Below are 227468 nucleotides of genomic sequence, written 5' to 3'. Positions count from 1 at the left end.
GGGACGTTGTCCATGACGACCAGGCGATCGACGAGATCCGGATGGTCCTTGACGAGACGGGTCGCGACCCTTGCCCCGCGGTCGTGCCCGACGAGCGCGAAGCGTCCGACCCCGAGTGCCCTCAGCAGCTCGACGATGTCGTTCGCCATTGTCCGCTTGTCGTAGCCGCTCGTCGGCTTGTCGGTCTCGCCGTATCCACGAAGATCCGGAGCGATCACTCGATAGTGAGGGGCGAGCGTCGGAATCTGGAAGCGCCAGGCGAAGCTGGTCTCCGGGAAGCCGTGTAGCAGGACGACCGGTGGACCGGCCCCGGCCTCGAGGTAGAATTGTCTGATGCCGTTGGCCCGGCACGTCGTCCGACGAATGGTGGTCACCGATTTGATGCCTGGGTGCAAGGTTTCAGGCCGCCATCCTTCGTCAAGTCGGTCGAGACTGATTGCAGGTTTTCACGGCGCTTTGTACGATTGCGTCGCTGTAGCTGCGTTGAACGCCCGGTTTGGCACCGATTTTAACCTGGCGACGGTTCCGATATCGGGAGAAAGTCCAAGACGCGTGGCGATGTTAGGCGTTGTCTGTTCGAAACGACGAGTGACCGGAGGGAGAACGAGGACCCGTGGGGTGGATATGGTAGCCCAGACGGGAGGCCTCGGGACCGAGGATTAGGCAGCAACTGCGTGAACGCACGGGGACTTCATCACGTCACAGCAATCATCGGCGACGTACAGCGCGCCGCGGACTTCTACGCGGGTGTGCTGGGGCTCAAGCGGATCAAAAAGACCGTCTGCTATGACGACCCCGGCAGTTACCATGTGTACTATGGCGACGACGTCGGCAATCCGGGCTCCGTGATAAGCACGCTCGCCTGGAATTGCGTGACGCCGGGGATGACCGGCGTCGGCGAGGTCGTGCAGACCGCCTTCCGGGTTGCCCCGGATTCACTCGATATGTGGGTGAATCGGCTCAATTCCTCGGGAATCCCCAATCGATTGGAATTGTCGCCCTTCGGAGAGCGCATGCTCTGCTTTGCCGATCCAGATGGCACCGTGCTTTCGCTGGTTGAGACGTGGGAGAAGCAACCCGCCAGCACCGGCCAGAACTCCACGGCTGATCGTGCGCTACGCGGTCTACATGGTGTTACGCTGAACGTCCGCGAGGAGGATGAGACCATCGACATCCTTCAGAAGGTTTTCGATTTCCAACTGGTCTCTCAGAGAAACGGGGCCATGCGCTTCGTGGCTCATGACGGCCCGGGCGGAACGATCACCTTGCGCATGATCGGAAAGTCTTCGCGGGGGCGCCTCGGCGGTGGCACCATCCGGCACGTCGCCTTTCGGTCCAGGAATTTCGACGATCGTTCGGCGATGGTCGAGAAACTTCAATCGGCGTACGGCATCGTGGTGAGCGATCCCATCGAGCGAACTTACCTGAATGCGGTAGGCTTTCGCGCGCCTTGTGGGGTGCTTTTCGAGATCGCGACCGACGGCCCGGGATTCGCAGTCGACGAGGCGCCGGAGCGGCTGGGCCAACAACTTCAGCTTCCGACCTTTCTCGAAGAACGTCGTGCCGAACTGGCGGCGATCCTGCCACCGCTCGCTTGAACTGACTGCCGATCATCGTGGATCCGGCATTCCATGAAATCGGTTAGTCGTGGGCACATGAATTCGAGAAATGCTCTCACGCGGAACGGCAGCCGGGGTCCACCATGATAGAGCGCGTGTATTTGTTCTTCATCACCCGCCGTGCCCTCGAGCACTTCGACCAGGCGGCCAGCCGAAATATCGTCACGAACGTGATAGTCGGCGAGCCTCGCCAGGCCGATGCCCGCGATTGCCATTCGTCGCAGGCTCTGAGCGTTATTCGCAAGTAGCGAGCCGCTGATCGCCCGATCGACGATTCGTCCGCTCTCCTTCAAAGGCCAAACTGGAGCAGAGCGCCGGAAATTGAATCCCAGGCAGTTGTGACGTGAGAGATCTTCGACTCTCTCGGGCCTGCCCAGGCGATCTATGTAGTCTGGAGACGCGACGATTCTTCTCTTGACGACCCCGATGCGTCGGGCAACCATCGCGGAGGCCTGCAAGGGGCCGACCCGGAAGGCGACATCGGTCCGGTCGAGATACATATCGACGATTTCGTCGGAAAGTGAGATGTCGACCACGATCGCGGGGTGAGCTTTCCAAAAGGCGGGGAGCAGGGGCTCTAGGCCAAGAACGCCGAAGGCAACCGTGGTATTGACCCGGACCGTTCCGCCCGCCGCCGCTGCGCCGCGCGAAATGTCGCGTTCAATGCTATCGAGCTCGGCCAGCAGTGCAACGCTCTTATCCTGATAGATCCGTCCCTCGGACGTGAGCGACAGCCGCCGCGTCGAACGCTCGAACAGTCTGACGCCCAGCCTGGCTTCAATCCTTCCGATGAGCTTGCTGACGGTGGACGGCGTCATCAACAGTCGACGCGCTGCCTCCGAATAACTCCCGGCTTCCGCCACCCGAAGGAAAACCTGCATTTCGCCTACGCGATTGTCCATCGTGTGCCCGTCTATGAAACCGTTTCACAGATAAATTGGACTCTGAGCGGATTATCAAGTCCTCCTAATGTCACCTATCGTGTGTCATCGTTTCCTTTTGCAATCCGGCTTTTCGAAGCTGCCAGTGGCTGTCCGATCGATGACTTGAACGAAAACGACTATCGCACTATGAGAAAAACTGGTGCGGTGGACGTGATCGGCGCCTGGTCCTTCGGATTGACTGTGGTGGCATATCCAACGGTGGATAGCTTTGAATACCCCGATGACGGAACTGTCTGATAGTGCGGCAGGCGGCTTCTATGGTCGTCGCCTGAGCCAGCACCTGGGAATGGAAGGCGACTGCCTTCTACGGATCAACCGCGAAGGACGGTTGGCACTCGCGATGACCCGGCTGACCTGCTCCCGGTTCGTTCGGGAGCGGACCGCGGCCATTCCTTCCGAGCCGGCCTTCAGTATCCTGCATCAGCTCGGCGACCTCGAACGGCATTCCTGTTGGCTCGCGGGACGGCCGAAGTATTCGGGAGCTTTCGGTGCGGGGACCGTCAGCGTGACCAATCTGATGGACAACCCCCAGTGCGAGTTCAAGGGGCCGTTCGATGCTGTCCAATACTACGTGCCGCGGACTGCTCTGGACGAGTTCGCGCGCGAGCACGGGGCCAAGCCAATCTCGACGCTCAAATGGAGCAGGGATCAGCGTGATCCCTTCCTGTCGACCCTGTCCAGCGTTCTGCTCAGCGCGGTGGAGCAGGATCCGACGACCAATCAACTCTTCATCGACCAGATCGGCTTGAGCCTGCTCGCCCATTTCGCGCAGACCTATGGCGGCATGCGCCCGAGCGATGGAGTTTCAGGCGGAGGCCTTGCCCCGTGGCAGGAGCGCCGCGCCAAGGAGATCATGCGGACGCGGCTTGCCAGCAATCTGACGATCGCTGATGTTGCCGCGGAGTGCAAATTGACGCCCAGCCACTTCGCAAGATCGTTCCGCCGCAGCACCGGGGTCGCTCCACACGAATTCCTCTCGCAGCTTCGGATCGATGAGGCCAAGCGTCTCATGCTGACCACGAAGCTACCGCTGGCTGACATCGCGCTCATCTGCGGCTTTGGCGACCAGAGCTACTTCACCAGGGTGTTCTCCCGCAATGTCGGAGCGAGCCCCGGAGCCTGGCGAAGGGCCCGCTCCGAAGGCTGACACGCGAGCGTGGTTGTGTCTCAAGCCGGTCGGATCATGTCGCGGGCGTAAGCCAGGCCGATCCCGTATCCCCCTGCATGAGACTCTATTATGGCGCGTGCGCCGTCGTAGGTTTCATGCCTTGTCCAATCGCGCTGCATCTCGAGCAGGACTTGGATCCAGGACGTCGGGTGGGTGCCGGCGGCCTGCATCCGGCCGAGGGCCAACTCGTGGCTAGCGGTCGTGAGCCCTCCGCAGGCATCGCCGACCACGTACACTTCCAGACCGGCTGAGAGTGCCGAAAGCACTGCGAACGTTACGCATGCCTCGGTAAGCAGGCCTGAGACGATCAAACGGCTCCGACCGGTAGCGAGGACGGCCTCACGCGCCTTGTCGTCCTCCCACACATTCATGCTGCGCCGGTCGATCGGCTCGATGCCGGGCAGCGCGGACTTAACGGCCGGCATCAGCGGCCCGCTGTACACCTTTGTCGCCGAGGTCGAGGCGACGACTGGCAGCCCGAACACCGTCGCGGTCTTGGCGAGCGCGACGACGTTGTTGATGAGAACCTGCCGGTCGATCGAACCCACGCCGAACGCCAGGCCGGCCTGTTGGTCGACCAAAAGCAGGGCGCAGTCCTTGGGCTCGAGCAGATGAAGAGGATTCGCGGCCATCGACTTTCCCCTGCTAGGCTTTCAGGAACGCGAGGAGGTCCGCATTGACCTGATCGGCATGTGTCGTCGCCGTCGCGTGCGGAGCGCCCGGATAGGTCTTCAGTTTGGCCCCCTTGATCATCTCGGCTGCCAGCTTGCCTGTATAAGGGAGCGGCACGACCTGGTCGTCCTCGCCATGGATCACCAGAGTGGGCACGTTGATCTTGGCCATGTCAGGCCGGAAGTCGGTTTCCGAGAACGCGGTCACGCAATCGATTGTCGCCTTGACCGACGCCTGAAGGGCGATCTGAAGCGTCTGCTTGAATATGCCTTGCGACACCTTCATTCCGTGGTTCGTGCCGTAGAAGAGCGGGCTAAAGTCATCCAGGAACTGCGGCCGGTCCTTGATCAGGCCGGCCTTGATGCCGTCGAACACCGACTTGTCGACGCCGTCGTGGTCCGAAGTCTTGACGAACAGCGGGGTCACGGCGCTGAGCAGGACAAATTTCGACACCCGCGACGTTCCGTGGCGCGCCACGTAGCGGGCGATGTCTCCGCCTCCCATGGAGAATCCAACGAGCGTCACATCCTTCAGGTCGAGATGATTGACGAGGTCGGCGATGTCGTCGGCGAAGGTGTCGTAGTCATAGCCGGTCCAGGGCTGGCTCGACCGGCCGAAGCCCCTGCGGTCGAACGCAACGGTTCGGTAACCGTGCTCGGCGAAGAAAAGCATCTGCGCGTCCCACATGTCCGCGCTGAGCGGCCAGCCATGGCTGAACAGGATCGGCTGTCCGCTTCCCCAATCCTTGTAATAAAGCTCGGTACCGTCCCGCAATCTGATAAGGGGCATCGTTCGCTCCTGTGACGAGGTTATGAGGACCGGGACGTCATCTGGCACGATCGCCCGGCCCTCCTGCGCGCAAGGTCGCGGATGGAGCGCGGATTGGCTTGGATGATCTGCGCGCCCTTTGGACATGCTGGCGGTCTCAGGCCAAGGCCGCCGACGGGCGGTCGGCAATCTGTCGCAGCTGGACGAGTCATCGGGCCGGAGTCCAAGCCGCGACGAAATCGTCCAAGCGTTGGCCGGCGTTCAGGGGTCACGATGCAGCCGCTTGCACCGTCCCTTTCGCTCGATCGCCGATGCCGATCGCAGGAGAACTTCTCGATGTCGAAACTCGATATGCTCACCCCCGACAACAGCGCGATCGCTCTGATCGACTATCAGCCGGCGATGTTCCAGGGCGTTCAATCGCACGACCGCTTGGTCACGGTTAATAACGTTCAGATCCTCGCAAAGGCCGCCAAACTTTTCAAAATCCCGACCGTACTGACGACGGTGGCGAGGGATTCGTTCTCGGGCCCCTTCATGCCGGAGGTCACCTCGCTGTTTCCGAAACACGACGTCATCGACCGCACGTCGATGAACTCCTGGCTCGACGCAAACTTCCGAAAGGCGGTGGCTGCCACTGGTCGCAAGAAATTCGTACTGGCCGGTCTCTGGACCGAGGCCTGCGTGATCTTTCCGACGTTGGACATGCTCAAGGAAGGCTACGAGGTTTACATTGCTGCCGATGCTTGCGGCGACCTCTCGCTCGAAGCTCATAACCGCGCAATGGAGCGCGCCATCCAGGCGGGCGCTGTTCCCATAACCTCTTCGCAGTACGCCTACGAGCTTCAGCAGGATTGGGCGCGCAGCGAAACCTACGAAGGAATGATGGACATCCAGCGCGCACATTCGCCCTACGGAATTCAGATCCGGTTCTCCAAGTGGGCGCTAGGGGAGCACGCCTCCGAAGGCGGCACGAAAGCCGGCTAGACCTCCTCAAATAGCGGATAGCCGAGATGAAAATCTATGCGTTGTCGCTCGGCGCCGGCCTTTTGGTCGGCGTCATCTACAGCCTGCTCAATGTGCGTTCGCCGGCGCCCCCGCTGGTTGCCCTGGTCGGGCTTCTCGGCATTCTCGCCGGCGAACAGATCGTTCCCGTTGCTCGCCAGTTGCTGGCCGGGCACGGGCTCGCATCCGCGTGGCAGCAGGCAAAGTGCGCTCCGCACATGTTCGGGATGCTGCCCGGCCGTCAAACCGACCAATCGCGAGACGCTGCCTCGGTGGGCGGCCTGGAGAAGCACTCATGAGTTCAACACCTGATATCATCCTGCACCGCGGTTTGTTCACGACGCTCGATCGGTCAAACCCCACGGCTTCGGCAGTCGCGATCGCCGACGGCCGCTTCGTCGCGGTCGGCCACGATCATGACGTGATGAAGCTGGCGGGGCCGTCCACGAAAATCGTTGATCTCAAGGGGCGACGCGTGTTGCCCGGCTTGATCGACAATCATCTGCACATCATTCGCGGCGGTCTGAACTTCAACATGGAGCTCCGGTGGGACGGGGTGCGCTCGCTGGCCGACGCGATGGACATGTTGAAGCGACAGGTCGCCGTCACGCCGCCGCCGCAGTGGGTGAGGGTGGTCGGCGGTTTCACCGAACACCAGTTCGCAGAGAAGCGGCTTCCGACGATCGACGAGCTTAACGCCGTCGCGCCCGACACGCCGGTCTTCCTGCTGCATCTCTACGACCGCGCCATCTTGAACGGCGCGGCGCTGCGTGCCGTTGGCTATGAGAAGGATACGCCTGAACCGCCAGGCGGCGAGATCGTGCGCGATGTGAAGGGCAACCCGACGGGGTTGCTGCTGGCCAAGCCCAATGCCAACATCCTGTACGCGACGCTCGCCAAAGGACCCAAGCTGCCATTCGACTATCAGGTCAACTCGACTCGTCACTTCATGCGGGAATTGAACCGGTTGGGCGTGACCGGGGCGATCGATGCTGGCGGCGGATTCCAGAATTACCCAGAGGACTACGCTGTCATCCAGAAGCTGAGCGACGAGGGTCTTTTGACGATCCGGCTCGCGTACAATCTCTTCACCCAAAAGCCGAAAGGCGAGAAGGAGGACTTCCTCAACTGGACGAAGACCTCGAAGTACAAGCAGGGCGACGACTATTTCCGGCACAACGGTGCCGGCGAGATGCTGGTGTTCTCGGCGGCGGATTTCGAGGATTTCCGCGTCGCGCGTCCGGACATGCCTTCGGAAATGGAGAGTGAGCTCGAGGAAGTCGTTCGGGTTCTGGTCCAGAATAAGTGGCCGTGGCGGCTCCACGCGACCTACGACGAAACGATCTCGCGGGCGCTCGACGTCTTCGAGCGGGTGGACCAGGACATGCCTTTGGAAGGACTGCACTGGTTCTTCGATCATGCCGAGACGATCTCGGATCAGTCGATCGACCGCATCGCGGCGCTCGGTGGCGGCATCGCCGTACAGCATCGCATGGCTTACCAGGGCGAATACTTCGTCGAACGATACGGGGCGGGCGCAGCCGAGGCGACGCCGCCGGTCAAGAAGATCATCGACAAGGGCGTGAAAGTATCTGCCGGCACCGATGCCACCCGCGTGGCGTCCTATAACCCTTGGGTCTCGCTGTCGTGGCTGGTTACCGGTCGCACCGTCGGTGGGCTGCGGATCACGCCGCAACGCAACTGCCTGGATCGGGAGACGGCGCTGCGAATGTGGACCGAGAACGTGACGTGGTTCTCCAACGAAGAGGGCAATAAGGGTCGCATCCAAGTGGGGCAGCTCGCAGACCTCATTGTTCCAGACCGCGACTACTTCTCCTGCAGTGAAGCAGAGATCGCCGACACAACTTCCATCCTGACTATAGTCGGCGGCAGGATTGTATTCGGTGCGGGCGATTTCTCTAAGTTAGAGGCGGTTACGCCGCCGCCGGCTATGCCGGATTGGTCGCCCGTCCGCCGGTTCGGCGGCTATGCGGCTTGGGCGGACGACAACGGGAAGAAGGAAAGTGCCCTCGCCATGAAGGCGATGCAGATGTGTGGTTGCGCAAACTCCTGCGGCGTGCATGGACATGATCACGCCTCGGCCTGGTCGAGCCGCCTTCCGGTCTCCGACCTAAGGAGCTTTTGGGGCGCGCTCGGGTGCGCGTGTTGGGCGGTCTGATATGACGCCGAATTGGGTATCCACGATTCTGCGATGGCCACCGCTGTGGCATGCGGCGAGGCTGGCGCTGGTCTCAGCCTACGTGCTCGGCGGCTTTACCAAGCTGCTTGACTTCGCGGGTGCGGCGGCCGAGCAGGAACATTTCGGCCTGTATCCAGGCCCGTTGTGGGCTGCAGCGGCCATTGTGGTCGAACTTGGTGGCTCACTGCTTGTCATCGTCAATCGCTTCGTGTGGTTCGGAGCAGGCGGGCTCGGTGTGCTGACGTTCGTCGCGATGCTCACCGCCAACGCCTTCTGGACAATGGGTGGCCATGAGAGATTCGTGGCCACGAATGCCTTCTTTGAACATCTCGGCTTGATTGCAGGCCTCATCATCGTGTCAATCGCTGCCGGCCAGGCTTCTTCCGGCTCGAGCCGAGCTGCGCGATCTCACGCCTTCCAAGGAGTTTCTCAATGAAATCGACAAGGATATTCGCTCTGCTGGCGCTTGCCGCGGCTGTCGCGGCGATTACGCCGGTCACCGCAAAGGACGCAACGAAGTCCAAGGAGGCGGGGGTTGCTGTAGCGCCCCAGTACGATACGACGCACGTCTACGTGGCGCCTGAGGACGTGGACAAGTTCGTGTCGAGTTTCCTGGCGACTTTCGGCGGCAAGAGCACCAAGCAGGTGGTGGCGACAGTTACACCGACGCCGAGCAGCACCACGTCGCAATTGCTGCAAACGCCCGTGGGCACGGTCTCATTGTTCGGCTTCAAGACGCCGATTCCGTATCCGTTCGGCGCGGAACGGAACGGCTATCTCGTCAGCGACATGGACGAGGCAATCAAGGCGGCGCGCGCAGCGGGCGCCGACGTAATCGTTTCCACTTTCCCCGATCCGATCGGGCGCGATGCCGTGATTCAATGGCCTGGCGGTGTCAACCTGCAAATCTACTGGCACACGACGAAGCCCAATTACGCCGCGTTCGAGCGGATTCCGGAGAACCGCGTGTACGTCTCACCCGATCGGGTGGCTGCGTTCACCAAGAGCTTCGTTGCATTTTCCCGTGGCAGGATCGTCTCCGACGATGCAAAAGCGCCGGGCGCCGAGATCGGCAGGTCGGACGCCACCTACAGGCGCATCAGGATCGAGTCGGCCTTCGGGAAGATGGTCGTGCTGGTCACGGATGGTCATCTGCCCTATCCCTACGGTCGGGAGACGACGGGCTATGAAGTGACCGACCTCGCTGCCACGCTCGCAAAGGCGAAGGAGGCCGGTGCAACCGTACTCGTCGAACCCCACACGTCGGACGGCCGCTCGGCGGCGTTCGTCGTCTTCCCGGGCGGCTACGTCGCCGAGATCCACTCGCTCACGCAGAAGAGCGCCGCGCGGGCCGACGGCAAATAAGGGTGATGGCCGTCGATGTCGGATTGGACCGGTCAGCGCAGCTTCTGGATCGTCGTCATGCTTGCGACCGTCGTCGCCGGTGTCGACCACGCGCGAGCGGACGACGGTGATGCCACGCTTCCGAAGCGGCCCGCGATTCAGGCGAATCGCTGGGCGGAAGACTGGTCGGTTCTCGCCGATCCGAGACTGCGCACAGAACCGTTCGACGACCTCAAATACATTCCGCTTTGGGCCACCGACCCGAAGAGCTACATCTCATTGGGCGCCACGTTGCGCGAGCGTTTCGAAAGCAACAACGCGGCGGGCTTCGGCACCGGCAACACGCCGTCGGATAGCTACTTCCTGCAACGGCTGCAGGTTCATGCCGATATCCACTTCAATGAAAACTGGCGAGCGTTTGTTCAGTTGGAGGATGACCGAGCGTTCCATAAGTTCAACGTCACATCAGTCGATCAGGACAGGCTCGACCTTCGCCTTGCATTCATCGAGTACGTCGACAAGTTTGGCGACGGGACTCTCAAGGCTCGGGTGGGCCGGCAGGACTTCGCGTTCGATCTGCAGCGTTTCGTGTCATCGCGAGATGGACCGAACGTTCGGCAGTCTTTCGACGCGCTTTGGGCCGATTGGGAGACTGGCCTTTGGCGTTTCATCGGTTTCGTCAGCCATCCGGTGCAGTATTTCGATGGGCGTCCGTTCGACGATACGTCGAACGACAATTTCCGATTCAGCACGCTCAGGGTCGAGCGCAAAGTGCTCGGCGACGACGAGCTATCCGGTTACTATTCGCTCTACGAACGAAGCAACGCCAAGTACCTCGACGCTTTCGGCGAGGAGCACCGGCACGTCTTCGATGCACGGTTCGCGGGCAAGGCTCAACAGTTCGATTGGGACCTGGAGGCCATGGGCCAGGTGGGCCAGGTGGGCACCAAGGACATTCGTGCCTGGGCCGTCGGCGCGCGAACGGGCTACACGCTGGCAAGCGTGCCATGGCAGCCTCGCCTGGGACTCCAGTTCGACGCCGCCTCCGGAGACCATCATCCCGCGGACGGAACGCTGGGCACGTTCAACCCGCTCTTCCCGAACGGCTACTACTTCACGCTCGCCGGTTACACGGGTTACGTGAACCTGGTGCATCTCAAACCTTCCATCACCATCAGCCCGGCGGACCGGCTGAAGGTGATGGGAGCGATCGGGTTGCAGTGGCGCGAAACGACGGCCGACGCGATCTACGTCCAGCCCAACGTGCCGATAGCGGGCACCGCCGGCAAGGGCAGCAATTGGACGGGAGCTTACGGGCAGCTTCGCGTCGACTACGCCTTCAACGATCATCTTACGGGCGCCATCGAGGCCGTGCATTTCGACGTCGGCGACACGATCATCCGCGCCGGCGGACACACTAGCAACTATCTGGGTGTCCAGATTCAGTATGGTTGGTAACATGCCGCGCAATATACTCCTGCTTCCGCTCCTCATGAGCCTGAATGCGGGTTTCGTCGATACCGCCGGCTTCCTTGCGCTCCAGGGACTGTTCACCGCGCACGTCACCGGAAATTTCGTCACGTTCGGCGCGGCCATGGTGCTCGGCACGTCCGGCGCCCTCGCGAAACTGCTGGCGCTGCCGGTCTTCTGCCTGGTCGTGATCGGCACTCGGGTCTTCAGCTTCTTTCTGCCTGCGATCGGATTGCCGATCTTCCGCTCGATGCTCGCCCTCAAGGTGATGCTGCTGGCAATTGGCGCGGTCTGCGCCGTCCGCTTCGGACCGTTCGTGCAAGGTGATAGCTGGCAGGCGATCACCACCGGCATGATCCTGGTGGCCGCGATGGCCATTCAGAACGCCGCGCATCGCATCCACATGGGGACGGAACCCCCGAGCACTCTCATGACAGGTACCACCACCCAAATCATGATCGACGTCGCCGACTTCATACGGGGCGCGCCGGTCTCGGTATTGTCGGTGGCCATACCGCGTATCGGTAAGATGGCCGCGAGCGTGACGGCATTTGCGCTGGGTTGCGCGGCCGGAGCAGTTCTCTATGCGAAGCTCGGGACGTGGTGTTTTGTGATCCCTCCGTTGATCGCGGCGCCAGCCGTGTTCCTGGCCGCCGCTGAGCCAAAGTGATGGCACGGGGCGACAAAGGGGCATGACAAGCTCGGCGGCACGACCTTGCGATCGATCGGGCATATCCACCGAATTCAACGGATTCTCGACAACGACGCGCCCTACGTGACTCCCGAGGACATGCTTGCCGAGTTGCTCGACGACAACAAGCGGATGACGACGCTGCTGCGCGAGGCCCACGCGGTCTGCGAGGAGCACAACGACGTGGCGTCGACGAGCCTTATTGAGAATTGGATCGACGAGGCCGAGCGAAGAACCTGGTTTCTCTATGAATGCACGCGAGGGAAGGATTAGCCGAACTAACTAAACCAAGCCCGGTCGGCGGGCCGCCGGACGAGCTGTCCGAACGGCACGTCGACCGGGTCTGAGATCGATCGTCAGGAGACCGTTGCTTGGTGCTTCGCTTCGGCTACCCACGCGCGGGCGAAGGTGATGTCGGCCTGCGAGAGCTGATGGCCCGCCGGGAGGAGTCGATGGTCAACCTTTGCTCCCGCCGTCGACAGCATGGCGGCCAGCGCATCCGCATTGTCAGCAGGAACGATTGGGTCTTGCCGTCCGGACAGGATCAAGACCGGCTTCCCGTCGAGATCCGCGGCAGGAGGGTCCGTCAGCGGGACCATGGCGCGCAGCAGGATCGCTCCGGACAGCACCCGGGGCCTCATCAGGAGAAGCGCGGCGGCGATGTTGGCGCCGTTCGAGTAGCCCACGGCGAGCGGCGATCCGATGCCATACCGGTAGCGAGCGTCTTGGACGAACTCCCCAAGTTCAAGCGCGCGATGGCGGACGTCTTCCTCGTCGAAGACGCCTTCCGCGAGGCGGCGAAAGAAACGTGGCATCCCGTTCTCGAGAACGCGGCCGCGAGGCGACAGGAGCGGGGAGCCCGGCGAGATCATGGCACCGAGCTGCAGCAGATCGTTCTCGTCGCCGCCCGTGCCGTGAAGGAGCAGCAAGGGCGGCACGCCCGTCCGGCCGCCAGGTTCGAAGCGATACGTGAATGGAGGCCTTGCGGTCATGACGCGGCTCCCTGAAGCACGGGCAGAACGCCCTCGATTTCCTTGCGGTGCGGCTCGAGGAAGCTCGGCAGTTTCAGGTCGCGGCCGAGCGTTTCGACCGGTTCGTCCACTGCAAATCCCGGAATGTCCGTCGCGATCTCGAACAGCACGCCGCCCGGCTCCCGGAAGTAGATCGATCGGAAGTAGTTGCGATCCTTCTGTTCGGTGGGATGCAGTCCATGATTGCTGACGAGCTTCTCGGCCATGTCTCCCTGTTCGGCGTCGTCCTTGGCACGGAATGCGATGTGGTGCACCGAGCCGCGGCCCTGCCTGCCGCGCAGAAAACCCTTCGCCTCATAGACGTCGACCACGTTTCCCTGCGCGTCGCCGGGCGCCTTGAACCGGATTACGGAGCCCTCCCGCGCGGTCTCACGGAAGCCGAACACGTCGGTAAGGACCTTGGCGGTCCTGGTCGCGTCGTCAAGCAGGAGAGTGACGCCTTGGAAGCCGCGGATTGCATGCTCCGCCGGTACGTCGCCGTTGCTCCATGCCGGTTCGTTCTCTGCGCCCGGGATACCGACAAGGGCAAGCGCCATGCCGTCCGGATCAGAGAAGGCGAGCACGGACTCGCCAAAGCGCTTTTCGAGCGCCTCGAACTTGATGCCCTTTTCCAGGAAGCGCTGTGTCCAGTAACCGAGCGAGCCCTGCGGGACACGGAAAGTGGTTTGATGGGTTTCGCCGACACCGCGGCGTCCCTCCGGAGCCCCTTCCCAGGGGAAGAAGGTGAGGATCGTGCCTGGCCGGCCGGCCTCGTCTCCGTAATAGAAATGGTAGGTCGCGGGATCGTCGAAATTGACCGTCTTCTTGACGAAACGCAGGCCGAGGTCCCGCGTGTAGAAGCCGAAATTCCTCTGCGGGTCGCCTGCAATGGCGGTGACGTGATGAATGCCTGACATCTTGCCCTCTGGGTTTCGAAAGAGCCGCCTGGCTCTGCGTCGACATATCGGATGGCTTTGAATAGAGAACAATCCGTGCTCTTGTGGCGTCTCTGTCTACAATTTGGCGACAATTGGGGTCTGACATGGACAAGTTGACCTGCCTGAAGGCCTTCGCGAAGGTGGTGGAAACCGGGAGTTTTTCCGAGGCGGGCCGCCAGTTGCGCCTGTCCAGGTCCGCCGTCAGCAAATACGTCGCGGAACTGGAAGAGAGTCTTGGCGTGCAGCTTCTGAACCGCACGACCCGACACGCGAGTCCGAACGAGAACGGTCAGCTCTATTTCGAGCGGGCGCTGGTGATCCTCTCTGAGCTCGATGCCGCCGACCAGGCGGTTGCGCATTTGCAGTCGACGCCGCGCGGCCTCCTGCGCATCAATGCACCGATGTCATTCGGCACGATCAGACTGGGGCCGGCGATCGCCGACTTCATGACCAAATATCCAGAGATGCAGCTTCAGCTTGTGCTGAGCGACGACCTCGTCGATCCGGTTCAGGATGGATTCGATGTGACGCTCAGGATTGCCGAGCTCGAATCGTCGAGTTTGATCGCGCGGAAGATCACGCCGATGCCGAGAGTGATCTGCGCTTCGCCGGACTATCTCAAGCGGCACGGTACGCCTCATCACCCGCAGGACCTTCGCAATCACGTCTCGCTGACCTACGGCTTCTTGCTTACTGGCAATCAGTGGAAGCTGTCTGGCGCGGATGGGAAGCACTGGATCCAACCCGCCTGGTCCCTATGCGTCAACAACGCGGAGGTGCTGCGCGACGTCGCCGTCAAGGGAAGGGGCGTAGCGTTGATACCCGAGTTCATCGCCCGAGAGGCGCTGCAGAAGGGACGATTGAAGGCGATCTTGAAAGACTTTTGGGCGCCGCCGCTCACATTGTATGCGGTCTATCCGCCGACCAGACACCTGTCAGTGAAGGTGCGGCTCTTCATCGATTTTCTCGTCGAACGTTTCGGGCGTGAAGTAGATACGCGAGTGAACTGAAATGGCCGAGACTTCCGATCCATCGCCTCGATCTTATCCCCCGTCGGTCTCGTTCGTGCGAAGAGCCGGCCCGATCGCGGTCGCCGCCGGCAGCGCGGACCTCGCCGAGATCGAAAACTGGCTGCTGGAAGAGGCCTCCGCCGAGCGGCAGATGATCGATCTCCTGGTCAAGCTGATCCGTCGGATGACGGCCGCCGGCTCTTCGGTCGATCGACTGACCCTGCACATCGGCACGCTCCATCCCCAGCTTGTGGGCTTTGCGTGGGTCTGGAACGCCGACGATGGCTTCTGCGACGAGGTGCGGGTCGCTGACGCGGCGGTCGATTCCGATGCCTACAAGCTCAATCCGCTGCAGCGCATCGTGGAGACCGGCGAGACGATCCGGCGAACGCCGAATGAGCCGTCGGCGCAGTCAGAATTTCCCATCATGATCGAACTCGCGGCCGCCGGCATGACCGATTACGTGGCGATTCCCTTATCCGGTCTGGATACACGTAACGTGATCACCATCGCGACGAAAGCGGCCGGCGGCTTCGCCGAAGCGGAGATTGATGACCTGACCCGCCTCTTCAAACTATTCGCCTTGCACGTGCAGCGGCACAGCGAGTTGAAGATCTCCGAAAACGCGCTCGGCGCCTACCTTGGTTACGGCGCCGCCGCTAAGGTGCTCGAAGGCGCGATCAAACGCGGCGCAGGAGACTCGATCCGCGCTGTGATTTGGGTCTCGGATCTCCGAAACTTCACGAAAATGTCGGACGTACTGGCCGCGGCCGACATGCTGGTGCTGCTCAACGCCTACTTCGAGGCGATGGTGAGCGCCGTGGCCGCTCACGGCGGCGAAATTCTCAAATTCATCGGCGACGGAATGCTCGCTGTCTTTCCGGTGACGGTCGGAGCCGCCGAAGCGTCGCGCGCGGCCGTCTCGGCGGCGAGGGAGGCGATTGCCAGACTCGAAGCCGCCAATCGGAACATCCGGGTCGCATCCGACGCCGAAGGCCGCGCCTTGCTGCGGGCAGGCATCGTTCTTCACGAAGGCGAGGTCTTTTTCGGCAATATCGGCGCTCCGGACCGCCTCGACTTCACGGTCATCGGCGCAGCCGTCAATGAGGCCTGCCGCGTGGAAGCGCTCACCAAGATCATAGGCCGGGACTTGCTCATGACGGAAGCCGTCGCCCGACACCTCTCTCACGATGTCGAGCATCTGGGTGAGCACCAGTTGCGCGGCGTCTCCGCCCGGATGTCCGTGTACGGAATGGCGGGCTGACGGATGCGCTGGCCTACCAGTTCCGCGGTTCGGCCAGCACTAAGCTCGCTCAGCGGCCTCTCTGCTGCCAGTGTCGAGCGTCGGATAGTCGAGATATCCGGAATCCGAACCGCCATATATCCCGAACGGCTGCGCTGAGCTGTAGGGGCCGCCAACTCGAATTCGCGCCGGAAGGTCCGGATTGGCGAGAAAGAGACGGCCGAAAGCGACCGCGTCCGCCTCGCCGGAATCGACGATCCGCGCGGCTTGCTCGGGGGTGATGCCCGCATTGACGATAAGGGGCCCGCGATAGAGTCCACGGAATATCGGCAGCATCCTTTCGTAGTCGGGCGCTCCGGTCCAGGCGTTGGTGTCGGCAAGATGCAGATATGCAAGTCCGGCAGTCCCCAACCAATGTGCGAGTTGCCCATAGGTATCCTCCGGTTTCGGGTCCCGAACGCTGTTGTAGTCGGCGAAAGGCGATAGCCGCAGTCCTATCCGTGAACGCGGCACGACATCGGAAATCGCCGCGACGATTTCCAGAAGCAACCTGGATCGTCGTTCGGCGCTCCCGCCATAGTCGTCGGTTCGCAGGTTAATCGTCGGGGACAGAAACTGGTGGATCAGATAACCATTGGCGCCGTGGATCTCGACTCCGTCGAAGCCTGCGCGCACGGCGTTGGCGGCCGCAAGTCGGAATTCGCTCACGACGCCCTGGATCTCCGCAGAGGTCATTGCGCGCGACGACGTAGCGGCGATCCGCACGTATGCGTCGTTGGCGAGGAGCGCCCACACCTGCAGCCGATCCAGATCGTCGTTCACGCCCGACGGAGATAGCGGCTGTCTGTCGGACAGCAGGCCACGCGCGCTCGCCCGCCCGGCGTGCCAGAGCTGCGCGACGACGCGCCCTCCTTCTTCGTGGATTCGATCGACGATCGCTTTCCATCCTTCGGTCTGTTCCTCCGTCCAGAGACCGGGCGTCCGGTCGAAGGCGCGGGACAGCGGTCCCACGTTCACGCCTTCGGTCACGATAAGGCCGGCGCTCGCCCGCGCTGCGTAATACTCCGACGCGGTGGGATTGATGACGCCGCGCTCGTCGGCGCGCGAGCGCGTCATCGGGGCCATTACTATTCTGTTCGCAAGATCGAGATCGCCCAAAGCCGTCGGATGAAAGAGACTCGCCATGTTCAACACTCCTTAGAAGTTCGCGTCGTTCGCCGAGACAAATCGAGCTACTCGGTACTTCTCTCGCCCGAGCAGCGATTTCCCAGCGCGAGACCGCATTGGTAGAGAGCGTTCCCGTATTCGAGCTGCAGCCGCTCGGTGGACGAGAGCGCGACGTTGACGTTCGCGCGCGCCGATGCGCATGTCTCGAGACCTCCCAATGTAGCCGTGCCGTCAGTGACGCGACGCCTTGCCGATCCGTGAGGAAAGCGTCGGTGCCTGCAGGAGCAGACCCGCCATCGCCAGCGCGGCCCCATAACCGCAGACGCCAAGCCAGGACAGATGCGCGTAGGCCCAACTCGCCCCGAGGGATCCGAGCGAACCGCCGACGAACATCGCCGTCATGAACACGGTATTCAGCCTGCTTCGCGCCTCTGGGCGAAGCGCGAAGATCAGGTGTTGATTCGAAACGAGCGCAGCGTTCACGCCCACATCGAGCAACACCACCCCGACGACCAGTCCGGCGACGGCGTTCCAGCCCGCGAAGGCGATCCAAGAGGAAAGGGATATGGCGGCAGCGACCGCAATAACCAGATGAGGCCCCCGCTTGTCGGCTAGTCGACCAGCGAGAGGCGCGGCCAAGATGCCCGACGCGCCGATGACACCGAACAGGCCGGCGATCTCCGGTCCGAGTCCGAATGCGGGTTCCTGAAGGTGGAAAGACAGGACGGTCCAGAACGCAATGAAGGAGGCGAACAGCATCGCTTGCGTCGCGGCGGCCAGTCGAAGCGCCGGCTCCTCGACGAGCAGGTGGACGAGCGAGCGCAGCGCGCTCAGGTATCCGATTTTCTGCGTCGCATGATGCCTTGGCAGGATCGAACGAACCAGCGCGGCGGCGCCGAGCGCTAACGGCACGCCCAGCCAGAACATCTCGCGCCATCCGAAGTGCGACCCGACGAAACCGGCTATCGTGCGGCTGAGGAGAATGCCACCCAGGATTCCGCTGACCACCGTTCCAACGGCGGCGCCTCTGGTCCGGTCGTCGGCCAGCATCGCGGCAAACGGGACGATCTGTTGGGCCACGGTGGCTGTTACGCCCAGCATGAGCGACGCCGCGATCAATGCGAGCGTGGACGGGGCGACCGCGGCGAATGCGAGAGCCGCTGCCAGAACGACGAACTGCGCGGCGATGAGGCGCCGCCTTTCGACAAGGTCCCCCAAGGGCACCAGGAACAGGAGTCCGACGGCGTAGCCGAATTGCGTGGCCGTTGGGATGAGACCGATTGCCGAGGAGTTCGGGTAGCTCGCCTCGATCAGGCCAAGCAGTGGCTGGTTGTAGTAGATGTTTGCGACCGCGATCCCAGCGCAAGCCGCCATGGCAAACGTGCGGGCGCGGGTGAGTTCGGGGACCTGGTGGTCCGTCGCAATTGTTGACGTCGACATGGCGGCAAATCCTCGTTTCGTCGGCACGCGGTTCCGGTTCGACGCGCCGGGCTCTTGACCTCAAGCAGGATCGACAGTTAATTATCAATCGATAAATAGCAAGGTGTCGTCAAAAAAGGGATGGCTCCTATGTGCGTGTGCTTCGTCGGCGCGCGACCGCAACGATGTTGGCGATCGCCGCGATGACATCTTGTCCGCACGTTCGCTTTTTCGGACGTGAGAGTCTTGATCGATCCTTACGTTGCGGATGAACGGACGTCTTGGATTTCATACGCACGCTTTGGATTGGTTCGTCGAACTGTGATCGGGGGGTTGTGCAAGTCGCGCATGAAACTGAAAAGAAGACGCCCGGACCCGCCTGATATGGCGTTCACATCCAAGAGGGGAGGGCGATGAAACTCAGGTTCGTTCTGCTCGCACTGCTAGCCATCGGGACGTTCGGTGGGATGGCTGCACTTTTGTATGCTTGGGAATCACCGATTCCTGCGATCGATCCGAGGTCGCTCGGCGCACCGGATCGTGCCGTGCTGCGCCGTGGAGCGAGCCTTGCCTTCCTTGGCGACTGCGCCACATGCCATACCGCGCCCGACGGACTCCCATATGCTGGAGGGCTTGCGATGCCAACGCCCTTCGGAACGATCTACTCCACGAACATCACGCCAGATCCGGAGACGGGCATCGGGCGATGGCCGGAGCAGGCGTTCATTCGCGCTCTGCGGTCCGGCGTCGATCGCGACGGACGCCACCTCTATCCAGCTTTTCCGTACGACCATTTCACGCGTGTGTCGGACGACGACGCGAAGGCGTTGTACGCCTTCTTCATGTCGATCGATCCGGTCAGGTCATCGGCGCCACCTAACGAACTTCCGTTTCCGCTCAACGTCCGTCTGACTCTGGCCGGCTGGAAGATTCTCTTCCTCCGCCAGGTGCGTTTCGCTGCCGACCCGTCGAAGGACGAGAAATGGAACAGGGGAAAGTATCTGGTTGACGGACTGGGGCATTGCGGTGCCTGCCATTCCCCTCGAAATCTTCTCGGCGCGGAAAGGACGTCGGCTGGTTTTGCAGGAGGCGAGGCCGAAGGTTGGCGCGCCTATGCGCTCGGGCGAGGCTCACTATCGCCAGTCGCATGGGACGAAGCCGCCCTCGCGGACTATCTTGCGCGCGGCTCGCATCCCCTGCATGGGACCGCTCAGGGGCCCATGGCGAACGTGGTCGACAATTTGTCCCAGGTCGATCCCGCGGACATCGGTGCAATAGCCCACTATCTCGCCTCTCTCGGCAAAGGAGAGGGGCGGAATGATGCGGAGCGGGCAGCTTCGGGTCCGGGGCGCCTGCCGCAAGCCGCCGGCGCTCAGGCAGCGACGCCCGCCATCCCGTCCGAGCCGGGCGGTGCGATCTACGCCACCATCTGTGCGTCGTGCCACGATGGCGGCAGACCCTTGCCGCTCGGCGGCTCGAGACTCGATCTCTCCACCGCGGTCGCGGACGAGACGCCCGCTAACCTGATCCATCTGGTGGTGCGGGGGATACCGGCGGCTGCCGGCGCTCCCGCGCATCCCATCATGCCCGGTTTCGGCGATGTCCTTGACGACCGGCAGATATCCGATCTCGTCAACTACTTGCGCACCCGGCTTGCCGGAAGGCCGCAATGGAATGGGTTGGCCAAAGCGGTTGCGGAAGCAAGAGGCGGCCGGTGAGTTGGACCGAACAAGGATACAGGAGGCTCGGCGAAGCAGCATGACAACCCTGATCGTCAACGGCGAGAGCCGATCCATCGCGGCGAGCCCTGACACGCCGCTGCTCTACGTCCTCAGGGACGAACTTGGTCTGTACGCGGCGAAATTCGGGTGCGGGCTCGGCCAATGCGGAGCTTGCACTGTCATTGTGGATGGCAAGGCTGTGTTCTCCTGCGTGACGCCGGTGATGGTATTGGAGGGACGGACGGTCACCACGCTGGAAGGAATCGGGAGCCGGGACGCTCCTGGCCCGATGCAGCGCGCCTTCATCGCCGAACAGGCCGCGCAATGCGGATACTGCATTCCCGGCATGATGATGCGCGCCCACGCATTGCTCAATCGCGATCCCCACGCGACCGACGAGTCGATCAGAGCGGAATTGCAGCCTCATCTCTGCCGATGCGGAACGCATATGCGTATCCTGCGTGCGATCCGGCGCGCCGCAGAAGAGATGCGGCCGAAGACAGTCGAGGCGAGGACAGGTCGATGATGCAAGCTATCTCTCGGCGCAGCGTTCTGGCCGGCGCCGGCGCGCTCATCGTCGCCTTCCGGCTCTCCGGGACGCACGCACAGACCGAAACCGGCACGGGCGGAAGTCCCTCGAAGCACGGCCTGCCAGGAAGCCTCGACGACACTCCGAGGATCGACGCGTGGATCCGCATCGACGCGTCCGGTGCCGCGACGATCCTCACCGGAAAGGCCGAGCTTGGGCAGGGCCTCAAAACGGCGCTTCTTCAGGTCGCGGCGGAGGAGCTGAAGTTGCCGCTCGGGCGGCTATCGCTGGTCACGGCCGACACGGCGTGGACGCCCAATGAAGGCTACACGGCCGCCAGCCATTCGATGCAGGACTCCGGCACCGCGATTCGGCATGCGGCGGCGCAAGCGCGCGAACTGCTCCGCGACGAGGCGGCTCGCAGATTCGGCGTGTCCGCCGCCTCGCTGAAGGTACGCGGCGGCGAGGTGTTCGGAGCCGATGGCAAGCGCCTCGGCTATGGTGAATTGGTTCGCGATCAATTGCTGTCGGTCGACGCCGGTCGGACTTCGCGCCTGACCTCGCCGGCAGACTTCAGCGTGATGAGCCGGCCCGTTGCAAGGGTCGATATTCCGGCCAAGGTGACAGGTGGAGCGGCGTACGTCCACGATCTGCGCCCCGAAGGGATGCTGCATGGTCGCGTCGTTCGCCCGCCGAGTTACGGTGCCACGTTGCAGGACTGCGATGTCGCGCGGGTGGAGCGGATGGCAGGGATCGTCAAGGTCGTGCGGGACGGCAATTTCCTCGGCGTCGTCGCGGAACACGAGTGGGTCGCGGTCCAGGCGATGCGAACCTTGGCGGCCGCGACGACGTGGATAGAACGGCAGGAGCTGCCGGACGAGGCGGATCTGCCGGCCGCATTGATGAATCTGCCATCGCGCGACACGACGATTCACGGCACCGGAAATCCCGGCGCGCCGGGAATCCTGGTCGAAGGCACCTTCAGCAGGCCTTATCTCACGCATGGATCGATCGGACCGGCGTGCGCGCTTGCGCAACTTGAGGAAGAAAAGCTCACGATTTGGACCCATACCCAAGGTGTGTTCTTCCTTCGGGATGCAATCGCCGGCATGCTGCGGATGCCCGCCGAGAACGTGCGCTGCGTCCATGCGGAAGGCGCCGGGTGCTACGGCCACAACGGTGCCGACGACGTTGCGGCCGACGCGGCGATACTCGCCGTCGCGGTGCCCGGGCGGCCGGTCAGGGTCCAACTGATGCGCGAGCAGGAGCACGCGTGGGATCCGTTCGGGCCCGGCATGGTGGTCAAGCTGAAGGCGACGGTCGGAGCCGACGGCGCGATCGCCGATTGGCACCACGAAGTTTGGAGCCAGTCGCACATGATGCGGCCCGGCCCGCCGGGGACGCTGATCGCCGCCCGACTGAAGCCGGACGCCTTTCCGCCTGCGCCACCCGTCGCCCTTGCGCAGCCGGAGGGAGGCGGCGACCGGAACGCGATTCCGCTCTACGCGATCGCGAACTGCAAGGTAATCAGCCACTTCCTGCCCGACATGCCCCTGCGCGGCTCGTCCATGCGCTCCCTGGGCGGTTATCTCAACGTCCTCTCGATCGAGAGCGTCCTCGACGAATTGGCAGCCCGCTCGGGACAAGACTCCGTGACGTTTCGACTTCGGCACACCGAAGATCCTCGAGCTCGTGAAGTCATTGAAACGGCCGCATCGCGTTTCGGTTGGACTACGCGGGTCAAGCGTTCGGAGAGCACCGGATTCGGGTTTGGCTTTGCACGTTACAAAAACCTCGAGGCTTGGTGTGCGGTAGCACTCGAGATCGACCTTCCGCGCCAAAGCGGCATCGTTCGCGTCCGTCGCGTCGTGGCGGCGGTGGACACCGGCCAGGTCGTGAACCCGGATGGTGTCCGCAACCAGATCGAAGGCGGCATTTTGCAGTCGATAAGCTGGACGCTTTTCGAACGGGTGACGTTCGATCGCACCCGCGTCACTTCGGTAGATTGGTCAGCCTATCCGATCATGCGGTTTGACAGCGTCCCGGAGTCGGTCGAAATCCACCTGATAGATCGGCCCGGCGATGCCTTCTACGGTGTGGCTGAGGCGGCGCAAGGGCCGGCGGGAGCCGCGATTGCCAATGCGATCAGGGATGCGACCGGCGTTCGGATGCATGAACTTCCGTTAACTGCAGCCCGCATCAAGAGAGCGATCGCGGTCTGATCGGAGGGAATGACTGGAGGTTTGAACGCGTCGTAGAGGTACGGCGCGCCAATACGCCCACAGCCTCCAGTTTGCTTTTCGAAGAAGGCAACGCACGTGCCTTCTAGGCCTAGACCGCTGCTTTCGCCGGTAAAACGGAGCGAACACCATTAAGGAACGTCGCCACTTTTGCATCGATAATCGAATTGACGTCCGTTTCTAGGGGCATCGAATAGATGAATTGACGCACTCCGAGATAGAAGATCGCCGCGTGGAGCGCCCACACCATCTCGATTTCGAGAACGGTAATCGGGAGTTCGCCAGTCGAGGGTCGTCCATACTCGAACCTGATCTCCTCGATGACTCTCTCGAATGCGCGCTCGCGCAGCATTTTGAGATACCGGACGTTCAATCCAAGGTCCTTCAGGCCCGCGAACATGAACAGGCGGATCCATTCGTATGTGAGAATGACCTCGGCGTATTCGCGATAAAAACGGGTCAGCCTCGCCTTCAGAGGTACCGAGCGATCGGTGATGATGTTCTCCCAGGCCGGCTTCCAGCGCCCGACGAAGACTTCCTGATAGACCCGCTCGATGAGAGCTTCCTTGCTCGGGAAGTAGCGATAGAGCAGGGGCTGGGTAATGCGCAGCCGCTTTGCGAGTTCGCGGGTCTGCCCCTCGAAGCCGTACTCGGCGAAAAACGAGACGGCTTCCCGCGCGATGATGGCTTCCCGCTCGGACGGGTCCAGCCTCTGCTGCTCTCGGATCGGCGTTCGGAGACGCGCTCTGCTGGGCTGCTTCACACCTGATTCGCCAGTTTGAGTGCTTTTGGCACTTCTACACCGATTTGCCACCGCAGCCGATCGGCCGCGACACCATCACATTTTGTTTATCAGATGATAAATAATCATTGACTTGCATCAACGACCCCCAATAATTGATCAAACGATAAATAAACCTGTTCGCAGCAGAAGGGAGGCCGCTCATGAGTGACGATCGCTGGAAGCGCCGGGTGCAGCCGAAAGCACTCGTGATCGGTGGGTCCATGGCCGGACTGTTCACTGCATTGCTGCTGCGGCGGGAAGGCTGGAACGTCGACGTATACGAGCGTATCGGCTCCGAACTGGCAGGTCGTGGCGCGGGCATCGTCACCCATCACGAGTTGTTCGAGGTACTGGCCAAGGCCGGCATCGATACTGAAGCCGCCGCCGTCGGAGTCGTCGTTCCGGGACGGCGTGTGGTGGACCGGAGTGGCCGTATCGTAGGCGAACTCGGGCTGCGGCAGGTCCTTACTTCATGGGGACACCTCTACGGACTTTTAAAAGCAGCACTCCCCACAGAAGACTATCATCACGGCAAGAACCTGATCGAAGTCGCGGAGCTTGGCGATCGCGTGGTGGCGCGTTTCTCCGATGGCTCTGAGGTTTCGGCAGATCTGCTGATCGGCGCCGACGGCATATTCTCATGCGTCAGGGCACAGCTTATGGCCGATGTCCGTCCTGCGTACGCCGGCTATGTCGCCTGGCGGGGCCTCGTCAATGAGCGGGACCTGTCACCTCGGACCCGCGCAGAATTGTGCGACTGGTTCGCCTTCAGCCTTCCTCCCGGGGAGCAGATGCTCGGCTATCCCGTCGCCGGGACCAAAGAAGAGATGGATGTCGGCGAGCGCCGCTTCAATTTTGTCTGGTACCGCCCAGCCAATGCCGATCATGGATTGGCAGATCTGCTGACCGATATCGATGGCCTCCGCCACGAATTGTCAATTCCGCCGACGAAGATTCGATCCGACGTGATCGCCTCAATGCGGCGGGACGCGGAGAGATTGCTTGCACCGCAATTTGCTGAGGTCGTTCGCCTCACGCCGCAGCCGTTCATACAGGCTATTCTGGATCTCGAGACACCACGTATGGCGCTCGGATCCCGGACGGTGATCCTGGGCGACGCTGCGTTCGTCGCCAGACCTCATGTCGGAATGGGAGTGACGAAGGCCGCGGCCGACGCGGCTGCTCTGGTCGACGCATTGCGAGCGCATCCGGCCGATCTGCCCGCAGCGCTCGCAAAATTCGAGTCGATCCGGCTTCCCTTCGGGGCTGCGGTCGTCCGGCGTGCCCGCCATCTCGGCGCATACATGCAAGCGCAAATCGCCACTGCCGAAGAGCGGGCGATGGCGGAGCGGCATCGCAGCCCCGAGGCGGTGATGGCGGAGACCGCGGTGGCGATGGGTATCGCCGCCTAACCGAATTCAAAAGGGAGGAGGAAGACCAATGGACCTGAAAACCATCCAGGACCATCCCGCGTTCAGACAGCTTGCGCGCGAACGCGCATGCCTTGGCGTGGGTATGTCGATGGTCATGGCTGCGGCCTACTTCGCTTACATCCTGACCATCGCATTCCGGCCCCGGTTGCTCGGGCATCCCCTGTGGCATGGCACCGTGATCAGCTGGGGCGTGTTGGTCGGCGTTGGTCTGATCGCGCTCGGCTTCGTTCTGACGGCCGCCTACGTCCGGCGAGCCAATTCCCGTTTCGATCAGCTCGGTCAGCTCCTTCTGGAGGACCTCCAATGATGTCGCGCTCGGCTTGCGGGGCCTTGTTCGGAACCGCCTTCGCTCTTCTTTCCAGTCCTGCAGCAGCTGACGCGCTGACTTCCGCGACCGGCACGCGGCAATCGCTGAACGCGACGGCGATCGCCATGTTCCTTGGCTTTGTCGCAGTTAGTCTTGCGATCACATGGTGGGCGGCAAGACGGGGCACGAGCACGGCAAAGGACTTCTATGCCGCCGGTGCCGGCCTCACAGGCGTCGAGAACGGGCTCGCTATCGCCGGTGATTACACCTCGGCAGCGACCTTTCTGGGCGTCACGGCGCTCGTCTATACCTCGGGCTACGACGGCATGATCTACGCCATCGGCTTTCTCGTCGGCTTTCCGATGATCCTGTTCCTGATTGCCGAGCCGTTGCGCAATCTCGGCCGTTACACCTTCGCCGACGTCGCGGCATATCGGCTGTCAGAAGTGCCGGTGAGGGCCGCCGCGAGTGTGAACACTCTCGTGATTGTGGTCTTCTATCTCATCGCCCAACTTGTCGGGGCCGGTAAGCTGATCCAGCTGTTGTTCGGGCTACCCTATATCTACGCGGTCGGCATCGTCGGCGGGCTGATGATGGTCTATGTGACGTTCGGAGGCATGCTGGCGACGACCTGGGTGCAGATCATCAAGGCCGTGCTGTTGATGTCAGGCTCGGTGCTGATGTCGATCCTGATTCTCGGGCACTTCGGCTTCAGTCTCGAGGCGCTCTTCCGGGAGGCGATCACGTTGCACCCGAAGGCCGACGCCATCATGGCCCCCGGCGGCTTGGTCAAGGATCCGGTTTCGGCGATCTCACTCGGACTGGCCTTGATATTCGGCACGGCCGGGCTGCCGCACATCCTCATGCGCTTCTTCACCGTGAGCGATGCCCGTCAGGCTCGCACGTCGGTGCTGGTCGCGACGGGGTTCATCTCCATTTTCTACAGCCTGCTGTTCGTACTCGGCTTCGGCGCCATCGCGATCGTTTCGGCGAACCCCCAGTTTCGGGATGCGTCGGGCGGCCTGATTGGAGGCGTCAACATGGTGGCCCTGCATCTGGCGGACGCCGTTGGCGGGTCGCTATTGCTCGGGTTCATCTCCGCGGTCGCGTTCGCGACCATCCTCGCCGTCGTGTCGGGGCTGACGCTCGCGGGCGCCTCGGCGGCGAGCCACGACCTCTATGCCCGCGTGGTCCGCAAGGGGCGCGCGAGCGAGCAAGAGGAAGTGCTGGTGTCCAAGGCCGCGGCGGTCGCAATCAGCCTTCTTTCTATGGGCTTGGGCGTCGTGTTCGAGAACCAGAATATCGCATTCATGGTCGGGCTGGTCTTCGCGATCGCCGCGAGCGCGAACTTCCCGGTCATACTTCTATCGATCGTCTGGCCTGATCTCACGACGCGAGGTGCAGTGAGCGGATCGCTTGCGGGCTTGCTGGCTTCGGTGGGATTGGTCGCGCTCAGCCCGGGAGTATGGACTGCCACGCTCAAGCTCGGGCCTGCACCATTCCCTTACGACAATCCAGCCTTGGTCTCGGTCCCGCTGGCCTTCGCGGTGTCGTGGGTGATTTCAGTGCTGGACCGTAGCGCGGCGGCTGCGTCGGTCCGCGCCTCGTTCGGCGCGCAGCACGTTCGCGCCCAGACTGGGCTGGGCGTCCAGTAACGCGTTTTGGATAACCCATCGCGAGGAGGCATTACATGAGCAATGGTGTGGCGGAAAAGAGTAAGATTGCCTGGCCCGACTTCATTCGCAAGGAGTTCGAGGCCAATCAGTTCAATGGACGGGTCGGCACGCGGCTCTTATCCGAAACGAAACGGGTGCGCGTCTGGGAAATCCGGCTTGCTCCGGGTGAGCGCATCGGATTCCATCGTCACGTGTTGGACTACTTTTGGACCGCAGTAACGCCAGGTCGGGCGCGATCACACGCAGAGGATGGGACGATCGTCGAAGCCGTCTATTCGGCTGGCGAGACCCGTCACTTCGTCTATGGGAAGGGCGAATACAAGATCCACGATCTCGAAAACGTTGGCGATGCGGACCTGTGGTTCACCACCGTTGAATTCCTAGACAGCGCCAATGCGCCTTTGGAGCTTGGCTATGGACCCCATGGCGAAGCCTCTTCCGGCCGGGAACGACTCCTGTCCGAGGCCTGAACTGCAGGCCCTGGCAAGATCTCAAGAACGATCGAAGCCTTAGCATCGTTGCCCGCCGGGCCTCAGGACAGAACGCCCATCTTGCCTCCGGGCGCCCCTCGGGTGCGTATGAGCAGGCGCGAAGATAATTGGCTCCCGCACTGGTGAATGTGATCGGAAACGGCAGGGCGACGATCGCGCTTGTGGTGCGCCTGCCTTCGGAGGGCAAGACTTGACGTCTAAACTATCGCTCGAAACAGCAATTTGAGATGGTTGCGGGCCGTCGGGGCGCCAAGGACCTTCGGCTCTGGGAAGCAATCTCGGTTGTTAATCGTCGCTAGTACCGACGTCGGTTGGTACGAGGATACGAGGTTCACCACTGAACCCAGCTCTACATCCTCGACCATGATCAGCCTGCCTCTTCCGAACGTGATTTCGGGCCGTGAGGTGAAATCCCCATTTCGGGGCCGTAGCTCAAATGGTGGGTTTTGGTCCTGGAAGGTCGAAAATGCTGTATCTTTCAATGGGGATTGACTGACGCTCCGCCATGATGCTGGCGCTCACGCCACCATGCTAAGGACAAACAGCGGTTCGTCGTGTCGGTGGTTGCGTATGATTCCCTCCCTGGGCACCAAAACTGCGCTTTTCCACGCTAGAGCACGATCTTGTACGATTGCGTTCGCTGGATGATCGCGCGAAGGGCGTTCGCCGAATTCGCGTTAACGGACGGGAGCCCTTCAGCATTGTTCGCTTTGGCGCCGAACCGCAGTTCGCAAACAAATGAAGGTCGGGGGGCGGGTGCTCCCCGGCTACCAAATCTACGATTTTGTGCGACAAGCTACTATCTTGTACGATTTCACTGGCTTGATGGTACCGCCGAGCGAAGCTCCGCCGTGGAGGGCTCCTCCATGTCGCCCGCTCCCGCAATCATGCCGTTTGCCTCAGCACAAAATCGTACGCCTGGGTGAAGAACGACACGTCCAGTGTGCGTCCGGCGCTATGCCATGCTTCATGGCGAACGAAATTGGCCATCAGCAAATCCGTGATCCCGAAGGCGGATGCGGACGCAATATACCGGTCGTCATTGACAAAGACGTCGTGAGCTTCTCGTGACGGGGTGCTTCCATCATGAAACGCAATGTGTCGGCCGCCGGGGTAGCGCGCCTGAGCCGTGAGCATCTCGCCGACCGTCATAGGGGATCGACTGGGCCGCCGGCTTGAAACTTATGGACTAATGCCGACGACCGGCTGGGCTTCGAATTTCTATTTGAAGATCGCTACGTCGTCGTGGCCGGCGCGAAGAGCCCGCGGAATGCTTCGCCCAACAGCCAGGCGGCGTTATCCCTGATCCGGATGAATCGCTTTCTTGTCTGCGCAGTATTTTGCAATAAGAAAGCGGATTCCCTCTTGCGCGGTCTGGTCGGTTACAAAGCTTGAGAGCTTTTGGTAATGCTTGATTCTCCTGTCGAGTTCGATGCACTTCTCGCACATGGAGAGTCCCCAGCTAGGAGGCGGGAGCGCCCATCGTCCTCAGTACCGCCGTCGATAGGCATCGAGGAGAAGCTCAGTGCCGTCAGCGATTGCTTCAACGCTTGACGGCCTTGTACCGCTTGTGATGACGAAAATGACGTTCCAAGACTGATAGAGGGCTACTTCCAGCGCCATCTCGCTCGGGATCTTGGAAGCCATCGAAACAAAGCTTCAACCTCTGCCTACTTCTTCTTTGCAGGACCGAAGTCCGGCTGCCAGGCGGCCTCTTTGCGGCTCGGCGCCGCTGCGATCACCTTTGCCTTGTCCTTCTTCGGCTTCTTGGCTTCGCGATTGCCGCGTTGCTGTCCCTTGGCCATGATGTCTATCTCCAATTGGGGTCTGAGTTCTTCCAGCCTATTTAGTTGCAGTATGCGTCGAGGGCGACGTAAGGATGCTGGCGTCCAAGTTGCCCTCGCGCCGAGTTCGCGTAAGGCGCATCATGACGGTCTTTCCGCGCCGCGCCGAAAGTGACGTGATAAGCTCTCTCTGTGACCGACCAGACCAAGAGAGCCGTGCTAGCCATTGAGGATGGCCGCCGCACATACGAGAAGCAGAAGAAACAGTGGCACGATCACCGGTGGGACGATCCACTCCGAGGCACGAAAACGCGACATCGAACGCTCCTGCTAGTTCGTTGGCGGGAGCGCATGTCACCCTCAGTCACCGGTCGATGCCGTTGATAATACGGTGATGCCAGCGACCCTACGCCCGTGGCTGTCCAATAGCGAGCACTAAAATGTCGTGTGCCGGTCGCGATCCGAAAGTCACTGCGCAGAGAAGATTTGGAACGAGCGCTGCGTCATATAGTCCTGATCGCGCAGTACGCATTCATCCCGTTTGTCTTACCCGCCGTAAAAGCCTTGTATTCGGATGGCTCGGTCGCCACCTCTAGCGAGAGTACAGCCGAGAAAGCATTTTGAATGAAGATCAATGTCGGATTCGAGATGCTCTATGATTTTCCGCAACCGACGCCCGTGATCATGGTGGTGGGCACTCACATCTCTCGTGCCTCAGACATCATCGTTCCGGATTTTTTGATAACCGAGCCTGCGGTACCGATCATGAGGTATCGCGACTCATTCGGCAATTGGTGCAGCCGCATTGTCGCGCCTGCCGGTCGCATGCGGCTCGCAGCCGATGGCTGTGTACGCGACTGCGGCTTGCCAGATCCAGTGTTTCCATCAGCTGTCCAGCACGCTGTGGAGGACCTGCCTGCTGACATCTTGCTGTATCTACTCGGCAGCCGTTATTGCGAGACGGACCGTCTCTCCGAGATCGCCTGGACCTTGTTTCAGAATACGCCGCCGGGCTGGGCCAGGGTGCAGGCGATCTGTGAGTTCGTGCACCACCATATTTCGTTCGGATACGAGCATGCCAGTTCCAGCAAGACGGCGTTTGAGGCGTACCACGAGGGTAAGGGTGTCTGCCGCGACTATGCCCACCTGGCCATTGCGTTCTGCCGCTGCATGAACATCCCGGCTCGATATTGTACTGGGTATCTGAGCGATATGGGTACGCCGAAACCTTGGGCTGCGGGCGATTTCGCTGGCTGGTTTGAGGCCTATCTCGGAGGCCGATGGCACACCTTTGATCCTCGCAACTTCGTGCCGCGGATCGGTCGCATCCTGATCGCATACGGGCGCGACGCCGCTGATGTTCCCATTACCCAGACATTCGGGCAGAATTCTCTGGTTAGTTTTAGGGTCTGGACTGACGAGATCGCGTAGTGAATGAAACATCGCCCATGCGTGGAGTGGCCCGCTCGCAGAGCGATTTCCGGTTTTCCCACGCAGGTTACGAAAATCCCCGCCGCTCGGATAGGGACGCCACATCGACAAGCTGACCAGGCGGGATCAACCTGACCGCAGCAAGATCAACATGAACGAGGATTATGAGGTCAATATTGGGCTCGCGAACTCGGCATAACGCGCGCTCGCCTACAGCAGGTAATAGACAAGGTAGGCAATTCTATCGCTGCAGTCCGCAAGGAATAGACAAGGTGAGATCGAACCGGAGCATTCTTGCAGGGCTGCTCCTCCTTGTTGATGTTGCGCTCACGATAAGCCTGTCGGGGCCGCTTGTCGGTCTTCTCATGCTGATTTGGTGACAAATTCGGACGCTTCGTTGCGTCTGTTCTTTATGAGTCAAGTTCTCGCTCAGCCGAACGGTCAGAGCGCATCCCTGCAATTCGCGTCCACGTCAGTAATGGCCGATGAAGCGTCCGCCGGAGTTGGATATGCCAACAGCTGTTGCGCCGGACCACCTTGTATCACCGTGTTTCTACGGAATCTGCTTTGGAACTAGAGGAGTATAGGGTTCGATACCGGGCTATTTCATCAAGATCATTTTTGATTATCCGGCGGGGCCGCTAAGACGCGGTCCCTATTTCATTTTGCATGGCTGGCCGGGCGCAATGAGGGCGCATTGGATGAGGATCGAATAGTCGCTTTTCGGCCGTGATTGGGAGGAGATGCCAAGCGTCTGCTGAGCCGCCTAAAGCTTATGCGGTTGTCCTTGAAGAGGAGGGAAGCGACGGGAGGCTCGCCAACTGAGTTACTTCGTCTCCGGATGCAGCGCAGCCTTCTTCGCTTCTATCTCGGCAAGGCTAATCTTGAGACGGTCCGTGGTGAGCGGGTCAAAACGCTGACCGAGTGCGCGTCGAAACATGTCGATCTGCATCTGAAGCTCGTCGCACTGCTTGCACATGAGCGCTCCGTACAGCCACCGACGCCTAGGGGCAAAGTCTCAGCCGTTCATGGAGAACAACGTACCATGATGAAATTCGTTCAACTAACGGGCTGGTCGGCCTCACAGCGAATGAAAGGAGCAGGGCAGACCTGCGGCGGGGTGTCGGTCAAGCCACGGTTTCTGTTCGCTCAATCCGGATCAAGGCATTCCAAAATCGAATAACAACGAGGGGTCAAAGTACGGACCGCTCCGAAAAATCACCGGTCTGCCGGCAAAACGCTTTGCACGGGAGGTCGCTTGAGAACGCATCAGATAGCGTGGCATCGCGGTGCCGGCCAAAAACTAGAGCATCGAGAGCTCGACGATCCCGTCTTCAAGCTGCCCCGACGCAAGCCGCGCCCGCGCCATCTGCTCAAGTTCCGTCCGATACTTATGAAGATAACTAAGGGCTTGCTTGTCCGTCTGAAATGTCGTTGTAAGCCGGCACATCTGCCGAGCTGCGCCGAGCGCAAGAGAGAACGTTATTGTTCCGTCGCCGAGTGACTTGGCTCTACGCACGATCTGCATGCTCCGGCTTGGTGAGGCTTGGTCCTCGGCACAATCATCGACCGCTGCCGAACTTGACTATCGCGGCAACTTCCTGGTGCGCTTCTTTGGCGAAGGCGCCGGCAACGGTACCAGACGCATTGCAGCGGCGGCTTCCCTGGTCTCGCGGAGCTCTCGAAGTCGCGCCATGTTCTTGCGAACCTCGATGGCCTGCCTTCCGATATCCAGCATCGCGCGCGCTCCTTCTTCAGCGGCCAATCGCTTTCGGTTGGCACGTGCGATGCTTTCGGGTGATGATTCTGCCGGCTTCCTGACGCTCATCCTCACCCACTTTCCAACAGGCAAAACCCGCTCAATCCTGAGATCGAGCGGGCAGCATGGTCGTTTCAGTACATCCGTGAAACGACACGACGAAACTCACGCCAGCGAAAGGCTCTCGGCGCTGACCTTGCCCCGCATCCTGTCGGTCTTGACCTCGTAGTGGACCTTTTGGCCCTCCGCGAGACTCGAAAGACCGGCCCGTTCGACCGCGCTGATGTGAACGAACACATCGCTGCTGCCGTCTTCCGGCTGGATAAAACCGAAGCCCTTTTGGCTATTGAACCACTTAACAGTACCTGTCGTCATCTTGATCTCCAAAGCGCACGAGCGCGTGCCGCGTGACAATCACGCGGTGACTTCAACTTCGTCGATGTCTTTGGAAAAGGAGCCCGCGGGCGCGTTCAACAAGGCACAGCGGCTAATCGAATACAAACGACATATACGCTATGTACGGCCCCTGTACAAGGGATGGGGCTGATTTGTTTCGCTCGGCGTCTCCGCAGCCGATCGAGAGCTTCGAACCGGCCCGCCGGGGGAAGCCTAATCGATTGACACGGCCGTGCGGTAGTGATCCGGTCATCCGACCAACCATATCGGCATGTCGAGCCGACCAGCTTGTTCGAAGCTGGCGAAGAATAACGCCGTTACTCTCATCCTCATATCCGTGAACCTCCCCTGCGCGAGGGCTGCGTGCAGGACTTACTTTTCCAGTCCGCACCGAGGAGTTTTGATGCAGGTCCTTGTTCGCGACAACAATATCGACCAGGCACTTCGAGTCCTGAAGAAAAAGATGCAGCGCGAAGGCGTCTTCCGGGAGATGAAGCAACGCCGCGCCTATGAAAAGCCTTCGGAAAGAAAGACGCGTGAAAGATCGGAGGCCATTCGTCGGGCCCGCAAGCTCGCTCGGAAGCAGGCGATCCGCGAAGGATCGCTGCCGGCGCCTCCTAAGAAAAAGCTGCCAGAGCGCAAGCCGCCTTTGCCGCAGATCTCCGTCACCTAGCATGAATATCGGCCGGTTTGACTCGGCTGAGGCAAAGCGACGGGTCTGAATGTCGCGTGAAACTTTATCGAAGCCGGATGGTTTCAGCGGGAGGCAGAGCTTTCAATTTGCTTCGTTAGATTGTGGCAGCTGGATATGCCTAGGAATCGGATGGGTTAGGGCCCATATTGAGGAAATGAAAACCTATTTCACACCTCGCTTGCTAGAGGTCACCGTGACGCCTCAAGCGCCCACGCGCTGGAGATGGCACGTTTCCGAAGCAAACGTTGAGCTGGCCTGCGGGTACGCGACCAGCCGAGAAACGGCGCAGATTGAGGGTGATGACGCTCTATTCGCTATGCTCTCTGTGGGGCCCACCAAATGACTGCTAAGCGTCCAGGACCCCAACCAGCGCGCAAGATCTATTGAAAAGGCATCGCGAGGGACAGACGTCTGACCGTGTCAATAACGAGGAACGAAATCCGCATTCCATCTGTTGCCGGCGAGAGGAAACGCGGATGATCCGCTACTACTTCGACATCAGAGACGACAACGGAATCTATCCCGATGAGGAAGGGATGGAGTTTGCAACGCAGCGTGAAGCTGAAGTCGAGGCAGCCGAATCGCTGGCGGGCCTAGCGCGTGACTTCGCCACTCTGGACGATCGACCGGACCTCTCGGTTGAGGTGAGAACCGTTGTTGGACGTGTATTCCAAGCCGCCCTCATTTTCGACAGAAGCGAGACGAAGCAGTAACGGCGCTGCAGCTGGCGGCGTTGTTCGCTTTCGGTTCTCGGCCTGCTCACAATTGCCTAGCTTGAGATACGCTGCTCCGCCATGAGCCATTGATGGACGATCTCCCATTTGTCCTCGGCGCCTGACCGAAAATCCAGCAGTGTTGGCTCGCGTCTGGCTTTGATTTCAAGGAAAAATCGCCGCGCGTCGCGTGCGCAGGCTTCTCCATCAAGCGGCTGCGTCTTGATCCAGTGGTCCCATTCGCGAACGATCGCCTGCCTCGCTTCGCGATCATGCGACGTCATCTAGCGGGCTCTGTTGTCGGTTTGACGGGATTCTTGGATTCTCGCGCCAATCGCTCGGCCTTGAGACGCTCGCGGTTGGCCTGGAACGCTTTGTCGGCTTTGGCATGCTCGCTCGGCGCGGCCTCCGCTTTTCGGAACATCTTGTTGGCTTCTCGCGCCGCGGCTGTTGTCCCCTGGCGGCCGAGGACTCGGTCTCTGATCATCCCTGGCACTCGATCCTTCCTAAGTTATGAGACGGGTCTCGGGAGATACGACTTCGGCTTAGGCCTCGGTGTGTTCGTCCGTCGCTGGCGGTGGCCTTGCGAGTCATGACCTCGCGCCGCCTTCGTCAAACGTCTCGGTGTCATTCCGGTTCCTGGCGATAGTCCTTCCGTGCTGAAGTTGCTGGAACAAACTGTCCGTCGCCTTGTCGAGCCGTCTCAAGGAGCCGCCGCTTTCGTTGAGGTGACCGACCAGTTCACCGGAGAGCCGATAGATCCTGCTGCCCTTCAGATCGCAAAGCTTCCGGCCCTTAAGGTCGAAAATAGCGGAATCGATCACCACGGCGACGAGCACGCCATCACTGTTGACTATGTCGCCCTTCAAGCGTGACCTCCCTTGTTTTGCACTACCTTAGTGGTGTGCGACTATCACGGCGTCCTGAAGTCGATGCTTCTCAGGATGATCCCGGCGGGCACACCTTCGAACTCGCCCGCCGTGTATTTGACGGTGGCGCGGGCTTCAATGCGCGCCCGGAGTCGCATGAACTGTGCTTCGCGCTCGCTCGATGCTGCGCGTCCCGCACCTTCCAGCTCATCCATTGCGGAGGTCGAGATCGCGCACGGGATGACCTTCGCGCCGTCGCGCATCGAGAATTGGACGATCATGCGGTCGTACTCGAAACTGGTGAAACAGGCTTGTTCAAGTGCCATGCGACTAATCCGTTTCCGTTGGCCGAAGCCGGCACAGCTTCAGCCCTGCCCATCGAGCCGGGCAAAATCCGCCAGAATAGCCGCGACGAGATCGCGATGCCTTGTGTCGTCAGGCGACAGGCTCGCAGCGTAGATATTCAGCACGTACCGCGCCTTGGCGGCGGCTTCCGGCCAAGAGGTCGCGGCGACCGACATTAGTCCGCTTTCCAGCACGCTTTGCCGTTCGCGCAACTCCCGCGCACGGCTCTCGACATCCGTCATTGCGCGGCGGATTTCGGTCGCCTTCTGCGCTGCAATTCCGCGATGTTTGTCCAGATCGAGCGGTTCGTCACTCATCCGGCATGCTCGCGTCGATCCGTTGGGCGTCCGCCAGATCGACCGGGCCAATGGAAAACATCTCCATCCTGGCGCCGTGCGAGGCTGCCGGCACGATCATCATGGTCGCAACGCGGCGATAAGACGCGAAGGAAAGTCCTTCGATCATCTCCTCGTCAGTGATGACCTCGTAGCGTCCGGCAGGGAGTGGGTGATCGATCCCTCTGATCTGGAACGAATGCTTGAAGGTGACGACTTCCCGTCGCGAGCGAGTTTTCATATACGCCCGCCTTTTTGCCAATGCTCGGGCGCCGATGTCGGCTCGCCCATAAGCCACCATGCGCTCTTTCGACTGCATTAGCTACCGCTTTTCTCGCGGTCCGTTGTCGCGGCCGGGGCGCCTCAAGCGATCGCTGTTCCGCCCGGCGAACGCATCATGATGCCCGATAACCGCCCATTCGTCGGCATCTATCGGTCACTGAGAGTTAAGTGCGCTTCCGCCAAACGCGAGGAGCTTCCATTTCATAGCTTGGCCTGGTCGACTGTATTGTGCCGCCGGTGGGGCGCCCCACTGTTTCTCCTGCTTTTGATTACTGTGATGGCTCTATTGCAGGCGCATCGGGCGTTGGCGACCTCTCGCGCCGGGCGAGGCGAATATGGCCTCACTGGAAACGTCTGATCTCGAAGGTGAACGTCGCCCGTAAAACCGGTCCACCTTCGTCGCGAACGTTAATTGCAAGACGCCGCGCAGGAGCATCGATCGTGCAGCGTCGAATTTCATCCTTGGCCAAGTGTGCCAGCGCCAAGGTTGCTTCGTGCTGCATAACCTCCAGTGAAACGAGATCTATCCCCTGTTCGTCGGGAATCATCTCGTCACCTTCGCGCTGATCGAAAAAGTACCTACGCATGCAATTGCTCCCGAATAAGGCGGGAGCGCTGTAGCGTCTCTCTGTCACCGGAAAATGCCCAGGTCGGATCGGTGATGGTTGCCAAGCTAGCCGACTTCCAAGCATTCCTCAATCTTGGACGATGGGTCAGTTCGGATGGTGGTGAGGTTGGGGCTGGTATGTTGACCGGCCAGGGCGCATACTCGACGAATGAAAAACCGCATCGGCTGGACGACTTGCCCCTCCATTGGAGGCAAATACGCAGTGGCCGAACTCCTTGAGGGTGGTGTAGTCGGCAATGGACTCATCACCTTCGCCACCAAGGCGCAGGCGCAGGACTTCATTGATTCTGGCCAGGCCGATGAGCTGGGGTCGCGCGGTTCTGTCCCGAAAAGCCGCGAATGACCACGCGCGAGACCCTGCGCGACAAATGGACTGTAGATCTTGAGTGTCCTCGCTGTGGGAGGCTCGACGTGGCACGGCTCTCACAGGCGGATGGCTACGCCTATGTGAGGGGAGACACCGCTACACGCGCCGATCATGTGCCGGCCGGGTTTGCCTGCATTGATCCGGAGACCAGCAGCTTTCAATGCTCGAAATGTCAGGTGCTAATACCATGACGTTGCTGCCGCGAACGAGCGACAAGCGGGCCATCGTTATTCTTCGCGAATTGCGCACTACGGAGGAGTGTTTCGTGGGGGTAGCTGTCGCGCTGACCGGCGGTGACGGGGCCTGCCACATCGTGCTTCGCGAAGCGGCCCATTGTCGAGGACTTTATCCGATAAGCAGTGGAAGTAGCCAACCGTTGCTATCCCTCCCCGGAAGTTCGTCCCAGAGTTTTGCGAAGTTCGACTGACGCTTGCGCAGTTTCAAGTCACACCGGTCTGCAAACAGAGGCGCTGCGTGAAGGCCACTCCAAGGAAACCATGGCGCGCCGCTCGTACGCAGAACGCTACCAGTAGCTTTCATGACACGAGTGACAATCTGCGTGCGCAGCCCGCCGCAGAACAGAACACCCTTTACACCATCATGCGAGCCATATAGCGTCGGTGTACAGGTTAGCAAAATGCTCACCTCGAAGCTGCCCAAGAAGCAGCGACTTCCGAAGTCGCCGCCAGTCGTCGTAGCAGCAGCTCACGTGCCATCGGAAGGCGCAATCATAACATTGTGTTTATCACGGCGCGTCAGCGTCGCAGGTGCGTCTCTGCGCGCGCTCAAGAAAGGCGACCTTCATGAAACTTCCAGCAATCTTGCAAGGCGAGGCACGGACCCGCTTCCTTCAAGGAATCGCGTTCGGCGCGGTGGCGACCATGGCGATTGGATTTATATGGGGCGGTTGGGTTACGGGGGAAAGCGCCAGAATCATGCGTACCACGGCGGAGACCAGCGGCCGGATGTCTGTTCTGGTACCGCTTTGCGTCGCTCAGTTCACAGCCACGGACGGCGCTCTCGCCAAATTCAAGGCGGCAAGCGCTTACTCCAAAGAGAACGTCGTCAGCGAGTTCGTGAAGAATGTGGCATCCACGAGCATGGATTACTCGTTCGCCAAGGCTTGTGCCACCGGGATCGAAACCGAGCTCGCAAACGCAGCGACAAAGAGTTGACGAGCGTAACGGCAAGCCGGACCGAGACTGTGCGTTAGGAAATACATCGCTGTTCGGCAGAAAATGGACGACGGTCCTGAAGAGCGGTCACGATGTCGCGCCAGACGAACTTTCTCGTTCAATCCTTTGACCCAGCGAAAGGTGATCAGTTAAAGGCTGCTGCGCCAATCGTGTGCCGGAGCGAGGAAAGTGCGCGTCGAACTGCCGAAAGGCTTGCCTTGAGCAAGGCAGGCGTCGTTGCCTTCTCAACAAGCTCGGATACCGAGACGGGCGACTACGACGACCAGCCGACCGTATTCTTTCGAGCGGGTAGGGTGCCTGCTGAATTCGATGCGATGCCTTGATATCTATTTTGCGTCACTGCTTCTTCAGCAATGAAGACTGGCGGGCGCTCCGCGTGAGCCGAGAAAGATCCGGACAACTACGGAGGCGCCGAGCCGAAAGATCGGAGCATGGCAGCTAACTCTCGATTTCTGCGAGATGGTGGCGCAACGATCAATGCAGGAGCCTACGACTGGACAAGTGACATATTATGCCCGTTGGCTCTTCTCGGAAGGCGTCGGATGGGAGTGGCCCTCCTGGTAGTAGATTTTGGTTTCGTAACCATGCGGCAAGCGACCATATGTGCAAAGGAAATCCGATGCGAAGTATTATTGCAGTATTGGTTCTATCTTCATGTGTGCAAAGCGCCATCGCTAAGGGGCCGGACTGTCGCACCATCGGAGGCACGACCGCACGCCTGGCCTGCTACGACGCGGCCTATCCTCCGAAATTGGAAAAGCCCGCTCTCGTTGAGAGCGACGCCGGGCGGCCTCCATACAGAGACCCGTTTGCAGCAGAAGAAGCTCGGACAGCTGCCAAGCTGAAGACTATCTGCCGCGGTTGCTGAAATACTTCTACTCGTTCACCGTATCACGGAGCGTGCGACGGCTGGATCGCGATGACGCGGCTCTTGTGGCTAGCTGCTAGCCCGTCTCCTGCATCCGGCACCGCCTGGGAGATGTTGGACTGTTGTCTGGTTTCCGTCGGGGCCGAAGCACTGGCAGTTTCGGTTCGCCAAAGCCTTTCCCACCGAGGCGACATGGAGTAGTTTTCTGCTCGTCACCGGCCAAGGCTCGTCCCGTGGGCGTCGGTGGCTGAGAGACCGTTGTGCTCCCGCCTACATAGCAAGGGGAGTGCGCCATGGCCGAGCCACTCAGTGAACAGTCCTTGGAGCTATTCGACCGCGCTCAGCGCGCTATCGACCGCAGCGTGGAGCTTCTGGCACAAACCGAACTGGCCATGGCGGAAGCCCGAAATCGAGTACTCCAACTTGAGCTCGCCACTTCCCGTCTGGCGGCACGGAATCGCACCGCAAGCCTGGAGGTATGGCAGATCGCCGTTCGGCTTTCGGGAGGACTTAGATGGATCGACAGCGCTGTAACGCGGCGCCTACGACCACGCATGCTCCGATTTGACCCGACTCAGGAACCTGACGAGTATCCACTTACGCCATCGACGTACGGTCCTATGGCGTCTATCGGTGGCTGAGAGATCGATCGCGCTGTCGGCCCCCGTTCGAAGCCGCATCGGTTTCTCTCGAAGGATCAACCTTTCCCAAAAGATCAACTTTCCCAATCTTCTTGGCGGGCCTATTCACTCATCGGGTCTCTCGATGCTAGCGAAATGAAATTCGCGAATCCGCGAACGCCATCTGGAATGATTTTGCAAACGGTGTGGAAACGTGCCGAAGCGCAGTGAGGTGTGGTGCCGACCGATGGCGGTTCTTTGAACTAAGGTGTGTGTCCATAAGGGCGGATGTCAGCGTCTGACGGTCAAGCGGAAATCACACGATCAGCCAGAGCATTGCCGCTCGATCCATAGGGGACGGTCCCCCTTTTTGAGCGTCAATTTCCTGGCGGAGATCACTCTTTTCATTTTGACGGGACAATCTGAAAGGGAACCGGCTTCAGCGGCCCTTTCACCACGCTCGTCAACGGGAACGATTTGGTGAGCCTTCCTCCAATTCCCGAAGCCGTTCGATTTGCGCTCTGAGACTCTCCGGTTGTTCCGGCTCAAGCTTCAGCGACGCGCGCAGTTGCTGCCCAATGACTCTAAGAATCGCTCGGCAGTGCTTATGGTCGATGTCAATGCGGTCGGGCATAGCGAAGTCCCCTTTGGCAGAGAAAAGCGCTTGCTCTCCCCCGTCTGCGAGCACGGCTGCTCGTTCAATGGAACTGGAGACCGGAACTTTTGGCTATCTGCGCGAGCGCTTGTATTTGAGAACACGCGGGTCCAGCTGTAGGACTTCTGGCTATCCGCGACATGCGCCGTGTAGTTGACGGCGAGCGACGATCTCATGAATCTAAGTCGTGCCTAGGCATTCCGTTCCTGATCTGTCTACGGAGATAGTTCCGGCTTGCTGCCGCCCAATCCCGGACGTTATCGGCTTCTCCGATTTGGCCGTTGCGGCACTGTCGATAAAGGCCGCCCTGGAGGCTTGCCGATCGGTCAAGACAAGACCATTCCCTCATCTCCGGGAACCTCCGCCATCATGCGAAGCGCTCACGCCACCATACGAAGGACAAACAGCGGTTCGTCATGTCGGTGGTTCCGTATGATTCCCTCCCTGGGCACCATAACTGCGCTTTTGTGCGCTGGAGTACGATCGCGTTCGCTGGATTCTCAGCGCTCGCCGAGTTCACGTACGTTCAAATCCAGTCCGGAATTTGCGCCTGCAATCCAGCTGGGCAGGTTCCGACCAGCGACACGGCCCGCCCAGCCCTATGATAGCGGCCTCGAATATTGGCTCGCTTTCGATTTTCCGCGACAGAAGTTACTTTCGCCCGCTGCGTATGACCCACTACTATGGTGGGCCTCCAGAAAGAGCCCTCGCCGACCAATGCGGCCGGATTTTCCTCGACCTCGAAGCCTTCCCAAACGGCCTTTAGGCTGGACAATGCCGCTGTGGACAAGCGACCTGAGGTCGGACGGCGTTGGTGCTGGTCGGTCGCTAAAGGCTGGCCGTGCCGTGATCAAATATCCGAGAAGTCTCGAGATTCATGCCGCCATCAATCTGCGCCTGGGACGAAGCGTCAAATCGCTGTTTGGCGGGCCTGTCGAGTCGCCTTGAAGCTGAGCTGCACGACTTGACCTGAACTGGCCGGTTCGTGTCGATAGGGAGGACCGTCTTGTGGGAAATCCGCTTCAAGGCCAAGTTCGAGCGAATACTCGAAACGCCGGTTATTCGCGAGAGCTTGTTTACGATGAGGTCTTCAAGAGCATCGATGTCGGACACCATAACGCGGAGAAGATAGTCGCTATCCCCGGTCATCAGGTAGCATTCCATCACTTCGCTAAGGCGATCAATTGAGCGCGTAAAGCTTTCGAGTGATGGCTGGGCCTGCCTTTCAAGCTTTACTTGTATGAATGCTGTAACGCCGATGCCGAGAACTGCGGGATCCAGCACCGCAATTCGCCGGTCAATGACCCCGAGTTTTTCGAGTGTTCGAACTCGGGCGAGACACGGGGACGGTGAGAGATTGACGCGGGAAGCCAGTTCAACGTTGGTCAAACTTGCGTTCTGCTGCAGTTCATTCAAGATCTTTATGTCGATCCTGTCCAAAGCCGTCGTCGTCATTTCATTCTCCCATGGGCAAGCGTTCGTCGTCCCATCGAGGCCCGGCCCCGCGCGTTATTTCGCGTGGTGACATCTCGACGAAACAAATGCTATCTCTCGCCCGGGCATGTAGAATTTCGATAAAATGACGACTTGTATCGAAAAACGGTCAATCTGATCTTGCCGCCCGAACATGTGGCCTGCGCGCAGTTGACTGCTGCCGTCGTGATGAGCAACGCGATTGCAATCTGTGCGCTGATCTGGTCGCGGGAACTGAACCAGGTCCCAGCCCAAGCCCGCGATCGTTGCAGATCCCGGCTTTGTCGTCGACGAATCTAGCCGGGTAATTGGTAGGGCAGTATGTCCCTGCGATCGCGGTCTATTCTCAATCTGCTCTTGAGCGGCGGGATCGCGCGTTGAGGACAGTTGGTCCGCTCGCAGATTCGACAAGAAATTCCGATCGGATCGAAAGTGCCTTTGCTTGTGAGGTCGAGCCCGTCTGCATATACGAAATCTTTTGCATAGGAGACTTCGCATCCCAGCGCGATGGCATAGCGCGGACGAGGAGAGCCGAAGCCGCCCCGGCCTTTCGAAAGTTCGGTTGCGATGCAAAGAAATCGAATGCCGTCCGGTGTCTCGGCGAGTTGCCGAATGATTTGGCTTGGGGCCTCGAATGCCTGGTGTGCATTCCAGAGCGGGCAGGCGGCTCCGTAGCGTGCGAATTGCAGTTTTGCCGCGCTGTGGCGTTTGGTGATGTTCCCGGCGCGGTCCAGTCGGGCGAAGAAAACGGGAACGCCCTTCGAGCCTTGCCGTTGAAGCGTCGACAGGCGATGAGCAACCTGCTCCAGGCTTGCGCCGAACCTGGTGGCGAGCAATTCGAGATCGTGCCGCAGCTCTCGAGCGGATTGCAGGAATCGTTGGTACGGTAGAACGAGGGCGCCCGCAAAATAGTTTCGCAATCCGGCGGCGCACACGTTTCGGGCATCGACTGATCGAAATGTCGCTTTATCTGCAATCTGACCAATCCGTTCTTCTTGTTCAAGAGCCGCGATTTGCAGGGCAATCTGGAAGGTCCGGGTTGGTGTCGGCAGATATTGGCTCAGAAAAAGCGTGCGCGATGCGCGATCGAATTGCCGCAATGAAGTCTCGTTCGGACCGCTCTGGCGAATCCGTACGCCATGTTTCGCTTCCAGGTAGCTGATCAGCGCGGTCGTCGCGTTGCTGTCGGGAATATTCAGCCGGTCGGCAAGAGCCTCGGCCGCGGTATCCAACTCATCGACGTAATTGTCGACCAGGTGAAAGAAATCGCGAACTTCCTCATAAGCCGTCGGTTCTCCCGCCAGGTTGGCGATCTGGCCATCCAGACTGGCGAGCTGCTCGCTGTTGCGCCGATATGCCTGATGCGCGTTCAGGAGCGCTTGAGCAAAACCGGGAGCGTTCTGAACCACCAGCTTCAACTCTTGTGTGCTGGGCGTGTAGGAAGCGAAGATCGGATCAGCCAACGACTCGGCCAGCATCGAAATGACTTTGTCGTTGTCGTTGAGCGACAAAGAGCTCAGGTCGACCTGAAATTTTTCGGCGAGCAGCACCAGTACGGAGGCCGAGACCGGCCGCTGATTGTTCTCGATCTGGTTCAGGTAACTGAGCGAGATTCCCAGCCGCTCCGCGAATGCCGCCTGGGTGAGCCTTGTGCTCTCCCTCACCTCGCGGAACCTGCGACCGATATAAAGCTTTCCTGCCATTTGCAACTTCGCAATTTACTGTTTGCAGATTTGTAACATGTGCAAATGTGCGTCTTCAAGCCTTCTCAGGCCTCGGATCGCTTGTGTATGGCGGGGTAAGACCTGCTCGCGGACCCACCGGGGGTGTTGTGTGATTTCCACAATTGAAGCTCTTGAAGAACGTCGCGTCGGTGCAAGGCTTGGCGGCGGCGAAAAGCGCATCGAGGCGCAGCACGCGCGCGGCAAGCTGACCGCCCGCGAGCGGATCGAACTGTTGCTGGACAAGGGCTCGTTCGAGGAATTCGACATGTTCGTCGAGCACCGCTCGACCGAGTTCGGCATGGAGAAGAGCAAGATCCCGGGCGACGGCGTCGTCACCGGCTGGGGCACCGTCAACGGCCGCAAGACCTTCGTGTTCGCCAAGGACTTCACCGTGTTCGGCGGCTCGCTCTCCGAAACCCACGCGCTGAAGATCACAAAACTTCAGGACATGGCGATGAAGGCGCGGGCGCCGATCATCGGCCTCTATGATGCCGGCGGCGCGCGCATCCAGGAGGGCGTCGCCGCCCTCGCGGGCTATTCCTATGTGTTCCGCCGCAACGTGCAGGCTTCGGGCGTAATCCCGCAGATCTCCGTCATCATGGGCCCCTGCGCCGGCGGCGACGTCTATTCGCCCGCGATGACCGATTTCATCTTCATGGTGAAGAACACCAGCTACATGTTCGTCACCGGCCCCGACGTGGTGAAGACCGTCACCAATGAGGTGGTGACCGCCGAGGAGCTCGGCGGCGCTTCGGTGCACGCCACGCGCTCCTCGATCGCCGACGGCGCGTTCGAGAACGACGTCGACGCGCTGCTGCAGATGCGCCGTCTGATCGACTTCCTGCCCTCGAACAATTCGGATGGCGTGCCGGAATGGCCGAGCTTCGACGATGTCCGCCGCCTCGACATGTCCCTCGACACGCTGATCCCCGACAATCCGAACAAGCCCTACGACATGAAGGAGCTGATCCTGAAGGTCGTCGACGAGGGCGACTTCTTCGAGATCTCGGAGACTTTCGCCGGGAACATCGTCACCGGCTTCGGCCGCATCGCCGGCCGCACCGCGGGCTTCGTCGCCAACCAGCCGATGGTGCTGGCGGGCGTGCTCGACTCCGACGCCTCACGCAAGGCCGCGCGCTTTGTCCGCTTCTGCGATGCCTTCAACATCCCGATCGTCACCTTCGTCGACGTGCCGGGCTTCCTGCCGGGCAGGAGCCAAGAATATGGCGGCCTGATCAAGCATGGCGCCAAGCTCTTGTTCGCCTATTCGCAATGCACGGTGCCGCTCGTCACCATCATCACCCGCAAGGCCTATGGCGGCGCCTTCGACGTCATGGCGTCGAAAGAGATCGGCGCCGACATGAACTACGCCTGGCCAACCGCGCAGATCGCCGTGATGGGTGCCAAGGGCGCGGTGGAGATCATCTTCCGCTCCGACATTGGCGACCCCGACAAGATCGCGGCGCGAACCAGGGAATACGAAGACCGCTTTCTGTCGCCCTTCATCGCCGCCGAGCGCGGCTATATCGACGATGTCATCATGCCACATTCGACGAGGCGCCGGATCGCGCGGGCGCTGGCGATGCTCAGGGACAAGAAGGTCGAGATCCCCGTGAAGAAACACGACAATCTGCCTCTGTGACCATGTTCAAGAAAATCCTGATCGCCAACCGCGGCGAGATCGCCTGCCGGGTCATCAAGACTGCGCGCCGTATGGGGATTGAGACGGTCGCCGTCTACTCCGAGGCCGACCGCGACGCGCTGCATGTCGAGATGGCCGACGAAGCCGTGCTGATCGGACCGCCCGCTGCGGCCGAGAGCTATCTTCTGATCGACAAGATCGTCGAGGCCTGCCGCAAGACAGGCGCGCGGGCGGTGCATCCCGGCTACGGCTTCCTGTCCGAGCGCGAGGCGTTTCCGCGTGCGCTGGAAGCCGCCGGCATTGTCTTCATCGGCCCGAACCCCGGCGCCATCGCCGCGATGGGCGACAAGATCGAATCCAAGAAGGCGGCTGCGAAGGCCAAGGTCTCGACCGTGCCCGGCCATCTCGGCGTCATCGAGGACGACAAGCACGCGGTCCAGATCGCGGAAGAAATCGGTTATCCCGTGATGATCAAGGCCTCCGCCGGCGGCGGCGGCAAGGGCATGCGCATCGCGCATTCGAAGGCCGAGGTCGCCGAAGGCTTCAACCTCGCCAAGGCCGAGGCGAAGTCGTCGTTCGGCGACGACCGCGTCTTCATCGAAAAATTCATCGTCGACCCGCGCCATATCGAGATCCAGGTGCTCGGCGACAAGCACGACAACGTGATCTATCTCGGCGAGCGCGAATGCTCGATCCAGCGGCGCAACCAGAAGGTCATCGAGGAGGCGCCGTCGCCGCTGCTCGACGAGACCACCCGCCGCAAGATGGGCGAGCAGGCGGTCGCGCTGGCCAAGGCGGTGAATTACGATTCGGCGGGCACCGTGGAATTCGTCGCCGGCCAGGACAAGAGCTTCTACTTCCTGGAGATGAACACCCGCCTGCAGGTCGAGCATCCCGTCACCGAGCTGATCACCGGTATAGATCTCGTCGAGCAGATGATCCGCGTCGCGGCGGGCGAGAAGCTCGCGATCGCGCAGAAGGACGTGACGCTGACCGGCTGGGCGGTGGAATCCCGCGTCTATGCCGAGGATCCGTTCCGCAACTTCCTGCCCTCGATCGGACGGCTGGTGAAATACCGTCCGCCGGCGGAAGCCAGCCGTGACGGCATCACGATCCGCAACGACACCGGCGTGCAGGAGGGCGGCGAGATCTCGATCCATTACGATCCGATGATCGCCAAGCTCGTCACCCACGCCCCGTCGCGGGCCGCCGCGATCGAGGCGCAGGCGACCGCGCTCGACGGCTTCTATGTCGACGGCATCAGGCACAACATTCCGTTCCTGTCGGCGTTGATGAACCATCCGCGCTGGCGCGAAGGGCGGCTCTCGACCGGCTTCATCGCGGAGGAATTTCCCAAGGGATTTTCGGCGCGCGCGGCCGAGGGCGAGATCGCGCGGCGGCTCGCGGCAGTGGGCGCCGCCATCGATCACGTGCTCGGCGAGCGCAAGCGGCAGATTTCCGGCCAGATGGGCGGCCGCGTGGTGCTGCGCGAGCGCCGCCGCGCAGTGTGGCTCGATCGCGCCGAGATCGCGCTCGACGTCGCGCGTGAGGATGACGCCATCGCGGTGCGATTCATCGGCGCTGACGGGCTGCCCGGCAATCCGCACAATCTGGTGTCGAGCTGGGTGCCGGGCGAGCCGGTCTGGCAGGGCACGATCGACGGCAACTTCGTCGCCGTGCAGGTGCGGGCGATCAACAACGGCTTCCGCCTCGCGCATCAGGGCTTTGAGGTCCCGGCCTACGTCTTCACCGAGACCGAGGCGACCTCGGCGCAGCTGATGCCGGTGGTCTCGGCGGCCGACACCGGCAAGAAGTTGCTGTGTCCGATGCCTGGGCTCGTGGTGTCGATCGCGGTGACCGAGGGGCAGGAGATCAAGGCCGGCGAGACCCTGGCGGTGGTCGAAGCCATGAAGATGCAGAACGTGCTGCGCGCGGAGCGTGACGGCACGGTCAAGAAGATCCACGCCGCCGCCGGCGCCACGCTCGCGGTCGACGCGCTGATCCTGGAGTTCGCCTGACAATAGGGATCGCGATCTTCGCATTCTACCGTAAGGATATGTCGGCTAACCCAAGGCGGGAAAAGGGCGATCGCCCCATATGCAACGGGCTGCGGGCGATCAAGGTTGACCGATTTTGCGCCCGCATCTGGCTTTCAGTTCCCACCACATCAAGGCGTGCGTAGTTCCACGGCACGATGAAGTGAGCATTCTGAAAGCCTTGTTCATGCGACATGCGACGGCTCAAGAATCGAGCTTGTTCGCAGATGCGCGAATGCGCCGGCAGGGTCCAATAAAGGAAAATTCGGTCATCGGATAACTCGCGAGCTGCGCAAGCGCTCACCAGCGGCGGGTTGACATGGATGATCAAAGGAGAGCGCCAGGAAAATCGCAGCCGGCGCAAGCGATGATACGCGCCCGAAGGCTCTGTCGGGAAGATGACGCAATGAATCGTCTCTCGTCGTCGCATGCGCTGAAAATTTAACAAGCCGGCCCCGATAGCCTGCAGCATAATATGCTGATGGGCGATGCGCGCGGTGAAAACTTCGAACATTAATGCCGACCGCGCGGCGCAAAGATCATCGGACAAGCGTGGCCGGAGGTCACGGATTGATGGTGCGCTCGGAATCGAAAGCAAGAGATGAAGCTCAAGCACATCTATCTTACCGCCCAGGAACCTGAAGCGTTAGCCGGCTTCTATGAAGCGCTTGGACTGACGATCCGCTTCGCCGACGGCGCCAAATGGATTCAATTCGCCGGAGAGAAGGCCGCCTTCTGCATCGCAGGCCCCGGAGAGTCGGCCTCCGAAGGGGCTCGGAACGCGGTCGTCGTATTTGAAGTGGATGATCTGGAGCTGACGCTCGATCGGGCCCGCGCCCTGGGAGCCGAGATTTTCGGCGAAATGCGGGACATGGGGGCGCATGGCCGTGTGGCTTGCTTGAAGGATCCGCAAAACAACACGATCCAGCTCTTTCAAGCGTCGAACAAGCAGGGCGGCTAGCCGACTCCGGACAACTCGGTTCGAGTATTTGCGGGAACCCATCACCATGAACTTCCGAGTGTCACCGATGCCAAACCAACCATCCCCGGTGTTCAGCAGCGCGGAATTCCGGAGCGCAATGCGCAACGTGCCCGGCGCGGTGTCTATCGTGACGACGGGCGTGCGACCGGGCAGGCACGGTTTGACGTTGACGGCCGGGTGCTCATTGTCAACCGAACCATCGAGCGTGCTCGTTTGCGTCAACAAGTCCGCCGGTGGCCACGACACAATAAAGCAGAGCGGATCATTCTGCTGGAACATTCTCACGGCGGATCACGCCGAGCTGGCAAAGAAGTTTGCCGGGCAGGACGGAAGCAAGGGCGACATACGCTTTGCTGACGGTTTGTGGCGTCAACTCACGACAGGTGCGCCGAGTCTCATCGAGGCAATTTGCAGCTTCGACTGTCGCGTGTCCGGTTCGTACGATGCCGGCAGCCATACGATCTTCGTCGGCGAAGTTGTTGCCCAAACAACCAACCTCGATCGCGAGCCGCTTGTCTACGTAAACGGCGAATTCACCGTACCGAAGCGTTAGAAGGTCCCGCGCATGGGCTGCCGAATGAGTGTCGCACTCAGTGAGAATAGCGCCCGGACGCCGACCGAGAATGCGAAGCAAAGGCTCAGGTCATAGCGTCCGGCGGCCAAGAGGATATCTGTCACAAACGCAGGAGAAATGCCAATGCGGGGGATCATGTTCGCTGACCAGATCAGGTGGGAATTCAACGCTGGGGTGGTCTCGATCCTATCCGAGCGCGGCCAGCTGCGGGTGGCAGCCTTACTGAGTGTTGCGGTGTCCAATACCCGGCATTCGCTCGCGCTGGCCAGTGCTTGCTGATGCTCTCGCTCTGGCTAAATGTTCTTGCGAGCGGCATTCTGCTCGGTCTCGTTTACGGCCTCGTTGCATTAGGCCTGACCATCATATTCGGCGTCATGCGCGTCGTAAATTTTGCGCACGGCGAGATGGTCGTGTTCGGTGTCTACATCGGCTATTGGACGGTTCGGCTGTGGAACGTCCCAATCATCGTGGCGGCAGCAATCGCCGCGGTCGTGATGTTCGTCTTCGGATATCTGTTAGAAGCGCTGATCGTGAAGCGGTTCGTGAACCGGCCGCATCACTATCAGTTCATTGTTTTCATCGGCCTGTCGTTGCTCTTTAGCGGAGCCCTGTTGGTCGTGTTCGGGCCGGATCCGCGTCCCACTGCTTCGCAGCTGTCGTTTCAGACCGTATCTCTCGGCCTTGTGACGCTCGACTTGGCGAGATTGCAGGCGGCAGCGACCGCCGGGCTGCTTATAGCTCTGCTTGGAGCGTATCTGAAGTTCTCCTCGTTCGGCCGCTCGCTGCGGGCGGCGGCGGACAATCGTTTGGGCGGCCTCATCGTTGGACTGAACATTCCACGAGTCTATGCCGTTACCTTTGGCATCGGGGCAGCTTGCGCAGGGGTCGCCGGCGCCCTGATATCTCCCCTGTTCGACGCTCAACCATATCTCGCCGTCGATTTCACTCTCCTTGCTTTCGTGACGGTCATCGTGGGCGGGCTCGGCAGCTTTGGCGGAGCACTCCTCGGAGGTCTGGTGATCGGCGTCGCCGAGGCAATCGCGGCGTTGATGTTCACGCCTTCGATGAAGACGGCGCTTCCTTACGCGCTCCTGATCATCATCCTGGTTTTCCGTCCGAGGGGGTTTTTTGGTGCAAAAGAAATTTGACCGTGGGCTGGAAAGGACACGGTGGCTTGCCGGAATAACGGTCTTCGCTGTCCTGGGATTGGTCGGGATGCTGGCAAACCCGTACGTCATCTCGCTGATGACGATCGTATTGTTGTTCACCTTCCTCGGACAGTCCTGGAACCTGATGCTTGGGATCGGCGGGCAGCTATCGATCGGTCACGCCCTCTTTGTCGGGCTGGGAGCCTATTCCGTCGGTGTCCTCTACGTAAAGTACGGCATTTCGCCTTGGGTCGGGCTCTTGACCGGAATGATCCTCGCCGGATCCGTTGGCGCGTCGATCGCCTGGTTGAGCTTTCGGTTCGAGGTTCGCGGTATCTATTTCGCGCTGCTCACGATTGCCGCCGCCGAGTTCGCCAGGATCATGTTCAGTGGCTGGGAGTTCGTGGGCGCAATGCAGGGATTGTTCTTTCCTGCGCCAACAGGCGGGATTGAGATCTCCATGCTTCGCGGCGATGCCCGCTTCTACTACTTCGTCGCGCTTGCACTGGCGGCGTTGGGAATAATCGGAACCGAATTTATTTCACGATCCTACCTCGGATACGTATGGCGGGCGATGCGCGACGACGAATCGGCCGCACGCGCACTCGGCGTCCGGACCTTCCAGCACAAGATTCTCGTGATCTCGATATCGGCCGCAACGGCTGCCGCGGGCGGTGGAGTTCTGGCGCTCGTTCAAGGGTCGATATTCCCGGACTCGATCATGGGGATGGGGCTATCGGTAGACGTCCTGATAGGGCCCGTGGTCGGGGGGCTGGGGACCACGTTCGGTCCGCTGGTCGGGTCGCTCGCCGCGATTCCGCTCAATCACTTGATGAGCGCGCTCGGCGACAGTCTTCGGATCCCGGGACTGAACAATATTACCTACGGTGTTGTCCTGATCTCGGTCGTCTGGTTCCTGCCAGACGGCATCTGGCCGGCGATTGTGCGCCTTTGCAAAGCTATCCAGGCGCCACCCACGGCATGGCTGTGGCAGTCCCGAAAGGTCGAAGAATGACAACTCTGCTCGAGGTCGAGAACCTGTCCCGATCGTTCGGAGGCTTGGTCGCGGTGAAGGATGTAAGCTTCTCACTTCGAGCCGGGCGGATCACAGCGCTGATTGGACCGAATGGAGCGGGAAAGACGACATGCTTCAACCTGGTCGCTGGTGCCCTGAAGCCGACCAGCGGCCGGGTGCTGTTCGAAGGCCGCCAAATCGACAATTCGCCACCCGAGACTGTTTGCAGGATGGGCATCGCGCGAACATTTCAGATCGTGCGGCCGATGCGTGAGATGTCGGTGCTTGAGAATGCCATGATCGGAGCCTTCAGCTGGACCAGAAACGTAAGCGAGGCCAGATCGAAGGCGTACGAGTCTCTTGAAAGCGTTGGTCTGGCCGCCAAGGCCCACGCGAGGACGGATCAATTAACGCTACCGGACCGGAAAATGCTGGAAACGGCCAAGGCGCTGTCGACCCGGCCCAAATTGCTGTTGCTGGACGAGGTTATGGCGGGTCTGAGACCGACTGAAGCTGCGGGTATTGTAGGCGTACTGCAGAAGCTTGCCGAAGGTGGATTGACGATCCTCCTTGTCGAGCACGTGATGCGCATCGTGATGGAAGTGGCCTCGCGTGTGGTGGTGCTGCATCACGGCGCCAAGATCGCAGAGGGACCTCCCGGAGAGGTGGTTGCAGATCCGAAAGTCCTCGAGAGCTACCTGGGGGCAGGCTTCCATGCTTAGTGGTGCGCTTCTGACGATCGATGGACTTTGTGTCGCGTACGATGGATCCTGCGCATTGAACGGCGTCTCCCTGCAGATTCATAAAGGCGAATTGATCTGCGTCGTTGGCGCGAACGGCGCAGGGAAGACCTCACTCATCAGATCTATCTCGGGCATCGTTCGGTCGTCGAGCGGTGTCATCAAGATGAACGGTGTTGATATCACCGGGATGCCGCCGTGGGAGATCTGCGAGCGCGGCATTGCCCAGGTCGCGGAAGGTCGACAGATCTTCGGAAGTCTTTCTGTGGAAGAAAACCTGTTGCTCGGAGGGGCGCTGAAGCGCGCGAAGGCCGGGCAGTCCGAAACGCTCGATTTCGTTTATCAATTGTTTGAGAAGCTTCGTGAGCGCCGGGGGCAATTGGCCGGCACGCTATCGGGCGGCGAGCAGCAGATGCTGGCTATCGGCCGTGCAATCATGTCGAAGCCCGAGGTCGTCATGTTTGACGAGCCTTCCATCGGGTTGTCGCCCGCGCTGACGGACGTCATGTTTCGTGTGGTGAAGTCCCTGCACGAGCAGGGAGCCACGGTCTTGCTGGTAGAGCAGAATGTGGCGAAATCGCTTGCGTTGGCCAATCGCGGCTACGTTCTGGAGAACGGCTCAATCGTGCTCCACGGATCCAGCGACGAGTTGCTGGACAATCCCGAGATTCAGCGCGCTTATCTTGGATTGTAACGGTCCTCAATGGCGGGACTAGCCCGTCATCCGAAAAGGCGGCCGAGCGATCGCGGCAGAAGATGCCGCGAAATAGCCCGGGCACGACCATTTGTGTCGAGCAGCGGCGTCGGGGAAAGGGTGTACCGCAATCAATTCCATAAGGCCTCGCTTAGGCTGTTTTTATGGAAGCCGATGACGCCCTTCTGATCGAACGCGACTGCGATGTGGTCACCATGACCCTGAACAGGCCGCCGGCAAACGCATTGAATAACGCCCTTGTTGGCCAGCTGCTGGACACGTTTCGCGCATTGTCTCGCGAGGCGTCGCCGCCGGGCATTGTCCTGACCGGCCAGGGCGAGCGCTTCTTCAGCGCGGGCGGAGACATAAAGGAGGTCGGCGGCATTGAAATATCACGGCCTCGGATGAGGAGCTTCCATGCGCTTCTTTGCGAGATGGAGAGATACCCCGGGCCCTTCGTGTGTGCCGTGCGTGGATACGCCGTCGGCGGGGCCTTGGAGTTTCTTCTTCACGCCGACTACGTCGTAGCGAACCATGAATGCAAGGTCGGGTTCCCGGAAATCAACCACGGCCTGTTGCCTGCAGCCAAGGGAATCCGGAAGGCAGTTCAGAAGCTTGGGCTTCGTGAGGCGCAGGCATTGCTCTACTGGGGCGACTTGACCGACGCCCAAAGGGCACGCCAAATTGGGGCGATCAACGAGATCGCAAGCACCGCGGAAGTGATGGTGAGGGCCGGGGAGGTATGCAGGTATCTTCGTGGAAAGGAGCGCAAGCTGTTTGCGGCGATCAAGCGTTCGCTGAACCTGACGGGCCAAATGGACGATGCTGCGCTCGAGGCGGTGACGATCGAGGATCTTGCGGCCTATCTGGTAGACGATAGTTCGGCACAGGCGCGTTCGCGCTTCCTGTCGAAACAGCCAAGGAAAGCGTGAATGACCGCACCGGCATTGCCTGACGAGCTCCGTCTTGAACTGATGAGCTTCGAACAGGTATCGGTCGCCCTTGCTGCGGGGGTATCGACCGTCCTGATACCGTGCGGAGCTGTGGAGCAACATGGACCGCACCTTCCGCTCTGCATGGATGCGGATCATGCAGACGCCATCGCGGCGAGGCTGGCGCGGCATCTGGGACGCACCCTGATCGCGCCCACCATCAAGGTCGGCTGTTCAGCCCACCATCTGGTCTTCCCGGGGACGATCTCCATCCGCCCGGAGACGTTCGAATCGATCTGCCTGGATTATTGCACAAGCCTTGCGAGGCACGGCTTCAGGCGCATTCTGCTGTTCTCAGGCCACATCGGGAATTTTCCCGCGCTCCAGGACATGCTTCCCCGGCTGAGGAGCGCCGTTCCGGCAGACGTCGAGATCGACGCGTACTGCGATGCAGTCGCCTGGATCGAGGCATGGCGAAGCGCCGTCGAGCAAGCGGGTGGTGACCCGAATGCGGTTGGAGGACATGCCGATATCGCGGAGACCTCGCTCATGATGTTGCTCCGCCCCGACAACGTTCGGCTCGATCGGTTCGAGGTCGGGCATCTCGGCGCGCTATCCGAGGAGCAGCTTCAGGCAATGTGGAGAAACGGCATCAAGTCCGTCACCGCCAACGGCATCATCGGCAACCCGTTCGGCTCGACAGCCCGGATCGGCGAGCGATGTCTCGCGGCGATAGCAGATCTTCTGGCTGTCTCGTTTGGAAGCCAAAGCAACGTTGTCTGAATCTCTCGTGCTCCTCCGCAGATGAACGCCGAGAATGGTTGTCGAGCCACGCTCAGCGGCGTTGGCTGCGAAAGGGACAAGCATCGACTGCTCACAGCACAAAATTTGGAAAGTCATGTAACTGCGGGGCGCATTCGAACAAAAATGTTGCCGCGCCCATGAAATGCTTCGCCATCTGACACTCCATGAGGATCCAGAAGATGGCACTTACGTTCGGGTTTTGGTCGGAGCAAGAAACCCAGGTCGGGCAGAGCTATGCCCGCCGACTCCATGAACTCGTGGACGAGGTGCGTCTGGCGGAAAAGGTCGGATTCGACTGCGTCGCGCTTTCCGAGCAACACGTTGCACTCGGCGGTATCTCGAGCTCCGCGCCGGAGGTCGTCTACGGGTACCTTGCAGCCGTTACGTCGCGCGTGAAGCTGAGGTCAGCGGTGACGCTGATGCCCCAGAAGATCAATCATGCCTTGCGATCGGCGGAGCGATTGGCAGTCACCGACATCCTGTCGCATGGCCGCATGGAATTCTACGCCGGCCGGGCCAACACGACCATCGCCATGCGCGCCTTCAACGTTGATCCGGGCGAAACGCTCGCTCAGATGGAGGAAGGTATCGCGCTCCTGAAGAAATCGATGCGCGAAGATATCTTCACCTTCGAGGGCAAGTACTATCAGATCCCGCCGCGGATGCTGGTGCCGAAGCCGATACAGAAGCCGCATCCGGTGATCGGCATCGCTGCGACCAGCGAGCGGAGCCACAGCTGGGCCGGATCCGAAGGCCTCGCCGTCATGAGCAACTGCATCTACCAGGGATGGGAGGTCCAGGAAAAACTTCTAAACACTTACCGTCGCGGCTGGAAGCGTGACGAACAAGGTCCGCTCGATCGGCCGCGCATCGGCATTCCACTTTTCTTCGGCATCGGGTCAACCGATCAGAAAGCGAAGGACGATTACGCCGAGCCCCTCATGCACTATGCGAGGATTTCAACGGACGCCTATCCCCGTCTCGCGAAGCTTGCCGACGACTATGCGTATATGAGCGAGAGCGTGCCAGCCATGGAGCGAGCGGGAAAGGATTGGGACTACTTGCTCAACCACTCCGCGACAACGGTCTGCGGAAGCCCGGACACTGTCATTCGTCAGATCGAGAAGTTCCAGGCGATGGGCGTAGACGAGGTGCTTCTCCATCTCGACTCCGTCAATCACGAGAAAATCATGGAAGCGATCGACATGTGTGGCCGGTATGTGATCCCCCACTTCAACGACAGAAAAAATGTCGTCCGGCCTACGGAAGATATTCTCGGACAGATCCGCGCCATGCGACCGCAAAAGTAAGCCAACCGGAACAAACGGAAGATAGCCATGTCGAAGCAGAACTATAAATATCTGATCGTCGAGAAGCGGCCGAGCGGTGTCGCCATTGTCACGATGAACCGGCCGGAGATCCTCAATGCGATCAATTGGGATATGCACAGCGAGCTCGAGCGCGTCTTCGTCGAGCTGGACGAGGACAAGGCGGTCCGCGCGATCGTTCTGACGGGGGCGGGACGGGGGTTCTGTTCGGGCGGCGATCAGAAAACGCTCGACAAGAGTCCAATCCCGTCGCCGACCCGGGGCGGACGCCATCTGATCCGGAACATGCTGGAAGTCGAGGCGCCCATCATCGCCGCGGTCAACGGCGTCGCGGTCGGTCTCGGGGCAACTCTCGCCTTGTTCTGCGATGTCATATTCGCGAGCCCGGCCGCGAGATTTGCCGACACGCATGTTACCGCAGGTGTGGTCGCGGGCGATGGCGGCGCGGTGATGTGGCCCCTGTTGATGGGACCCGTCCGTGCGAAGCACTACCTGATGACCGGTGACTTCATCTCCGCAGAAAAGGCCGCGTCCATCGGCATGATCAACGAGGTGATTTCGAACAGGGACGTCAAGGATGCTGCAATCGAGTACGCGGAGATGCTCGCGAGCGGCCCAAGAGAATCAATCATCTGGACCAAGTATTGCGTGAACAAGATTATCAAGCAGTACGCGCATCTGCTCCTTGACACCTCGACCGCCCTCGAGACGATCACCTTTGCCGCGCCCGAACGGCGCGATGCCGTTGCCGCCTTCGCTGAAAAGCGCAAGCGCTTCGCGGAGCGTTGAGGTGAGCGCCGAGGGTTTTGCGTCGGGCGCCCAACTCGCCGACGTGACCATTCCGCAGCTCCTGAGCCGGCGGAGGGTGGAGCTTTCTGACGAGATCGCTTTCAAGCAAAAACGTCGCGGTGAGTGGATCGCCACGACCTGGAAGCAGTATTCGGACGAGGTGGCCAAGTTGGCGGCCACTTTGCAAAAGGCTGGTTTCGAACGCGGCGATCGCGCGGCGATCATGGGGGATGTGTCCCAGGAATGGCTTCTTGCGGACATGGCGATCATTTGTGCCGGCGGCATCATGGTCGGCGTCTACTTCACCTCATCGGCGGAGGAGGTCGGCTATTATCTCGGCGACTCCGGAGCGTCGTTCATGTTCGTCGGGAGTGAACTTCAGCTCGGTACCGTCCTTGCATCGGGCCATGCTGACCAGCTGAAAAAAATCATTGTGCTCGATCCCGCTTGGAAAAAGGCAGGCGGGCCGGCGAACGTCGTCTCTCTTCATGATTTCTGGAGCGAAACATCGGTTGACGCCGACATCTTGCTGCAGGAGCAGGTCGCGAAAGCAAAGGCGAGCGACCTGACCAGCATCGGGTACACGTCCGGAACGACGGGATTTCCGAAGGGAGCGATGCTGACCCATCTGTCGCTGCTCGCCGGCGCGCACAGCGTAACCCTGTTCACGTCGAAGTTGCGCTCCGATGTCCACCGTGTCGTCGTGCACCTGCCGATGTCACACACGGTGGCACGCGCACAGGCAACGACACTGCCTCTGCTCATCCGCCTGGTGCCGTATTTCGGCGAGAACAGCGCAGAGTTCGCTCAAACGGTCAAGGAAGTGAAGCCGACCTACTTCATGGCTCCGCCGCGGTTCTTCCAGCGGTATGCTACCCAGATCCTCAGCAAGGTTCACTCCGGGTCCGAGAAGCAGAAGCAGGACTATCAGCTCGCGATGACCATCGCCCGCAAGGCCCTTGATGATCGTCAGGCCGGAGGCGTGCCGGAACCGTTCATTTCCGGCCTCTTTGCCGTGTGCCAGCAACAGGTTTTCCGTCCGCTGCTTTGTGAGGTCGGGTTCGAGGAACTCACGGTTACATACACCTCGTCCGCGGCGATGCCTCCCGAGCTGATGTCGCTGTGGCAGCTATGGGGATTGCAGCTGAAGGAATGTTACGGACAGACAGAGCTGGTTGGCGCCAACTTAGTGCAGATGGCGGAATGGCCGGAAGCCGGCACCGTGGGCGTACCTCTGCGGGATCCGGCTTGGGAGACCGCTGTTCTCGAAGACGGGGAAATGATTGTCAGGGGACCCGGACTCTTTGTCGGTTACTGGAATAAGCCGGAAGAGACCAAATCCGCTCTGCGCGATGGCTGGCTCTACACCGGGGACATCGTGGATGTCGATTCGACCGGCCTCTTCAGGCTGGTCGATCGAAAAAAGGAGATCATCAACACTTCCAATGGAAAATCCATCAGCCCGACGCAGATCGAAAACGAGCTCAGGCGCAGCCCGTTTATCTCTGAGGCGGCTGTGCTTGGTGAAGGAAAGAAGTACCTCACCGCGCTGATCGAGGTGAACGCGACCGCGACGATGGATTGGGCCAGATCGCACGGTCTTCGGATCGATCGGTACTCGGAACTGGCGAACTCCGAAATCGTGGTGCGGATGATCGAAGCAGAGATCGGCAAGGCGAATGGCAGGCTCGCCAGGGCCGAGCAGATCAAGGCGTTCCGGATATTGCCGGAAGAGCTTTCTCCCGAGAACGGCACGATGACGCCGACTCGGAAGAAGCGTCGGAAGCAGATCATGGAGAGGTATCGATCACTAATCGATACGCTTTATGACGAGAGCGAAGAAAACCTCGTCAAGGCAGAAATCAGACCCTGAGCCAAATCACGCGGGCGGCGGATCTCGTGAAGCGCCGGGGCGCGAGTACACGTCCCTGGCGCGATAGCGCCTGACCGTTCAGTGAGCGCTATCAGACCGCATCATTATTCTTGCAGCCAACCAAAGGGGGAACTACATGAGAAAGCACAGCGAAAGCGGTTTGACCCGCCGGTCCTTGATCGGTAGCGGAATTGGCGCCGCCGTCGGGTTCGCATCGTGGCGGTCAAGAGCGGCCACCCCGGCCAAGGTCCGCGTCGGCGCAATCAATCCGAGCAGTGGCGTCCTGGCGTTTCCGGGGCAGGCTTGCGTACGCGGCATCGATGTGGGTGCGAAGTTCGCAAAGGAGAAGTTCGGTATAGAGCTGCAAATCATCCATGCGGACACGCAAAGCCGGCCGGAAAACGGACGGATTGCCGCCGAGAACCTGATCAGGCAGGGGTGCACGGTACTTATCGGCGCGTGGGATTCCGGAGCAACCATCTCCGCGCTTCAGGCCGCAGAAGCCGCAAAAGTGCCTATGGTCGTTCACATCGCGAGCGCGACCCAGGTGACCTCTCAAGGATTCACCGAGGTGTTCAGGTATTACCCGACGTCCCTGACAATCGTCAGGAAGTCCCTCATGGAGCTGAAGTCCATCCTGTCCTCGATCAAGGACGCTCCAACAAGCGCCGTCGTCATGCACCTCAACAATACGATGGGACAGTCGACCGCGGCGAGCATCGATCAGGCCTGGAAGGAGGTCGAAGTGCCTCTCAGGATTGCCGAGTATATTCCATACGATGAAAGAGCCAAGGATCTCTCGGTCGAGGTTGCAAAAGCCAAAGCGTCAGGCGCGGACGCGTTGGTCTCCGTCACGCGTGTCAACGATGCCATCATGATCATTCGGGAATGCACCAAGCAGGGGTGGAATCCCAAAATGATCTTCTCACCCAACTCGAATGGCGCGCAGGACAAGGCGTACTATGACGCGTTGGGCAAGTACGGTGACGGCGCGATACTCTCGACCCTGTGGTACAATCCGAAGGCGCCCGACGCCGCGGCGATCTTGAAGCGATTTGCGTCCGATTATCCAAATGACTGGGTCGACGGGAATTCAGGGTGTGCCTTCGAAGCTGTTCAGATTGTTGCGGACGCCGTAAGCCGCGCCGGTTCTTCCGAGTCCGCTGCGATCCACGCCGCGCTTAAAGGAACGGACATGACGCCTATCCTGATGTCCAGCGGCAAGATCAAGTTCGACGCCAATGGCCAGAATATGGGCAGCGACGTGACCATCCTTCAAGGGCAGAAGGGGAAGCCTCGCGTGGTGGCGCCGCAGTCGGTCGCCGAAGCTGCGCTCCAATACCCTCTCGTCCCATTCAACTCGCGATAGGAGACGCCGCGAACTGCGGCCCCAGCGGGCGATGTTGGGGCCAGGGCTCCCGGGCGAAGGTCTTCAAGCCAAGGGCTCACGGCCTACGAAACTGGATCGCTCGGCAAGAAAGCGGCGCGGGCTCTTGCCCATTGCCTTCTTGAACATGGTTATGAAGGCGCTGGGGGTCTCATAGCCCAGATCGAGCGAGACGGCCTGAACGGAAGATCCCGCAGACAGCCTCTGCAGCGCGACGAGGATGTGAAGGCGCTGTCGCCAGCGTCCGAACGTCATCCCGGTTTCCTTCAGCACCAGGCGGGCGAAGGTCCGGACACTCATCGCATATCTGGTCGCTAGTTCGTCGATCGTGCTGCGATCGCCGGGGTCATTGAGCAGCGATGCCGCGAGATGCTGAAGTCGGCTGTCGGTGGAGATGGGCAAGTACATCTGTTCGGTGGACATCTGCACCAATTCGTCAAGCAGCACGCGTCCGAGCCGGCTGGTCGGCCCGTCGACCGGATACAGGGGAGGAAAAACGGAGAGCCGATGGATCAGTTCACGGACGAGCGATGATATCGTGAATGTGCAGCATGTGCTCGGAAGCGTACTCGCCTGCGGATCGATGAAGACGACGTAGACCTTGCCATTGTTCGAGACGCAATTGCTGTGCATGACGCCGGCCGGTATCCACACGGCACCCTGTGGCGGAACGATCCATAGTCCGCCGGGGGCACGACACATCACCGATCCATGTGAAGCGACAACGAGTTGCCCTTTCTTGTGTGAGTGGAGCGGAAGCTCGTCGTTGTCTTCACCGGTTTCGATGCAGAATGAGGTGATCGGCCGATCGAACTGATCCGGATCAATCGGATCGTAGTTGATCCGAAGCTCGGGCAAATTCATTCTAGCAAAGCCAGGATCCATTTCGGACGTGGATAACATGCTCATCGAATTCGCTCGTTATTGGCTACGGCTCCCGCAATTCAGGAGGCGGAGATAAGGGCGCGGCTGGAGTCCGGGTGACGATAGCGCTCCGGGAAATGCTCGTCACCGAAAAGTAATGCGAGAACGCGAGAATCCGGTCCTGCGGGTTAGCCTCGTCCCTTCCCGGAACGAGAATCTTGGTGACTGTCACGGCTGCTCATCGCCGGGCTCCGCGATGGGGAAAGCAGCCGGAAGGCTCAACGAGGAAGCTGCTGCGACAAGACGCGTCTTGGGGTGTGACCGGGCACCGCCCGGACGGTAGAAAATGCCGCGTTCCCGCGTCAATCGGCTCCACCGATCGCGCTTTCACGGCTGTCCGCAAGGGTTTTCGCCAGAAAATGCCGCGACCCCCAATGCTACCAAGGAGCATTGCGCAGAAAGTCGGCACGTACGTGTTGCCGATTGGAAGGCGAAAGCCAGGCCGCGCAGGCTGTGAGGTCGAGAGACGGAAGGCCGCGCCGTGCGATCGTTCGGGGCAATTGAATATGGCGGAGGATAATCGAACTGTCTTCTGCATATCCTTGAGCGCTCAGGAACTGGAGTTCGCGGCAGCGTGCCGAGACTTTGTTCTGCAGAAGAAACCAGAGCTCAGATCGTCCATCGTTGTAGCGAACAATATGCTTTCGATCGCCAACCAGCCACATGTCCGGCAGGCATTCATGGAATTGGGCCTGGCTAGATTGGTCCGCGTTCTGCGGCTCGCGATCGTGGGTAAAGCGATTGCGATCAGGAGAGCACCCAGATTGCTGTTTGATCTCGCGCGCTTCAGGACAAAAATCGTCCGCGCCCTGCGCAGGCGCGCGGGATAGCCGCTCAGGGAACGGCGTCGATCGATCGTGCGATGAAGCCGGCATTCGGTAGATGCCCGGTGATGGGCTCAATCGATTGTTGTGATCGGGTCGTCGTCGGCTATCGACCGACTGGCCTCCGGTTCATGCAGCATGGCGCGGACCGATGTGGCTCATCCCGGCCTTGTCACGCGAAAATGCTGGAAACTAGTGCAATTCCGTCTTCTTCAGCACAAAATGCCGGGCGGCATACCGGATAGTTCTGTCGCTGAGATCGTTCGTTGGGCTGTCTTCGATCGAGATCCGCGTTCGGCGTTTGCGAAGGATCCACATCCTTCGCTTCCTCCCTGGACTTGGCCCGGCTCGTGCCGGGCCATTTTTTTTGCTCGGCGGCGGCTGAAGCGTTTGCGGGATCAGCTTGTCGGCCGGCTCAGCGCTGTGGGGCTCAGCGGCGTATGATTTTCTTGAGAATCTCGGTCAGGGTCCGAAATTCTTCCCTCGTCAAGGGGGCGAATGTCTCGCCGGAAATCTCGCCAATGGTCTCGATCGCAGCGTCCGCCGTCCGCCTCCCTTTGTCCGTTAGTTCGATCTGCCGTCGTCGTGGATCCAAAGGATCCTTGGAGCTCTTGATCAGCCCGCGCGATTTGAGGCGATTGATGACGCCGGTGATCGTTGCTGAATCATAGTGGATCAGTCGTCCCAGGTGATTTTGAGAACATGATCCGACTTCCCTCAGTTTCGCCAGCGTCGAGAATTGGGGTGGGGTCAGTTCTTCGATCATTTTCGCGACAAAGATCGATGTGTGGGTCCGGAGCGCGACGCGCAACAGAAATCCTGGAGCATCGTCCAACCTGTAAGGCTGTACGGCCTGTTTCGGCTTCTCCGTCGGAGCCGTCCTGGTTTTCGGTTGCACGATTTTCGTCCTCTCGCGGCACTTGGCCGTGGCTCGGCTTGAACAAAGCTGGATGGCTCGGCCTCGGAAGTTCCGAGTTGGTCATTTGTCTACATTCGTTGCCGCCAAGAATCCATGCCGTCTGACCGCGAGCGTGATCCGTCCGGTGCGACAGAAGAGATCACTCGCATACGAGTGTATCGCTTGCATACAAGTGATAAATGAGATAGGCGTTGAGAATTGCCGCCTGGGAGGAGCCGCGCAGGCTTTCTGACCATCGCGGCGACCTCGCACCCCGGATCCGAGCATGTCGGTGAATGACAGCATGAGTGCCGTACGACCCGACCTCATCGAGAAGGTAACGGGGCGGGCTGAATACGTTACCGACCTCGTGATCCCGGGGATGTTGCACGGCTTTGTGGTTCGTTCGCCGGCTACTCACGCGCGCATCTCGTCGATTGACGCGAGCGTCGCCCGGTCAGTGGACGGCGTCGTTGACGTACTTGTCGGCGAGGACGTCGCCTCGTTCGGTTGCTGGGGAGTCGTGCTCAGAGACCGGCCCATCATAGCGATCGACCGGGTCCGGTATGTGGGCGAGCCGGTCGCCGTGGTGATCGCTGAGACCATCGAGATCGCCGAAGCTGCCGCGGAGCTCGTCGAGATCGCGTACGACGAACTCCCTCATGCGACGACCATCCGTGAAGCGATGATGGCGGATGCGCCGCTCATCCATGAGCGTCACGAAAACCTCGAAGACTTCTACTTCAAGGGCGGCGCCAGGCCGACACCGGGCAGCAACATCTTCCACACTTACAGGAACAAAGTTGGAGATGTTGACGCTGCGGAGGCGGTCGCGGCGTACATTCACGAAGACCACTTCACGTTTCCGGCGATCTCGCATTTCGCGATGGAGCCGCACACGGTCATCGCCGACTTCCAGGGAGACTCCCTGACGGTCTGGGCAGGTGCGCAGACGCCGACCGCGGTTCAGAAGGTCCTGTCCAGGCTGTTTGGCCTGGCGTTGGCCAAAGTCCGCGTGATCGTCCCATTCGTTGGCGGGGGATTCGGCGGCAAGGCATCCGTCAAGATCGAACCATTGGTCGCCGCCGCATCCTGGAAGGTGCGGCGCCCAGTTCGTGTCGCTCAATCCATGGCGGAATCGATGCTCACCTGCCGAAGGCTCGGCGCTGACATCACGATTCGAACCGCGGTCGATGCCGACGGACGGATCCTCGCGAAGAGTGCCAGGCTTCTGCTCGACGGCGGAGCGTATTCAGATACGGGCTCAGCAGTCGCCACGAAATCGGCAAATCGCATCATGGGACCATACGTGGTGCCGAACATGCGGCTCGAAGCATGTGCGGTTCACACGAACACGGTCCCTGGCGCGGCATTCCGCTCAATCGGTGGCCCGCAGGCGGTTTGGGCCAAGGAATCGCACATGGACAATGTGGCTGCGGCAATCGGCATGGACCCGACCGAGTTCCGCATGCTGAATCTGGCCTCCCGTGGTGAGCGCATCCGCCCCGACCTGCGCGCGCTCGACATGGACATGAGCGAGTTGATCGGCCGGGTGACGCGGTCGTTCGCGCCAGAAGCGAAACCCTCCAACCGAAAGGCGCATGGATTGGCGCTTGCCGCAACCGATCCGGCGAATACGCCGATCAGCAACGCGATCGTGCGTCTCAAGATCGATGGGTCGATTCTCGTTTCGGTCTCCAGCATCGAGGTTGGTCAGGGTGCGCACGCGACGATGGCCCAAATCGCGGCGCAGACATTGAAGCAGAGGGTGTCTGCGGTCACCGTCCTGCGCCCGGATACAGCGGTCGCCCCTTACGACTGGGGTACCGGTGCGAGCCGCTCGACCGTCGTCGTCGGCCTCTCTGTCGAGAGCGCCGCTCTCGACGCAGCCGATCAGATCCTCGACATGGTTGCCGAGGTCTGGGAGCTTCCCCGCGCCGGCCTGTCACTCGTCGAGGGAGGCGTCTCGACCGGTCCAGACGTTCTCACTTTCCATCAGATATTTCACCGCAGCCTGGGTGTCGATTCGGGAGAAGTCGTCGGCCGCGGCGCCATCACGCCCCGTTCGAAGAAAGGCTCCCTGGCGGAGTCACCTCTGTTCTGGGAGACATCCGCGGGTCTCGCAGAGATCGTGGTCGATGAGGAAACCGGCGAGATCCGTGTGCCTCGGTACGCCAGCGCCGCCGACGTCGGTCGTGTGATCAATCGCGTCGCTGCGGAAGGTCAGGATGAGGGGGCTGCTGTCATGGGGCTCGGTCACGCGCTTCACGAGGCGCTCGAGTTCGAGGACGGGCAACCCGTCAACGCGACGCCGATCGATTATTCGATACCGCGGATCTCCGACGTGCCGCCCTCGTTCGACACGATACTTGTCGAAAACGGCGACGGCCCCGGGCCTGGCGGCGCCAAAGGAATGGGCGAGGGAGCAATCCTGCCGGTCGCACCGGCGATCGCCAACGCGCTGTTCGCCGCCTACGGCATCCGAATAACCGATCTGCCAATGACACCCGAAAAAGTGTGGCGCGCACTCCAGAAGAGGAACTGAACATGGAATTCAACATGTCAATGGCGGTGCCGGCGACCCCGGCGCAGCTTTGGAGCACGCTGCTCGACGTTCCACGCATATCGAGCTGCATTCCCGGGTGCGAAAGCGTCGAGGAAATCCAGCGGCTTGCAGCCTACAAAGCAACCGTCAAGCAGAAGATCGGTCCTTTCAAGCTCGAAGTGCCGGCTGACATCATCGTTGAATCGATCACCGAGCCGTCTCACGTGCGCACCCGCGCTACGGGCCGCGACAAGATCACAGGAACGCGGCTGGCGGTTGTCCTCGACGTGACCGTCACGCAGGCCGGTTCTGGATCCACATTTGCCGTGGACGCGAAAGTCGACGTGCAGGGCCGGCTTGCGACCATGGGGTTCGGCATCATCAAACGCCGGGTCGATCAGAACTTCGAAGAATTCGAGAAGCGGCTCAAAGAAATGCTGGGCGCGGCCTGATCATGCTGCCGTCACCCTTCCAATTCGAGCGGCCTTCGACGATCGCCGACGCCGTGCGTGCCGTCGGAGTTTCTGGCGACGGCATGTTCTACGCCGGCGGGACCGAGTTGCTGCTCGCGATGAAAATGCGCGTCGTCCGTGCGGACCGCCTCATCGACATCAAGGGCATCCCCGGGCTCGATTGCATCGCCGTCAACGGCGTGAACGAGATCGAGATCGGCGCGCGCTGCACGCACAGGAAGATCAGCGGCGACCCCGTTATCCGCGAACACGTGCCGGCGCTTGCGTCGCTCTGCGCCGAGGTCGCAAACATCAGGGTCCGGAACGTTGGAACAATCGGCGGCAATCTCTGCTTCGGAGAGCCTCACGCCGATCCGCCGACGATGCTCGCCGCCCTCAACGCACGGCTGGTGCTCGAGGGATCCAAGGGCACGCGTGAAATTCACGCTGATGATTTCATCCGAAGCGAAATGGAAACGGTGCGCGAGCCTGACGAGCTGCTGAGAGTGATCGTGTTCCCGCGGCCCGCGGGACCGGTAACTTATCGCCGGTTCAAGCATGGTGAGAGGCCCTCAGTGAACGTCGCGATGGCCTGGTCACTGAACGCCGGCGGGAGCACGATCAGGAGCGCCCGTGTACGGGTCGGCGCGCTTGGTTCGCGGCCACAGCCTCTGACGGCCGTCGAAGATGCCCTCCGAAACGTAGCGGTAGCAGAGGCCCTTCGGGCGATTGAGACAACTCTTCCCGCGGCGCTGGATCAGCTTGAAGTCAACGCGGATCGGCATGGCGGGGCCGATTACAAGCGTCACCTTGCAGGCGTGCTTCTTCTGCGTAACGCCGATGAGGCGATCATCGCCGGCGGGAGCTGGTTGAAATGACACAGGTATTGGCCATCTCGTTCTCGTTGAACGGCAAGACGATCGCCGTCGACATCCCGGCCTATGTGCTCTTGATCGATCTTATCCGAGATCGTTTGGGCCTGAAGGGAACGAAACGTTCCTGCGACATGGAAGTATGCGGCGCTTGCACGGTCCTTCTCGACGGTGAGCCGGTCTCGAGCTGCACAACGCTCGCCGTCGATGTGGATCGACGCGAGGTTACCACAATCGAGGGTGTGACCCCGCCAGACGGACTATCCCGGATCCAGGAGGCGTTCGTGCTTCATGGCGGTCTGCAGTGCGGCTTCTGCACGCCCGGGTTCATCATGGCGGTCACGGCGCTCTTGAAGACCACGTCACACCCGACAGACGCGGAAATCCGGCACTACCTGCACGGCAATCTTTGCCGCTGCACCGGTTACACCAAGATTTTCGAAGCGGTGAAGAGCCTCGCGATCCAGCAGGCCTCGCAGGATGGCGTTTGAATCCGCGCGAGACAGCGCAGCTACCTTCTGGAGATATCATGAGTATTGATCAGGTCAAAAGAACGAGTGTCCTTATCGCAGGCGCTGGCATCGGCGGTCTGGCGATGGCGCTATCGCTGCTTCGACGCGGCATCGATTGCGACGTTTTCGAGCAGGCGTCCGAGTTGCGCGAGGTAGGCGCCGGCCTTTGGGTCTCCATGAACGGTGTGCGTGTTCTTCGCGACCTCGGCCTCACCGAGGAAGTCGAACGGAACTGCATCGCGGCAGAGCGACGTTCTATCCGGCTCTGGAACACGGGTGAAACGTGGTCCCTCTATAACAAAAGCTCCGACGCGGCCCGGAACCAACCCTATCTTCTGCTGCGCGCGCACCTGCTTAAGATCCTTGTCGACGGTGTGCGGCGATTGAAGGCGGACGCCATCCATCTGAACGCCCATGTTGTCGGGTTCAGCCAGAACGACGAGGGAGTTCGGGCGCAGTTCGCAGATGGCCGTGAGATCGAAGGTCGCGCCTTGATCGGCGCCGACGGCTCCCATTCGAAGGTTCGTACCGGGCTGATCGGCCAGATCGAGAGCCAGTACACCAATGCAATCGCCTGGCGTGGTCTTGTGCCGGTCGACCGCCTCGAGCCGCATCAGCGCGAGCCCGTGGTGTCTACCTGGATCGGGCCGACCGCGCATGTCACGGCATATCCGGTCCGCTGGCAGGACACGGAATTGATGACGTTCTCGGGTCAGGTCGATCGCAACGACTGGCTCCTGGAATCCTGGTCGGAGAAAGGATCTGTCGAGGAGTGCTTGAAGGACTTCGTGGGCTGGCATCCCGACATCATCGCGCTCGTCAGCAATGTACAAAGCCTTCACAAGTGGGGCCTGTTCGTGCGGCCCACGCTGGCTGGTTGGTCGCAAGGACGGGTCACGCTTCTTGGAGATGCGTGCCACTCCATGCTGCCATATCTCGGTCAAGGAGTGAACATGGCGTTGGAGGACGCCTCCGTTCTCGCCCGGTGCCTCGAGCAGCACCCAGGCGATCCAGCGAGCGCTTTCCAGACATATCAGAGCCTGCGCCTGGATCGCACAACCAGGGTTGTGAACTCCGCTGCCGGGATGCTGCCGATCTTTCATAACTCGGCGCTCTCCAGGGCCGAAACGGCGGGAGACTACATCAGGACGCAGTGGGCGCCGGAAGCGACCGCCGCTCGTTACGACTGGATCTACCAGTACGACGCGACCGCCGTTCCTCTTCATTGACATTTCTCCCCACGAGCACCGGTGCACAAGGATGATCGGCAAAGAGCAGCCCTGGGACAGGGTGATACCGCTCGAAGAGCGCGAGACCTATGCGATCGCAGGATTGGGTGGCGCGGCTGGATTCGGCAAGCGGCCCGCGCTCCTGGTGATTGACGTGCAGTACCGCTCGGTCGGTGACCGGCCGATGCCGATCCGCGAGGCGATCAAGCAATATCCAACCAGCTGCGGTGAGGCTGGTTGGCAGGCCATGGCGCAGATTTCCGATCTGATATGGTTGTTTCGCGGCAGAAGATGGCCGGTGATATTTCCGCATGTCGCCTGCAAGGTCAGCCATGACCAGGGGTCATTCGCGGCAAAAATTCCAGCCATCATGCAGATTCCGCCCGAGGGCTACGACTTTGTTCGCGAGGTGGCTCCGGAGCCGGGGGAACTGCTGCTGCCAAAGACGCAGGCGAGCGCATTCTTCGGCACCCCATTGACGACGTATCTCGTCGGGGCCGGAATCGATTCGCTGGTGGTGACCGGTTGCACGACCAGCGGCTGCGTCCGGGCGTCGGTAGTCGATGCGTGCGCGCTGAATTTCAAATCGATCGTGCCGAGCGACGCCGTCTACGATCGTTCGCCGACTTCGCACGCTGTCAACCTGTTCGATATTGCCAGCAAGTACGCAGATGTGATGCCGACCCGGGCAGCCATCGAGCGGCTTCGCGCGCTGGCGGATGAACGTACCAAGGATCGGTCGACATGAGTGTCGCCCCGGTATCCGGTCTGCTTTACGGCGCTCATGTGCGTGCGAACGGCATCCGCCAACATTACCTGCGGTTCGGCGGAGCCGGGCCCGCCATCGTCATCGTTCCGGGCATCTCGACGACTGCGGCACAATGGGCGTTCATCGCGGAACGCTTGTGCGTCGGATACGACGTCTATGTGCTCGATGTCCGGGGGCGCGGCCTTTCCGAAAGCGGACCGCATCTCAATTATTCGCTGGATGCCTGCGCCTCCGATTTGATTTCGTTCGCCGAGGCGCTGGAAATAGGCGCATATACCTTGCTCGGCCACTCCATGGGCGCCCGGATCGGAATTCGTGCCGCGCGCTGGCGGCCATCGTCCATGAGACAGTTGATCCTGGTCGATCCGCCGGTCTCCGGACCCGGACGCCGCGCCTATCCAAGTCCGATCGGGCCTCTTCTCAAGCTGCTTCATAGCGCAAGCCTTGGGGAAGCGGACGCGGCGCTGCGAAGTCCGTCCGCGCCGCGCTGGCCCGAAAGGCACATTCGCGCCAGAGCCGAGTGGATGCACACCTGCGATGAACGCGCCCTGGTCGAAAGCCACAAGGGCTTTCATCACGATGACATTCACAATGACCTCGCCAACCTCAGCGTCCGTACTTGGCTACTCGTTGCAGGCAAAGGCGACGTCATCCGCCCCGAAGATGAAAGAGAGATTCAAAGACTATTGCCGTCCATCGAGATCAAGCGACTGGAGAGCGCAGGTCACCAAATGCACATCGACGACACGGAAGGCTTCCTTTCGATCGTCAGCGACGTCCTCGCCTGACCCCTCGAAGGACCGGTCGGAGCGCTGCGAATACATGCCTGGCAAAGGAGATGACTGAAGATGACCCGGCAACGCATCGATGTTGAAATGCTGGAATTGTTCAAGGCCGAACTTGCACTCTGCAAGGTGAGGGAAGGCGAGGTCGTGGCTGTCCTGAGCGGCGGCGAGGATCAGTCGGAGTATGCCCAGACGTTCATGCTGGCCGCGCGGAGCCTTGGCGCGACAACCTTCCACCTCAATGTTCCAAAGTACAGCCAGAGCAAGGTTGCGGGCCAGCAGGGCAGGCACGCGTTGAGCGGCAACCAGCCGGCAATCGACACGCTCAAGCGCGTGGATATGGTGATTGATCTTCTGGGCCTGCTGTTCTCGCGCGAGCAGCTCGAGATTCAGGAGGCGGGCACGCGCATTCTGCGCGTCATGGAGCCGTTCCACATTCTCAAGAAGATGTTCCCGACTGAGGATCTCCGCCGGCGGACCGAGCTCTCACGAACGCTCCTGCAGTCAGCCAGAACCATGCGCATCACGTCGCCGGGCGGAACGGATGTGACCTACGGCTTAAAGCAGTATCCGGTCATTTCCGAGTACGGATACACCGATGAACCGGGCCGCTGGGATCATTTCCCGTCAGGATTTGCTTTCACGCAAGCCACGGATGGTGACGTCAACGGAACTGTCGTTCTGATGCCAGGCGACATTCTCTGCGCATTCAAGCGCTATATTCAGTCTCCGGTCACGCTGACCATCAAGGACGGCTACATTGTCGACCTCAAGGGCGAGGGGACCGACGCAACGCTCATCAAGAACTATATCGACAGTTTCGGCGATCGGCGCGGATGGGCAATCTCGCATATCGGGTGGGGATCAAATGAGCGCGCCGACTGGCACCACATAGCTGCATCTCAGCAGCTCGCGTCGGAGCATATCATGAACGCGCTTTCCTTTTATGGAAACGTTCTGTTCTCGACGGGGCCGAATACCGAGCTTGGCGGCACGAACGACACGCCGTGTCATCTCGACATCCCACTTCGCGGCTGCAGCCTCTGGCTCGACGATGTCCATATCCTCGACAGGGGCGAGTTTGCCTACCCGGAGTTGAGGGCACCCGGCCGCTAGGCCGCGCCCGCCTGATCAAGACCTGGAGCCGCATCCGCGGTTCCCAATAACGCGGAAAGCGTTTCGGCAACGACCATCCACTGTCCAGCTCTTTCAATGGGAAACGCATTGCATGTCCAAAACCCTCTCAGGCGCGGAAGATTACACGGCCAGGCAACGGTATTCGATCATGATCTCGGCGATGCTGGGATACATTCTCGACTTCTATGATGTCCTGATCTTTCCGTTTCTCCTGCCCGCGATCCAGCGGTCGATGTCGCTATCGTTGACAGAGATCGGCTCTCTGCAGGCCCTGACACTATTCGGATCGGCGATCGGCGGGGCTCTGTTCGGCGTCATCGGTGATCGCCTTGGCCGGAAGACCTCGCTTCAGCTCACCATCGCGCTGTTCTCGGTCGCGGCGATCATTTCCGCGTTCGCATGGAATTACTGGTCGCTTGCAGTGCTGCGCTTCATCACCGGCATCGGTCTTGGCGGCGAGTATGGCGTTGGCATGGTGCTTTTCAACGAGGCCTGGAAAAAAGGCAGCCGAGGCTTGGGTGCAGCTGCGCTTCAGGGCTGCGCCGTGATCGCATCGTCCACGGCTTCGATCGTCGGGATCTGGCTTATCGCGACGTTCAGCGACGAGTGGAGCTGGCGCATCGGCCTGCTGAGCGGCGGAGTGCCGATCCTGCTGATCATCTTCATTCGCTTCTTCATGCCTGAGTCGAAGATCTGGCTGGAGTACGAGGCGCAACGCAAGGCCGGTCCGGTCGTGGCCGCGGCCCGCACTCTTCCCCTTGCAGACTTGTTCCGCAATGGTCTGGCGCGGCAGACCGTCACTGCTTTCGTGTGGCTGATGAGCTACATGCTTTGCTACTACAGCGTAGTCTCCTTCATTCCCACGCTGTTGCTCCGGGACATGCACACGCCAGGCGACGTCGTTCGCACCACGGCCGTTCTTCTTTCCGTGGTCAGCGGCATCTGCTACCTCGCCAACGGCTTTTTCAACGACAGGGCTGGCCGCCGGTTCGGTGCTCTCGTGCCGGCATTGTTTTGGGTCGGATCCCTGGTTGGCATGGCGGTGTGGGGAAGTCAGCTCTACGCCGGCTCGAAGGCCGAGTGGCCGATGTTCTGGCTCTATATCGGTTTCGGTATTGGCAACGTTGCGCTCGGCGTGACGGGCGTCTGGATCTCGGAGCTCTATCCGGTCAACCTGCGCGCGACGGCGGTGTCTACATTCTATATGGGCGGTCGCGGCCTTGGCAGCATCGCGCCGGTTATCGTGCCCCTTGCGGCCACTCATTTCGGCGGAAGCCTGCTGAACGGCATGGTTGCCGTGGCCCTTCCCGCTGCAGCTGTCTTCGTTCTTGCCTCTCTTCTGCTTCCTGAGACGCTCGGTCGGGATTTGTCCGCGAAGGGCTTCAAGGCCGATGCGGACTCGGAGCCGGCGATGAAGGCTGCTCCGGTCTCGAGCGTATGATGCACTCGTGAAATGACGAGCAACCGGGGAGATGAGAGCTTGGCGCGCTCATCTCGCCGGCCACCTAGCGTGGGCATAAGGTGGTGCCTCCCAGTGAATTAGGCTGCCAATAGCAAAGCAGGCTCCCGCCATTGCGGATTTTGCGATGTACCGAAGCTCCTCCACCGTGCCAAGCGCTCACGCCACCATACGAAGGACAAACAGCGGTTCCTCGTGTCGGTGGTTGCGTATGATTCCCTCCCTGGGCACCATCCCCTTGATGCTACCTACCGTAATCAGCAATCGATGCGTCGACCGCTCAGGCGCGAACGCCATCTGCAGCCGCGCCGGTGACGACGCTGCCGCCAGCGACAGGGCAAGAAGCAGGCGGCCCTTGCAGGCCGCCTGGATTGATTAGCCTGCGAGCAGACGAGCTCTATTGGCAGAGATGCTGGAGTCCGTCGGACCCCTTGAAAGTGGTACCGGGCCTGCAGACGATCCCATTGTGCGATGCGTAGGTGTTCCAGTCGCCGTTCCACGCGTAGTAGTCGCCATATGCACCGGATTGATCATACGTGCCGTATGCGGCGTAGGAATTGCGCCAGCCGCCGAAGGGAGCGGTCGCGATCGCCGCGGCTGTTCCGACGGCAGCGCCGGCCACGCCGGCCGCGGCCCCCACCGGTCCCACGGGTTCGCGATAGGCGGTTCGCCGCTGATAATAGCCCCTCCTGCTGTCGTACGGGCTCCCGGCTCCTCTGTTGAGGCAGTTGGCGCTGGCGAATTGAGATGAACAGGCGGCCGGGTTGGAGAAGACCGCTTGCGCCGACGCGGGGCTCGAAACTGCGGACGCCACTATCATGGCTGCGCCAAGAACTCTTAGACTCATCATGGCTTGCTCCCTGGATTTGGTTTGCTTGCGACGCTTGGCATGACTGAATGCCAAGTCTGCAAGTTGGCTTGCGAGTTCCCGTTTTCTCGCACCTAACCAAATGCAACCTCCGGAAGTGGTTCCTGTGCATCTCGTGCGCAGCATCAAATCGACGTGACTGATGGACGATTGGAAGAATGACTTCGAAGCGGCACAGGCGCGGCGCGGTGCCGACTGAGGAGGGGCCAAGCCACACGACATGAATCAAAATGCCGCTCCCCGTCGGCGAAGACGCAAAGCTGCGTTCGCCACGCGCGCGCGCAGGCCTCGTTGCCGAACGCGCTCGCGCACCCGGCCAAATCCGGCATAGCGGACGAGGAGATGCCTAACAGACCCTCACGCTTTGCTGAACATACGCGTAACCATTCCACACGTTTCGCGTCTGATAGCAGGAGTTGTAGGCCGTCGCGGCTCCGATGGCTGCGCCAGTCGCCAAACCGGCTGCGGCAGCTCCGGGGCCCCAACCGCCGCGATAGTAACCGCCCCCGCGGTAATAGCCGCCGCCAGCCCAACGCGCGCGGCCGCCGTGCCAGCCGCCGGCATGCCATCGCGTGCCGCCGCCGTGCCAACCAGGCCGCATTCCTCCGCCGTGGAAGTGAGCCGATCGAGCGCCGGCTCCTCCGCGCCGGGCCTGTGCGTCATAAGGAAGTATCATTGCTGCAGATGCGATGAAGCTGAGAACCAGCAAAGCCTTGGTTGGTCGCATATCTGGACTCCTTGCAAGGGTGTCCCGATCAATCCCGCTAAACGAGCTTCGTTCCGTTTGTTCAACTGCGTGCCACGTTGGCACAAACTGCATACTCAAAAAAGGCGTCGCGGCTTGGGAGGTAAGCGCGGTTCGCGGCAATTGTTGAGCTCAATCCTCCGGACCTCGGCTGCGCAAGGCAGGTACGAACGTGTTCGTACCTTGATGGCCTCCCCGCATGAAACAATGCTGATGCTCACGTGCCGGCGCAGCAGGATTGGCGAGCCGGTACGGCAGCTGGTCCACTACAGGGAGACGACCATGTGGAAGACAGGAGTGCTTGGCGCGCTGGTTTTGCTCGTCGCGGTTCCGGCAAATGCGGCTCCGAAGAATAGTGGCAAGAATGTCGATGCAATTCGTGCTGAATGCTTCAGGCAGGCGAATGAAGCCGCTGCCGCCGGCGGTGCGAACATGACAAGCGGGGCGACTGCCGCCCGAAACTCGGCGGGCTATTCCGCTTATCGGGATTGCGCGCGAAAGAACGGTATTCGCCCGTAAGCATTGCTTTGGTTTCCGCTAACCCATGGAAGGCCGCCTTCGGGCGGTCTATTCCATGCGCAGATGCGACAAGTGAAAAACGGCGACGGCAGCATGGCCGTCGAAAGCCGAGGATGCCGGCTGAGCGGCGCCGAAACTGCAGGGAACGTCAGCTTGCGACGAGAGCCTGGGCTTTGCGCAATCCGGTCATGAGAACGTCGACAACTTGATCTGCGGCTCCGTTGCGGCGCAAGAAGCCGGCCGGATCATCGGCCAACGCTTTGTACTGCGACATTCCGTTCAAGGCCGTTTGGGTCGCATCGCGGCGCCCCAGCTCTGTATTCGCCATCGCAATCAACAGTTGGCTGAATCCGGAATCGCGCAACGATGCCGTCTCGGCAACATCGAGCATCTGCTTGTATTCACCCTTCAAGTAAAGGTCGACCGCGATGAAATGAAGATACCAGGCTGGCGGATGCAACGTGCGCTCGATCGCGCGTTTGAGCATCGGAACTCCTTCCGAGAAGTTCCCGCGGATGGCGAGACGCCAGCCGAACTGGGCAAGTATGTCGGGATCGTTAGGATTGAGATCGATCGCCAGATGGCTGATGCGATCACTATCGGCGTAACGTCCGGTGAAATGGTAGGCCGCAGCCAGGGCCTTCAGCGCCAGGGGACTGTTCGGCTGCAGGGCGATGGCGCGCGACGTGGCCTCAAGGGCCTTGTCATACTCCGTTTGCGGATTGCCGTCGGCTGAATAGCCCAACCGTCCGGCGTCGAGATGCAGCCATCCAAGCATGGCCCATGAATCGCTATACTGCGGATCCCGCTGAACGGTTTGCTGAAGACACTGCATGGCCGGATCGAAGTCGACGCGCCGGAAAGTGCTGCGATAGGCCTGAGCGCGCAGGACGCAGAGATAGCTTTCCATTTTCCTCGGTGGATCCGCGCGAATGTCGTTTCTGACCACGCCGTAGGATTGGCCGACCACAGTTGCGATTTCGCTTGCGAGCTCGCGCTGGACATTCATGAGCGACTGAGGATCGAACGGTCGAGCATATGTCCGCATCCATACGATCTCGTCGTTCTCGGCGTTGAAGACGGTCGTTGTGACCTGCACCTCTTCGACGCTCGTTTGAACACTTCCACGGACGACATAGGAAGCACCGAGAGGACGACCGGGTTGGGGCGCTTCGTTGCCTTTTGCGGAGAGCGCATTCGGGGGCGACGTATAGAGCCGAAATCCTCCGAATCGAAACAGGTTGCTGGTCAGTTCCTGTCCCATGCCGATGGCGAAGAGCCGCGTGTTCTCCCCGGGAGTGAGTGGCTCGAACGGCATCACGAGGACCGCGGGTTCGCGTGGCGTCATTGGGGACGGCGGCGGTCTTGCTGCAAGCCATATCCAAGCCGCCACGCCGGCTGCCAGCGCGGCAGCGACGGGCGCATAGCGCCTGATGCCAAACTTGGTCGTCCAATTCGCACGTGTAGCAGCAGCAGTTGTCGAATGATCGTGGAGTTCAAGGGCAGGTTCGCGAGATGGAGTGTCGGCAACATGCATTTTGTGCCACTCAAAATGGGGCACATAGGAGCCTTTTGGAATTGTGATGCGTACCGGATCATCCCGGCCCGAATCCACGTAGTAGCTATCGAGGTCGCGGCGCAATCGTCGAGCTTCAAGACGAACGACAGGGTCAGCCTGGGGATCGAAAGAATCGTCGCGCCGAAACACGCCCAAGGCAATTGTGTAGCCTTTCAGGCTTTCAGCGCGGCCTGCAAGCGTCTCGTCGACAATGAAACGAAGGAAAGCTTGCCGCCGTTCGCTCGCCTGGAAATGCGGACTTGCGAGGATGCGGTCCAGCTCTTTCGCTACATGCGCCGGCGGCACCGCGGAATCATCACGACACGGGACCTCGGATGCGCCGCTGACGGCGTCGTGAGCGAAGGGTACATCAGGCATCAACCGGCAACCCCAATCGTCGGTCGACGGTAGGCCTTCCCAGTACATGTTGCAACTCGTAAGCGAAGCAGGCAGCCGGCGCTGACGCGACAGCTTTCGATCATCGGAACAATGAGTTCCCGACTGCAGCGACAGCTGGTCGCATCGGCCTTGAAGTCGTCGCGCCTGAGACAGCGCGCTCAACGAGCGTCGCGCCGTGTACGAACATGTTCGTACCTTGAAGCCTCGATGAACCAGCAGCAAAGGTCACGTTGGCCACAAGCGAGTTCATCATGGAGGAGTTCCGCGCGATTGTGACCCGCTTTCCGCTGCGCGAACTTGACATTCGGCGCTGCTTCAATCGCGACGCGCAGTTTAGAGCGATTTGCGCAGATTATGACGAAGCTGTGAAAGCGCTTCGTCGTTGGCAACAAGCGGCAAAGGACGGCGACCGCGAAGGAAGCCGGAAGGCCGCGGATTACGAACGGCTGGTTGCCGAACTGGAAGCCGAGGCTCTGGTTCACATGAACCGGCCGTGATCGAGGGGCGTTCGCATAACTGGAGCAGTGCGTGAACAATACGATTCTTATCAACCTTTCGATATCAGGCGTGCTTGCCGCGGGCATGATGCGTGCTGCGATCGGTCGGACACATGACCTGCGCAGCGAGGCCGCCGAACCGACCAGGCACGCAATCGGCCGCAACGAGTAACTGGAGGCAACCTTCTTGAATATTGCCGAGAGACCGGTCGCGAACGTGGACGAAGCCGGCGCGTCAGACAGCATCTTCATTCCCGGCGGCACGTTTCGCATGGGATCGGATCGGCATTATCCGGAAGAAGCGCCGTCCCACATGGTGAGCGTCGACGGGTTCTGGATGGACCGCACGCCGGTGACGAACCGGCAGTTCAAGCAGTTCGTGCGTGCCACGGACCACGTCACCTTCGCCGAGGTCGCTCCCGATCCCAAGGACTACCCGGATGCGCTGCCGCATTTGATCTTCGCCGGCTCGCTTGTCTTCACGTCGCCGGATCACCCGGTCGACCTGCGCGACTACGGCCAATGGTGGACACTGCTCAAGGGCGCGAATTGGCGGCATCCCTATGGCCCCAAGAGCAACATCAAATCGCTCGACGACCATCCGGTCGTCCATATCGCATACGCCGACGCGTTGGCCTACGCCCGATGGGCCGGCAAGGACCTGCCGACCGAAGCGGAGTGGGAGTTTGCCGCACGCGGCGGCCTTGATGGCGCCGAGTTCGCCTGGGGCGATGAATTCGTGCCGGGCGGCGTGCATCAGGCCAATACGTGGCAAGGTCACTTTCCGTTCGAGAACCGGTGCGAGGACGGCCACGCGCGCACCTCGCCCGTGATGACCTATCCGCCGAACGGCTACGGCGTGTTCGACATGATCGGCAATGTCTGGGAGTGGACCAGCGACTGGTGGGCTCCAAAACACCGCGCCGACGCAAAGAAGGCCTGCTGCATTCCCCAGAACCCGCGGGGCGGCTCCGAGCATGACAGCCACGATCCGTTGCTGCCGCTCAGCAGGATACCGCGCAAGGTGATCAAGGGCGGCTCGCATCTCTGCGCGCCGAACTACTGCCGCCGCTATCGGCCGGCGGCGCGCCATGCCGAGCCGATCGACACGTCGACCAGCCACCTCGGATTTCGCTGCATCACACGTTCAAGGAGAGAGTGATGACTGAGAAGAAAGCGACAGAAACCGTCAGCCGCCGCAACCTGCTCGCGGCCTCGAGTTCGCTCGCCACCATCGCCGCCTTCTCGGCGATGGCGCCCATCCAGACCGCCCAGGCGCAAGGGACCACGCAACCCTCGAGCGCGGCCGGCGGGGCAAAGCCGAACATCATCCTGATTCTGTCGGATGATTTTGGCTACGGCGATTCCGGGCCCTACGGCGGCGGCGAAAATCGCGGCATGCCGACGCCGAGCATCGACCGTCTGGCGGCCGAAGGCATGCAGTTCATGTCCTTCTATGCGCAGCCCAGTTGCACCCCCGGACGCGCGGCAGTGCAGACTGGCCGAATTCCAAACCGCAGCGGCATGACCACTGTGGCATTCCAGGGGCAGGGAGGAGGGTTGCCGGCCGCGGAATGGACGCTCGCGTCGGTTCTGAAGACCGGCGGCTACAAGACGTTCTTCACCGGCAAATGGCATCTCGGCGAGGACGATTTCGCGATACCGAACGCCCAAGGCTATGACGAGATGAAATATTGCGGACTCTATCATCTCAACGCCTACACCTACGCCGACCCGACATGGTTTCCCGACATGGATCCCGAGCTTAGGGCGATGTTCACGAAGGTCACCAAAGGCGCGTTGTCCGGAAACGCAGGCGAGAAGGCGAAGGAAGACTTCAAGATCAACGGCCAGTACGTCAACACACCGGACAAGGGCGTCGTCGGCATCCCCTTCTTCGACGACTATGTCGAGAAGGCCTCGCTCGAATATCTCGATCGCAACAAGGGATCAGGCCCCTTCTTCATGAGCGTCAACTTCATGAAGGTGCACCAGCCCAACATGCCGGCGCCCGAATTCCAGGGCAAGTCGCTGTCGAAGAGCAAGTTCGCCGATTCCGTGGTGGAGAACGACACCCGCATCGGCCGTATCATGGACAAGGTGCGCTCCCTCGGGCTCGACAAGAACACCTATGTGTTCTGGACGACGGACAACGGCGCCTGGCAGGACGTCTATCCGGATGCCGGCTATACGCCGTTCCGCGGCACCAAGGGCACGGTCCGCGAAGGCGGCAACCGCGTGCCATCCATCGCGTGGGGGCCGGGCATCAAGGCTGGGTCGAAGAATTCGGACATCGTCGGCGGCCTCGATTACATGGCGACGTTCGCGAAGCTTGCCGGCGTGAAGCTGCCGGAGAACGACCGCGAAGGTAAGCCCATCATTTTCGACAGCATCGACATGTCCCCGATCCTGTTTGGGACCGGCAAGTCCGAGCGCAAGAGCTGGTTCTTCTTCACGGAGTCCGAGCTCACGCCGGGCGCCGCCCGTGTCGGCAATTACAAGGCGGTGTTCAACCTGCGCGGCGATGACGGCGTTAAGACCGGCGGTCTCGCGGTCGACAGCAATCTCGGCTGGAAGGGAGCGGAATCCTATGTCGCGACCGTTCCGCAGGTATTCGATCTCTGGCAGGATCCGCAGGAGCGCTACGACATCTTCATGAACAATTACACCGAGCGCACCTGGATCATGGTCACGATCAACGACTCGATCAAGGATCTGATGAAGACTTACGTGAAGTATCCTCCACGGAAGATTCAGAGCGAGACCTACGCGGGGCCGATTACCATCCAGCAGTACGAGCGGTTCTCGTTCTTCCGAGATCAACTTGCCAAGGACGGCTTCCACATAGGCTTGCCTACAGGCAACTGATCGATGCCGATGGAGCGGCCCCACATCGAGGGGCCGTTCCGCTGTTGCGAATGACTGAACCGGAGGACGGTGATCCGTGAACGAAAGCTTGGTTGACCGCCGCACGATCCTGGCCGGTCTGCTGGTGTCGGCGGCAACGCTGTCGGTTTCCGGCCGCATCGCTCGCGCGCAAAGCGATCCTCTGCCGTCCTGGAATGAGGGCCGCGCCAAGAAGTCGATCCTGGACTTCGTCTCCGCGGTGACGCGGGAAGGCACGCCGGATTTCGTGCCGGCGCCGGAGCGCATCGCGACATTCGACAATGACGGCACGCTCTGGTGCGAGCAGCCGATGTATGTGCAGCTTGCGTTTGCGCTGGACCGGGTAAAGGCGCTGGCGGGCCAGCATCCGGAATGGAAGCGGAAGCAGCCGTTCAGGGCGGTTCTCGACAACGACATGGCTGCGCTGGCCAAGGCCGGCGAGAAGGGCCTGGTCGAACTCGTCATGGCGACCCATGCCGGCATGACAACGGCCGAGTTCGCGCAGATTGCCGGCGACTGGATCGCGAGTGCGCGCCACCCGAAGTTCAACCGGCCCTATACCGACCTCGTCTACCAGCCGATGCTGGAACTGCTCGCCTGTCTGCGGGCCAATGGCTTCAAGACCTTCATCGTCTCGGGCGGCGGCATCGAGTTCATGCGGCCATGGAGCGAGCGGGTCTATGGCATCCCGCCCGAGCAGGTCGTGGGATCGAGCATCAAGACGAAGTTCGAGATCGACAAGGGGAAACCGACACTGATCCGGCTGCCGGCGATCGATCTCGTCGACGACGGACCCGGCAAGCCGGTCGGCATCAACTCGCATATCGGTCGCCGGCCGATCGCGGCCTTCGGCAATTCGGACGGCGACTTCCAGATGCTGCAATGGGCGACGCAATCATCGGGGAAACGCTTTGGCCTGATCGTGCAACACACCGATGCCGAACGAGAATATGCATACGATCGGAAGTCCTCGTTCGGCAAACTCGACAAGGCGCTCGACGCGGCGAGCGCCAATGGCTGGATCGTGGTCAGCATGAAAGACGACTGGAAACGCATGTTCCGTTTTGAATAGAGGCCGAAGGATTGCGTAGGCATCGCTGACGCCCGGCGCCGCGGAGCGCGCCAGCGCCGCCGGTGATGCAAGCGAGACGAAGAACGAGGAGGCATCATGACAAAACTTCTTCCGGGAATGCGTCGGCTTACCTTCGCGAGCGCGGCGCTGGCGGTTGGTCTGATGCTCGGGGGCCCGGCATACGCGCAGACACCCGCGGACCAGAAGCCGGCCCAGGACCAGGCTACCGCGCCGGCGCCGGGCCCGACAGCCAGCAAGCTTCCGAACGGACAGATCGAGCAACTGGTCGCGCCGATCGCGCTCTATCCGGACGCGCTGCTGTCGCAGATCCTGATGGCGTCGACCTATCCGTTGGAAGTCGTCGAGGCGGCGCGCTGGTCGCAAGACAACAAGACCGTCACCGGCAAGGCGCTCGAAGACGCCATGCAGAAGCAGTCGTGGGATCCGAGCGTCAAGGCCCTCGCGGCGGTGCCGCAGGTTCTTCAGATGATGAACGACAAGCTCGACTGGACCCAGCAGCTTGGCGACGCCTTCCTCGCGCAGGAGCAGGACGTGATGAGCGCCGTGCAGACCCTGCGCCAGCGCGCGGAGGCCGCGGGCAATCTCAAGTCGACGCCGCAGCAAAAGGTGATAAAGAGCGCGCCTCCCGCCGGTGTGACCGCGCCCTCCGGCATGCAGCAGGCGATCTCGATCGAGCCGGTCGATCCCGACCAGTATTACGTCCCGGTCTACGATCCCGGTGTCGTCTACGGGGCCTGGGATTATCCCGACTACCAGCCGTTCTATTGGTCTCCGCCAGGCTATGTCGCCGCGGGCGTGATCGGCTTCACCGCCAGCGTGGCCGTCGGCGCTGCGATCTGGGGCGGCTGCAACTGGTGGGGCCGCAACGTCTACGTCAACGTCAACCGATATAACCAGTTCAACCGCACCAACATCAGAAACACCAATTGGTCCCACAATCCGGCGCACCGCGGCGGCGTTGCCTATCGCGATGCCGGCGTGGCGAGACGCTTCGGCAGCGGCAATACCCCCGCCGCGCGCGAGGCTCTGCGCAATCGCACCGGTGGTCCTGGCGGCAGGGTCTCGAATGCGGGTGCTGGCCGGGCCAGGACCGCGGTCTCGCAACGCGCCGGCAATCGCGGTGCAAGCGTATCCCACCGGGCCAGCAGCCGGAACGTCACCCGCGCCCATACGCGCGCGGGCAATCGCGCGGCGATCTCGCACAGAAGCGTCACGCACGCGCGCGTCAGTGGACGCGTCGGCGGCGGCCGGCCGGCCGCGATCCGCGGTGGCGGCATGCGGGCAGGCGTCGGTGGTTTCCATCGCGGCGGTGGCGGCATGCGTGCTGGCGGCGGCTTCCGCGGAGGCGGCTTTCACGGAGGTGGCCGCCGGCGCTGAGTGGCGTGATTGCTATTCGGGGAATTCCATACGAGATCGCCAAACGGCGTGCCCCCCAGGATGCGACCGTCGCAGGTGGCGAACTATCGCGACCACCGGCTCCCAGTCCCGGCGATTCGACAAATCCTTGCGCGGATGAAATCCTGGTTGAACTTACGTGCTCCAAGGGCCATCAAAATGTCCGGCGCGCCGGGAGCCGCTTGAACCCCCAACGCGAGGCGGGAACTTGACCGGCTGCCAGTTCGTTTGCTCCGGCGGGCTCTTGTCCGGCGCGGCCATTTGGCATCGTATCATGCGAGCAATCTCGCGCCTGAAGGAGCCTGCAACGATGGCCAGGAAATTCAAGGTCGGCGATCACGTCAGCTGGAATTCCGAGGCCGGCCGCGTCTCGGGCACCATCATCGCGGTTCACACCCGCGATTTCGACTACAAGGGGCACACCCACCGCGCCTCGGACGCCGATCCGCAATACGAGATCAAGAGCGACAAGACCGATCACGTCGCGGCCCACAAGGGCAGCGCGCTGCATCATGCCTAGCAAAGACGCGGCGCTTCCGTTCTTCACGATCGGTCATTCCACCCGCAGCCTCGAGGATTTCATCGCTCTCCTCGGCGCGGCCGCGATCGAGCGCATCGTCGACATCCGAACGGTGCCGCGGTCGCGGACCAATCCGCAGTTCAACAAGGATACGCTGCCCAAGCCGCTCAAGGCCGCGGGCATCTCGTATGAGCATCTGGCCGATCTCGGCGGGCTCCGCGGCAAGGCGCGAAGCGTGGCGCCGTCCGTCAATGGATTCTGGAGCAACGAGAGTTTTCACAACTACGCCGACTATGCGTTGTCGCCGCAGTTTCATGCGGCGCTCCAGCATCTGCGCGACGAGGGGCGCCGGCAACGCTGTGCGATGATGTGCTCGGAAGCGGTGTGGTGGCGCTGCCACCGCCGCATCGTCGCCGACTATCTGATCGCGTCCGGCGAGACCGTCGTCCACATCATGGGGGAGGGCCGCCTCGAGCCCGCCCGTCTCACCGAAGGCGCCGTCGTCCAGGGCGACGGCACGGTGGTCTATCCGGCGACGGGTGAACTGGATCTATGAAGGGGGCGAGGCTTGCGGCTGCACCGTCGCGCCGCGCCGGCTGACGTCGCCGATGGCGCCGACAATGCGGCGGCTGCCGGCGCAGCGTTCGCCTGTTTCGTGGCGGCGGCGTCGGCCGGCGGCGCGGCCACGAGATAGATCGCCTTGCGCGACAGCGAGCCGTATACAAACGGCTGCTGCGCGTTGCGCGTCGCCTCCATCACGTCGTCGCGGACGTTGCGGAACATGAAGGTGACCTCGACGCCCGGCGTCTCGATGTTGCGGAGCAGCGCCGCGGCGAACGGGCTGTTGCGGCCGTCGCCGTCGAGCGCGGTGGTGCCGTCGCGCGCGGCATAGGCGACCAGCACATTGCCGACCGGCTCGATGCGGCCGAGCCCGCTGCCGGCAGCGGCGCGGGCGGCGAGCGAGCGGCTCATCTTCGCCGCGAACGGATTGTTGCGGCAGGCATCGAGGATGACGAGGCCGAGACTTCCGGTGTTGGCGACCTGCAGCATCACGCTTTGCAGGCTGATCGCTTCATTGGCGGCGTCGGTATCGCGCCTCAACTCGGCGTCGACCGGGATCAGCCCCGGCGAGTTCACCTGGAAGTTTTTCTGCGATCCGAAGGAGCGCCTTGTCGTCGTGGTGGAAACCGCGGCGCCGGGCGAATTGCGCAAATATTATCGCGAGAATGTGCAGGACATCGTCTACGGCGCGATGGTGAAGTAAGCGGCCTCGACGTCGTAGAAAGCCTAGCGTCACGTGGAACGTGGAACAGCAAAAAAGGCCCGTCGCTCGAGCCGAGCGACGGGCCTTGAATTTTGCGTGGCTACCAGCGCCTGTAGACGCCGGTCAGCGTCCCATTGTTGTTCCCTTCAGGACCCACGTCGCCCTGGGTCGAGCTCGGCGTCGGGTGATTGGTGCCGTTGAATGAACCGTACCAGCCCGGCTCCGCCGGAGAGTACATCACATCAGGCTGCACGGCCTGATAGCGGGGGCCGCCATAGTATCTTGGACCAGGGTTCCCGTAAGGATAGTAGCCTTGTGCGAACGCGCCTGCCGTTGTTGCGATCAGGGACGCCGCGGCGAGGGACAATATCTTGGTCTTTCGTTGCATCCACACTCTCCTTGCTGGTGTCTCGACCAACGACCGCCATGGAGCGGCGTTCCCGATCTGCCATGCATCTCGCAAGGGCAAATCTGCGCGAGCGTCGGATCAGGTTCTTGTGAAGGGGCTTGCGCTCCGGCCGGGCTCTGCCCGGCAGGATGCATCCATCGCCGGCCCGTTATGCTTCCATGGCTATAACGGCGTATGCGCGAGCGGCGCCTCGAAAAACCGGGCGGTTCGTAAAAGGAAGCCCGCCACTGCGGCGGGCAAGGTCCAGGGAGGAAAACGCCCTGACAAGGGAGCGTGCAGCCAGTCTCCCTGATTCGTGCGCGGCTGCGAAGATCGTATAACTACTGTCATCGGGGCCGGCATTATGCGAATGCTGCTGGTGCCGCGGCCGGCCGGCAAGGGAATGACAGGGCGCGCTAGCACGGCGCAAATACAGGGGAAGTTCATGAGCACGTCTGGAGTTTTCGCCCGCGTCGTCGCGGCGATCGGGGCCGGCGCCTTGGTGTGGCGGCGGATGCAGGGCGCGCAGCCCGCGCCCGCCTGGGGCAGCGCGCCAGAGATCCCGCAGGCCAAACCGCAGGGCGCGATCCCGACGCTCAAGATGCCGACGGCGCGGGGCTGGGACAAGGACCAGAAGCCGGTCGCCGCGCCCGGGCTCAAGGTCAACGCATTTGCGGCCGGGCTCGATCATCCGCGCTGGATCAACGTGCTGCCCAACGGCGACGTCCTGATCGCGGAGGCAACGCAGATCGCTGGCACACCGCGCAGCGTCTTCCACTACGCGATGCAGGCGACGATGCGGCGCGCCGCGGCGCTCGGCGTCAGCGCCAACCGCATCACGCTGCTGCGCGACCGCGATGGCGACGGCGTCGCCGAAAGCAGCAGTGCCTTCATGGAAGGATTGAGCCAGCCGTTCGGCATGGCGCTGGTCGGCGACACCTTCTATGTCGGCAACACCGACGGCGTGGTGGCGTTTCCCTATGTTGCCGGCGCTGATCGCATCACCGCGCAGGGACGCAAGCTCGTCAGCTTCAAGCCCGACGGGCACTGGACGCGCAGCCTGCTGCCGAGCGCCGACGGCAAGAAGCTTTATGCCGGTGTCGGTTCGCTCAGCAACATCGCCGAGAGCGGTTTTGCGGTCGAGGAAGGCCGCGCCGCGATCTACGAGCTCGATCTCGCAGGTGGCACCAGCCGCATCTTCGCCGGCGGCCTGCGCAATCCGGTGGGCATCGCCTGGGAGCCGACCACCAATGTGCTCTGGACCGTCGTCAACGAACGCGACGGCCTCGGCGACGAGACGCCGCCGGACTATCTGACCTCGGTGCGTGACGGCGGCTTCTACGGCTGGCCCTATTGCTACTGGGGCAAGACGGTGGACGATCGCGTGCCGCAGGATCCGGCGATGGTCGCCAAGGCGATCCAGCCGGACTATGCGCTCGGCGGCCATACCGCCTCGCTCGGGCTGTGCTGGATGCCGCAGGGCACGCTGCCGGGATTCCCCGACGGCATGGTGATCGGCCAGCACGGCTCGTGGAATCGCTCGACGCTGTCGGGCTACAAGGTGGTGTTCGTGCCGTTCGCGAGCGGCCGTCCCGCAGGGCCGGCGCGCGACATCCTGTCGGGCTTCCTCGCGCCGGACGAGAAGGTGTCGTACGGCCGTCCGGTCGGCGTCGCGCTCGGCCCCGACGGCTCGCTGCTGGTGGCCGACGATGTCGGCAATGTGATCTGGCGCGTCACGGCGGCGTAGGCTGCGAGCGAGCGCGCGCATTCGCGAAATGAAGCAGGCCGCCGGCTGCGGCGGCCTGAGTGGATGGCTCCCGCTTCCTTGATTGCGAGGGCCGGCTCGACGCCCTTGTGAGCGTCGGGGGCGATCTTGTCAGTCCGGTTCTGCTAGAGCGTTTTCGAGCGAAGTGGATACCGGTTCGCGTGAAGAAAACGCGTCAAAACAAGAATCTAGAGCCCCGTTCCGATTCCATCGGAACGGGAAAAGCTCTAGTCGCAGCGGCGGACCCTGCGGACCGAACCATCGTCGCGCTCGATCGTAACGGTGCGGCATCCGCGATATCCGCGATCGTATCCGTAGGCGCGATAAGCGGGTCGATCGTAGTCTCGGTAGTAGCGCGGCTCGGGGCCCACCCTCACGCCGCCGAGCGGAGTATCGACGGCAACTTGAGCTGACGCGGGCGTGATGGAGATCGGCGTGGCGACAACGAAACCGGCAACCGCCAATGCACCGGCCAATAACAGGTTTCTCATGCGCGTTTCCTCCTGAGTTATTGCATCCGCTTTCCAACAATCCAGCTGGGGCAAGAGTTCCTCGGCCTTCGCGGTGCACGACGTCAGCGGCTCAGGAACTCGCGGATGCTTAGCGCGATCTCGGCGGCATGCGTCTCCAGCGCGAAGTGGCCGGTGTCGAAGAATTTGACGACCGCCTTCGGGTTGTCGCGCTTGAACGCCTCGGCACCCGGCGGCAGGAAGAACGGATCGTTCTTGCCCCACACCGCGAGGAACGGCGGCTGATGGGTGCGGAAGTAGCTCTGGAAGGTGGGGTAGAGCGCGACGTTGCTCTTGTAGTCGCCGAACAGATCGAGCTGCACGTCGTGGGCGCCGGGCCGCGCCATGTAGTAATTGTCGAGGTTCTGCCCGTCGGGCGACACCGTTTGCGGATCCGATGCGCCGTGGGTGTACTGCCAGCGCGTGGTGTCCGGCGTCAGGAAGGCGCGCAGCGCGTCGCGGTTCGCCGGCGAGGGATCCTGCCAATAGGCCCTGATCGGAGTCCAGCCGTCGCTGAGGCCTTCCTCATAGGCGTTGCCGTTCTGCGAGATGATCGCCGTGATTCGCTCCGGATGCTTGACCGCGATGCGGAAGCCGGTCGGCGCGCCATAATCGAACACATAGACCGCAAAGCGATCGAAGCCGATCACCTCCGTAAAGCGATCGATGACGCCGGCGATGCTCTCGAAGGTGTAGTTGAACTTGTCGTGCGGCGGCATGTCCGACTGACCGAAGCCGGGCAAATCCGGCGCCACGATGTGGAATTTGTCCGCGAGCTGCGGGATCAGTTCGCGAAACATATGGCCCGCGCTCGGGAAGCCGTGCAACAGCAGCAGCTTTGGCGCGCCGGGCGAACCGGCTTCGCGATAGAAGATGCTAAAGCCATCGACATCGGCGGTGCGGTATTTGACCTGAGACATCTGTCACTCCTTGTGATCGTGATGTGGTGGCGTGGTTTGCGAGTTCAGGAATTGATCTGCCCGGCGACCGCACTGACCGCCTCCCGGATGATGTCGGTGACGAGCTTCGGCGCGGTGACGATCGGGGTATGATCGACGGGATGTGAGCGCACGGTCGCCTGCATCCGCGCCGCCATGCTGCGCTGGGTCTCGGGCGCGATCATCCGGTCGTCCTCGGCAACCAGGAACCAGCTCGGGACGTCCTTCCACAGGGGGCGGCCGACCGGCACGGTGATGCAGGCCGGCGAAATCGGCCGCTGCACCGCGGCCAGCACCGCGAGGTCCTCGGACCGCGCGCCTTGCGCGAAGGCCGCTGCGAAAGCGGACTCCGGCAGCCAGATCAGACCATTGGCGTCGGGCGCAAGCTTGGGCGTAAACGGATGCGGCGGCAGCCGGTAGAATACGTCGGCGACCGTCTCGCCTTCATCCGGCGCCAGCGCCGCGACATAGACCAGCGCTTTCACGCGCGGCGAGCGGGTCCCGGCGATCACGGCGCCGGCATAGGCATGGCCAACCAGCACCACCGGGCCCGCGACGCGGTCCAGGGTCCGGTTCAGCGCGGCGACGTCGTCGGCGAGCGAGGTGAGGGGCAGCGGCGCCGCCACCGCCGTAATGCCCTCGGCGTCGAGCGCTGTGATCACCCGCGCCCAGCTCGAGCCGTCGGCCCACGCGCCATGGGCAAGCACCACGCTGACATTCTCGTTCGACATTGTCCGTTCCCTCGTCTCAGGCCAGTTTCGGCTGTAACCGTCAAAATGCTATTTGATGGGTTACTACGCTTATGGTCCATGGCTCGTAACTTGTCAAATGAATTTTATCAGGTTACTATTTCCGTAGCTGAGGAAGCCGCCAGAAAGCCGCCAGGAGGGCGTCACCGTGCAATCCCATCCGCCCGCGATGTTCATCGCAGACAGCCTGGGCCTCGATTTCATCAATTCGATCGCGACGCCGGTCGATACGCCGGTGGACTGGATCGCCGATGGCGACGGCCTGTTGCGCTGGCTCGCGCAGGCGCAGTTGGTGCCGCCCGTTGTGCTCGACGAGCTCAAGGCGCGCGCGACGCCTGGCGCGCTCGACAATGCCGCCGGTCAGGCCCGCGATTTGCGCGAATGGTTCCGCGGCTTCGTCCGCAAGCATATGGGCCGGCCGCTGATGCCGCGGGCGCTCAAGGAGCTCGAGCCGCTGAACCGGCTGCTGGAAAGCGATCAGGCGTTCAGCAAGATCGTGGCGCATCGCCAAAAGGACGGCGATGACGGTTTCGCGCTGGAGCGGACGCGGCGCTGGCGCTCGGCCGAAACATTGCTGCTGCCGATTGGGGAAGCGATGGCCAGGGTCGTCTGCGAGGAAAGCTTCTCCGACATCAAGGCGTGCGAGGGCCCGGCGTGCACGCTGATGTTTGCCGACCACACGCGGGCGCGGGCGCGCCGATGGTGCAGCATGGCGATCTGCGGCAACCGCGCCAAGCAGGCCGCGCACCGCAGCCGGATGAAGGACAGGGGCTGAGATCAGCAAAAACCACGGCGCCAAAGGGCAACGGCACCTGACGGATTCTCGCGGCGGAGGCGAGGGCAAAACTCCCCTCCAGGTCCGATCGCTCGGAAGTGCATAAAACCGGAATGAAATCCATAGCGGTTTTCAACCATGCCCCTTGAGCCTTCCTCAACTTCCGCGGCCGATGCTGCGCCCGCCACCGGGATCGAAGGAGCTCACAGCATGCCGGCCAAGGGACGAGCGACCGCGACCAACGCCACCGCGCAAGGGCGCGAGGACATCCTTAACGCGCGCGCCATCAGCACGCTGGGCGCCGGCGTCGTCAGCGCGATGAGCGCGGTCGGCGCCGCCGTCATCAAGAAGAACAAGCCGGCACTCGGCAAGAATGCCGACTGGTTCTGGCACATGTTCGCGAAATGCGAGGCCAGGGCCGCGCGCATCGCCGAGCAGGCCGCGCGCGATCCGGAGGCCTGCGGCGATGCCACCTTCATCGAGGTCTATGCCGCGCAATTGCCGAAGCTGATGGCAGCGGCGCTCGAGAGCCACGAGAAGGCGCTCAAGGCGAAGTGATGCCGCCTCAAGAGGAGTGCCACAACGGCGCTCGTCCCGCTGCCGTTCCCTCTTGACCTCTCAAGCCGTGACGCGCCATCGCGCTGACCGGCCCTACGGCCCCGATCGGGCAGCCCGCCTGATCCGCGCCTCAGCTTTTCTGCGATGGGGCATGGCGATTTGGCGCTTCTTGGCGTAAAGCACCCCAAATCGTCATGCGGTTGTGCCGCTTGCCGGGCACGCAGCTCCAGGTCGTCCCGCTCGACGTTCTGCGCCCGGACCAATCAAGGTTTCCCATCTCGTGCCCTTTCCGACCACAAGTTCGTCGCTCGCCCGCGCCTTGGCTGAGCGCAACTACGATCAACCGACCCCTGTCCAGCTCGCCGTGCTCGCGGACGACGCCGTCGACCGTGATCTCCTCGTTTCAGCCCAGACCGGCTCGGGCAAGACCGTTGCCTACGGCTTGGCCATGGCAAAGGACCTGCTCGACGGCGCCGAGCGGTTCGAGCCGGCTGCCGCCCCGCTGGCCCTGATCGTCGCGCCGACCCGCGAGCTCGCCTTGCAGGTTCAGCGCGAGCTTGCGTGGCTCTACGAGCATGCCGATGCCCGCGTCGTCTCCTGCGTCGGCGGCATGGATCCGCGCCGCGAGCAGCGCGAGCTTGCCGAGGGCGCCCACATCGTGGTCGGGACGCCCGGCCGGTTGTGCGACCATTTGCGGCGCGGCCGTCTCGACATTTCGGGACTCAAGGTCGTCGTGCTCGACGAGGCCGATGAAATGCTCAATCTCGGTTTCCGCGAGGATATGGAATTCATCCTCGAGACCACGCCGGACACCCGCCGCACCTTGCTGTTCTCGGCGACGTTCCCGCGCGGCATCGTCGCGCTCGCCAAGCAGTATCAGGAGCAGGCGTTCCGGATCGAGGTCGCGGGCGACGAAGGCGGCCATGCCGATATCGAATACCGCGCCATCCGGGTGGCCGCCGACGATGTCGAGCACGCGGTCGTCAACGTGCTGCGTTTCCATGAGGCGCCGAGCGCGCTGGTGTTTTGCAACACCCGTGAGGCCGTCAGGCATTTGCAGGCGGCGCTGCTTGAGCGCGGGTTCTCCGTCGCCGCGCTGTCGGGCGAAATGACCCAGAACGAGCGCACCCAGGCGCTGCAGGCGTTGCGCGACGGACGGTCGCGGGTTTGCGTCGCGACCGACGTCGCGGCGCGCGGCATCGATCTGCCGAGCCTCGATCTCGTCATTCACGCGGATTTGCCGAAAGATCCCGAGGTCATGCAGCATCGCTCCGGCCGCACCGGCCGTGCCGGCCGCAAGGGTGTCAGCATCCTGCTGGTGCCGCCGGCACGGCGGCGGCGCGCCGAATTGCTGCTCGATCTCGCCGGCATCGATGTGGTGTGGGGCTCCGCGCCGCAGGCGGAGGAGATCCGCAAGCTCGACCATGATCGCCTGCTGCAGGATGCGGTGTTCTCCGAGGAGGCGACATCAGATGATCAGGCACTGGCGCAGGCCCTGCTCGCCGAACGCTCGCCCGAGGCGATTGCCTCAGCGCTCGCCCGGCTCTATCGCGCGCGGCTGCCGGCGCCCGAAGACATTCTCGATCCCGGCGAGGGACGGGGCCGGGACCGCGACGATCGCCGCGGCGAGCGCGCCTCGCGGCGCGATGATCGTGCCGCCGGGCCGCGATCGAAGACCGGCAAGTCATCCGCGCGTCATGGCATGGAGGAGGCCACCGTCTGGTTCCGCGCCGCGATCGGACGCCGGAAGAATGCCGAAGCCCGCTGGCTGCTGCCGATGATCTGCCGCCGTGGTGGCATCGACAAGCGCGACATCGGCGCGATCAAGATCATGGACACGACCACCGAGTTCGAGATCGCCGCGCGGGTCGCGGATTCCTTCGCGGTCAAGATCAAGCGCCCGGACAAGGAAGACAGCATCCGCATCGAGCCGCTGGCGGGCGCACCGCAGGGCGAGGCGCGCGAGAAGCCGGCGCGCAAGCCCTGGCGCGACAATGACGACGGCGGATACAGCGCGCCGCGCGCCGGCGAGGGGGCAGCAAGGCGGGGCGGCAAGCCGGACCGCGAGGCCAGAGCGTTTTCGAGCGAAGCCGCGAGCGGTTCGCGTCAGGAATACGCGTCAAAAAAGGAATCCAGGGACTCGGCCCGATCCGATCGGGACGGAAAAGGCTTCAAGCCGAAATCCGGCGACGAGCCGCGGTTCGGAAAGAAAAGGAAGCATCCAGGCAAGTCCAGCCCCGCCGGACTCACGCAGTGGCCGGACGTGTCGGCGAAGCCGAAGTTCGGCAAGAAGCCGAAGAAGAAGCGGCGGGGCTGAGTTGGCGCCGGCGCAACGCACTTCGGGTGCGGATGTAGGACCCACTGGGCGTGCCACATCCTCGCCGTCGTCCCGGCGAAGGCCGGGACCCATTACCCCAACTGCTCATTGTTACGCGCGACTGGGGCCACAATCCCGTTCACAATCACATGCGGTGGTTAGTCCCGGCCCCCGTGCGCAATTGCGCACTAGGCCGGGACGACGATGCGGAGAGATTGCGCGACGAACTTTGATTGGACGTGCGGCCAGTGTCTTCGCTGCCGACTCCGATCCTACGCCACCAGCGCGATCTTCGGCACGGTTGCGAGCACCGACTGGTTGCGGCCGTTGGCCTTGGCGGCGTAGAGCGCCCTGTCGGCGGCCTCGATCAGGTCGGACCATTGCTGGCCCGCGGTCGGCCGCATGCTGGCGACGCCGATGCTGACTGTCGTGATCAGCTCGCCCGCGCACCATTGCTGGACCTTGTTGCGGATGGTCTCGGCCAGATTGAAGGCCTCGAGCGCGGTCATGTTGGGCAGCAGCACGGCGAATTCCTCGCCGCCGAAGCGCGCCGGGCAATCGCCGGCGCGGCGCACCGCGTCCGAAATGCAGATCGCGATCCCGACCAGCACCTGGTCGCCGGCCTGATGCCCATAGGTGTCGTTGTAGGCCTTGAAATGATCGGCATCGATCATCAATAGCGCGACCGGCTGGCCGTAGCGGCCGGCACGGCGCCATTCGCGTTCGATCTCGCCGTCGAACTTGCGCCGGTTCTTCAAGCCGGTGAGGGCGTCGGTGGTCGCCATCTCCTCGAGCTTGTCCTCGGCGTCGGCGCGGCGGACGATCTCGCGGGCGAGCACCAGCGTTGCGCTGAGCACGAACAGGATCAGAAACGCCATGATCGCGCCGATGCGAATGGCCTCGGTGCGCCAGAGGTTGAAGACGGCTTCGAGCGGCTTGCCGACCACCACGTAAAGCGGACCGGTGCTGCTGCGCCTGACATAGAGCCGCGGCGTGTCGTCGACCGGGCCCTTGCCGGAGAACGCGCCGCCCACCTTCAGGTTCTCGGCCTTCCAGTCCAGCTGTTCCGCGAGGTTCTTGCCGATCACGTCGAGATCGAACGGCGTCCGCATGATGATGGTGCGGTCGTTGCGCAGCACGGTGATGGTGTCGCCCGGCATGAGGCTCAGCCGCCCGAACAGATCGTGGAAATAGCTGAAGCGGATCGAACCGACCACGACGCCGAGGAAGCGGCCATCCTCGCCGACGATGCGCCGGCTCAGCACGATGGCGTAGGCGCCGCGATGCAGCATCGGCCGGCTGATGTAAAGGCCGGCATCGGGATTGTCGCGCTGGACCGTGAAATACTCCTCGTCGCTGCGGTTCTCCGGCCGCGGATCGAGGCTCGCCGCGTCGATGGTCAAATTGCCCCTGGTGTCGAACACCTGGATCGCGCCGAAATGTTTTGCGGTCGCGGCGTGATCGAACAGGATCAGCTGGCGCAGCTCCTTGCTGATATTGCGGATCTCCGGCATCTCGAGATTGCTGGCGACCGCGCGCAGCGACAGGTCGTAAAGCTCGATGTTGCGGCTGATGTCGGCCTCGATGCCCGACGCCAGATTCTCCAGGGTGCGGCGGGCCAGTTCCTCCTCGCCGCGGCGCATGTCGAACATCACGCCGGCGCAGACCGCGGAGAAGCCGAGGACGGTCGCAACCGACGCCGCGATCAGCAGCTTTGCCGATAGCCGCCAGCGCCGCCTTGCGTCGTTTCCCCGTCGAAATGGCATGTCCCGCTCCAATGCGCCGTCATGCAACGGGAAATCTTGTTGTCGCCTTAAATGGCGACAGCAGCCGCCGAATGGGTTAACGGGTGGTTGCCGGATTTTTGTCATCGAGGACGTTGTGAACGACTACGACGCATTGCGGGATTATCTGAAGAAGCAGCATCTGCCCGAATTCGTGCTGACCTTCGAGGAGATCGAGGCGATCATCGACGCGGCGCTGCCGCGCGCCGCACACCGGGCCTCGTGGTGGGAGACGTTGCGCAGCCCGCAGGAGAAGATGCCGCAGCGCGAGGCCTGCCTCGAAGGCGGCTATATCGCCACCCGCCAGGCCGACGGCAAGAGCGTCAAGTTCAAGCGCATGCCCAAGCCGCGCTGAGGCGCGATCCTGTAAGGTCGGACAGTCATGGCGGAGAAGGTGCGCTCCCTCCCCCGCAAAGGGGAGAGGTGCAGCGAGCCCGCTGCAAGATCGATGCTAACTTACTTGACCGAGCTTAGCTCGCGGCTTCCAGCCGTTCCTCGGTGAGGAGCCGGGTCGCCGCATCGGCGTCCATCGGCTCGCCGAAGGCAAAGCCCTGGGCGTATTCGCAGCCGAGCTGGTAGAGCTCGACGGCATCCGAATCCGTCTCGGCGCCTTCCGCGACCACTTCCATGCCGAGATCGTGCGCCAGCGCAATGATCGATTTCAGGATCACCGGGCGGGTGCCGCGGCTGGTGGTGCGGACGAAGGACTGGTCGATCTTGATGGTGTCGAACGGGAAACGCTGCAGATAGGACAGCGAGGAGTGGCCGGTGCCGAAATCGTCGAGCGACAGCCCGGTGCCGAGCTCGCGGATCCGCGCCAGCATCTGGGCGGCGTGTTCCGGGTTCTCCATGACCAGCGATTCCGTCAGTTCCAGCTTCAGCGTGCCGCGCGCCACCGAGGAGCGCGACAGCACGGTGCGGATATCGTGGATCAGATCGTGGCGCAGCAGCTGCCGCGACGACACGTTGACCGATGCGAAGATCGGCTCGCGCGAGCGCATCGCGCGCTGCCACACCGCGAGCTGGCGCGCGGTCTGGTCCATCACGAACATGCCGAGATCGACGATCAGGCCGGTCTCCTCGGCGACGTTGATGAACTCCGACGGCGACATTCGGCCGAGCTTGGGATGGTCCCAGCGCGCCAGCGCCTCGAAGCCGGCGATCGCGCGATCCTCCAGCCGCACGATCGGCTGGTACAGGATCGTGATCTCCTGCCGCTCGATGGCGCGGCGCAGGTCGCTCTCCAGCGTCAGGCGGTCGGTCTTGCGCGCCCGCATCGCCGGCTTGTAGACGTCGATGCGGTCGCCGCCGATCCGCTTGGAATGATACATCGCAAGCTCGGCGTCCTTGATGATCTCGTCGGTCAGCGGCGCCGCCGGGTCGGACAGCGCAAGGCCGATCGAGGCGGTCAGGAAGATCTCGCGGTCGTTGAACGCGATCGGGGCGCGGATGGTCTTGCGGATGGTCTCGGCGAAATTGGTGATCCGTGCCGGGTCCTGCTCCGACAGCAGGATCAGGCCGAACTGGTCGCCGGCCATCCGCGCCAGCGTGTCCTGCGGCTTGAGGATGCGGGTCAGCCGCCGCGCCAGCGTCAGCAAAATGGAATCGCCGACCGCAATGCCGACGGAATCGTTGACCTGCTTGAAACGGTCGAGATCGATCACCATCAAGGTCGGCCGCAGGTTCGGCATGGTCTTGGCGAGATTCGCCACCGCGCCGAGGCGGTCCATGAACAGCCGGCGGTTCGGCAGGCCGGTCAGATTGTCATGGACCGAGTCATGCAGCATCCGCTCTTCGGAGTTCTTGAACTCGGTGACGTCGGTCAGGGTGCCGACCACGCGCGAAACCTCGCCGTCGGAGCCGACAACCGGCCGGGCCTTCAGCGCGAACCACATGAAATGGCCGTCGGGCGTGCGCAGACGGAAATCCTGTACCAGGCGGCCGCGGCGCTGGTCGAGCACGCTGTCGAGCGCGGCGCGGAAGCGGTCCTGGTCGAGCGGGTGCAGCACTTCGAGCCATTTCGCAGCGGGGCCTTCCAGCGTGCCGCGCTTGAGGCCGAGCAGGGCCTCGGTCTCGGGGCTGGTGAACACCTTGTCGGCGGAGACGTCCCAGTCCCAGATCAGGTCGCCCGAGCCGGTCAGCGCAAGCGCCCGGCGCTCGACATCGGAGACGACGCCGGTGGTGGCGCCGCCGCCGGCAAAGGCGTGCTGCATCACCGTGAAGCCGATCAGCATCACGATCAGCACCAGACCGCCGAGCAGCGCGGGGCCGACGATGTCGTTGGTGACGGAGCCTGCGACCGTCATGCCGGCCGCGACCACCCAGACCACCAGCAGGAACCAGGTCGGGATCAACAGCACCGCGCGGTCGAAGCCGTGGGTCGAGAGATAGACGATCAGCGCAAAACCGGCGAAGGCGATCATCACCAGCGACATGCGCGCGATGCCGGAGGCGACCGCGGGATCGAACAGCGCCAGTGCGACCAGCGAGCCGAGGAAGACCAGCCACCCGATCGTGATGTGCGAGTAGCGGACGTGCCAGCGACTCAAATTCAGATAGGCGAACAGGAACACCAGCAGTGTCGCCGCGAGGATCGCCTCGCCCGCCGCGCGCCAGACGCGCTCGGCGTTGTTCGACATGTCGAGCACTTTGCCCCAGAAGCCGAAGTCGACGCCGATATAGACCAGCACCGCCCAGGCCAGCGCCGCGGCGGCGGGGAACATGATGCTGCCCTTGACCACAAACAAGATCGTGAGCACGAGCGCGAGCAGGCCCGAGATGCCGATCACGATGCCCTGGTACAGCGTGAACGAGTTGACCTTGTCCTTGTAGGCGTCGGGCTCCCACAAATAGAGCTGCGGCAGCTTGTCGGTGCGCAGTTCCGCGACATAGGTGACGACGGCGCCGGGATCGAGCGTAATGCGGAACACGTCGGCGGTCGGGCTCTCCTGCCGCTCGGGACGATCGCCGACCGACGGCGTGATGGTGGCGATGCGCGACAGGCCGAGGTCGGGCCACAACAGGCCGGACGACACGATGCGGTAGTGCGGCGCCACGATCAGGCGGTCGAGCTGGTCGTCGGTGTTGTTGGCGAGCGCGAACACCACCCAGTTCTGGCCGCCTTCGCGGGCGCGAACCTCGATGCGGCGCACGATGCCGTCGGTTCCGGGTGCGGTGGAGACCTGGATGCGGTCGGTTTCACTGCGCTGATGGTCGAGAACCGCCGTCAGATCGATCGCCGGCGCATCGCTGCGCACGCTGACCGCGTCGATCGCATACGCGGCAGGCGCGGCGGCAAACATCATGAGGCCCAGCGCGAGCAGCGCAAGGCACCTGATCAGACGCAATGTCAGTACTCCGCGATCGACAAACTGACCGGGCCCGGCGACCGGCCCGGCGGTGGCGCGATAAATGACACGAAAGCGAAGGGAATCAAAGGGTTTCCGCCCCTGCTTCCGTCGCGAGGGTTAAACCACCAACACAATTTTGCCAATATGTTCGCTGGTTTCCATGCGTCGGTGCGCGTCGGCGGCCTTTTCCAGCGGGAATGTGCTGTCCATCAGCGGTTTGACGCGGCCTTCGCGCAGCAAGGGCAGCACCTTTGCCTCGATCGCCGCGACCATCGCCGCCTTGTCCGCATTACTACGGGGGCGCAGGGTCGAGCCGGTGTGGTGCAGCCGCTTGACCATCAGCTTGGCGAAATTGGCCGTCGCCTTCGGTGTTCCCGACAGGAACGCGATCTGGACGATGCGGCCCTCGACCGCGGCGGCGTCGTAGTTCCGGTCGATATAGTCGCCGCCCACCATGTCGAGGATGACATCGGCGCCGTTGCCGCCGGTGGCCTTCTTCACCGCCTCGACGAAATCCTCGGTCTTGTAGTTGACCGCGTGATCGGCGCCGAGCTTGAGGCAGGCATCGGCCTTGTCCTGCGAGCCGACAGTGACGATCACCTTGGCGCCGAACGCCTTGGCGAGCTGGATCGCCATCGTGCCGATGCCCGACGAGCCGCCATGAATCAGCAGCGTTTCGCCAGCCTTGAGCGCGCCGCGCTCGAACACGTTGTGCCACACGGTCATCAGCGTTTCCGGAATCGCGCCGGCTTCCTGCATCGACAGCGAGCGCGGCACGGTCATCGCCTGCGCGTCCTGCGCGATGCAATATTGCGCGTAGCCGCCGCCGGCGACCAGCGACATCACCTTGTCGCCGATCTTGTGCTTTGCGCCTTCGCCCAGCGCGACCACTTCGCCCGCGATCTCGAGGCCGGGCAGGTCGCTGGCGCCGGGCGGCGGCGGATAGGAGCCGGAGCGCTGCGCGACGTCAGGACGATTGACGCCGGCGGCGGCGACCTTGACCAAGATCTCGCCGGCCTTCGGCACCGGCACCGCACGGGTCTCCGGCACCAGCACCTCAGGGCCGCCCGGCTTGCTGATGGCGACGACGGTCATTTGCGCGGGCAGGTTTGGCATGGTCGGTCCCTGGTCAGTGGAGAGGATTGGCGGATGGCATACCGCCTTTTCCACCGAAGCGAAACGCCATTAAGCCCCGAACCGCGCCGTGAGCTGGCCGGCTCTCTCAGGCGTGATTTTCTCGACCAGCGGGCCGAGCCTTGCGACCGGCGTGCCCACGCCGCGATCCAGCAGCGGAACGAGTGGGCCAGTGGGCCAGCGCGGCACGGCATCGCTCCGACCGAGCGCGTCGAGCACGCGCTCCGCGAGGTGAGGCACGATGCTCCACGCCAGCGTCGCACTCAGCGCGACAAGATTGAGCCCGACGCGGGTGATGACCGCCGCGCGTGCCGGATCGGACTTAATCGCCGTCCATGGTGCCGCGTGTTGCAGATAAGCGTTCGCGGTGTCCCAGATCGCGCGGGTCGTTGCCGCCGCTGCGCGAAACTCCAGTGCGGTGTGGTGGCGGTGCAGCGTCGCGATGCGCTGCTCCAGATCGTGCGCCAGCTGTCGCTCGGCATCACCGGGTACGCCGCCTTCGGGAAAGCGGCCGTCGAAGGCGCGATGCGCAAAACTGATGATGCGGTTGGCGAGATTGCCGAAGATGTCGGCGAGATCCTTGTTCACGTCGGCAACGAACCTTGCGACGCCAAAATCGGTGTCGGCGCTTTCGGGCGCGTTGGCGATCAGCCACCAGCGCCAGAGATCGGCCGGCAATTCCGTGAGCGCCGCGTCGGTGAAGACGCCGCGCTTTCGGCTGGTCGAGAACTTGCCGCCTTCATAATTCAGCCAATGGAATCCCTTGATCACATCGGCGGTCTTCCACGGTTCGCCGGAGCCGATCAGCGTCGCCGGAAAGCTCACGGTGTGGAACGGGATGTTGTCCTTGCCGAGAAACTGGATGTAGCTGACATCGTCGGCCTGCCACCACCATTGCCGCCAGTCGCGGCCCGGCGCGGCGTCGGCCCATTCCTGCGTCGCCGCGATGTAGCCGATCGGCGCATCGAACCAGACATAGAACACCTTGCCGTCGAAGCCTTCGCGCGGCACCGCGATGCCCCAGGCGAGATCGCGCGTGATGCAGCGGTCGCGCAGCTCCGCAGTGAGCCAACCCTTCGCGGTCGACGCCACGAAGGGTGGCCATCCGCTGCGGCTGTCGATCCATGCGCCTATTTTTTCGACCAGCTGCGACTGGCGCAGATACAGATGACGGCTGTCGCGGATCTCGAGCGCACGGTCGCCTGACAGCGCCGAGCGCGGATCAATCAGGTCCGGCGGGTCGAGCAGCGTGCCGCAACGGTCGCATTGATCGCCGCGCGCGCCGGCGTCGCCGCAATGCGGACAGGTGCCGAGCACGTAGCGGTCGGGCAGGAAGCGCCCGTCGGCCGGCGAGAACACCTGTCGCGAGGTGCGTGCTTCGATCAGCCCGGCGTCATCGAGCCGACGATAGAAGTGCTGCGTCAGCGCATGATTGTGCGGCGAGCTGGTGCGGCCGAAATGATCGAAGGAGAGGCCGAAGCGCCGGTAGATGTCGGCCTGGATGGCGTGCTGCGCGGCGCAGAACGCGCGGACATCCCGTCCGGCCTCGATGGCGCCGAGCTCGGCCGGCGTGCCGTGCTCGTCGGTCGCGCAGATGAACAGCACGTCGCAGCCGGTCTGCCGCCGGAAGCGGGCATGGACGTCGGCGGGCAGCAGCGAGCCGATCAGATTGCCGAGATGCTTGACGCCGTTCACATAGGGAAGGGCGCTGGTGATGAGAATTTTGGTCATGGGTCAAGGTCTTTCGCGTTTGGTGCTGCCGACCCCCAAGAGAAATTCCGACGAAATCAAATCGGACAATCAAAAAGCCCTCCCGCATGATCGGAAAGGCTTGGGGTCGGCTCATGCCTCGCGCGCAGGCGCGCAACTATCCCGTCCGGTCAGACTCCTTGCGGTCGGGCCGGGGCATTCGCGTCAGCTGTTGCGCGCACACGAAAGTCACTGCAAATTCTCCTCTGGACGGATATCTATCATCGCTGGGCGCAGGGCGCCAGATCAGCATCGCGGGGAAGACACATGCCGATTGAGGATGAGGACCGGCCGCGGAAGAAAATCAGCCACGAGATCGGACAGGATCTCTCGCTGCTGTCGGTCGAGGAATTGACCGAGCGCATCGCGCTGCTCACGACCGAAGTCGATCGGTTGAAAGAAGCGATGATGAAGAAGCGCGCGTCGAAGGACGCCGCCAACGCGTTCTTCAAGTCGTAGCGCTGCGCTTCATCCGGGCTACGCTGCTCCACCCCCTTGAAAAGGGGAGGTCGCTTTGCTCGCCAGAGCAAAGCGGGTGGGGATCCGCTCTCTCCAGATACGCCGTCGCTTGCGGCTGACCCCCATCCCGACCTTCCCCCTTTCAGGGGGAAGGAGAAGACACGCGCCACCGGATTTCGCGGGGCCTGTCATCGAGCGCGTTCGCGCGAACCGTTGACTCCGTCCGGGCTACGAAGAGACCTGTCCCAAACTAGGTCAATGGCCGACATGGCAAACAAAGCGTCAAGAAATCCGTTCATTTACGATCGGTTAAGCTTTCTCGATTATGACTGCATTGTCCTCGTTTGGACACCGAGTGGCTCCTGTCCACTCTGTTTGACGCCTCCCTGTTATCAACTTCAAAAGCCGCCGGAAACGGCGGCTCTTTTTTGTGCGTCCTATCGGCTGGAAACCATAAATCCGGTTGCGGCTGGACTCTTCGGCGCGCCCGCGCAATGATTTGTTCATCATAAGCTGGCGCGTCAGATGCCAGCGGGCGTTACGGTGGTGTGAGGGCGTTAACCATGGCCGATCGTTCCCAGAGCGAAGCCGGGCTTGTACTGTTCAGTGAACGGCTGACCAATTCTGCGGCATTCGGCGTGCTGTTCCGGGAAGGCATGGATCTGGTCGAGCAGACCGCCGCCTATCTCGACGGTGACGGACGTGCCGAGGCCAAGGCGCTGGAACGGTCCGTGAGCCTGACCTATGCCACCGAAAGCATGCGCCTGACCACGCGGCTGATGCAGCTCGCGTCCTGGCTGCTGCTGCATCGCGCGGTCAAGGAAGGCGAGATGACGCTGACCCAGGCCAATCGCGAGAAGACCAAGGTGAAGCTGTCGGCCGCCGATCCCGGCCCCGTCGACATGGTGACCAAGCTGCCCGAGCAATTGCAGCAGCTGATCGCCCGCTCGATGGATCTGCAGGCGCGCGTCCGCCGCCTCGACACCACCATCCACGCACCGGCGCCGGATCGCTCGTCGATCGGCAACCCGCTGGTGCCGCAGCTCAACCGCCTCAAGGCGGCGTTCGAGCAGTAAAGTCCAAGCTGCAAAACTAGTGTGAGGCCTCGGTACGGCGTGGTTTGGCGCGCCGCTGTGACGTGTGTTGATCGATCACGCACCGCAGCCGTAGCGCCGCCGCCTCCAGCTCCTCTGGTTCGAATCCGCCGAAGCCGAGCATGAGGCCGGAGCGCGGTGCGGCCTGGTACATCGGTGAAATCGGTCGCACGACGATGCCGGCGACGAGCGCGGCCTTTGCCAATTGCACATCGTCGAAGCGCTCAGGCAGCCACAGCAGCAGATGCATGCCCTGGTCGCTCGGCTGCAGCGTGACGTCACCAGGCATGTGACGCGTCAGCGCGGTGATCAGCGTCGCACGCCGTGCGGCGTAGACGCAGCGAATGCGCCTGATATGCGCCTCGAACAGCCCCTCGCGCATATAGGCCGCCAGCACATGCTGATCGGCGGTCGGCGAATGCCGGTCGAGCAGCGCTCGCGCGCCGGCGAAAGCGTCGATCAGCGGCGAAGGCGCCACGACATAGCCGAGCCGCAGCGAGGGAAACAGCACCTTGCTCAAGGTGCCCAGATAAATCACCCGCGATGGCGCGAGGCCCTGCATCGACGGGAACGGATGCCCGGCATAGCGCAGCTCGCTGTCGTAATCGTCCTCGACGATCCACCCATCATGTCGTTGCGCCCACGCCACCAGCGCGTTGCGGCGGGCCATGCTCATCGGCATGCCCAGCGGATATTGATGCGAGGGCGTCACGAAGGCCGCGCGCGCATGCGGGCATGCGGCGACCGCGGCTTCGACGTCGATGCCCTGCGCATCGACCGATACGCGCGTGGTGAGGAGATCGAGATCGTCGAGCACGGCGGTCATGCCGGGATAGGCGGGATCCTCGGCCCAGACGCGATCGCCTGACGACAGCAGCACGCGGCCGGCGAGATAGAGGCCTTGCTGGGTGCCGGCCGTGATCACGACCTGCTCGGGCTCGCAATGCACCGCGCGGGATTTGCGCACATAGTCGGCGATCGCCTGCCGTAGCTCCATCAGGCCGCGCGGATCGCCATAGCTCGCCGGCGCCGCCGCGCGCGATGCGCGCACGCGGTTGCCGAGGCGGCGCCAATGGTCGTCGGGCGCGACCGCGCCGCCGGGCACCGCGATCGCAAACGGGATTTCCGGCATCGGCGTGAAGGCCGCCGCCACTTTGATAAGTCGCGTCGCGCGCGGCGGCAACTGGATCGGCGCCGATTCGTTCGGGCTGCGATCGACCATGACGGGCCGTGCCTGCTCGGCAAGCGTCGGCGCGACGCGGGTGCCGGCACCGACCTGCGATTCCAGATAGCCCTCGGCCAGCAGCTGCTCGAAGGCTTCCGTGACCGTGCCGCGCGCAACGCCGAGCGAGGCCGACAGCGCGCGCGTCGACGGCAGGAATTCCCCGGCCTTCAGTTCGCCGCTCGCAATCGCGGCACGCAGGGCCTGCGCGATCTGGCGCCCGACCTGCCCGGCGGCGCGGTCGACCGCGCCGAGCGAAGGGATGCTGATCGTGGCGCGCAGACGGGGCATAGTGGACCAATCAAGATGATCGAAAGTGGCTCTTATCATAGGCCACTTCAGCGCTATGGTGCGAGCAGCAATTGATGAGGCCTACCAAAGGTCTGCCGAGAGGTTCGCGATGTACCTGCCGCCGCACTTCAAGATCGATGAGCTCGGTCCGATCCACGCCGCGATGCGGGCCGCAAAGCTCGCGACGCTGGTCACCGCAACCGCCGATGGCCTGATCGCAACGCCGCTGCCGCTGATCCTCAATGAGAGCGAGGGCGACTACGGCACGCTGTACGGTCACGTCGCGCGGCCCAATCCGCAGTGGAAGCTGCCCGCGGTCGGCGAGGCGATGGCGATCTTCATGGGGCCCGACGCCTATGTGACGCCGTCCTGGTACGCGACCAAGGCCGAGCACGGCAAGGTGGTGCCGACCTGGAATTACCTCGCCGTGCACGCCTATGGTTCCGCCGAGTTCTTCGAGGATGCCGACCGCCTGCGCGACGTCGTGACTCGCTTGACCGAATTGCACGAGAAGTCGCGCCAGGAAGCCTGGCAGGTCAGCGATGCGCCGGATGATTTCATCAAGGCGCAGCTGCGCGGCATCGTCGGCTTCCGGATGCCGATCACGCGGATCGACGCCAAGAAGAAGATGAGCCAGAACCGCAAGCTCGAGGATCGCGCCGGCGTCATCGCGGGTCTTGGCGCCAGCGACGATCCGGTCGACCGCGAGGTCGCGGCGATGATCCCTGGGAACTGAGACGAACGCGCCCGATGGAATTGTATCTCGCCTTCGCGATCACGACCGCAACGTTCGCGCTGATCCCGGGTCCTGCCATGCTGTACGCCGCGGCCCGCACCTTGGCGGGCGGCAGGCGCGCAGGGCTGATGGCCTCGCTCGGGCTGCATCTCGGCGGCTATGTCCATGTCGTCGCCGCGGCGGCCGGCCTCGCTCTGCTGTTTCATGCGGTGCCGCCGCTGTTCATGGCGATGAAGCTTGCCGGTGCGGCCTATCTGGTCTGGCTCGGGCTGTCGCTGTTCCGCGACCGCGACAATGCAAAGCGCCCCACGCTTGCGCCGCTCTCCGCGGAGCGCGCCTTCGCGCAAAGCATCGTCGTCGAGGTGCTCAATCCGAAGACCGCGATCTTCTTCCTGGCGTTCCTGCCGCAATTCGTCGATGCGTCGGCCGGCCTGCCGGTCTGGGCCCAGCTGTTTCTGCTCGGCACAACGGTCAATCTGACCTTCTCGGCGGTCGATATCGTCTGCGTGTTTTTCGCCAGCGCCGTGATGTCGAAGCTGCAGCGCTCGAAGCGGTCGCAGCGCGTCATGCAGCGGATCGGCGGCAGCATCCTGGTCGCGCTCGGCGCGCGGCTGGCTTTCCAGGATCGCTAGCAGCAGTCATGTCCATCAGCGGCGATGGTGCGGATCAACGCCTCGCCAAGCTGCGCGACGAGCCGCTTCTGCAATGGCGCGGTCGGTCAATTTCTGCGCACGGCTTCGGTCGTGCTTGACGCCATGGGCGTGCCGGACGATCGCGTCGGTCGCGGCGGCGCAAGATCGTGGATAAAATCTCTCAGCGCCTCGGTATCGAACGGCTTGCGGAGTATTTTCAGACTTGGTGGAGCTGCTTTTGCGGCATCGCTGTAGCCGGTTGTAAGGGCGATCGGCAAACCGGGATATCGCGACCTGACTTCTCTCGCGAGCCCGACGCCATCGATGGTCCCGGGCATCACGATATCGCTGAAGACGAGATCGATCTTTGTACCGGCTTCGAGCAATTTCAGCGCCGCTTCGGCCGAATCTCGATAGATCGTGTCATAGCCCAGATGCTCGAACAGCGAGGATGTCACATCCGCCACTTCGGGGCTGTCGTCGACAATGAGAACCGTCTGCCGCTGCGGTTGCCTTGATCTTGCTCTGGCAGCGGCCAGCTCTTTACTGGTGATTTGCTCGTCTGCGCAGGACGGCAGGTAGATCGTAATCGTCGTTCCCTGCCCAACCTTGCTGTCCGCCGTCACCGTTCCGCCGGCCTGGTGCGCGAAACCATAGACTTGGGACAAGCCGAGCCCGGTACCCTTGCCGACCTCCTTGGTCGTGAAGAACGGATCGAACATCTTGGACAGCAGGTTTGGCGGAATGCCGGTGCCGGTATCGCTAAGGGCTATCGCAAAGAAGGCCTTTGCGCGGCGATCGCCGCCGGTTTCCTGGTTCGCGGTCACCGCATGGACGGATAAGGTGAACGTGCCGCCGCTCGGCATGGCATCGCGCGCATTGACGGCGATGTTGACGATCGCAAGTTCCAGCTCGGCGAGGTCCACCTTGACCGACGCTACGCCCTCGCCGACGTTTTCGTTGTACACGATGTTCCCGCGCAGCGAGCTCTCGATCATGGTCCGCATGTTCTTGATGGACGCATTGAGGTCGACGACCGTCGGGCTGAGATGCTGATGACGAGAGAACGTCAACAACTGGCGGGTGAGGCTCTCGCCGCGTTTGGCCGCAGTCTGTATGGCTTCAATTGCCTTGGGCAGTTTTGGATCGAGCAGGCGAGTGAAGATCTGGGCACTGCCCCCGATGATCATCAATAGATTGTTGAAGTCGTGTGCAATCCCGCCGGTCAACTTGCCGATTGCCTCCATTTTCTGCGACATCGCGAGCTGCTCGCGTGCCTGAACCAGCTTCTCCTCCGCGTCGCGTCGCTCGGTTGCGTCGCGCAGAATACTGATAAAGCCGATCAGATTTCCCGCGTCATCATGGCTCGACGAGACCGAGCCGGTGATGAAGAACGGCGTCCCGTTCTTTCTGATGCGCCAACCCTCTACGTCGTACTTGCCTCTTTCGGTTGCCGTCTCCAGCGCGTGTGTCGGCGAACCCGCACGGCGTTCATCCGGCCGATAAAATATGCCAAAATGCTTGCCTATGATTTCTTCCGAGGTGTAGCCGATGATCTTTTGAGCGGTGCTATTCCAGCTCGTAACGTGTCCTTCCCGATCAAGCGCAAAAATCGCATAGTCGACGACGCCTTCGATAAGGGTTTGGAAGTGCCGTCTGATGCTGTCGAGCGCCAAAGCGTTCCGTTCAAGTTGACCGTTCAGTTGGTCCTGCACGGAAAGCAGATGGGCTTCCGTGGTCTGGCGCGTGGCAATTGCCGCAGCCAGGGCAAGAGGGGGCGCCGATACGCTGATCGTAAGCACGAGCAGTGACAACAACGCTGCGTTCGGATCCGTTTTCGGAAACGGATCATTACCGAACGCGAACCCCCAGACTGCCATTCCGGTGAAAATGAGCGCAGCCGTGGCCGCGGTGCATCGATTGCCGCGCAGACTGGTCCAGATCAACGGGAGCAAAACCAGAAAGCCCAGCAGGCCGTGATGCGGCAACGGCACGTTGAGCTCGTCGCTGATGAGGTCGCTGCCGATGAGCGGGCTGTAGGCCACGATCCCAATGAGACCAGCGAGAGCGATAACTGCGATCGATTCCAGCAGATCCCACCTGGGGGAAACCCGTAAGGGCATCATCGCCAAGAGCACGATGACCGGAGCAATCACCAGGGTCGCGGCTGCGTCGGCAAGCCACCAGGTCAGCCCGGCGGCGACGGAATCGGGAAAGCTCGGTTCGCTGACGAAGATGAATCCGGCCAAAGCGGTGAATGAACTGATCATCGCGGTCGGTGCAAAGGAAATGCTCGCAAACTTTGCGACACCGGATGGCGTGGCAAACGTCTGGCGACCGTTCGACCAGCGTCCGATCAGCCATGTCCCGGCCAATGCAGCAAGGAGGGTGCCGATCCCGGCGGCGACAAACTCCAGGAGCGATCGGTCGGTCATCAGGTAAGGCGCGACGGCGCCCACCAGGATCGCGGGCCAGACCCGGTACCCACGCAGCAGCATGAGCGCGAGCGCAACCCCGGTTGGCGGCCACAGCGGTGTCGCGGCTGGATTGATGGCGGGAAGGAGATGTGCGGAGGCCGCAAGGCTCCCGTAGAGCGCGGTGACGATAAGAACTTCGACCGAGTAGGTCACAGCGCTCCGAGCATCGCCAAAGGCGAAAATCCCGGCCTTATCGAACCTTGCCCGTTCCATCACAAGCCTTTGCGGTGGGCACCTCAAGAATGCGGTAGGGAACGACCTGGCACCCGGTCCAATGTCACCCGAAGGAGGGCGATTGCATTTTCACCATGTCGATGACCCCTGCCAAACACTCAACGCAGTTTTGACCAAAGCATGGCCGCTGGATCGAGAGTAGGGGGCGCCAACAACTTCGTCACAAGGGGCTATGGGGCAGGATCGCTGACCTAATGGCGTCAGTCCTGCAAAATTGATCCGATTCCGCTGCGTGTCGGTATCGCTCAAGTGAGCGCTTTGGGTCAAAGGCGAATATCGGCAACAGCCGTTCGAGCTCAGCTTTGGGCCAGGAGCAGACGCCGGAACGGCGCGAGCGGTCGGCGTTCTCTCGCCGCCATGTCGCCCCCGAGACACCGGCAGATTTATCTTCAACCCTAGGTAGCTAAACTCGGGCTGTATGGTACCGTGCCCTCGTCGGGACGGCATTTCCGTCCCGGATTTGGGAGGGCCATGTCATGAGATTGCCGTCGAGCCTTGTCGCGCCTTCAGCCGTCGCTGTGTTGTCAATTGTCTGGCTGTGCGGCCCGGCAGCGTCGCAAACAGATCCCGCCAAGCCGCTTCCGTCCATCACGGTCGAGGCGCCGAAGCCGGTGGCAAGGCCAAATCGTCCGCCCCTGGTGGTGACCACAGGGGCACCTCACCGCAGATCGAGAACCATCCAGACCTCATCGTCAACCGCTCGAGCGCCGGCACCGGATTCAGTGCTGGCCAGGATTGCCGCGCTGGAGAAAGTCGCCAGCAATTGCAACGGTGGCTGCGAATCGAGCCTCCCGCATGGCAAAGACCCTTGGGTCGGGTGTAGCGAGTCGACGGGCGGACAAACCCACGGACCGTTCTCGTCGACGTGCCGAGACAACCTCACCTACAAATCCTACGTCGATTGCGTCGAGACCAAATGGTTCCTGGGCGAGTACCGAAACAGGGCCTGGTGGCTTTGCAGCAGCCTGCAGGCCGCGGGGAAGTTTAAGGTCGCCGAACTGAAGCGATCGAAACGTCCACACTAGAGCGTTTTCGAGCGAAGTGGATACCGGTTCGCGTGAAGAAAACGCGTCAAAACAAGAATCTAGAGCCCCGTTCCGATTCCACCGGAACGGGAAAAGCCCTAGACCGCTCGAACGTCGGCAAGCCGCTTGATCGCGTAGGCGTCGTCCCAGCAGACGGCGGCCTCCCACGCGGCGGACGCTTGCGCGGCGATGTCGTGCGCGCCGCCGTCGAGACCGGCGGCGTTGTGCGGCAGCACCAGGTCGAGGTCGGGGACGTCGACATGCGACTCGTCCCAGTCGATCAGTGCGACCCGATCTGCGGTCACGCGGATGTTGCGCGGGTTGGGGTCGCCGTGGACGACGCAGGTCTGACGTCCGGCGAGCCGCGCCCACGCGGCTCGGCATCGGGCAACGCCCTCGGGCGGCATCGCGCCGAGGTCGATCTTCGTCCCGGTCTCGGCGTGCAGCAGGTCGGTCGATGATCGCCAGCCCGGGCGCTGCGGCCAGTGCTGCGTCAACCGATGCAGCCGGCGGAGCGTGTCGGCCGCGCGACGCCAGTCGGCCTCCGTCTCGGGCGGTCCGCCCTCCACATATGTCATCACCACCAGACCGTCCGCGAACAGCCGGCCGTCCATCGTCGGGATCGGCACCGGCACGGTCAGACCTTCACGATCGAGGTATTGGAGGAGCGCGGTCTCCCACGCGAGATCAGCGTCGCTCCTCGTACCGAGACGACCGACCGCGCGGTGCCCCTGAACGCGCACGCTCCACACGTCGTTGGCGACTCCACCAGCGAGCGGTTCGATGCGAGTTACGTCTTCACCCCACTGCCGGAGTGCCTCCCATCTCGCTGACGACATCAAAGGCATTCCTCATCGCGTTGGCCGGCAAAAGACATTTGGCGGACGTCACCTGGCCCAAAGCAGACATCACACTGGCTGCCGGCGCCCAAGGGCGATTTTGTGCTGATGCTGCGAATGTACTGGCCCAGGGACACTGCGCCTTCGATCATCGACGGAAGCTGGAAAGTGCCGCAGGTGATCAAGGCCGGCTCATAGCCGCGAATAGGCGATTGCCTTGCGCACGAAATGACTCCGGTCGGCGGGAAGCGGCGTGCGTCGGCACCCGGCTTTCCCTGCGCCCTCTGTTTGAGGAGAGGGCGGAACGAAGAGCAAAGCCCGGACAGATCATGTCGCGAGAGCGCGGATGTTGCGCGATGCTGGGGCCGCAGCCCTCTATGGGTTCTGGCTTTCGCCAGGACGACGCATCGAAAGGATCGCGGGCTCGTTCAGCCCGCCGATCCGGACCAGCCCCAAAAACAAAAACGCCCCCGAGACGGGGGGCGTCTTGCGCGTGATCGCCAGGGCGATTGCGAAGCGGACTTTAGTCCTTCTTGAGGAAGCCCGAAAACTTCTTCTGGAAGCGCGAGACGCGGCCGCCGCGGTCCATCAGTTGCTGCGTGCCGCCGGTCCAGGCCGGGTGCGACTTGGGGTCGATGTCGAGGTTCAGCGTGTCACCTTCCTTGCCCCAGGTCGAGCGGGTCAGGTACTCGGTGCCGTCGGTCATGACGACCTTAATCGTATGATAATTCGGATGAATATCGGCTTTCATGACAGTTCCTTCGGCGCGCCGGCGCCCGTCTCAAGATGTCTGGAATACGGGATTTGCGCGGGTCTATAACCCATGGAGCCCGCCAAAACAAGCCAAGAAAGGGCCTAAGCCCATCACCGGATTGGGACTTTACCGGATTTGCCAGCCGGGGGTCGGCGGGCCTATGTGGGGGGCGGTAGAACCGGTCTAGATTGATGAGCATAGCCGAACAGCTTGAGACCCCGCGCGGCGCCCCGCAGCCTCCGCGCGACGCGTTGCTCGATGAGGAAGCCTTCATCGAGAGCCAGATCACGGAGCCGGCGAAGAGCCGTGCCCGGTTGCGGCCGTTGCTTGCGCTCGCGCCCTATGTGGCGCGCTACAAGGGCAGGGCGATCCTCGCGCTGATCTCGCTGACGATCGCCGCGATCACCACGCTGATCGTGCCGGTCGCGGTGCGGCGGATGATCGACATGGGCTTCACGCCCGAAGGCATCGCGATGATCAACAGCTATTTCAGCGTGATGATCGCGGTCGTCGCGGTGCTCGCCTGTGCCAGCGCCTCGCGCTACTACCTCGTGATGACGATCGGCGAGCGCATCGTCGCCGATCTTAGGCGCGACGTGTTCGCGCATCTGATTTCGCTGTCGCCCTCGTTCTTCGATTCCGCACGATCAGGCGAATTGGTGTCGCGGCTCACCGCCGACACCACGCAGATCAAGTCCGCGGTCGGCGCGTCGGTATCGATCGCGCTGCGCAATCTGATGCTGTTCTTCGGCGCCGCCGCGATGATGGTGATCACCAGCCCGCGGCTGTCCGGCTTCGTGCTGCTCGCGATCCCGATCATCGTGATTCCGCTGGTGGCGTTCGGCCGCTGGGTGCGGCGGCTGTCGCGCACCGCCCAGGATACGCTGGCCGATGCCAGCGCCTATGCCTCGGAGCTGGTCAATGCGATCCGCACCGTGCAGGCCTATACCGGCGAACGGCTCGCCAGGACGCGTTTTGCCGGCGAGGTCGAGCAGGCCTATCAAGCCGCGCGCAGTTCGACCAAGGCGCGCGCGGTGCTGACGCTGATCGTCATCTTCATCGTGTTCGCCAGCGTCGTCGTGATCCTCTGGGTCGGCTCGCACGACGTGCTGGTCGGAACCATCAGTCCGGGACGGCTCGGCCAGTTCATTCTCTACACGGCGTTCGCGGCGAGCGGCCTCGGCCAGCTCAGCGAGGTCTGGGGCGAGGTCTCGGCCGCATCGGGCGCCGCCGAGCGGCTGTTCGAGATCTTGCGCGTCAGGCCGCAGATCGCGGCGCCCGCTTCGCCGCGTGCACTGCCGCAGCCGGCGCGCGGCGATGTCGGCTTCGACAATGTCAGCTTCGCCTATCCGACCCGGCCCAACGCGCTCGCGGTCGACGGCGTGTCGCTGGAGGTGCGATCGGGTGAAAAGGTCGCGATCGTCGGTCCGTCCGGCGCCGGCAAGAGCACGCTGTTCCATCTGCTGCTGCGCTTCTACGATCCGAAGTCCGGCACGATCTCGCTCGACGGCGTGCCGATCCGGCAGGCCGATCCGGCCGAGATGCGCGCGCGCATCGCGCTGGTGCCGCAGGATTCCGTGGTGTTCGCCGCAAGCGCCCGCGAGAACATCCGGTTCGGCCGGCCCGATGCGAGCGACGCCGAGGTCGAGCGTGCCGCCGATCTCGCCCATGCCAGCGAATTCCTGCGCCGCCTGCCGGGCGGCTTCGACGCGCAGCTCGGCGAGCGTGGTGTGACGCTGTCAGGCGGCCAGCGCCAGCGCATCGCGATCGCGCGCGCGATCCTGCGCGATGCGCCGCTGCTGCTGCTCGACGAGGCGACCTCGGCGCTCGACGCCGAGAGCGAGACGCTGGTGCAGACGGCGCTGGAGGAACTGATGCGCCACCGCACCACGCTGGTGATCGCGCATCGTCTGGCGACCGTGTTGTCCTGCGACCGTATCCTGGTGATGGACCAGGGCAGGATCGTCGAGCAGGGCACCCACGCCGAGCTGGTCGCCGCGGGCGGCCTCTACGCCCGGCTGGCCCGACTGCAGTTCGAGGGGATCTGAGCGAATTGGGCCTCGGCGCGCTCCGCCTATGCGATTCCTATGCGATCGCGCGCGCGCTCCCCTCGAAAACCTATTCCCGCGCAAGGATAGTCGCGCCGCGCCTGACCTCCCTCGACAGCCGAAGGAAGTCAGCCGCGCGGGGTGTTCGACTGATGCGCGAGAATGCGACCGAACCGGAGAGCAAACTGCTCCGTGCCTGGCAGCTTGCCGTGCTGCGCTTCGCAGTGACGCTCGACGACGACGATCGGATGCACGCGCTCGGTGTGGCCGGCGAGGTCGACCGGCTGGGCAGCGCGGCCGATGACGCCTTCCATTTCTTCCGCAGGACGACCGCGGAGCTGTGCGCGGCGATCTCCGGTCAAGGCGTGGATCAGGAGGCGGTCATCCGGCGGTTCCTGGCGCAGATCGACAATGTCAGGCTCAAGCGCGCGGTCGAGGCGGCGATCGCCAACGACCGCACGCCGCCGAAACTCGTGGTGAGCCGCGTCAAGCCCGGCCCCGATCTCTGGCGCGGCCTGGCGCCGCGGCGTGCAACCGGAACGTAGGAAGGGCCTCACTCTGCAATCGCCATCACGGCGCGGCGGATATTCCGTCACAGCATGTCGCCACAACCCTGGCCGGCTTGCTGCGATCAGTGCGATGCGCTTCTCTGTGCTCGACAGGAGACCGGTCGGTTTCGGAATGCGGGGAGTGGCGAGATGGGTGGCTTGGTGATCAGCGGCGGCCGGGTGGTGGATCCGGCCAGCGGGATGGACGCGATCGGCGATGTGGCTGTGGTCGACGGCAAGATCGCCGCGGTCGGCACCGGCCTCGGCGGCGCCGAGCGGCAGATCGACGCGACCGGGCTCGTGGTGGCGCCGGGCTTCATCGACCTGCACGCACATGGCCAGACGATTCCGGCCGACCGCATGCAGGCGTTCGACGGGGTGACGACCTCGCTCGACCTCGAGGCCGGCGTGTTGCCGGTCGCGTCCTGGTACAAGCGCCAGGCCGAGAAAGGCAGGGTGCTGAACTACGGCGCCGCCGCCAACTGGGCCTTCGCGCGCATCGGCGCGATGACCGGTTCGAATTCGGAAAGCTCGCTGGAATCGTTTGGCGCCGCGATGCGCGATCGCCGCTGGATCGAGAACGTCGCGACCGAAGGCGAGGTCGGCGGCATCCTCGACCGCCTCGCGATCGGCCTGAACGAGGGCGGTATCGGGATCGGCATTCTCAACGCCTATGCGCCGGGCGCCGGCGTGCAGGAATTGACCGCGGTGTGCCAGCTCGCGGCCGATCATGCGGTGCCGACCTTCACCCACGTCGCCTACATGTCGCGGATCGATCCAGAGAGCGCGGCCGAAGCCTATATCCGCCTGATCGGTTATGCCGGCGCCACCGGCGCGCACATGCACATCTGCCACTTCAACTCGTCGAGCAAGACGGATATCGAACGCTGTGTCGCGCTGATCGCGAAAGCGCAGGCGCAGGGCCTGCCGATCACGGTGGAGGCCTATCCCTACGGCACCGGCTCGACCGTGCTGGCGGCGACCTTCTTCAGCGATCCGAAATTCGAGGAGCGCAACGGCCTCGGCTACGATTCGGTGCAGCGCGTGACCGACGGTCACCGCTTCGGCAGCCGCGAGGAGCTGCTGGCGGCACAGGCCGAAGAGCCCTCGACCCTGGTGCTGTGGCACGTGCTCGACATCGAGAACAACGCGCATCATCGCGATCTGCTCGACATGGCGGTGCTGTATCCGGGCGGCGCGATCGCCTCCGACGCGATGCCGTGGACGCTGTCGGACGGCCGCCCCTACACCGGCGACGCCTGGCCGCTGCCCGACGATGCCACCTCGCATCCGCGCTCGGCGGGCTGCTTCACCCGCTTCATCCGCGAATGGGTGCGCGAGCGCAAGAAAGTGTCGCTGCTCGAGGGCATCCGCAAATGCGCGCTGATCCCGGCCGAGATCCTGTCGGCGAGCACGCCGGCGATGCGGGCCAAGGGGAGGCTGCAGGCCGGCGCCGACGCCGATGTCGTGGTGTTCGACTTCGAGACGCTGAGCGACCGCGCGACCTTCTCCGCGATGAATCGTCCGGCGGAGGGCGTGCGGCATCTCGTGGTCAGCGGCCAGCCGCTGATCAGCGATGGCGTGCTCGATGTCGCGGCGCGTCCCGGCCGGCCGGTGCGCCGGCCCGTCACCGGAGGCTGAGGTGCCGGTCCCGATCCTGCTGGTCGCGGGCTTCCTCGGGGCGGGCAAGACCACGGTCGTCAACCATCTGCTGGCGCATGCGCACGGCAAGCGTATCGCCGCCGTGGTCAACGATTTCGGTGCGATCAATATCGACGCGGAGCTGATCGCGGGCGCCGGCGACGGCGTGGTCAGCCTGAGCAACGGCTGCATCTGCTGCACGCTGGAGGGCGACCTGCTGCGCACGCTCGCGACGCTGCTGCGGCGTGACCCGCGTCCCGAATTCATCGTGATCGAGACCAGCGGGATCGCCGATCCCGCCGACATCATGCGCAACCTGATGGATCCCGTGATCTGGAAGGAGGCGCCGCTGGAGACGGTGCTCTGCGTGGTCGACGCGACGCAGCCTGCGGCGATGCTGAACGATGCGCTGCTGCGCTCGCAGCTGCGGGCGGCCGACGTGGTGGCGCTGAGCAAGGTCGATCTGACTGACGCCGCCGCGGGCGTCGCGATCCGCGACGCCGTGCGCGCGGTGCGTCCGGCGGCCGTGGTGGTCGATGCCTTGCATGGCGAGGTGCCGGCCGCGCTGCTGTTCCCGGCGGATCTCGATCATGTGCCGGCGCCGCGCGAGACCGCACCGCGACGGCCGGCGTCCGATCGGTTCGAGACGCTGAGCTGGACCTCGGAGCGGCCGGTGCTGCTGCCGCGCTTGCAGCAGGCGATCGGCAGGCTGGCGCCGAAGCTGGCGCGGGCGAAGGGATTGTTCGAAACGGTGGAGCAGCCCGGGCGGCTGACGGTGTTTCAACTCGCCGGCGGCCGCGCGACCCTGGCTGCGGGTGGCGTGCCGTCGCCCGGCGTGCCGCGCACGCGCATCGTGTTCATTGCCGAGATGGGTGCGCTCTCGCGCGCGGAGATTGATGCGATCATGGAAGGTTGCGTCGAGTAATCCGTCATCCTGAGAGAATGTGAATGTATTCAGCGTCGTCCTGGCGAAAGCCAGGACCCATTACCCCAACCGCTTGTTGTTGTGCGACGCTGAGGCGACTATCGCACTCTCAATCGAATTCGGTGGTTATGGGTCCTGGCTTTCGCCAGGACGACAGCTTGGGGAGGCCGCTCCCTACAATTCTCACACCGTCATCTCGAGGAGCGCCAACGGGTTCGCGCAAAGCGCGGCCCGATGACAGGCTCCGCGCGCCTCGAAGGATGCACGGCCCGGCTGGTGGCCGTCGATCCTTCGAGACGCCGCTTCGCGGCTCCTCAGGATGACGGGTCTAGGGAAGTCTTCGCGTCGCCGCAGATGCCGCTGTGTCATCGCCGCAGCATCATCCCGCAAAGCATGTGTGCGACGACCGCATCGAATTGACAGCCTTGCCGGCACCACCTATCGTTTTTGCCGACGGTTCCCTTCGGGGATCAAAAGGGAATGCGGTGCGAGGGTAACCCCAATGCCGCAGCTGTCCCCGCAACTGTAAACGGCGAGCCTTTCGTCAATTTGCCACTGGGCTATCAGGCCCGGGAAGGCGTCGACAGGCGATGACCCGTGAGCCAGGAGACCTGCCGTCAGTCGTGGTCACACGCGAGCACATCGGGCGGGGGCGTCCTGGTGGGATCGGAGCACTGCCTTTTCGGCAATGCGCCAGTCCGCGTTCGCGGTGACGTGCCACGTTACCGCGAGTCGTTTGATGTCTCCGTCCTTTCCCGTTGCGCGCAAATGGCGCCTCGGTCTCGTCTGCTCCCTGTCATCGCTGCTGCTGCCGGCCGAAGGCTCGGCACAAGCACCTCCGCCGACCAGGCTCGATCCGATCGAGGTTGCACCTTCGGTAACCGCAAAGCCGAAGCCCGCGGCGCGCAGCCGTGACATGGCCGCTGCGGCGCGGCCACGGCCGAGGCCCGCGACGGCCGCACCAGCCGGTAACATGCCGCGCGCCGCAGCGTCAGGCGCATCGGGATCTGCATCGCCGACGCTCAATGCCACCACGCAGGGCGGCACCGGCAGTCGTCTCAATCTGACGCCGCTGCAGACGCCGGCCAGCGTCGAGATCATCACGGCGCGGACCATCGCCGAGCGCGGCCAGCATGACGTGCTCGATGCCGTCACCCAGGACGCGGCCGGCTTCACCGCAACGCCTGCGCCCGGCAATGGCGGCCTGTCGTTCAGCACCCGCGGCTTTGCCGGCAGCAACTCGGTGATGACGCTGTATGACGGCACGCGCTTCTATATCGGCTCCGGCACGCTGACATTCCCCTACGATACCTGGTCGACGCAGCGCATTGAGGTGCTGCGCGGCCCGGCCTCGGTGCTGTACGGCGAGGGCGCGATCGGCGGCGTCATCAACGTGATCCCGAAGAAGCCGCAGAGCACGCCCCATAGCGAGGCCGAGGTCTCGCTCGACAGCAACATGACGCGGCGGCTCTCGGTGGACAGCACCGGTCCGATCAATCCCAATGTGTCGTACCGCGTCAACGCCACCGGCAACATGTCGGACGGCTGGGTCGATCGCGACAAGACCTCGAACGCCGTGGTCTCCGCTGCCGTGCGGGTGCAGGCGTCGGACAATCTCGCCTTCACGCTGTCGCAGGACTACGGCGACCGCAGTCCGTCGCGCTATTTCGGCACGTCGCTGATCAACGGCTCGATCCAGGACGCGCTGCGCTTCAAGAACTACAACGCATTGGACAGCGCGATCCGCTACCAGGACAGCTGGACCCAGTTCAGGACCGAGTGGGACGTCGCCGACGGCATCAAGGTCAACAACACGTTGTATTACCTGACCAGCGAGCGGCACTGGCGCGACATCGAGAACTACACCTGGAATCCGAAGACCCAGCTGATCGATCGCGCGAGCTATATCGAGATTTTCCACGACCAGAAGCAGCTCGGCAACCGGATGGATACGACCTTCAGCGGTCACGTGTTCGGACTTGCGAACCAGTTCGTCGCCGGGTTCGACGTCAACCGGATCGACTTCGCCCACACCAACAACTCGCCCTATGGCGGCGCGTCGCCGGTCAATCCCTACGTGTTCGATCCGGGATCGTTCTTCGCGACGACGACGGCGACGACGCCGGGCTTCAACGCGATCGTCAATCAATACGCGCTGTTCGCCGAGGATCGTCTCTCGCTGACCGATCAATTGTCGCTCGTCACCGGGGTCAGGTATGATCGCCCCGAGGTCGACCGTACCGACTACAAGACGCCGGCAAACAGTTTCGAGACGACGCTGTCGGGGACCAGTTGGCGCGCCGGCCTTGTTTACGAGCCGATCAAGAACCTCGCGTTCTATGGTCAGTATGCGGTCGGCGTCGATCCGGTCAGCAACCTGATCTCGCTGCCCGTCTCGCAGAAAACCTTCCAGCTTGCGACCGGCAAGCAGACCGAGATCGGGGTCAAGCGGTCGTTCTGGGGCGGCCGCGGCGAGTGGACGCTGGCTGCCTACGAGATCGTCAAGACCGGGCTCACGATTCCCGATCCCGGCAATCCTACCGGCGGCCTGGCATTGCAGATCGGCCAGCAATCCTCCCGCGGCGTCGAAGGATCGATCGGGCTCGCGCTGAGCGACGGCTGGCGCGTCGACGCCAATCTTGCGCTGTTGCGCGCCAGATACGACAACAACAGCCAGGTGGTCGGCGGCAGGATCGTCAGCTACAACGGCAATGTCCCGGTCAACGTGCCGCAGCAGGTCGCGAACGTCTGGTTGACCTGGGATTTCGCACCCGACTGGTCGGTCTATGGCGGCGTGCAGATCGTCGGCGCGATGTACTCCGATCTTGCCAACACCCAGCTGCGGCCGGGCTACAATGTGGTTAATGGCGGCATCAGATGGAAGCCGGATGACCGCACCACGGTCGCGTTCCGCCTCTACAATCTGTTCGACAAGGTTTATGCGGTGACCTCGAACGGCACCGGGCAGTGGCTGCTCGGCATGCCGCGCACCGCCGAATTGTCCGTCAACGTGAAGTTCTGACCATGCGCAACGCTCTGATCCGGCGCGGGCGGCGGTGGCTCTATATCGTCCATCGCTGGATCGGCATTGCGACGTGTCTCCTGTTCGCGATGTGGTTCATCTCCGGCCTCGTCATGATGTACGTGGCCTTTCCGCGCCTCACCGACAGCGAGCGTCTCGCCGCGCTCCCTGTCATGCCCTGGAACAAGGTGCAGCTCGCACCCGATCGCGCGATGGCGATCGCGGGCGTGGAGCGTTATCCGCGCGACTTGCGGCTTTCGATGATGGACGACACGCCCGTCTATCGGGTGACCGGCTGGCAGGGAGAGGTGATCACGATTTCGGCGATCGACGGCAGCGTGATCGACCGCATCATGCCGGACCAGGCGCTGGCCATCGCACGCCATCATCCGCACGCGGTGCAGCCACGCTTGATCGAAACAGTGACGCGCGACCAATGGTCGGTCACTGCGCGCTTCGATCCGTTGCGGCCGCTCTATCTGATCGGCCTCGGCGACCCTGATGGCACCGAGCTCTATGTCTCCGCACGCACCGGCGAGATCGCGCTCGACACCACGCGTCGCGAGCGTATCTGGAACTGGCTCGGCGCGATCCCGCACTGGATCTATCCGACCGTTCTGCGCAAGGACGGCCCACTGTGGCGGGACGTGGTGCTGTGGATCTCGGGTGTCTGCCTTGTCGTCGCGGTCACCGGCTTCTGGATCGGCATTTTGCGCCTGCGGCTGACGCGCCGCTACGCACGCGACGCCGTCTCGCCCTATCGCGGCTGGATGGCCTGGCATCACATCGCCGGCCTGATCGGCGGCATCTGCGTCTTGACCTGGATGTTCAGCGGCTGGCTGTCGCTCAATCCCGGCGGCGCGTTCTCCGCTCGCGGCATCACCCGTGAGATTGCGATCGGTTACAGCGGCCATGACACGCCCGACATCGTCGCGAAATTTCAGTCGTCGCCATCGATGCCGGCGGTGGAGGCGCGCTTCGTCTGGATCGGCGGACACCGGTTGATGTTGCTCGACGACGGTAACGGCCGCCGCAGCCTCACCGATCCCGCGACCGGCGCGCAGATGACCCTCTCGCGCGACGAGATCATCGCTGCCGCCCGACACGCAATGCCCGGCGCTGCGATGACATCAGCGCGGCAGCTCGATCAACCCGACGCCTACTGGTACACGCTGCACCATACACGCGAGCTGCCCGTATTGCGGATCGGCTTCGACGATCCCGCCCACACCTGGTTGCATGTCTCCCTCGTCACCGGCGAGATCCTCGACCGCAGCGACGACAGCCGCCGGTCCTACCGCTGGCTGTTCAGCGCGCTGCACAGCCTCGACTTCCCGCTGCTGCTGCGCATCTCGCCGGCGCGCGACGTCGTGGTGTGGCTGCTGTCGGCGGTCGGCACGATTATCTCGATCAGCGGGATCGTGATCGGCTGGCGGCGGTTGCGGCGGCGCAAGGTGCGAGCGAGGCCAGTGTCGGCGGGCCTCGTGCGCACGCCCTCGTAAGCTGCGATTACTTGACGGTCAGGTGCACGTCCGGCGCCGGCCGATCGGGGGCCCATTCCAGTGCGAACCGCTGTCCGGCAATGATCTCATAGGTCGAGAGCTTGGATGCGACCGCATCGCGGAACCGGAGATAGGCATCGCGCTGCCGCCCGTTCGAGCGGGCCGCGGCCAGATTGAGCCATTTGTAGGCCAGCACGAAATCTGTCGGAACGCCGTGACCCTTGTCGTAGATCAGGCCGAGCTGGGCTTGCGCGAACGGGTCGCCCTGCACGGCGCCGCGATAGTAGCAGTCGGCGGCGGCTGCGTAGGCCTGCGGCACGCCGAAGCCGTGCTCATACAAGAAGCCGAGCATGCCGAGCGCGCGCGCATTGCCGTGCTCGGCGGCCGGCGCGAGCTCCCGAGCCGCCCTGACATAATCGCCGCGATGGAAGGCGGCCGATCCGCGCGCCACGCTGTCGGCGCTCGCGACAGAGGCGGTCATCGCGCAAAGCACGATCGCAAGCGAAGCCGAGAGGGCTGTCCGTTGTGCGAGAACGCGGCGCATCCTGCTGTCCGGCTCAGTGATAGCTGGTGGTGATCGGCGCATTGGTCGATGTCGTGGCGATGCTGCCGCGCAATTTCGATCGAAGCTCCTCGGCCACGGTCTGGGCGTCAGAGCCATTGCGGATGATCTGCGGGCGGATGAAGATGATCAGCTCGGTCCGCTGGGTGCCGTTGCTCTGATGTCCGAAGGCGTCACCGAGGCCCGGAATCTGGTCGAGCACCGGAAGCGCATTGCGGGCGCCGCTCTGCTGTTCGCTGATCAGGCCGGCCAGCAGCACGGTCTGACCGTTGGCCACCGAGATCTGGCTCTTGACCCGTCGCTCCGAAACGGTCGGCGTCAGGTTGACCGTACTGCCGTTGCTTTGGGGAACGTTGCTGATCTCCTGCTCGACATCGAGCCGCACGGTGCCGTTCACGCTGACGCGTGGCGAGACCTTCAGGATGATGCCGGTGTTGCGATAGTCGATGGTGTTGACCACCGTGTTGCTCGTGGTCAGCACCGTCGCGCTGCCGGTCGAGACCGGGACGACGTCGCCGACCTGCAGGGTCGCGACCTGGTTGTTGATCACGACCAGCGAGGGATTGGAGAGCACCTTGACGCTGGTGACGGCGTGCAGCGCATCCAGGATCAGGCTCGGCTGCGTTGCATTTCCGATCAGGAAGTTGAAGCCCGGGAAGCTCTGGTTGATGAAGGCATTGGTGAGCGAGCCCGCGACCGAGACCGCGCCGGTGGTCGCGTCCGTGGTGGTCGCAGGCGCGGAAGTGGCCTGGGTGCCGAGGATCGAGCCGGTGTTCGGCTTCAGGCCGAGGTTCTGGCTGGTGAGATAGGTCTGCACGCCATAGGACAGGGTGTTGTTGAGCGTGACCTCGGCGATCGTCGCGTCGATCGCGACCTGGAGCTGCGGCTCGTCGATCTGCAGCAGTGTCGCCTCGATGATCCGGTAGTTGGCCTGGTCGGCATAGATCAGGAGGTTGTTGTTCACGACATCGGGCGTGATGCGGACGTCCTGCATGACGGGCTGGCCGTTGCCGCCGCCGGCACCGCGTCCGGCATCCAGCGCGGCATTGTTGCCCTGGCCCGGAATGTTGGGATTGTTCGCTTGCCCGCCGGCGCCAAATCCCTGGCCCAGGCCCTGGCCTGTTGCGCCTGTCCCCGACGTGCCGCGGGATGCGAAGCCGCTCATGCCTGAATTCGAGCCGTTGTTGTTGTTGAGCGACAGACGGTCGGCGACGCTTGAGGTCGACGAGGTGCCGGAGCCGGGCGCGAGCTGGCTGTCGGCACTGTCGAGCAGGTTGCCGGACGATCCGCCAAGGAACATGTCGGTCAGCACCCGCGCCATCTGGCGCGCATCGCCGTATTTGACGCGGTAGACATGGACCGAGGTGCGCGCCGTGTCGTTGCGGTCGAGGCGCTTGATCCAGGTCGCGGCCGTGTGCAGCATGTCGGGCTTCTTGGTCACCACCAGCACCGCGTTCAGGCGTGCGATCGGCATGAACTTGATGACGTTCTGGCTGAGGCCGTTCTCGCCGGAATCGACGATCTTTTCCAGCTCGGCGATGACAGGCGCGGGCGAGCCGCTCGAGATCGGGAAGATGCCGACGGATTGGCCGCGCATCCAGTCGACGTCGAAACTGAGTACGGTATCGACCGCGGTGCGGCGCTCGGCGCCGGTGCCCTGGATCAGCAGCAGATTGCGCGTCGTGTCGGCGCGGATCGCGCCCGCCCTGGTGGCGAAGCTGTCGGTCAGCTTCATGAGGGTCTGCGCCGACACATATTGCAGCGGGACCACCGAGATGCCGAATCCGGGTTCCGGATTGGCCGCCGCGGCATCGACGCGGCCGCCGCCGACGGCGTCGCCGAGCGGCGTCAGGCGATAGCCTGCCGTATCCTTGAGCAGCACGACGCCGCTCAGGCGCAGTGCGTTTTCAAGCACGAAGACCATGTCGGACTTCGGCACCGGGCGGACCGAGACCAGGCTGACCGTGCCCTGCACCCGCGGGTCGATGGTGTAGCCGACATGCAGAATGTCGCCGAGCACCACCTTGGCGACGGTCGCCACCGGCGTGCTCTCGAAATTCAGATCGAAACCATTGCCGTTCGACGCCGGCTGCGGCCGCGCGTCCGCGACCGCCGTCACTTCGCTTCCGTCATACATCGCCGCGCGGACGCTGCCGCTCTGGCCGCCGCCCGTCGCCGCCAGTGCGCCCACCGGTTGCGGCTGACGCTGCGCCAGATCCAGCGAGCGCACCTTGTCGGTGACGTCAAGTTGGGACGCATCCACGCTCTCGCCGACCGTCGCGGAATTGCAGGAGGCCAACAACCCCAGTGACGTCAAGGCAAAAATGGCTGCGAGGCCGCCACGGATCGTCGGGCAGCGGCCCACTGTGCCTACGCGTTGCATGAAGGCCCTTCGCTTTGACTAACTGAAATTTCGATTGCTTGCGACGATCGGTCCTGCCCCGGAGGGACTCTTAGCGATCGAACATGACAGAAATAAATTGGTTACATGATTGTCGTTCGCGACCTGCCCATCGCATCGCACCTGAATTGTGCAGCCGGCGCGCTGCTTGTGTCCGCGATGCCACCCTCAAAGTTTCTTGAGCGGGGCGAATGATGTGACTTCGCACAGCTGTCACACTTCGGATCGATAACCGCACAATTGCCGGGAGCCGAACACGACGGCGCGCAGCGGCACTTGGCACGAACTGATCCGGGATAGTGTGGCGGGATATCGAGAATGGCCAACGACCTGTCCGTTCGGTTCGTGGATTATCTGCGTCAGAACAATCACCTGGCGCCGGTCGAGGGACCGGCTGACCGGACCGGGCAGGGCGCCGACGTCAGGCAATTGAAGCTGTGGGAGGTCACCAGCCTCTCGCCGACCGAATTCGCCGACGAAGCCGCGCGCTTCTTTGCGCTCGGCCGCCTGACGCTCCAGGAGATGACCTCGGCCGAGCCGCTGGTCGGGTCGTTCTCGCCGCGCTTCCTGCGCGAGACCATGGTCTATCCGTGCCGGGCGGCCGACGGGACCACAGTGCTCGCGGTCGTCGATCCGACCGACCAAGCGACGCTGCGGGCGGCGCAGATCGTGCTTGGCGCTGATATCGATGTGAAGGTGGCTTCGTCGGAAGACGTCGCCATCGCGCTGAACAACTCTTCCAGCGCCGAGGAGGCCGAGGCCGCCGATAGCGCGGCGGCGCTGCCCCGGGAAGACGACATCGAGAGCCTGCGCGATCTCGCCAGCGGCGCGCCGGTGGTACGCGCGGTCAACGATCTCATCGAGAAGGCCGTCGAGCTTCGCGCCAGCGACATCCATATCGAACCGTTTTCCGCCGGCCTGATGGTGCGCTTGCGGATCGACGGCCTGCTCCGGCCGGTCGCCGCGCTGTCGGGCGTGCTGCCACAGGCGGTGGTCTCCCGCATCAAGATCATCGCCAACCTCAATATCGCCGAGCGCCGCCTGCCGCAGGACGGCGCGGCGCGGCTGCGGGCCGGTCGCACCGACATCGATATCCGCGTCGCGATCATGCCGACGCAGCACGGCGAATCCTGTGTCATCCGCATCCTGCCCAAGGATCGCGGCCTGCTGGTGGTCGAAAAGCTCGGGTTCTCGGAGCCCGACGAAGCCAAGCTGCGGCGGCTCTTGAAGCTGCCGCACGGCATGGTCGTGATCACGGGACCGACCGGCAGCGGCAAGACCACGACGCTGGCGACGATCCTGTCGATCCTCAACGAGCCGAGCCGCAAGATCCTGACCATCGAGGATCCGGTCGAATACGAGCTTCCCGGGGTCAACCAGTCCCAGATCAAGCCCGCGATCGGCCTGACCTTCGCCACCGCGCTGCGGTCCTTCGTTCGCCAGGACCCTGACGTGATCATGGTCGGTGAAATCCGCGATTCCGAGACCGCGCATGTCGCGGTGCATGCGGCGTTGACCGGGCATCTGGTGCTGACGACCTTGCACACCGAGACCGCGGCGGCCGCGGTGCCGCGCCTGCTCGACCTCGGGGTCGAGGGCTATCTGCTGCGCTCGGTGCTGCGCGGTGTGATCGCACAGCGTCTGGTCCGGCAACTCTGCGAGCGCTGCAAGACGGCGCGGCCGCTGGCGACAGCCGATTTCACCGAGGATCCCCGGCTCGCCGCGCTCGGCTTCAAGGTGGACGAGATCATTCAGGAGCCCTGCGGCTGCGAGCGCTGCGGCGGGACCGGCTATCGCGGCCGCCTCGGGGTGTTCGAATTGCTCGAACTGTCTAATGAACTGCGCGAATTGATCGGAGAGCGAACCGACGGGCTGAAGATCGATACGATGGCGATCCGCTCGGGTATGACCACGATGCTCGACGACGGGGTCGCGAAATGTCGCGCCGGATTGACCTCGCCCGCCGAGATCCTCCGCGTCGCAACGGTGCGGTGACGCCGTGCCGAATTATCGCTATCGCGCTTTGACCCAGGCCGGCGAGATCGTGAACGGCACGATCTCCGCCCCGACCGCGGCCGAGGTGGCGCGGCGGATCGAATATCTCAAGCTGCTGCCGATCGAGACCACCGAGGACAAGCGCGCATCCGGCGCCGCCGGCAGCCGCAGCCTGTTCGGCGGGCCGAGCGCGGCCGAGGTCACCACGTTCACGCGCGATCTCGCGCTGCTGCTCAAGGCCGGTGCGCGGCTCGACGATGCCTTGGAGCTTTTGTCCGGCGACGCCGATGTCGGCCGGATGCGTCCGGTGGTGGCGAAAATTCGCGCCGCCCTGCTCACCGGCGAGAGCTTTGCCGACGCGGTCGCCGATCATCCAACCCTGTTCCAGCCGATGTACATCGCCCTGGTCCGGGTCGGCGAAATCTCCGGCACGCTCGATTCCGTGCTGGAGATGCTGGGCACCGAGCGCGCGCGGTCCGAGCAGATGCGGCGCAAGCTGACCGACGCCATGCAGTATCCGGCCTTCGTGCTGGTCGCGGCATCCGGCGTGATGCTGTTCTTCCTGCTGTTCGTGCTGCCGCAATTCTCGACCGTGCTCGGCGATTTCGGCGGCAAGTCGGACACGGCGCTCGCCAGCTTCATCGCGGTGTCGGATTTCCTTCGCGCCAATGCCACCGCGGCGAGCCTGATCAGCGCGGCCACGATTGCGCTCGCATGGTGGCTGCTGCGGCAGGCGCGCGTCCGCGCCGCCCTGGTCAACGCCATCTCGCGTGTGCCGGGTATCAGCAGCGCCTTCCAGTTCTATCGCGCCAGCCTGTTCTGCCGCAACCTCGGTGTCCTGCTCGGCAGCGGCGTCAACCTCACCGCGGCGTTGCGCATCCTGGTCGACATCATGTCAGTGACCGGAAGCGAGGCGAACTGGACCGCGGCGGCCGACCGCGTTCGCCATGGCGGCAAATTATCGGAAGCACTCGCCGTGGCGGACAGCTTGCCGCCGATGGCGGTCCGCATGCTGCGGCTCGGTGAAGAGACCGGGCAGCTGCCGGTGCTGGCCGGGCGGGTCGCGGAATTCTACGAAGCAAAATTGCAGCGCAGCCTGGACCGGGTCGTCGGCATCGTCGGTCCGCTGGCGATCATCACGATCAGCACCGTGGTCGGCGGACTGATCGTGTCGGTCATGACGGCGCTGCTCTCGGTCACGCAGCTAGTCGGTTAGAGCAGGGGTCATCGGCCATGATATCGCGCAACACCATCATAAAGGCATTCGCCACGCGGGCGGGACGCGCTCGCACAACGTCGCAAAGCCAGAGGCGTTCGGGGCAGGAGGGCTTCACGCTGGTCGAGATGCTGGTCGTGATCGCGATCATCGGCCTGATCATGGGGCTGATCGGCCCGCGCGTGCTCAACTATCTCAGCGAATCCAAGGTCAAGACCGCGCGCATTCAGCTGCAGAGCTTCTCCAGCGCGCTCGACCTGTTCTATCTCGACGCCGGGCGCTTCCCGTCGACGGCTGAGGGCCTTGCCGCGCTGGTCCGGCGCACGCCGGGAGTCGCGGCCTGGAACGGCCCGTATCTGAAGGGGGGCAACGTTCCGAACGATCCCTGGAACCATCCTTATCTCTATCGCTCGCCGGGCGAACACGGGCCGTATGACATCGTCTCCTACGGCTCCGATGGTCAGGAGGGCGGCAGCGGCACCTCCGCCGACATCTCGCTCGAGAAGACCACCGCCGCCAACAACGACCAGTAAGGATGCATGGCAGGCATGAACGACGCGATGCAGCGCGGTTTCACCCTGCTCGAGATGGTGTGTGTGCTCGCCATCGTCGCGCTGCTGGCGGCCGTGCTGCTTCCGTTCATTCCGCACCAGACCTCGCGATCGCGCCTGCAGGCCTATGCGTTGCAGACCGCAACACTGCTGAAGGCCGATCGCAATGCGGCCATCGAGCGCAGCACCAGCGTTGCGACGCTGGTCGATGCACCGAGCCGGGTGATCCACTCCGGCGCGTCGCGCATGACGGTGCGGATCCCCGAGGACGTGCGGTTCGATGCCGTGCTGCCGCAGAGCTGTCAACGCCGCGCCGCACTGTCGACCATCCGCTTCTTCGCCAATGGCGGTTCCTGCGGCGGCTCCATCGCGCTGACGCGGCTCGATGCGGGATACGAGGTTCGCGTCAACTCGCTTACCGGAAGGGTTGAAATCGTTGCTCGCGACGTCGCCGCCAACTAACCGCCGGGAAGCGGGGTTCACCATCATCGAGGTGCTGGTGGCGCTGGCGCTGGTGGCTGTCTCGATCGTTGCGATCGGCGCCGTCATGGGCGTCAAGACGCGCGGCGTGCGGGCGCTCGAGCAGCACGTGGCGCTGATGCAGGCGGTGCGCACCTTGATGACGGTCGGCATCCCGCCCCGCGCGGAATTGCAGTCGGGCACCTCGACAGGGCAGGCGGAAGGCTACCGCTGGACCATCGACGTCGCTCCGCTCGGCGGCGACTGGAAGGTGCCCGAGGGCAATGTGCCATGGGCTCCGGAGCTGGTGCGCATTCGCGTCAAATCTCCGGGCGGCGCGCTGTCCGACATTCGCACCGTGCGCCTGATGCCGAGGTCGTCGGAATGACCCGGGCAAGGGCAGACCAGCGAACGGGCGAGCGCGGCTTCACGCTGATCGAGACCATCGTCGCGCTGGCGCTGATGGGGCTGTTGCTGTCGGCGCTCGCCAGCATCACGGCGCAATGGCTGCCGAGCTGGAACAGGGGCCTCGATCGGATCCAGCGCAGCGAATTGATCGGGATCGCGCTGGAACGGATCGGCGCCGATCTTGCCGCCGCGGAGTTCGTTGCCGCCAACCGCGACAGCCACAAGCCGCTGTTCGACGGATCGGAATTGTCCGTGATGTTCGTGCGCACATCGGTGGGGCCGAATGCGGGGCCGGGGCTCGACGTGGTGCGTCTTGGCGAGACGCGCGATCGCGGCGAGTTTGTCACGGTTCGCACGCAGACGCGCTTCACGCCGCTGGCCGACGGGGTGTCGCTGTCGGAGCAGGTCCATCTCGGCAGCCCGGTGGTGCTGCTGCGTGCGCCCTATCGGCTGTCGTTCGCCTATGCCGGCGCTGACCGGGCCTGGAGGAGCGCGTGGAAGGACGCCGACAGGCTGCCGGCGATGATCCGGCTGACGGTGCGCGATGCGGCGAGCCAGCGCGTCCTGTCGGTTTCGACCATCGCGCCGGTCCATGTCCAGATTCCGAGCGACTGCACCAAGCCGGACGGCAATTGCGGCGACAAGCAGAGTTCCGGCAGTCCCACCGATCAGGGGAAGACGTGATGCGCGCGTCCAGCAATATCGGCCGATCGCCGGCCAATCGCGGCTTCGTCATCGTTGCCGTGCTCTGGATCCTGCTGGCGCTGTCGTCGCTGGCGATCATCTTCTCGACCTATCTGGCTGCGTCGGCGCGCGCGCTGGCGGCCAGCGACCTTTCGTTGCAGACCGAGGCGCTGGTGTCGGCCGGGCTCGAGCTCACGGCCTATCAGCTGACGCTGACGGACGAGAAGACGAGGCCGCAGTACGGGGCGTTTCAGTTCGGGCTGGACGATGCCAGCGTCGGCGTCACCTTCACGTCGGAGGCCGGCCGCCTGGATCTGAACTACGCGTCGAAGGAGATGCTGATCGGCCTGTTCGTCGTGCTCGGCGCCAGGAAGGACGCCGCCGCCGAATATGCCGACCGGATCGCCGGCTGGCGAACCCGGCCCGCGCCGGGCAGCGAGAATGTGGAGGCGGCACGCTACAACGCGCTTGGCTATTCGCCGAGGCAGGGGCTGTTCACCCATGTCAACGAGCTGGCGCTGGTCGCCGGCATCCCCGAAGCGTTTGTCGATCGCGTGTTGCCGTTCGTGACGGTGTTCAACGGCGGTCCGGATGTTGATCCGACCATCGCCGCGCCGGAAGTCGCCCTCGCCGTCGATAAGGCATCGGGGAAGGACCAGGACGGCTTCGGGACGCGTCCGGCTTCGCCGAACGGCATTGCCGCAGCCGCGCAGGCCCCAAACCAGCAAAGCGCGGCATCGACGGCGCAAAGCCCGTGCTACCGGATCGCAATCTCGATCCGCTTCCGCAACGGTCACCGCACCACATCCGAGGCGGTGATCGCACTCGGCGACAAGGTCGAGCCCTATCGGGTGTTGTCCTGGCAAAACGATGTCGAGCCGCGAAACCCGGTTCTGCCGCGCAGGAGAGGATGATGGCAATGCTTGCCGAAGCACGGCAATGGTTCGAGCAATGGATCGGCGCGGTCGCGACCGCCGTCGACGGCGTCGCCGGCAGGTTTATGCGCCGGCGCAGCATCGAGCTCGACGAGAATGGCGACGGCACGTTCACCGCGCGCCTCGCGGTCTCGAAGGATGGCTCGCCTTCGCCGGTTTCGTTCCGGCTTGATCACGATGCGCCGCAGCCCCCGCTGCCGGCCGACTGGAAGATCGCGTTCGACGGCAGCCGTATCGAGGTGCGATTGCGATCGGATCAGATCGTCAGCCGCGTGCTCGATTTCCCGAGCCAGGCAAGCGACTTCCTCGACGGCATGATCCGCGCGCAGGTCGACCGGCTGACACCATGGAGCGCCGCGGATGCCGTCTTTGGCTGGAGTTCGCCGCAGCCTATCGCCAACGAGCGCATTGAAGTCGCGTTCGGCGCGACCGCGGCGACGAAGGTCGATCCGTTGATCCGGATGGCGAGGATGCTCGGCGCCGCCTCCGTGGCGGTTTCGGCGCCGGCGGTTGGTGGCGACGGCGTCGCGCAGCAGGTGACGCTGCTCGACAAGTCGCTGCGCGGCCTTGCCGGGCCTTCGGTTCCGCGCCTGTTGCGCGTCGGCCTGGTCTCGACGGCGGCCGCGGCCGCGGTCTCGCTGCTGCTGAACATCTATCTCGGCGGGTGGCTGCAATCAGAGCAGGACGACCTGCAACACCGGATCGCCCAGCGCCGCGCCGCGCTGCGTCTCGATGCCAATGGCGACTCGTCCGGGCTCGGCCTGCTGGCCAAGCGCAAGCAGACGACGCCGTCGAGCGTCATGGTTATGGAAGCGGTCTCGCGCGTGCTGCCCGACACGACCTATGTGACGGAGCTCCGCATCGAGGGCAACAAGGTGCAGGTGGTGGGACTGACCCAGGATGCGCCGTCCCTGATCCGCCTGCTCGAGCAGTCACCGCAATTCACCCGCGCGACGTTCTTCGCGCCGACGACGCGCGCGGCGAATGAATCGGCCGAGCGGTTCCACGTCGAGGCCAACATCTCAGCCTATTTTGGGGCCGGCTCATGAGCGCAGCATCCCGATCGCTGACGGCTGTCAGCACCTCGCCAATGGTCGCGGCCGCGAGCTATCTCGGCCTGTTCGTGCTGCTGCTCTTTGTCATCATCTCATCGCTCTCGGACATCATCGGCCTGCGCAGCGATGTCGCGGCAGCGGCCGGAATGCTGGAGCAACTGGAGGGGCGATCCAGGGCGAATACCGCGCCCGGTCAACCCGCGATGCCGACCGGCTCGGCCTATCTCGAGGGGGCGACCGTCACGGTCGCCGGCGCCACCTTGCTGCAACGTGTGTCGGGGGCGGTGATCAAGGCCGGCGGCAATGTGCTGTCGACGCAGCTCGATGTTCCGAACGCGCCGGCCAAGGCCGGCTTCATCAGCATGGTCGCGAGCAGCGAGATCGAGCAGGCGCAATTGCAGCAGGTGCTCTACGATCTGGAAGCCGGCATGCCGTTCCTGTTCATCGACCAGCTGGTCGTGCAACCCGTCGCCGACGAGGCCGCCAAGGGCGCCGATCCCGGCAAGCTGCGCGTGCTGCTCGGCGTCTCCGGACAATGGCGAGGAGCCAAATGATGCGGCGCTTCGCAGCGACCATCGTGTTGTTGGCGGTGTCGGCCTATTCGGCGCCGGCTGCGGTGCCTGCCCCATCCGGCGATGCGTTGGACGCCGGGATGCTCGACGACACCCGTCTCGGCGGACCGGTGCTGAGTTCACCGCCACCGTCCGAACCGGCGACGTCGGTCCGGGTGGTTCCGTCGCCGGCACCGACGCCCCGGCCGCTCAGTGCAAATCCGTTATGGGGCATCCCGCTCAAGACGCTGTCCAACACGCGCGACCGCCCGGTGTTCTCGCCGTCGCGGCGGCCTCCGCCCGCCGTCGTTGCGGAACCGGAGGTCAGCAAGCCAGCGCCGGCGCCGCCGCGCAAGGTCGCGATCGAGCCACCGCCGCTGTCGCTGGTCGGCACGATCGCGGGAGATGACGAAAGCTTCGGGATCTTTCTCGATCAATCGACCAAGACGGCGCTGCGGCTGAAGATCGGCGATGACTTCCAGGGTTGGAAGCTGCGGACCATCAACGGACGCGAAGTCACGATGCAGAAGGACGATCAGGGGGCGGTACTCACATTGCCTCAGCCCGGCGGTGATGAGAGCGGCGATGTCCGCCTCGTTCCGGTCAGCACGGAGAGGAAGCCCTTGGCTGCGCGGCGCCAGATGTGATGGCGCGTCGGAGCGAGATGCTAGTTCAACGCGAGCCAGCTCTGAAGCGCCGGCGTCACGAGAAGCCCGAGCGCCAGAAACGGGCCGAACGGGATTGAGGTCTGGCGCTTCATCTCGTGACCGGCGAGTTGCAGACCACCGGCAACACCGAGCGCCGCGAGTGCCGCGATCAGCAGCAAGGTCGGAACACCTGTCGCACCGACCCAGATCGCCGCGGCGGCAAGAAACTTGACGTCGCCAAGTCCCAATCCATCGACTTGCCGCAAGGCGAAGTAAACACGCTGCAACAGCAGGAACAGGATGCCGATCAGGACCGCGATTCCCATGGCGGTGAAGGCGGCCATCGTGCCTTCGGTGACGACGACGTTGGCGAGACCGAGCGCCGCGATCGCAAGGTTGAGCCAATTGGGAATGATGCCGTGGCGAAGATCGATCAGCGCGACGGCGCAGCAGAGTATGCAAAGCGCGCCGTAAGATCCGATAAGATAAAGAGCTTCGCGATCAATCTGCATGGCGACGGACAAGTGACAGGTGCGGGGCGTTGTGTTGCAACAACTCACGCGCGTTGAACAGTCCAATTTCAATCGGTCTACAGCAGCGCGAACGAGTTTGCGAGATTGTGATCGTCACCGACGCTGGCGAAGCAGAAAAGATGCGACAAAAAGTCCGCGCTGTCACAAATCCGCATAGGATACCGACAATAGTTCGCCCCGCTACATGCCGCGAGCCCTTCGTGGCAGACGAGTGGGTTGACTATGCACAAGATGCAGGTGGCGGCGTGCCTTGCTTTGCTGGCAGCGTTCGCAGGCGTGCGCGCCGCGAATGCCGGCGCTCTCGAGGAGGGCGCCGAGCGCTACCGACCATATTTGATCGAGGGTGTCGCCAGTGCGCTGACAGGCGCGCGCGCGCTGCGCGAGCGCGCCGCGGCGGCGGATTTGCCTGGAGCGAAGAAGGCCTGGCTGTCGGCGCGCGCCGGCTGGGAGCGCTCGGAGGTGTTCACCGCAGGCTTCGTGCCTGAGCTCGATGCGCAGATCGACGCCTGGCCGAACGCCGACAGCGGGTTCCATGCCATCGAGGCGAAACTGTTCGGAGCTGCCAGCACCGACGTTGCCGCCGATGCGACCGGCCTTGTCGAGCATCTGAACGATCTCCACGGCAAGCTCAAGGATATCAAGCTGACGCCGCAGGGCCTGCTGGATGGCACGGTGCGGCTCGCCTACGAGGTCGGAGAGAGCAAGGCCGATGGCGGCGAGTCGCGCATCAGCGGCACCTCGCTCGACGACATGCGCAACAACATCGCCGGCATCGATTTCGCCTACCACACGATCTTCTCGGCCGCGCTCAACACGGTCGACGGCAAGCTCGACGAGATGGTGACCAACCGGATTGAGCAGCTCGAAGCGATCGTCGCCACGCCCGACCTGCCGCATGTCAACATTGCCAATCTGCGCCAGACCAGCGAGGAACTGGTCGTTGCGTTGCAGAGCGCCTCGGCAAAGCTCGGGCTGCAACGGCCGACCCTGGAGGCCCAGGCGCGATGAGATCGCTTCACCTGCGTCTGGCTGCGCTGCTCTCCGGTGTCATCGCCCTGGCACTGCTCGGGCGTGCGGTGGCGTTTCCGGTCGACGGTGACAAGACCGTGCTGCCTGTTGCGACCGAGCTGAACGAGGATGCGCTCGACAAGCCGCGCGAGGTGTTCCAGTCCGAGCGGACCGGAGCCAAGTCCTATCTGGTGAATCTCGGCGATCTCGCGTTCAATTCGCCGGGGCTGCTCGGTGATGTGGCGCGGCAGGCCGGCGTGAGCTGCGGCACCTGCCACGTCAATGGCGCGAACAACGCCAAATTCTTCATCCCGAAGATGTCGAGCCGGCCCGGCACGTTCGACACCACCGGTCCGCTGTTCAATCCGAAGGCCAACAATCTGGCGTTCGATCCCGTGCGGATCCCGAGCCTGCGCGGCGCCCGCTATCTTGCGCCCTACGGCGCAGACGGCCGCTTCGCCTCGCTGCGCGACTTCGTCCACAACGTCATCACCAGCGAGTTCGCAGGTCCGGAGCCGTCGCCGGCAACGCTCGATGCGATCGTGGCGTATATTCACGACATCGACTTCCTGCCCAATCCGAGCCTTGGTCCCGCCGGACGGCTGGCCGGCAAGATCACCGACGCGGAGCGCCGCGGCGAAGCGCTGTTCGCGAAGCCGTTCCCGCACGATCCATCATTGAGCTGCGCGGGATGCCACGTTCCGTCGTCCGGCTTCGTCGATCACCAGCAGCACGACATCGGTTCCGGCGGCCTGTTCAAGACGCCGACGCTGCGCAACGCCGACTTCAACGCGCCGTACTTTCACGACGGCCGCTTCGACAACTACAACCAGATTGTCGACTATTTCGACCGGACCTTTCAGCTCGATCTCTCGGCGCAGGACAAGGACGACCTCGTTGCCTACCTCACGGCGGTGGGCGATGGCGTGCAGCCCTATGAGCGCGACGGTGCCGGTGCAACGCTGAAAGAGATCAACGATTTCTCGACGGTGCTCGCGACTGCGATTCCTGCCGGCGACAAGGACATCGTCGCACTTGCGGTCGATACGATCGGCCGCGAACTGCGCGAGTTGACCGAGCAATATCCCGATCGCAAGAACACCAGCGTCTCGGGCGGCGAGCAGCAGCGCGTACTTGCGCGCAACGGCCTCAAGGAGCTCGTGCTCACGCTGCGGCGAATCGAGATGGCGGTTGCGGCAGGGCGCAACGCGGATGCCGCAACCGAGTTCAGGAATTATCGCAATCTGATGGCCGCTGCAGTGCCTGCGCTGTTGGCCAGCGCCGAGCCATGGTCGCTATTCAATCAAGACGTGCATGATCAGCACTATACTGCGCTTCGCCAGGTGATGCGCTCCAAGCACCTTTCGCACTGATTGCGTTGCCTTGCAGCGATTTTGCGATCTGCGGCGTAGCGCGGATGCTCGATCAATTTTCTATCATTGATTGCATAGTTGAATCGTGGAGATGCGGCGCAGCGGCGGGTGTCTCCACAGAAAATATTTGAACGTTTCGAAATTTCTTGCGCGCTTTCATGTAAGCGAAAACCATGCGTCATATTGTCGCACTAAGCAGTGTGTGTTGCTAACCGCAAACACCCTGAGGTCGACAATGAGTTTGAATTACAAAAAGCACTGGCGAACCAGCACCGCGCTCTGCATCGCGTCAACGGTGCTCGTCGCAACAGCCGCCTATGCCGCGCACTATCCGGGCGGCCGCAGTGATTGGGACAAGCGTTCGCATCACAATCAACAGACGCACGAAGAGGGCATTCGTGCGAACCACGAGGACCATGAAAATCATGGTGACAAGGATCACGGCGACAAGGTGAAGACCGCTACGCCCATCAAGCACGTCATCATTCTGATCGGCGAGAACCGCGGCCTGGATCACACCTTCGGTGTGTACAAGCCGAAGGGCAAGGGGCAGACCATCTCCAACCTGTTGTCGAAGGGCATCGTCAACGAGGACGGAACACCGGGACCGAACTTTGTGCAGGCGCAGCAATACTCGGTCGCGGGCCAGACGGCCTATTATATCGGTGCGCCGACCATCTCGAAGTCGCCCTACAACGCGACCAATGTGATGCCGCAGCCGAACACCAACGGCACGCCGACCGCGCAAAGCGACACGTCACCTCCATTCAAGACGATCACCGAGGCCAACGTCGAGATGGACATGGATTCGGCGGATCTCGACATCCTCACCACCGGCTTCAGCGGCCTGCCGACAGGTGTGCTCGATACCCGCGTTCCCGGCGCCGGCGGCCTGAACGGACCGTTCCCGCTGCAGGGCGAGCAGATCAGCGACGACGACTACACCGGCGACTCGACCCATCGCTTCTATCAGGACTGGCAGCAGGAAGACTGCAGCGCCACCAACGCCACCAAGAAGAACAATTCGGGCTGCCTGAACGACTTGTTCCCGTTCGTGATGGCAACCTATTCGGCGTCCAACAAGAGCATGGCCAACTCGATGGGCTTCTACAACGCCCAGCAGGGCCAGGCCCCGGTCCTGAAAATGCTCGCCGACCGCTTCACCCTGAGCGACAACTTCCACCAGTCGTTCCACGGAGGCACCGGCGCCAACCACTTCATGATCGGCACCGGCGATGCGGAGTTCTGGAGCGACGGCAAGGGCAACCCGGTGACGCCGCCGGCCAACCTGATCGCCAATCCGAACCCGGTTTCGGGCTCGGTCAACCGCTACACCGTCGACGGCAATTGGAGCAATTGCTCCGATGTCTTCCAGCCCGGCGTGAAGCCGATCGTCACCTACCTCAACAATCTGCCGTACGCGGCGGAGCCAAACTGCAAGCCCAACCACTACTACATGCTCAACAACGTCAACCCGGGCTATCTGCCGAACGGCGCGCTGTCGGGCGGCAACAACGTGCCGCCGTCGTCGGTTCGCACGATCGGCGATGCGCTCATGGAGAAGAACATCTCCTGGGCGTTCTATGGCGGCGCGTTTAACGACGCCGTGGCGCTTTCCAACGCCGCGGTTGCCGCCAATCCGTCGAACCCGAACCTCAGCGCCGCTGCGGTCGCCGATCCGGCGCACGCGCTCGGTGTTGCCTACTGCCAGATCTGCAATCCGTTCCAGTATGCGACCTCGATCATGGCCAACCCGGCCGTGCGTCAGGCTCACATGAAGGACACTGCCGATCTGATCACGGCGATCCAGAACAACACGCTGCCTGCGGTGTCATTCGGCAAGCCGGACGGCCTGCTCGACGGTCATCCGCAGAGCTCGAAGGTTGATCTGTTCGAGGCCTATGTCCTGAACGTGCTCAACTCGCTGGACAACAATCCGGAGCTGAAGGCTGAAACCGCGGTCTTCATCACCTGGGACGAGGCCGGCGGCTATTGGGACTCCGGCTACCAGCAGTCCATCGACTTCTTCGGCGACGGACCGCGCATTCCGACCCTGATCCTTTCGCCCTATTCGACGGGCGGCAAGGTCAACCACAACTACGCCGACCACGTTTCGCTGCTGAAGTTCATCGAACGCAACTGGGCTCTCCAGCCGATCACGAACCGCAGCCGCGATAACCTGCCGAACCCGACCTACTCGAAGAACAACGAGTACGTTCCGACCAACAGCCCGGCATTGTCTGACTTGTTCGACGCGTTCGACTTCAGCAAGCCGGTCACGTTGTCCTACACCGAGTGATCAAGCTCTCGCCGACAGCGAGGCCTTGATTCCATCCGAGGCCGGCGCCGATCGAACCAATGGTTCGGTCGGCGCCGTCATGTTCTGTCCCCACCACCTGATCGACCGGAGACATGCGATGAAGCGCAACGAGAAGATATGCTCGATCAGCAGCAGCGTCGCGGCCGGGCTGCTTGCCGTCGCCATCCTGGCCGGCGCGGCGATCCCGGTCATGGGGCAGCAGTTTTCCGCCGACCTCGTCGCGAACAAGGACGATGCGGCAGCCGCCATGGGAGCCTTGCGGGTCTCCGGCGCAAAAGCACGGATCGAGACAAGCGCGCTGCCCGACGGCTTCTTCCTGATCGATACGCGCAAGCCCGCAGCCTATTTCGTCCGTCCGGCGGCACGGGTTTACATGGACGCGCGGCAATCGAGCCCGCTCACCCGGATGTTCATTCCGGTCGATCCGGATGATCCCTGCCGGCAATGGCTGGCGATGGCGCAGCTGTCCGCGCCGATTGACCTCGCGACGTGGCACTGCCAACGCGATGGAGAGGAAACCATCGCGGGGCACGACACCGACGTCTTTCGAATCGCCGCGCCGTCCGGCTTGAGTTTTGTCGGCTGGATCGACCGAGCGCGCAGATTTCCGGTGCGGATCAAGACCGCGGATGGCACCGTGATCGCTGCCGATCACATCCGCGACGAGCCGCAGCCGGCGCAGACGTTTGAAATTCCCGCAGGCTTGCGCAAGTTCGACCCGCAAGCGCTGATCCGTCGGATCCAGCAGAGCGATGTGTGGGTTGAGCCGCCGGCTTCGGAGTGAGCACGCCGTACGTCACTGCGACTGCTGGCTTGTTACCGGCAGGATCCGGCCGAGCGCCGTGTAGAGCGACTGATGCACGTTGCTGTTGAACAGCGACCAGGGTTCGGCCTTTTTCAGGGCGACGGGTACGTCGAAGTGCACCAGCTGCGCAAAGTTGCGATATTCGGTCATCGCATCGTCGATACGGCCGGCGGCGACGTCGAGATCGATGCGGCGCAGGGTGAGAACCAGGTCCTTCAGGATCGCGCGCGCCGCCAGCCGCTCGTCCTTGCCACCGACCGCGGTGTTCCTGATGTCCGGGATGCGCTCGGTCAGTTCGCGCAGCTCAGCCCCGACCCCGGTCACGGCCAGCGACACCACCGCAGTATCGGCAGCCGGGATCGCGACCTCGAGGACGCTCGAGAGCTCGAGTACCTCTTTCATCCGGAGCATAACGCCGTCCTTGTCGAACGGGCGTTCGCCGTCGCCGACCGCATTCAGATAAGCCACGAGGTCCTGGGTGTCCTGGGTCGACAGTTCGAGGTCGAACACGCGATCGAAATGATCGACCACCTGTTCATAGCTGTCGTAGCGGCCGTCGTGGAAATACGGGGCGTTGAAGTTGGCGTTCAGCAAAGTCGGCGTTTTGACCAGTCCACCGGATCCGACATCGTGGCGCATCTGGTCGTTGAAGGTGCTACCCGGAACATGACAACCGGCGCAGCTCAGCTCGGCCTGCTTCTGGAACGGCTTGAAGAACAGCGCCTCGCCGCGGCGCTCGGCCAGGCTCGCCTGCGCGGCAAGCCTGCCGCCGGGTGCAATCTTCGGATTGGGGAGGAAATCGATATCGTTGATATAGGCGACGAGGCCGTCGAGAACTTCGTCGCGCGGCTTCGGACCGGAAAATTCATTGACGATGACATTATAGACGAAGTCGCGCAGCGAGGTGATGCGCCCGTCATGTCCGTAGGGGGCGAGGAAGCGGGCGCCGCGCAGGCTCGGAATCCTGACCGGATCGAGGATGCTGTTGAACGTCTTCGCGTTGAAGACAAGGCTGGTCGTATCGAAGGTGCCGGGGCGCGAAGATGCGCCCGGAACGAACAGTTTCGGGTTCGATGCGCCATTGACGTGACAGGTGCCGCAGCTCATCTCCGCCTGACGCGCCTTGCCGCCCAGGATGGAAGGTGAGTTGAACGCGAGATCGCCGAGATTGACCAAATAGGACTTTCGCCCGCCGACGGCTTCGGAATGAAAGAGTTCGCGCGGACGCGCCAGCGCCTCCTCGGAAAATTCGGTGCCGGCCGGCAGCACGGTCTGGTCGCCGCCGAGCGGGAACGCCGTCGCGCGCAACGGGAGCAGGGCAACGACGAGCGCCAGCCACGCGATCCGTGCCGGTCTGACGCCACGATCGGCAGCTGTCGCACGATGGTTTCCGGAGCCGGATGCCAGAATATCCCAAGCCATTGCGCGAAAACGCCCCTGTCACAAATGCATATGCGCTGCCGTGCGTCGGAAGATGTCACGGAGGTGACAGTTTCCTGTCGGCAGGATCAATGACCATCTGACTGGATAGACGAATTTTGATTGCGGTTTGATGACGCTCGATCAGCGCACCGCAACGCAGTCTGCGTTCGACAGCATGAATGTCTGTTGGTGCGCGAACATCTTTCCGCGCGTTCGCGCGCGCGTCGAAAAACAGTCATTCCAGCGAAATGTGTTTTGCATAGCGTGTAGCTCCATTTCTATTTCTTTCTAAATCAGGAGAGCACTATGCGGCTTTGGGGAGCCATTCCGGCGCTCGCGGTTGTTGCTGGCGCCGTTGCCATCTCGCCGGTAGCAAACGCAGAGAATTTGGTCGAAAAGATCGTTGATGAGTTCAAGCACGAGATCAGGGACGAGCTGCGCGATCTGCGGGATCGCGGCCATGAAGGCGTGCATCAATACAAGCACATCGTCGTCATCTATCAGGAGAACCACAGCTTCGATAACCTCTACGGCCATTGGGGCGACGTCGGCCGCGACCGGATCAACGGCATATCCTATGCCGATCAGGCGCACACCCTGCAGGTTCGGCAGGACAACCAGACCGTCTATGCCTGCCTGCTGCAGAACGACGTCAACCTGACCTCTCCGTCGCCGCAACCGACGAGCTGCACCGACAATACGGGCACGGTCGCGATCCTGAGCGCCTTCAAGAACAAGCCGTTCGAGATCAACGAGTTCATTCCGACCTCGGCCACCACCTGCCCGAAGCCGCTCGGCGCTTTCGCGGCTCACGGTTTCCTCAACGGCACCGGCGCGCCCGGCGGCTGCACCGCGGACATCGTGCACCGCTTCTACAGCGAGCAGTATCAGCTCAACGGCGGCCGGCAGAACCGCTACATGACCGGCAGCGATGCGGCCGGTCTGGTGATGGGCTATTACGACACCAAGAAGCTGCCGATCTACGGCTATCTCCACGGCCACGGCGCGCCGAACTACATCATCGCCGACAGTTTCTTCCAGGGCGCGTTCGGCGGTTCGTTCCTCAACCACCAGTTCTTCGTCGCCGCCGCGGCGCCGCAGTTCGTCGGTGCCCTGAATGACGGCAGCGCCAACGACTTCCATTCGATCGTCGACGCCAACGGCATGCCGACCAGCACGCCGCTCTATACGCCGCTCTCGACCGTGAAGGATGCGCAGCTGACGGCGAAGTGCAATCAGGCCGGCCTGCCGGCGGGTCTCGCCTGCGGCGACTACGCGATCAACACCACGCAGCCGTTCTATCAGCCCTATTCGCCGGGAACCGCCGACATCAAGCGCCTGCCGCCGCTGCACACGCCGAACATCGGTGATCGGCTGTCGGCAAAGCGCGTTGATTGGGCCTGGTATTCGGGCGGCTGGTCGAACGCCAACGGCGACGTCGGCGCTTCGGGCTGGACCAACGGCAACGGCACGACCTGCACCGACCCGAACCATGTCTCCACGGCGGTGTTCCCGAATTGCCCGGACGTGGATTTCCAGTACCACCATCAGGCGTTCAACTACTTCGCCAACTACGCTCCCGGAACGCAGGCTCGCAAGGATCACCTGAAGGACGAGGCTGAGTTCATCCAGGCGGCCAGGACCGGCCGGCTGAAGCAGGTCAGCTTCATCAAGCCGATCGGCGAGGAGAACGAGCATCCGGGCTACACCAGCGAGTCCGAAGGCAGCCAGCATCTCGTCGATCTCGTCAAGGCGATCGTCGAGGGGCCGGATGGCAAGGACACGCTGATCGTCATCACCTATGACGAGTTCGGCGGACAGTGGGACCACGTTCCGCCGCCGCCGTTCAACCGTCATGGTGCCGAAGCCAAGGCTGCGGATCAGTGGGGCCCGGGCACCCGCATTCCGGCGCTCCTGATCGCCAAGTGCTTCAACAAGTCGGGCGTCGCGCATGAGGACTTCGACACCACGTCGATCCTCAAGATGCTCGAAAAGCGCTTCGACCTCGACCCGCTGGTGACGCGCCCGGTGCGCAGCCTCTCGGCGGCGCTGAAGGCCGGCGAGGGCTAGCATTAAACGAGAAGCGGTTCTGGTCCGCGTCAACGTCCGACGCGGGCCGGAGTGCCGGCCACGCGCCCAAGGGATTGCTAACGAAGGGATCGCTACATGATCAGATCGTGTAGCGGATGGGTCACGACGGTGTCCGGCGTATGGTCCGGGAAGAAATCTGTTTGTGCCGGGATAGCCGGCCCCATTGCCGGCGTTCCACCAGCTGCAACTCCTTGCGCCAGCTGAAATCCGGCGGAGTCGTCGTGACCGAACCACGTTGGGCTTTGATCGAATTGTGAAGGGGACGAAGCTCCCTGCTGTTCAAGGCTCGGAAGCTCCTCCGCAAAATGAAAAGACTGCCCGGACGCTCCGCCGTCTACAAAGGGCAACACGGCCAGAGACAACGCCGCGTCCTCGTGGCTACTCGTTGACATCGGACTAACGTCGGGCGCTGGAGCGCTGGCGCCGACCGGCGGCGCGGGGCTGTCCGGGCTGGCGGCAAATATGAAGGCGTCCATTACCGCCGTGTGGCACTGAATATCGACCTGAAGGTTGGTCGTGGCCGAATCGCCGTCCGCATCGACCGCCGTCACATCGAACAGCAGGTCCGCATTGATGCTCGTCTTTTCGGTATAGCTGATGTTGTTGACCGCGAAGGTGGGACACCCGGCTTCCACCCGATCGTAGTCGACCTGGACTTGATTAAACGACCTGTCAACGTAAAGCGTGTACGTCGTCGTCGTGGCATCAAAGGCGTAGGTGTCGATCAGCGAAGCATCCGATGTCTCCTGGACCACGAAGCTGGCGCTGCCGCAGAGCGGCCTGGGCACGTCGATGCAGAAGTCGTGAACGTCGGCGCTGCCATCAAGAACCTTCAGGATCACACCGGCGGTGCCGTAGCCCTGCCATTCCGTGAGATTGAAGCTGACCTGCGATTGTTTCTCGGTGAAGGCGAGATTCAACTGCTCGGCCGGGTCCATTTGCAGTCCACTATCGCCGACTGCGATACCGCAGTCCGATGCCTTGACATCGAGCGGATGGCCGGCGCAGTCGGATCCGGTAATCACCAGCTGTCCGTCCGGAGCAGTCAATGACGGCGTGCCGCAGATCGGGGCATCAAAATCGGAGCCGCTGACGGTGACGTCCTTCGACGGCCCGGCGTGCTCGAGATCAAAGCAGAAGGTTCCATCCGGATCGATCAGCAATTTGAAATAAGGATCGTCCAGCCTGCCGCCGCAATCAGCAAGATACGCGTCGAGTTCGACGCCGCCGCCCACCTCATGGGTCGTATAGTAGAAGCTGTAATCATCGCCATGTCCGGTGACGTGCACCGCGGTAATGCCGTTGCCCAGACATGACGTGGCCAGATCATATCCCGTGCAACCGACTGGACCGTTGTGGACGGCAACGAACATCGCGGCATCGCCATCCGCGCCGAAATTGATATCGTAGGTGCCTGTCGCAGTCTGATGGTCCTGAGCGGCGACGAAGGTCTCCGGGAAGCCGCAAATGGTCGGGTGATCGTCCGTGATCGTCAGTTGCTTGCCGAGGTCGATGCACGCGCTCTGGAAGTCGCCGTCCTTGTCCGTGATGGTGGCAACCAGGCTTACGACGCCGGCGGTCAGCGACACGGCTTCGCCACTGTCAGGGCCGGCGCAGGACGGATGCGTCACCGCGCGATATTCGGTGAAGGTGACGCATCCCGTGACCGGATCAACCGCGATGGTGAATGCCAGCGCCCCGCTCGCTGTGCCGACATGGCCTTCGATGGTGTTGCCGTTCAGAACCAGCACGTCGGAGCAGCCGGTATGCGAATCGATCAGACCGGATGGGGTGCAGTCACCTCCGTTGATCGTCAGTGCATAGTGAGTCGTCGCGCCGTCGGCGCCCTGGAACGAAGTGAACGCCGTCGAGAAATCGGCGGAAATTTTCGTCAGCGCCGCATCCGGCGCCGAGCCCGCGACGTGGTCGTCCAGCGCCGTTGCCGTCAGGTGCGTCTCGCTCAGCGTGAGCGACGGAGCGTTGCAATTGGCCCGGATGCAGGGGCCATCGTCGCTGATGCTTAGGCTGCTGCCGAGGTCGAGGCTGGCGCTCTGGAAGTCGCCGTCCTTGTCCGTGATCGTGGCGTTCAGGCTCACGATGCCCGCGGCCAGCGAGACGGCTTCGCCGCTGTCCGGGCTGGTGCCGAGCGGCTGCTCCACCGGCCGGTAGTCGGTGAAGGTGACACGTCCCGTGGCCGGATCGAGCGTGATGATGAATGCCAGTGTGCCGTTGGTCGCGCCGACGCGGCCTTCGATCGTGTTGCCGTTCAGAACCAGCAGGTCGGCGAGGCCGGTATGCGAGTCGATCAGCCCCGACGCCGTGCCGTTGCCGCCGGTGATCGTCAGCGCGTAGCGGATGGTCGCGCCATCGGCGCCTTGCACCGAAGTGAACGCCGTCGAGAAATCGGCGGAAGTCGTCGTCAACGCCGCGTCCGGTGCCGAGCCGGCGATGTGGTCATCCAGCGCCGTTGCCGTCAGATGCGTCTCGCTCAGCGTCAGCGACGGGGCGGTGCCCGCCGCCTCGATGCGCGGGCCATCGTCCGTGATCGTCAGCTGCTTGCCGAGATCGATGCTGAGATCCTGGTACTGGCCGTCGCTCTCCGTGACCGTCGCGATCAGGTTGACGAGGCCGGTCCCCAGCGCGATCCCTTCGCCGCTGTCAGGGCTGGTGCCCGACGATTGTTCGACGGCGCGGTGCTCGACGAAGGTCACGCGGCCCGTGGCCGGGTCAACCGTGATGGTGAACGCGAGCGCCCCGCTAGCCGTACCGACATGGCCTTCGATGGTGTTGCCGTTCAGAACCAGCAGGTCAGCGAGGCCGGTGTGCGAGTCGATCAGCCCTGACGCCGTACCGTTGCCGCCGGTGATCGTCAGTGCGTAGCTGACCGTCAGACCCGGTGCGGTGACGAATGCCGCCGAGAACTCGCCCGAGCTCGTCGTCAGCGCGGCGTCCGGTACCGAGCCGGCGATGTTGTCGTCCAGCGTCGTCGCTGTCAGATGGGTCTCGCTCAACGTCAGCGATGGCGCCGTTCCGATCCCGATCAAGGGGCCATGGATGACGAGCGTCACCGTCTGCGGGGTACCCCCTATCGTGGTCACCGTGAAGCTGTCGGTCAGCGCGTCGCCGACATGGAAGGCTTGCACGGAGCTGTTGGCGTTGTCGAGCGTATAGGTCCACACCCCGGCCGTTGTCAGCGTGAATGTGCCGTAGCCACCAACGCTTGTCGTCGGCACGTTCACGGCGGTGAAGGTATTGACGGGATCGTCGACATCGGTGTCGGTGAGCGTGCCCTGTGCGATGAGCAGGCCGGGCGAGGCATGACTGACGCCGACCGCGCCCACCACCGAGCCGGCCTTGGTGCCGGAGATGATGGACGCGTCATCGGCGCCGAGGATGCTGATGTTGAAGCTCTCGCTGGCCGAGAGCGAGCCGTCCGAGACCGTGATCACGAAGCTCTGGGTCGTGTTGGCCTTCAGCGCGTTGATTGCAGTATTGTTTGGAACGAAGGTGTAGTTTCCGGTGGCACTGTTGAGATAGAGCGTGCCAAATGTACCGACGCTCGACACGTCGTAGGTCGCCTGTCCCAGCACCGTATCGCCTGTGGCGCCTCCGCTGATGCCGAATTTCAGCGCGCCGCCCTTGATGCTGCTCGCGGAAAAGGTCCCGTTCGCCGCATTGAAATCGTCAAATATCACCGTATCGATTTCAGTCGGCCCCGATCCGAGGTTCAGCTTCGGCGGAGTCGGCGGCAGCTTGAAGAGATCATTTTTCGCGAAGATCGCGACCGGCAGCGGCCCGAGCGTATCTTGCACCGGCGACAGCGGGGACTGCTGAATAAAATTGATCGGCAACAGCAGCTGGCCCCCTTCGAGAGCGGGCATGCCGGACCCTTTCGATGCCGGTCCTTTCTCGAAATAGGCAAGCGTCTCCTGTTGGGCCTCCCGTAATTCCTCCATGTGCGCAGGGGAATTCGTGGCATGGTTCACGCCGACGGAGGATCCTCTTCTGCTCAGAATGATCGTCTCTTCGGGATCCTCGACGATGATATGACGGGGGATCGCCTCCTTGGTCACGAGCTCGAACACGCCGTGGTGGAGGTCCTTGTATTTGATGCTGTCGTCGTCCAGGAACGTGACGTTCGGCTCCGCGGCGCGGGCGTCCTCCAGCAGCGAGAAAGTCAGGGCGGCCAACGACAGCATGCCGAGGCCGCTGGCCCGGATGGTGCCAACCGGTGTGTCAGCCGTCAGGACGGCAGATCCTGCCAGCCGGCTGCCGATGAGGCGGAAGAGGCTTCTGGCTTTCGCGAACGGGCCCGGCCGCAAGCTCCCACCGGGGGCTTGCGCGATGTCGCCCAATTCCAGCCGGGTGCCGGCCGGCAAATTGAGCAGCCTGCCATCGACCAGGCGGATTTCGATCTGCCCGCCGGTTCCGACCTCGATGACGTCACCCTGGCGAACGGGATCGCCAGCTACGATTTGAATCGGTACGCCGCGGGCACGCGCGATCGTGCCGCAACCGATCGTCGTCCAAACAGTGCCAACCACACGGGGCGGCTGGCCCAAAACGGCCATGCACGCGTCCCCGAACTCTACGCCGGACGCAACAAACATTGGCTTTTTGCCTGTTAGGCAGTTCGAGCGGAAGGTGGCGCCGCAGTCTTTTTATTTTGGCTTGGTTCGGCCACGCGGCGAAAAACCCCGTGCCGTCAGCCATAGGCTTGTCCGCTGAAACGTCCTGATTGAAACCAAATTCGGCAGTAAAAATGGAATTCCAATACTATGGGGGAGCCCTACGAAAAGGACAGAACAGTTGTCCTTTATCGCGCGTGCAGCCCCACAAAATTAATAGTATGATTACCATGCAAATTGTCCACTTATTAATTTTTAGTCGAACTGCGTCAGGCATTTAGGCCTGTCCGCGACAACTCGTCTGGCACTCAAGGTCCTGCAGTCTCGGCCCGGCGGTCCCGACCACCCATCGAGCCACGACACGACAAGACCTTCTCGAGGAGGGGATCGTGCGTATTCATTTGATTGTTCAATTGCTTGCAAGCTTCGTCCTGGCGCTCGCAACGCTCACGCCCGGCCAGGTGCAGGCGCAAACCGAACCGGCCCAGCCCGCGGTCGACAATATTCAATTGAAATTCATCGGAAGGGTCGTCGCCGCCACCGGTTCGGTCACGATCGAGCATCCGAATGCAGTCGTCGTTCAGGCAGGGTTGCCCGGCAAATTGCCTCAGGCGCAGGTTGGCGACCCCGTTTATCTGGGCGACGTGGTGCAAACTGGAGCTGACGGACGCGTCGGGATCAATTTCTCCGACGGCACTTCGTTCAATCTGTCGAGCAACGCCAAGATGGCGATGACCGAGTTCGTGTACGACCCGAACGGCAAGTCGAACTCGACCTTGCTCAAACTGACCAACGGGACCTTCACCTTCGTTGCCGGCAACATTGCAAAGACCGGCGACATGAAGATCGACACCCCCGTGGCAACGATGGGCATTCGAGGCACCACGCCACGCATCGAGATATCGGACGATGGAACGGTGAAGTTCGCCACGCTCGTTGAAGAGGGCAAGAGCAAGGTCAGGAAGGTCGGGACACGAAAGCCGCAGCAACCTGAGCAAAATACCCTCCACAAGTTCAATCCAAACATCTGTCGAGGGTGCTAGGCCAGGCGCAGCCCGTTTCGTGCAAGCAAGGCCCGATATGAAACTTCGTGCAAGCGCCGGCGCAATTGTCAGCCTGACATCGCTTCTCGTTGCGATGCTCCCCGCGTTGCCGGCGGTCGCGCAGAACCCGAAGAAGGACAGCTATCTCCGTACTATCGGATTGTGCAGCGGCCTCGATCGCACACCGGCCGACGCGCGCGTTGCTGCCTGCACGGCGCTGATCGATGCGGGTCAGGACATGACCCCTGCCGGCCTCGCGATCGCCTACAACAACCGTGGCAACGCCTACGCTGCCAAGGGGGACTACGACGGCGCCATCCGGGATTTTGATCGATCGATCGAGCTCAATCCGACCTACACCAAGCCGTTCAACAACCGCGGCGTGGCCTATCTCAGGAAGCGCGAATACGATCGCGCGACCGACGCCTTCGATCAGGCGATCAGGCTCAACCCGAATTACGGGGAGGCCTTCGCCAATCGCGCCGGCGCCTATTTGAAGCAGAACGATTTTGCGCGCGCGGCGCAGGACTACGATGAGGCCATTCGCCTCAAGCCGAACCTGGACGGGGTGTGGAGCGGACGCTGCTGGAGCCGGGCCATCCTTGGCGAATTGCAGGCGGCGCTGGAGGATTGCAACAAGGCCCTTCAATCGGGGCCCGCCAACGCCGCGACGTATGACTCGCGTGGCCTGATCTATCTGAAGACCGGCGAGCTTGGCGCGGCGATTGCCGACTACAGCTCCGCACTTCGCATCGATCCCAAGCTCGCAAGCGCACTTTATGGACGCGGCCTGGCGAAGTTGAAGCAGGGCGACAAGGCCGGCGGCAATATCGACATGGCGGCGGCCAAGGCGATCCAGGGCAGCATCGGCGACGATTTCACACGCTACGGCGTGCGATAGCCGAGTGCGGCCGACCGAGCTGCAGCAAGCGGGCCGGCCCGATGCTGTCGTAGCGGCCCGGCCAGCCGGCTAATCCATGATCTCGACCGTCGCCGAACGGCCGGCGACCAGCGCGATGCGATCCGGCAGGTGATCCAGCGCGATGCGCACGGGGATGCGCTGTGCCAGCCGAACCCAGCTGAAGGTCGGATTGACGTTCGCGAGCAGGCTCGCGCCTGCCGCGCGGTCTCGATCCTCGATGCCGGCCGCAATGCTCTCGACATGTCCGGTGAGCCGCACCGGCTCGCCCATCAGCCGGATCTGCGCCTTGTCGCCGACGCGGATGCGCGCGAGCTTGGTCTCCTCGAAATAGCCTTCCACATGCAGCGTATCGGTGTCGACCAGGGCCATCACGCCCTTGCCCGCGGTGACGTAGGCGCCCGGCCGCAGGTCCATATTGGTGATGGTGCCGTTGACCGAAGCGTGCACCTCGCTGCGATCCAGGTTGAGCTGCGCGACGGCGCGGTCGGCGACCGCCTGGTCATAGGCCGCCTTGGCCTGCAGCTGCGTCGCCAGAACCTGCTCCTGCTTCTGCTGCGACACCGCATCGGTGGTCAGCGAGCTGTAGCGCTTGAGGTCGGCGTCGGCCTGATCCAATGTCGCGCGATGGCCGGCGACCGCCGCGTCGGCCTGCTTCAGTGCCAGGGCAAAGCGTGCGCGATCGATCCGGAACAGGATGTCGCCGCGATGCACCGCCTGATTGTCCTTGACCAGCACGTCGGTGACGAAGCCGGATACGTCGGGGGCAACCTGCACAATGTCGGCGCGAACCCTGCCGTCGCGGGTCCATGGCGACTCCATATAGTAGACCCAGAGCGCACGCGCGACCGCGAGCGCGGCGATGACGGCGATCGCGGTCAGCGCAACCCGACCGAGCCAGGCGAAATTCCCTTTCATGGCAGAAACTCCGAAAGATAGACCACGACGCCGAGCAGGCATACATACAGGGCGAAATTGAACAGCGCGCGATGCCAGACCAGCCGGTAGAACCCGAAGCGCTGCATGACCCGGCTCACCACCGCGCTCAGCGCATAGGCAACGATGAGCCACAGCAGCAGCGCCGGAACGAGCACGCCGTAAATGTCGAGCTCATATCTCATGCGGCAAAACTCTCCTCGGGCTGCGATCGATAGGCGGGCGCATCCGGAAACAGGCCGCGGCGGATGCCGACAAGGCCGAGCAACGCATCGTCCCGCGCGCGCTCATTGGGATCCTTGACGACCGCAGTCAGCGCTGCATCGATGCAGGACAGCAGTTCGGCGGGCATTGCCTCGTTCGCATGGGCGCGAAACGCCGCCGCGAGGTCGTCCAGCATGTCGTCGATGGCACGCACGGTCAATGCGGCGAGGCCGTAACGCGCCCGCCTGAGGTCGATGATGTTGAGCCCGATGCGCAGCTGGACCAGGCTGTCGGCATCGCGGCGGTCGCTCTCGGAGATGAAGGCGATCCGCTGGACCAATAGCCCGAGGCGATGCAGCATCAGGCCGGCAAACTGCGCGCGATCACCGTGGCCGCGCCGCTCGGCGGCGACCGCGAGCGTCTGCCAGCTCGACGTCATCAGCCGCTTGGCGATCCATTCGGCGCCGACGCCGCGCGCGATCCGCGTCACGATCTCCGCGATTACAACGCCGAGGAAGAAGGCGACCGACGTGTTGGCGAAACTGGCGAAATCCGCGCTGTAGGTCGATTGCAGCGCGAGCAGCGTCGCGGTGTTGGCGGCGAGCGCCATGCCGATCGGCGCGGTTTTGGGCCGTGCGATCAAAAAACCGTACAGGAGAAATGTCGGCGCCAGCGCGGCGATCAGGACCTCGACGTGGGAGATGCCCGGCACCAGCGCGAACTGGTAGATCGCGACGACGACGATCGCGACCAGCGAAAACAGCCCGAAGGCCCGGATGCTGCGCGCCGGCTCGTCCTGCGCGGCGAAGAACGAGCAGGCGACCGCCGCCATCATCGGCGCCGAGGCGCCATCCGGCCAGCCGGTCGCAATCCACAGGCCGCAGCAGATCAGGATGGCGACCGCCGCCCCCGCAGCGGACCATAGCGCCATGCCGTGGTCGCGATGCCGGACCGGCGCTGCCCCCGACTCCGGATGGAATGCCAGCGGGACAGTGGAGATGTCCCGGCCCGCGGCAATCGCATCACCTATTGCGCGGCAGTCGGCCGAGATGTCGACAAGCTCGCGCAGCCGGAGCAGCAGGCTGATCGTGATGATGCGCTCCCGCGGCGCGACACCGTCGAGCGCGGATTGCCGCTCGGCGATTGCAGCGCGGATCTGCTCGCCGGATTGCCGCTGGCGATCCTCGTCCACAATCCATGCGGCGAGATCCTCGATCAGGCGCCGTAGCTCCGGTTGCTTCTGCAGCGCCGCCTCGCCGAGTGCGGCAAGCCGGTCTTCGATCGAGGTGATGATCGGCAACAGCATCAGCATGCGCAGCCGGACCTCACCGAGGCCGCGCACGGTGCCGACGTCGGCCAGCCGGTCATAGGCGACATGGGTCGCCAGCGTATCGATCTCGACGATGTCGGTTGCAAGACGAAGGCGTTGGGCCCGGCGCGTCTCGCTGGTCCCGCGGTCAAGCAGCACGTCGCGGGACAGGCGGCGCGCATCCGACAGCCAGCTCCTGACGCGGCCGCCGACCGCCGGCGCGACGCTGCGGGGAAACACCACCGTCGACACCACGCTCGCGCAGATGATGCCGAGCGAGATTTCCTCGACCCGTGCCAGCGCGACATCGAAGATGCTGCCCGGGTCGGCCACCGACGGAAAGCCGATCAGTGCGACGGTATATCCGCCCAGCATGAAGACATAGCTGCGCGGCGTGCCGTCGAGCAGCGACAGATAAAGGCAGAGCCCGACCCAGAGCGCGATCGCGAGGGACAGCAGTTCCGGCGCATTGACCAGGTTCGGCACCAGGGCGACCGTGACGCTCGCGCCGACCAGGGTGCCGATCACGCGGAAGAACGCCTTCGAGCTGGTCGCGCCGGCCAGCGGTTGCGACGTGATATAGACCGTCGCCATCGCCCAATAGGGGCGCGGCAGATCGATCGCCAGGGCGATGACAAGCGCCAGCATCGACGCCGCGAACGTCTTCAACGCGAAGACGAGGTCCGCGTGGCGGACCAGGAACGACTCTTCCGCGCGCATGACTATTTCGCCTCTGGAACTGTCTTGGCTGGCGTAGTCCTGGCGCCCTGCAGGCGGCTCGCCCGCTGCTCGATGAGCTGCAGCGTCTCGAAGGTTACCGCAAGTTCCGCGCTGCCGATATCCTTCAGCAGGCTGGCCCGCACGCGGCGCAGCACCCGGTTGATCTCCTCGACCTTGGCTTCGCCGGTCGCGGTGAGATGAAGCGTCTTGGCGCGCCGGTCGGTCGGGTCCTCGCGGCGCTCGACGAAGCCTTCGGACTGGAGCAGATCGATCAGCCGCACCAGTGAAGGCCCCTCGATGCCCAGTTCGTCGGCCAGCACGCCCTGCCGGACGGTTTCCCCCTGGTGCGACAGCACCAGCAGCGGAATCGCCGTCGCGTAGGACAGGCCGTGGTCGGACAAGGCCTGATCCGACTCGCGGCGCCAGATCCGGGCGAGCCTGGTCACCAGGCGGCCGATCTCGGCATGGATATGGGACTGCGAAGGCGGCATGCGAATTAGATAGGATGCGAACTATTAGGCTACAACTATATAGCTCCGAACATCGCGGATGATCACGCAAATGCGATCCTGCGTGAGGGAGCGTCAATACTGCTGCACGATCGACCTTGATGCGCTGGTTATGGTCGGTTGCGAGCGGATCTTGAGCGCGGCCGGTTAGGAACGCATCGGGATACAGAAGCTTCTGTTCCTGAGGAGATTGTCATGAACAGAAAGCCTGTCACGCCGGATTCCGGACGCCCGAGCGACTGGGGTTCCCACGCGCAAACCGACAAGCCGTGGAAGGGAAACCCGGAAAAGGAGCAGCGCTCCGGAGACGCGAAGCGCTCCGGAGACGAGAAGCCGGACCTGGAAAAGTGGCATGAATCGAATACGCAGTGATGCGCGGAGATAGCGAATGCCCGCCTTTCACTTCGCGATTGTGAATGATGAGCGCGTGATCGATGCAACCGGCCAGCCGGTTACCGACCGCGATGAAGCCATTGCCGTCGCCAAACGGCTCGCCAGCTGACCGCTTTGATCTTCGGCGTGCTTCAGCACCATTTTCGCAGCAGGCGCACGGTGCAGGCCGGCGGGGAGGTCGTCCGCGAGAGATACAAGCGGAATGAGACCTGTCGCAGCGCCGCTGGCGCAAGGAGGAGACGATGGGATTGGCTCAATATGCGGTGATCGCGGCCGGCGAGGAATGGGGCGTCCTGCACGACGGCAATCTCAACGGCGGATACGCCACCAAGGAAGCTGCATTCGAATCGGCGGTGGCCGCCGCGGCACTGGCGATCAGGATGGGGCACGAGGTTCACGTCAGCGTTCCCGGCCGCGAGGAGGGCGAGGCAGCGCTCACCAAACGACCCACCTGATTCCAAACCATAGCAGTACGGCTTGCATTCGCTGTGAGGACGAGGCGCGCCAACGCGGTCTACGGATCGAGCTCAGTATCCCAGTAGAGATAATCGAGCCAGCTCTCGTGCAGATAGTTCGGCGGAAACAGCCGGCCGTTGCGATGCAGCTGATGCACGGTCGGAGCGTAAGGCGTCTGCTTCGGAAACATCTTGGCCTGCTGCGGCGTCAGATTGCCCTTGCGCAAATTGCAGGGCGAGCAGGCGGCGACGACGTTCTCCCAGGTGGTCTGGCCACCCTTGCTGCGCGGAATGATGTGATCGAAGGTGAGATCGTCGCCCGACAGGCAATACTGGCAGCTGAATCGGTCGCGCAGGAAAACGTTGAACCGGGTGAAGGCGGGGTGGGTGGTCGGCTTGACGAAGGACTTGAGGGATACAACGCTCGGCAGCTGGATTTCGAAGGACGGACTTCGTACCGCCCGGTCGTAATATTCGACGATGTTGACACGATCGAGGAACACCGCCTTGATCGCGTCCTGCCAGGACCAGAGCGACAGCGGGTAATAACTCAGCGGCCGGAAGTCCGCATTCAAGACCAGCACCGGCCAACCGCCTTGCGAGACATGTGCGTTCAAATAACGCTCCTGACTCCCATTAGCTGCGAAGCAGCATGCACTCACATACTACAGGCAGCGTGACGGGATTGTGAAGAGCAATGAGCGGCTTATCCGCCGCGCCCTGCCATGTTCCTGCCCCGATTGCCTCCCGCCCGCGAGGCCCGTAAAGGGAGCCGCAAGGCCCTGTCGGCCAGTGACGGACCCTGCCGATGACCACGACCTCAAGCTATCTCGAGGCGCCGCGCCGGTTGCGCGCGTTCGTGCGCGCGCACGAGACGAGCCTTGTGGTGCTGGCGGTGCTGATCGGAGCCATTGGCGGCCTCGTGGTGGCGGTCATGAGCGGCCTCGTCACGGTGCTGCATTCGGTGCTGTTCAATCTGCCGCTCGGCGACCGGTTGTCGAGCCAGCCCAGCATCGATCCCGTGCGCGCGCTCGTGGTTCCCACGATCGGCGGCCTGCTGCTGGGATTTGCGTTCCTTCTGTTGCTCCGGGTCCGGCCGGCCCGCGAAATCGACCCGATCGAAGCCAACGCGCTTTATGGCGGGCGGATGTCGTTCCGCGGCAGCGTGATCGTGGCGCTGCAGACGATCTGGTCGAGCGGCGTCGGCGGCTCGGTCGGGCTCGAGGCCGGCTATACCCAGCTCTCCAGCGGCCTCGCCGCATCGCTCGGCCGCGGCTTTCACCTTCGCCGCAACGACCAGCGAATCATGGTCGGCTGCGGCGCGGCGGCGGCGATCGCCGGCGCGTTCAGCGCGCCGCTGGCGGGCGCGTTCTACGCTTTCGAACTTGTGATCGGTGGCTATACGCCGGCCAGCCTGACCCCGGTCGGCGTGGCGGCGGTGACCGGCTACTTCGTCGCCCATGCCTTCGAGCCGCTGCCGCTCGGCGTCGGCGTCGGAACCGTCGGCGATGTGCTCGGACGGGATCTTGCGATCGCCGCGCTGCTCGGCATGGTCGCGGCGCTGACCGGGATCGCGATCATGCGCGGGGTCACGCTGTGCGAGGCGCTGCTGACCAAGAGCCGGCTGTGGCCGCCGCTGCGGCCGGCGCTCGGCGGGCTTGCGGTCGGCGCGATGGCGCTACTCACGCCGCAGGTGATGTCGTCGGGCCACGGCGCGCTGCGCTTCGCCGGCATCGTGGCGATGCCGCTTGCCTTCATCGCCGCCGTGTTCGCGCTGAAGGCGGTGGCCTCGATCGTCTCGCTCGGCTCGGGCTTCCGCGGCGGATTGTTCTTCGCCACGTTGTTCATGGGTGCGCTCGGCGGCCGGCTGTTCGCGGCCGGCGTCGACATCGTGTGGCCGGGGTTGAACCTCGACCCCAACGCCTATGCGGTGATCGGCATGAGCGCGCTGTCGGCCTCGGTGATCGGCGGCCCGCTCACGATGTCGTTCATCGCGCTGGAATCCACCGGCAACCTCTGGCTCACGACCGCGGTGCTGGTCGCGGTCATCATCTCGACCACGATCACGCGCGAGCTGTTCGGCTATTCGTTCGCGACCTGGCGTTTGCATCTGCGCGGCGAGACCATCCGCAGCGCCGCCGATATCGGCTGGATCCGCGATCTCACGGTCGGCAAGATGATGCGGCAGGACATGACGACGGTGAACGCCGCGATGCCGATCGAGACGTTCCGCGAGGAATTCCCGCCGGGCTCGAAGACCCAGGTCGTCGCGGTCGACGGCGAGGGGCACTACGCGGGGCTTGCGCTGGTCGCCGAAGCGCACGCGCCGGATCTCGAGGCCGACAAGGGGCTTGCCGGCATTCTGCGCTACGCCGACGTGGTGCTGCATCCCGGCATGAACGTGCAGGAGGCGATCGCGGTGTTCGACGCGGCCGAAGCGGAATCGCTCGCCGTGGTCGGGGGCGACGGCGACCGGCGGCCGATCGGCCTGCTCACCGAAGCGCACGCCATGCGGCGCTATGCGGAAGAATCCGAGCAGCGCCGCCGCGAGGTGATCGGCGAGATTTGATTGCGCGGGAGCGCTTTTCGACCCGTCATCCTGAGGAGCCGCGAAGCGGCGTCTCGAAGGATGCACGGCCACGGCCGGGCCATCGACCCTTCGAGACGCGCGCGATGCGCGCTCCTCAGGGTGACGGTGATGGAGTGACGGTGGGAGACTGAATCTAAACCTTCTCCAGCTTCTGCAGGCACCGCGTCACGCGCACCGCGGCCGGCATCTCGGTGTCCGGAAAGCTGGTCTTCCAGTCGGTGACGCCGACCTCGCCGACATAGATGTCGCCGCGGGAATCCAGCGCGATGCCGTGCGGCGCCAGGAATTTTCCGGTCTCGATGCCGGGGCCTTGTTCGCCGCCGAGCCGCGCGATGCGCTTTCCGGTGTGATCCACGATCGACAGCCGCGGGCCGAGATTGGGCACCTTGCGATTGACGGCCATGCCGGGGCCGAGCTCGCCGATCACGAAGTTCGGCTGCTTGCCGCCGCCGCAGCAGCACAGCGCGCAGGGCCGGTGCAGGTTGTTCCACTGCGTCTCGTATCTGCCGTTGCCGTCGAACACCTGGACGCGGTGGTTCTCGCGGTCGGCGACGTAGACCCAGCCATCGGCGTCGGTCGCGATGTTGTGCACGATGTTGAACTGGCCGGGATCGGTGCCGGGCTCGCCCCAGGTCTTGATCAGCCTGCCATCCGGCGTGTATTTGTGGACACAGGCATTGCCGTAGCCATCGGAGACATAGATCTCGCCCTTCGGCGACAGCGCGGTATGGGTGCAGCGATGGAACGGCTCGCCGCTCATGAACGGCGCCGGCTTGTTCGGGATGCCGATCGTCAGCACCACCCTGCCGTCGGTTGAACACTTGCGCACGGTGTGGTCGCCGTCATCGGTGCAATAGAGATTGTCGTCGGCGTCGATGTGCAGGCCGTGGGCGCGCGAGAACACGCCTTCGCCCCAGCTCTTGATGAAATTCCCCTCGCGGTCGAGCACCACCATCGGATGGTTGCCGCGGTTGAAGACATAGACGCGGTCCTTGCTGTCGACGGCGACGGAGGCGACATCCGTCAGGCTCCAGCCGTCGGGGAGCTTTGCGAAGTTCTCCACCACGCGATAGCGGTGTTCGCCGGTGCCGAGGGTGATTGGCATAAGATGTCTCCCCAAGATCGTCATTCCGGGGCGATGCGCAGCATCGAACCCGGAATCTCGCGGTTCCGGGTCCGCGCTTCGCGCATCCCGGAACGACGGCAGGTTTCTATGAAAAGCCCGCCCGCGGTCCGACGTCGCGCGGCAACAGGCCTTCCTCGATCGCCTTGATCTGCAATGCGAGATAGCGCGAGTTGATGCGGCATTGCGCGAGGCTGCCGGCGATGAACCACAGGCCGGGCTGCGGCGTGCGGGTGTACATGTTGCGCAGCTCCTGGCCGTCGCCAAAGCCCCAGATCGGGCCGACGCGCGCGGCCATCGCCTCGCCGAACAGTTTCTTCACCAGCTCTTCCTGCGGCCGGTAGCCGGTCGCGAGCACGATCAGGTCGGCGGCAACGATCTCGCCGTTCTTCAGCCGCGCGCCCTCGCTTACGAAGGTCTCGATGTCGGCGAATTGCTGCAGGGCGACCGCACCGCTCGCGACGAGATCGGAGCAGCCGACGTTGAAGTAGTAGCCGCCGCCGCGGGTCAGGTATTTGAACTGCCAGCCGGTGCCGCCATCGCCGAAATCGAGCTTGAAGCCCTTGCGCGCGAGGCCGTCGAGCAGCGGCTTGTCGAGTTGCTTCGACTGCTCGGTCATCAGCACATGGCTGCGCTTGGCGAGCACAAGCGGCATCGAGGTCGCGATCAGATCATTGTCCTCCAGCGTACCTTCATTGTAGGCGGCATAGGCAAGCTGCGCCGACGGCTCGATATTGGTGATCAGCGTCGAGGAGCGCTGAACCAGCGTGACGTCGGCGCCGGAGGAATGCAGATCCTGCGCGATGTCGTGGCCGCTGTTGCCGGTGCCGATCACGAGCGCGCTCTTGCCGGTCCAGCTCTCGCCGTCCTCGTAGCGGCTGGAATGCATGACCTTGCCGGAAAAATTCTTCAGGCCCGGGATGTCGGGCAAGTTGGGAATGCCGCTGACGCCGGTCGCCATCACGACATGGCGCGGCTGCATTGTCCGTGTCGTGCCGTCGGCGCGGCGCAACTCGACACTCCAACGCCCTTCCGCGTCGTCATAGCTGCCGCCGACAAATTCCGTGCCGGTCCAGAAGTTCAGCTCCATGGCGTCGACATAGGATTCGAACCAGTTGGCGAGCTTGTCCTTCGGGATGTAGGTCGGCCAGTTCGGCGGGAACGGCATGTAGGGCAGGTGATTGACCTGCACTTGGTTGTGCAGGGTCAGCGCGTGATAGCGCTTGCGCCAATTGTCGCCGACGCGCGCCTCGCGGTCGACGATCAGCGTGTCGATCTTGAGCTGTTGCAGCCGCGCGGCGATCGCAAGCCCGGCCTGTCCGCCGCCGACCACCAGCACATCTGGGTCGCGGTCGGCATATTCGGCGGATGCCTTGCGCAGGTCGAGCCAGTTGGGGCCGCGGAAGTCGCGCGAATAGGCCTGTCCGCGCGGCCTGGTGTGGCCCTGCTGCTCCTCAAAACCCTTCAGCTCCTCGAGCGTCGTCAGCAAGGTCCAGGCCTTCAGGCGATCGTCGTCAGCGGCATCGGGGATCAGTCGCATGATGCCGTGGCCGCGGCCAACCGCCGTCTCGAATTTGAAGATCGCCTCGATCGCATGGGTGCCGGCGCGCGTCACCCGGCGTGGCGCCGCGCGCGCGGCATCGATGCGGAAGTCATGCGGCGCGCTGTGACGCGCATGCGCCGGCAGCTCCCCGATGATTGCGAAGGCCCGATTGACGGTCTGGATGTTCCAGCTCAGCGCCAGCACGTCGCGCCAGTAGCTGTCGGGATGGAACAGCGGCTTCAGCAGCACATCGTCGGGGCTGGCCAACGCATCTTCGAACTGCACAAGCCAATTGTCGGCGGCGACCGAAATATCGTCCGTCTTGTCAAGCATCGAGCGTTTCTCGCCATCGGCCGCCTTGCTGATATTTTCTTGGCGGCGTTCCCATTGCCGCAAAGCCTATACCCATTCGAAGGCATGCAGAAAGGGCGCGACGGGATATCGCCTATTCGGCCAGCGACAGGATCAGGCCTTGATCCGGCGGAACGCGGCCCTGCAGGGTATCGAGATAGGCTTCGCGTACCGCGGCCGGGCCGCGCCGCTCGACCACATCGAGCCAATTCGGCAGATGCGGCACCAGCTCCGCCCAGGCGGCGCCAAAGCGCTGGTCGATGCCGCCGGGACCCCATTCCTTGGCGCGCTTGCGGATCTGGTCGGGCGCGAAGAACCACACCGGCTTGGCGCCGGGCAGCGTCGGCTCCTCCGGCTCGCTCGCGCGATGCGTCAGCCCGACCCGGCTGGAATAGACCATCTGCGCGCCGAGGTGCCGGTGCAGGGCCTCGCGCAGCGCGCTGTTGCCGGCCATGTCGACATAGGCTGTCGGCTCGGCCGGCGGGATCGCGGTGACCTGATCGTAGGTGACGACCTCGTCATAGCAGCCGAGCGATCTGACGAAATCGACATTGCCCCCGGAGGTCAGCCCGATCACCGGGATGCCCCGTTTGTGCGCGAGATGGGCGAGCCCGAACGCGGTCTTGCTCGAGGCCGACGACAGGATGACGCGGCGTGCGCCGTAGAATTCATTCTCTGCCAGGAAGTCGTCGACCAGGAAAGACAACATGAACAGAGGCAGCAGCAGCGCGCGGAAATCGCCCTGCTGGCCGGCATAGGTCGGATCGCCGGAGACCCGGGCATAGGCGTTATAGACTGGCGAGACCTCCTGCCGGTGCGCGGCGCCGTCGCGCAGGCCACGCTTGCTGACGTCGGCCGCCTCGATCACCAGATGGGTCGCCATCGGGAAATAGCCGAACAGCGTTTCGCCTTCTGCGATCATGGGATGTTTCGATGCCAGCACCTTGCCAAAGCCCCACACCGGGATGATGCCGTAGCCCTCGGGCGCCGGGAACAGGTGCCAGTATTTCAGCTGCTCGCCGATCACCGCATAGGTGATGTTGTTGGCGGTGAAGGCGAAGCGGGTCACCTTCACCAGCAGCGCATCGGCCGGCAGCGCGGCGGCGTCGGGCAACGGCGTCTCGATCACCTTGCATTGCTGCAGATCGTTGCGGATGACGATGAAGTCGGTCGAGTTCATGGCGGATGATCCGGGCCTTTGGTGCACCGGCATCGTTGCTTCGTTCGCCGGCCGTTTGCAACAGCAACTAAGTTTCAAACGTCGTTCGCTTCGCCGTCAGATCGTTCAGCCGAGCTGTCCTTCGCGGTAGAGGTCGCGCAGCTTACGCTTGAAGATCTTGCCGGTGGCCTCGCGCGGCAGCGCGTCCATGAAGCGGATATCCTTCGGCACCTTGAAATTGGCGAGCTTGCCGCGCAGGAAATCCTGGATCGCGCTGATCGACAGGGTCGCGCCGGCTTCCGGCTCGACGCAGGCGAACAGCCGCTCGCCATACTCGTCGTCGGGGACGCCGAACACCGCGCAGTCGCGCACGCCTGCCATGCCGATCAGGGCATTCTCGATCTCGGCGGGATAGATGTTGACGCCGCCTGAGATCACCATGTCGCGCTTGCGGTCGCACAGGAACAGATAACCGTCCGCGTCGAGATAGCCGACATCGCCGACGCTGATCAGGCCGTCGTGATCGGCCTCGGCGCGTGCCTTGGCATTGCCGTGATAGTCGAAGTCCGAGATCAACGTCTGGCGCATGAAGATCTCGCCGGGCTCGCCGACGTCGCATGGCGTTCCGTCGGGCCGGAATATCTTGACGACGCCGCCTTCGATCGCGCGGCCGACGGTGCCGGGCTTGGCCAGCGCTTCGGCTGACGAATGCCAGACCGGGATGCCGGTCTCGGTCGAGCCGAGATATTCGTTGATGACCGGTCCCCACCACTCGATCATCGCGCGCTTGACGTCGACAGGGCAGGGCGCCGCGCCATGGACGATGAAGCGCAGCGACGACAGGTCGTAGCGGCGCCGCGTCTCCTCGGGCAGCCGCAACAGCCGCACGAACATCGTCGGCACCATATGCATGTGCGTGACATGGTGGCGCTCGATCAGTTGCAGCAGATCCTCCGGATCGAAGCGCGGCTCGAGCACGATCACACAGCCGTTGCGGAACGCGAGCATTCCATAGGAGTGCGGCGCCGAATGATACATCGGGCCGTTCATCAGGATCACCTGATCCTCGTTCGGCTTGACGCCATAGGTGATGGCGCCGACGTGCGCGGCCGCCGCCTGCTGCTCGGGCCGCATCGGCTTGCGCTTGACGCCCTTCGGCAGTCCTGTGGTGCCCGAGGTGTAGAACATCGGCGCCGCGCCGATCGGCGCGTCGGTCAGCGGTTGGTGCGTCTCCCGCCAGACGTCCCAGTCGGTCATGCCGTCGGGCACGCGGGTGAGCGCCGGCGCCACGCCATAGGCCGCGGCGATCTCCGGTGGCGTCGTCACCACCAGCAGCTTGATTGCCGGCGGCAGCCCGTCGCGGATCTGCGGCAGCAGATCGGCGTGGCAGACCAGCGTGTCGGCGCCGCTGTCGGACAGGATGTAAGCGACCTCGTCGGCCTTCAGATGCCAGTTGATCGGTACCACCGGGCTGCCGAGCGCGGCCGAAGCCGCGACCACCTCGAACAGCGCGAAATCGTTGCGCAGCATCATGCCGACCGGTTTGCCGCCCTGCACGCCAAGCGCCCGGAAGCCGCTGGCCGCCCGCGCGATGCGGGCGTGAATGTCGCCGTAGCTGATCTGTCTTTCGCCGCTGATGATCATGTCGCGCCTCGTCTCCTAGCGATCGTCCAGGATCTCGCCGAAGCTGATCCAGCTCTTGCCGTTGAACCGGCGCAGCCGCAACTGCTGGAACGGCAGGTAGTCGTCCGGCCCGGTCGACACCGTCATGCCCGGCAACAATAGCGGCAGCGGGACGTCGCGCAATGACGCCGCCTGGCGCATGATGTTTTCGCGGCTGAAATCGTTCTTGCAGGCCTTCAGCACGGCCATCAGCAGCGTCGCATAATGATAGCCCGCCGAGTAGTTCGAGTTGCTGAGGTCCGCATTGGGCAGGTACTGCTTCATGAAGGCAAGATAGTCCTTCACGGCGGGATCGTCGGCCCATTGCGCGTCCATCGTGTCCTTCTGGTTGCTGGACGAGATCAGGCCGACCGCGTTCTCCAGGCCTGCGGGCTCCAGGAACGAGATCGACGACGCGGAGGTCGGTACGAAGAACAGGTCCGGCTTCCAGCCGATCTCGGCGACGCCCTTGATCATCTGCGGCGTGAACTTGCCGAGCACGACTCCGAACAGCACATCGGCACCGGACGCCTTCAGGGTCGCGAGCTGCGAGCTGATGGTTGGCGCCGAAGTCTCGTAGCTCGCTTCCGCGACGATCATGCTCGCGGCCTTGCTGCCGAGCGCGCGCTTGAAGCCGGCGACATAGTCGCGGCCGAAATCGTCGTTCTGCGCAAGGATCGCGATCTTCGCGTCCGGCTTGGCCTGCAGCACATATTTGGCATAGACCACGCCCTCGGATTCGTAGGAGGCCATGCCCGGCATGGTCCACGGATAGGTCTTCGGGTCGGCCCATTTGGTCGCGCCGCTCAGCACGAACAATTGCGGGATCTTCTTGGTGTTAAGATAGCGGTGCACGGCGTTGTTGGTGGCGGTTCCGAGCGAGCCGAACATCATCAGCACCTCCTCCTGCTCCACCAGCTTGCGGGTCTGCTCGACGGTCTTCGGCGGCGAATAGGCGTCGTCCAGCGTGATGAACTTCACTTGCCGGCCGTTGATGCCGCCCTCTGCGTTGACCTTCGCGAAAAACGCTTCTTGGGCGCGGCCGATGGTGCCGAAGCCGGAGACCGGTCCGCTATAGGGCAGCGTCTGGCCGATCCGGATCGCCTCGTTGCCGTTGTCGGCGGCGGCCGTGCTGGTGATCGCGCAGACCGCGAGCGCGGCCGCCAGCGCGTGTCGCGCTCGTTTCATGGTTCACTCCCGGACTTTGTGAAGTAGCGTCAGGCGCTGGCGCGCAGGAAACCGCTGCGCGCCGCGGCGAACTCGGACTTGAGCCGCGTTACCAGTTCGGCGACCGGCGGGACATCGGCGATCTGGCCGATGCCCTGGCCCGAACCCCAGATGTCGCGCCAGGCCTTGGCCTTCATGTTGCCGCCGGAGCCGAAATTCATCCGGGATTTGTCGGCGACCGGCAGATTGCCCGGATCGAGCCCTGCCGCCGCGATCGACGGTCCGAGATAGTTGCCGTGCACGCCGGTGAACAGGTTCGAATAGACGATGTCGTGCGCGGCGTATTCGGTCAGCGCCTGCTTGTACCTGATATCGGCGTTGGCCTCCTCGGTCGCGATGAAGCGGGTGCCGATATAGGCGAGGTCGGCGCCGAGCGCGAGCGCGGATGCGATGCTCCAGCCGTCGGAGATCGCGCCCGACAGCAGGATCGTGCCGTTGAACCATTGCTTGACCTCGCGCACCAGCGCGAACGGCGACAGCGTGCCGGCGTGTCCGCCGGCACCGGCGCAGACCAGGATCAGGCCGTCGACGCCCTGCTCGGCGGCCTTGCGCGCGTGCTTCACGTTGATGACGTCGTGGAACACGACGCCGCCATAGGAGTGCGCGGCCTCGACGATCTCGGACGGCGGGCGCAGCGAGGTGATGATCACGGGCACCTTGTGCTTCACGCAGGTCTCCATGTCGCGCATCAGGCGGTCGTTGGAGGCGTGGCAGATCTGGTTGACGGCGTAGGGCGCGACCTTCTTCTCCGGATGCAGCGCCTGGTACTCGCCGAGTTCGTTCTCGATCTGGGTCAGCCATTCGTCGAGCTTTTCGGCCGGGCGGGCGTTGAGCGCCGGGAACGAGCCGACGATGCCGGCCTTGCACTGCGCGATCACGAGCTCGGGCCCCGAGACGATGAACAGCGGGGAGCCGACGACCGGCAGTTCAAGCTTGTTGGCGAGCGAAGCGGGCAGCGTCATTTTCGGATCCTCCATGCGCGTCGCCCGGCCGGCGGCCCGGGCGGATCGCGATTTATTGTGATGGCTGGAGCGGCGGCGCTCTTGGCGCGGCAATATAAGGCTGGACGGCTCGGTCATGGCGTTCAATATTGAACATTGGATCGGCCAGAAATGAACGGTGTCGCAGGAAGGGGAGCGGCATGGACTGGGAGCTTTGCAAGACATTCGTGGCGGTGGCGGAGACACGCAGCCTTGCCGGGGCGGCACGGCGGCTGCGCATCAGCCATCCCACCGTCGGCCGCAACGTCGCGGCGCTCGAGCAGCAACTCGGGACCCGCCTGTTCGCGCGTTCCAATGACGGCCTGTCGCTGACGTCGCATGGCCGCAAATTCCGCGAGCACGCCGAAGCGATGGCCGCGGCGGCCCTCCGCGCGGAGGCGGCCGCGTCCGCCACCGGCGAGCAGGCGCGCGGCGTCGTGAAGCTGTCGATCGGCGCGACCTTGGCCGCGCACTGGCTGATGCCGCGCCTCGGCCCGTTCCTGCGCGATCACGCCAACATCCAGCTCGAGATCATCACCCATCCGTTCCCGGCCAGCGTGCGCCGCCGCGAGGCCGACGTGGTGCTGCGGCCGGTCGATGCGGGAGAGGAGAACCTGATCGGGCGCAAGATCGGGCGGCTCGGCACCGGCTTCTACGCGTCCCGCGACTATGCGGCAGGGCGCAAGCTGCCGGAGCGGCGGGACGAGTGGCGGGGCCACCATGTGATCGGCTTTGCCGACCAGGCCTCGAACGCGCATCTGGCGCGCTGGAGCGATGTCATCACCCGGCAGGGCACGCTGGTGATGCGCTGTTCCTCGCAGGGCGACATGCTCGCGGCGGCGCGGGCCGGGCTCGGGATCTGCGCGCTGTCCTGCCTGGTCGGGGCCGACTACCCCGATCTGGTGCGGGTCGCGCCGCAAAAGCTCTCGAGCCTCTCCGATCTCTGGCTGCTCGCCCATCCCGATCTGGTCGCGCTGCCCGCGGTGCGCGCCGTCATCGGCTTCGTCACCGACTGCGCGCGCGAGGACCGCGTCAGGCTGCGGGGCTAGGGCGCGTTGTCAGGCACGCGCCCGCAACAGCGTCACCGCGAGCAAGACAAAGGCCGCGCAGGTCCACAGCGACTGCCAGTTCTCCGCCCCTTCGTTGAATCCTGTGTAGATCGCCGTTGCAATGAAAATGCCGGCAAAGATCGACTCCGCCAGCGGGCGGATTCCCTTGCTGGGAGGATTGAGCAGCGTCACGGCGGCAAAGGGCACCGCCGCCATGGTCAGAGGCGCAAAGGGAAAGTCAATGAAGCGCGGGTCGAACACAAGTCCGATTGCGGTCGCCGTGCCGATCACGACGGTGATCATCAAGGCCAGTCCGTGCAGGGTCACCAGCACCGATTCAGTGTGGTGGCCCTTCGGGCCCAACACTTCGGAAAAGCTGGGCGGTGCGCGGCCCGACATCAGGGCGTTGGCGCCCAGCACCGGCGAAGCCGTGGCCGCCACCAGCAGCGAGCCCCACACAAGCCAGCCTCCCGTTCCGTAGCTTTCATAGACTAATCTTTGCTCGGCGACGCCAAACAGGATGCCAGCCGTGGTCGCCGATAGCGCGATCGCAAGCCACGACGCGAATGCGGCCTTTCTCGGCTTGCGGCGCAAGGTCAGCCATGCCGCACCGAAGACGAGGATCGCCAGCGCCATTCCGCTGACCATTTGCAGCTTCCAGAGCGGAAAATTGCTGACCGGCTGGCCCGGCGGATATTTCGGCATGCGCTGCTCGGAATCGAACAGCCCCCAGGAGCCGCCGACCGTGCCCTCGATCTCCCGCTTCCATCCTTCATCATAGGCCTCGAACAGGTTGACGCGGAAATGCTCGCGCCGGGCAAGGTCGAGGACCTCCGAAACCACTCGCGCCTGATTGATGCGGGAGGGCAGCGCGGACTCGCGCATGCGCCCCTCGCTCGGCCAACCGATCTCTCCGATAAAGATTTCCTTGCCCGGAAAAGCCGCCGCGATCTGTCGGCGCATCTCGTCGGCGTGGGCGGCGGCATCTTCCGCCCGGATCGGAACATTCTCCCAATACGGCAGGATATGAACCGTGACGAAGTCGACCGCGTCGGAAAGTTCGCGATTGCTCAGCCAGAATTCCCAGACGTCGGCATAGGTGACGGGGACGGAGACCTGCGCCTTGATCGAGCGGATCGTGGCGGCGAGGTCGGAAGCCGACATTTCCTTGCGCAGCAACACCTCGTTGCCGACCACGAGCGCGATGATCGTCTCCGGATATTCCTTGGCGAGGCGGATCGCGGTGGCGACCTGCGTTGCATTCTTCTTGCGGTCCCGATCGAGGAAGATGCCCTGGATGACCTTCAGCCCCGCCTTGGCCGCGAGTGCGGGAATCTGGTCGAGACCAAGATCGGTAGCATAGGTGCGGATGCAGTCGGAAATCTTCGCGAGTTGGGCGAGGTCTTCCGCGATCTGTTCCGGCGAGACCTGCGTCGCCGGCGAAAGTGATGTCTGATTGTTGCGGAACGGCGCGTACGAGATGCACTGCACCTTGTCGTTCGGATCGATCGGCGCGCGCGGCAGGTTGACCGGGATGCCGAGCCACCACCACACCGCGGCGATCGCGCCCAAGGATACCGAGAGAAGCGTCAGCGGGATACGGAGAGAAATCAGGTCCGTCTCCTTGCAATAGGGACGTGCTGCGCGTGCTAAATGGGCGAGGCCGGCAAATTGAAAAAGTATCTCTCTGCTGATTCTATATCACGCGATCAGGCGGTTGGTGTGTTTTTCTCGACGACTACTTTGCGCCTGCGATCACGCCCTCGCGATTTCTGAGCACGCGATAATACGCCCACCACAGATGCGCTGCGGCGCCGCGCAGCGGACGCCACGGCTCCGCAAGCGGCGCCATCTGTTTCGGCGTCGGCCGCTCCTTCAAGCCAAGCCCGACCTTGACCGCTTCCTGCACGGCGAGGTCGCCCGCGGGCCAGGCATCGCCATGGCCGAGGCAGAACAGCAGATAGACATCGGCGGTCCACGGGCCGATCCCGGGCAGCGCCGTCAGCGTGTTGTGCGCCGCATCGGCCTCCTCATTGGCAAGGACGTCGAGGTTCAGCCGCTCCTCGGCGAGCTCGCGCGCGATGTGCTTCAGCGTCTTGATCTTGGCCGCCGACAGCCCGAGCCGGCCGAGCCGGTCGGCCCGGGCCTTGCGGATCGCGTCATGGTGGAACGGGTCGAACGCCGTGCTGACGCGCCCCCAGATTGCCGCCGCACTCGCGGTCGAGAGCTGCTGGCCGCAGATGATCGCGGCAAGCCCGGCAAATCCAGGCTCGCGCTGCCTGATCGCCGGCATGCCGGTCAGTTCCAGGATCGGACGCAGGCGGCGGTCCTGGTCGACCAGTTTGTGGATCGCGTCGTCGAGGTCGGCCTGGGTTTCGAGATGAATCAGCATTTGCGGGGTCTGCATCGGCTTGTCAGGCGCGGGCTTGACCCGCGCATCGATCTCCTATCGTAACAGAGTCTTGTCCGGGCGCATGAACCAGAGTCGCCGGGCAAGCCCGGCAATGACGCGTGACCGATGACCATGCCACCCGTTTTCCGCTTCGCGCCGAGTCCGAACGGCTACCTGCATCTCGGCCACGCCTATTCGGCGCTGCTCAACCACGATCTCGCGCGGCAGTCGGGCGGACGCCTGCTGCTGCGGATCGAGGACATCGACGCGACGCGCTGCCGGCCGGAATTCGAGCAGGCGATTTATGAGGATCTGGCCTGGCTCGGCATCGCCTGGGAGACCCCGGTGCGGCGGCAGTCCGAGCATTTTGCCGCCTATGGCGCGGCGATCGACCGCCTGTCGGCCCGGGGGCTGGTCTACCCGAGCTTCGAAAGCCGGACCGAGATCGCGCGGCTGGTCGCGGAACGCGAGGCCGGGGGCGCGTGGCCCCGTGATCCGGACGGCGCGCCGCTTTATCCGGGGCTGGCCAAATCGCTGTCGGCCGAGGCGCGCGACCGGCTGATCGGGCAGGGCGTGCCGTTCGCGTTGCGGCTCGACATGGCGTCAGCCCGCGCGCGCGCCGGCGAGCTGCGCTGGCAGGACGCAGGTGAGGGGCCGGCTGGCGAGAGCGGAGACGTCGCGGCCCGGCCTGAGGCCTGGGGCGACGTGATCCTGGCGCGCAAGGAGACCCCAACCAGCTACCATCTCTCGGTCGTGATCGATGACGGCCTGCAGGGCGTTACCGATGTGGTCAGGGGCGTTGACCTGTTCTGGTCGACCAGCGTGCATCGGCTGTTGCAGGAACTGCTCGGTCTGCCCGTGCCAAACTACCGGCACCATCGGCTGATCCGAGACGCGGCCGGCCAAAAGTTGTCGAAATCGACCCAGGCGACCGGGCTGCGCGAGTTGCGGGCGGAGGGGGCGAGCCCGGCCGATATCCGCCGCCTGGTCGGTTTGCCCTGGGATTTTGGCTAGGTTTGATCGCAAAGGAGTGCGGTTACCATCATGGCGCTTTGCGCGGGCGCACCGGAAACGCCGCCGTGACTCCGGCACGCCTGGCATGCCATGTTGTCGACCGGGGCGGGGATCACGGAGACCATGGCGTCAAAATCGCGCGCACGGCGCAGCAAGCGGCCATCCAAAAGGACGCCGCCGAAGACGCGCGCCACCAGACCGCGTGCTGCCAAACCGCGTGTTGCCAAAACGCGTGTGGCCAAGACACGAGTGGCCAAGGTGGCGGCCAGGCCGCGCCGCAAGCGTGCCGTGCCGAAGCCGGCCCCGAAGGCCGGTCCCGGCATGGTCGATACCGCGCTTGCCGCCTTTGCCCATGAGGTGCGGACGCCGCTCACCGGAATCCTTGCGATCAGCAATCTGCTCGCGACATCCGATCTCGGCGAGCGCGAGCGGCGCTGGGTCGACACCATCAAGGCCGGCGCCGAGCATTTGGCGAGCCTTGCGACCCTGTTCGTCGACGCCGCCCGGAGCGAGGGGCCGGGGCTCGAGATCCGGCAGGATTTCTTCGACCTGCGCACGCTGGCGCGCCACGCCGCGGATTCGCTGGCCGGCCGTGCGGCAGCCAAGGGGCTGCAGGCTTCCGTCGAGGTCTCCGACCAGCTGCCTGCCTTCGCGGTCGGCGATCCCGTCCGCCTGCGCGCGGCGCTCGAAAATCTGATCGACAACGCGGTGAAGTTCACCGAGCAGGGCAGCATCGAGCTGCGTATCGCGCCGGTGGGCGCGGCCAAGGGAAGGTCGGGCGACAAGATCGGCGTCGCGTTCGCGATCTCCGACAGCGGCATCGGCCTGACGCTATCGGAGGTCAAGCGCCTGTTCCGGCCGTTCTCGCAGGCCAACGTCTCGATCGCCGCGCGGTTCGGCGGCGCCGGGCTCGGCCTGTCCTCCGTCAGGCAGCTCGCGCGCGCCATGGGCGGCGACATCGTCGCGGACCGCCGCGCCGGCGGGGGCACCACCTTCACGCTCAAGGTGGAGCTGGAGCCCGCCGAAGGGCCGGCCGGCACCGGCTCCGGCGCGAGCGCGGCGGCGCTGATGTCACAAGGGCTGCGGCTACTCAGTGTCGAGGACAATCCGTTCGGCCGCGTCGTGCTCAACACGATCCTGACCGAGCTCGGTCATCACGCCGAATTCGTCGGTCAGGGCGAGGCCGCGCCCGACCGGCTCGTGCAGGGCGCCTTTGACGCCGTGCTGATGGACATGGTGCTGCCCGGCATCGGCGGCATCGAGGCGATCAAGCGCATCCGCGCGCTGCCGCCGCCGCACGGCCGCATCGTGATTGTCGGGATTTCCGGCCGGGCCGAAGACGAAGCCGCGGCGCGCGCTGCCGGCGCCGACGGCTTCCTGGTCAAGCCTGTGTCCCCGCGGGCGCTCGCGACTGCGCTGCATGAAGCGACACGCCGTGCGGCAGCCGCGACTTGATGATCGCCGCGTTCAACTCGCCGCCGAACACGAAGATCGCGGCGATGAAATACAGGAACACCAGTGCGATCACCACCGAGGCCAGTCCCGCATACATCGTGACGTAGTTGTTGGCGAAGCGTGCGAGGTACATGCCGAAGCCGATGCCCGAGAGCAGCGAGGCCACCATGGTGAAGATGATGCCGGGCAGGATCTGCGTGAAGCTGCGACGGCCCGCCGGCAGCCAGGCGTGCAGGATGAAGAGTGCGACGACCAGCGCCAGGATCGTGACGCCGTAACGGGCGGTGTTGAGCAGGCTCTCGTTGGATTCGACGAAGAACGGGATATAGCGCCGCGCCGCCTCGATGATCAGCGGCCCGAGCACGATCAGGAAAGCCATCGCGAGCGAGGTGAACGCCGCGACCAGCGTGTAGCCGATCGATTCCAGCCGCAGCCAGTACCAGCGCCGCGGCTCGATCACGGCGTAGGCGCGGTTCAGCGCCACCCGCAGCGCCTCGACGCCGTTGGAGGCGAAGTAGACCGCGAGCACCGCGCCGATGGTCAGGATGTCGCCGCGGGTGTTGGTCAGCACGTCGTGGATCTGGCCGGACAGCGCCTCGGCGACCTGCTGCGGCCAGACCTGCAGCATCAGCCCGACCGCCTGGTCGGCGAGCTGCTTGGAGCCGAAGAAGCCGGCCACCGAGGTCAGCACGATCAGGAACGGAAACAGCGCCATCAGCGTCGACAGCGCGATGTGGCTCGCGATCGCCCAGCCGTCGTCGGCGAGGAACGTGTAAAAGGCATCCATCACGACGTGGGTGACGTAACGAAGCTGCTTCACATTCCACCCGGCATTGTCGAAAACTGCTCGGCCCGAGAACGGACCCAGCATCTGATATTACGCGCTGAAAAGCCAGTTGGTTGCATGGCCGGGCTGTGTGGAAGTCGGCGTCCTGCGGTGTTATGTACCGCAAATGACATCTCTCCTCAGCACGATCATTCTTCCCATCGCCGTCGGCGCCGTCGCGCTGGTGCTCCTGCTCGGCCTCGTCAATATGATGAAGGGCGGCTCGCCGAACACGTCGCAAAAGCTGATGCGGCTGCGCGTGCTGCTGCAGTTCGTGGCCATCGTCTTCGCAATGCTCGCGGTCTGGGCGATGGGGCGCTAGGTGAGGTAGATTTGTCGGGCTATTCTCTACCTCTCCCGATCGGAGCGGTGGACTCGAACATCGAACACCGGAGCCTGCCATGGTCGTTCTCAATCGGATCTACACGCGCACCGGCGATGACGGCACCACCGCGCTCGGCTCCGGCGAGCGGCGGCCGAAATACGATCTGCGCATTGCCGCCTATGGCACGGTAGACGAGACCAATGCTGCGATCGGCGTGGTGCGGCTGCATCTTGCCGGCAGCCCCGAGGTCGATGCGATGCTCGGCCGGATCCAGAACGATCTGTTCGATCTCGGCGCCGACCTCGCGGTGCCTGAGCGCGAGGGCAAGGCCGAACGTCTGCGGATGCTGGCAAGCCAGGTCGAGCGGCTCGAGCGCGATATCGACAGTCTGAACGACCAGCTCGCGCCGCTGACCTCGTTCGTGCTGCCCGGCGGCACGCCCGCCTCCGCCTATCTGCATCTTGCCCGGACGATATGTCGCCGCGCGGAACGGATGATGGTGGAACTCGCCGCCCAACCCGATGAGCCGGTCAATCAGGCTGGCATCCAGTATATGAACCGCCTGTCGGATTTCCTGTTCGTTGCCAGCCGCTTCCAGAACAATAAAGGAGCGGGGGACGTGTTGTGGGTGCCGGGCCAGAACCGCTAAACTGGTTCAAAATCAGGGGACGGTTTTTTGGCTTTGGCGCGTTGACCGGGAGAAACGGGACCTTTAGGTTCCGCGCCAGCCAACCGAAACCCATAAAATCAAAGCGAAAGAGGATCGATGAAGGTTCTTGTGCCGGTAAAGCGGGTCGTCGACTACAACGTCAAGGTCCGCGTCAAGAGTGACGGGACGGGCGTGGAGCTCGCCAACGTCAAGATGTCGATGAACCCGTTCGACGAAATCGCCGTCGAGGAAGCGCTGCGGCTGAAGGAAGCCGGCAAGGCGACCGAAGTGGTGGTGGTGTCGATCGGACCCGCACAGGCCTCCGAGACCATTCGCACCGGACTTGCGATGGGCGCCGACCGCGGCATCCTGGTCAAGGCTGAAGGCAATGTCGAACCGCTCGCGGTTGCCAAGATCCTGAAGGCGGTGGTCGAGGCGGAGCAGCCCGGCCTCGTCATTCTCGGCAAGCAGGCGATCGACGACGACTCGAACCAGACCGGCCAGATGCTGGCCGCGCTGCTCGGCTGGTCGCAGGCGACCTTCGCCTCCAAGCTCGAGGTCGAAGGAAGTGACTTCAAGGTCACCCGCGAAGTCGACGGCGGCCTGCAGACCATCAAGCTCAAGGGCCCGGCGATCGTTACCACTGATCTTCGCCTCAACGAGCCGCGCTACGCGTCGTTGCCCAACATCATGAAGGCGAAGAAGAAGCCGATCGACGACAAGAGCGTCGCCGACTACGGCGTCGATGTGACGCCGCGTCTGGAAGTGCTGAAGACCGCGGAACCGGCAGGCCGCAAGGCGGGCGTCAAGGTCAAGGACGTCGCCGAACTCGTGAACAAGCTCAAGACCGAAGCCGGGGTTCTCTGATGACGACGCTGTTGATTGCTGAACACGACCACGAGACGCTGAAGGACGCGACCAACAAGGCGCTGACCGCGGCGAGCCAGCTCGGCGGCGATGTCCATGTGCTGGTTGCCGGTGGCGGCCAGGGCACCAAGGCGGCGGCGGAAGCAGCTGCCAAGCTTGCCGGCGTCACCAAGGTACTGGTGGCCGAAGGCCCCGCCTATGAGCACGACCTTGCCGAGCCGCTGGCTGCGCTGATCGTCGCGCTGGCTCCCGGCTATGACGCGTTCGTCGCGCCCGCGACCTCGCGCTTCAAGAATGTGATGCCGCGCATCGCAGCCTTGCTCGACGTCATGCAGGTCTCCGAGATCATCAAGGTCGTCGCGCCCGACACCTTCGAGCGGCCGATCTATGCCGGCAACGCGATCCAGACCGTGAAGTCGAAGGACGCCAAGAAGGTGATCACGGTCCGCACCTCGACCTTCGCCGCCGCCGGCGAAGGCGGCAGCGCGGCGATCGAGAACGCCGCTTCGGCCGCCGATCCGGGCCTGTCGACGTTCGTCGGCGAGGAAGTCGCCAAGAGCGACCGCCCCGAGCTGACCTCGGCCAAGATCATCGTCTCGGGTGGCCGTGCCATGCAGAGCCGCGAGAACTTCGCCAAGTACATCGAGCCGCTCGCCGACAAGCTCGGCGCCGGCGTCGGCGCCTCGCGCGCCGCGGTCGATGCCGGCTATGCGCCGAACGACTGGCAGGTCGGCCAGACCGGCAAGGTGGTGGCCCCGGAACTTTATGTCGCGGTCGGCATCTCCGGCGCGATCCAGCATCTGGCCGGCATGAAGGACTCCAAGGTGATCGTCGCCATCAACAAGGATGAGGACGCGCCGATCTTCCAGGTCGCCGATTACGGCCTGGTCGCCGACCTCTACCAGGCGGTTCCGGAGCTCACCGAAGCGCTCGGCAAGCTCGGAAAGTAAGCGACAAGACACCGGCCGGGTGGGTAAGCTCCGGCCGGTGTTATTATTTTCGAGGCAATGATCCGGAAACGTTTTTCCGAAAGGATCATGCTCGACAGGGGAAATGGGACCCGGGTGTGATGACCTGTCATCACATCATGGTCCCGGGAAACGTTTTCCGGCGGATTGGGCAACCCGGAAGGCTTTACTTCGGGTATCGTTGGAATTGGGCAGGCGCGATGTGCGCGCCGTTCCGGTGGATGACAAGATGACGGTGGCAATCAAAAAGGTCGGCGTGATCGGTTCGGGTCAGATGGGCAATGGCATTGCCCATGTGGCGGCGCTGGCCGGCTTCGACGTGGTGCTCAACGACGTGTCCGGCGACCGGCTGAAGTCGGCGCTGGCGACCATCAACGGCAATCTGACCCGCCAGGTCGCCAAGAAGGCGATCAGCGAGACCGACCGCAAGCAGGCGCTCGACCGCATCACCTCCGCCGAGTCGCTCGACGCGCTCGCCGATTGCGATCTCGTGATCGAGACCGCGATCGAGAAGGAAGAGACCAAGCGCAAGATCTTCCATGAGGTCTGCGCGGTGCTGAAGCCGGAAGCGATCGTCGCGACCAACTCGTCGTCGATCTCGATCACAAGGCTCGCCGCCTCGACCGACCGCCCGGAGAAATTCATCGGCATTCATTTCATGAATCCGGTGCCGGCGATGGAGCTGGTCGAGCTGATCCGCGGCATCGCCACCGACGACATGACCTTCGACACCGCCAAGGCGTTCGTCGCCAAGCTCGGCAAGCAGGTCGCGGTGTCGGAAGATTTCCCCGCCTTCATCGTCAACCGCATTCTGTTGCCGATGATCAACGAGGCGATCTACACGCTGTATGAAGGCGTCGGTAACGTCGAGGCGATCGACGCCGCGATGAAGCTCGGCGCGCACCATCCGATGGGCCCGCTCGAGCTCGCCGATTTCATCGGTCTCGACACCTGCCTGTCGATCATGCAGGTGCTGCACGAGGGATTGGCCGACTCCAAATACCGGCCGTGCCCGCTGCTGGTGAAGTATGTCGAAGCCGGCTGGCTCGGACGCAAGAGCCAGCGCGGCTTCTACGACTATCGCGGCGACAAGCCGATCCCGACGCGGTAATCACCTCTCTCGTTTCAGATCAGTGTCCGCAAGAGCGCGAGCGCTGCGGGCACGAGACCTGCGATGACAGCCACACCCGTTCCAAGTCCGAGCAGATGCGCCGCCAGCGCGAGATGCTGGCTGTGTGCGTGAGGCGTCATTGCAGTGCCGCGCAGGCGCGCTTCAGCCGCCTTGCAGCCTCCTCGATGGTCGCTGACGGGTTGGCGAAGCTGACGCGGATATAGGGCGACAGCCCGAGATCCTCGCCGGCAAACACCACCACATCGGCCGCCTCGAGCAGATAGGCCGAGAAATCGCGGTCGGTCCGGATCACTCTGCCATCCGGCGCGCGCTTGCCGATCACGCCGGCGCAGGCGACCAGCAGATAGAACGTGCCTTCCGGCGGCGTGCAGGACAGCCCGGCGCATTCGTTCACGAGTTCGGCAAAGTGGTCACGCTTGGCGCGAAGGATGGCGGCGCGCTCAAGCAGCACATCCTGCGCGCCGTCGAGCGCGGCAACCGCCGCCGCCTGGCTGATCGACGAGGCGCCGGACGTGGTCTGCGACTGGATGGTGATCATCTCGCGAATCAGCGTCGATGGTCCGGCGGCATAGCCGATGCGCCATCCCATCATGGCGTAGCTCTTGGCGAGGCTGCTGACGGTCAGCGTCCGCGGTTTGAGGCGCGGCTCGATTTCCGCAAGCGTCGGCGCGGGCGCGCCATGGAACACGATGTGCTCGTAGAGCCCGTCGGCCAGCACCCAGATGTCCGGATGCCGCACCAGGACCGCGGCGATCTCGGACAGATCCTCGCGCGAATACAGCGCGCCGGACGGGTTGACCGGATTGTTGACGATGATCCAGCGGGTTCGCGCCGAAATCGCAGCCTGCAAATCCTCCGCGCGCAGCTTGAAGCCGTTGTTCTGCGCGCACGGCACCACCACCGGCGCCGCGCCGGCAAGCCGCACCTGATCGAGATAGGGCGCCCAATAGGGTGCGGGGATGATCACCTCGTCGTCAGGCGCCAGCGTCGTCAGCAGCGCGTTGAACAGCGCCTGCGTCGAGCCGTTGGTGATGACGATCTCATCCAGCCTGTAGTCGAGATGATGGTCGCGCAGCAGCGCGGCCCGCACCGCCCGCTTCAGCTCCGGCGTGCCGTCGACATCGGTGTAACGGGTCTCGCCGCGCAATGCCGCTTGATGCGCCGCCGCGATCACGTGATCCGGCGTCGGGAAGTCCAGATTGCCGGACGACAGCTCGATGATGTCGCGGCCGGCCGCGCGAAGTTCGCGGGCACGGCGCCGCAGCACCGACGCGGGCGACGCCTTGATGCCGCTCATCCGCGGCGAGAGGGATGGCAAGACGGATGGCAAGACGGATGGGATGGCTGAAGCGGGCGCCACGGCGGTTCTCCTGTCGGGTTCGACCCAACCTAGGAGCTTCTTGATCATTGAAAAATCGTATGGAATAGTATTTCAATGATTTTGATTTTAAATGTATGGCCATGAAAGCACTCGATATCGAGGCAGTGCAGGCCTTTGTGCTGGTCGCCGATCTCAGCAGCTTCACGCGCGCGGCGCAGGCGATGGAGACCACGCAGTCCGCGATCAGCCTGAAGATCAGGCGGCTGGAGGACGGCCTCGGCCGGCGGCTGCTGGAGCGAACGCCGCGGCTGGTTCGGCTGTCAGCTGAAGGTGCCGCCTTCCTCGGCGCCGCGCGCAATCTGGTTGCCGCGCATCAATCGGCGATCGGCTCGTTTGCCGTCGAGCATCGGCGATTGGTCGTCGGCATCAGCCACCACATCGTCGGATCGGAGCTGGCCTCGCTGCTGAAGCGGATGAACACCACCGATCCCGGGGTGGTGATTCAGCTGCACGTCGATACGTCGCGTTCGGTGCTCAGCGCATTCGACGACGGCAAGCTCGATGCGGCGATCGTGCTTCGCCATGACGCCAAGCGCCGCGATGGCGACGTGCTGTTCGAGGAATTGTTCGGCTGGATGGCCGCGCCTGATTTTCACCATCGGCCGGGCGAGCCGTTGCGCCTCGCCACGCAAGCCGAGCCGTGCAGCGTGCGGGCCATGACGATCGAAGTTCTCGACGCCGCCGGCATCGCCTGGACCGAGGCATTCGTCGGCGGCGGGCTGTCGACGATCGGAGCTGCGCTCTCCGCGGGCCTTGCGGTTGCCGCGCTGGCGCGCCGGGTGGCGCCGGCCGATACCGTCGACCTCGGGCCAAAGCTTGGCCTGCCGCCGCTGCCGTCCCGCGATGTGGTGCTGCACTCAAAGCTGTCTGACGCGCGGACACGGCAGGCGCTGCGCACCCTCGGCGCGGCCTTCGCGGCGAACGCGGCCTGAGACGCGGATCATCGAGCGAGCGGGACCTTCGAGGCCGATGCGTCAGCCTGACGCGGCGATCGATTACCCAAGCATTAACTTTCGCGCGTTACCTCAAACCCCAGTTTTGGGAGTGCCGCGTATGGACATGATGAGCATGGTCACCAGCATCTTGTCGATGCAGCAGGGCAATTTGCAGGGTGAGATCGCGACCCGCGTCACGAAGCAGAACCTCGACGCCGAGAAGTTCGCGGTTCAGACCCTGCTCGGCACGCCTTCCACCGCGAATTTGTCGCCCGGTATCGGCGACAACCTCAACGCCGTCGCCTGATCAGAACCCGGCTGCGGCCGGGGCTAGCGCCGCCTTCACCAGCTTGATCGCGTCGTCGCTCGCCCATTCGGCGGGACCGGCGATATTGGCGATTTCGCAGCCCTGGCCGTCGACCAGCACCGAGGTCGGCATGCCCAGCGCCTTGCCTATGTTCTTAAGGTCCTGAAAAACCTTGGCTTTCTGATCCGAAAAATAGCCGAGATTGGTCAGATTGGCCTCTTTCAGGAAGTTTTTCGGCTTGTCCGGGTCGCGGGTGTCGATGTTGATCGCGACCACCTCGAAATCCTTGCCGCCGAGCTTGGTCTGCAGGCTGTCGAGCGCCGGCATTTCCTTGCGGCAGGGCACGCACCAGGTCGCCCACAAATTGACCAGCACGGTCTTGCCGCGCCAGTCCGAGAGCTTCTTCGGCTGGCCGTTGGCATCCTCGAAGGTCAGGTCGGGCAGCCTCAAGGGGGTGGTTGCCATGGTCAGCGCCGCGACCTCGCCATGGGCGAGCGGAGCGATCTTCTTCGCCAGAGCCACCGCGCTGTTGCAGGCGATATCGCCGCCCGCGGGATGCTTGAGGCTGGAGACCCCGACATAGCCGATCACGGCCCCGGCCAGCACGGCGCCGATCACCAGCGGGATACGCCACTTGGCGGTCGGCCTGGCGGTCGGGTTGGGTGGGGTCGTCTCGGGCATATCGTTTGTCATCCTGGGTCAGATGTGGCTAAGCAGTGCCGGGAATACGACCGGAACTGCGGTGCTGTTTCGCCGCCTCCGGCCATGAAACCGCAAGGCTGAAATACGAATTCGTGAGCGAGATGTCATGAGCAACAAGATGTGGGGCGGCCGGTTCTCGGAACGTCCCGACGCGATCATGGAGGAAATCAACGTCTCCATCGACGTCGACCGTCACCTTTATGCCCAGGACATTGCCGCGTCCAAGGCCCACGCCGCGATGCTCGCCGCGCAAGGCATCATCACGTCAGCTGATGCGAAAAATATCGGCAAAGGTCTAGACACGATTTTGTCAGAGATCGGCAAGGGCGATTTCGATTTCAAGCGCGCGCTCGAGGACATTCATATGAATGTCGAGTCGCGGCTGTCCGAATTGATCGGGCCCGCGGCGGGCCGGCTGCACACCGCGCGCTCGCGCAACGACCAGGTCGCGACCGATTTCCGGCTCTATGTCCGCGACACCATCGATGAGACCAATGCGGCGCTGGCCGCGTTCCAGCAGGCGCTGGTCGCCCGCGCGCTGGAGCATGCCGGCACGGTGATGCCGGGCTTCACCCATCTGCAGACCGCGCAGCCCGTCACCTTCGGCCATCATCTCCTGGCCTATGTCGAGATGGCCGGCCGCGACCGTGGCCGCTTTGCCGACGCGCGCAAGCGGCTGAACGAATCGCCGCTGGGAGCGGCTGCGCTCGCGGGCACCTCGTTTCCGATCGACCGCGCCGCGACCGCCAAGGCGCTCGGCTTCGACCGTCCGATGGCCAATTCGCTCGACGCGGTGTCCGACCGCGATTTCGTGCTGGAGACGCTGTCGGCGGCGGCGATCTGCGCCGTGCACATGTCGCGCTTTGCCGAGGAGATCGTGATCTGGACCTCGCCCTTGGTCGGCCTCGTCAAGCTCAGCGACAAGTTCACCACCGGCTCGTCGATCATGCCGCAGAAGCGCAATCCGGACGCGGCCGAGCTGGTGCGTGCCAAGACCGGCCGCGTGATCGGCGCGCTGACGGCGCTCCTGATCGTGATGAAGGGCTTGCCGCTCGCCTATCAAAAGGACATGCAGGAGGACAAGCAGGGCGCGATGGAGGCTTTCGAGGCTCTGTCGCTGGCAATTCGCGCCATGACCGGCATGGTCGAGGACCTGGTGCCGGACGAGGCGAAGATGAAGGCCGCCGCGGGCGAGGGCTATGCCACCGCGACCGACCTCGCCGACTGGCTGGTCCGCACCCTGAAAATGCCCTTCCGCGACGCCCACCACGTCACCGGGCGCATCGTCGGCCTGGCCTCGAAGCAGGGCGTGGCCCTGCACGAGCTGCCGCTCAAGGCCATGCAGGAGGTCGAGCCGAAGATCACGGCCGACGCGCTGAAGGTGCTCAGCGTCGAATCCTCGGTGCAGAGCCGGACCTCGTTCGGCGGCACGGCGCCGAAGAATGTGATGGCGCAGGCGAAGAGCTGGGCCAAGCGGCTGGAAAAAGAGCGAAAATTGGGCTGAACCGGAAAATTTGGCCGTGATTTCATGGCGCTCCGCCTCTCGCCAGAGCACGCCAATGTTTGTATGGTGCCGCCCGAATTGGGGAATTCGTCGTGATTAGCAAGAACCGCCTGACCCCCTCGGGATGGGCCATCATTGTGCTGGGCGTATCAGCACTGGCGCTCGGCGGCTGCGGCCGCAAGGGACCGCTCGACCTGCCGCCGACCGCGAACGTCGCGCCGGGCGCTGCACCGAGCGACACCGAGAGCGAGCGGGCAGCGCAGCCCAGCGTGTTCAATCCGACCTATGGCTCGGAGGCTGCGCCGGCCGCGCCGCGAGGCAATAAACGGCCCTTCATCCTCGATCCGCTGCTCGGCAATTAGTATCTAAAAGCGTGTCATGAACCATTTCGACTATCGCAACGGCGTGCTGCATGCCGAGGCGGTCAATCTCATTGAGCTGGCGGAGGCCGTCGGCACGCCGTTCTATTGCTATTCGACCGCGACGCTGGAGCGCCACTACCGCGTCTTCACCGAAGCCTTCGCCGGTGAGAAGGCGCTGGTCTGCTACGCCATGAAGGCGAATTCCAACCAGTCGGTGCTGCGCACGCTGGCCAAGCTCGGCGCCGGCGCCGACGTGGTGTCCGGCGGCGAGTTGAAGCGGGCGCTGGCGGCCGGGATTCCGCCCTCGAAGATCGTGTTCTCCGGGGTCGGCAAGACCGAGGGCGAGCTGCGCGCCGCGCTCGCCACCGACATCCTCTGCATCAATATCGAGTCCGAGCCGGAGCTCGAGATGCTGTCGCGTCTCGCGGTCGAGATGAACAAGACGGCCCGCATCTCGGTGCGGGTCAATCCGGATGTCGATGCCGGCACCCATGCCAAGATTTCGACCGGCAAGTCCGAGAACAAGTTCGGCATTCCGATCGCGCGCGCCCGCGAGGTCTATGCCCGCGCGGCAAAGCTGCCGGGCATCAAGGTCACCGGCACCGATGTGCATATCGGCAGCCAGATCACCGATCTCGGGCCGCTGGAGGTCGCTTTCCGCCTGCTCGCCGAATTCGTGCAGACGCTGCGCGCCGACGGCCACGACATCTCGCATGTCGATTTCGGCGGCGGCCTCGGCATCCCCTATTACATGGATCGCGCCGCGCCGCCGGCGCCGGACGCCTATGCGGCGATGGTCAAGCGCGTCACGCACAATCTCGGCTGCACGCTGATGTTCGAGCCGGGCCGCATGATCGTCGGCAATGCCGGCATCCTCGTCACCCGCGTCGTCCATGTGAAGCCGGGCGATGCGAAGAACTTCGTCATCATCGACGCCGCGATGAACGACCTGATCCGGCCGACGCTGTATGAAGCGCATCACGACATTCTGCCGGTGCGCCAGCCTGCGCCCGGCACTCCGACCATGATCGCCGACGTGGTCGGGCCGGTCTGCGAGACCGGCGATTACCTCGCGCTCGACCGCGCGCTGCCGCAGCCGAAGGCCGGCGATCTGCTGGCGATCATGACCGCCGGCGCCTATGGCGCGGTGCAGTCCGGCACCTACAACACGCGACCTCTGGTGCCGGAAGTGCTGGTCAAGGACGACCAGTACGCCGTGGTCCGCCCGCGCATCGACGTCGACGCCCTGATCGCGATGGACAAGCCCGCGCCGTGGTTGTGAGGTGCTAAGCGCGCCACATCAATGGTGTCGTCCTGGCGACGGCCAGGACCCATAACCACCACTACCGCTTGTCTTGCGGCGCTGTGGCCCCAGCTTCCCTCACCACGAACGCCGGGGGTAATGGGTCCTGGCTTTCGCCAGGACGACGACGCTTACTTCGCGGCGTGCGCGCCAGCCTTGCCGCCGCCGACGATCACGCCCGCGGCCTTCTCGATCGGCTTGATCGCGGCGGTGAAGTCCGAATCCGGTCCCTCGTCGCGGATGATGACTTCCCAGAGCCGGCCGACCGCTTCGGCGACTTCCATCGAAAGCCCGAGCGAACGCATTTCCTCGACCGCAAGCCGCACGTCCTTCACCATCAAGCCGGTGGCGAAGCCGAAGTCGAAGCTGCGCGGCAACACCGAACGCGGAAACTTGTCGCGGCTCGCGGTGTTCAGCCCGGAGCCGGCATTGATGACGTCGATCATCACGGCCGGATCGAGCCCGGACTTGACGCCCATCACAACAGCCTCCGAGGTCGCCACCATCGCGGTCGCGGACAGGAAGTTGTTGGCGAGCTTCATGGTCTGGCCGGAGCCCGGCTTGGTGCCGATGAAGAACACCTTGCCGATGACGTCGAGCGCGCCCTTCACCAGCTCGAAATCGGCCCGCGGGCCCGACACCATCACCGCCAGCGTGCCCTTCTCGGCGCCGGAGACGCCGCCGGAGACCGGGCTGTCGATCTGCACGATGTTCTTCTTGGCCAGCAGATCGTGGATCTTCACCGCCATCTGCGAGCCGACGGTGGAGAGGTCGATGAAGCGTTTGACGCGCGTGCCCTCGATCACGCCGCCCGCGCCGGTTGCGACTTCGAGCGAAGCCTGCAGGGAGGGCAGGCTCGCCATCACGGTCTCGACGCGGTCGGCGATGTCCTTGGGCGAGGTTGCGGCCACCGCGCCGAGCGCAACCAGCCTGTCGAGCGCGTCCTTGCTGGTGTCGAACACGGTGAGCTTGTGGCCGGCCTCGATCAGCCGGCGCGCCATCGGGAGGCCCATCTTCCCGAGGCCGATGAATCCGATTTCCATGAGTCGTTTCCTCTGCGTCGTTATGTGCGGAGCCGCATGCCCCACATTCACTGTCGTCCCGGCGAAGGCCGGGACCCATTACCACCGCGCTTGATTGCTGTGCTCCGCTGGAGCCCCAGCGTGTTCCCACCACCAAGGCCTGTGGTTATAGGTCCTGGCTTTCGCCAGGACGACGGCGGTGAGCCAGCAATGCCTCACGCCTTGTTGTCGAGTTCGGCGAACACCTCGCGCGCGATGCGGAAGCTGTCGACGCCGGCCGGGATGCCGGCATAGATCGAGACCTGCATGAAGATCTCGCGGATTTCGTCGCGGGACACGCCGTTGGTCAGCGCGCCCTTGATGTGGGCCTTCAATTCGTGCGGCCGGTTCAGGATCGAGATCATGGCGAGGTTGAGCATGCTGCGGGTCTTGCGCGGCAGTTCCTCGCGGCCCCAGACCGCGCCCCAGCAATATTCGGTGACGAGTTCCTGGAATGGCTTGTTGAAGCTGTCCGAATTCTTCAGCGCATTGTTGACATAGGCTTCGCCCAGCACCGCCTTGCGGATTTCCAGCCCCTTGTCGTGCGTTTTTTGGTCCATATCGCGTTCCTCATGCGTTAATGCGATGGTTCGGCCGGGACGTTACGGGGTCGAACCGCCGCAGTCACGCCTTCGTGTTATGCGTATTTCCCGGTGTGGGTTACGCCCTGGAACGGGTGCCTCAAAGCCGCCGCCGTGCTAGGCTGACCTGCCGGCTACCCCGGAGATTTTATTGAGCGGAGCCAACATCGAGCCCTCTGACCCGTCACGCGCCGTCCGCGACAGCGATGCGGTCGCGCGGCTGAAACTGACGCAACAGAGACTCACGGAGGCTCTGCAGCGGGCAAGGTTCGCGATTGGGTGGGAACGGGCCTGGCCGCATCTGGCGCGATTCCTGACGATCGCAGGATTGTTCCTGGTCGCGTCCTGGGCCGGCCTATGGCTGGTGCTGCCGTTTGTCGCACGCGTGGCCGGTGCCGGCCTGTTCGGCATAGCTGCGCTCGCGGCGCTGTCGCCGCTGGTGCGCTTCCGCTGGCCGAGCCGTGAGGAGGGCCTGAGCCGGCTCGACCGCGGCGCCGGCATTCGCCATCGCCCGGCGACCACGCTCTCCGACACGCTCACCAACAAGGACCCGTTTGCGCTGGCGCTGTGGCAGGCGCAGCGCGAGCGCACGCTGGCCTCGATCAAGCGCATCCGCGCCGGGCTGCCGCGGCCGCGCGTCTCGCTGTACGACCCCTGGGCGCTGCGCGCGCTGGTCATCGTGATGCTGGTCGCGAGCTATGTCGCCGCCGGCGATGAGCGCGGCCTGCGGGTCGCCTCCGCATTCGACTGGAACGGCATCATGGCGCCGGCCAATGTCCGGGTCGATGCCTGGGTGACGCCGCCTAACTACACCGGCAAGCCGCCGATCATTCTGTCGAACGCCAACAAGGACGCCAACGCGGCCGACACCACCCCGCTCGCGGTCCCGGCCGGCAGCACGCTCCTGGTGCGCTCCAGCGGCGGCAGCATTGACGTCGTCGTCGGTGGCGGTGTGACCGAGGTCGCGCCGGACGGGCAGGCGCCCAAGGGCACCAACGAGCGGCATTTCAAGATCACCGGCGACGGCACCGCGCATGTCCGTGCGCCGGCCGGCCAGCCGCAGTGGAAATTCACCGCGACGCCGGACCGCCCGCCGTCGATTGCGCTCACCAAGGATCCGGAGCGGCAGGCGCGCGGCGCGCTGCAAATGTCCTACCGGCTCGAGGACGATTACGGCGTCAGCGAAGCGCGCGCGCAGTTCATGGCGCGGCCGACCGATGCGCCGAAGGAGGCCGACAGCAAGAAGGATGCCGACGGCAAATCCGCGCAGCCGCGGCCGCTGTTCGAGCCGCCGCAATTCGCGCTGGTGCTGCCGAATGCGCGCACCCGCAACGGCGTCGGCCAGACCGTGAAGGACCTCAGTGAAGACCCCTATGCCGGCGCCGACGTGACCTTGACGCTGACGGCCAAGGACGAGGCCGGCAATGAGGGCAAGAGCGAGCCGTTCAACATGCGGCTGCCGGAGCGCCTGTTCACCAAGCCGCTGGCGCGCGCGCTGATCGAGCAGCGCCGTATCCTGGCGCTCGACGCCAACCAGAACGGCCAGGTGTTCGCCGCGCTGGAGGCGCTGATGATCGCGCCCGAAATGTTCATGCCGGAGACCGGCTATTACCTTGGTCTGCACACCGTGAGCCGCCAGCTCGAGGCGGCGCGCACCGACGACCAATTGCGCGAGGTGGTCGCCAGCCTGTGGTCGCTCGCCGTCACCATCGAGGACGGCAACATCTCCGACGTCGACAAGGCGCTGCGCGCGGCGCAGGACGCGCTCAAGCAGGCGCTGGAGCGCGGCGCGACCGACGAGGAGATCAAGAAGCTCACCGACAATCTGCGCGCGGCGCTGGACAATTTCCTGCGCCAGATGGTCGAGCAGTTCCGCAACAATCCGCAGCAGCTCGCGCGGCCGCTCGATCCCAATGCCAAGGTGCTGAGCCAGCAGGACCTCAAGAACATGCTCGATCGCATGGAGCGGCTGTCACGCTCCGGCGACAAGGATGCGGCGCGGCAACTGCTCGAGCAGATGCAGCAGATGCTGGAAAACCTGCAGATGGCCCAGCCCAATCAGGGCGACGACGACATGCAGCAGTCGCTCAACGAGCTCGGCGACATGATCCGCAAGCAGCAGCAATTGCGCGACAAGACCTTCAAGCAGGGCCAGGATTCCCGCCGCGACCGCATGCGCGGCAAGCAGGGCGAGCAGTCGATGGGCGACCTGCAGCAGGACCAGCAGGCGCTGCGCGATCGCCTGAAGAAGCTGCAGGAAGAGCTCGCCAAGCGCGGCATGGGACCGGACCAGCGCGGCCAGAAGGGCCAGAAAGGTCAGGGTCAGAAGGGCGACCAGGCGCAGCAGGGCGATCAAGGCGGCGACCAGGGCGATGACGGCGATGATGGGCTCGACCAGGCCGATTCCGCGATGGGCGACGCCTCCGGGCGGCTCGGCGAGGGCAATGCCGACGGTGCGGTAGATTCGCAGGGCCGCGCGCTCGATGCGCTGCGCAAGGGCGCCCAGAGCCTCGCCGACGCGATGCAGCAGGGCGATGGCGACCAGCCGGGCGACAGCCCCGGCAACCGCGCCGGCCGCCAGCAGAGCGGCGGCAACCAGACCGATCCGCTCGGCCGTCCGCTGCACGGCCGCGAATTCGGCGACGATTACACGGTGAAGATCCCCGGCGAGATCGACGTGCAGCGCGTCCGCCGCATCCTCGAAGAGCTGCGCCGCCGCCTCGCCGATCCGTCGCGGCCGCAGATCGAACTCGACTACATCGAGCGGCTGCTGAAGGATTATTGAGGCCCGCGCCTCGTCCTCGACTGTCGCCGCGAAAGCGGGTGACGGCATTCAAGAGACATCGGCGCCTGAATCGAACGGCCGTGGCAAGCCGGATGCCGCGCTCGCGCGGGCATGATGCGGAATCTGCACGACGGTCGTAAGCCGGCAGACGTCGGCTTCTGCGGGCGACGCACCTCTCGCTCCAATCAGTGCGATCGGGTCCGCGGGGCGTTCGCCGGTTTCGCACAATTTCATTAAAATTGCAGGGTTCCCGTTGGCGCGCATTTAAGTCGCTTGCGTCACCGTACTTCTGAAAATTGGCAAGCGTCTCAGGAGAGCACATGAGGCACAGCCGTTTATTCATTGCATCGTCAAGTCGGCCATTGGGTATTACTCGCCGGCACCAACGGAAGACCTGCCTGTTTCGACACTTCGCTCGAGACCAGTCGGGCAGCTATGTCATCATTTCAGCGCTGCTCATGCCGGTCCTGGTCGGCACGGCAGGGCTCGGTACCGAAGTGGGATGGTGGTACTACAAACATAAGAACATGCAGAGTGCCGCCGACTCCGGCGCGGTAAGCGCCGCAACGGCGGCAAGTGCAGGTGCCGACCTTTTGTCCGAAGCCAATGCGGTCACGGCAAACTACGGTTACGCGAACGGGGCGAACAACGTCACGGTCACAGTGAATCAACCGCCGAAGACCGGCAGTCAGACGTCGAACCTGCAGGCGGTCGAAGTCATCGTGAGCCAACCGCAACAGCGGTTGCTGTCGGCCTTGTTCGGCTCGGCCCCGGTGCCGGTCACCGCGCGCGCGGTCGCGCTGCCGAATTCCGGGACGGGCTGCGTGCTTGCGCTCAACGCCAGCGCCAGCCCTGCGGTCAACGTGAGCGGCGGCAACCAGCTCAACCTGATCAAGTGCAACCTTTACAGCAACTCGGGTGCAAGCCCATCGCTCAACGTGGCTGGCAGCGCGACCGTCTCTGCGAATCAGGTCGGCGTCGTCGGCGACGTCTCCGGCGCCAGCAACATCACCGCCACCAACGGCGTCAAGACGCACGTGCAGCCGATGGCTGACCCGTATGCGAACGTCTCTCCGCCGTCGAAGCCGAGCTGCTCGAATGCCAAGATCACGGTCAATTCCAACGGCAAGACGAACTCGCTCAGTCCCGGCTGCTACTCGGGCAGCATTACCGTGAATGCCGGCGCAACGCTGAACCTCGATCCGGGCATTTATTACCTGGACGGCTCGAACCTGAGCGTCGCGGGCAACGCCACGATCACGGGCAGCGGCGTGACCCTGGTCTTTACGGGCTCGGGAAGCAAGTGGGGCACGGCTTCGATCGGCAGCAACGCGATCATCGATCTGACGGCGCCGACCTCGGGCTCCACGAAGGGCATCGTCATGTATGGCGACCGCAACATGCCGGCCGGGACCGCTTTCAATCTCACGGGTGGCGCCACCCAGAACTTCGGCGGTGCCATCTACCTGCCAAAGGTCAACCTCAGCTTCGGTGGTGGTAACGGCACCAGCACATCCTGCACCAAGATCATCGCCGATACCCTGACGTTCAGCGGCACGTCGAACCTTCAGGTCAATTGTTCGGCGCTCGGCACCGCGACGATCGGCTCGCAAACCGCGCAACTCATCGAATGAGGTTGGCCCCGATGCAAATCCAGAAATCCTCACCCACGCGCCACGGCGGGTTGCTTTGCTCTCTGACACGGCGCATGAGCGCCGCCGTTCACGACAGACGCGGCGTCGCGGCCATCGAATTCGGCATCATGATCCCGTTGCTGTCTCTGATGGTCGTCTCGGTGACCGACATTGGGCTTGCACTCTATCGCAAGATGCAGGTCGAGAATGCCGCGCAGGCGGGAGCGCAATACGCCATCGTGCGCGGCTTTGACGAGACTGGCGTTACCAGCGCCGTGACAGCCGCCACGAATTCCACGGCCATCAGCGCTTCGCCCAAGCCGTACCAGTTTTGCGGGTGCCCGACCAGTTCGGGGGTCAGCACCGTCAGTTGCGGTGCGGTCTGCGCCAGCGGCGCGCAGGCCGGAACATACGCCATGGTTTCGGCGCAAGGGACCTACTACACGCTGATCAATTATCAGATTGTCGCGGCCTCATACACCTATAGCGCCCAGTCCACTGCGAGGCTGCAGTGAAACTCACAACGCTATGGCGGGACAATCGAGGGGCCTCGGCGCTGGAATTCGCCCTGACCGCTCCCGTGTTCTTCCTGTTCATATTTGGCATCATCGAATTCGGACTGCTGTTCTGGACCCAGCTCGGGCTGCAGCACGGTACGGAAATGGCGGCACGTTGCGCGACCGTCAACAGCACGCTCTGTCCAAGCGGCAGCGCCATCACGAATTACGCCGCGCAGCAGGCGTTCGGCCTCACGCTTCCGGCGCAGACCTTCACCTATTCCACGTCAGCCTGCGGCAACGTGGTCAGCGCGAGTTATGCATTTCAATTTGCACAATTTCTCAATCTGTCCCCGGTGACGCTGACCGCCCGGGCATGCTTTCCGAGTTGAACTCGTAAACCTAGCTGGCCTTCCGCGCCGCCAGCGCGTCCGCGACTGCGGTGCGGATATCGGCCACCGAGAACGGTTTCGTCACCACGTCATGCACGATCGCCTCGAGGCCGGAGGCGCGCTCGCGCTGATGGGCGAAGCCGGTCATCAGCAGGATCTTCAACGCAGGGAAGTCGCGCGCCGCGGTCAGCGCCAGTGCGATGCCGTCCATCACGGGCATCTGGATGTCGGTGAGCAGAAGGTCGAACGCGCCTTCGTCGCGCGTCAGCACCTCCAGCGCCTCGGCGCCATCCTGCGCGGTCACGGTTTCGTGGCCGTCCATGGCGATGGCGCGCGCCACCAGCGAGCGCATCGAGTCTTCGTCGTCGGCGATCAGAACACGCGTCATGGTGATTGGTCGGTTCCCGATAGAGTTGACCGGCGGCTCACGCGCGGCCGCCGGTGAGATCACGCTTGTTGAAGAATCGTACGTCGATATTGCGGCCTTCGGGCGGCGGCGAGGCGAGGCGCGACTTGAAGAAGGCCCGCTCGCCAGGATGGAGCACCGGCTGCTCCAGCACGGCGTTCCAGGCATAGATTTCGGCGCCCAGGGCGTCGCGGACCGAGAAGCGCAGCCGCGGCAATTCGACCGGTTTCCTGGTCTGGCCGACGATCATGCCCGCGATCACCAGCACCGGCTTGCCGTCCACGGTCTCGTTGGTGATCTTGAGATCCTTGAAGGCGAGCCCGCGCAAATTCACGTCGAGTCCGGCCATCTTGTAGAACAGCGCGGTCTGCGGCAGCAGCCGCACCACGTCGTTGCGCCAGACGAACAGGGCAATGATCAGCGCCGCCATGGCGCCGCAGGTGGTCGGCAGGGCGCCGATCACGGGCATGAACGGAATTCGGGGTACGGCAAGCAGGCGGAACAGGCGGGGAAGCCGGGGCAGGCGGAAACGACCCCTGGTTCCGGCGTCCCCGGCGTCGGCATGGGCTGCGGCATCGGCCTCGGCCAGCGCCGGCCATTCCGAGGCGGCGTCGCTGCCCTCGGCGGGCAAATCGGCCGAAATCGACGGGCTCTCGACCACCGGGGTCGCGTCAGCCTCCTCCCGGCCCATGGCCTCCCATTCGGCGGCGAGATCGGAACCGGCGGACTGATAGGCCAGAGTGGGCGCGGTCGCCCCGATGGCGTCCTCCGGCCGGGCCAGCCAGACCTCCCGGCAGCGGGAACAACGGACGGTGCGTCCGGCCTCGCCCAAGGTGGCCGGATTGATGGCGTAGGATGTTGTACAATGCGGGCAAACAATATGCATGAAGGCCGAATCTCCACCGTGTGGATACCCGGATGCTACTTAACGACCGTTAACGAATCGGAAACCATAACCGAAGCACAAGCTTTCTGTGCGGTTCGCGGGCGCTCGACCGGGGTTCGGGCCGTCTTCGCTGACGGTGTGGGGTATTGGGCCATCGGCCCTCTCGAACGGAGCTAGCGCATTGGTTCGGTTCGAAAATGTCGGTCTGCGCTACGGGCTCGGCCCGGAGATTTTGCGCGACCTCTCGTTCATGATCCCGGCGCACTCGTTCCAGTTCCTCACCGGGCCGTCGGGCGCGGGCAAGACCTCGCTGCTGCGGCTCCTGTTCCTGTCGTTGCGGCCGACCCGCGGGCTGGTCAATCTGTTCGGCAAGGACGTCTCGCTGCTGAGCAAGGATCAGGTCGCCGACCTGCGCAAGCGGATCGGCATCGTGCTGCAGGATTTTCGCCTGCTCGATCACATGACCACCTATGAGAATGTCGCGCTGCCGTTCCGCGTGATGGGCCGCGAGGAATCGAGCTATCGCCGCGAGGTGATCGATCTCTTGAAATGGGTCGGCCTCGGCGAGCGCATGGATGCGCTGCCGCCGATCCTGTCGGGCGGCGAGAAGCAGCGCGCCGCGATCGCGCGCGCGGTGATCTCGCGGCCGCAGCTGCTGTTGGCGGACGAGCCGACCGGCAGCGTCGATCCGACGCTCGGGCGCCGCCTGCTGCGGCTGTTCATCGAACTCAACAAATCCGGCACCGCGGTCATCATCGCGACCCACGACATCACGCTGATGGATCAATACGAGGCGCGGCGGCTGGTGCTGCATCAGGGACGGCTGCACATCTATGAATAGGAGCGGCGACGAGAAAGTGTCGTTGGTCGATCTCGGGCGCGAACGCCCGCAGGTCCCGGCCACCGCGCGCAACATGTCGCCGATCGTGCCGCGCGCCTCGATCTCGGGCCGTGCGCTGGTCGCGGTCGTCGCGATCATGACCTTCCTCGCCTCGCTGACGACCGGCACCGTGCTGCTGGTCAGCGCGTCGGCCGCCGAATGGCAGTCGGAAGTGTCGAGCGAGATCACCATCCAGGTGCGCCCGTCGCCGGGCCGCGACCTCGATCGCGACGCGCAGGCCGCGGTGGAGGCGATGCGGGCGCAGCCCGGCATTCTAGAGGTCCGTCCGTTCAGCAAGGAGGAATCCGCCAAGCTGCTGGAGCCGTGGCTCGGCAGCGGGCTCTCGATCGATGAACTGCCGGTGCCGCGCGTCATCGTGGCGCGGGTGCAGCCCGGCACCACGCTCGATCTTGCCGGCTTACGCGCGCGGGTGACGCAGGCGGCGCCGACCGCAAGCGTCGACGATCACCGCGCCTGGATCGAGCGCATGCGCTCGATGACGGGCGCCACGATGTTCGCCGGCGTCGGCATCCTCATCCTCGTGATCATCGCCACCATCATCTCGGTGTCGTTCGCGACCCGTGGCGCGATGGCCGCCAACCGCCCGATCGTCGAGGTGCTGCATTTCGTCGGCGCCGGCGACAGCTTTATCGCCAACCGCTTCCTGCGGCATTTCCTTCGGCTCGGCCTCGAAGGCGGCCTGATCGGCGGCGGTGCGGCGATGCTGGCGTTCGGCTTCTCCGAGTCGATCGCCAACTGGTTCTCCGGCACGCCGGTGGGCGACCAGTTCGCGGCCCTGCTCGGCACGTTCTCGCTGCGCCCGTCGGGCTATCTGGTGCTGGCGATGCAGGCGGTGCTGATCGCGGCGATCACCGCCTGGGCATCGCGGCGCACCCTGTTTGCCACGCTCGACGACATCGACTGACGGCGCCGCGAAAACTCGAAATCATGGCGCCGCCTCGTGATCGCATTCCGTCGCCCAGGTTTGATTTCGCGCGCATGCACGCGGCCCTGGCGGGCGGGAAAACCGGTTTCCACTTTTCCGGATCATGCTCTAAAATCGCCCGGGGGGAAGGATAACCGCATCACATGAGTTTGCAGTCCGACGATACGTCGCCGAATGGCTTTGCCGCGCGCCCGCGCGGCTGGCTGCGCGCCGCCATCGTCGCGCCGCTGGCGCTTGCCTTCGTCGCCGCGGCGGTCGGCTTTGTCGGCTTCCTCTCGCAATTGCGCGGCGTCGAGACCGATCCGCCGCACAATGCCGACGGCATCGTGGTGCTGACCGGCGGCTCGTCGCGGGTGTCGGATGCGATGGAGCTGCTCGCCGCCGGCTACGGCAAGCGCCTGCTGATCTCGGGCGTGCATCCGACCAACGACGCCCACGACATTTCCCGCACGGTTCCGGACAGTCAGGGGCTGATGCGCTGTTGCGTCGATCTCGACCGCTCGGCGGTCAACACCCGCAGCAATGCGGCGGAGACCCGGCGTTGGGCGCGCGAGCGCGGCTTCAAGTCGCTGATCGTGGTGACCTCGAACTACCACATGCCGCGGGCGCTCGTGGAACTGTCACATGCGATGCCCGACGTCACACTGATCCCGTTCGCGGTGGTCGGCGACAAATGGCGCGACGAGCCGTGGTGGACGAGTGGCGGAACGTTCCGTCTCTTGCTATCGGAATACGCCAAATATGTCGCCGCGGAGATGCGGGTGCGGCTGGCCGATCTCGGCCTCGACCTGACCTCCGATCTCGCCGAGCAGCCGGCAACGCCGCCACGCCGCCCGGCTACGGCGCTGGCGAATTAGTACTGGGACTTAGATGATCTTCCTGCGTTCGCTGATCTTCAACGTGCTGTTCTATCTCGTGCTGGTGGTGCTTTGCATCATCGCACTGCCGGCGCTGCTGTTGCCGCGCGGCGCGCTGATGGCGATCGAGGTCGCGTGGGCCAACACCAGCCTGTTCCTGATGCGCGTGATCTGCAACATCAGGATCGAGTTCCGCGGCGTCGATAAGATTCCGAGCGGGCCGCTGATCGTCGCCTCGAAGCACCAGTCGTTCTGGGAGACGTTCGCGCTGGTGCGCTTCTTCGAGCATCCGCTGTTCATCCTGAAGCGCGAGCTGATGATGATCCCGGTGTTCGGCTGGTATCTCAAGAAGGTCGGCATGATCTCGGTCGAGCGTGGCGGTGGTCCGCGCTCGCTGATCAAGACGCTGAAGCGCGCGGCGGCCGAGGTGAAGCTCGGCCGCCAGCTTGTGATCTTTCCCGAGGGCACCCGCACCGCGCCCGGTGCGGCGCCGAACTACAAGGCCGGCGTCGCGCAGATCTATGCCGAGAGCGGCGTGCCGTGCCTGCCGATCGCGCTCAATTCCGGGCTGTTCTGGCCGCGCCGCACCTTCATGCGTTATCCCGGCACGCTGGTGGTCGAATTTCTCGATCCGCTGCCGCCGGGATTGCCGCGCGATGAGTTCATGACCCGCCTGCGCGAGGCGATCGAAACCGCCACCACCCGCATCGTCGAGGCCGGCCGCGCCGAGCAGGCGAAATTGTTCGGCGGTGTGCCGAGTTCGAAGGGGTAGGCCGCGATGCGGTGAGTTACCGTATCGCGAATGGCGTCGCCATCACTGACCGGCCGCCGCGTCGGTGTTGAAGGTCTCGCCTTGCGGCACCCAGCTCTTGCCGTCGAACGTCGCGATCTGCATCTGCGTGAACGGCGCATAGCGGTCCGGCCGTGTCGAGATGGCGATGCCGGGCAGGAGCAGCGGCGCGACGACCTTGTTGAGGTTGGTCGCCTGCTTCAGCAAATTTTCGCGCGTCAGATCGTCGCCGCACATCTCGATGATCTTCACCGTCATATAGGCCGAGATGTAGCCGGTGACGTTGCTGCCGTCGGCGATGTCGCCTTGCGGGTACCACTTTGCCAGGAACTCCTTGAACTCCTTCACATCGGCTGCGTTCTCCCAGCTCGGATCGGTGGGCGTCTTGAACGCGAGCGCGGTCAACAGTCCCTTCGAGGCTTCGATGCCGGCCGGCTCCATCACGCCCTTGATCGATGAGGAGACGCTGACCACGTAATTCAGCGGTTTCCATCCGAGCTCGTAGACCTTGCGGATCGCTTGCGCGCCGAACTTCGGCGTCGCCATCGTGAACAGCGTGTCGGCGCCGGATGCTTTCAGGGAGACGATCTGCGAGTCGACGGTGGGATCGGAGACCTCGTAGGTCACCTCCTTGACGATCATCGTCTTCGCCTTGTCGCCGAGGCCATCCTTCAGCCCCTTGACGTAATCCTTTCCGGCATCGTCGTTCTGGGAGAACACGCCGAGCTTCGCGTCGGGCTTGTTCTTCAACAGGTATTTGGCGAAGATCATGCCCTCCATCTGGTAGGGCGGATAGAGCTGGGTGGTCCACGGGAAGTTCTTCGGGTCGTCCCATTTTGCCGCGCCCGTCGAAATGAAGATCTGCGGGACCTTCTTCTGGTTCAGGTACTTCTGGATCGCTGAATTGGTCGGCGTGCCAATGGTGCCGATGATGGCCAGCACCTCGTCCTGTTCCACGAGGCGTCGCGTCTGCTCCACGGTCTTCGGCGGCGAATAGGCATCGTCCAGTGAAATCAGCTTGATCTTTCGGCCGTTGACGCCGCCCTTCGCGTTGATCATCGCGTAGTAGGCCTCTTCCATGCGCCCCTGCGTGCCGTAGGCGGACGCCGGGCCGCTGTAGGGCATGGTCTGGCCGATCTTCACCTCGGTGTCGGTGACGCCGGGGCCGTATTTCTTGTCGGCGAGGGCAGGCTGGGCGGCGGCGAGCATGAGCGCGCAGAACACTGCGCGCGAGTAACGAAACGTCATGGCGAATCTCCCCAAGTATCGGCCGCACTCTTCGGTGTGTGCCGTGGGCACTCATGATCGCTGCTCCGCGCTGCACGTCAAGTGCGGCCGCTTGGCACGCGGGTGCCGCCGTACCTCTGTCCGTCGGGGAGAGGTGAACCAAGCGACGTCAGTGCGGAAAGCTCACCGCATCACGAACGGGTTCGCCGGCACGTCCGTCGCGGTCGAGATCCAGACGCTCTTGGTCTCCTGATATTCGCGGACCGCGTCGATGCCGCTTTCGCGGCCGACGCCGGAGTGCTTCATGCCGCCGAACGGCATCATGTAGCTGATGGCCCGGTAGGTGTTCACCCACACGGTGCCGGCGCGCAGTTGCTTCGGCACGCGGATGGCGCGCGCGAGGTCCTTGGTCCAGATGCCGGCCGCAAGGCCGTAGATCGTGTCGTTGGCGATCCGGATGGCGTCCTCCTCGGTGTCGAAGGAGATGATCGACAGCACCGGCCCGAACACCTCCTCGCGCGCGATCCGCATGGTGTTGTCGACGTCGGTGAAGATGGTCGGCTCGACGAACTGGCCACCCCTGATGCCATCGCCAGTGGCCGGCTTGCCGCCGAGCAGGCAGCGCGCGCCTTCGGCCTTGGCGATATCGATATAGTCGAGCACCTTCTTGTATTGCGCCGGCGTCGTGATCGGGCCGACATTGGTGTCGGACTGCATCGGATCGCCGATCTTCGCGGACTTTGCCAGCTCCAGCACGCGCGCGACGAATTTCTCCTTGATCGAGCTTTGCACCAGAAGGCGCGATCCGGCGATGCAGGTCTGCCCCGTGGCGGCGAAGATGCCGGAGATCGCGCCGGCCGCGGCGGCGGTGAGGTCGGCGTCCTCGAACACGATGTTGGGCGATTTGCCGCCGAGCTCGAGCGAGACGCGCTTCAGGCTCTTGGCCGCGGTCTCGTAGACTTTTGCGCCGGTCGTGTCCGATCCGGTGAAGGTGATCTTGGCGACGCCGGGATGGGCGATCAGCGCGGAGCCCGCCTCGGGACCGAAGCCGGTCACCACATTGAAGATGCCGTCGGGAATTCCGGCTTCCTTGGTCAGCGCGGCGAATTCCAGCGTGCTGGCCGAGGTGAAATCCGACGGCTTCACGACCACGGCGCAACCGGCGGCGAGCGCGGCGGCGCATTTCCAGGCCACGAACAGCAGCGGCGAATTCCAGGCGGTCAGCGCCGCGACCACGCCGACCGGCTCATGCGTCGTGTAGGCGAAGGTGTCCGCCTTGTCGATCGGTACCAGGCCGCCCTCGAGCTTGTCGACGAGCCCGCCGAAATACCACCACCACTCCGGATGGTAGCGCAGCTGGCCGAGCATCTCGGCCATCAGCTTGCCGTTGTCGCGTACCTCGATCTCGGCAAGGCGCTCGGCATTGGCCGCGACGAGGTCGCCGAGCTTGCGCATCGCCTTGCCGCGCGCGGACGCCGTCATCTTCGCCCACGGGCCGTTCCACATCGCCTCGTTGGCGGCTTTCACCGCCTTGTCGGCGTCGGCGGCCGTGCCGCGCGGAATCTTCGCCCAGGCCTCGCCGCGATAGGGATCGATGCTGTCGAACCATTCGCCATTGGCGGGGTCGACATACTGGCCGTTGATGTAGAGCTGATAGGTTTTCATGACATCCTCCCGCAAGGCGATGGTTCTGGTTGGCGGAACGCTATCACGCATTGCGCGACGCCGTCATAACGCAGTCGCGTGAGCCGGGTTGCAGCCGGGGCGGGCCGCTATCGGCCATGCGGCGCGGCAAGCTCGGCCGCGATGATCGCGCCGAGCGCCATGTCGCTCTGCTGTCCGAAGCCATGATGCACGATGTTGCCGTCGCGGCCGATCAGGATGCTGGTCGGCGTTCCCTGCATGCCGTAGCGCTGCATGGTGACCGGGATCGGCGTGCCTTCGCCTGCTTCGTCGACGCCGATCGGGAAGGTCAGCCGGTACTCGTGGATGAAGGCTTCCAGCGACACCTCCGTCATCGCCGCGTGGTGCTCGAATACGGTGTGCAGCCCGATCACCTGCAGGTCCGAATGCTTGAACAACTCGAACGCGCGCTGGGTCTGCGGCGTGCCGTGTGCGACGCAGCCGGGGCACAGCATCTGGAACGCGTGCAGCAGCACCGGCCGGCCCCGCAGTGCGGCCAGGGTCAGCGGTTCGCTGGTGTTGAACCAGCGCGACGCGGCGAGTTCAGGTGCGGGAGTCACAGCTGGGTTCCTTGCGTCTGCCACCTCGCGGCAGGGTGGCAAGATCGGCGCGGGTCTGTCAACGACCGGCGAAGCATGACCCGGAAAAGTGCGAAGCGGATTTCCGGACCGCATGTCCTCCTGCCCAAGCCCGCTCGGCATACGTCGTTGCTTTCGTGATCGATGGATCATTCGGACAGGGGCGGCTCACGCAAGGGGCGGCTTCTCTTCGAGACGCTCGATCAACAAGTCAGTGAGGGCTCGTACCTTCCGTGAGGGATGTTGGCCCGGCGGGCGAACGACGTATGCACCTGCCGAAGGTGGTGGATGGCGTGTCATCACCGGAACCAGCGCGCCGGATGCCAAGTATTCATGGATGACGCAATCGGGGAGCCAGGCGACGCCGAGCCCTGCCGCGGCGGCGACGGCGAGGGCTGTGCCGTTGTCGGCCTTGAAGCGCCCCCGCGGATGAACCGTGACGATTTCGTCGCCGTCCATGAGTTGCCAGGTTTCGGTACCCTGCATCAGCGCTTCATGGGCGCTGAGTTCGTCCAGCGTCTCCGGGGCACCGTGCGCCTCGATATAATCCGGGCTCGCGACAAGCTTCCCGTAGATCGGTCCGACGCGTCTCGCGATCAGGTTGGAGTCTGGAAGATAACCAACCCGGATGGCGCAATCAAATCCCTCGGCAATAAGATCGACGAAGCGATCGCTGTAGGCGGTATAGATGTGAAGCTGCGGGTAGCGTCGCGCCATTTCCGCGAGTATGGGGGCGAAGTGGGTGGGTCCGAAAGAAAGCGGCACAGCAATGCGCAAGCGGCCACTTAGGTCTCCGCCAGGCAGGATTGTTTCCTTGGCCGCATCGATTTCGGCGCGGACTCTGGCTGCATGATCTCGAAATGTGTTCCCGGCTTCTGTGAGAGCGGCGCCACGGGTGGTTCTTGCAAGAAGTTGGACGCCTAGTTCCGCCTCAAGCCGGATCAGCCGCCGGCTGACGATCGACTTCGAAACGCCGAGCCGGCGCGCGGCGGCCGAGACGCCACCAGCATCGGCAACTTCGACGAATGCAATCACGTCTTCGATGTCCAACTCAGCGTTCCCCATTTTGCGACACAGCTTGGCACAATAGGGCGCTATCGTATCACAAAGGGGAATGACAAGTGTCCGGGCACGGCGCCGCATGCGGCGCATGTCTCACCACAACAGAGGATGTATTCATGAGCTTTCGTAACGGGCTTGCTTCGCTTCTTCGCCCTGAAGACTCGGTGCTCGTTCTGATCGACCATCAGCCTTACCAGCTTGCGAACGTGAACAGCCACGAACCGCAGATGGTGATCAACAATACGGCGGGCTTGGCGAAGGCCGCCAGGGCCTTCGATGTCCCCACGATCCTGACGAGCGTGGTCGCGGAACGAGGCGGACTGCTCTTCCCCCAGATTACGGATGTGTTTCCCGGCCAGAAGGTGATCGACCGTACGTTCATCAACACCTGGCAGGACCGGAAGGTGGTGGATGCGGTCAAGGCTACCGGCCGCAAGCAGCTTGTCATCGCGGGCCTATGGACCGAGGTGTGTGTCGCGATGCCGGCGATCCAGGCGCTTGGCGAAGGCTGGGACGTGACGGTGGTCACCGATGCGTCGGGCGCCGTGTCGGTCGAGGCGCACGAGGTCGCCATCCAGCGCATGATCGCGGCCGGCGCTAACATGATGACCTGGCTGGCCGTGGCGGCAGAATGGCAGCGCGACTGGGCCCGGACCGAACAGGCCGCCAAACTGACGGAGGTGGTCACGCAGCATGCCGGCGGCAGCGGCATCGCGTTTCTGTGGGAGCAACAGTTGCTCAACACGCCCGTGCCGAGCACCCGAGCCTGATCTCATCGGGAATGACGAGAACCACGCGCGATGCACCGCGAGAGCTGACGTTCGTCGAACCTCGTCATTCCCCTCCCTATGAGAGTCGTCCATGCTACCCCGCACACGCGTTGCGGATTCGTGAGTGCACGGCCTAGTCAGGACGCGCGTGCTGCTGCCCGGCGTGCGCGGCGCGCGGCGCGGCGGCGCTGGGTCCATAGCCGCGCGCGGTCGAGATAGAGATAGACCACCGGCGTCGTGTAGAGCGTCAGGATCTGGCTCAGGATCAGCCCACCGAAGATCGCGATGCCGAGCGGCTGGCGCAGCTCGCTGCCTTCGCCGAGGCCGATCATCAGCGGCACCGCGCCGAACAAGGCGGCGAGGGTCGTCATCATGATCGGCCGGAACCGCATCAGGCAGGCCTCGTAGATCGCATCGCGCGACGACAGCCCGCGCTGGCGCTCGGCATCGAGCGCGAAGTCGATCATCATGATGGCGTTCTTCTTCACGATGCCGACCAACAGGATCACCCCGATCATGCCGATGATGTCGAAATCGGTGTGCGACAGCATCAAGGCGGCCACCGCGCCGACGCCGGCCGAGGGAAGGGTGGAGAGGATGGTCAGCGGGTGGATGTAGCTCTCGTAGAGCATGCCGAGCGAGATGTAGATCGTCGCCAGCGCGGCGAGGATCAGGAACAGCTCGTTCGCCAGAGCCTGCTGGAAGATTTTCGCGGAGCCCGCAAACCCTCCGGAAATGCCCGCGGGCATGCCGAGCGCGTGCATCGCGTTCTCGATCGTGGTGGTCGCCGTGCTCAGCGAGACGCCCGGCGGCAGGTTGAACGAGATGGTGCTGGAGACCAGGAGATCCTGGTGGTTGACCGAGAGCGGCGTCTCGCCGTGCTCGAAGCGCGCAACGCTCGACAGCGGGATCATGGTCTCCGCGCTGGTGGAGACCGCGGTTCCGGTCGATGCGACGCCCTTGCCGGTGGCGCCGATCGAATTGGTGGCCTGGTTGCGCACCACATTGGCGGCGACCGCGCTGACCGAGTTTTTTTGCGAGGACGAGGCCACCGTGCCGGCCACCGCGTTGGTGCCCTGCGTGCCGCTCGCCGAGCCGCCCGAGGTCGAGATGTAGACCTCCTTCAGGGTCTGCGGGTCCTGCGAGAAGCGCGGCGCGACCTCCATGATCACGTGATACTGGTTGCGCGCGACGAAGATGGTCGAGACCTGGCGCTGCCCGAACGCGTCATAGAGCGTGTTGTCGAGCTGGCTGACCGTGATGCCGAGCCGGGAGGCGGCGTCGCGATCGATGATCAGATTGGCCTGCAGCGCCTTGTTCTGCTGGTCGCTGTTGACGTCGGCGAGCGTCGGCTCCTTCTGCAATGCCGCGACGAGCTTTGGCGTCCACTCGTTCAGCTCCTCGAAGGTCGAGCCCTTCAGCGTGTACTGATACGCCGCGTTGCCCGAGCGCCCGCCGGCGCCGAGGTCGCCGATCGATTGCAGGAACAGGGTGGCGCCCGCGACGCTCGCCAACGGTTCGCGCAGCCGCTCGATCACCTTGTCGGCGCGCAGCCGGCGCTCGTCCATCGGCTTCAGCGAGGCGAACACGGTGCCGGTGTTGGTGCCGCCCGGACCCACGCCGCCGCCGCCGGTGAAGCCGACCGCGGTGTCGACCGCCGGATCCGACTTCACGATGTCGATGAACTGGGTCAGCTTCTGCTGCATCAGCTGGAACGAGGTGCTCTGGTCGGCCTGGATCGAGCCGACCAGCAATCCGGTGTCCTGCTGCGGCACGAAGCCCTTGGGCACCACCTTGTAGAGGTGGAAGTTCAAATAGAGCGTCGAGCCGAGGATCAGCATCACCAGGAGCGGATGGCGTAGCGCGAGGCCGAGCGTCGCGCGATAGCCGTTCAGCATCAGCTCGAAGATGCGCTCGCTGATCCGGTAAATCCGGCCATGCGGCCGGCCCTCTTCCTTGCGCAGCAGCACCGCGCACATCATCGGCGTCGTGGTCAGCGAGACCACCAGCGAGATCACGATCGCGATCGTGATGGTCATGGCGAATTCGCGGAACAGGCGGCCGACCAGGCCGCCCATCAAGAGGATCGGCACGAACACCGCGACCAGCGACACGCTCATCGACAGCACGGTGAAGCCGACCTCGCGGGTGCCGACCAGCGTGGCTTCGAGCCGCGACAGTCCGGCGTCCATGTGGCGGGTGATGTTCTCCAGCACCACGATGGCGTCGTCGACCACGAAGCCGGTCGCCACCGTCAGCGCCATCAGCGAGAAGATGTCGAGCGTGTAGCCGAGCAAATACATCACGGCGAAGGTCGCGATCAGCGACACGCCGACCGCCACCACAGGGACCAGCGTCGCCCGCGCATTGCGCAGGAAGGCGAACACCACCAGGATGACCAGCGCCACCGCGATCAACAGCGTGATCTCGACGTCGTGCAGCGAGGCCCGGATCGTCTTCGAGCGGTCCATCGCCAGCGTGATGTCGACCGCGGGCGAGACCGAGGCCTTCAGTTGCGGCATCAGCCCTTTGACGCTGTCGACCATCTTGATGATGTTGGCGCCCGGCTGCCGGTACACGATCATCACGACGGCCGGCTTGCCGTTGGAAAGGCCGAGCGTGCGCACGTTCTCGACGGAATCGATCACGTCGCCGACGTCGGTCAGGCGCACCGCCGCGCCGTTGCGGTAGGCGACGACCAGCGGCCTGTAGTCGGCCGCCTTGCGGGCCTGGTCGTTGGCGTAGATCTGGTAGCGCTGGTTGCCGACGTCGATGCCGCCCTTCGGACTGTGCGCATTGGCGCTCGAGAGCGCGGCGCGGACGTCCTCGAGCCCGATGCCGTATTTGTAGAGCGCCGGCGGGATCAGTTCGACGCGCACCGCCGGCAGCGAGCCGCCGCCGACCGAGACTTCGCCGACGCCCTCGACCTGCGACAGCTTCTGCGCCAGCACGGTCGAGGCGGCGTCATACAGCTCGGCCGGCGTCAGCGTGTCCGAGGTCAAGGTGTAGATCAGGATCGGCGCCGAGGCCGGGTTGAACTTGCGGTAGGTGGGGTTGGCGCGCAGGTTGGTCGGCAGGTCGGCGCGCGCCGCGTTGATCGCCGCCTGCACGTCGCGCGCGGCGCCGTTGATGTCGCGGTCGATGTCGAATTGCAGCGTGATACGGGCGGAGCCGAGCGAAGACACCGACGTCATTTCGGTGACGCTGGCGATCTGGCCGAGATGGCGTTCGAGCGGGCTCGCCACCGTGGAGGCGACGTCGGCAGGGCTGGCGCCTGGCAGCGTCGCCTGCACCATGATGGTCGGGATGTCGACGTCGGGCAACGGCGACACCGGCAGCTTGAAGAACGCAATGATGCCCGCCACCACGAGGCCAAGCGACAGCAGTGTGGTGCCGACCGGCCGTCGGACAAAGGGGGCGGAGAGGTTCATCGAATTTGCGAGCGCTGTTTGCGGATGAGCTTCTATCCGTCCGCGCCGGGATGCAAAAGCCTAAATGTCACAGGGCGGCGCCATACCGCCGCCGTGATTTGCCGGATGCGCTGCAGCCCTACGCATCCCGGACATCTTGCAGCGGATGGCGAGCCGGATGCGCATCGTGCAGCATTGTCGCCAACTGGTGCAGCTGTGTGTCGCGAAAGCCCTGCTTCTCGATCGAGGCCACGGTCGAGAGCACATAGTCGCGGTTGTTGCCGGAGCGGCCATGGCCCTGCAGCACCAGGCGTTGCTGCTCGGCGAGCGACAGCCGCCCGGCATATTGCACATGGCCGCGATCGACCACATAGGCCAGCGCAGAGACGCGCTCGCGCGCCGCATTCTCCAGCCACACCGAGCGCATCACCTCGCGATAGACGTTGGTGGTCTGCTCGCGTCCGCGCAAATGGGCGATGGTGTCGTGGCGCAGGCGGGCGGCGACGCGGAACGCGATGCCGCGGCAGGCGCCGCCGCGGTCGAGCCCGAGCACCAGGCCTGGCTTCTCCGGCGTGCCGCGGTGGTCGAACGAATAGACGCAGAGCGCGCGATGCTCGCCGATCAGCCGCGCCGGCACCTGTTCCAGGAACTCGAAGCCCGGCTTCCACATCAGCGAGCCATAGCCGAACACCCAGAGGTCGCCGTCGGTTTCGGAATGGGGAGGATTTGCTGACATCGCGCTGATGGGCTAGCAGAACGGGCCGTCGAAGCGAAGCAGATTCCGTGATGTTTCCAAGGCTTGCTCAAGGCTTGCTGAAGGCTCGCTCAAGGGTTGCTCGGGGCTTGTTCAAGGCTCGCGACCGCTTAGATTTTGACAAATTCGCCCGCCAAAGGACCTGCATGTCGGATCAGACCTCCGCCCCCCGCCGCCGCTCGCGCTTCGGCCTTTATGCCGTCCCCGTCGCGGTCCTGATTGCCGCGGTCGCGTGGAGCGCCTTCTGGTTCTTCGCCGCCTCGCAGGTCGGCGTGCAGGCCGATGCCTGGCGCGCGCAGGAGGCGAAGGCCGGCCGGGTCTATGATTGCGGCGATCGTTCGGTGGCGGGTTACCCGTTCCGGTTCGAGGTCCGCTGCACCGATCCGAGCGTGATGCTGGTCTCGCAGACCGCCTCGCCGCAAATGGCGTTCGTGGCGCGGCTCGCCGAGATCCTGGTTGTGGCGCAGGTCTACGATCCCAAGCTCGTGATCGCCGAATTCAAGGGCCCGGCCACGATCGCCGAACGCGGCGCGCAGCCGACGCTGTCCGTGAGCTGGAGCAAGGGACGCAGCAGCGTCGTCGGGCTGCCGGCCGTGCCGCAGCGCGCCTCGCTGGTGTTCGACGATCTCGCCATCGACCGCACCGGCGGTGCCACGCCGGCGCCGCTGGCGCGGGTCAATCACATCGAGCTGCACGGCCGGCAGGTCGACGGCTCGGCGCCGGACAGTCCCGCGATCGAGACCGTGCTGCAGATTGCCGGCGGCACCTTGCAGGACGTGCATCCGCTGCTGGCCCAGCCGTTCACCGCCGACATCCATGCGCGGCTCAACGGCCTGAAGGATTTCTCGCCAAAACCCTGGCCGGATCGCTTCCGCGAGATCCAGGCGGCCGGCGGCAGCGTCGAGATCCAGCAGTCGCGGATCGAACAGGGCGATGTGCTGTCGGTCGCCGCCGGCACGCTGCGCCTCAACGCGCAAGGCCGCATCGAGGGCGAATTGCAGATGACGGTCGCCGGCCTCGAACGCGTCATCCCCGCGCTCGGCATCGACAAGATGCTGGAGGAAGGCGTGCCGCAGTCGACGCTCGATCGCGTCGCGCCGGGCGTGAAGAGCCAGGACCTCAGCAATCTCTTCGGCGCGCTGGATCGCGCCATCCCCGGCCTCGGCAAGGTGATCAAGCAGAACGCCAATGCCGGCATTTCCGCCGGCATCAATTCACTCGGCACCGAGGCCACGCTCGAAGGCAAGAAGGCGCGCAGCTTCCCGCTGCGCTTCGCCGACGGCGCGGTGTTCTTGGGCCCGCTGAAAGTCGCGCAGATCCCGCCGTTGTTCTGAACTACGGCGGATTGCGCTGACGCGAACTCGCCCACGCACTGTCAGGCGTGCTCAAACGGGCCGACCTCGCGGATCACCTTGCAGATCTGCAGGAAGCCGCTGGCATAGAACTCGGCGTGTCCCCGCTTCATGGTTTTGACATGGTCGGGGTGATTGCGCCAGGCTTCGAGCGCCTCCTCCGAAGCAAAGCGAAACAAGGTGAGCTCCTCGCCATCCTCCGCCTTGAATGATTTGACCGACAGGAATCCCGGAAGGCGGCTGACAATGTCGTACATGCGTTCGCCCAGCCGGTTGTATTCGTCGAGTGCGGCGTTCTCCCGTAACTTCAAGTCGCCAACGACAATGACTTCACCGATCATGTTGCAGTCCTCCGTCGATCCAATGTCCGAGGCAGGTTGAAAACCATCGCCCGAATACAATTCGAAATCGCGATCGGTGTTGTTACGCCTCCACCCTGAGCGTTGCTCGCGCGCGTTATCGTCGATCACCGCGGTCTATTCCCGCCGTCGCGATGAGAAAAACGTGACCGGAATAATGCGCCCCGGCGCGAATATCACTCCCCGAATACCGCTCTCTCTCGCCTGAGGAAACAACCTCGTGTGGAGGAGAAGCGATGCGAATTCTCGGGGGAATTCTGCTCGGCAGCATGCTGCTGTCGGCGGGTCCGGCGTTGGCGGAGGACGATGCGTCCGAGCTGCGTGCGCTGAAGGCACGGCTCAAGCAACTCGAGCAGAAAATGGAGACGCAGGCGCGCAAGGAGGAGGCGCTGGCCGCGAGACAGAACGCAATTCAGAACGCGCAGATGACGGCGAAGGCGCCGGTGCCGTTCGATCCCTGCGCATCGGGCAAGCTCTGCTACAAGGGCGTCACCTTCACCTTCGGCGGCTGGGTCGATCTCACCGGCATCTATCGCAGCCGCAACCTCGCCTCCGATTCGGGCTCGGTCTACAATTTCATCCCGTTCCCGCAGAGCAAGAACTACAACACCGGCGAGTCGCGCTTCACCGCGCGCCAGACCCGCTTCTCGGTGCTCGCCGAAGCCAACGCCACGGAGAACGTTCACGTCGCCGGCTATGGCGAGCTCGATTTCGAGGGCGCTGCGCAGACCGCCAATTCGGTCGCGACCAATTCATTCAATCCGCGGCTGCGGCAGGCCAGCATCGAGATCGACCGCAGCGATCTCGGCCTGCATGTCCTCGCCGGCCAATCATGGTCGCTGAACACGCCGAGCAAGGCGGGCATCGATCCGCGAGGCGCCGATACGCCGGGCGTGATCGATTTCGAACTGGTGCCGGGCTTCATCGGCGCGCGTCAACCGGGCGTCCGGGCCTGGCAGGATATCGGGCCGGAGTTCAAGCTCGCGGTCTCGGCGGAGAACCCGCAGACATCCTTTTTCGGCGGCAACAACCCGCTGGTCGGCACGCCGGCGGTCGGCCCGCAGGGCGTGCTCAATCCGAACCTGCTGGTCAATCTCACCGGCCCGGGCGGCAGCTTCTTCAACAGCCTGAACAATGTCAGCCTCAACCACGTTCCTGACATCACCGTGAAGGGCGCGTGGGATCCGCGGCTCGGGCCCTACAAGCTGCATGTCGAGGCGTGGGCGCTCTACCGCGACTTCTATGATCGCTTCAACTTCGCCAATCACGACGTCAACACGGTGAGCTTCGGCGGCCATCTCTCGGCCGAGATCGCGCCGAAGCTGCTCGAGGTGCAGGCTTCCGCCTCCTATGGCGCGCTGGGCCGCTTCACCGCAACGCCATTCCCGGATGCAACCGTGCGCCAGGACGGCTCGATCCAGCCGCTGCCGATCACGGCCTTCCTGGTCGGCTCGGTCTGGCACACGACGCCGTCGCTCGATCTCTACGCCTATGCCGGGCTCGAAAAGACCAAGGCGACCTTCTCCAATGTCGGCACGGTGCCGTTCGGCTACGGCAATCCGCTCTACAACAACCTCGGCTGCAACATCGAGAACTCGCCGGCTGCGACCTGTAACGGCAACACTTCGGAGGTGAGGCAGTACACCGCGGGCTTCTACGACACGATCTTCAAGGGCTCCTACGGCACCATCAAGGCCGGCGCGCAATATTCCTACACCCAGCGCTTCGCCTTCCAGGGTGTCGGCGGCGCGCCCAAGACCGACGATCACATCGTCATGACCCAGATCCGCTACTACCCGTTCTAGTCCTCCGTGTCGCAAGACCCTCATGGTGAGGAGCGCGAAGCGCGTCTCGAACCATGAGGCCCGGTCCATGGCCTGCATCCTTCGAGACGCCCGCAAGCGCGGGCTCCTCAGGATGAGGGGAAGTCGGTAGTGACCATGATGGCTTCGCGCGCGGTGAACATTGATTCCGATGCGGCCAGAACCGATGTCGCTTCTGGAAAGGGAGGTGTCAGATGAGGATCGTGACCAGACCGAAGCAGAGGGCCATGATCGCGCGCGAATTGATGATGGTCAGCCGCGCCGCGCATGTGCTGCAGCGAACCGGGCTGGCGATGGCCGGTGCCATGGCCGGCACTTTCGTCGCCGCCCAGCTTGCCAAGGGCCATGTCGCTGTCTTCGGCACGCTGATCTTCATCGCGACGGCGATCGTGATCGGCGCCGCCGGCTTCTATCTCGGCATCGATATTCCCAAGCCCGCGATGCGCGGCACGGGGCGCATCGACGCCGTCGAGCTCATGAGCGCGGGCGGCATCTTCCTCGCCGCGCTGGCTGCACTGGTGTCGGTCTACGGCATCGTGTTCGACGAGATTCCGCCGCGCGCCTGGGAGTTCGTGATCGGCTCCTGGTGGTTCGGCGGCGGCATCATGCTGGCAACCGCCGGCCTCGTCGGCCGTCAGCGGCCGGCGCAGAAGGCCGCCGCGATGTCGACGGGCCAATCCGGGATCAACGATTGAGGCGGTGAGCACGGTCGCAGACCTGCGGCCCCGCTGCGCCAATCTGTCCCGTAGCTGCGACTGACCGATGCGATACCCTCACCAAGAAATCGGGGAGGGACTTCAATGCCAGCGACATTCAGCCGCCGTCACGTCATCGCTGCCGGAGCTGCCGGTGCCGCGATGCCCTTCCTGTCACGCGGCGCTTCGGCGCAGGCCGCCTGGCCCTCGCGGCAAATCCGCATGATCTGCAGCTATCCGGCCGGCGGGCAGACCGATCTTTTGGCACGCGCCTTCGGCGAATTCATCGCAAGGCAAGTCGGGCAAACCGTCGTCATCGAGAACAAGGCGGGCGCCTCCGGCTCGATCGGCGCCGCCGAGGTGGCGCGCGCCGCGCCTGACGGTCACACCATCCTGTGCTCGATCTCGACCACTTACGTGATGAACCGCGCGATGATGAAGAACCCCGGCTACGACATGGACAAGGATCTGACGCTGGTCAGCGTGATCCCGGGCGCCGGGCTGCTGCTGGTCGCGAGCCCGAAATTGGGGGTCAAGACACTGGCGGAATTCGTCGCCTATGCGCGCAGCAGCGGCAAGGTGAATTTCGGCACTTACAGCGCGGGCTCCGCGCCGCACATGACGATCAACGAGCTCAACAAGCAGTATGGCCTCACCATCGAGCCGATCCACTATCGCGGCGAGGCACCGATGTGGACCGGGCTCGCGGAAGGCACGCTCGATGTCGCGATGGGCAGCTACACCGCCGCGCAAACCGTGCTGCAGAGCAACCGGGGCGTCGTCTTCGGAGTTCACTCGAAGAAGGTCGACGCGATCCCCGAGATCAGGACGCTGCCCGAGCAGGGCGCGACGTCGAAGTTCTTCACCGTGAGCGGCTTCTCGGGCTGGGCGCTGCCGAAGACGACGCCGCAGCCGATCGTCGATCGGCTGTCGGAGATTTGCGTCGCCGCCAATAGCGACCCGAAGGTGAAGGAGGTCCTCGCGACCTTCGTGCTGGAGCCCGCGATCGGCTTCAAGGACAGCAATGCGCTGTATCAGCGCGAATTGCCGGTCTGGATGGAGGCCGCGCAGTCACTCGGCCTGCCGCCGGCCTAACGCGATCCGGAGCTGAAGGACGGCTGCATCGACGGTCACCATTCGTCGTAGAACCACTCCCTTGGGATTCGAGGCCGCGCCCTTGCGTATGGCGGCATAGACGTCCGCTCGGGCTTGCGCACGGCCGGAGCCGGCTGCGCCGGAGGCGGTGACGCCTTCTGCTCGGAAACCTTCGCGAGCGCCCGTTTCATCTCTTCCTGGCTCGCCTTGAGTTCCTCAATGGCTTTGGAGCTCTCGCGGGCCAGCTGTTGCTGGTTCGCCTTTAGTTGTTCGATGTTTCGCTCAACATTTGCAAGGTCGCGTGCGATCGTTTGCAGCAGCTGCGTCTGATCGGGAAGGGCTGTGTTGGCTGTCGGCGCGGCGTCCTGCGGCGGTGCGGTCTGAGGCAACGGCGTCGCTTGGGGCGGAGCGGCGTCTGCCGCGGCGACCTGAACGGCAGGTGGAGCGGGCTGCGCCGGAGGCTGCGGATCACCCGGCGGCAATGCTGGAGTTGAGACGAGCTGCGGCGCCCAACGGGCGACAAGCAGCTTGGCTTCCCCGCCATATGACGACTGCAACGCCAGGCCAGCGACAACGATACATGCTGCCACCGACAAGGCGGTGAGGGCTCGGAATATCGGTCTTCCGGGCGGCGATTGCGAGGCCGGTCCGGAAGAAGCAGGACTCGGCGCGGAAGAAGCAGGGTGAGGTCCGACCGAGGGCGGGTTTGGCTGCGCCGAAGGGCGGGGCGCGGCATCGCGCTCCATTCTTGCGAGCTGTTCACTCAAACGCGTGAGCTCTTCATCGGCGCGCGCAATCTGCCTGTGGGCTTCCGCGAGTCTTTCGTCGGCGCGCGCGCTCAGGCTATCGCTCGATCCAACTGGGTCCGGGGTGGGTGTGGAGTTCATTGACGTATCCCTTTCCGTCCAATGTCACCCAAGAGTACCGACTCGGCTATCCGTCAGGGGCGATCAGCCTCCAGCACTCGCTTCAGTCTTGTCCAAAGAATGGCCGGATGATAGCGCGCCTGAGGTCTCGTGATAATGGGGCGAGGTACCGGCCCGGGCTAGCCATCGGGGCAGCCTTGGGGGGTGTCCCTGGGGCAATGCAAGAGCCCTGGCCAGCGTAGTCTCAGGCGTCCCGCTCCACCAACTCGAAGGTGATGCCCTCGGGACCCTCGAACAGCCGGAGCTTCCGGCTGATGTAGTCCATCTCGTCGCTCAGCAGGGTGACACCGTTGGCCACCAGGTGCGCGGTGGCCGCCTCGATGTCGTCGACGCGGAAGGCGAGGTGGTTGAAGCCCAGCTTTCGCAGATTGGTCGGATGCACCTCCGGATCGGTCCCTGGGGGCGGGTCGAACTGAAGCAGCTGGATCTCAAAATCCGCTCCTTCCAGCGCGAGGGTGATGTGCTGCGCTTTCATGGCCGGCATGCCCATGTACCGGGCGGGAACGCCGCCGTCGATGGTCGCGACGTGAGTCTTCTTGAAGCCAAGCAGTGCGAAGAACGCGATCGCCGGGCCGGCATCTGCCACCGCGATTGTCACATGATCCGGGTTGAGTATCATCTGATCGCTCCCTGTCATCGGCGACGCGCCAGCTTACAGCTCTTCGGGCTGCTCGGGAATGACAACAGGAACTGCGACAAAACAACCCGAACCACCGCTGGTCATTGTTGCGCGATGCTGGGACGACGAGTCCCGTCAACCACACCCGCCGCGGAGCATGGGTCCCGGCCCCCGTGCGCAATTGCGCACTAGGCCGGGACGACGAATGGAGAGAAGTCGCCCCGGCTACTTCTTCAAATTCGCATGCGGGCGGCCGAAGTCGGGCGCGGCGGAGTCCTGGCCGGTCTCGACGATGCCGCGGCGGATGGCGCGGGTGCGGGTGAAGTGGTCGAACAGCGCTTCGCCGTCGCCGCGCCGGATCGCGCGGGTCAGCTTCGACAGATCCTCGTTGAAGGTGCCGAGCATCTCGAGCACGGCGTCCTTGTTGGCGAGGAATACGTCGCGCCACATCGTCGGGTCCGAAGCCGCGATGCGGGTGAAGTCGCGGAAGCCGCCGGCGGAGAACTTGATGACCTCGGATTCCGTCACCTGCGCCAGCTCGTCGGCGGTGCCGACGATGGTGTAGGCGATCAGATGCGGCAGATGGCTGGTGATCGCGAGCACGAGGTCATGATGGTCGGGCGTCATGATCTCGACCTTGGCGCCGAGCGCGGCCCAGAACGCGCGCAACCGGTCGGTCGCCGCGGGATCGGTGCCTTCGGGCGGGGTGAGGATGCACCAGCGGTTGATGAACAGCTCGGCGAAGCCGGAATCCGGCCCCGAATGCTCGGTGCCGGCCACCGGATGCGCCGGGACGAAGTGGACGCCGTCAGGCAGATGCGGCGCCATGTCCTTGACGACGGCGCCCTTCACCGAGCCGACGTCGGAGATGATGGCGCCGGGCTTGAGATGTCCGGCGATCTCGGCGGCGACCGGGCCGCAGGCGCCGACCGGGATGCAGAGGATGACGAGGTCGGCATCCTTCACCGCCTCGATGTTGGTCTCGACGACGCGATCGACGATGTCGAGCTCGGCGACGCGCGCACGCGTCTTCTCCGAGCGCGCGGTGGTCACGATCTCGCCGACCAGCCCTTGCGCGCGCGCGCCGCGCGCGATCGAGCCGCCGATCAGGCCGAAGCCGACGAGCGCGATGCGTTTGAAGAGGGGAGCCGTGGTCACGATGTCACTTTCCGGCCAGGAAGTCGCGCAGCCCCTCGACCACGAGGCGGTTGGCTTCCTCGGTGCCAATGGTCATGCGCAGCGCATGCGGCAGCTTGTAATTGTTGAGTGCGCGCAGCACGAGGCCGCGCCGCGTGAGATAGGCGTCGGCTTCCGCCGCGGTCTTGCCCTTGTCGGTCGGGAAATGGATCAGCACGAAATTGGCGACGCTCGGCGTCACCTTCAGCCCGAGCTTGCCGATCTCCTCGGTCAACCAGTTGCGCCATTGTTCGGTGTGGGTCCGCGACATTTGCACATGCGCCGTGTCCTCGATCGCCGCCACCGCCGCCAGCATCGCAGGGGTCGTGACGTTGAACGGACCGCGGATGCGGTTGCAGGCATCGACGATATGCGCCGGCCCGAACATCCAGCCGACCCGCAGCGCCGCAAGGCCGTGGATCTTCGAGAAGGTGTGCGTCACCACCGTGTTGTCCGTGGTCGCGACCAGCTCGATGCCGAGCTCGTAGTCGTTGCGCGAGACGTAGTCGGCATAGGCGGCATCGAGCACCAGCAGCACATGCGACGGCAGCGCGGCGCGCAGGCGCTTGACCTCGTCGAACGGGATGTAGGTGCCGGTCGGATTGTTCGGGTTGGCGAGCCAGACCAGTTTTGTCTTCGGCGTCACCACCTTGAGGATGGCGTCGACGTCGGCGGTGAAATTGGTCTCGGCCGCGATCACGTTCCTGGCGCCGTTCGCCATGGTGGCGATCGGGTAGACCAGGAAGCCGTGGGTGGTCGAGATCGCCTCGTCGCCGGGGGCGAGATAGGTGTGCGCCAAGAGATTGAGGATCTCGTCGGAGCCGGCGCCGCAGATGATGCGGTCGGGATCGAGCCCGTAGGCGCGGCCGATCGCCTCGCGCAGCACGCGCGAGGTGCCCTCCGGATAGTCCTCGAGATGGTCAGCCGCGGCCTTGTAGGCCGCGATCGCCTTCGGAGACGGACCGAACGGCGTCTCGTTGGCGGACAGCTTGAACACCTTGCGGCCCGGTTCCGGCACCGGGCTCTTGCCGGGCGTGTAGGGCGCAATATCGAGGATGCCGGGGTTCGGCACGGGGCGGGACATCATCAACTCCGAACAGAGCGTTTTCGAGCGACGTGGATACCGGTTCGCGTGAAGAAAACGCGTCAAAACAAAAGCCTGGACGGGCGGCTGGCTCTACCTTCAGGTCCTGGCCGATCCGTTAGAGGGCACCGTATAGCGCGTTGCGTGGCTGCCGACGAGGGCCGACGAGCGCACCGAGGCGCCGGCCTTGATCAAGGCGAGCTTGATGGCCTCGAAACCCTTGTTAGTCAGGTCTTGCCCGGTGACCGAGACCAGCAGCGCCGCGCCGTCGAAGGCGGTGTCGGGGACCGCGACGATCTCGGCGAGCGGCGCCAGCGCGCGGGCGACATCGGCGTTCCAGCCGGAGACGCGCACGCTCCAGGTCTGCACCTCGGTGACCATGGCGTCGTCGGCGACCCGCGAGATCACGAACACCGGCAGCGCGGCGGGATGGTCGGCGCGTTCGAGGAACGGCAGCCGCGCGATGATCTTCGGCGCGCCACTGGCCTCGAGCGCATTCCACCACGGCGTGCGGCTCGCGATCGCGGAGACCAGCGCGAGGTCGCCCTTCGACTTCGCCACCGCCTCGACCGCGGCCTGCGCGCTGAAATGCGAGACGTAAGGCACCACGAAGCCGAAGTGAAAGCGCGCCGAGTCGCGCATGGCCGACTCGCCGACGGAAACATCGGCATGCACCGCGAACGGCGCCTGCACATAGGTGAAGGTCGAGATGATGACGCGCCAGATGCTCTCGATGGTGTCGAGCGGCAGGATGCCGCGATGACGCCGCACCAGTTCGCGCATCATGCTGGCCTCGCGCGCCGGGCGGAATGCGGAGCCGACCTCCTGGGTCTTCTTGACCTGGATCAGGCGGTCGATGATGTCGCCGCGCGCCATCAGCAGGCGGTGAACCTGCTCGTCGATCGCATCGATTTCCTTGCGCAGCTCCTGCAGCGAGGGCGGCGACGGGGGTGGGTTGGACATGCTCTCAAACCTTGTCGTCGGGGCGGCCCGTTGCCGCGTCGGACAGGGTCCCTGATTAGGAAAGACGGGCAGCGAAAGCAAAGAGAAACGTCGCAGGCGTGCCTTGCGCATTCGGTTAACCAATTGGCCGTGGGCAGGGCTGTCTTGACGCCGGGGGGCGCGGGGACTACGTTCCCTGCGTCCCGTGGTCATTTGAGCCGGCCGGCTTGCAGCCACGTTAAACAACTCGCTAAACAGGCCGGGGACCTTATCAGCTCCCGGCCGAACCTTTGTTCAGGCCGGGTTTTTTATTGGCCTGAGGTCCGTCGAGCCCTCCCGCGCGGAGGCAGGGTCGCCTAGATGAGCAACGTGCGTCCGATACCGAGCCCACAAACCCAAAGCGATGATCGCGCCCATGAGGCCGACCATCCGTCGTCACTGGTGGCGAAGTTCGGGATGGACCAGCCGCTCAAGCTCGATTGCGGCGTCGATCTCGCACCGTTCCAGATCGCCTACCAGACCTATGGCGAGCTCAATGCCGACCGCTCCAACGCGATCCTGGTCTGCCACGCGCTGACCGGCGATCAGCATGTCAACAACATCCATCCCGTCACCGGCAAGCCCGGCTGGTGGGAGACCATGGTCGGCGCCGGCCGGCCGATCGATCCCGAAAAATACTTCATCATCTGCTCCAATGTGATCGGCGGCTGCATGGGCTCGACCGGGCCCGCGTCGCTGAATCCCGCGACCGGCAAGGTGTGGGGACTTGATTTCCCGATCATCACCATCCCCGACATGGTGCGCGCGCAGGCGATGCTGATCGACCGCCTCGGCATCACGACGCTGTTCTGCGTGGTCGGCGGCTCGATGGGCGGCATGCAGGTGCTGCAATGGACCGCGGCCTATCCGGAGCGCGTGTTCTCGACGCTCGCGATCGCCTGCTCGACGCGCCACTCGGCGCAGAACATCGCGTTCCACGAGCTCGGCCGCCAGGCCGTGATGGCCGATCCGGACTGGCGCGGCGGCCGCTATGTCGACGAGGACACCCATCCGCATCGCGGATTGGCAGTGGCGCGGATGGCCGCGCACATCACCTATCTCTCGGACGCCGCGCTGCATCGCAAGTTCGGACGGCGGATGCAGGACCGCGAGCTGCCGACCTTCTCGTTCGATGCGGATTTCCAGGTCGAGAGCTATCTGCGCTACCAGGGCTCGTCCTTTGTCGAACGGTTCGACGCCAACTCCTATCTCTATCTGACCCGTGCGATGGACTATTTCGACATCGCCGCCGACCACAACGGCGTGCTGGCGAAGGCGTTCACCGGCATCCAGACCCGGTTCTGCGTGGTGTCGTTCACCAGTGACTGGCTGTTTCCGACCTCGGAATCGCGCGCGCTGGTGCATGCGCTGAACGCGTCGAGCGCGCGGGTGTCGTTCGCCGAGATCGAGACCGACAAGGGGCACGACGCCTTCCTGCTCGACGTGCCCGAATTCCTCGAGATCTCCCGCGCTTTCCTGCTGGCCGCAGGCAAGGCGCGCGGATTGAAGGACGGCGGCCAGTCATGAGCATGCAGCAGACATTGCCCTTGCCGGGCGTCGCGCCGGAGCGGACCGGCGGCTATCGCACCGATCATCTGCTGGTCGCCGACATGGTGCGGCCAGGCTCGCGCGTGCTCGATGTCGGCTGCGGCGACGGCGAGCTGCTGCAACTGCTGGAGAGCCGCGGCATCGACGGCCGCGGCATCGAGCTGTCGCGCGAGGGTGTCAACGGCTGCGTCGCCAAGGGGCTCGCCGTGGTGCAGGGCGATGCCGACACCGATCTCGTCAACTATCCCGACGATGCGTTCGACTACGTGATCCTGTCGCAGACCTTGCAGGCGACGCGGCAGCCCAAGGTGGTGCTGGAAAATCTGCTGCGGATCGGCCAGCGCGCCATCGTCTCGTTCCCGAATTTCGGATTCTGGAAGATGCGGCTGCAGCTCCTGATCGGCGGCCACATGCCGCGGACCGAGAATTTGCCGGCGAGCTGGTACGACACCTCGAACATCCATTTCTGCACCATCAAGGATTTCGTGCAGCTCTGCGAGGAGATCAACGTCAAGATGGAGCGCGCGGTCGCGCTCGATCTCTACGGCCGCCCGGTGCCGCTCAACCTGCCGTGGTGGGTGTGGAACATGTTCGGCGAGCAGGGCGTGTTCCTGCTCAGCCGGGGTGGGCAGGGGAAGTGACGTCTTGGCGTCATTCCGGGTTCACGCTTCGCGTGCCCCGGAATGACAAGACTACACCGGCGCCGCCACCAGCGACCGCGGATCGCGCACCGGCCAGCGGCCGGCCTCGACCAGCGCGATGAAGCGCTCGACCATCTCGTTGAACAGCGCCGGCTCCTCGAGGTTGAGCACGTGACCCGACTTCGGGAAGAAGGAAAGCCCGGCGGCCGGCAGATGCTGCTTCAGGAACATGCTGGGCGCGATGCAATTGTCGTCCTCGTCGCCGCACAGGATCAGCGCCGGCGTTGACACACGCTTGATGGCGTCGGTCATGGTGTAGATCGAGGGCCGGCCGCCCTGGAAGCTGCGCATCGTGTTGGCGGAGCCCCTGGCGTCGTGGCGGGCGAGTGCGGCGTAGAAGTCGGCGTGGCCGCGCGGATCCTTGATCAGGAACGGAATCCGGCTCGGCGCCTCGCGCGTCACCTTGGCGACCTCGACCGAGCCGATGCTCTCGTATTGCTCGGCATTGGCGCGGCACTGCGCGCGGAAGGCATCGAGATTCTCGAGGCTCGAGCCGGAGCCGACGGCGGCCAGCGTCATCGACAGCGCGCGCTCCGGCGCATTGAGCGCGACCTGCAGCGACGAATAGGAGCCCATCGAGAGCCCGACGAAATGCGCCCTTGCGATGCCAAGATGGTCGAGCACGGCGAGCGCGTCGGTATAGAAGTGCTGGTAGGTGTAGACGTCGGCGCTCGGCGGCACATCCGACGGCGTGTAGCCGCGCGCCGAATAGGCGATGCAGCGGTGGCCGCGCGCGAAGTAGCGCATCTGCGCTCCCAATTGGTGTGATCAGCGGCAAACTCGTGCAGGAAGATGATCGGGCTGCCGCTGCCGGCCTCTTCGAAATGGAGGCGGACATGATCTTTCGTCGTGGCGTAGGGCATTGAAATTCTCCTCTCGTTGGCCGCCTCCAGATTTGCAGTTAATTTTCAAGGCCGCAATGCGGCAGTTCCGGTTCCTTTCTCGTCATCGATTCATCGCGGAATGACCCAGAAATTGTTCCCGCAGTGCCGCATGAAATCTTCCTCGCGCCATCCCGATTTTCAAAACCACCGCCGTGTTCCCCCGGGAACGCGACGGGGAATTGGGGGGCGTTATAGAGGATCTAGTGAAGTATGGTTCAGTTGCTTGCGTGTCGCCGGTCGCTTCGTGTTTTGGCGCTGGCTCTGTGTTCGCTCACTCTCGCCGTAATCTCCGCCGCTCCGGCATCCGCCCGTCCGCACCATTCACGTCACGCGCATTCGGCCCATGCCGGCCATCACGCGCGCCACTATGCCCATCGTCATTACGGGCGCACAGCGCGGCTGTCGCGCGCCGAGCGCCGCGCCCTCGCGCAGCCGGGCGGGATCGTCGAAACCAACGCAGCGCCGTTGCCCGGCAGCGCTGACCCCGTGCCCAACACCGGCGGCGTCAGTGCGGCAGGCGGCTTCGGCTCGTCCGGCATCGTGGCCGAGGCGCGCCGCTATCTCGGCGGCAATCCGACCGGTCGCTCAAGCCTGTGGTGCGCCCGCTTCATGAACATGGTGCTGCAGCACACCGGCCATCGCGGCACCGGCTCCGACATGGCGAGCTCGTTCGCCAAATACGGCACGCGCGTTTCGGGACCGCAGGTCGGCGCCATCGCCGTGATGAGCCGCCGCGGCGGCGGCCATGTCGGCATCATCACCGGCGTCGATGCCAAGGGCAATCCGATCATGATCTCGGGCAACAGCGGCCACCGCGTCCGCGAGACGCCGGTCTCGCGCGGCCGGATCTACGCCTATGTGATGCCGACCAACTGACCGGTCGAAAGCGGGGCAGGGCGCGCACGCGCCTTGCCCGGCCTACGACGCGACAGGTCCCTCGGCGGCAATCGTGTTGCCGACGGCGGCGGCGCCATCGCTGATGATCTCGGCGTAGATGCCGCATTCATTGTTGCCGAAGCGTTGCATCAGCGTGTTCGGCACCGAGAGGTCGCGCGCGCCGGTATCGGGATCGACATTGACCGCGGCGCAGCGGGTGATGCGCTTTACCACCCTGGCCCGCGCGCTGCCGATCGCGATGGTCTGGTCGAGCAGGCTGGCTTCATGCCAGGCCGGCCAGCCCTCGACATAGAGATTGGCGCGGAAGCGCAGCGGATGGACCGGCGCCTGCACCATCTCCTCGATCGCCCGCAGGCTGGCCAGATTGATGATCGAGACCACCTTGCGCGGCACGTCGGAGAAACTGTGCCCGGGGCTGACCAGGACCTTGGGCGGTCCCTTGATCTGGCCGGTGTGACGGTCGGCGAAATAGCGCTCGATGGCTGCGCGGCCTTCTGCGGTCTCGAGGTTGCCCTGGGCCACCATCGCGCCATCCCGGCGCAGCGTCAGTACATGGCTGTCATCGTCGAAATGGGCGCGCAGCGGCGCCAGCCACTCATCCCGCTGCAGCATCAGGAAATGCGGCTTCGGCAGCCACTTCGGCGCCGAGGGATCGAAGCCGCTCGGGCCGTTCTCGATCGCATAGCGGCGATCCGAGCGGAGCGTCTCGCCGATCTTGAGCTCTGCGTGCGGCAGCGGCTCGGGCGTGAGACCCTTGACGGGGTAGCGATAGATGCCGGTGATCCTGGCGGAGGAAGCGTGCGTGTTGTCCATTCGCCCGCTCTAGCCTGTTTGGCGTGCGAGGAGAACTGCCGCCTGCGGGAAGGTACTAGGGTCCAGACTCATTAGATCCACCATACAAGAGCTGCGGTGAGGCAGACGGAGGCGAGATAGTTTCGCGCCAGCCTGTCATAACGGGTCGCGATACGCCTGAAGTCCTTCAGCCGGTTGAATGCACTCTCGATGCGCCAGCGCAGTTTGTAGAGGCGCTTTGAGAAGCTGTAGGGTTGTTTGCGATTGCTGCGGTTTGGAATGACCGGCTTGGTTCCGCGCGCATCCAGCTCCTCGCGCAATTCGGCGCTGTCATAGGCCTTGTCGCCGAGCATCCGTTTCGGAGGCTTGACCCTGCGGATCAGGCGTTCTGCGACCGGACAGTCGTGCGCTTCACCTCCGGTCAACAAAATCGCGATCAGGCGTCCCTTAGCATCTGCAAGTGCGTGTATCTTCGTGTTGCGCCCTCCGCGCGAGCGGCCAACAGCCTGCTTCTGCTCCCCCCTTTTCCGCCCGCTGCTGAGCGATGCGCTTTGACGTGCGTGGAGTCGATCATCTGCGTGTCTATCGATCGACCGTTGCCGGCAAGCGTGCGGAACAGGCTTTCCCATATGCCGCGCCGCGCCCACCGGGCGAAGCGATTGTAGATCGTTGTCGGAGGCCCGTAGGCTTCGGGGCAATCGGACCAGCGGCAGCCGCTTTTCAGCACATGTATAATGCCGCTGATAATGCGGCGATCGTCCTGCCGCTCGACACCGCGCACATCGGTTGGCAAGTGAGGTTCGATCCGCTGCCACTGCTCGTCGCTCAGCCAAAACAAACTCCTACTCACGATCCCAATCCTTCCCCAAAAGAGAATCAGTATCGTATTGTCGGAGCAGAACAATTAATGAGTTCTCACTCTAGTCGGCGCGCGCCGCTCCAGGCGCGTCCAGCAGGCGCTGCATGAACACGAGATCGAGCCAGCGGCCGAACTTGCGTCCGACCTCCGGCATCCGGGCGACCTCGACGAACCCGGCCTGCGCGTGCAGCCGGAGCGAGGCCGGATTGCCGCCGTCGATGCCGGCGATCATGACGTGCTTGCCGAGCGCGGTGGCCGCGGCGATCAGTTCGTCGACGATGATTCGGCCGAGGCCGCGGCCGCGATGATCGGCATGGATATAGACGCTATGCTCGACGCTGTAGCGGTAGCCCGGGAACGCCCGGAAGTCGCCGAACGTGCCGTAGCCGTGCACCACAGGCCCTTCGGCCGCAACCAGCACCGGGTAACCCAGCGCCAGCCGGGCCTTCATCCAGGCCAGCCGCTCGGCGTCGGAATCCTGCTTCTCCGTCCAGATCGCGTTCGAGTTGGCGACCGCCTCATTGAAGATCGCGGTAATTGCCGGGATGTCCTGCTCGGTGGCGGGGCGGATAATCATCGGTGGTTCCTTGACGGGCCTCTTGAACGGACCGCATCGTCTACTATATAAGACGGTATGTCAATTATAGAGGACAAGGCCGATGAGGCTCTCGGGCGGCGGGTTCGCGCCGAACGGGAGGGCCGCGGCTGGTCGCTGGCGGACCTCGCCGGGCGGGCAGGCGTGTCCAAGGCCATGCTGAGCAAGATCGAGCGGGCGGAGGCAAGCCCGACGGCGGCGACGCTGTCGCGGATCGCCACAGCCTATGGGGTGACCATGGCCGCGCTGTTCGAGGTTGCCTCACACAATTCCCGCCTGCAGCGGGCCAAGGATCAGCCGGTCTGGCGCGATCCGAAGGCGGCCTATCTGCGGCGGCAGGTGTTCCTGCATCCGGCCAATCCGCTGGAGCTGGTGGAGATCGAGCTGCCTGCGAGGCAGGAAGCCGGCTTTCCCGCCAGCGCCTATCACCTGGTCCGCCAGGTGGTGTGGGTGATCAGCGGCCGCCTCATTTTGATGGAAGGGGCGGAGCGCCACGAGCTCGCTGCGGGTGACCGCGTCGAGCTTGGTCCGCCGTCGGACATCGTCTTCCGTAACGAAACCGCTCAGCCCTGCCGCTACCTTGTCGCCATCGTGCGGCGCTGAGCTTCATCGGGTGAAATCGCAGGCTGCGGCTCTTCCGTTTTGGAACCAAGTGCCCACATCTGCGGCAAGCCTGAAAGATGATGGCGACGACCAGAGGCTGGTTGAGGAACGTCAATGCGGCCCGCGGAAACCCAATGAAGATGCCGGAACCATGCCTGAATGGGTGGTGACGGCAGGCCGAGGGAAAACGAATGAACATTGAGAAGTACACCGAGCGCGCGCGCGGATTCATCCAGTCTGCCCAGTCGCTCGCAATGCGTGACGGTCACCAGCAGTTCTCGCCGTTGCATCTGTTGAAGGTGCTGCTGGACGACAATGAGGGACTCGCCGGCGGTCTGATCGACCGTGCTGGCGGTAATTCCAGAGCAATCCTGAAAGCGATCGAAGAGGCGCTGAACAAGCTGCCGAAGGTCTCGGGCAATGGTGCCGGGCAGGTCTACCTGTCGCCGGAACTGGCGCGTGCCTTCGATGCGGCGGAAAAGGCCGCCGACAAGGCCGGCGACAGTTTTGTCACCGTCGAGCGGCTGCTGCTCGGGCTCACGCTCGAGAAGGGCAGCGAGGCCGCCTCCATCCTGAGCAAGGGCGGCGTCACGGCGCAGAACCTGAACGCGGCGATCGAAGCGCTGCGCAAGGGCCGCACCGCTGACAGTGCGACCGCCGAGAATGCTTACGACGCGCTGAAGAAATATGCCCGCGACCTGACCCAGGCCGCGCGCGACGGCAAGCTCGACCCGGTGATCGGCCGCGACGAGGAGATCCGTCGTACCATCCAGGTGCTGTCGCGGCGGACCAAGAACAATCCCGTCCTGATCGGTGAGCCCGGCGTCGGCAAGACCGCGATCGTCGAGGGCCTGGCGCTGCGCATCCTCAACGGCGACGTGCCGGAGAGCCTGAAGGACAAGAAGCTGCTGTCGCTCGACATGGGCGCCCTGATCGCCGGCGCGAAATATCGCGGCGAGTTCGAGGAGCGGCTGAAGTCCGTCCTGCAGGAGGTCTCGACCGCCGAGGGCGGCATCATCCTGTTCATCGACGAGATGCACACGCTGATCGGCGCCGGCAAGACCGACGGCGCGATGGACGCGTCCAACCTGTTGAAGCCGGCTCTCGCGCGCGGCGAGCTGCACTGTATCGGTGCGACCACGCTCGACGAGTACCGCAAGCATGTCGAGAAGGATGCGGCGCTGGCCCGCCGGTTCCAGCCGATCTATGTCAGCGAGCCGACGGTCGAGGACACCATCTCGATCCTGCGCGGCCTGAAGGACAAGTACGAGCAGCATCACGGCGTGCGCATCACCGACTCCGCGCTGGTGGCCGCGACCACGCTGTCGAACCGCTACATCACCGACCGCTTCCTGCCCGACAAGGCCATCGACCTGATGGACGAGGCGGCAGCGCGGCTGAAGATGCAGGTCGATTCCAAGCCGGAAGAGCTCGATTCGCTGGATCGCGACATCATCCGGCTCAAGATTGAGCAGGAGGCGCTGAAGAAGGAGAATGATGCCGGCTCCAAGAGCCGCTTGCAGACCCTGGAGAAGGAGCTCGCCGGGCTCGAGGAGCGGTCGACGGCGCTGACGGCGCGCTGGAGCGCGGAGAAGAACAAGCTCTCCAATGCCCAGAAGCTGAAGAGCGAACTCGATGCGCTCCGCGTCGAGCTTGCCAATGCGCAGCGTCGCGGCGAATTCCAGAAGGCGGGCGAGCTGGCCTATGGCCGGATTCCCGAGCTGGAAAGGAAGCTCGCCGATATCGAGGCGCAAGAAAACAGCAAGCCGAACGGCGGCGAGATGATGGAGGAGGCGGTCACCGCCAACCACATCGCGCAGGTCGTCTCGCGCTGGACCGGCGTGCCCGTCGACAAGATGCTCGAGGGCGAAAAGGACAAGCTCCTGAAGATGGAGGACAGTCTCGCCAGGCGCGTCGTCGGCCAGGCCGAAGCGGTGCGGGCGGTGGCAACCGCCGTGCGCCGTGCCCGTGCGGGCCTGCAGGATCCGAACCGGCCGACCGGCTCGTTCATGTTCCTAGGCCCCACCGGCGTCGGCAAGACCGAGCTGACCAAGGCGCTCGCCGCTGACCTGTTCAACGACGAGACCGCGATGGTCCGCCTCGACATGTCCGAGTTCATGGAGAAGCACTCGGTCTCGCGGCTGATCGGTGCGCCTCCCGGCTATGTCGGCTACGATGAGGGCGGTGCCCTGACCGAAGCCGTGCGGCGGCGGCCCTACCAGGTCGTGCTGTTCGACGAGATCGAGAAAGCGCATCCCGACGTCTTCAACGTGCTGTTGCAGGTGCTCGACGACGGCCGCCTGACCGATGGTCAGGGCCGTACCGTCGACTTCCGCAACACGCTGATCATCATGACCTCGAATCTCGGTTCGGAATTCCTGGTGAATCAGCCGGAGGGTGAGGACACTGCGGCGGTCCGCGATCAGGTGATGGGCGTCGTGCGGGCGCATTTCAGGCCGGAATTCCTGAACCGCATCGACGAGATCATTCTGTTCCACCGCCTGCAGAAGAGCGAGATGGGCCGTATCGTCGAGATCCAGTTCGCGCGGCTGACCAGGCTGCTCGAGGATCGCAAGATCGAGCTCACGCTGGACGCCAAGGCGCGGGACTGGCTCGCCGAGAAGGGCTGGGATCCAGCTTACGGCGCCCGCCCGCTGAAGCGGGTGATCCAGCGCAGCGTGCAGGATCCGCTGGCCGAGATGATCCTCGCCGGCGAGGTCAAGGACGGCGATCACGTCGTGATCTCGGAGAAGGGCAACGTGCTGACCTTCAACGGTCAGGTGCCCAAGACCGCCGAGGTCGTGCAGTTCGAGGCCCCGGTCTCGAAGCGCAAGCTGAACTGAGTGCAATAACGAGAACCCTCCCCGCATGCCGCGGGGAGGGCTTTCTTCGCAAATTATTCCTGCGGAACGATCGGCGGTGACGGCTCGTCGTCCGCGCTGGGCTCGAGTTCGGACAGGATGTCGACCAGCTCGCGGGCGCGGCCTGTGGCCAGCGGCCTGCCGGCATTGATCAGCGGCTCGTCATTGGCGAGCCAGGCCTGCGCCTCGGCGAGCTCGGCGACGGTTGCGCCCGATGCGATGATTCTGGCGATGGTGACATCGTCGGCGTGGCCGACCGATTTGAGCACGTCGTCACGGGTGAGCTGCGTCATGGTACAAATCCTCGTGCATATTTTCGTTGAGCACGACCAAACCCCCGCCCGCCGGTGATCCCCGCCAGCGGGTAGGGATGCATGGTTTCAAGGCCTCAGCTGTGCGTTGTGAGCCGAGGCGGATGCTGGGACATTACCCAGAGCTCGATCGCCGCAAGGACTGCGACGGCGATGCCGATCACTACGTGCACGGTCGTCGCGGTGGTCATTCCCTGGAAACCCAGGACCCAGGGCGAGACCAGCGCCCAAAGCCCGACGATGAGGTTCAGCCACTCCTCCCAGACCGCGAATGCCGCGAGCGCGGCGATCGCAAGGACCGCCATCACGAGGCCGACGATGTGGGCGTTGGTGGAAACCATTCCGGCGTCGAACTTGAGCAGCCATGGCGAGAGGAAAAGAATCGCGCCGAGGATCAGGTTTGCGACGTCGCACAGTTTTGCGTTCGTCCAGTTCTCCATGACACCCTCCATTGGAGGTTTCACTGCTGAATCAACCAGATGATCGCCGTTCGGGTTCCCATCCCATGGTGCGAAATTTATTGAAACTGGCGGAGCGCCGGCCCGGAAAACGGCATCAGCGGTTGGTGATGGAGCGCGTCTGCGACGTGGAGCTCGTGGCATCCGAGACGATTCGCGAGCTGCCGCGGCTGGACATCTGGGCCTCGATCCGGTCGCGCTCCTTCTCGAAGTTCGCCAGCATCGGGCCTTCGAGCGAACGGCCGCGCGGCAGCTTCACGCGCATCGGGTCGACGAATCGGCCGTTGACCAGGATTTCGTAGTGGACGTGCGGGCCGGTCGACTGGCCGGTCGAGCCGACGAAGCCGATCACCTGGCCCTGCCGCACCTTCTTGCCGATCTCCATGCCCTTGGCGAAGGCCGACATGTGGCCGTAGGCCGTCTCATAGCCATTGGCATGCTTCATGCGGATATATTTGCCGTAACCGCCCTCGTATCCGACCTTCTCGAGCACGCCGTTGCCGGACGCGAAGATCGGCGTGCCGTAGGCGGTGGCCCAGTCGACGCCGGTGTGCATCTTCACATAGCCGAGGATCGGGTGGCGGCGCCCGCCGAAGCCCGACCGCATGATCGCGTTGTTGACCGGCTTGCGCACCAGGAACTTCTTCGCGCTCTTGCCGGTCTCGTCATAATAGTCGACGAGGCCGTCGTCCGAACTCTGGAATCGGTAGTATTTCTTGGTTTCGCCGCCCACGGTCAGCGCAGCGTAGAGCACTTCGGTCTTTTCGGTGCTGGTGACGCCCTCGTCCTCGCCGGCAAAAAACACGTCGAACGAGTCGCCGGGCTGTACCTTGCGCTGGAAATCGACGTCATAGGAGTAGATCTTGACCATGTCTTCGATGACGGTCGGCGGCACCTTGTTGCGCAGCGCGGTCTCGTAAATGCTCTGATAGAGCCGCACGCCGCTGCCATCATCCTCGTCATCGTCGCTGGAATTGTCGGCGGTCTCGGTGACGGTGTTCATGCTCTGCACGTCGACGGCAACGTATTTGCCGAGATCGGACAGCGCAGCGACGGCCTCGATGACCGATTCGTTGGCGACGATCACGCGATAGGGCTGCAGCCTGACATTCGGTCCGGGAGCCGCCGGCGCCATCAGGATTCGTACCTTCTGGCCTTCCTTCAGGCCGCCGTCGCGGCCGCGCGGGCCGAGCGTCGCGGCGATCGCCTTCGCCTCGTCGGGCGTTGCGCCCTGATCGCGCAGGATCGAGGTGATGCTGTCGCCCTTCTTGACGAGGTGAACCCGCTCACCGACCGGATTGCCGCCGGTGACCTGCTCTTTGGTCTTCGGCAGCAGGGTGACGTTTTCCGGCACCACGCGGGTCTCGAAGCCGGCATAGGGATCGGAGGTGTTGCCCTCGGTGGCGTAGGCCATCCTCATGTCGGGGCCGGCGCCACTCGCGTCAGCCGCTGCATTGGCGAGTGAAGCGTAGCGCACCGAGCCGCCGGAGCCGCGCCAGTTGGCGGCGTCGCGGACCCGCATCAGCACGTCGTCGAGCGCGACGACGGCGGCGAGCTTGGCTTTCGGCAGCACGGAGCCGAGATCCTTGGTGACGAACGAGACCTCGGCGTCGGGCTCGGCCGCGGCATTCGGATCCTCGGCCGCCGCCGGCGTGTCGGAGCCGACATCGGTCAGCAGACGCTGCGCGTTGAACGCGGGGATTTTTGCCGACAGGTCGCTCGTGGTCATCGAGAGATTGCCGGAAATTCGGATGAAGGGCCGTACCCGCATCACGTCGCGATTGCCGACGCGGGTCACGGTCGACACGCGCACCAGGCTGCGGGAAGCGGAGGATTCGCTGGGCGGCGGCAGGCGGTCGCCCTTGTGCAGGCTGACGACGCGATCATTGCCGGTGAACGCGCCGCGCAGCGCGCCTTCGACGCGCTCCGGCACCTTGGCGAAGGTCATCTCGCCGTCGAGCGACGCAAAAACGGCGCCGCCGATCAGGGCCGCGCCACATAGACCAGTCAGAATGGTGCCGCTGAACCATTGAACGGAGACACGGCGGCGATCGATCACCGCAGCCTCGGTGCCGTCGACCGAAAGCGGCGGTTCGTGACCGAGATCGATCATCCCGGTCTCGCGCCCAATGCCGCTTCCGCGTGACGCCCGTTGGCTCAACCCTGCATCCCCCCAAATTCCAGCAACTGCGATCGACCTCTGCTCGTCCTTGTCCCCACCTTGATCCCGTGACGAGGGATCTCGGCAGTGTGGCGAGCCACACGCATCGAATTCGAGAAGCCGATGGCCATTAGCTAGCCGCGATCTCGAACGTCAATGGTGTGCAGATCTCTCGATGTTGCTCGGCCGCGAAGGGAAGAGGCGACGGGTTCTCGGAGAAAATCGCCTGGTCCCCCAGAAAAACCGCCCCAGCCCCCACAGGTTACGAGCGGTTCAATGCATTCGTTATAGCCAGAACGTCGCAGGATTGTGGCTCAAGTGCGGCATTTGAGGTGGAAAAGCTTCCTTGAAAGCAGGTCGATGCCCGCCGCCCGGCCCGGGGCGGTTGGAACCCATTTTGGAGGGCCTCACGGGCTCCACGGCGACAAACTTTTTTTAAAGTTTTTTGCCGCGAGGGCTGGGTGGCGAATTTTTACCTCCGACCTAAGTCACGGAAAGCACGAGAATTTCTTCGCACTGCACAAGCGATTTGGGCGTGCGACGATTTGTTGACAATGGCCGTTGACAATCCCGAGGGGTGCGGACTATAAACCAACCACTGAGCGCGGCGCCGCCGGGTCACTGACCAAGGCGAGCGAACGCGCCACTGATGCTCCTCACTTCGATGAGTGACACAACAGCCGACATAAATCGGTTGGAGTTCATCGTCGGCCGGTGAAGGGTAGAACCACCCTCTAAGGGTGTGGGATCACCGGATCCCGGGCTGTTTGACAAGTAAAGATGAAGAAAGAGAAACGTGGACGGCGGAGTCCTTGCGTCTCTCGGAATACTTGAAAGCTTCGGCTTTTGACTTCTGAGAGTGGACGAAAGACTTCGGCGGTACACGTTTTAAAGGTTACACCATCGCTGCACACGATGTGAATCGTCAGCAGCTTGCCGGTTTCGGCCGGTGAAGAATGGTGGGACCTCGTCAAACGTTGTGATCAGCCGGTTCAAGGTTTCAAGTCCAACTTGAGAGTTTGATCCTGGCTCAGAGCGAACGCTGGCGGCAGGCTTAACACATGCAAGTCGAGCGGGCATAGCAATATGTCAGCGGCAGACGGGTGAGTAACGCGTGGGAACGTACCTTTTGGTTCGGAACAACTGAGGGAAACTTCAGCTAATACCGGATAAGCCCTTACGGGGAAAGATTTATCGCCGAAAGATCGGCCCGCGTCTGATTAGCTAGTTGGTGAGGTAATGGCTCACCAAGGCGACGATCAGTAGCTGGTCTGAGAGGATGATCAGCCACATTGGGACTGAGACACGGCCCAAACTCCTACGGGAGGCAGCAGTGGGGAATATTGGACAATGGGCGCAAGCCTGATCCAGCCATGCCGCGTGAGTGATGAAGGCCCTAGGGTTGTAAAGCTCTTTTGTGCGGGAAGATAATGACGGTACCGCAAGAATAAGCCCCGGCTAACTTCGTGCCAGCAGCCGCGGTAATACGAAGGGGGCTAGCGTTGCTCGGAATCACTGGGCGTAAAGGGTGCGTAGGCGGGTCTTTAAGTCAGGGGTGAAATCCTGGAGCTCAACTCCAGAACTGCCTTTGATACTGAAGATCTTGAGTTCGGGAGAGGTGAGTGGAACTGCGAGTGTAGAGGTGAAATTCGTAGATATTCGCAAGAACACCAGTGGCGAAGGCGGCTCACTGGCCCGATACTGACGCTGAGGCACGAAAGCGTGGGGAGCAAACAGGATTAGATACCCTGGTAGTCCACGCTGTAAACGATGAATGCCAGCCGTTAGTGGGTTTACTCACTAGTGGCGCAGCTAACGCTTTAAGCATTCCGCCTGGGGAGTACGGTCGCAAGATTAAAACTCAAAGGAATTGACGGGGGCCCGCACAAGCGGTGGAGCATGTGGTTTAATTCGACGCAACGCGCAGAACCTTACCAGCCCTTGACATCCCGGTCGCGGACTCCAGAGACGGAGTTCTTCAGTTCGGCTGGACCGGAGACAGGTGCTGCATGGCTGTCGTCAGCTCGTGTCGTGAGATGTTGGGTTAAGTCCCGCAACGAGCGCAACCCCCGTCCTTAGTTGCTACCATTTAGTTGAGCACTCTAAGGAGACTGCCGGTGATAAGCCGCGAGGAAGGTGGGGATGACGTCAAGTCCTCATGGCCCTTACGGGCTGGGCTACACACGTGCTACAATGGCGGTGACAATGGGATGCTAAGGGGCGACCCTTCGCAAATCTCAAAAAGCCGTCTCAGTTCGGATTGGGCTCTGCAACTCGAGCCCATGAAGTTGGAATCGCTAGTAATCGTGGATCAGCACGCCACGGTGAATACGTTCCCGGGCCTTGTACACACCGCCCGTCACACCATGGGAGTTGGTTTTACCTGAAGACGGTGCGCTAACCGAAAGGGGGCAGCCGGCCACGGTAGGGTCAGCGACTGGGGTGAAGTCGTAACAAGGTAGCCGTAGGGGAACCTGCGGCTGGATCACCTCCTTTCTAAGGATGATCCTTCAGATCAGCTCACGCTATCTATCGGATCGTTTTAGAAACATTCAGGGGCCAACAGTTTCAGGATTGTTGAGCTCCATTGGCGGGATTTCGCCGTCTTCGTTTCTCTTTCTTCGCGGACGAACACGCGCCAGGGGCTGAGCGCTGTGCGGTGCACCGACTAAACGTCGCGTGCGCGCCGGCATGTCTCTCGTGTTAGGGGCTTGTAGCTCAGTTGGTTAGAGCGCGCGCTTGATAAGCGTGAGGTCGGAAGTTCAAGTCTTCCCAGGCCCACCATTTTGATCGAGTGCGGAGCATTCGTCTTCTGGTACGGGGCCATAGCTCAGCTGGGAGAGCGCGTGCTTTGCAAGCATGAGGTCGTCGGTTCGATCCCGTCTGGCTCCACCAGATGGTTTGATCACCAACGGCGTTACCGTCGTCCGCGAAACATCACTTCGCACTCATTGGTCCGGATGGACGGTGACGTGCGTGTTTTCTGACATCGTAAAGAGGAGATCGATCCGAGTTTGGATCAAGCGAAGCAGTTCGCCTGAACCATTCATTATCTCCGGGATCATTTCGGCGCTCGTTTTCAATCGTGAGATTGGATGCGGGTTGTAAATGATCCCTTTTAGCGAAGCTTGACCGCCTCGCTATCGGGCCGATCTTACGAAGCAAGCTGGTCTTTCTAGTCAATGTCCGGCTGCGCAATCGCATTCATCGAGGATGCGTGCCTGGGACTTCGGTCTTCGGGCAGTTGCGCAGACAACATTCTGCCGAGTGTGTGGACATTGATAATGAGAGCAATCAAGTGCCTTAAGGGTGTTCGGTGGATGCCTTGGCGCTGAGAGGCGATGAAGGACGTGCTACGCTGCGATAAGCCGTGGGGAGCTGCGAAGAAGCTTTGATCCGCGGATTTCCGAATGGGGAAACCCACCTTCGATAGCCGGAACTCCAAGACCTTGTGTGTTGGGGTTCGACCAGAAATGCGAGAAATCAAACCGCGAGGTTTTGGATTTCCGGTTATCAAGAGAAGGTATGAGACCTCCGAATAAAATAGGAGGTTTTAAGCAAACCCAGGGAACTGAAACATCTAAGTACCTGGAGGAAAGGACATCAATCGAGACTCCGTTAGTAGTGGCGAGCGAACGCGGACCAGGCCAGTGATACATCAAAGACAATCGGAACCTGTCAGGAAAGCAGGGCCTCAGAGGGTGATAGCCCCGTACGAGTAATGCGATGATGTATCCATGAGTAAGGCGGGACACGTGTAATCCTGTCTGAACACGGGGGGACCACCCTCCAAGCCTAAGTACTCCTCAGCGACCGATAGTGAACCAGTACCGTGAGGGAAAGGTGAAAAGCACCCCGACGAGGGGAGTGAAATAGACCTGAAACCGGACACCTACAAACAGACGGAGCCCAAGATACGTTCTGGGTGACGTCGTACCTTTTGTATTATGGGCCAGCGACTTAATTTAACGAGCAAGCTTAAGCCGATAGGCGAAGGCGTAGCG

The 227468-nt window shown here is 63.5% G+C and carries 207 protein-coding genes, 2 tRNA genes, 2 rRNA genes, 3 pseudogenes and 2 riboswitches (2 of these 216 cut by a window edge); of the genes and pseudogenes, 130 read left to right on the top strand and 84 right to left on the bottom strand.

What is annotated here, in order from left to right:
* Window positions 1–374 carry the beginning of an alpha/beta fold hydrolase gene (locus XI02_RS41560; RefSeq protein ID WP_244980915.1) on the bottom strand. Its footprint begins 490 nt before the window's first position, so 374 of the gene's 864 nt are visible here — the first part of the coding sequence; its start codon is at window positions 372–374; its stop codon lies beyond the left edge, outside the window.
* Between the two features lie 300 nt (window positions 375–674).
* Between XI02_RS41560 and XI02_RS41555 the strand changes: the two genes are divergently transcribed.
* The gene (locus tag XI02_RS41555; RefSeq protein WP_172646591.1) at window positions 675–1598 is read left to right on the top strand and encodes a ring-cleaving dioxygenase; all 924 of its coding nucleotides are present in this window, start codon (window positions 675–677) and stop codon (window positions 1596–1598) included.
* Here XI02_RS41555 and XI02_RS41550 read toward each other — a convergent pair.
* Window positions 1532–2521 (bottom strand): LysR family transcriptional regulator, encoded by a 990-nt coding sequence (locus XI02_RS41550; protein ID WP_172646592.1) that lies wholly within the window; start codon window positions 2519–2521, stop codon window positions 1532–1534. The genes XI02_RS41555 and XI02_RS41550 overlap by 67 nt on opposite strands.
* Before the next feature lie 262 nt (window positions 2522–2783).
* Between XI02_RS41550 and XI02_RS41545 the strand changes: the two genes are divergently transcribed.
* Window positions 2784–3710: a helix-turn-helix domain-containing protein gene (locus XI02_RS41545; RefSeq protein ID WP_172646593.1), complete on the top strand. Its 927-nt coding sequence runs from the start codon at window positions 2784–2786 to the stop codon at window positions 3708–3710.
* Window positions 3711–3730: 20 nt separating this feature from the next.
* Here the strand turns inward: XI02_RS41545 and XI02_RS41540 are convergent, their stop codons facing one another.
* Both XI02_RS41540 and XI02_RS41535 read right to left on the bottom strand, forming a co-directional pair.
* A complete protein-coding gene (locus XI02_RS41540) occupies window positions 3731–4363 on the bottom strand; it encodes a hydrolase (RefSeq protein WP_172646594.1) in 633 nt (210 codons plus the stop codon).
* Window positions 4364–4376: 13 nt separating this feature from the next.
* Window positions 4377–5318, bottom strand: a complete 942-nt coding sequence (locus tag XI02_RS41535) for an alpha/beta fold hydrolase (RefSeq protein ID WP_246783602.1) — start codon at window positions 5316–5318, stop codon at window positions 4377–4379.
* Between the two features lie 189 nt (window positions 5319–5507).
* On the opposite strand from XI02_RS41535, the gene XI02_RS41530 reads away from it, so the two are divergent.
* From XI02_RS41530 to XI02_RS41495, 8 genes and pseudogenes are all read left to right on the top strand, one after another.
* Complete coding sequence (locus XI02_RS41530) at window positions 5508–6158, top strand: hydrolase (protein WP_172646595.1); 651 nt, start codon at window positions 5508–5510, stop codon at window positions 6156–6158.
* Window positions 6159–6184: 26 nt separating this feature from the next.
* Complete coding sequence (locus XI02_RS41525; RefSeq protein ID WP_172646596.1) at window positions 6185–6475, top strand: XapX domain-containing protein; 291 nt, start codon at window positions 6185–6187, stop codon at window positions 6473–6475.
* Window positions 6472–8355: an amidohydrolase gene (locus tag XI02_RS41520; protein ID WP_172646597.1), complete on the top strand. Its 1884-nt coding sequence runs from the start codon at window positions 6472–6474 to the stop codon at window positions 8353–8355. The genes XI02_RS41525 and XI02_RS41520 overlap by 4 nt, the downstream gene beginning before the upstream one ends.
* A gap of 1 nt (window position 8356) precedes the next feature.
* On the top strand, window positions 8357–8812 hold the full coding sequence (locus XI02_RS41515; protein WP_172646598.1) for a DoxX family protein: 456 nt from the start codon (window positions 8357–8359) through the stop codon (window positions 8810–8812).
* Window positions 8809–9741: a glyoxalase gene (locus XI02_RS41510; protein ID WP_172646599.1), complete on the top strand. Its 933-nt coding sequence runs from the start codon at window positions 8809–8811 to the stop codon at window positions 9739–9741. Before XI02_RS41515 ends, XI02_RS41510 begins: the two co-directional genes overlap by 4 nt.
* 15 nt (window positions 9742–9756) lie before the next feature.
* On the top strand, window positions 9757–11178 hold the full coding sequence (locus XI02_RS41505) for an alginate export family protein (RefSeq protein WP_172646600.1): 1422 nt from the start codon (window positions 9757–9759) through the stop codon (window positions 11176–11178).
* A 1-nt stretch (window position 11179) separates the two neighbouring features.
* Window positions 11180–11860 carry a YoaK family protein gene (locus XI02_RS41500; RefSeq protein WP_172646601.1) on the top strand — a complete coding sequence of 227 codons (681 nt, stop codon included), beginning with the start codon at window positions 11180–11182 and terminating at the stop codon, window positions 11858–11860.
* A 27-nt stretch (window positions 11861–11887) separates the two neighbouring features.
* Window positions 11888–12154 (top strand): annotated as a pseudogene (locus tag XI02_RS41495) (Dps family protein); the annotation flags it as partial.
* A gap of 83 nt (window positions 12155–12237) precedes the next feature.
* Here XI02_RS41495 and XI02_RS41490 read toward each other — a convergent pair.
* Window positions 12238–12873 (bottom strand): alpha/beta hydrolase, encoded by a 636-nt coding sequence (locus tag XI02_RS41490; RefSeq protein ID WP_172646603.1) that lies wholly within the window; start codon window positions 12871–12873, stop codon window positions 12238–12240.
* Window positions 12870–13808 (bottom strand): ring-cleaving dioxygenase, encoded by a 939-nt coding sequence (locus XI02_RS41485; RefSeq protein WP_172646604.1) that lies wholly within the window; start codon window positions 13806–13808, stop codon window positions 12870–12872. The genes XI02_RS41490 and XI02_RS41485 overlap by 4 nt, the downstream gene beginning before the upstream one ends.
* A 125-nt stretch (window positions 13809–13933) precedes the next feature.
* Between XI02_RS41485 and XI02_RS41480 the strand changes: the two genes are divergently transcribed.
* Window positions 13934–14839, top strand: a complete 906-nt coding sequence (locus XI02_RS41480) for a LysR family transcriptional regulator (RefSeq protein ID WP_172646605.1) — start codon at window positions 13934–13936, stop codon at window positions 14837–14839.
* A gap of 1 nt (window position 14840) precedes the next feature.
* Window positions 14841–16103: an adenylate/guanylate cyclase domain-containing protein gene (locus tag XI02_RS41475; protein WP_172646606.1), complete on the top strand. Its 1263-nt coding sequence runs from the start codon at window positions 14841–14843 to the stop codon at window positions 16101–16103.
* A gap of 39 nt (window positions 16104–16142) precedes the next feature.
* On the opposite strand, the gene XI02_RS41470 is transcribed toward XI02_RS41475, so the two are convergent.
* Complete coding sequence (locus XI02_RS41470) at window positions 16143–17267, bottom strand: alkene reductase (RefSeq protein WP_172646607.1); 1125 nt, start codon at window positions 17265–17267, stop codon at window positions 16143–16145.
* Between the two features lie 213 nt (window positions 17268–17480).
* On the bottom strand, window positions 17481–18689 hold the full coding sequence (locus XI02_RS41465) for an MFS transporter (protein ID WP_172646608.1): 1209 nt from the start codon (window positions 18687–18689) through the stop codon (window positions 17481–17483).
* 392 nt (window positions 18690–19081) lie between these two features.
* Here XI02_RS41465 and XI02_RS41460 point away from each other — a divergent pair, with 392 nt between their 5' ends.
* The 3 genes from XI02_RS41460 to XI02_RS41450 are packed head-to-tail and all read left to right on the top strand — an operon-like array spanning window position 19082 to window position 23140.
* Window positions 19082–20386 carry a cytochrome c gene (locus XI02_RS41460; RefSeq protein ID WP_172646609.1) on the top strand — a complete coding sequence of 435 codons (1305 nt, stop codon included), beginning with the start codon at window positions 19082–19084 and terminating at the stop codon, window positions 20384–20386.
* Between the two features lie 40 nt (window positions 20387–20426).
* Window positions 20427–20915 (top strand): (2Fe-2S)-binding protein, encoded by a 489-nt coding sequence (locus tag XI02_RS41455; RefSeq protein ID WP_172649022.1) that lies wholly within the window; start codon window positions 20427–20429, stop codon window positions 20913–20915.
* Window positions 20912–23140: a molybdopterin cofactor-binding domain-containing protein gene (locus XI02_RS41450; RefSeq protein ID WP_311987728.1), complete on the top strand. Its 2229-nt coding sequence runs from the start codon at window positions 20912–20914 to the stop codon at window positions 23138–23140. The genes XI02_RS41455 and XI02_RS41450 overlap by 4 nt, the downstream gene beginning before the upstream one ends.
* 109 nt (window positions 23141–23249) lie before the next feature.
* On the opposite strand, the gene XI02_RS41445 is transcribed toward XI02_RS41450, so the two are convergent.
* Window positions 23250–23921 (bottom strand): TetR/AcrR family transcriptional regulator, encoded by a 672-nt coding sequence (locus tag XI02_RS41445; RefSeq protein ID WP_172646611.1) that lies wholly within the window; start codon window positions 23919–23921, stop codon window positions 23250–23252.
* A gap of 182 nt (window positions 23922–24103) precedes the next feature.
* Here XI02_RS41445 and XI02_RS41440 point away from each other — a divergent pair, with 182 nt between their 5' ends.
* The 4 genes from XI02_RS41440 to XI02_RS41425 are packed head-to-tail and all read left to right on the top strand — an operon-like array spanning window position 24104 to window position 27828.
* Complete coding sequence (locus XI02_RS41440) at window positions 24104–25354, top strand: FAD binding domain-containing protein (RefSeq protein ID WP_172646612.1); 1251 nt, start codon at window positions 24104–24106, stop codon at window positions 25352–25354.
* A gap of 28 nt (window positions 25355–25382) precedes the next feature.
* Window positions 25383–25682 carry a DUF485 domain-containing protein gene (locus tag XI02_RS41435; protein ID WP_172646613.1) on the top strand — a complete coding sequence of 100 codons (300 nt, stop codon included), beginning with the start codon at window positions 25383–25385 and terminating at the stop codon, window positions 25680–25682.
* Window positions 25682–27337 (top strand): cation/acetate symporter ActP, encoded by a 1656-nt coding sequence (actP, locus tag XI02_RS41430; protein WP_370143880.1) that lies wholly within the window; start codon window positions 25682–25684, stop codon window positions 27335–27337. Before XI02_RS41435 ends, actP begins: the two co-directional genes overlap by 1 nt.
* 35 nt (window positions 27338–27372) lie before the next feature.
* On the top strand, window positions 27373–27828 hold the full coding sequence (locus XI02_RS41425) for a hypothetical protein (RefSeq protein ID WP_172646614.1): 456 nt from the start codon (window positions 27373–27375) through the stop codon (window positions 27826–27828).
* A gap of 906 nt (window positions 27829–28734) precedes the next feature.
* Here XI02_RS41425 and XI02_RS41420 read toward each other — a convergent pair.
* Together XI02_RS41420 and XI02_RS46120 are read right to left on the bottom strand one after the other, a co-directional pair.
* Window positions 28735–29001 carry a hypothetical protein gene (locus tag XI02_RS41420; protein ID WP_172646615.1) on the bottom strand — a complete coding sequence of 89 codons (267 nt, stop codon included), beginning with the start codon at window positions 28999–29001 and terminating at the stop codon, window positions 28735–28737.
* A 518-nt stretch (window positions 29002–29519) separates the two neighbouring features.
* Window positions 29520–29654 carry a hypothetical protein gene (locus XI02_RS46120; RefSeq protein ID WP_256438801.1) on the bottom strand — a complete coding sequence of 45 codons (135 nt, stop codon included), beginning with the start codon at window positions 29652–29654 and terminating at the stop codon, window positions 29520–29522.
* 603 nt (window positions 29655–30257) lie between these two features.
* Between XI02_RS46120 and XI02_RS41415 the strand changes: the two genes are divergently transcribed.
* Complete coding sequence (locus tag XI02_RS41415) at window positions 30258–31064, top strand: transglutaminase family protein (RefSeq protein ID WP_172646616.1); 807 nt, start codon at window positions 30258–30260, stop codon at window positions 31062–31064.
* 195 nt (window positions 31065–31259) lie between these two features.
* Entirely contained in the window at window positions 31260–31331 is a 72-nt protein-coding gene (locus XI02_RS46600) for a hypothetical protein (protein ID WP_370143881.1), read from the top strand.
* A 559-nt stretch (window positions 31332–31890) separates the two neighbouring features.
* Here XI02_RS46600 and XI02_RS46115 read toward each other — a convergent pair.
* Window positions 31891–32016 (bottom strand): hypothetical protein, encoded by a 126-nt coding sequence (locus XI02_RS46115; protein ID WP_256438800.1) that lies wholly within the window; start codon window positions 32014–32016, stop codon window positions 31891–31893.
* Between the two features lie 972 nt (window positions 32017–32988).
* The gene (locus XI02_RS41405) at window positions 32989–33198 is read right to left on the bottom strand and encodes a cold-shock protein (protein WP_172646617.1); all 210 of its coding nucleotides are present in this window, start codon (window positions 33196–33198) and stop codon (window positions 32989–32991) included.
* A 424-nt stretch (window positions 33199–33622) separates the two neighbouring features.
* Between XI02_RS41405 and rpsU the strand changes: the two genes are divergently transcribed.
* Window positions 33623–33892 carry a 30S ribosomal protein S21 gene (rpsU, locus tag XI02_RS41400; RefSeq protein ID WP_172646618.1) on the top strand — a complete coding sequence of 90 codons (270 nt, stop codon included), beginning with the start codon at window positions 33623–33625 and terminating at the stop codon, window positions 33890–33892.
* A gap of 497 nt (window positions 33893–34389) precedes the next feature.
* The gene (locus tag XI02_RS41395; RefSeq protein WP_172646619.1) at window positions 34390–34626 is read left to right on the top strand and encodes a hypothetical protein; all 237 of its coding nucleotides are present in this window, start codon (window positions 34390–34392) and stop codon (window positions 34624–34626) included.
* A 56-nt stretch (window positions 34627–34682) separates the two neighbouring features.
* Here XI02_RS41395 and XI02_RS41390 read toward each other — a convergent pair whose 3' ends face one another.
* From XI02_RS41390 to XI02_RS41365, 6 genes are all read right to left on the bottom strand, one after another.
* On the bottom strand, window positions 34683–34910 hold the full coding sequence (locus tag XI02_RS41390; RefSeq protein WP_172646620.1) for a hypothetical protein: 228 nt from the start codon (window positions 34908–34910) through the stop codon (window positions 34683–34685).
* A 306-nt stretch (window positions 34911–35216) separates the two neighbouring features.
* A complete protein-coding gene (locus XI02_RS41385; RefSeq protein ID WP_244980918.1) occupies window positions 35217–35495 on the bottom strand; it encodes a hypothetical protein in 279 nt (92 codons plus the stop codon).
* A gap of 44 nt (window positions 35496–35539) precedes the next feature.
* Window positions 35540–35821: a DUF1488 family protein gene (locus XI02_RS41380; RefSeq protein ID WP_172646621.1), complete on the bottom strand. Its 282-nt coding sequence runs from the start codon at window positions 35819–35821 to the stop codon at window positions 35540–35542.
* A gap of 39 nt (window positions 35822–35860) precedes the next feature.
* Window positions 35861–36157, bottom strand: a complete 297-nt coding sequence (locus XI02_RS41375; protein WP_018273181.1) for a hypothetical protein — start codon at window positions 36155–36157, stop codon at window positions 35861–35863.
* Window positions 36150–36416 carry a hypothetical protein gene (locus tag XI02_RS41370; RefSeq protein ID WP_018273180.1) on the bottom strand — a complete coding sequence of 89 codons (267 nt, stop codon included), beginning with the start codon at window positions 36414–36416 and terminating at the stop codon, window positions 36150–36152. Before XI02_RS41370 ends, XI02_RS41375 begins: the two co-directional genes overlap by 8 nt.
* Before the next feature lie 382 nt (window positions 36417–36798).
* Window positions 36799–37044, bottom strand: coding sequence for a hypothetical protein (locus XI02_RS41365; protein ID WP_172646622.1), 246 nt, complete (start codon window positions 37042–37044; stop codon window positions 36799–36801).
* Between the two features lie 189 nt (window positions 37045–37233).
* Between XI02_RS41365 and XI02_RS41360 the strand changes: the two genes are divergently transcribed.
* The 3 genes from XI02_RS41360 to XI02_RS41350 all read left to right on the top strand — a co-directional run bounded on the left by XI02_RS41360 (window position 37234) and on the right by XI02_RS41350 (window position 38971).
* Window positions 37234–37428: a hypothetical protein gene (locus XI02_RS41360; RefSeq protein ID WP_172646623.1), complete on the top strand. Its 195-nt coding sequence runs from the start codon at window positions 37234–37236 to the stop codon at window positions 37426–37428.
* 827 nt (window positions 37429–38255) lie between these two features.
* Window positions 38256–38627, top strand: coding sequence for a hypothetical protein (locus XI02_RS41355; RefSeq protein ID WP_172646624.1), 372 nt, complete (start codon window positions 38256–38258; stop codon window positions 38625–38627).
* Window positions 38628–38719: 92 nt separating this feature from the next.
* The gene (locus XI02_RS41350; RefSeq protein WP_172646625.1) at window positions 38720–38971 is read left to right on the top strand and encodes a hypothetical protein; all 252 of its coding nucleotides are present in this window, start codon (window positions 38720–38722) and stop codon (window positions 38969–38971) included.
* A gap of 2648 nt (window positions 38972–41619) precedes the next feature.
* Here XI02_RS41350 and XI02_RS41345 read toward each other — a convergent pair.
* Together XI02_RS41345 and XI02_RS41340 are read right to left on the bottom strand one after the other, a co-directional pair.
* Window positions 41620–42246 carry an Lrp/AsnC family transcriptional regulator gene (locus XI02_RS41345; RefSeq protein WP_137482463.1) on the bottom strand — a complete coding sequence of 209 codons (627 nt, stop codon included), beginning with the start codon at window positions 42244–42246 and terminating at the stop codon, window positions 41620–41622.
* 314 nt (window positions 42247–42560) lie between these two features.
* Window positions 42561–43967, bottom strand: coding sequence for a short-chain fatty acyl-CoA regulator family protein (locus tag XI02_RS41340; protein WP_038378674.1), 1407 nt, complete (start codon window positions 43965–43967; stop codon window positions 42561–42563).
* Between the two features lie 133 nt (window positions 43968–44100).
* On the opposite strand from XI02_RS41340, the gene XI02_RS41335 reads away from it, so the two are divergent.
* Complete coding sequence (locus tag XI02_RS41335; RefSeq protein ID WP_370143882.1) at window positions 44101–45630, top strand: acyl-CoA carboxylase subunit beta; 1530 nt, start codon at window positions 44101–44103, stop codon at window positions 45628–45630.
* Window positions 45631–45632: 2 nt separating this feature from the next.
* A complete protein-coding gene (locus XI02_RS41330; protein WP_194483300.1) occupies window positions 45633–47648 on the top strand; it encodes an acetyl/propionyl/methylcrotonyl-CoA carboxylase subunit alpha in 2016 nt (671 codons plus the stop codon).
* 25 nt (window positions 47649–47673) lie between these two features.
* On the opposite strand, the gene XI02_RS41325 is transcribed toward XI02_RS41330, so the two are convergent.
* Window positions 47674–48180 carry a hypothetical protein gene (locus XI02_RS41325; RefSeq protein ID WP_172646629.1) on the bottom strand — a complete coding sequence of 169 codons (507 nt, stop codon included), beginning with the start codon at window positions 48178–48180 and terminating at the stop codon, window positions 47674–47676.
* An 87-nt stretch (window positions 48181–48267) separates the two neighbouring features.
* Here XI02_RS41325 and XI02_RS41320 point away from each other — a divergent pair, with 87 nt between their 5' ends.
* From XI02_RS41320 to XI02_RS41265, 13 genes are all read left to right on the top strand, one after another.
* Entirely contained in the window at window positions 48268–48627 is a 360-nt protein-coding gene (locus XI02_RS41320) for a VOC family protein (protein WP_137483561.1), read from the top strand.
* A gap of 46 nt (window positions 48628–48673) precedes the next feature.
* Complete coding sequence (locus tag XI02_RS41315) at window positions 48674–49201, top strand: flavin reductase family protein (protein WP_246783601.1); 528 nt, start codon at window positions 48674–48676, stop codon at window positions 49199–49201.
* A gap of 144 nt (window positions 49202–49345) precedes the next feature.
* The gene (locus XI02_RS44945) at window positions 49346–49501 is read left to right on the top strand and encodes a hypothetical protein (RefSeq protein WP_209944060.1); all 156 of its coding nucleotides are present in this window, start codon (window positions 49346–49348) and stop codon (window positions 49499–49501) included.
* Entirely contained in the window at window positions 49501–50370 is an 870-nt protein-coding gene (locus tag XI02_RS41310) for a branched-chain amino acid ABC transporter permease (protein WP_172649026.1), read from the top strand. The genes XI02_RS44945 and XI02_RS41310 overlap by 1 nt, the downstream gene beginning before the upstream one ends.
* Before the next feature lie 67 nt (window positions 50371–50437).
* Window positions 50438–51385 (top strand): branched-chain amino acid ABC transporter permease, encoded by a 948-nt coding sequence (locus tag XI02_RS41305; protein WP_172646630.1) that lies wholly within the window; start codon window positions 50438–50440, stop codon window positions 51383–51385.
* The gene (locus XI02_RS41300) at window positions 51382–52107 is read left to right on the top strand and encodes an ABC transporter ATP-binding protein (protein ID WP_018268995.1); all 726 of its coding nucleotides are present in this window, start codon (window positions 51382–51384) and stop codon (window positions 52105–52107) included. Before XI02_RS41305 ends, XI02_RS41300 begins: the two co-directional genes overlap by 4 nt.
* 55 nt (window positions 52108–52162) lie before the next feature.
* Window positions 52163–52819 carry an ABC transporter ATP-binding protein gene (locus XI02_RS41295; protein ID WP_240536804.1) on the top strand — a complete coding sequence of 219 codons (657 nt, stop codon included), beginning with the start codon at window positions 52163–52165 and terminating at the stop codon, window positions 52817–52819.
* Between the two features lie 164 nt (window positions 52820–52983).
* On the top strand, window positions 52984–53751 hold the full coding sequence (locus XI02_RS41290) for an enoyl-CoA hydratase/isomerase family protein (protein ID WP_172646631.1): 768 nt from the start codon (window positions 52984–52986) through the stop codon (window positions 53749–53751).
* The gene (locus XI02_RS41285) at window positions 53752–54534 is read left to right on the top strand and encodes a creatininase family protein (protein ID WP_026191901.1); all 783 of its coding nucleotides are present in this window, start codon (window positions 53752–53754) and stop codon (window positions 54532–54534) included. It begins immediately after the preceding gene.
* Between the two features lie 200 nt (window positions 54535–54734).
* Window positions 54735–55865 (top strand): LLM class flavin-dependent oxidoreductase, encoded by a 1131-nt coding sequence (locus XI02_RS41280; RefSeq protein WP_172646632.1) that lies wholly within the window; start codon window positions 54735–54737, stop codon window positions 55863–55865.
* Window positions 55866–55958: 93 nt separating this feature from the next.
* Window positions 55959–56672, top strand: a complete 714-nt coding sequence (locus XI02_RS41275) for an enoyl-CoA hydratase/isomerase family protein (protein ID WP_244620905.1) — start codon at window positions 55959–55961, stop codon at window positions 56670–56672.
* A gap of 1 nt (window position 56673) precedes the next feature.
* On the top strand, window positions 56674–58545 hold the full coding sequence (locus tag XI02_RS41270) for a long-chain fatty acid--CoA ligase (RefSeq protein WP_172646633.1): 1872 nt from the start codon (window positions 56674–56676) through the stop codon (window positions 58543–58545).
* A gap of 136 nt (window positions 58546–58681) precedes the next feature.
* A complete protein-coding gene (locus XI02_RS41265; RefSeq protein WP_172646634.1) occupies window positions 58682–59914 on the top strand; it encodes an ABC transporter substrate-binding protein in 1233 nt (410 codons plus the stop codon).
* A 63-nt stretch (window positions 59915–59977) separates the two neighbouring features.
* Here the strand turns inward: XI02_RS41265 and XI02_RS41260 are convergent, their stop codons facing one another.
* The 3 genes from XI02_RS41260 to XI02_RS41250 form a co-directional block, all read right to left on the bottom strand.
* Window positions 59978–60841 (bottom strand): helix-turn-helix domain-containing protein, encoded by an 864-nt coding sequence (locus tag XI02_RS41260; protein WP_240536805.1) that lies wholly within the window; start codon window positions 60839–60841, stop codon window positions 59978–59980.
* Window positions 60842–61233: 392 nt separating this feature from the next.
* The gene (locus XI02_RS41255; RefSeq protein ID WP_172646635.1) at window positions 61234–61731 is read right to left on the bottom strand and encodes a hypothetical protein; all 498 of its coding nucleotides are present in this window, start codon (window positions 61729–61731) and stop codon (window positions 61234–61236) included.
* A 379-nt stretch (window positions 61732–62110) separates the two neighbouring features.
* A complete protein-coding gene (locus XI02_RS41250) occupies window positions 62111–62491 on the bottom strand; it encodes a MarR family winged helix-turn-helix transcriptional regulator (protein ID WP_233286007.1) in 381 nt (126 codons plus the stop codon).
* 373 nt (window positions 62492–62864) lie between these two features.
* Between XI02_RS41250 and XI02_RS41245 the strand changes: the two genes are divergently transcribed.
* From XI02_RS41245 to XI02_RS41200, 10 genes are all read left to right on the top strand, one after another.
* Complete coding sequence (locus XI02_RS41245; protein WP_172646637.1) at window positions 62865–65123, top strand: xanthine dehydrogenase family protein molybdopterin-binding subunit; 2259 nt, start codon at window positions 62865–62867, stop codon at window positions 65121–65123.
* Window positions 65124–65125: 2 nt separating this feature from the next.
* Window positions 65126–65575 carry a CoxG family protein gene (locus XI02_RS41240; protein ID WP_137483550.1) on the top strand — a complete coding sequence of 150 codons (450 nt, stop codon included), beginning with the start codon at window positions 65126–65128 and terminating at the stop codon, window positions 65573–65575.
* 2 nt (window positions 65576–65577) lie between these two features.
* Complete coding sequence (locus tag XI02_RS41235) at window positions 65578–66453, top strand: xanthine dehydrogenase family protein subunit M (protein WP_172646638.1); 876 nt, start codon at window positions 65578–65580, stop codon at window positions 66451–66453.
* The gene (locus XI02_RS41230) at window positions 66450–66938 is read left to right on the top strand and encodes a (2Fe-2S)-binding protein (protein ID WP_172646639.1); all 489 of its coding nucleotides are present in this window, start codon (window positions 66450–66452) and stop codon (window positions 66936–66938) included. The genes XI02_RS41235 and XI02_RS41230 overlap by 4 nt, the downstream gene beginning before the upstream one ends.
* A 38-nt stretch (window positions 66939–66976) precedes the next feature.
* Window positions 66977–68188 (top strand): FAD-dependent monooxygenase, encoded by a 1212-nt coding sequence (locus tag XI02_RS41225; RefSeq protein ID WP_172646640.1) that lies wholly within the window; start codon window positions 66977–66979, stop codon window positions 68186–68188.
* Window positions 68189–68219: 31 nt separating this feature from the next.
* Complete coding sequence (locus XI02_RS41220; protein ID WP_172646641.1) at window positions 68220–68936, top strand: isochorismatase family protein; 717 nt, start codon at window positions 68220–68222, stop codon at window positions 68934–68936.
* Window positions 68933–69745 carry an alpha/beta fold hydrolase gene (locus XI02_RS41215; protein WP_172646642.1) on the top strand — a complete coding sequence of 271 codons (813 nt, stop codon included), beginning with the start codon at window positions 68933–68935 and terminating at the stop codon, window positions 69743–69745. The genes XI02_RS41220 and XI02_RS41215 overlap by 4 nt, the downstream gene beginning before the upstream one ends.
* A 60-nt stretch (window positions 69746–69805) precedes the next feature.
* Window positions 69806–70858 carry a leucyl aminopeptidase gene (locus XI02_RS41210; protein WP_172646643.1) on the top strand — a complete coding sequence of 351 codons (1053 nt, stop codon included), beginning with the start codon at window positions 69806–69808 and terminating at the stop codon, window positions 70856–70858.
* 112 nt (window positions 70859–70970) lie between these two features.
* Window positions 70971–72320: an MFS transporter gene (locus tag XI02_RS41205; protein WP_172646644.1), complete on the top strand. Its 1350-nt coding sequence runs from the start codon at window positions 70971–70973 to the stop codon at window positions 72318–72320.
* 1913 nt (window positions 72321–74233) lie between these two features.
* Complete coding sequence (locus tag XI02_RS41200; RefSeq protein ID WP_125459201.1) at window positions 74234–74470, top strand: hypothetical protein; 237 nt, start codon at window positions 74234–74236, stop codon at window positions 74468–74470.
* Between the two features lie 148 nt (window positions 74471–74618).
* Here XI02_RS41200 and XI02_RS41195 read toward each other — a convergent pair whose 3' ends face one another.
* Window positions 74619–76454: a hypothetical protein gene (locus tag XI02_RS41195; RefSeq protein WP_244980920.1), complete on the bottom strand. Its 1836-nt coding sequence runs from the start codon at window positions 76452–76454 to the stop codon at window positions 74619–74621.
* A gap of 224 nt (window positions 76455–76678) precedes the next feature.
* Between XI02_RS41195 and XI02_RS41190 the strand changes: the two genes are divergently transcribed.
* The 8 genes from XI02_RS41190 to XI02_RS41155 all read left to right on the top strand — a co-directional run bounded on the left by XI02_RS41190 (window position 76679) and on the right by XI02_RS41155 (window position 83374).
* The gene (locus XI02_RS41190; RefSeq protein WP_244980921.1) at window positions 76679–76924 is read left to right on the top strand and encodes a hypothetical protein; all 246 of its coding nucleotides are present in this window, start codon (window positions 76679–76681) and stop codon (window positions 76922–76924) included.
* A gap of 31 nt (window positions 76925–76955) precedes the next feature.
* On the top strand, window positions 76956–77096 hold the full coding sequence (locus XI02_RS41185) for a hypothetical protein (RefSeq protein WP_172646645.1): 141 nt from the start codon (window positions 76956–76958) through the stop codon (window positions 77094–77096).
* A 99-nt stretch (window positions 77097–77195) separates the two neighbouring features.
* Window positions 77196–78086 carry a formylglycine-generating enzyme family protein gene (locus tag XI02_RS41180; protein ID WP_244981116.1) on the top strand — a complete coding sequence of 297 codons (891 nt, stop codon included), beginning with the start codon at window positions 77196–77198 and terminating at the stop codon, window positions 78084–78086.
* A complete protein-coding gene (locus tag XI02_RS41175; protein WP_069280255.1) occupies window positions 78086–79792 on the top strand; it encodes an arylsulfatase in 1707 nt (568 codons plus the stop codon). Before XI02_RS41180 ends, XI02_RS41175 begins: the two co-directional genes overlap by 1 nt.
* Window positions 79793–79868: 76 nt before the next feature.
* Window positions 79869–80882, top strand: coding sequence for an HAD family phosphatase (locus tag XI02_RS41170; RefSeq protein ID WP_172646646.1), 1014 nt, complete (start codon window positions 79869–79871; stop codon window positions 80880–80882).
* Between the two features lie 96 nt (window positions 80883–80978).
* Window positions 80979–82280: a DUF3300 domain-containing protein gene (locus XI02_RS41165; protein WP_244980922.1), complete on the top strand. Its 1302-nt coding sequence runs from the start codon at window positions 80979–80981 to the stop codon at window positions 82278–82280.
* 328 nt (window positions 82281–82608) lie between these two features.
* A complete protein-coding gene (locus XI02_RS41160) occupies window positions 82609–82818 on the top strand; it encodes a DUF2945 domain-containing protein (protein ID WP_016840515.1) in 210 nt (69 codons plus the stop codon).
* Window positions 82811–83374, top strand: coding sequence for a DUF488 family protein (locus XI02_RS41155; RefSeq protein WP_069280252.1), 564 nt, complete (start codon window positions 82811–82813; stop codon window positions 83372–83374). The genes XI02_RS41160 and XI02_RS41155 overlap by 8 nt, the downstream gene beginning before the upstream one ends.
* Here the strand turns inward: XI02_RS41155 and XI02_RS41150 are convergent.
* Complete coding sequence (locus tag XI02_RS41150) at window positions 83344–83919, bottom strand: caspase family protein (protein WP_172646647.1); 576 nt, start codon at window positions 83917–83919, stop codon at window positions 83344–83346. The two genes, XI02_RS41155 and XI02_RS41150, sit on opposite strands and share 31 nt — an antisense overlap.
* Here XI02_RS41150 and XI02_RS41145 point away from each other — a divergent pair.
* Complete coding sequence (locus tag XI02_RS41145) at window positions 83894–84082, top strand: hypothetical protein (protein ID WP_172646648.1); 189 nt, start codon at window positions 83894–83896, stop codon at window positions 84080–84082. The two genes, XI02_RS41150 and XI02_RS41145, sit on opposite strands and share 26 nt — an antisense overlap.
* A gap of 100 nt (window positions 84083–84182) precedes the next feature.
* Here the strand turns inward: XI02_RS41145 and XI02_RS41140 are convergent, their stop codons facing one another.
* Window positions 84183–84470, bottom strand: a complete 288-nt coding sequence (locus XI02_RS41140; RefSeq protein ID WP_075969423.1) for a hypothetical protein — start codon at window positions 84468–84470, stop codon at window positions 84183–84185.
* Between the two features lie 445 nt (window positions 84471–84915).
* Here XI02_RS41140 and XI02_RS41135 point away from each other — a divergent pair, with 445 nt between their 5' ends.
* The gene (locus XI02_RS41135; RefSeq protein ID WP_172646649.1) at window positions 84916–86217 is read left to right on the top strand and encodes a sorbosone dehydrogenase family protein; all 1302 of its coding nucleotides are present in this window, start codon (window positions 84916–84918) and stop codon (window positions 86215–86217) included.
* Between the two features lie 245 nt (window positions 86218–86462).
* Here the strand turns inward: XI02_RS41135 and XI02_RS41130 are convergent, their stop codons facing one another.
* From XI02_RS41130 to XI02_RS41120, 3 genes are all read right to left on the bottom strand, one after another.
* On the bottom strand, window positions 86463–86726 hold the full coding sequence (locus tag XI02_RS41130) for a hypothetical protein (protein ID WP_172646650.1): 264 nt from the start codon (window positions 86724–86726) through the stop codon (window positions 86463–86465).
* An 83-nt stretch (window positions 86727–86809) separates the two neighbouring features.
* Entirely contained in the window at window positions 86810–87664 is an 855-nt protein-coding gene (locus XI02_RS41125; RefSeq protein ID WP_172646651.1) for an alpha/beta fold hydrolase, read from the bottom strand.
* A gap of 44 nt (window positions 87665–87708) precedes the next feature.
* Complete coding sequence (locus XI02_RS41120; protein WP_172646652.1) at window positions 87709–88413, bottom strand: alpha/beta fold hydrolase; 705 nt, start codon at window positions 88411–88413, stop codon at window positions 87709–87711.
* 187 nt (window positions 88414–88600) lie between these two features.
* On the opposite strand from XI02_RS41120, the gene XI02_RS41115 reads away from it, so the two are divergent.
* The 3 genes from XI02_RS41115 (at window position 88601) to XI02_RS41105 (ending at window position 92081) form a co-directional block, all read left to right on the top strand.
* Window positions 88601–89206: an ABATE domain-containing protein gene (locus XI02_RS41115; RefSeq protein ID WP_172649029.1), complete on the top strand. Its 606-nt coding sequence runs from the start codon at window positions 88601–88603 to the stop codon at window positions 89204–89206.
* Between the two features lie 210 nt (window positions 89207–89416).
* A complete protein-coding gene (locus XI02_RS41110) occupies window positions 89417–89764 on the top strand; it encodes a hypothetical protein (protein ID WP_016842933.1) in 348 nt (115 codons plus the stop codon).
* Between the two features lie 280 nt (window positions 89765–90044).
* Window positions 90045–92081, top strand: a complete 2037-nt coding sequence (locus XI02_RS41105) for a DEAD/DEAH box helicase (protein ID WP_194483299.1) — start codon at window positions 90045–90047, stop codon at window positions 92079–92081.
* A 272-nt stretch (window positions 92082–92353) separates the two neighbouring features.
* On the opposite strand, the gene XI02_RS41100 is transcribed toward XI02_RS41105, so the two are convergent.
* Entirely contained in the window at window positions 92354–93847 is a 1494-nt protein-coding gene (locus XI02_RS41100; RefSeq protein WP_018268979.1) for a diguanylate cyclase, read from the bottom strand.
* Between the two features lie 115 nt (window positions 93848–93962).
* Here XI02_RS41100 and XI02_RS41095 point away from each other — a divergent pair, with 115 nt between their 5' ends.
* A complete protein-coding gene (locus tag XI02_RS41095) occupies window positions 93963–94220 on the top strand; it encodes a hypothetical protein (RefSeq protein ID WP_018268978.1) in 258 nt (85 codons plus the stop codon).
* Window positions 94221–94335: 115 nt separating this feature from the next.
* On the opposite strand, the gene XI02_RS41090 is transcribed toward XI02_RS41095, so the two are convergent.
* The 3 genes from XI02_RS41090 to metG form a co-directional block, all read right to left on the bottom strand.
* Window positions 94336–97212 (bottom strand): EAL domain-containing protein, encoded by a 2877-nt coding sequence (locus XI02_RS41090; protein WP_018268976.1) that lies wholly within the window; start codon window positions 97210–97212, stop codon window positions 94336–94338.
* Window positions 97213–97332: 120 nt separating this feature from the next.
* Complete coding sequence (locus XI02_RS41085) at window positions 97333–98331, bottom strand: NAD(P)H-quinone oxidoreductase (RefSeq protein ID WP_172646653.1); 999 nt, start codon at window positions 98329–98331, stop codon at window positions 97333–97335.
* A 69-nt stretch (window positions 98332–98400) separates the two neighbouring features.
* Entirely contained in the window at window positions 98401–100080 is a 1680-nt protein-coding gene (gene metG / locus XI02_RS41080; protein WP_172646654.1) for a methionine--tRNA ligase, read from the bottom strand.
* A gap of 285 nt (window positions 100081–100365) precedes the next feature.
* Between metG and XI02_RS41075 the strand changes: the two genes are divergently transcribed.
* A complete protein-coding gene (locus tag XI02_RS41075; protein WP_069280243.1) occupies window positions 100366–100557 on the top strand; it encodes a DUF1192 domain-containing protein in 192 nt (63 codons plus the stop codon).
* A gap of 563 nt (window positions 100558–101120) precedes the next feature.
* Window positions 101121–101633: a DUF1465 family protein gene (locus XI02_RS41070; protein ID WP_069280242.1), complete on the top strand. Its 513-nt coding sequence runs from the start codon at window positions 101121–101123 to the stop codon at window positions 101631–101633.
* A 16-nt stretch (window positions 101634–101649) separates the two neighbouring features.
* Here XI02_RS41070 and XI02_RS41065 read toward each other — a convergent pair whose 3' ends face one another.
* Window positions 101650–103164 carry a PLP-dependent aminotransferase family protein gene (locus tag XI02_RS41065; RefSeq protein ID WP_172646655.1) on the bottom strand — a complete coding sequence of 505 codons (1515 nt, stop codon included), beginning with the start codon at window positions 103162–103164 and terminating at the stop codon, window positions 101650–101652.
* A gap of 109 nt (window positions 103165–103273) precedes the next feature.
* Between XI02_RS41065 and XI02_RS41060 the strand changes: the two genes are divergently transcribed.
* Together XI02_RS41060 and XI02_RS41055 are read left to right on the top strand one after the other, a co-directional pair.
* Window positions 103274–103900 (top strand): FMN-binding negative transcriptional regulator, encoded by a 627-nt coding sequence (locus XI02_RS41060; RefSeq protein WP_172646656.1) that lies wholly within the window; start codon window positions 103274–103276, stop codon window positions 103898–103900.
* 14 nt (window positions 103901–103914) lie between these two features.
* Entirely contained in the window at window positions 103915–104532 is a 618-nt protein-coding gene (locus XI02_RS41055) for a LysE family translocator (protein WP_018268974.1), read from the top strand.
* A gap of 86 nt (window positions 104533–104618) precedes the next feature.
* Here XI02_RS41055 and XI02_RS41050 read toward each other — a convergent pair whose 3' ends face one another.
* The 3 genes from XI02_RS41050 to rpmE all read right to left on the bottom strand — a co-directional run bounded on the left by XI02_RS41050 (window position 104619) and on the right by rpmE (window position 109858).
* Complete coding sequence (locus XI02_RS41050; protein ID WP_172646657.1) at window positions 104619–107222, bottom strand: MASE1 domain-containing protein; 2604 nt, start codon at window positions 107220–107222, stop codon at window positions 104619–104621.
* 1144 nt (window positions 107223–108366) lie between these two features.
* Entirely contained in the window at window positions 108367–109107 is a 741-nt protein-coding gene (locus XI02_RS41045; RefSeq protein WP_069280238.1) for a phosphotransferase enzyme family protein, read from the bottom strand.
* Window positions 109108–109630: 523 nt separating this feature from the next.
* The gene (rpmE, locus tag XI02_RS41035) at window positions 109631–109858 is read right to left on the bottom strand and encodes a 50S ribosomal protein L31 (protein ID WP_016845230.1); all 228 of its coding nucleotides are present in this window, start codon (window positions 109856–109858) and stop codon (window positions 109631–109633) included.
* A 194-nt stretch (window positions 109859–110052) separates the two neighbouring features.
* On the opposite strand from rpmE, the gene XI02_RS41030 reads away from it, so the two are divergent.
* The 6 genes from XI02_RS41030 to XI02_RS41005 all read left to right on the top strand — a co-directional run bounded on the left by XI02_RS41030 (window position 110053) and on the right by XI02_RS41005 (window position 119547).
* The gene (locus XI02_RS41030; protein ID WP_172646658.1) at window positions 110053–111909 is read left to right on the top strand and encodes an ABC transporter ATP-binding protein/permease; all 1857 of its coding nucleotides are present in this window, start codon (window positions 110053–110055) and stop codon (window positions 111907–111909) included.
* Between the two features lie 5 nt (window positions 111910–111914).
* On the top strand, window positions 111915–112454 hold the full coding sequence (locus XI02_RS41025; protein WP_172646659.1) for a hypothetical protein: 540 nt from the start codon (window positions 111915–111917) through the stop codon (window positions 112452–112454).
* 153 nt (window positions 112455–112607) lie between these two features.
* On the top strand, window positions 112608–114098 hold the full coding sequence (locus tag XI02_RS41020; protein WP_018268972.1) for an amidohydrolase family protein: 1491 nt from the start codon (window positions 112608–112610) through the stop codon (window positions 114096–114098).
* Window position 114099: 1 nt separating this feature from the next.
* Entirely contained in the window at window positions 114100–115023 is a 924-nt protein-coding gene (locus XI02_RS41015; protein WP_172646660.1) for a GTP-binding protein, read from the top strand.
* Between the two features lie 437 nt (window positions 115024–115460).
* Window positions 115461–115657: riboswitch (cobalamin riboswitch) on the top strand.
* A gap of 105 nt (window positions 115658–115762) precedes the next feature.
* The gene (locus XI02_RS41010; protein ID WP_172646661.1) at window positions 115763–118045 is read left to right on the top strand and encodes a TonB-dependent siderophore receptor; all 2283 of its coding nucleotides are present in this window, start codon (window positions 115763–115765) and stop codon (window positions 118043–118045) included.
* Between the two features lie 2 nt (window positions 118046–118047).
* Window positions 118048–119547, top strand: a complete 1500-nt coding sequence (locus XI02_RS41005) for a PepSY domain-containing protein (protein WP_172646662.1) — start codon at window positions 118048–118050, stop codon at window positions 119545–119547.
* A gap of 7 nt (window positions 119548–119554) precedes the next feature.
* Here XI02_RS41005 and XI02_RS41000 read toward each other — a convergent pair whose 3' ends face one another.
* Both XI02_RS41000 and gspD read right to left on the bottom strand, forming a co-directional pair.
* Window positions 119555–120028 carry a tetratricopeptide repeat protein gene (locus XI02_RS41000; RefSeq protein ID WP_016845238.1) on the bottom strand — a complete coding sequence of 158 codons (474 nt, stop codon included), beginning with the start codon at window positions 120026–120028 and terminating at the stop codon, window positions 119555–119557.
* A gap of 76 nt (window positions 120029–120104) precedes the next feature.
* Complete coding sequence (gspD, locus tag XI02_RS40995) at window positions 120105–122492, bottom strand: type II secretion system secretin GspD (RefSeq protein WP_170198517.1); 2388 nt, start codon at window positions 122490–122492, stop codon at window positions 120105–120107.
* Window positions 122493–122828: 336 nt separating this feature from the next.
* On the opposite strand from gspD, the gene XI02_RS40990 reads away from it, so the two are divergent.
* From XI02_RS40990 to XI02_RS40945, 10 genes are read left to right on the top strand one after another with little or no spacing between them, the layout of a single operon-like run.
* Window positions 122829–124505: a GspE/PulE family protein gene (locus XI02_RS40990; protein ID WP_172646663.1), complete on the top strand. Its 1677-nt coding sequence runs from the start codon at window positions 122829–122831 to the stop codon at window positions 124503–124505.
* A 4-nt stretch (window positions 124506–124509) separates the two neighbouring features.
* The gene (locus XI02_RS40985) at window positions 124510–125721 is read left to right on the top strand and encodes a type II secretion system F family protein (RefSeq protein WP_016845241.1); all 1212 of its coding nucleotides are present in this window, start codon (window positions 124510–124512) and stop codon (window positions 125719–125721) included.
* A 17-nt stretch (window positions 125722–125738) separates the two neighbouring features.
* Complete coding sequence (gene gspG, locus XI02_RS40980; protein ID WP_016845242.1) at window positions 125739–126254, top strand: type II secretion system major pseudopilin GspG; 516 nt, start codon at window positions 125739–125741, stop codon at window positions 126252–126254.
* A 15-nt stretch (window positions 126255–126269) separates the two neighbouring features.
* Window positions 126270–126734, top strand: coding sequence for a type II secretion system protein (locus XI02_RS40975; protein ID WP_172646664.1), 465 nt, complete (start codon window positions 126270–126272; stop codon window positions 126732–126734).
* Window positions 126700–127119 (top strand): prepilin-type N-terminal cleavage/methylation domain-containing protein, encoded by a 420-nt coding sequence (locus XI02_RS40970; protein WP_240536811.1) that lies wholly within the window; start codon window positions 126700–126702, stop codon window positions 127117–127119. The genes XI02_RS40975 and XI02_RS40970 overlap by 35 nt, the downstream gene beginning before the upstream one ends.
* Window positions 127116–127823: a type II secretion system protein J gene (locus XI02_RS40965; protein WP_016845245.1), complete on the top strand. Its 708-nt coding sequence runs from the start codon at window positions 127116–127118 to the stop codon at window positions 127821–127823. Before XI02_RS40970 ends, XI02_RS40965 begins: the two co-directional genes overlap by 4 nt.
* On the top strand, window positions 127823–128737 hold the full coding sequence (locus XI02_RS40960) for a general secretion pathway protein GspK (RefSeq protein ID WP_194483298.1): 915 nt from the start codon (window positions 127823–127825) through the stop codon (window positions 128735–128737). The genes XI02_RS40965 and XI02_RS40960 overlap by 1 nt, the downstream gene beginning before the upstream one ends.
* Window positions 128737–129807 carry a PilN domain-containing protein gene (locus XI02_RS40955; RefSeq protein ID WP_172649030.1) on the top strand — a complete coding sequence of 357 codons (1071 nt, stop codon included), beginning with the start codon at window positions 128737–128739 and terminating at the stop codon, window positions 129805–129807. Before XI02_RS40960 ends, XI02_RS40955 begins: the two co-directional genes overlap by 1 nt.
* Window positions 129804–130367, top strand: a complete 564-nt coding sequence (gene gspM / locus XI02_RS40950; RefSeq protein ID WP_244980924.1) for a type II secretion system protein GspM — start codon at window positions 129804–129806, stop codon at window positions 130365–130367. The genes XI02_RS40955 and gspM overlap by 4 nt, the downstream gene beginning before the upstream one ends.
* Entirely contained in the window at window positions 130367–131011 is a 645-nt protein-coding gene (locus tag XI02_RS40945) for a hypothetical protein (RefSeq protein ID WP_245163909.1), read from the top strand. Before gspM ends, XI02_RS40945 begins: the two co-directional genes overlap by 1 nt.
* 20 nt (window positions 131012–131031) lie before the next feature.
* Here the strand turns inward: XI02_RS40945 and XI02_RS40940 are convergent, their stop codons facing one another.
* Window positions 131032–131523: an A24 family peptidase gene (locus tag XI02_RS40940; RefSeq protein ID WP_172646667.1), complete on the bottom strand. Its 492-nt coding sequence runs from the start codon at window positions 131521–131523 to the stop codon at window positions 131032–131034.
* Window positions 131524–131766: 243 nt separating this feature from the next.
* Here XI02_RS40940 and XI02_RS40935 point away from each other — a divergent pair, with 243 nt between their 5' ends.
* The 4 genes from XI02_RS40935 (at window position 131767) to XI02_RS40920 (ending at window position 137029) form a co-directional block, all read left to right on the top strand.
* The gene (locus XI02_RS40935; protein WP_172646668.1) at window positions 131767–132552 is read left to right on the top strand and encodes an EfeM/EfeO family lipoprotein; all 786 of its coding nucleotides are present in this window, start codon (window positions 131767–131769) and stop codon (window positions 132550–132552) included.
* A complete protein-coding gene (locus XI02_RS40930; RefSeq protein ID WP_172646669.1) occupies window positions 132549–133925 on the top strand; it encodes a cytochrome c peroxidase in 1377 nt (458 codons plus the stop codon). Before XI02_RS40935 ends, XI02_RS40930 begins: the two co-directional genes overlap by 4 nt.
* Before the next feature lie 235 nt (window positions 133926–134160).
* A complete protein-coding gene (locus tag XI02_RS40925; protein ID WP_244980925.1) occupies window positions 134161–136224 on the top strand; it encodes a phospholipase C in 2064 nt (687 codons plus the stop codon).
* Window positions 136225–136342: 118 nt separating this feature from the next.
* The gene (locus XI02_RS40920) at window positions 136343–137029 is read left to right on the top strand and encodes a hypothetical protein (RefSeq protein WP_244980926.1); all 687 of its coding nucleotides are present in this window, start codon (window positions 136343–136345) and stop codon (window positions 137027–137029) included.
* A 12-nt stretch (window positions 137030–137041) separates the two neighbouring features.
* Here XI02_RS40920 and XI02_RS40915 read toward each other — a convergent pair whose 3' ends face one another.
* The gene (locus XI02_RS40915; protein ID WP_172646671.1) at window positions 137042–138472 is read right to left on the bottom strand and encodes a cytochrome c peroxidase; all 1431 of its coding nucleotides are present in this window, start codon (window positions 138470–138472) and stop codon (window positions 137042–137044) included.
* A gap of 306 nt (window positions 138473–138778) precedes the next feature.
* Between XI02_RS40915 and XI02_RS40910 the strand changes: the two genes are divergently transcribed.
* Window positions 138779–140542, top strand: a complete 1764-nt coding sequence (locus tag XI02_RS40910; RefSeq protein ID WP_172646672.1) for an alkaline phosphatase family protein — start codon at window positions 138779–138781, stop codon at window positions 140540–140542.
* Window positions 140543–140634: 92 nt separating this feature from the next.
* On the opposite strand, the gene XI02_RS40905 is transcribed toward XI02_RS40910, so the two are convergent.
* Window positions 140635–145134, bottom strand: coding sequence for a DUF5801 repeats-in-toxin domain-containing protein (locus tag XI02_RS40905; RefSeq protein WP_172646673.1), 4500 nt, complete (start codon window positions 145132–145134; stop codon window positions 140635–140637).
* 446 nt (window positions 145135–145580) lie between these two features.
* Between XI02_RS40905 and XI02_RS40900 the strand changes: the two genes are divergently transcribed.
* Window positions 145581–146234, top strand: coding sequence for a FecR domain-containing protein (locus XI02_RS40900; RefSeq protein ID WP_172646674.1), 654 nt, complete (start codon window positions 145581–145583; stop codon window positions 146232–146234).
* A gap of 37 nt (window positions 146235–146271) precedes the next feature.
* Window positions 146272–147135, top strand: a complete 864-nt coding sequence (locus XI02_RS40895; protein WP_172646675.1) for a tetratricopeptide repeat protein — start codon at window positions 146272–146274, stop codon at window positions 147133–147135.
* Between the two features lie 69 nt (window positions 147136–147204).
* Here the strand turns inward: XI02_RS40895 and XI02_RS40890 are convergent, their stop codons facing one another.
* The 4 genes from XI02_RS40890 to XI02_RS40875 are packed head-to-tail and all read right to left on the bottom strand — an operon-like array spanning window position 147205 to window position 150813.
* Window positions 147205–148071, bottom strand: coding sequence for an HlyD family secretion protein (locus XI02_RS40890; RefSeq protein WP_194483297.1), 867 nt, complete (start codon window positions 148069–148071; stop codon window positions 147205–147207).
* The gene (locus tag XI02_RS40885; protein WP_016845261.1) at window positions 148068–148274 is read right to left on the bottom strand and encodes a DUF1656 domain-containing protein; all 207 of its coding nucleotides are present in this window, start codon (window positions 148272–148274) and stop codon (window positions 148068–148070) included. The genes XI02_RS40890 and XI02_RS40885 overlap by 4 nt, the downstream gene beginning before the upstream one ends.
* Complete coding sequence (locus XI02_RS40880; RefSeq protein WP_194483296.1) at window positions 148271–150322, bottom strand: FUSC family protein; 2052 nt, start codon at window positions 150320–150322, stop codon at window positions 148271–148273. The genes XI02_RS40885 and XI02_RS40880 overlap by 4 nt, the downstream gene beginning before the upstream one ends.
* Before the next feature lie 2 nt (window positions 150323–150324).
* Entirely contained in the window at window positions 150325–150813 is a 489-nt protein-coding gene (locus XI02_RS40875) for a MarR family winged helix-turn-helix transcriptional regulator (protein ID WP_172646677.1), read from the bottom strand.
* Window positions 150814–151026: 213 nt separating this feature from the next.
* Between XI02_RS40875 and XI02_RS40870 the strand changes: the two genes are divergently transcribed.
* Window positions 151027–151203, top strand: a complete 177-nt coding sequence (locus XI02_RS40870; protein ID WP_016845267.1) for a hypothetical protein — start codon at window positions 151027–151029, stop codon at window positions 151201–151203.
* 263 nt (window positions 151204–151466) lie between these two features.
* A complete protein-coding gene (locus tag XI02_RS40865) occupies window positions 151467–151679 on the top strand; it encodes a hypothetical protein (protein WP_026191889.1) in 213 nt (70 codons plus the stop codon).
* A 59-nt stretch (window positions 151680–151738) separates the two neighbouring features.
* Here the strand turns inward: XI02_RS40865 and XI02_RS40860 are convergent, their stop codons facing one another.
* Window positions 151739–152296: an HNH endonuclease gene (locus XI02_RS40860; RefSeq protein WP_016845270.1), complete on the bottom strand. Its 558-nt coding sequence runs from the start codon at window positions 152294–152296 to the stop codon at window positions 151739–151741.
* Window positions 152297–152487: 191 nt separating this feature from the next.
* On the opposite strand from XI02_RS40860, the gene XI02_RS40855 reads away from it, so the two are divergent.
* The gene (locus XI02_RS40855; RefSeq protein WP_069280218.1) at window positions 152488–154248 is read left to right on the top strand and encodes a chloride channel protein; all 1761 of its coding nucleotides are present in this window, start codon (window positions 152488–152490) and stop codon (window positions 154246–154248) included.
* Window positions 154249–154402: 154 nt separating this feature from the next.
* On the opposite strand, the gene XI02_RS40850 is transcribed toward XI02_RS40855, so the two are convergent.
* The 6 genes from XI02_RS40850 to XI02_RS40825 form a co-directional block, all read right to left on the bottom strand.
* Window positions 154403–155374, bottom strand: coding sequence for a peptidyl-alpha-hydroxyglycine alpha-amidating lyase family protein (locus tag XI02_RS40850; RefSeq protein ID WP_172646678.1), 972 nt, complete (start codon window positions 155372–155374; stop codon window positions 154403–154405).
* Window positions 155375–155480: 106 nt separating this feature from the next.
* Window positions 155481–157268, bottom strand: a complete 1788-nt coding sequence (locus XI02_RS40845; RefSeq protein ID WP_172646679.1) for an NAD(P)/FAD-dependent oxidoreductase — start codon at window positions 157266–157268, stop codon at window positions 155481–155483.
* A gap of 112 nt (window positions 157269–157380) precedes the next feature.
* A complete protein-coding gene (locus XI02_RS40840; RefSeq protein WP_172646680.1) occupies window positions 157381–158466 on the bottom strand; it encodes a DUF2855 family protein in 1086 nt (361 codons plus the stop codon).
* 105 nt (window positions 158467–158571) lie between these two features.
* A complete protein-coding gene (locus XI02_RS40835) occupies window positions 158572–160089 on the bottom strand; it encodes an acyl-CoA synthetase (RefSeq protein WP_172646681.1) in 1518 nt (505 codons plus the stop codon).
* Between the two features lie 15 nt (window positions 160090–160104).
* A complete protein-coding gene (locus tag XI02_RS40830; protein WP_172646682.1) occupies window positions 160105–161295 on the bottom strand; it encodes an ABC transporter substrate-binding protein in 1191 nt (396 codons plus the stop codon).
* Window positions 161296–161324: 29 nt separating this feature from the next.
* Window positions 161325–162296, bottom strand: coding sequence for a nitronate monooxygenase family protein (locus tag XI02_RS40825; protein ID WP_172646683.1), 972 nt, complete (start codon window positions 162294–162296; stop codon window positions 161325–161327).
* Window positions 162297–162475: 179 nt separating this feature from the next.
* Here XI02_RS40825 and XI02_RS40820 point away from each other — a divergent pair, with 179 nt between their 5' ends.
* Window positions 162476–163363, top strand: coding sequence for a LysR family transcriptional regulator (locus XI02_RS40820; RefSeq protein WP_016845277.1), 888 nt, complete (start codon window positions 162476–162478; stop codon window positions 163361–163363).
* A gap of 9 nt (window positions 163364–163372) precedes the next feature.
* Here the strand turns inward: XI02_RS40820 and XI02_RS40815 are convergent, their stop codons facing one another.
* Both XI02_RS40815 and XI02_RS40810 read right to left on the bottom strand, forming a co-directional pair.
* On the bottom strand, window positions 163373–164935 hold the full coding sequence (locus XI02_RS40815) for a glycosyl hydrolase family 17 protein (RefSeq protein ID WP_172646684.1): 1563 nt from the start codon (window positions 164933–164935) through the stop codon (window positions 163373–163375).
* Between the two features lie 166 nt (window positions 164936–165101).
* Window positions 165102–165755 (bottom strand): DNA-3-methyladenine glycosylase, encoded by a 654-nt coding sequence (locus tag XI02_RS40810; RefSeq protein ID WP_028333626.1) that lies wholly within the window; start codon window positions 165753–165755, stop codon window positions 165102–165104.
* 132 nt (window positions 165756–165887) lie between these two features.
* Between XI02_RS40810 and gluQRS the strand changes: the two genes are divergently transcribed.
* Window positions 165888–166769, top strand: coding sequence for a tRNA glutamyl-Q(34) synthetase GluQRS (gluQRS, locus tag XI02_RS40805; RefSeq protein ID WP_172649033.1), 882 nt, complete (start codon window positions 165888–165890; stop codon window positions 166767–166769).
* A 123-nt stretch (window positions 166770–166892) separates the two neighbouring features.
* Entirely contained in the window at window positions 166893–168224 is a 1332-nt protein-coding gene (locus XI02_RS40800) for an ATP-binding protein (RefSeq protein WP_172646685.1), read from the top strand.
* Here XI02_RS40800 and XI02_RS40795 read toward each other — a convergent pair.
* The gene (locus XI02_RS40795) at window positions 168151–169011 is read right to left on the bottom strand and encodes a YihY/virulence factor BrkB family protein (RefSeq protein ID WP_370143883.1); all 861 of its coding nucleotides are present in this window, start codon (window positions 169009–169011) and stop codon (window positions 168151–168153) included. The two genes, XI02_RS40800 and XI02_RS40795, sit on opposite strands and share 74 nt — an antisense overlap.
* Before the next feature lie 166 nt (window positions 169012–169177).
* Between XI02_RS40795 and XI02_RS40790 the strand changes: the two genes are divergently transcribed.
* The 5 genes from XI02_RS40790 to XI02_RS40770 all read left to right on the top strand — a co-directional run bounded on the left by XI02_RS40790 (window position 169178) and on the right by XI02_RS40770 (window position 172970).
* The gene (locus tag XI02_RS40790) at window positions 169178–169372 is read left to right on the top strand and encodes a twin transmembrane helix small protein (protein ID WP_016845283.1); all 195 of its coding nucleotides are present in this window, start codon (window positions 169178–169180) and stop codon (window positions 169370–169372) included.
* Between the two features lie 79 nt (window positions 169373–169451).
* Entirely contained in the window at window positions 169452–170024 is a 573-nt protein-coding gene (locus tag XI02_RS40785) for a cob(I)yrinic acid a,c-diamide adenosyltransferase (RefSeq protein ID WP_069280212.1), read from the top strand.
* Window positions 170025–170141: 117 nt separating this feature from the next.
* Entirely contained in the window at window positions 170142–170891 is a 750-nt protein-coding gene (locus tag XI02_RS40780) for an electron transfer flavoprotein subunit beta/FixA family protein (protein ID WP_016845285.1), read from the top strand.
* On the top strand, window positions 170891–171841 hold the full coding sequence (locus XI02_RS40775) for an electron transfer flavoprotein subunit alpha/FixB family protein (protein ID WP_069280211.1): 951 nt from the start codon (window positions 170891–170893) through the stop codon (window positions 171839–171841). Before XI02_RS40780 ends, XI02_RS40775 begins: the two co-directional genes overlap by 1 nt.
* A 247-nt stretch (window positions 171842–172088) precedes the next feature.
* Window positions 172089–172970, top strand: a complete 882-nt coding sequence (locus tag XI02_RS40770) for a 3-hydroxybutyryl-CoA dehydrogenase (protein ID WP_026191882.1) — start codon at window positions 172089–172091, stop codon at window positions 172968–172970.
* A gap of 14 nt (window positions 172971–172984) precedes the next feature.
* Here the strand turns inward: XI02_RS40770 and XI02_RS46110 are convergent, their stop codons facing one another.
* Complete coding sequence (locus tag XI02_RS46110; RefSeq protein WP_256438796.1) at window positions 172985–173110, bottom strand: hypothetical protein; 126 nt, start codon at window positions 173108–173110, stop codon at window positions 172985–172987.
* Window positions 173107–174351: a pyridoxal phosphate-dependent aminotransferase gene (locus XI02_RS40765; protein ID WP_244980927.1), complete on the bottom strand. Its 1245-nt coding sequence runs from the start codon at window positions 174349–174351 to the stop codon at window positions 173107–173109. The genes XI02_RS46110 and XI02_RS40765 overlap by 4 nt, the downstream gene beginning before the upstream one ends.
* A gap of 95 nt (window positions 174352–174446) precedes the next feature.
* Here XI02_RS40765 and XI02_RS40760 point away from each other — a divergent pair, with 95 nt between their 5' ends.
* On the top strand, window positions 174447–175304 hold the full coding sequence (locus XI02_RS40760) for a LysR substrate-binding domain-containing protein (protein ID WP_197971349.1): 858 nt from the start codon (window positions 174447–174449) through the stop codon (window positions 175302–175304).
* Window positions 175305–175425: 121 nt separating this feature from the next.
* On the top strand, window positions 175426–175614 hold the full coding sequence (locus tag XI02_RS40755; protein ID WP_069280209.1) for a putative motility protein: 189 nt from the start codon (window positions 175426–175428) through the stop codon (window positions 175612–175614).
* On the opposite strand, the gene XI02_RS40750 is transcribed toward XI02_RS40755, so the two are convergent.
* On the bottom strand, window positions 175615–176295 hold the full coding sequence (locus XI02_RS40750) for a TlpA disulfide reductase family protein (protein ID WP_069280208.1): 681 nt from the start codon (window positions 176293–176295) through the stop codon (window positions 175615–175617).
* 127 nt (window positions 176296–176422) lie between these two features.
* On the opposite strand from XI02_RS40750, the gene argH reads away from it, so the two are divergent.
* The 3 genes from argH (at window position 176423) to lysA (ending at window position 179464) form a co-directional block, all read left to right on the top strand.
* Entirely contained in the window at window positions 176423–177820 is a 1398-nt protein-coding gene (gene argH / locus XI02_RS40745) for an argininosuccinate lyase (RefSeq protein ID WP_172646687.1), read from the top strand.
* A 92-nt stretch (window positions 177821–177912) separates the two neighbouring features.
* Window positions 177913–178182: a lipoprotein gene (locus tag XI02_RS40740; protein ID WP_018268957.1), complete on the top strand. Its 270-nt coding sequence runs from the start codon at window positions 177913–177915 to the stop codon at window positions 178180–178182.
* A gap of 16 nt (window positions 178183–178198) precedes the next feature.
* Window positions 178199–179464, top strand: a complete 1266-nt coding sequence (gene lysA / locus XI02_RS40735; RefSeq protein ID WP_172646688.1) for a diaminopimelate decarboxylase — start codon at window positions 178199–178201, stop codon at window positions 179462–179464.
* Between the two features lie 152 nt (window positions 179465–179616).
* Here lysA and XI02_RS40730 read toward each other — a convergent pair whose 3' ends face one another.
* Together XI02_RS40730 and XI02_RS40725 are read right to left on the bottom strand one after the other, a co-directional pair.
* Complete coding sequence (locus XI02_RS40730; protein WP_172646689.1) at window positions 179617–180528, bottom strand: NAD(P)-dependent oxidoreductase; 912 nt, start codon at window positions 180526–180528, stop codon at window positions 179617–179619.
* 194 nt (window positions 180529–180722) lie between these two features.
* Window positions 180723–181106 carry a carboxymuconolactone decarboxylase family protein gene (locus XI02_RS40725; RefSeq protein ID WP_018268955.1) on the bottom strand — a complete coding sequence of 128 codons (384 nt, stop codon included), beginning with the start codon at window positions 181104–181106 and terminating at the stop codon, window positions 180723–180725.
* A 172-nt stretch (window positions 181107–181278) separates the two neighbouring features.
* On the opposite strand from XI02_RS40725, the gene XI02_RS40720 reads away from it, so the two are divergent.
* From XI02_RS40720 to XI02_RS40705, 4 genes are all read left to right on the top strand, one after another.
* Window positions 181279–183912: a TIGR02302 family protein gene (locus XI02_RS40720; protein ID WP_172646690.1), complete on the top strand. Its 2634-nt coding sequence runs from the start codon at window positions 181279–181281 to the stop codon at window positions 183910–183912.
* A gap of 320 nt (window positions 183913–184232) precedes the next feature.
* Window positions 184233–185546 carry a TadE/TadG family type IV pilus assembly protein gene (locus tag XI02_RS40715; protein ID WP_244980928.1) on the top strand — a complete coding sequence of 438 codons (1314 nt, stop codon included), beginning with the start codon at window positions 184233–184235 and terminating at the stop codon, window positions 185544–185546.
* A gap of 74 nt (window positions 185547–185620) precedes the next feature.
* Window positions 185621–186061, top strand: coding sequence for a TadE/TadG family type IV pilus assembly protein (locus XI02_RS40710; protein ID WP_172646691.1), 441 nt, complete (start codon window positions 185621–185623; stop codon window positions 186059–186061).
* The gene (locus tag XI02_RS40705) at window positions 186058–186435 is read left to right on the top strand and encodes a TadE/TadG family type IV pilus assembly protein (protein WP_244980929.1); all 378 of its coding nucleotides are present in this window, start codon (window positions 186058–186060) and stop codon (window positions 186433–186435) included. Before XI02_RS40710 ends, XI02_RS40705 begins: the two co-directional genes overlap by 4 nt.
* A gap of 10 nt (window positions 186436–186445) precedes the next feature.
* On the opposite strand, the gene XI02_RS40700 is transcribed toward XI02_RS40705, so the two are convergent.
* The gene (locus tag XI02_RS40700; RefSeq protein WP_028340383.1) at window positions 186446–186823 is read right to left on the bottom strand and encodes a response regulator; all 378 of its coding nucleotides are present in this window, start codon (window positions 186821–186823) and stop codon (window positions 186446–186448) included.
* A 37-nt stretch (window positions 186824–186860) separates the two neighbouring features.
* Complete coding sequence (locus XI02_RS40695; RefSeq protein WP_172646692.1) at window positions 186861–187727, bottom strand: MJ0042-type zinc finger domain-containing protein; 867 nt, start codon at window positions 187725–187727, stop codon at window positions 186861–186863.
* A 181-nt stretch (window positions 187728–187908) separates the two neighbouring features.
* Between XI02_RS40695 and ftsE the strand changes: the two genes are divergently transcribed.
* The 4 genes from ftsE (at window position 187909) to XI02_RS40675 (ending at window position 191182) form a co-directional block, all read left to right on the top strand.
* Window positions 187909–188568, top strand: a complete 660-nt coding sequence (gene ftsE, locus XI02_RS40690; protein WP_016845305.1) for a cell division ATP-binding protein FtsE — start codon at window positions 187909–187911, stop codon at window positions 188566–188568.
* Entirely contained in the window at window positions 188561–189532 is a 972-nt protein-coding gene (locus tag XI02_RS40685; protein WP_069280203.1) for an ABC transporter permease, read from the top strand. Before ftsE ends, XI02_RS40685 begins: the two co-directional genes overlap by 8 nt.
* 164 nt (window positions 189533–189696) lie before the next feature.
* On the top strand, window positions 189697–190410 hold the full coding sequence (locus tag XI02_RS40680) for a YdcF family protein (protein ID WP_018268951.1): 714 nt from the start codon (window positions 189697–189699) through the stop codon (window positions 190408–190410).
* Window positions 190411–190423: 13 nt separating this feature from the next.
* Window positions 190424–191182, top strand: a complete 759-nt coding sequence (locus XI02_RS40675; RefSeq protein ID WP_069280202.1) for a 1-acyl-sn-glycerol-3-phosphate acyltransferase — start codon at window positions 190424–190426, stop codon at window positions 191180–191182.
* 42 nt (window positions 191183–191224) lie between these two features.
* Here XI02_RS40675 and XI02_RS40670 read toward each other — a convergent pair whose 3' ends face one another.
* The 4 genes from XI02_RS40670 to XI02_RS40655 form a co-directional block, all read right to left on the bottom strand.
* A complete protein-coding gene (locus XI02_RS40670; protein WP_016845309.1) occupies window positions 191225–192448 on the bottom strand; it encodes an ABC transporter substrate-binding protein in 1224 nt (407 codons plus the stop codon).
* A 162-nt stretch (window positions 192449–192610) separates the two neighbouring features.
* Entirely contained in the window at window positions 192611–194092 is a 1482-nt protein-coding gene (locus XI02_RS40665) for an aldehyde dehydrogenase (RefSeq protein WP_172646693.1), read from the bottom strand.
* A 107-nt stretch (window positions 194093–194199) separates the two neighbouring features.
* On the bottom strand, window positions 194200–194670 hold the full coding sequence (locus tag XI02_RS40660; RefSeq protein ID WP_172646694.1) for a peroxiredoxin: 471 nt from the start codon (window positions 194668–194670) through the stop codon (window positions 194200–194202).
* Between the two features lie 186 nt (window positions 194671–194856).
* Complete coding sequence (locus XI02_RS40655) at window positions 194857–195738, bottom strand: LysR family transcriptional regulator (RefSeq protein WP_026191880.1); 882 nt, start codon at window positions 195736–195738, stop codon at window positions 194857–194859.
* A 128-nt stretch (window positions 195739–195866) separates the two neighbouring features.
* Between XI02_RS40655 and XI02_RS40650 the strand changes: the two genes are divergently transcribed.
* Entirely contained in the window at window positions 195867–196520 is a 654-nt protein-coding gene (locus XI02_RS40650) for a hydrolase (protein WP_026191879.1), read from the top strand.
* Window positions 196521–196657: 137 nt separating this feature from the next.
* On the opposite strand, the gene XI02_RS40645 is transcribed toward XI02_RS40650, so the two are convergent.
* On the bottom strand, window positions 196658–199951 hold the full coding sequence (locus XI02_RS40645) for an efflux RND transporter permease subunit (RefSeq protein WP_172646695.1): 3294 nt from the start codon (window positions 199949–199951) through the stop codon (window positions 196658–196660).
* 118 nt (window positions 199952–200069) lie between these two features.
* Window positions 200070–200666 (bottom strand): gamma-glutamylcyclotransferase, encoded by a 597-nt coding sequence (locus XI02_RS40640; protein ID WP_172646696.1) that lies wholly within the window; start codon window positions 200664–200666, stop codon window positions 200070–200072.
* A 164-nt stretch (window positions 200667–200830) separates the two neighbouring features.
* Here XI02_RS40640 and XI02_RS40635 point away from each other — a divergent pair, with 164 nt between their 5' ends.
* On the top strand, window positions 200831–202018 hold the full coding sequence (locus tag XI02_RS40635; RefSeq protein ID WP_172646697.1) for a DUF2125 domain-containing protein: 1188 nt from the start codon (window positions 200831–200833) through the stop codon (window positions 202016–202018).
* A gap of 41 nt (window positions 202019–202059) precedes the next feature.
* On the opposite strand, the gene XI02_RS40630 is transcribed toward XI02_RS40635, so the two are convergent.
* A complete protein-coding gene (locus XI02_RS40630; RefSeq protein ID WP_244980930.1) occupies window positions 202060–202506 on the bottom strand; it encodes an antibiotic biosynthesis monooxygenase in 447 nt (148 codons plus the stop codon).
* A 125-nt stretch (window positions 202507–202631) separates the two neighbouring features.
* Here XI02_RS40630 and XI02_RS40625 point away from each other — a divergent pair, with 125 nt between their 5' ends.
* The 3 genes from XI02_RS40625 to XI02_RS40615 all read left to right on the top strand — a co-directional run bounded on the left by XI02_RS40625 (window position 202632) and on the right by XI02_RS40615 (window position 206008).
* Complete coding sequence (locus XI02_RS40625) at window positions 202632–204200, top strand: hypothetical protein (protein ID WP_244980931.1); 1569 nt, start codon at window positions 202632–202634, stop codon at window positions 204198–204200.
* 212 nt (window positions 204201–204412) lie between these two features.
* Complete coding sequence (locus tag XI02_RS40620) at window positions 204413–204913, top strand: hypothetical protein (protein WP_172646698.1); 501 nt, start codon at window positions 204413–204415, stop codon at window positions 204911–204913.
* Between the two features lie 105 nt (window positions 204914–205018).
* Window positions 205019–206008, top strand: coding sequence for a tripartite tricarboxylate transporter substrate binding protein (locus tag XI02_RS40615; RefSeq protein ID WP_016847608.1), 990 nt, complete (start codon window positions 205019–205021; stop codon window positions 206006–206008).
* Window positions 206009–206043: 35 nt separating this feature from the next.
* On the opposite strand, the gene XI02_RS40610 is transcribed toward XI02_RS40615, so the two are convergent.
* From XI02_RS40610 to XI02_RS40590, 5 genes are all read right to left on the bottom strand, one after another.
* Window positions 206044–206895 (bottom strand): hypothetical protein, encoded by an 852-nt coding sequence (locus XI02_RS40610; protein WP_194483295.1) that lies wholly within the window; start codon window positions 206893–206895, stop codon window positions 206044–206046.
* 223 nt (window positions 206896–207118) lie between these two features.
* Window positions 207119–207553 (bottom strand): VOC family protein, encoded by a 435-nt coding sequence (locus tag XI02_RS40605; RefSeq protein WP_069280194.1) that lies wholly within the window; start codon window positions 207551–207553, stop codon window positions 207119–207121.
* Between the two features lie 225 nt (window positions 207554–207778).
* Entirely contained in the window at window positions 207779–208711 is a 933-nt protein-coding gene (locus XI02_RS40600; RefSeq protein ID WP_172646699.1) for a prephenate/arogenate dehydrogenase family protein, read from the bottom strand.
* A gap of 4 nt (window positions 208712–208715) precedes the next feature.
* Window positions 208716–209813 (bottom strand): histidinol-phosphate transaminase, encoded by a 1098-nt coding sequence (gene hisC, locus XI02_RS40595; RefSeq protein WP_026191877.1) that lies wholly within the window; start codon window positions 209811–209813, stop codon window positions 208716–208718.
* Between the two features lie 99 nt (window positions 209814–209912).
* Window positions 209913–210776 carry a chorismate mutase gene (locus tag XI02_RS40590; RefSeq protein WP_069280192.1) on the bottom strand — a complete coding sequence of 288 codons (864 nt, stop codon included), beginning with the start codon at window positions 210774–210776 and terminating at the stop codon, window positions 209913–209915.
* A gap of 174 nt (window positions 210777–210950) precedes the next feature.
* A riboswitch (SAM riboswitch) is annotated at window positions 210951–211030 on the top strand.
* 85 nt (window positions 211031–211115) lie between these two features.
* On the opposite strand from XI02_RS40590, the gene XI02_RS40585 reads away from it, so the two are divergent.
* Both XI02_RS40585 and metW read left to right on the top strand, forming a co-directional pair.
* Window positions 211116–212321, top strand: coding sequence for a homoserine O-acetyltransferase (locus tag XI02_RS40585; RefSeq protein WP_172646700.1), 1206 nt, complete (start codon window positions 211116–211118; stop codon window positions 212319–212321).
* The gene (gene metW / locus XI02_RS40580; protein ID WP_018268941.1) at window positions 212318–212983 is read left to right on the top strand and encodes a methionine biosynthesis protein MetW; all 666 of its coding nucleotides are present in this window, start codon (window positions 212318–212320) and stop codon (window positions 212981–212983) included. Before XI02_RS40585 ends, metW begins: the two co-directional genes overlap by 4 nt.
* 51 nt (window positions 212984–213034) lie before the next feature.
* Here metW and XI02_RS40575 read toward each other — a convergent pair.
* Window positions 213035–213906, bottom strand: a pseudogene (locus XI02_RS40575) (alpha/beta fold hydrolase).
* Window positions 213907–214137: 231 nt separating this feature from the next.
* Between XI02_RS40575 and XI02_RS40570 the strand changes: the two are divergent.
* A complete protein-coding gene (locus XI02_RS40570; protein WP_069280189.1) occupies window positions 214138–214803 on the top strand; it encodes a TIGR02594 family protein in 666 nt (221 codons plus the stop codon).
* A 42-nt stretch (window positions 214804–214845) separates the two neighbouring features.
* Here XI02_RS40570 and XI02_RS40565 read toward each other — a convergent pair whose 3' ends face one another.
* The 3 genes and pseudogenes from XI02_RS40565 to XI02_RS40555 form a co-directional block, all read right to left on the bottom strand.
* A complete protein-coding gene (locus tag XI02_RS40565; RefSeq protein ID WP_172646701.1) occupies window positions 214846–215637 on the bottom strand; it encodes an MOSC domain-containing protein in 792 nt (263 codons plus the stop codon).
* A 71-nt stretch (window positions 215638–215708) separates the two neighbouring features.
* Window positions 215709–216397 (bottom strand): annotated as a pseudogene (locus XI02_RS40560) (IS5 family transposase).
* A gap of 139 nt (window positions 216398–216536) precedes the next feature.
* Window positions 216537–217052: a GNAT family N-acetyltransferase gene (locus XI02_RS40555; RefSeq protein ID WP_172646702.1), complete on the bottom strand. Its 516-nt coding sequence runs from the start codon at window positions 217050–217052 to the stop codon at window positions 216537–216539.
* A 57-nt stretch (window positions 217053–217109) separates the two neighbouring features.
* Here XI02_RS40555 and XI02_RS40550 point away from each other — a divergent pair, with 57 nt between their 5' ends.
* Window positions 217110–217673, top strand: a complete 564-nt coding sequence (locus XI02_RS40550; RefSeq protein WP_172646703.1) for an XRE family transcriptional regulator — start codon at window positions 217110–217112, stop codon at window positions 217671–217673.
* Between the two features lie 191 nt (window positions 217674–217864).
* Window positions 217865–220516, top strand: a complete 2652-nt coding sequence (clpB, locus tag XI02_RS40545; RefSeq protein ID WP_172646704.1) for an ATP-dependent chaperone ClpB — start codon at window positions 217865–217867, stop codon at window positions 220514–220516.
* A 53-nt stretch (window positions 220517–220569) separates the two neighbouring features.
* Here clpB and XI02_RS40540 read toward each other — a convergent pair whose 3' ends face one another.
* The 3 genes from XI02_RS40540 to XI02_RS40530 all read right to left on the bottom strand — a co-directional run bounded on the left by XI02_RS40540 (window position 220570) and on the right by XI02_RS40530 (window position 223464).
* Entirely contained in the window at window positions 220570–220827 is a 258-nt protein-coding gene (locus XI02_RS40540) for a hypothetical protein (RefSeq protein WP_069280184.1), read from the bottom strand.
* A 95-nt stretch (window positions 220828–220922) separates the two neighbouring features.
* Window positions 220923–221285: an SPW repeat protein gene (locus XI02_RS40535; protein ID WP_016846781.1), complete on the bottom strand. Its 363-nt coding sequence runs from the start codon at window positions 221283–221285 to the stop codon at window positions 220923–220925.
* Window positions 221286–221400: 115 nt separating this feature from the next.
* Window positions 221401–223464, bottom strand: coding sequence for a M23 family metallopeptidase (locus XI02_RS40530; RefSeq protein ID WP_026191874.1), 2064 nt, complete (start codon window positions 223462–223464; stop codon window positions 221401–221403).
* Between the two features lie 1007 nt (window positions 223465–224471).
* Here XI02_RS40530 and XI02_RS40525 point away from each other — a divergent pair.
* From XI02_RS40525 to XI02_RS40510, 4 genes are all read left to right on the top strand, one after another.
* Window positions 224472–225960 (top strand): 16S ribosomal RNA (locus XI02_RS40525).
* Window positions 225961–226171: 211 nt separating this feature from the next.
* Window positions 226172–226248, top strand: a tRNA-Ile gene (locus tag XI02_RS40520).
* Between the two features lie 35 nt (window positions 226249–226283).
* Window positions 226284–226359, top strand: a tRNA-Ala gene (locus tag XI02_RS40515).
* A 397-nt stretch (window positions 226360–226756) separates the two neighbouring features.
* A 23S ribosomal RNA gene (locus XI02_RS40510) occupies window positions 226757–227468 on the top strand (it continues 2134 nt past the right edge of the window).
* The 16S and 23S rRNA genes sit together here with 2 tRNA genes alongside, the layout of an rRNA operon.

The organism is Bradyrhizobium sp. CCBAU 21365 (assembly GCF_015291305.1).
GTDB lineage: Bacteria > Pseudomonadota > Alphaproteobacteria > Rhizobiales > Xanthobacteraceae > Bradyrhizobium > Bradyrhizobium elkanii.
Note: the sequence above shows the minus strand (reverse complement) of the source record. Positions and strands in the feature narration are given on the sequence as shown.

What these genes read in the sequence shown, in the direction of transcription:
- XI02_RS41550 (WP_172646592.1), bottom strand. Translation starts at nt 2,521, where the DNA reads ATGGACAATCGCGTAGGCGAAATGCAGGTTTTCCTTCGGGTGGCGGAA.
- XI02_RS41545 (WP_172646593.1), top strand. Translation starts at nt 2,784, where the DNA reads ATGACGGAACTGTCTGATAGTGCGGCAGGCGGCTTCTATGGTCGTCGC.
- XI02_RS41540 (WP_172646594.1), bottom strand. Translation starts at nt 4,363, where the DNA reads ATGGCCGCGAATCCTCTTCATCTGCTCGAGCCCAAGGACTGCGCCCTG.
- XI02_RS41535 (WP_246783602.1), bottom strand. Translation starts at nt 5,318, where the DNA reads ATGTCCAAAGGGCGCGCAGATCATCCAAGCCAATCCGCGCTCCATCCG.
- XI02_RS41530 (WP_172646595.1), top strand. Translation starts at nt 5,508, where the DNA reads ATGTCGAAACTCGATATGCTCACCCCCGACAACAGCGCGATCGCTCTG.
- XI02_RS41525 (WP_172646596.1), top strand. Translation starts at nt 6,185, where the DNA reads ATGAAAATCTATGCGTTGTCGCTCGGCGCCGGCCTTTTGGTCGGCGTC.
- XI02_RS41520 (WP_172646597.1), top strand. Translation starts at nt 6,472, where the DNA reads ATGAGTTCAACACCTGATATCATCCTGCACCGCGGTTTGTTCACGACG.
- XI02_RS41515 (WP_172646598.1), top strand. Translation starts at nt 8,357, where the DNA reads ATGACGCCGAATTGGGTATCCACGATTCTGCGATGGCCACCGCTGTGG.
- XI02_RS41510 (WP_172646599.1), top strand. Translation starts at nt 8,809, where the DNA reads ATGAAATCGACAAGGATATTCGCTCTGCTGGCGCTTGCCGCGGCTGTC.
- XI02_RS41505 (WP_172646600.1), top strand. Translation starts at nt 9,757, where the DNA reads ATGTCGGATTGGACCGGTCAGCGCAGCTTCTGGATCGTCGTCATGCTT.
- XI02_RS41500 (WP_172646601.1), top strand. Translation starts at nt 11,180, where the DNA reads ATGCCGCGCAATATACTCCTGCTTCCGCTCCTCATGAGCCTGAATGCG.
- XI02_RS41490 (WP_172646603.1), bottom strand. Translation starts at nt 12,873, where the DNA reads ATGACCGCAAGGCCTCCATTCACGTATCGCTTCGAACCTGGCGGCCGG.
- XI02_RS41485 (WP_172646604.1), bottom strand. Translation starts at nt 13,808, where the DNA reads ATGTCAGGCATTCATCACGTCACCGCCATTGCAGGCGACCCGCAGAGG.
- XI02_RS41480 (WP_172646605.1), top strand. Translation starts at nt 13,934, where the DNA reads ATGGACAAGTTGACCTGCCTGAAGGCCTTCGCGAAGGTGGTGGAAACC.
- XI02_RS41475 (WP_172646606.1), top strand. Translation starts at nt 14,841, where the DNA reads ATGGCCGAGACTTCCGATCCATCGCCTCGATCTTATCCCCCGTCGGTC.
- XI02_RS41470 (WP_172646607.1), bottom strand. Translation starts at nt 17,267, where the DNA reads ATGGCGAGTCTCTTTCATCCGACGGCTTTGGGCGATCTCGATCTTGCG.
- XI02_RS41465 (WP_172646608.1), bottom strand. Translation starts at nt 18,689, where the DNA reads ATGTCGACGTCAACAATTGCGACGGACCACCAGGTCCCCGAACTCACC.
- XI02_RS41460 (WP_172646609.1), top strand. Translation starts at nt 19,082, where the DNA reads ATGAAACTCAGGTTCGTTCTGCTCGCACTGCTAGCCATCGGGACGTTC.
- XI02_RS41455 (WP_172649022.1), top strand. Translation starts at nt 20,427, where the DNA reads ATGACAACCCTGATCGTCAACGGCGAGAGCCGATCCATCGCGGCGAGC.
- XI02_RS41450 (WP_311987728.1), top strand. Translation starts at nt 20,912, where the DNA reads ATGATGCAAGCTATCTCTCGGCGCAGCGTTCTGGCCGGCGCCGGCGCG.
- XI02_RS41440 (WP_172646612.1), top strand. Translation starts at nt 24,104, where the DNA reads ATGAGTGACGATCGCTGGAAGCGCCGGGTGCAGCCGAAAGCACTCGTG.
- XI02_RS41435 (WP_172646613.1), top strand. Translation starts at nt 25,383, where the DNA reads ATGGACCTGAAAACCATCCAGGACCATCCCGCGTTCAGACAGCTTGCG.
- actP (WP_370143880.1), top strand. Translation starts at nt 25,682, where the DNA reads ATGTCGCGCTCGGCTTGCGGGGCCTTGTTCGGAACCGCCTTCGCTCTT.
- XI02_RS41425 (WP_172646614.1), top strand. Translation starts at nt 27,373, where the DNA reads ATGAGCAATGGTGTGGCGGAAAAGAGTAAGATTGCCTGGCCCGACTTC.
- XI02_RS41420 (WP_172646615.1), bottom strand. Translation starts at nt 29,001, where the DNA reads ATGACGGTCGGCGAGATGCTCACGGCTCAGGCGCGCTACCCCGGCGGC.
- XI02_RS46120 (WP_256438801.1), bottom strand. Translation starts at nt 29,654, where the DNA reads ATGGCCAAGGGACAGCAACGCGGCAATCGCGAAGCCAAGAAGCCGAAG.
- XI02_RS41415 (WP_172646616.1), top strand. Translation starts at nt 30,258, where the DNA reads ATGAAGATCAATGTCGGATTCGAGATGCTCTATGATTTTCCGCAACCG.
- XI02_RS46115 (WP_256438800.1), bottom strand. Translation starts at nt 32,016, where the DNA reads ATGCAGATCGACATGTTTCGACGCGCACTCGGTCAGCGTTTTGACCCG.
- XI02_RS41405 (WP_172646617.1), bottom strand. Translation starts at nt 33,198, where the DNA reads ATGACGACAGGTACTGTTAAGTGGTTCAATAGCCAAAAGGGCTTCGGT.
- rpsU (WP_172646618.1), top strand. Translation starts at nt 33,623, where the DNA reads ATGCAGGTCCTTGTTCGCGACAACAATATCGACCAGGCACTTCGAGTC.
- XI02_RS41395 (WP_172646619.1), top strand. Translation starts at nt 34,390, where the DNA reads ATGATCCGCTACTACTTCGACATCAGAGACGACAACGGAATCTATCCC.
- XI02_RS41390 (WP_172646620.1), bottom strand. Translation starts at nt 34,910, where the DNA reads ATGACGTCGCATGATCGCGAAGCGAGGCAGGCGATCGTTCGCGAATGG.
- XI02_RS41380 (WP_172646621.1), bottom strand. Translation starts at nt 35,821, where the DNA reads ATGGCACTTGAACAAGCCTGTTTCACCAGTTTCGAGTACGACCGCATG.
- XI02_RS41375 (WP_018273181.1), bottom strand. Translation starts at nt 36,157, where the DNA reads ATGAGTGACGAACCGCTCGATCTGGACAAACATCGCGGAATTGCAGCG.
- XI02_RS41370 (WP_018273180.1), bottom strand. Translation starts at nt 36,416, where the DNA reads ATGAAAACTCGCTCGCGACGGGAAGTCGTCACCTTCAAGCATTCGTTC.
- XI02_RS41365 (WP_172646622.1), bottom strand. Translation starts at nt 37,044, where the DNA reads ATGCGTAGGTACTTTTTCGATCAGCGCGAAGGTGACGAGATGATTCCC.
- XI02_RS41360 (WP_172646623.1), top strand. Translation starts at nt 37,234, where the DNA reads ATGAAAAACCGCATCGGCTGGACGACTTGCCCCTCCATTGGAGGCAAA.
- XI02_RS41355 (WP_172646624.1), top strand. Translation starts at nt 38,256, where the DNA reads ATGAAACTTCCAGCAATCTTGCAAGGCGAGGCACGGACCCGCTTCCTT.
- XI02_RS41350 (WP_172646625.1), top strand. Translation starts at nt 38,720, where the DNA reads ATGTCGCGCCAGACGAACTTTCTCGTTCAATCCTTTGACCCAGCGAAA.
- XI02_RS41345 (WP_137482463.1), bottom strand. Translation starts at nt 42,246, where the DNA reads ATGACGACGACGGCTTTGGACAGGATCGACATAAAGATCTTGAATGAA.
- XI02_RS41340 (WP_038378674.1), bottom strand. Translation starts at nt 43,967, where the DNA reads ATGGCAGGAAAGCTTTATATCGGTCGCAGGTTCCGCGAGGTGAGGGAG.
- XI02_RS41330 (WP_194483300.1), top strand. Translation starts at nt 45,633, where the DNA reads ATGTTCAAGAAAATCCTGATCGCCAACCGCGGCGAGATCGCCTGCCGG.
- XI02_RS41325 (WP_172646629.1), bottom strand. Translation starts at nt 48,180, where the DNA reads ATGTTCGAAGTTTTCACCGCGCGCATCGCCCATCAGCATATTATGCTG.
- XI02_RS41320 (WP_137483561.1), top strand. Translation starts at nt 48,268, where the DNA reads ATGAAGCTCAAGCACATCTATCTTACCGCCCAGGAACCTGAAGCGTTA.
- XI02_RS41315 (WP_246783601.1), top strand. Translation starts at nt 48,674, where the DNA reads ATGAACTTCCGAGTGTCACCGATGCCAAACCAACCATCCCCGGTGTTC.
- XI02_RS44945 (WP_209944060.1), top strand. Translation starts at nt 49,346, where the DNA reads ATGCGGGGGATCATGTTCGCTGACCAGATCAGGTGGGAATTCAACGCT.
- XI02_RS41310 (WP_172649026.1), top strand. Translation starts at nt 49,501, where the DNA reads ATGCTCTCGCTCTGGCTAAATGTTCTTGCGAGCGGCATTCTGCTCGGT.
- XI02_RS41305 (WP_172646630.1), top strand. Translation starts at nt 50,438, where the DNA reads ATGCTGGCAAACCCGTACGTCATCTCGCTGATGACGATCGTATTGTTG.
- XI02_RS41300 (WP_018268995.1), top strand. Translation starts at nt 51,382, where the DNA reads ATGACAACTCTGCTCGAGGTCGAGAACCTGTCCCGATCGTTCGGAGGC.
- XI02_RS41290 (WP_172646631.1), top strand. Translation starts at nt 52,984, where the DNA reads ATGGAAGCCGATGACGCCCTTCTGATCGAACGCGACTGCGATGTGGTC.
- XI02_RS41285 (WP_026191901.1), top strand. Translation starts at nt 53,752, where the DNA reads ATGACCGCACCGGCATTGCCTGACGAGCTCCGTCTTGAACTGATGAGC.
- XI02_RS41280 (WP_172646632.1), top strand. Translation starts at nt 54,735, where the DNA reads ATGGCACTTACGTTCGGGTTTTGGTCGGAGCAAGAAACCCAGGTCGGG.
- XI02_RS41275 (WP_244620905.1), top strand. Translation starts at nt 55,959, where the DNA reads ATGAACCGGCCGGAGATCCTCAATGCGATCAATTGGGATATGCACAGC.
- XI02_RS41265 (WP_172646634.1), top strand. Translation starts at nt 58,682, where the DNA reads ATGAGAAAGCACAGCGAAAGCGGTTTGACCCGCCGGTCCTTGATCGGT.
- XI02_RS41260 (WP_240536805.1), bottom strand. Translation starts at nt 60,841, where the DNA reads ATGAGCATGTTATCCACGTCCGAAATGGATCCTGGCTTTGCTAGAATG.
- XI02_RS41255 (WP_172646635.1), bottom strand. Translation starts at nt 61,731, where the DNA reads ATGCCGGCTTCATCGCACGATCGATCGACGCCGTTCCCTGAGCGGCTA.
- XI02_RS41245 (WP_172646637.1), top strand. Translation starts at nt 62,865, where the DNA reads ATGTCGGTGAATGACAGCATGAGTGCCGTACGACCCGACCTCATCGAG.
- XI02_RS41240 (WP_137483550.1), top strand. Translation starts at nt 65,126, where the DNA reads ATGGAATTCAACATGTCAATGGCGGTGCCGGCGACCCCGGCGCAGCTT.
- XI02_RS41235 (WP_172646638.1), top strand. Translation starts at nt 65,578, where the DNA reads ATGCTGCCGTCACCCTTCCAATTCGAGCGGCCTTCGACGATCGCCGAC.
- XI02_RS41230 (WP_172646639.1), top strand. Translation starts at nt 66,450, where the DNA reads ATGACACAGGTATTGGCCATCTCGTTCTCGTTGAACGGCAAGACGATC.
- XI02_RS41225 (WP_172646640.1), top strand. Translation starts at nt 66,977, where the DNA reads ATGAGTATTGATCAGGTCAAAAGAACGAGTGTCCTTATCGCAGGCGCT.
- XI02_RS41220 (WP_172646641.1), top strand. Translation starts at nt 68,220, where the DNA reads ATGATCGGCAAAGAGCAGCCCTGGGACAGGGTGATACCGCTCGAAGAG.
- XI02_RS41215 (WP_172646642.1), top strand. Translation starts at nt 68,933, where the DNA reads ATGAGTGTCGCCCCGGTATCCGGTCTGCTTTACGGCGCTCATGTGCGT.
- XI02_RS41210 (WP_172646643.1), top strand. Translation starts at nt 69,806, where the DNA reads ATGACCCGGCAACGCATCGATGTTGAAATGCTGGAATTGTTCAAGGCC.
- XI02_RS41205 (WP_172646644.1), top strand. Translation starts at nt 70,971, where the DNA reads ATGTCCAAAACCCTCTCAGGCGCGGAAGATTACACGGCCAGGCAACGG.
- XI02_RS41200 (WP_125459201.1), top strand. Translation starts at nt 74,234, where the DNA reads ATGTGGAAGACAGGAGTGCTTGGCGCGCTGGTTTTGCTCGTCGCGGTT.
- XI02_RS41195 (WP_244980920.1), bottom strand. Translation starts at nt 76,454, where the DNA reads ATGTACTGGGAAGGCCTACCGTCGACCGACGATTGGGGTTGCCGGTTG.
- XI02_RS41190 (WP_244980921.1), top strand. Translation starts at nt 76,679, where the DNA reads ATGGAGGAGTTCCGCGCGATTGTGACCCGCTTTCCGCTGCGCGAACTT.
- XI02_RS41180 (WP_244981116.1), top strand. Translation starts at nt 77,196, where the DNA reads ATGGGATCGGATCGGCATTATCCGGAAGAAGCGCCGTCCCACATGGTG.
- XI02_RS41175 (WP_069280255.1), top strand. Translation starts at nt 78,086, where the DNA reads ATGACTGAGAAGAAAGCGACAGAAACCGTCAGCCGCCGCAACCTGCTC.
- XI02_RS41165 (WP_244980922.1), top strand. Translation starts at nt 80,979, where the DNA reads ATGACAAAACTTCTTCCGGGAATGCGTCGGCTTACCTTCGCGAGCGCG.
- XI02_RS41160 (WP_016840515.1), top strand. Translation starts at nt 82,609, where the DNA reads ATGGCCAGGAAATTCAAGGTCGGCGATCACGTCAGCTGGAATTCCGAG.
- XI02_RS41155 (WP_069280252.1), top strand. Translation starts at nt 82,811, where the DNA reads ATGCCTAGCAAAGACGCGGCGCTTCCGTTCTTCACGATCGGTCATTCC.
- XI02_RS41140 (WP_075969423.1), bottom strand. Translation starts at nt 84,470, where the DNA reads ATGCAACGAAAGACCAAGATATTGTCCCTCGCCGCGGCGTCCCTGATC.
- XI02_RS41135 (WP_172646649.1), top strand. Translation starts at nt 84,916, where the DNA reads ATGAGCACGTCTGGAGTTTTCGCCCGCGTCGTCGCGGCGATCGGGGCC.
- XI02_RS41130 (WP_172646650.1), bottom strand. Translation starts at nt 86,726, where the DNA reads ATGAGAAACCTGTTATTGGCCGGTGCATTGGCGGTTGCCGGTTTCGTT.
- XI02_RS41125 (WP_172646651.1), bottom strand. Translation starts at nt 87,664, where the DNA reads ATGTCTCAGGTCAAATACCGCACCGCCGATGTCGATGGCTTTAGCATC.
- XI02_RS41120 (WP_172646652.1), bottom strand. Translation starts at nt 88,413, where the DNA reads ATGTCGAACGAGAATGTCAGCGTGGTGCTTGCCCATGGCGCGTGGGCC.
- XI02_RS41115 (WP_172649029.1), top strand. Translation starts at nt 88,601, where the DNA reads ATGTTCATCGCAGACAGCCTGGGCCTCGATTTCATCAATTCGATCGCG.
- XI02_RS41110 (WP_016842933.1), top strand. Translation starts at nt 89,417, where the DNA reads ATGCCGGCCAAGGGACGAGCGACCGCGACCAACGCCACCGCGCAAGGG.
- XI02_RS41100 (WP_018268979.1), bottom strand. Translation starts at nt 93,847, where the DNA reads ATGCCATTTCGACGGGGAAACGACGCAAGGCGGCGCTGGCGGCTATCG.
- XI02_RS41085 (WP_172646653.1), bottom strand. Translation starts at nt 98,331, where the DNA reads ATGCCAAACCTGCCCGCGCAAATGACCGTCGTCGCCATCAGCAAGCCG.
- metG (WP_172646654.1), bottom strand. Translation starts at nt 100,080, where the DNA reads ATGACCAAAATTCTCATCACCAGCGCCCTTCCCTATGTGAACGGCGTC.
- XI02_RS41075 (WP_069280243.1), top strand. Translation starts at nt 100,366, where the DNA reads ATGCCGATTGAGGATGAGGACCGGCCGCGGAAGAAAATCAGCCACGAG.
- XI02_RS41070 (WP_069280242.1), top strand. Translation starts at nt 101,121, where the DNA reads ATGGCCGATCGTTCCCAGAGCGAAGCCGGGCTTGTACTGTTCAGTGAA.
- XI02_RS41065 (WP_172646655.1), bottom strand. Translation starts at nt 103,164, where the DNA reads ATGCCCCGTCTGCGCGCCACGATCAGCATCCCTTCGCTCGGCGCGGTC.
- XI02_RS41060 (WP_172646656.1), top strand. Translation starts at nt 103,274, where the DNA reads ATGTACCTGCCGCCGCACTTCAAGATCGATGAGCTCGGTCCGATCCAC.
- XI02_RS41055 (WP_018268974.1), top strand. Translation starts at nt 103,915, where the DNA reads ATGGAATTGTATCTCGCCTTCGCGATCACGACCGCAACGTTCGCGCTG.
- XI02_RS41050 (WP_172646657.1), bottom strand. Translation starts at nt 107,222, where the DNA reads ATGGAACGGGCAAGGTTCGATAAGGCCGGGATTTTCGCCTTTGGCGAT.
- XI02_RS41045 (WP_069280238.1), bottom strand. Translation starts at nt 109,107, where the DNA reads ATGTCGTCAGCGAGATGGGAGGCACTCCGGCAGTGGGGTGAAGACGTA.
- rpmE (WP_016845230.1), bottom strand. Translation starts at nt 109,858, where the DNA reads ATGAAAGCCGATATTCATCCGAATTATCATACGATTAAGGTCGTCATG.
- XI02_RS41030 (WP_172646658.1), top strand. Translation starts at nt 110,053, where the DNA reads ATGAGCATAGCCGAACAGCTTGAGACCCCGCGCGGCGCCCCGCAGCCT.
- XI02_RS41020 (WP_018268972.1), top strand. Translation starts at nt 112,608, where the DNA reads ATGGGTGGCTTGGTGATCAGCGGCGGCCGGGTGGTGGATCCGGCCAGC.
- XI02_RS41010 (WP_172646661.1), top strand. Translation starts at nt 115,763, where the DNA reads ATGTCTCCGTCCTTTCCCGTTGCGCGCAAATGGCGCCTCGGTCTCGTC.
- XI02_RS41005 (WP_172646662.1), top strand. Translation starts at nt 118,048, where the DNA reads ATGCGCAACGCTCTGATCCGGCGCGGGCGGCGGTGGCTCTATATCGTC.
- XI02_RS41000 (WP_016845238.1), bottom strand. Translation starts at nt 120,028, where the DNA reads ATGACCGCCTCTGTCGCGAGCGCCGACAGCGTGGCGCGCGGATCGGCC.
- gspD (WP_170198517.1), bottom strand. Translation starts at nt 122,492, where the DNA reads ATGCAACGCGTAGGCACAGTGGGCCGCTGCCCGACGATCCGTGGCGGC.
- XI02_RS40990 (WP_172646663.1), top strand. Translation starts at nt 122,829, where the DNA reads ATGGCCAACGACCTGTCCGTTCGGTTCGTGGATTATCTGCGTCAGAAC.
- gspG (WP_016845242.1), top strand. Translation starts at nt 125,739, where the DNA reads ATGATATCGCGCAACACCATCATAAAGGCATTCGCCACGCGGGCGGGA.
- XI02_RS40975 (WP_172646664.1), top strand. Translation starts at nt 126,270, where the DNA reads ATGAACGACGCGATGCAGCGCGGTTTCACCCTGCTCGAGATGGTGTGT.
- XI02_RS40965 (WP_016845245.1), top strand. Translation starts at nt 127,116, where the DNA reads ATGACCCGGGCAAGGGCAGACCAGCGAACGGGCGAGCGCGGCTTCACG.
- XI02_RS40960 (WP_194483298.1), top strand. Translation starts at nt 127,823, where the DNA reads ATGCGCGCGTCCAGCAATATCGGCCGATCGCCGGCCAATCGCGGCTTC.
- XI02_RS40955 (WP_172649030.1), top strand. Translation starts at nt 128,737, where the DNA reads ATGGCAATGCTTGCCGAAGCACGGCAATGGTTCGAGCAATGGATCGGC.
- gspM (WP_244980924.1), top strand. Translation starts at nt 129,804, where the DNA reads ATGAGCGCAGCATCCCGATCGCTGACGGCTGTCAGCACCTCGCCAATG.
- XI02_RS40945 (WP_245163909.1), top strand. Translation starts at nt 130,367, where the DNA reads ATGCGGCGCTTCGCAGCGACCATCGTGTTGTTGGCGGTGTCGGCCTAT.
- XI02_RS40940 (WP_172646667.1), bottom strand. Translation starts at nt 131,523, where the DNA reads ATGCAGATTGATCGCGAAGCTCTTTATCTTATCGGATCTTACGGCGCG.
- XI02_RS40935 (WP_172646668.1), top strand. Translation starts at nt 131,767, where the DNA reads ATGCACAAGATGCAGGTGGCGGCGTGCCTTGCTTTGCTGGCAGCGTTC.
- XI02_RS40930 (WP_172646669.1), top strand. Translation starts at nt 132,549, where the DNA reads ATGAGATCGCTTCACCTGCGTCTGGCTGCGCTGCTCTCCGGTGTCATC.
- XI02_RS40925 (WP_244980925.1), top strand. Translation starts at nt 134,161, where the DNA reads ATGAGTTTGAATTACAAAAAGCACTGGCGAACCAGCACCGCGCTCTGC.
- XI02_RS40920 (WP_244980926.1), top strand. Translation starts at nt 136,343, where the DNA reads ATGAAGCGCAACGAGAAGATATGCTCGATCAGCAGCAGCGTCGCGGCC.
- XI02_RS40915 (WP_172646671.1), bottom strand. Translation starts at nt 138,472, where the DNA reads ATGGCTTGGGATATTCTGGCATCCGGCTCCGGAAACCATCGTGCGACA.
- XI02_RS40910 (WP_172646672.1), top strand. Translation starts at nt 138,779, where the DNA reads ATGCGGCTTTGGGGAGCCATTCCGGCGCTCGCGGTTGTTGCTGGCGCC.
- XI02_RS40905 (WP_172646673.1), bottom strand. Translation starts at nt 145,134, where the DNA reads ATGGCCGTTTTGGGCCAGCCGCCCCGTGTGGTTGGCACTGTTTGGACG.
- XI02_RS40895 (WP_172646675.1), top strand. Translation starts at nt 146,272, where the DNA reads ATGAAACTTCGTGCAAGCGCCGGCGCAATTGTCAGCCTGACATCGCTT.
- XI02_RS40890 (WP_194483297.1), bottom strand. Translation starts at nt 148,071, where the DNA reads ATGAAAGGGAATTTCGCCTGGCTCGGTCGGGTTGCGCTGACCGCGATC.
- XI02_RS40885 (WP_016845261.1), bottom strand. Translation starts at nt 148,274, where the DNA reads ATGAGATATGAGCTCGACATTTACGGCGTGCTCGTTCCGGCGCTGCTG.
- XI02_RS40880 (WP_194483296.1), bottom strand. Translation starts at nt 150,322, where the DNA reads ATGCGCGCGGAAGAGTCGTTCCTGGTCCGCCACGCGGACCTCGTCTTC.
- XI02_RS40875 (WP_172646677.1), bottom strand. Translation starts at nt 150,813, where the DNA reads ATGCCGCCTTCGCAGTCCCATATCCATGCCGAGATCGGCCGCCTGGTG.
- XI02_RS40870 (WP_016845267.1), top strand. Translation starts at nt 151,027, where the DNA reads ATGAACAGAAAGCCTGTCACGCCGGATTCCGGACGCCCGAGCGACTGG.
- XI02_RS40865 (WP_026191889.1), top strand. Translation starts at nt 151,467, where the DNA reads ATGGGATTGGCTCAATATGCGGTGATCGCGGCCGGCGAGGAATGGGGC.
- XI02_RS40855 (WP_069280218.1), top strand. Translation starts at nt 152,488, where the DNA reads ATGACCACGACCTCAAGCTATCTCGAGGCGCCGCGCCGGTTGCGCGCG.
- XI02_RS40850 (WP_172646678.1), bottom strand. Translation starts at nt 155,374, where the DNA reads ATGCCAATCACCCTCGGCACCGGCGAACACCGCTATCGCGTGGTGGAG.
- XI02_RS40845 (WP_172646679.1), bottom strand. Translation starts at nt 157,268, where the DNA reads ATGCTTGACAAGACGGACGATATTTCGGTCGCCGCCGACAATTGGCTT.
- XI02_RS40840 (WP_172646680.1), bottom strand. Translation starts at nt 158,466, where the DNA reads ATGAACTCGACCGACTTCATCGTCATCCGCAACGATCTGCAGCAATGC.
- XI02_RS40835 (WP_172646681.1), bottom strand. Translation starts at nt 160,089, where the DNA reads ATGATCATCAGCGGCGAAAGACAGATCAGCTACGGCGACATTCACGCC.
- XI02_RS40830 (WP_172646682.1), bottom strand. Translation starts at nt 161,295, where the DNA reads ATGAAACGAGCGCGACACGCGCTGGCGGCCGCGCTCGCGGTCTGCGCG.
- XI02_RS40825 (WP_172646683.1), bottom strand. Translation starts at nt 162,296, where the DNA reads ATGACGCTGCCCGCTTCGCTCGCCAACAAGCTTGAACTGCCGGTCGTC.
- XI02_RS40820 (WP_016845277.1), top strand. Translation starts at nt 162,476, where the DNA reads ATGGACTGGGAGCTTTGCAAGACATTCGTGGCGGTGGCGGAGACACGC.
- XI02_RS40810 (WP_028333626.1), bottom strand. Translation starts at nt 165,755, where the DNA reads ATGCTGATTCATCTCGAAACCCAGGCCGACCTCGACGACGCGATCCAC.
- gluQRS (WP_172649033.1), top strand. Translation starts at nt 165,888, where the DNA reads ATGCCACCCGTTTTCCGCTTCGCGCCGAGTCCGAACGGCTACCTGCAT.
- XI02_RS40800 (WP_172646685.1), top strand. Translation starts at nt 166,893, where the DNA reads ATGGCGTCAAAATCGCGCGCACGGCGCAGCAAGCGGCCATCCAAAAGG.
- XI02_RS40795 (WP_370143883.1), bottom strand. Translation starts at nt 169,011, where the DNA reads ATGGATGCCTTTTACACGTTCCTCGCCGACGACGGCTGGGCGATCGCG.
- XI02_RS40790 (WP_016845283.1), top strand. Translation starts at nt 169,178, where the DNA reads ATGACATCTCTCCTCAGCACGATCATTCTTCCCATCGCCGTCGGCGCC.
- XI02_RS40785 (WP_069280212.1), top strand. Translation starts at nt 169,452, where the DNA reads ATGGTCGTTCTCAATCGGATCTACACGCGCACCGGCGATGACGGCACC.
- XI02_RS40780 (WP_016845285.1), top strand. Translation starts at nt 170,142, where the DNA reads ATGAAGGTTCTTGTGCCGGTAAAGCGGGTCGTCGACTACAACGTCAAG.
- XI02_RS40775 (WP_069280211.1), top strand. Translation starts at nt 170,891, where the DNA reads ATGACGACGCTGTTGATTGCTGAACACGACCACGAGACGCTGAAGGAC.
- XI02_RS40770 (WP_026191882.1), top strand. Translation starts at nt 172,089, where the DNA reads ATGACGGTGGCAATCAAAAAGGTCGGCGTGATCGGTTCGGGTCAGATG.
- XI02_RS46110 (WP_256438796.1), bottom strand. Translation starts at nt 173,110, where the DNA reads ATGACGCCTCACGCACACAGCCAGCATCTCGCGCTGGCGGCGCATCTG.
- XI02_RS40760 (WP_197971349.1), top strand. Translation starts at nt 174,447, where the DNA reads ATGGCCATGAAAGCACTCGATATCGAGGCAGTGCAGGCCTTTGTGCTG.
- XI02_RS40755 (WP_069280209.1), top strand. Translation starts at nt 175,426, where the DNA reads ATGGACATGATGAGCATGGTCACCAGCATCTTGTCGATGCAGCAGGGC.
- XI02_RS40750 (WP_069280208.1), bottom strand. Translation starts at nt 176,295, where the DNA reads ATGCCCGAGACGACCCCACCCAACCCGACCGCCAGGCCGACCGCCAAG.
- argH (WP_172646687.1), top strand. Translation starts at nt 176,423, where the DNA reads ATGAGCAACAAGATGTGGGGCGGCCGGTTCTCGGAACGTCCCGACGCG.
- lysA (WP_172646688.1), top strand. Translation starts at nt 178,199, where the DNA reads ATGAACCATTTCGACTATCGCAACGGCGTGCTGCATGCCGAGGCGGTC.
- XI02_RS40730 (WP_172646689.1), bottom strand. Translation starts at nt 180,528, where the DNA reads ATGGAAATCGGATTCATCGGCCTCGGGAAGATGGGCCTCCCGATGGCG.
- XI02_RS40725 (WP_018268955.1), bottom strand. Translation starts at nt 181,106, where the DNA reads ATGGACCAAAAAACGCACGACAAGGGGCTGGAAATCCGCAAGGCGGTG.
- XI02_RS40715 (WP_244980928.1), top strand. Translation starts at nt 184,233, where the DNA reads ATGAGGCACAGCCGTTTATTCATTGCATCGTCAAGTCGGCCATTGGGT.
- XI02_RS40710 (WP_172646691.1), top strand. Translation starts at nt 185,621, where the DNA reads ATGAGCGCCGCCGTTCACGACAGACGCGGCGTCGCGGCCATCGAATTC.
- XI02_RS40700 (WP_028340383.1), bottom strand. Translation starts at nt 186,823, where the DNA reads ATGACGCGTGTTCTGATCGCCGACGACGAAGACTCGATGCGCTCGCTG.
- XI02_RS40695 (WP_172646692.1), bottom strand. Translation starts at nt 187,727, where the DNA reads ATGCATATTGTTTGCCCGCATTGTACAACATCCTACGCCATCAATCCG.
- XI02_RS40685 (WP_069280203.1), top strand. Translation starts at nt 188,561, where the DNA reads ATGAATAGGAGCGGCGACGAGAAAGTGTCGTTGGTCGATCTCGGGCGC.
- XI02_RS40680 (WP_018268951.1), top strand. Translation starts at nt 189,697, where the DNA reads ATGAGTTTGCAGTCCGACGATACGTCGCCGAATGGCTTTGCCGCGCGC.
- XI02_RS40675 (WP_069280202.1), top strand. Translation starts at nt 190,424, where the DNA reads ATGATCTTCCTGCGTTCGCTGATCTTCAACGTGCTGTTCTATCTCGTG.
- XI02_RS40670 (WP_016845309.1), bottom strand. Translation starts at nt 192,448, where the DNA reads ATGACGTTTCGTTACTCGCGCGCAGTGTTCTGCGCGCTCATGCTCGCC.
- XI02_RS40665 (WP_172646693.1), bottom strand. Translation starts at nt 194,092, where the DNA reads ATGAAAACCTATCAGCTCTACATCAACGGCCAGTATGTCGACCCCGCC.
- XI02_RS40650 (WP_026191879.1), top strand. Translation starts at nt 195,867, where the DNA reads ATGAGCTTTCGTAACGGGCTTGCTTCGCTTCTTCGCCCTGAAGACTCG.
- XI02_RS40645 (WP_172646695.1), bottom strand. Translation starts at nt 199,951, where the DNA reads ATGAACCTCTCCGCCCCCTTTGTCCGACGGCCGGTCGGCACCACACTG.
- XI02_RS40640 (WP_172646696.1), bottom strand. Translation starts at nt 200,666, where the DNA reads ATGTCAGCAAATCCTCCCCATTCCGAAACCGACGGCGACCTCTGGGTG.
- XI02_RS40635 (WP_172646697.1), top strand. Translation starts at nt 200,831, where the DNA reads ATGTCGGATCAGACCTCCGCCCCCCGCCGCCGCTCGCGCTTCGGCCTT.
- XI02_RS40625 (WP_244980931.1), top strand. Translation starts at nt 202,632, where the DNA reads ATGCGAATTCTCGGGGGAATTCTGCTCGGCAGCATGCTGCTGTCGGCG.
- XI02_RS40620 (WP_172646698.1), top strand. Translation starts at nt 204,413, where the DNA reads ATGAGGATCGTGACCAGACCGAAGCAGAGGGCCATGATCGCGCGCGAA.
- XI02_RS40615 (WP_016847608.1), top strand. Translation starts at nt 205,019, where the DNA reads ATGCCAGCGACATTCAGCCGCCGTCACGTCATCGCTGCCGGAGCTGCC.
- XI02_RS40610 (WP_194483295.1), bottom strand. Translation starts at nt 206,895, where the DNA reads ATGAACTCCACACCCACCCCGGACCCAGTTGGATCGAGCGATAGCCTG.
- XI02_RS40605 (WP_069280194.1), bottom strand. Translation starts at nt 207,553, where the DNA reads ATGATACTCAACCCGGATCATGTGACAATCGCGGTGGCAGATGCCGGC.
- hisC (WP_026191877.1), bottom strand. Translation starts at nt 209,813, where the DNA reads ATGTCCCGCCCCGTGCCGAACCCCGGCATCCTCGATATTGCGCCCTAC.
- XI02_RS40590 (WP_069280192.1), bottom strand. Translation starts at nt 210,776, where the DNA reads ATGTCCAACCCACCCCCGTCGCCGCCCTCGCTGCAGGAGCTGCGCAAG.
- XI02_RS40585 (WP_172646700.1), top strand. Translation starts at nt 211,116, where the DNA reads ATGAGCAACGTGCGTCCGATACCGAGCCCACAAACCCAAAGCGATGAT.
- metW (WP_018268941.1), top strand. Translation starts at nt 212,318, where the DNA reads ATGAGCATGCAGCAGACATTGCCCTTGCCGGGCGTCGCGCCGGAGCGG.
- XI02_RS40570 (WP_069280189.1), top strand. Translation starts at nt 214,138, where the DNA reads ATGGTTCAGTTGCTTGCGTGTCGCCGGTCGCTTCGTGTTTTGGCGCTG.
- XI02_RS40565 (WP_172646701.1), bottom strand. Translation starts at nt 215,637, where the DNA reads ATGGACAACACGCACGCTTCCTCCGCCAGGATCACCGGCATCTATCGC.
- XI02_RS40555 (WP_172646702.1), bottom strand. Translation starts at nt 217,052, where the DNA reads ATGATTATCCGCCCCGCCACCGAGCAGGACATCCCGGCAATTACCGCG.
- XI02_RS40550 (WP_172646703.1), top strand. Translation starts at nt 217,110, where the DNA reads ATGTCAATTATAGAGGACAAGGCCGATGAGGCTCTCGGGCGGCGGGTT.
- clpB (WP_172646704.1), top strand. Translation starts at nt 217,865, where the DNA reads ATGAACATTGAGAAGTACACCGAGCGCGCGCGCGGATTCATCCAGTCT.
- XI02_RS40540 (WP_069280184.1), bottom strand. Translation starts at nt 220,827, where the DNA reads ATGACGCAGCTCACCCGTGACGACGTGCTCAAATCGGTCGGCCACGCC.
- XI02_RS40535 (WP_016846781.1), bottom strand. Translation starts at nt 221,285, where the DNA reads ATGGAGAACTGGACGAACGCAAAACTGTGCGACGTCGCAAACCTGATC.